The organism is Pseudomonas sp. BNK-15 (assembly GCF_047456105.1).
GTDB classification, from domain to species: Bacteria; Pseudomonadota; Gammaproteobacteria; order Pseudomonadales; family Pseudomonadaceae; genus Aquipseudomonas; species Aquipseudomonas putida_E.
Window position 1 is genome coordinate 4062466 of the sequence record NZ_CP179898.1, and the last position, 225889, is coordinate 4288354.

Sequence of the window (225889 nt, forward strand, 5' to 3'; positions counted from 1 at the left end):
ATAGTCGGGGAGAGGCAATCAATTACGGTGCTCATCATGCGGAATCCTTCGTCGAGGTCTACCAGGACCACGTTGTAGTCTTGCTCTTTATCGAAAATCACACTCGACGAATACAGTGTTCCAAGCCCCCGACTTTCATTAAGTTCGAGGTCCACCGAGCCGCAACCCGGGCAATTGGTACGAAGGTAAAACACTGCCTTGATGCAGCGTTGGCAGCGTTGGTAAGTGAGTACGCCGCGGTTCAGCCCCTCGACGAAACACTCATAGGGCGCGCGTTCGCGAATATCAGACATGTGGGCGGGCCCTTTGGAGGTCGTAGGACGCGACTGCGTGCGCGGTCAGTACCAGCGTTCTTTCGCCATTGGCGGCTTCTCGCTGTACGAAGAGGTCGCACTCGACTTCGGTACAGCCCGTTGCCAGTTCATTCACACCGGCGACCTGGCCGCTGAGGATCAGGGTGTCGCCTGGCCAGACCTGCGAGACATAGCGCACGGAGTATTTGCGCAGTGCTGCCAGCCCGAGCCACGAAGTGGCGTAGGCGGAGAGCACACCGGCAGTGAACAGGCCGTGACCGAATACGCTGCGGTAGCCGGAGCGTTGGGCGAATGTCTCGTCATGGTGAATGGGATTGAAGTCCCCCCCGGCCCCGGCATAGCGAACGATGTCGGTGCGGTTGATTGGCCCGACACGGCGTTCTGGAGCCCGGTCGCCCACCGTAAAGCGCAGGAACACGTTGTTCTCGTTGGCGTTCATGTGGGCAGTACCTCGGACGCAGTTGCAGGCGGTGGCGGAGGGAGTTGAATGATCGTGCTGCGAGCAATCAGCACAAGCGTGTCGGCGGCGTCGTAGAAGGACATCTCGCGCACTATCAGAGTCATGACGCCCTTGGATCCGGTCTTTTCGCTGACATCAGATATCCGGGTGCGAACGGTGTACTCCTCGCCGGCCAATATAGGGCGGCGGTACTCCCACTCATTTCCACCCGCCAATACGCGGCTCAAGTCGAGTTGCAACGGGTTGCTGTCATCGGCGGGCTGCCAGTGCGCAGTGGCACAGCTGAATGTCGGCGGAGCCGGCAGGGCGGCAAAACCAGCCGCATTCGCCGCTTCGCGATCGGCAAAGACCGGATCGTCAGCGTGGATCGCCCTGACGAACTCCATCAACTTGCCTTCCTCCACCAGGAAGCGGAACGGCGGAAACTCCATACCGATCAGAGATTTGTCTGTCATCGTCATCTCCTTCAGTGGCCGGCCTGCACTTGCGGCCCTTGCAGGACCACCAGGGCGTCTGCCGCCAATGCTTTGCCGGCGTCGACCCTGATCGGGTTGATATCGATTTCCGACACTTCATCGAGCTCTAGCGCAAGCGTGCCGACGCCAATCATGATGTCGGCGATCTGGTTCTGTTCATCGCTGGACAGCCCGCGTCGTCCTTGCACCAAGCGGCCACCCAGCAACTGCCCAAGCGCTCGGCAGGCGGTGGCGCGATCGAAGGGCGGCCGCAACAGCGCGGTTTCTGCCAACTGCTCGACCAGGACGCCGCCCAGGCCGACAGCAACTATGGGGCCAAACACCGGATCCCGTTGCAGGCCGCACGTAAGCTCCAGGCGGGCAGGGACCATCTGTTGCACCAGGACGCCATCAAGTTGGGCGTGCGGTGCACGACGTTGAACCTCCTCAAGCATGTCCCGGTAAGCTGCGCGAACGTCGGCTTCACCTTGCAGGCCAAGACGCAAGCCGCCGACATCGGATTTGTGCGGGAGCTGGTATGACATCACCTTGAGCACGACCTTGCCGGCAATCCTCGAAGCAGCCTCGACGGCTGCTTCCTCGTCCTGCACCCAGACTTCTTCTGTAAGCGGGATGTTGTAGTGCGCGAACAGGCGTTTACCCTGGGCCTCCATCAGCACGCGCTCGTGTGCCGGCAGTTGCAAGTGCTCGCGGGCACGTTGAGCACGTTGCGCGTCACCGGGCAGGGTTGCGTCGTCTGACAGCGGCGGCCGGCAGGAGAAACGATGCAGCGCAGCCAGCGCACGTGCCAGGCGCTGTGGGTCGGTATAAGTCGGTACCCCGGCTTCCCGGAGTACATCAACCAGGTCGGTCGAGAGCACAGCCAGAGGCTTTGTACTGCTCTTGTACAGCTGGGCAAGTTCTTGCGCCGCCTCAGTGGCACGCGCCCAGGTCACGGTTGCCAGCATGTCGACCGATGGGCTTTCGCTGATCAGTTTCTGCAGTGCGGTAACCGACTTGGGGTTGACTGCCGCCGTGGTATCGACGGGGTTGGCCACGCTGCCGAAAAACGGCGTGTGCAGCACGCTGAGCATCTGCTGTTGTTCATGCTCAGGGAAGCCTGGAACGTCCAGGCCGCTGAGCGCCGCCTCGTCCGCAAGCAAAACGCCGGTACCGCCCGAGCTGGTCATGATCGCCAGGCGGTTATCTACGACCCTGCGACCGTCCTGGAAGATCATGCCCAGGTCGAGCATTTCTTCCATGCTGTGTGCGATGATCACGCCGTACTGACGGCAGACGGCATCGAACACGTCGGCGGCGCCCACCACTGATGCGGTGTGGCTCATGGCTGCCTTGGCCGCCGCTTCCGAGCGCCCTGCCTTCAGGATCACCAGCGGTTTGTCGAGCAACTGGGCCCGCCGTGCGGTCTCGATGAACACCTCTGGATCGCGCAGGGTTTCGCTGAACGCCAGCAGCACCTTGACCTCCGGGCGTTCGACCAGATAGCGCAGCACGCTAGCGATATTGACATCAAGCTCGTTGCCGGTACTGACGAACCAGCCCAGTTTCAGACCGGTGAGCAAGCCCTTGGTGGTCAGGTACGAACCAAGGCCGCCACTCTGTGAAACCAGCGCCACGCCACCGCCTGGGGGCAAGGGTTCATCGGGTGTGAGGGCGAAGTTAGCCATCACCCCGTCGGCGATGTTCAAGTAGCCGATGCAGTTCGGGCCGATCACACGAACGCCACCCGCCTTGGCCTTTTCTGCCACACGTTGCTGCAGTGCAAGGCCTTCGGCGCCTGCCTCGGCGAAGCCGGAGGAGAGCAACACGATGCCGCCGACGCCCGAAGCTACTGCCTCTTCTACTACGCCCTCGACTGCGTGGCTGGCCACCGCGATCAACACCAGATCGACGCTCTGCGGCAATTGCGCCACGCTTGAGTAGGCCTTGCAGTTCTGCACCTGCGCATCTTTCGGATGAACAGGGTATAGCGCCCCCTTGAAGGAGCGCTTGAGATTGGCAAATACCAACCCGCCGATGCTGTAAAGATTGTTTGAAGCACCCACCATGGCAATAGAGCGTGGAGCCAGCAGGCGGTCGAGAGTCTGCGCGTCAGTCTGTGGTCGAGTCATTGTTCTTATCCTGTACAGCGGGTGCTCAGCGCACCAGCATCGAACCGCCGTCCACGGAGAGAACCTGGCCGGTGATGTAGGAGGACTCGTCGCTGACGAGGTAGAGGAAAGCCGGCGCGATTTCTCCCGGCTCTGCCGAACGACGCAAGGGGTGCTGCTTGAGCGCCGCTTCATGGCTGGCCGCGAACTTCGGATCGGTCATGATCGTCTTGGTCATCTCGGTGGCCGCCGCGGGTGCAATGGCGTTGACCAGGATGTTGTGCTTGCCCAGTTCGCGAGCTGCGGTGCGCATCATGCCGAGCATTGCCGACTTGGCCGCGGCGTAATTGATCTGCCCGATGGAGCCGTTTTGTGCTGTCGAGGAGCTGACGAAAACAATCCGTCCCCAGCGCCGCTCGATCATGTCGTTGACCACTGCTTGCAGCCAGTAGAAGGACCCGTTCATATGCACGTCGATGACTTGCTTCCACTCGGTATCGGTCATCTTGTGCAGCATGGCGGGGCGGGTAATGCCGGCGTTGTTGACCAGAATATCGATCGGGCCGAATGCGGTCTTGATGGATTGCGCTGCGGCGTCGACATCCTCACGCCTGGAAATGTCGCAACGGACGAATATCGCCGAGCCGCCCTCGTTGTTGATCAGCGCGGCAGTTTCTTCGCCGCCGTTGACATTGATATCGACAATGGCGACTTTGGCACCCTCACGGGCATACAGTTGCGCGACGCTACGGCCGATCCCTTGGGACGCGCCGGTGATAACGGCAACACGGTTGTTCAGACGCATGGTGGCTCTCCTCGAGTCAGCGGGGCATGTCGAGCATGCGGGCAAGAATGTTCTTCTGAATCTGCGAAGAGCCGCCGTACACACTGACCGGACGGGAGGTGAAGTACTCTGCAAGCCATTCGGGCGCCTTGCCTGTCAGCGCATCTGCGCCGAGTACATCGAGCGCCACATGCATGGTGTACTGGGCCGCTCTGGACCAAAGCAATTTGCCCACCGAACCTTCCGGTCCCGGGTCTCGCCCCGCCAGCCTCATCGACAGTTGCTGCGCGACATTGAGGCTCAATGCCTCGATGTCGACGTAAGCGCGAGCCAGTTTCGCCCGCACGGCCGGGTCGGCGAGCAAGCCACGCTCGGCTGCCAGGCCTTCAAGTGAGCGCAGCTGTCGACGCAGCGCCGAAATCGACCCGGTGTCCGACGCACCGCGCTCGTACGAGACAGTGGTCATCGCGATCCGCCAGCCATCGCCCGGGTTGCCGATCAGGTGGCTTTGAGGGATGCGCACATCGTCGAAAAACACTTCGGCGGTTTCCGGATCACCGCTGGCCAGCATGATCGGCTGCACAGTGATGCCAGGCGCATTCAGTGGGGTCAGCAGGCAAGAGATGCCCTTGTGCTTGGCAACGCTGCTGTCGGTGCGCGCGAGCAGCAGGCACCAGTCAGCTTGCAGCGCGCCACTGGTCCACATTTTCTGGCCATTGACCACATAGTGATCCTGGTCCAGTTCGGCCCGCGTGCGCAGGGAGGCCAGGTCGGAGCCAGCGCCTGGTTCGCTGAAACCTTGGCACCACTGCACTTCACCGCTGAGCAGCGTCGGCAGAAAACGCTGTTTCTGCTCCTGGGTGCCGTAGGTGAAGATCGCTCTGCCCAGATAATTGACCATGGCCGGCAGGCGTGGCGAATCTGCCCGGCCTGCTTCATCGTTGAGAATGGCGTCGAAGCTTGCGGCCAAACCTTGGCCGCCGTACTCCTTGGGCCAGTTAAGGCCCATGTAGCCTCCGGCATACAACGCTTTGTGCCAGCTTTTGTTCAGTGCCCGCAGCCCTTCGGGGTCGTTGATCTCACGCCAGCCAACGGGGATGTTGTGCTCGAACCAGTCACGCAGTGCGGCGCGAAATTGGGCTTCTTCAGGGGTGTCTCGATAGTCCATCAGCGGGCTCCCAGGCGTGCGTCTGCAATCTGTTGCAATTGGTAGGCTTCATCACCGAACAGCCTCGCGCCGACCAATGCCCGGCGGGTGTAGACGTGCGCGATGTGCTCCCAGGTCTGACCTATGCCGCCGTAGACCTGCATGACGGTCTCGGTCACCGGCATTGCTGCAGCAGAGGCGTAAGCCTTGGCGGTGCGTGCGGCGAGCAGCGCTTGTGCGGGTTCCAGTTGATCGACGGCCCAGGCGGCATAGCAGGTGATGCTCTGGGCGGCCTGCGCCTGTACCAGCATCTCTGCACAAAGGTGTTGAATGGCCTGGAAACTGCCGATCAGAACGCCGTATTGAGAGCGCTCCTTGGTGTACGCGACGGCACCGGCGTATGCACCGTGCAGCACGCCGACGATGTCGGCGGCGATGGTTGTCAGCGCCAGCGCCTGCCAGCGCGTGAGCTGCGCCTCCGACAGCGGCGAACCGATCGGCTCGACCTCGCCGGGGCCGTCGCGCAGGTGCAGCTTGCGGGTCAGGTCGGCGCCGTCTTCGATCGCGGTGAATCCCTGCGACAGGTCGATGCGTACCAATTGGCGATCACGCAGGCCGAGGGCGTAGTGAGCGTTCTGGCTATCCCAGGCGACAGTGCCCAGATCGTCAGGGGAGGCCAGATGGTTCAGCGCGCGATCGAGCAGCAGCGCGTACCGCGTTTCGCCTGCCGCAGCAGACTCGATCAGTTCATCTGCCACGTTGCTCAACGCCAGCAGTTCAGCTGCCAGCAAGCCGCCTACGAACGGTTGCGGCACCAGCGTTTCCGCCAATGCCTGAGCGGCGATCATGACCTCCACGCCGGATGCCAACGGTACGCCGTCGTCGCGCAGACGCAGGCTAAGCAGGCCGACCTCGGTCAGTTGTTGCCAGCCATGAGCAGAATCCGCAACCTGCAGGTCATGCGGGTTCTTGATGCCGATCGACTGCGCTAGGCGCTTCGCCGTGTTTTCGAACATCAGCTGTTCTTCATTGAATAACGCGAGCACTGGTAGGCTCCTTCATTTCTCGGTTGAGTTCATCCGGGTGCAGCGGCTTTGCCGCACGCTGTTGAGGCGCGTTGACGAAGGCGGTCGCCCGTGTTCCGGTTATCAAACGTGAGCGGCCGATTCGGTGAGGGTTGCCGCCTCGGGCCCATTGGCCACCTTGATGTGATTGGCCGCCCGGTAACCAAAGGTCAGCGCTGGGCCCAGGGTGCCGCCCGCGCCCGGGTATGAACTGGCAGTCACTGCGCCGGATGCGTTACCTATGGCATACAGGCCCGAGATGGCTTTGCCCGATTGATCAAGCACGCGCGCATCCTGGTCCACCTTGAGCCCACCCTTGGTGCCCAGGTCGCCGAGGTCGACGCGGATCGCGTAGTAGGGCGCCTGACTAAGAGCGCCCAGGCTTGAGTTGGGCAGATGACGCGGGTCGCAGTAAAAGCGATCAAAGCTGTAGTGGCCGCGGTGAAAATCGAGATCGATACCGGTCGCAGCGAATCCGTTGAACCTGCTTACGGTGGATGCAAGGGCGTTGGGCTCGATACCTATCTTGTTGGCCAGCCCTGCGATCGAGTCGGCGCGGTACAGGACGTTGTCCCACCACTCGGGAGGCAGGCTGCTGTCAGGCGCGATCGAGCCAGGCATGATCCGGCCGATGATGTTCTTTTTGCGGTAGCTGGCGTCGAAGATGAACCAGCAGGGCAGGTTGGCGGATGACTCACGATTGTCGCGGATCATCTCGTGACCAAAGTCGTTATAAGACATCGCTTCATTGGCAAAGCGCTTGCCCAGCCGGTTGACGCAAAGGCTGTGGGCATAACTGCGCTCGACGAACAGCGCGCTGCGCATGTCGACGTTGGGCGTGTTGGCGGCAGGGATGCGGACCGTCGGCGCCCACCAGGCTTCATTGAGGAACTCGCTGTCGGCACCAATGCGCTCCCCGGCCAGCAGCGCGTCACCGGTGTTGTTGTGCATCGGCGTGACGCTCCACTGCGTCTTCGTCTGCACGGGCAGGTGAGCGTCTCGCAGAGCCTGACTTTGCTCGAAGCCGCCAGAAGCGACGATGACGGCACTGCTGCTGCGAATAGTGAATTCGTTGCCATTGCGACTGACCACGGCGCCGACCACGGCGCCTTCCTCTACCATGAATCTTTCCAGGCGGGTATTGAGCAGCAGGGGGATTTTGCGCTGGTGCAGGCCGATGCGTAGTCCTGCAATCAGGGCATTGCCCATGGTTACACGACGATCGCGGCGGGTTTTCAGGCGCCAACTGATGTCGCTGCTGTAGTTCCAGATCAACGAAGCAATCTTGCGTTTCCAGCCTTTGGCACGTGCACCCAGTAACTGCGCATCGTAGTAATCCATGGAGATCCGGCCGAACAGCTTCACGCCCATGTCTGCTTCACGCAGGGCGAAGAAATCGTCGCCCAGAATGCCGCCGTCTACTGGCGCCACGAACATGGTGCGGCCGCTGTCAGAGGCGCCTGGCAGGTTTTGGCAGTAGTCCGAGTAGCCGACGACGGGGCTGTAGTTCACGCCGACCTGGTTGCGCATGTACTCAACCATCTCAGGCGCAGAGTCGAGATAGGCACGTAGTTTTTCTTCTGAAACCAGGCCTTTGGTGCATGCCCTGAAGTAAGTCAGCGCGTCCTGGTAATTGTCCTGGTCACGAATTCCGCTGTTGTTGGGGATCCATATACCCCCGCCGGAGAGTGCGGAAGTGCCGCCATAACGGTCGCTTTTTTCGATAACGATCGTGTTCAGGCCCAGGTCGTGAGCGCGGTTGGCGGCCAGCAGCGCACCGGCACCGGAACCGACCACCAGCACGGCGCATTTCTGATCGTGGACATCAGCTTTCATGGCTTCTGATCTCTCTGCTCGGGCAGCGTCCAGTGGACGTGCGTTTTATTGTTATGGAGAGAAATGGGCGGCACGAGGGATGCCGTCGACTTCCATGCGGCATAGGTTCGCCCCGCTAGCATGGAAACAGCATCGGCCGAATGGACTAGGTCTGGGGGGCGAGCAAAGTTGAATGACGCGGCTAGTCCAAATGGGCGATGTCTAGCGCTAAGCGTTGCATCAACACTGGTTGCGACGTCACGGGAAAGGGCTACTTGCCCCGGCCGGTCGCCAAGACAAGCTGAACAAGAACAACACCAGACTTGGACTTGCGGAGCGCAACAATGCAGATCAAACGTAAAGCTGCCACAGGCAGTGCCTTTCTCGCCCCGGTGGTCTTGCTGGGGGCATTCTCGGCGCCTTCCGCCCAAGCGCTGACCGTGGATACCGGTAACCCGGATCTACGGATCAACTGGACCACAGACTTTCGTCTGGGCTTTGGCTGGCGGGCTGAAAATATCAACTCGGCGCTGGGTGATAACCCGACCACCCACCAATCCGACTATTCCGCCCACAGTGGCGAAATGTGGAAGCGCCGGCTCGACGTGCTCACCGAAGTCGACCTGATTTACAAGGAAGACTACGGCCTGCGCGTCAGTGCGACCGGTTGGTATGACAATGCCTATGACGACCATGACCTCAAGGGCAACCCAAACCTGGCCGGCATTTCTTCACGGGCAGACGGCAAATTGTCCAGGCAGGCCCAGCGCTACTACAACGGCCCCTCGGGTGAGTTGCTCGACGCGTTTGTCTTCGGTCGGGTCGAACTGGGAGAGATCCCGGTCACTTTCAAGGCCGGCCAGCACTCGCTGATCTGGGGTGTATCGCAGGTCAATGCGTCGGATTCGGTATCCTGGAGCCAGCAACCGGCCAACTTCCAGAAGGGCGCCGAATCGCCGGGTGCGTCACCCAAAGAACTGGCCATGCCCTTGCCGCAACTGTCATTTCAAAGCCAGTTGAGCGACAGGGTTTCCCTGGCTGGGTATTACCACCTTGATTGGAAACCTAACCGTCAAAGTGAAGGCGGTACATTCCTCGGTGGTCCTGACTTTCTCTATGACGATGACGGTCGTATCTACTCCGGCACCGTGCCAGGCCTTGGTGATCTGTACATCGAACAGGGCGACATCGTCGACCCCAAGCATAAGCAGCGCGGCAACTATGGCCTGCAGCTGAGCCTCACCCCTGAGTGGTATGACGGCAGCATAGGCCTCGTCTACCGACGCATGGACGAGATGCAACCCTGGCCGGTTAACTTTGAGGTCGATCCGACTTCGATAACCGGGCTGCGCTTTCGTCAGGTCTACAACCGTGGGGTAGATCTGTTTGGCGTCTTCACCAACTTCAATTGGCAGGACATCAGTTGGGGGTCCGAGCTCTCGTATCGGCGCGGCACTGCTCTGGACAGCACCGGAGGCCCATTGGCCAATGGCGGCCTGGATGGCGCCACCGGCAATACCTTCCACTTCCTGCTCAACGGGCAGGCGCAGCTTCCGAATTTGCCGCTATACGACACTGGTATTGCGGTCGCGGAATTCTCATACACCTATCTGGATAAAGTGACTCACAACGAAGAGGTGTTCGCCAAGTGCAGTGATGCCCGCGACGGCGCAGGCTGTGGCACCCGTGATGCCAGCAGCCTGTCACTGATATTGATGCCGAGCTGGCTGCAAGTACTGCCCGGGATCGATCTTGACGGCAACTTGACCCTGGCGGGTTATGGCTTGCATGGCAACTCTGCGATCCCGACCGGGCCGGCCGAGCGCGCGTTCGCCTGGAGCGTTGGCGTAACCGCAGACATCGATATGCGCTACAAAATCGGGCTTCTCTACTCCGACGCCTCAGATGTTGATCCCCGAATCGGCGCTATGGGCAGCACCGACCGTGGCCGCGTGACCCTGACATTCCAGACCACTCTGTAACTTTGTGAAGGATTCGGGCCTTAAAGCCGGAAGAACAGCGCGTGTCCTGACTCGTGCAATCCATGAGGAAATAGAACAATGAAAATCAGTCGACAGACTATGACTTTGGGGCTTGGATTGTCCCTTGCCTTTGCGGTTTCTCTCGCCGTTGCCAACGATACAGCGGCGCAACTGGGGGGCGACAAACTGACACCGGTTGGCGCTGAGCGAGCGGGCAGTGCCGACGGCAGTATCCCGGCGTGGGCGCCTGACTGGAAAGGCCCGCAGATGCCAGAAAAAGGGGGTATCTATCCCGATCCGTTTGCCAACGAAAAACCGTTGTTTTCTATTACCGGCAAGAACATGGATCAGTATCAAGGCAAACTGAGCGAGGGCACCAAGGCGTTGTTGCAGCGCTGGCCAGACTACAAGGTCGAAGTCTATCAAAGCCATCGCGTGGTGGATTTTCCTGGTTGGGTCAAAGACGCCACCGCGAAGAATGCCACTCGGGTAAAAAGCACTGAGGACGGCTCCTCACTTGAGGGCGCAATGGGCGGCTATCCCTATCCGATCCCGCAAACAGGCGCCGATGTGCTGTGGAACCACAACCTGCGTTACTACGGGCCTGCGTACCGCTCAAAGTTTGCCGGTTACTTGATCGACTCGTCGGGCAACCTGATCCTCACGCATGACCTGGAAAACTACACCGATTCGCCGTACCACGATAACCCGGAAGAGCCCCAGCGCCACTTTCAGCGACGCCTGAGCGCGTATGTCGGGCCTGCTCGAAATGTCGGTGACAAGACCCTCACCTACATGACCCTCAATTTCAAGAAGGACGGCGACAACAAGCTTTGGAACTATGCCCAGGGCCAGCGTCGTGTGCGCCTCGCGCCTGACTTTGGTTACGATTCACCCATGACCAATGCCGGCGGTGCGTACTTCTTCGATGAGCTGGGTATGTGGGAAGGGCAGCTCGATCGCTTCAACTTCAAGTTGGTCGGCAAGAAAGAGCTCATCGTCCCCTACAATAACTACAAGCTGCTCATGCACAGCACACCGCAAGAGGCCTACGGCAAGCAGTTTGCCAACCCTGACCTCACCCGCTGGGAAACCCATCGGGTCTGGGTTGTCGAGGCCACGCTGAAGCCAGGTCAGCGCCATGCGCAAAGCAAGAAAGTGTTTTATGTCGACGAGGACAGTTGGTCAATCGTGCTCTATGAGGGCTATGACCAAGCCGGCAAGCTTATGCGGTCCGCGCAAGGCATGTTTACCTACGACTGGAATACCAAGTCCGTGCCCAACACGCCGATGGTCATCTACGACCTGGTCAAAGGTCAGTACTGCAGCACGATGCACATGACCGGTGGCAGCGGCTTCGTCAGGGTTGACCGTTGGCCTAACAGCCGACTGACGCCTGAATCGATGGCGGGCAGCGGCATTCGCTGAGCCCCCTGTTTCAGCATGCCAGGCACCGTCTGATCAGACGGTGCCCTCCTTTCATCAAGCTATTCACCGTACCTGGCTGGCAATGGTCTTGGCGCGGTTGTGCGTGTGCCTCAGGAAGTTTCGCCGGCCATTGAGCGAGCTAGTCCAGATGGGTGATGTGGCGGGAAACAATCCTGCCGAGACTGCAAACGAGCCTGATCCCGACTGTACCGGGAGGTCGCTTCGAAGCGGCTTGGGTAAACAACAAAAACAGCGGACTTGATCCTGCGGAGAAGAACATGTGTGTGACGAGGACTGCTCCCGTTAGACCGGCGGTGCCTGCCCCCTGTGGAGGCACACCAGCCTGGATCAGCCTGATCCTGGTTTTACTTATGACCCCATTTTTTGCCAGTGCGGCCAGCTTCGTCGATCCGCTTGATGAAGTGTCGGCGCAGATGCATGACGTCACGAGCAAGCCGCTACGCGACATCGTTGTAGCCGGCGAGCGGTTGGTGGCGGTTGGCGACAACGGCCTGATCATCTATTCCGACGATCACGGACAGATCTGGCTGCAGGCTGCTGTACCGGTGAGTACCGACCTCAACGCAGTGTTCTTTTCCGACCCGTTGAAAGGCTGGGCGGTCGGCCACGGCGCTGCAATTCTGCACAGTACAGACGGTGGTAAAAGCTGGGTTCGCCAGCTCGATGGCAGGACGCTGGAAGCGCTCTTTGTCGATTACTTCGAACACCGTTCCGGTCTGGATACAGAGCGTGCACAAAGCTACCTGTCAGCACTTTTGAGCATGACTCGGCCCGGTCCCGGCCAGTTTTTCATGGGTGTCTGGTTCGACAAGGCCGGTACCAACGGCTACGCCGTCGGGCCCTTTGGGCTGATTCTTGGCAGCCAGGACGGTGGCAAGACGTGGCAGCCAGGCAACACCTCAATAGATAACGATGATTTGTTGCACCTGACTGGCGTTCGGCAAATCGAGGGCGCGCTCTATATCACTGGTGAGAGAGGTCGCGTCTGGCACCTGGATCAGTCCAGCAAGCGTTTTGTCATGGGCGAGGTTGGCTACGACGGCACCCTGTTCGGGATTACCGGTAGTGACAGCACTCTGTTGGCCTACGGCCTGCGCGGCCACGTCTTTCGCAGTATCGATGCAGGCCGCAGCTGGGCATCGGTAAGCAATGACTTTGCTGCGGGTATTACCGCTGGCACTGCCGTCGATGGCAGCGGGCTGGTGTTGGTGAGCCAGGCTGCGCAGGTAGCTATCAGTCGTGACGAGGGCACTACCTTCGAGTTGCTCGATGTGCCGAGACCCACTTTGTATACCGGCGTGGTGTCGATGACCGGAGGGCAACTGGCGATGGTTGGCCTCAATGGCGTGACCACCCTGCAAATCCAGTAATAACGGGTAGCACTGTATTACACCCGCTTATCTGTACCTGAGGAAATACAAGATGGTCAAGGCAACGGATCACAGCGCGACGCCTGTTCTCCAGACGCGTGAACAGTTCGATACACGCTCGGGCGGTTTTATCGAACGAGTCATCTTCAACAACCGCATGTTCTTTGTGCTGTTGTGCGCTGTGCTCACCTTACTGCTCGGGCAAAGGGCAACAATGCTGGAGGTCAATGCCAGCTTTGAACGCATGATGCCGCGTTCGCATGAGTTCGTTCGCAATTACCTGGACAACAAGGCAGATCTCGCCGGGCTGGGGAATTCTGTGCGCGTCATGGTCGAGAACCCGCGGGGCACAATTTATGACGCGGACTATCTGCAGGCACTCCAGGAAATAAACGACAAGATCAACTTGGCCCCTGGGGTCGACCGGGCCTGGATGCGCTCGCTGTGGATGCCTGCAGTGCGCTGGAACGAAATTACCGAAGTCGGGATGGAAGGCGGCCCCGTCATGCCCAACGGCTACGACGGCTCTGCCGAGAAGATCAAAGCGCTGCAAAGCAATGTGCTGCGCGGCAATTTGACCGGTGATCTAGTGTCGTTGGACTCGCGCTCGTCGGTGATTTTGGTACCGCTGATGGACAAGGATCCGGCTACTGGCGCGCCATTTGAGTACCGCCAATTCGCCACGTTTCTGGAAAACGACATCCGCGGCCACTATGAGCAACCCGCGGCCGATGGGCAGCCTCAGGTGCGGGTTCATATCATCGGTTTTGCCAAGCTGGTGGGCGATCTGATATCCGGTCTGACACTGGTCATGGGTTTCTTCGCGATTGCCGCAGCCATTGTCGTCCTGATTATCTTCGTTTACACCCGCTGTCTGCGCAGCACGCTACTTTTATTGGTGGCATCGCTCAGCAGTGTTGCCTGGCTACTCGGTATCATGCAATTGCTGAACTACGACATCGATCCCTACTCAATTCTGGTGCCGTTTCTGATCTTCGCTATCGGCATGTCCCATGGTGCGCAGAAGATGAACGGCATCATGCAGGACATCGGCCGCGGCACCCACAAGTATGTCGCCGCCAGATATACCTTCCGCCGCCTGTTCATCACCGGCTTATCGGCGCTGCTGGCGAACGTATTTGGCTTCGCCATCCTCATGGTCATTGATATTCCGGTCATTCGCGACTTGGCGATCACCACCAGCATCGGCGTGTGCGTACTGATTTTCACCCAGCTGATCATGGTCCCGGTAATGCTGTCGTACATCGGTGTAAGCGGCGCCGCTGCCAGACGCAGCGTGCGCAACGAAAGCGAGCAGCGTGACGTACACGCCGCCGGCCTTGGCAACAGCATTGGCCGCTTGCTGGTCCGCTGTGCCCGACCGGGCTATGCGCATGCGCTGGTGGTCATAGCGGTCCTGGTGGGCGTGGGCGCGCTGTATCTGCGCAGCGATCTGCAGATCGGCGACCTCGATGCGGGCGCGCCAGAGCTCCGCCCAGACTCGCGCTACAACCAGGATCTGGCGTTTTTCAATGAGGGCTTTGGCCGCTCCACGGATCAGTTCGCGGTAATCGTCAAAACTGAACCTGGCGGATGTTCGACTTACGAAACGCTGACTGAAATTGACCGACTGACTCGGATGTTGGAGGCAGTGCCCGGCGTGCAATCGGTTGCCAGCCTGTCGGGCTCGGTGCGGTTCATCAATTCCAGCTACGGGGAAGCGAACCCCAAGTGGATGAGTATTCCTCGCCAGGACGAAGTGGCCGCGCAAGCCTCGCAAATTGCCTCTATCCAATCGCCGGAGTTGACCAATTTCACCTGCACCGTATCGCCCGTGATTGCCTATCTGGCGGACCACCGGGCCGACACCCTGCGTCGCGTAGTAGCGGCCGTTGAAGGCTTTGCTGCAAAGCACGATACCGATGAGCGCAAATTCTTGCTGGCAGCTGGCCCGGCTGGTATTGAAGCGGCCACTAATCAAGTGGTCGAGCGTGCCAGCCTTACCGTGTTGCTGCTGCTCTACGCATCGGTGGTAGTTCTGTGCCTGATGGCGTTCAGAAGCTGGCGCGCGGTTGTGGTTGCGCTGATTCCTCTGGTGATCACTTCTTTACTGTGCGAATCGCTGATGGTCCTGATGGGGATTGGCGTGAAGGTTGCGACGCTTCCGGTTATTGCGCTGGGGGTGGGGGCCGGCGTTGACTACGCGCTGTATCTGTTGAGTGTCCAACTGACGCTGCAGCGACAAGGTGCTTCGTTGGAAGAAGCCTACGCTGGTGCCCTGCGGTTTACCGGCAAGGTTGTCGCGCTGGTGGGCCTGACGTTGGCCACAGGTGTGCTCACCTGGGTGTTTTCACCCATCAAGTTTCAGGCTGACATGGGCATCCTGCTGACCTTCATGTTCCTGTGGAACATGCTGGGGGCGCTCGTCCTTATTCCAGCCTTGTCACACTTCCTTCTACGGGGGGAAACCCGCACCGCCCCTGCAATGCCTGGCGCTAGCGATGCTGCAGCGGCGGCGACAGCCAAGGCCGCTGCAAGCTCGCGTACTTTGGCGCCAGAGTGCGTCAACAACGAACGAACGCTGGCCAAGTCGGGGCGCTGAGTAACGATTACCAACCTGCTTTTACCATTAATGACATCAAGGACTATCGACCCATGAGTCGTGCATCTCGCTTTCAAGGCAAAAATATCATCGTCACCGGCGCTGCTTCCGGTATCGGCAGGGCAGTGGTACTGCGGTTAGTCGAGGAGGGAGCAATGGTGCTGGCGGTCGACCTCAACAGCGAGGGGCTGCAGGGTACCCTGGCAAGTGCCGAAGTTTTAGCAGGCAACGGCGGGCGCGCGACGTCAGCGTGCCTGTCGATCACAGATGAGAGCGCAGTGCGCGAGGCTTTCGGCGCGTTCGTCAAGTCAACCGGACATTTGGATGCTCTGATCAACATGGCTGGCATTCTGGCCTCCGCTCATACGGCGGAAATGTCGTTCGAAACCTTCATGCGCATTGTGCAGATCAACCTGGGCGGCACCTTCCTGTGCTGCCGTGAAGCGCTGCCGTACCTGGTCGAGAGCAAAGGCAACATCGTCAACGCGGCCTCGACTTCAGCATTTTTTGGTCATCCCTACATGGCGGCCTATTCTGCTAGCAAAGGCGGCGTCGCGGCGCTTACCCAGGCGCTGTCGCGTGAATACATGAAGAGCGGCGTGCGCATCAATGCAGTGGCTCCAGGCGGTATCGCTACCCCAATGGTGGCTGCGCAGGCCGATAACTTTCCGGCAGAGGCGGATATGAGCCTGTTCATGCACTTGTCGCGACCCGATCGGCAACTCGGTGAGCCTGAAGATGTTGCGGGCGTGATTGCCATGCTTGCTTGTGATGACGGTGCTTTCGTCAACGGCGCCATCCTGCGGATCGACGGTGGTACTCACGGTTAAGGGGTGACAAATGACCAGCACTCTCACCGCCGACCAGGTCACGCCATTTTCACCGTTGCAAATAGGGCCGATCCTGTTGCGCAATCGCTTTATCCGCGCCGGAGCCAACGAGGGTATGACGCCGGACGGCATGCCGACCCAGGCGCTGGTCAAACACCACCGCGACGTAGCTGCAGGCGGGGTTGGCATGACCACAGTGGCTTATGGCGCAGTATCGCCGGAAGGACGTACCTTCAATCATCAGTTTCACCTGTCACGCGAAGTGTTGCCGCATCTGCGTGTGTTGACCAGGGCTGTGCACGCAGAAGGTACAGCCGCGTGCCTGCAGATTACCCATGGTGGTTCTTTTACAATGTTGAAACCTGCTCGAGGTTTTCCTAGAACAGCTTCGTCGGGGTTCAATGCGTTCGGCTTTCTCCAAGGGATTCTCTGGCAGACGGCTATGACCGAACGCGATATGAACTGCGTTGCCGACGAATTCGCCCAGGCAGCACGACTGGCGCGAGAAGCGGGGTTTGACGCGGTGGAGATTCACATGGGCCACGGTTATCTCCTGAACCAGTTTCTGTCCCCGCTGAGCAATCACAGACGTGATCATTTTGGCGGCGATGCAGAAGGTCGCAGTCGCTTTCCGGCGATGGTGCTGCGGCGGGTCAAGGATGCGGTAGGAGGGCGTATCGCGGTGACCTGCAAGCTCAACCAGACCGACGCTGCAAGCGGTGGCATCGATGCGGAGCAGGCGGCCCTGACCGCCAGAATACTGGAGCGCGACGGTGCTGACCTGCTCACCTTGAGCGGCGGGCACAACATGTACAGCCCATGGGCATTGTTCGGTAGTCCGATGCCGATTGATGAAATGAAGGCGTATGCGCGCGGACTGGCGCGTATTGGCCCCTGGATACTTGGAATACAGCAACCTGAGGGTCTACGCTTTCGTGAACTGTATTTTCTTGAAACGGCACGGACCATTCGCAAAGCAGTGTCGATGCCTCTGGCATTGGTAGGAGGGGTGAAGTCGCGGGCCAGCGCTGAAAGGGTATTGGCAGAAGGGTTTCAGGCCATCGCCCTTGCCCGCGCGCTGATTCACGATCCAGGCTTCGTAAACAAACTCGCCGACGGTCGCCTTCAGCAGTCTGGATGCACCAGTTGCAACCGCTGCGTGATGGGTATTTACGATCCCGATGGCGTGCGCTGTGTATTGAACGCGCCGAATGACCCTGCCTTGAGCCGGCGATTGGCGGCAGGGTGAACGACTGGCTACAACGTAACGAGTGTCAAATACATAACAACAATAAAACGAGGTGGCCGTGATGCATGCGATGAAGATGCGAAGCTCGGTTGTTGCGTCCCAACAAGGAACTGTCTCGGTGGATGACATACTTCCAGCGTTTATCCCAGGCGCGGATAATGTTTTTCACGCCATTACCAAAAAAAAACTTGAAGTTGAACTCGGCATCGTCGATGCCAGCCGCATGATCTTGTCTGTCTACCAAGGGTTGAATGGCAGTGAGCCCTGGCGCGACACCGTCCGCCATCTGGCTGTTTACATGAACTCGGGCAGTGCAGTTGTCGTGATTCGCCCGTCGACGACCATGGATCTCGGTTTTCTCGTATCTGAGCCCCGTAATGCAGAAATCGAGGACGCCTACCGTGCCCACTACTGGACTGAGGATCCGTTCCTTGATCTGCCCATTGGACAGGTCCTGACCATTGATGAACATCTTGGCGCCTATGGCTGGTTGAACAGTGTATTTTATCAGCGCCTTATCGGCGAGGGCGGTATTCGCTACGGCATGGGTGTCAACATCGTCTCCGAGAGTGGCACGGTATGTCGCATCCGGTTATACCGGATGGAAAACGAAACTGCGTTCACTCAGGGTGACAAAGATCGACTGTTTGAGCTGATTCCACACTTCAGCCAGGCGCTTGGCCTGGCAGCGAGGCTGGAGCTGCACGAGACGCAGAGCGAGCTCTATGAGGGCGCCCTCAATCGTCTGCACATCGGCGCCATTGTGCTCGACGAGACCCAGCGCATGCTGCGCTGCAACCAAGTCGCGCAGCAGATGCTGGAAGAAGGCGACGGCCTCAAGCGCGTGGCGGGCCTGATCGAGGCTCACTACCGCAACGAGCGACAAACCCTCAAGGAGTTGATTGGTACAAAAGAAACCTGCACGCAGGTGATGTCGGTAACGCGCCCGTCAGGCAAGCGCAAGCTGGGCTTGGTGGTGCGCCGGATTCCGCTGCGTGAGGAGTCTGAGGGCAAGGGCAGGGCAGCCTGGATCATCTTCATTTGCGACCCTGATGCGCAAACGACCGCACCTAGAGAGATCCTCCGCCAGGTTTTTGATTTCACGCCCTCTGAGGCAACCCTGGCGATGGAACTCGCCAACGGGCTGTCGCTGGACGAAGCCGCAGAGGCACTCAACATTCGCCGAAATACGGCACGTACGCATCTGAGGGCTATTTTTGCCAAGGCGGGTGTGACGCGTCAGGCAGAACTTGTGAGGCTGGTCCTGAGCGGGGTTGTTGGGTTGTCCGGGCTCAGCCCTGCCGACTGATTGACCGTCCGCGCTTGTCTGGCGCATTTAGTGGGCAGCAAACCAGAATACGGCAGGGTCTCCTCCCTGCCGTTTTTTTTCGCCCCTGCGTCGGCCGGGTCTGCTCGGACGTCACTGCTTACAGCTCATCTACTCCAAGCGGACCATGCGCGCGGCCAAACTGCACATCATATTTGAGGCATAACAATACGTGGAGAACGGTTATGTCCTCGCTTTCAAAAAGTATCTCTTCGCCGATTCCCGTGGGGCATTTCATATCGGTACAAGACAACCTGCGCTTGCACTATCACGAGGTCGGCCAAGCCACTGCCGAGCGCCCGACGTTGGTGTTTTTACATGGCAGTGGCCCGGGCGCCAGCGGTTACAGCAACTTCTGCAAGAACTACATGTTCTTCGCCGGCCTTGGCTACCACGTGCTGGTTCCGGACTATCTCGGCTACGGCCTCTCCGACAAGCCTGACAACATCGCGTATACCTCCTCCTTGCACGTGCAGGTCTTGCATGAGTTGCTCGACCAGAAGCAGGTGCGGCGTGCGGTGCTGATCGGTAACTCGCTTGGCGGCGCAGTTGCATTTCAATACGCGCTTGCCTACCCCGAGCAGGTCGACCGGCTGGTCGTGATGGGGCCAGGTGGTGTTGAGGATCCTGCCCTGTGGGCCGCGAACATGAGTGGCCTGGCAGCGATGGGCAAGGTAATCCAGGGGCGCAAGACAGACCGGGAGTCCTTCCGCGAGTTGCTTCACCATATCGTCGCTTCGCCGCAGAGCATTACCGAAGAGGTGATCGACTCGCGTCTGCCTGTGTGGAAAGCACAGCCGCCAGAAGTGTTTTCGACCATGAAAGTCGAAGTTTTTGCCGAGCGTCTGGCTGATCTCAACATGCCGGTCCTGTGCCTGTGGGGGGCCAAGGACAACTTCCTGCCCGTTCGCCACGCGTTGCGCGTGGCTGAGCTGATCAAAGACGTGCGCGTAGTGCTGTCGAGCCGCTCCGGTCACTGGTTCATGCTCGAAGAACCGGACTACTTCAACCGGGAAGTTCAGTGCTTCCTCGGCTGAGCACGGGCGTGCTCGCCGGGGCGGGCACGTGATGGAGCATAGTCTCCGCTGCATTCGCTAAGAGTCAACTTATGTCGAAGTCTTTGTATCACCGGCTACGCGTTGCCGAGCTTGTCGAGGAAACCCACGACAGCATGTCTGTGTTGTTTGCGCCTCCCGATCAGCCACAGGCGTTCACCTACAAGCCGGGCCAGTTCCTCACCCTACGCATTCCTGGGCAAGCGCAGAGTATTGCGCGCTGCTACTCGCTGGCCAGTGCACCGCAGGTCGATGAGGCTTTGAAGGTGACTATCAAGCGTGTCCGCAATGGCCTGGGTTCGAACTGGATCTGCGACAACCTGCGTGCAGGCGATGAGCTGGAAGTGCTGCCTCCTGCCGGAGTGTTTTGCCCGTCATCCCTGGATGTGGACCTGCTGTTGTGCGCAGGCGGGAGCGGCATCACGCCGATCATGTCAATCCTCAAGTCCTGCCTGGCACAGGGTAGCGGCAAGGTCTTTCTGTTCTACGCCAATCGCGATGAGCGCTCGGTGATCTTTCGTGAAGAGCTGCAGCGTTTGGGCGCAGCCTATCCGCACCGGCTCACCGTGATGCACTGGCTGGAGACGGTACAAGGCCTGCCGACGGCCAGCCAGCTCGCCGGCATCTGCCAGGGCTACGCACACGCGCACGGCTTCATCTGCGGCCCAGGCCCGTTCATGGACGCTGCCGAGAGTACCTTGCTGGGTCTTGGCATGGGCCGCAATCGGGTGCACGTCGAGCGCTTCGTTTCCCTCACCAGTGATCCTGGGGTGCTGGCAGAAGCCCCGCCTGAATCGAGCGACAGCTCGCCTCGAGTGGAGTTGGCGGCACAGCTTGATGGCGAGACTCATGTGGTTGGGTGGCATCCCGAAGTGGACTTGCTCGATGCCCTCTTGGCGGCCGGCGTCAGCGCGCCTTTTTCCTGTCGCGAAGGGCGCTGCAGTGCCTGCATGTGCCGGGTCGCGGAGGGGCAGGTGCGCATGCGCAGCAATGAAGTGCTCGATGCACATGATCTGGCCGAAGGCTGGGTGCTGGCCTGTCAGGCGCGGCCTGTCAGCGACAAGGTCGTGATCAGCTTCGATGGCTGATCGCGGCTAATACAAACACGCTCCAGGGAGAAGCTTATGAGTATCAATCAGTTAGCCTACGTGGTGGTCGAATCCACTGACGTCGAGAAATGGCGTATTTTTGGCACGCAGATCATCGGTCTGGCCAGTGAGCCTGCGCCCGACGGTGCTCTGTATTTGAAAGCCGACGCTCGTCGCCATCGGATCCTGGTGGTGCCGGGGGAGCGTGATGGATTGTTTGCCAGCGCTTGGGAGTGCGTTTCTGAGGAGCACCATCGTTCGATGAAGCAGACACTGGTGGAATCCGGTGTAGAAATCATCGAGTCGACGCCGCTGGATCGTGAACTCAGGTGCGTGACGGGCCTGTTCAGTTTTGTCGACCCGTCCGACAACCGACATGAGGTGATCTGGGGGCCGATTTCCGATTTCGCCCCGTTCGTATCACCAGTGGGTGTTGAGCGCTTTGTGACGGGCAGCATGGGCTTGGGTCATGTTGTATTGCCCTCGATGAACTTCGACAAGTCGCTTGAATTCTGGCGCGGCGTTGCCGGCTTTGGTCTTTCGGACATTCTGCACGCTCAGCTCGCACCTGACTTTCGCGCGCGTATTTTCTTCATGCACTGCAATCCACGCCAGCACAGCCTTGCTCTGGCCGAGATGCCCCAGCCCAGCGGCTGCGTGCACATGATGCTGGAGGTTTCCAGCCTGGACGATGTCGGCCGCGCCTTGGATCGTATTGCGCAGCACAACGTCCCGATGGCGTCCTCGTTGGGCCGTCACGTCAACGATGACATGGTCTCCTTCTATGTGTGGACGCCGGGAGGTTTTGCCCTGGAGTTTGGCTGCGGTGGGCTGGTCATGGATTGGGCAAACGACCACTCGGTGTTTGAAACAACGCGCGGCAGCCACTGGGGTCATCATTGGGTCGCGCCGCCTGCTCAGTAAATCCGCAGTCATCTAGTCCTGATGGACGGGGCGGTTTACCACGTCATTGCAGATCATGAAGTTGGAACTGTCCTTCGCAACGCAACCTGGGAAGACAACAATAATGCAAATAGCCGAGATACAAACCGCTGCCGCTGATACCCCGAGCAGCCAAGAATTGATCAGCCGTGCACGGGCGATGATCCCAGTCCTCCGCGAGCGAGCGGCGCTGGGCGATCAGCGCCGCAGCATGCCGGAAGAAACCATTGCAGAAATGCAGGCCGCTGGGCTTTTCCGCGTACTCCAGCCCAAGCGTTATGGCGGATACGAAATGAGCCCCAGCGTGTTCTATGACATCGTGATTGCCTTGGCAGAAGGCGACATGTCCGCGGGCTGGGTCTATTCGGTCGTTGCCGTTCATGCATGGCAGATGGCGCTGTTCGATGACCGCGCGGCTCAGGAAGTCTGGGGTCAGGATACCAACGTGCGTATCAGCTCCTCCTATATGCCCACAGGTCGGGCCAAGCCTGTCGAGGGTGGCTTCCTGTTCAGTGGACGCTGGGGCTACTCAAGTGGTTGCGATCATTGCGACTGGGTCTTCCTCGGAGGCTTCGTCGAGCAACCTGAAGGTCAGCCAATTGATGCCCGCACCTGGCTGATCCCGCGCAAAGACTACGAGATCGTCGACACCTGGCATACCGCAGGCCTGAAAGGCACCGGCAGCAAGGATATCGTGATCAAGGATGCATTTGTGCCGGATTACCGCACGCACAAGATGAGCGATGCCTTCGCGTGTAACAGCCCGGGCAATAAAGTGAATACCTCGGCGCTTTACCGCATGCCGTTTGGTCAGGTATTCAGCCGCGCGGTGTCGACTGCCTCGATCGGTGCCCTGCGCGGCATGGTTGCAGCGTTCATGGAGACTGCGCGGACTCGCGTGAATGTCATTGGCGCGCGGACCAGCGATGACACCACTGCGCAGTTGGTGATTGCCGAAGCCAACAACACGATCGACGAGCTGACCTTGGTATTGCACCGCAATTTCGAAGTGCTGGAGCGGTACGCGGAAAACGGTGAAACACCGTCGATGGAAGAACGTGTGCAGTATCGTTTCCAAGCCAGCTACCCACCCGAGCGCATTTCCCTGATTGCTTCTCGCTTGTTCAAGGCTGCGGGTGGCGCGGCGGTTTATAGCCAAGGCCCCTATGGGCGGTTCCTGGCCGATATCAACGTCGGTCGCCAGCATGCCGCCAACCAGTTTCATATGTATGGCGCCAACTGGGCGAGAGTTCAGCTTGGGCAGCCGAACCAGGACTACTTCCTCTAACAGGGCGGGTCGACGGCCATTTGATTGTCGGCCCCGTTCAGATGGATAAGGCGAAGCCAATGGCCAGCATTCATGCATTCCGGGATGCCCAGAAACTAAAAACCCTAAGAGCCGAAGACGGCCAGGTCGATGGCCACCTGGAGTGTTCGGTGGTCTTTGGCCTTGATTCGGGGCAGCCGATTGTATTTGCCGACACATTGACCGGCGTGCCGGTCAGTTATGTGCTCAACCCACAGCATGGGGTCTTTTTCGCCGATGAAGTGCAGCGCCTCATGCGTATCGGAATTGCAGCATGGCTGCAAGTCGAGCTACGTCAGGATCGCGTAGTCGAGAGCAATTGCGCTGATGATAGCTGCTGGACCGTGTTGTTTCTGCTGCCGTTACCGGATGGACGCGATTGCCGGCTGCAGATCCGAGTCGGGCAGGTTACGGGTCATGACCATGCCGTGTCGGCAGCAATCGAGTCTGCCAACGGTTGGATAGAAGGGCTCGACAGGCGGCCATTGGACGAGGATCTGGCTGCGTTGATAGCCGAGCTCGACCTGGCCCAGGCCCCGCGGCTCAGTTGTGGTCTGGCGTCGATCAACTCTTCGCCCGGTCCTTAGATCGTGGCTGCGACCCACTTCGTGTTTAGCCTGCAAACAATAAAAATCATTGGAGATCGTCATGAACAGCGTGGAAGAGAAGCCCCGCATTATTGTCAGTACCACTGAAGAGCGATTCGCTCGTGGCTGGCACTGTCTAGGTCTGAGTGAACAATATCGGGACGGCAAGCCGCACAAAGTCAAAGCCTTCGGCACCGAGTTGGTCGTGTTTGAAGGTGAACTGAGTAAGCAGCTCAACGTGATCAATGCGTTTTGCCCGCATCTAGGCGGTAACTTGAGCGAGGGCACGGTGAAGGGCGACAGCATTGCGTGCCCGTTCCATGACTGGCGTTGGGACGGCAATGGCAAATGCACGGCAATCCCCTATGCCAAGCGCGTTCCGCCTCGTGCTCGAACTCAGCGCTTCATCACTTGTGAAGAAAATCGCCAGCTGTTTATCTGGAACGATCCGCAAGGTAATCCGCCACCCGATGATGTGATCATTCCGCACCTCGAAGGTGCTTTCAGTGAGAGTTGGAGCGACTGGGATTGGTCATTCCACGAGCTGAATACCACCGGCCGGGAACTCGTCGACAATCTTGTAGATGTTGCGCACTTCTTTTACATTCACGGCGAAGGCAGAGGAGGCGGCAGCTCTTACTTCAAGAACGTATTCGAAGATCATTTCGCTACGCAGTATCTGGAAATCGGGCCACAGGAAGAGAGCCCAGCCTACGCCAAGGATGTCACCTACACCGACGATATCGCAAAGCTGGTTTGCTGGAACCGTGGTGAAACGACCTATCATGGTCCTTCTTATCTGGTGTCACGCCTGATGATGAAGCTTTCGCCGGAGGACTCCTGCGAGGCCATCGAGATCCTCGCGCAATACCCGGTCACCTCGGAAGAATTCGCGCTGCATATGGGCTTCATCGTCCGCGACAATCCAGACCTCAGCAAAGAGCAGAACCAGGAGCGGGCCAAGCAGGTTTCACACTTCCTGCGCGTCGGCACATTGCAGGACGTGCACATCTGGCAGACCAAGGCGAAAATCGACAATCCGCTGTTGTGCGACAGCGATGGTCCGCTGTATCAACTGCGCCGTTGGTATCAGCAGTTCTTTGTCGACGTTGCTGATGTCCTGCCGGAGATGACCAACCGCTTCGAGGCTGAAACCGACACGCGCCATGCCTTGCCGGTATGGGAACAGCAGGCCGCCGAGAAAATTGCGCAAGAAGCTCGGCTCGCGGCACTTGCGGTCGAAAGCTGACGGGAGGCGAGTGGGGATGTGGTTGGCTTAGGCCAGCCACATTCAGTCGGCGCTACCAGGTATCAATACCGGGCGAGTCCGGGTGTTGATACAGGCGGCACGTGATTGCGGTTTTAACTTGAGTAGACCCCCGCTGTGACCGACAGCGCTATTCACCTGCGGGCACCGCTCCGGCAAGCAACAGTCTACCAATGATCCGCTTGCGGTCGATCTCCAGCATTCTGGCATCGCAGGTCCACACCAACAGGTGCTCCAGCAGCGTCAGCAGCATGGTATCCGGGACTGCCCTGACAGCTTTTGCGGGGAAGGCCTTGAGCAGTCGCTCATTGATCCGCTGTCGTAAGGAAACAACCTCGCAGTCGCCGCCAAGCCTGTCCGCCTCCCTTGCCGCCAACTTGAAATACCACTGCCGTCGGCCTTGAAGATCCATCAGCGCCTCGATGATGGCCCTGAAGCAAAGACGCGGGCGCTTGGACACCGTGATCGCTTGCAGAAACTCGGAATAGTGGCCCTCAATCAGAAACCCAAGGTATTCATCCTTGCTGGTGAAGTGGTGATAGAACGCCGCTGCCGTGACATCCATCGATGCTGCCATTTCTCGCAGCCCTACTGCGCTGAAGCCCTTCGTGGCCAGCAGCTCGACTACGCGATCCTGATTGCTGAGCAGTCGTGATTGACGACCAGTGAGCGGGTTGGACAACACATTCACGTTAATTCCTCCATGTTTGCACGGGCCGCCGAGGCCTATCGCCCACGGCCTTGACTCCGCAGACTATCGCAGTCATTTTTTAAAAGTGCTGGTGCCACGCTTGACGTTACGCACGCCGACGGAGGCTGCTGAACTACAGAATTCATCATGACTACTGATATCCGGCTTCGCCTCATGCACCTGGGGTAGGTCAACCAAGATCGCAAAATCTAAAGTTTCCAGAATGCTTGCCGATACAGTGTTTATCCTTCCAACAATGTGTGGCCCCGCTTATGATCAGCATCGCCTCTTCAACTCTTCAGCACGGCGGCCTCAGGTTCCAAGTGCAACAGTCAGTTGATAATGTTGAGCCGATTGGTTGCCAGCAGTTGCAGATGATCCGTCAACACTTCAACAGGGAATTTCCAGCCCAATGTCTGACGAGGTCGGGTGTTGAGCATGTCGGCAATCTCGTCCAGCCGCTCCTGGCTAACCAGCGACAAATCGGTGCCCTTGGGTAAGTACTGCCGGAGCAGGCCGTTCGTGTTCTCGTTGCTGCCTCTTTGCCAAGGGCTGTGCGGGTCAGCGAAGTAGATCTTCATTCCCGTACGAGCTGTCAGCTCTTGAGGCTTGGCCATCTCGCTGCCTTGGTCATGGGTCATGGTTTTCAGCAGCGCCGGTGCCATCCACGAAAGTTCTCGCGTCATCCCCTCTAGCGCGGCGTCTGCGGTGGGCGCATCCAACTTGGCCAGGATCACGAAACGGCTCGTGCGCTCGACCATCGTCGCTACTGCCGAGCGATTGTTCGCGCCCATGATCAGGTCGCTTTCCCAATGACCTGGCACTTGTCGACCTTCGACCTCTTCAGGCCGGTAGCGAATATTCTGTTCAGCTGGATAGCGCTCGCGCCGAGCTGGCGCAGTGCTGCGAGTACGCCGCTTGCTGCCGCCCTGGCGCAGGTAACCAATGAGTTGACGCTTAAGCTCGCCGCGTGGGTATGCATAGATTGTCAGGTAGATCGTTTCGTGACTCACATGCCGCTCAGGATTATCAGGCCAGTAGTCCTTGAGTCTGGCGGCAATTTGCTGAGGAGACCAGCCCTTGGCCAACATGCTGTGTACGACCTGGAACAGTTCAGAACCAGGGGCAAGAATCTTGCTGCGCCTCGGGACGTGTCTGAGGGCACGGGCTCGAGCACCGGCAGTGCTGGCGTCATAGTGCCCAGGCTGCGACTGGCGCCGCACCTCTCGACTCAGCGTGCTGGGTTGGCGCCCAAGAACTTGGGCGATGGCTCGCAGCGAGGCGCCTTGCATACGCATGATCATTAGCGTTACGCGCTCTTCGATGGTCAAGTGGGTGTAGTGAGTAGTCATGCAGCACCTTACCTCGGGTGTTGCACTTGGTCACTGAGACCGCCCTAAGATGCTGATAAAACGACCGCAACGAAAAACAGGCGGCGGCAGTATCTTTGGGAAATGCCCTACAGGAAAGGGGTTAAATCTGATTTTTTCAGGCGCTCGCTGTAACAGCTTGTAAGCGCAGGCAGCCGAAACTCAGGGTTGTGCCTAGTGATAAATGGCCTGCCCGGCTAGCAGCATGATTCACGCCTTAAGTCTCAGCTCGATCTCTTTCAACAGCGCCTTGACCATTGCACTCAAGTGATACGAAGCCCGTATAATCTGGCCGTTGCCAAGCATCACGCCCGTGATATTCAAATGCCGTGCACAGTCCATTGCGGGTTTTCTTCCTCCAAGCCGGTAATGGTCAAGACCCGCACACTGCCCATCAACTCTGAGGCTTGCTCCTTTGCACTCTGGCAAGGGATACCATGTGCGATGCAGAACAGCGGCTGGGTTTGGCCTTCTGCTTGGTAGAACATGGTTTTGCCGGGTGTGGTTTTTTCAGTAGTGCTGTCTTTTGGCATGGGTTGGCTCCCTGAAAATCCGGGTGCCTGGGCTGGCCCTATCGCCGGCAAGCCGGGCTCCCACAGGTTTACCGGGCACCTGAGTGCGCAATCTGCAGCCAGCATCCGCTGTCAAACGCAAAGGTGGCAGCTGTGCATGGGTTGACAGACCGGCGAACACAGAAACCGGCGCACGCAAGCGTGCCCCATACACAACCGCCATGAACGGTTATGCGCTGTATATCGTCGCGGCCTGTCAAAGCCGGTCGTTGATGTGCAACGACCCACCGAGCCTAAAACTCAGAAATAACGACCGCAACGAAAAACAGGCGGCGGCAGTATCTTTGGGAAATACCCTACAGGAAAGGGGTTAAATCTGATCTTTTCAGGTGCTCGCTGTAACAGCTTGTAAGTGCAGGCAGCCGAAATTCAGGGTTGTGCCTAGTGAGAAATGCGCACGATGGGAGTTCCTTGCCTGCAACTGACTCCACCGCCCCTTGTACTGGGTAACCAGCGCCAGCAATCAGCAGCTTTGCTTCAGCTAGTCGGGTCTTGCCCCAACACCTTGCTCAACGCCACACGCGCATCTTCAAGCTGTACCAGCGAAGCATGCCGTGCACCCAGCGCGTCGCCATTCTGGATAGCCGTGAGAATCGCCTTGTGCCGGGGCAGGGCGAGTTGGTTGAAGTTCGGCCGCTGGTTGGAATAGCGCACCGATTCGCGCAGGGCCATCGACAGCATGTTGCACAGGTAGGCCAACAGGTCGTTGTGGGTGGCGTCGGCGATGCGGGCGTGGAAGTCCAGGTCGGGTTGCAGGCGCTCTTCATGGGTGCGCGCGGCTTCCATGCGCTGGTAGGCCTCGGCGATCGACTCGACATCCTCGGGGGTGGCGTTGGTGGCGGCCAGCGCGGCGGCGGCGGGTTCGATAACCCAGCGCACGCTGGACAGGGTGTTGAAGAAGTCTTTTTGCGGGGTGGCCTGCATCAGCCAGTGCAGCACGTCGGGGTCGAGCATGTGCCAGTCATGGCGCGGCCTCACCAGCGTGCCGACCCGTGGGCGGGCTTCGACCAGGCCCTTGGCGGTCAGGGCGCGCATCGCTTCGCGGAACACCGGCCGGCTGATCGCGTAGCTTTCGCACAGGCTGGCCTCGGAGGGCAGCTTTTGCCCGGGTGCGAGTTGGCCGGATACGATTTGCAGGCCGAGGTCCTGGACCAGGGTGGCGTGCATGCTTTTGCGCGTGGTGGGCTGGCGGTAGTTCATGGGGGGCGCGGGAGGTCCTTCGAGCGAGGTGGGCATCATAGCATTAGTGGGTGGCGGAGGGCCTGTGGGGCAGGTGTCATGCAGGCAGTTGCAGCCATCGGTTTGCACTGCCTCAAGGTATGCGTGGGATGTGTAGGAGCGGCCTTGTGTCGCGAAAGGGGCGCGCAGCGCCCCCGGCAATATCAGCCTGATGCATGAATTGTGGGGGCGCTGCGCACCCCTTTCGCGACACAAGGCCGCTCCTACCGGGGGGAGGTGTTGAGAGTTGGTTAGTGCGAATGCTTGGGCACCGCCGCGCCACGGCAGCCAACCAGGAAGTCGAAATCGCAACCTTCGTCAGCCTGCATCACATGGTCCAGATACAGCTTCGCATAACCGCCACTGATCAACTGTGGCGGTGCTTGCAGGTCGGCCAGGCGGCCAGCCAGTTCCTCGGCAGAAATGTCCAGGTGCAGCCGGCCTTCCTTGCAGTCCAGCTCGATCCAGTCACCTTCGCGCACGGCTGCCAATGGGCCGCCCGCAGCAGCCTCGGGTGCCACGTGCAGCACTACGGTGCCGTAGGCAGTACCGCTCATGCGGGCGTCGGAGATGCGCACCATGTCGGTCACGCCCTGGGCCAGCAGCTTGGCGGGCAGGCCCATGTTGCCGACCTCGGCCATGCCCGGGTAGCCCTTGGGCCCGCAGTATTTCATCACCAGCACCGAATTGGCGTCCACGTCCAGCTCAGGGTCGTTGATGCGCGCTTTGTAGTCCTCGAAGTTTTCGAACACTACGGCGCGGCCGCGGTGCTGCATCAGCGCTGGGGTAGCCGCCGACGGCTTGAGCACCGCGCCTTTGGGTGCCAGGTTGCCGCGCAGGATGCAGATGCCGCCATCGGCCACCAGCGGTTTGTCGAGCGGGCGGATGACTTCTTCGTCATACAGCGGCGCGGCCTGGCAGTTGTCCCACAGACTCTTGCCGTTGACGGTCAGTGCGGTGGGGTTGGGCAGCAGGCCATGCTCGCCCAGGCGGCGGATGACTGCGGGCAGGCCGCCGGCGTAGTAGAACTCTTCCATCAGGAAGCGGCCCGATGGCTGCAAGTCGACCAAGGTCGGTGTGCCGCGGCCGACGCGGGTCCAGTCTTCCAGTTGCAGGTCTACGCCAATGCGCCCGGCAATCGCCTTGAGGTGGATCACTGCGTTGGTCGAACCACCGATGGCGGCGTTGACGCGGATGGCGTTCTCGAAGGCTTCGCGGGTAAGGATCTTCGACAGGCGCAGGTCTTCGCGCACCATGTCGACAATGCGCATGCCTGACAGATGGGCGAGTACGTAGCGGCGGGCATCCACCGCCGGGATGGCGGCGTTGTGCGGCAGCGAGGTACCCAGCGCTTCGGCCATGCAGGCCATGGTCGACGCGGTGCCCATGGTGTTGCAGGTACCCGCCGAGCGCGACATGCCGGCCTCGGCCGAGAGGAACTCGTTGAGGTCGATCTGGCCGGCCTTATAGGCCTCGTGCATCTGCCAGACGATGGTGCCGGCGCCAATGTCCTTGCCTTTGTGCTTGCCGTTGAGCATCGGCCCACCAGTGACCACGATCGCCGGCACGTCGCAGCTGGCGGCGCCCATCAGCAGCGCCGGAGTGGTCTTGTCGCAGCCGGTCAGCAGCACCACGGCGTCCACCGGGTTGCCACGGATCGCTTCTTCCACATCCATGCTCGCCAGGTTGCGGGTGAGCATGGCGGTAGGGCGCAGGTTGGACTCGCCGCTGGAAAACACCGGGAACTCCACCGGGAAGCCACCGGCCTCCAGCACGCCTTTTTTGACGTGCTCGGCAATCTTGCGGAAGTGGGCGTTGCACGGGGTCAGCTCCGACCAGGTGTTGCAGATGCCGATGATCGGCTTGCCCTGGAATTCGTGGTCGGGGATGCCTTGGTTCTTCATCCAGCTGCGGTACATGAAGCCGTTCTTGTCGGCGGTACCAAACCATTGGGCGGAGCGCAGGGGGCGTTTGTTATCAGACATAAGCGGGACACCTAATTAGTATTACTATTTGTCGTTATGAGGCTGACTCTAGCGGCTAAAAAGGCATCTGTGAAGGGTTGTTGTTTTAAATAGTAATACTATATGATCGATTCGCCAGGTTAGCGGTCTGCCAAAAAGCCCCGGCCAGGTGCTGTGCCCATTACAAGAACAATTGGAGACATCGCCATGATTCAGGAGCAGCGGCTCGTCCGCCTGATCACACTGAAACTCATCCCTTTTCTGGTTCTGCTTTACCTGGTGGCCTATGTCGATCGTTCGGCGGTGGGCTTTGCCAAGCTGCACATGGGCGCCGACATCGGCCTGGGTGACGCGGCATATGGCCTTGGCGCCGGGCTGTTCTTCATCGGTTATTTTCTTTTCGAAGTGCCGAGCAACCTGTTGCTCGACCGCTTCGGTGCACGTCGCTGGTTCGCCCGCATTTTGCTGACCTGGGGCGCGATCACTGTCGGCATGGCGTTTGTCACCGGGCCCAACGGCTTTTATGTGATGCGTTTTTTGCTGGGGGCCGCCGAGGCGGGCTTCTTCCCGGGGGTGCTGTACTACATCACCCAGTGGTACCCGGTGCGCCATCGCGGCAAGATCCTCGGTTTCTTCATTCTCTCGCAGCCGCTGGCCATGCTGATCACCGGGCCGCTTTCGGGTGCGCTGCTGGGGCTTGAGGGCATCTACGGTCTGCATGGCTGGCAGTGGTTGTTCATCTGTATCGGTATCCCTGCAGTGCTGTTGGCCTGGCCCACCTTGCGCCTGCTGCCGGACGGCCCTGCCAAGGTGCGCTGGCTCAGCGACGAGCAACGCAACTGGCTGCAGGAGCAGTTGGCCAACGACCTGCGCGAGTTCGGCCAGACCCGCCATGGCAACCCGCTGCATGCCCTTAAAGATGGCCGGGTGCTGTTGCTGGCGCTGTTCTACTTGCCGATGACCCTGAGCATCTATGGCCTGGGCCTATGGCTGCCAACGCTGATCCACCAGTTTGGCGGCAGTGACCTGGTCACCGGTTTTGTCTCCGCGGTGCCTTACCTGTTCGGCATCATCGGCCTGCTGATCGTGCCGCGAAGCTCCGACCGCCTGAACGACCGCTATGGCCATCTGGGCCTGCTGTACGCCCTGGGTGCCGTCGGCCTGTTCTTCAGCGCCTGGCTGACGGTGCCGGTGCTGCAGTTGGCCGCGCTGTGCCTGGTGGCGTTCGCGCTGTTCTCCTGCACGGCCATCTTCTGGACGCTGCCGGGGCGGTTCTTCTCCGGTGCCAGCGCTGCTGCGGGCATCGCCTTGATCAACTCGATCGGCAACCTCGGCGGTTACCTGGGGCCGTTCGGCATCGGCGCGCTGAAGGAGTACACCGGGCAGCTGTCGTCGGGCCTGTATTTCCTGGCGCTGGTGATGCTGTGCGGGGTGCTGCTCACGGGCGTGGTCTACAACCGCCTGGAGCGCCGCCAGCGCCTGGCTTCCACGCGGGCGGCCGAAGCCTCCCGCTAACCTTTGCAACCGACAAGCGAGCACAAGCATGCGACTGATCCAATTCGAAACCGCCGCCGGCGCGCGCCGCGTGGGCGTGGTGGAAGGCGAGTACGCCCTTGAAGTACTGGGCGCCGCCAGCACCCGTGAGCTGGCCCTGCAGGCCATAGCCGCTGGCCGTGACCTGGCCTGCGAAGTGCAGGCCGCCGGGCTGGGCGAGCGCCATGACTACCTGGCCCTGCTGGCCGAAGGCCGCGTACTGCCACCGCTGGACCACCCGGACCCGGCTCACTGCCTGGTGACCGGTACCGGCCTGACCCACCTGGGCAGCGCCGCCACCCGCGACAAGATGCACCAGCAGCAAGCCGAAGGCGCCGTCACTGACAGCATGCGCATGTTCCAGTGGGGCCTGGAAGGCGGTCGGCCGCCAGCGGGCGAGGAGGGCGCGCAGCCGGAGTGGTTCTACAAGGGCGACGGCGGCATCGTCGTGCGCCCCGGCGCCGACCTGCCGCTGCCGGCTTTTGCCGAAGACGCCGGCGAAGAGCCGGAGCTGGTCGGGCTGTACCTGATCGGTACCGACGGCACGCCATACCGCCTCGGCTACGCCTTGGGCAACGAGTTTTCCGACCATGTGATGGAGCGGCGCAACTACCTGTACCTGGCGCATTCCAAGCTGCGCGCCTGCAGCTTCGGCCCGGAGCTGCGCCTTGGGGCATTGCCGGCTCACCTGGAAGGTACCAGCCGCATCCTGCGCGATGGCCAGGTGCTGTGGAGCAAGCCGTTCCTGTCGGGTGAGCAGAACATGTGCCACAGCTTCGAGAACCTCGAGTTCCACCACTTCAAGTACGACCAGTTCCTGCGTGCTGGCGATATCCATGTGCACTATTTCGGCACCGCCACGCTGTCGTTTGCCGACGGCGTTCAGGCGCGCCCGGGCGATACCTTCGAGGTCAGCCTCGATGCCTTTGGCCAGCCGCTGCGCAATGGTATTGGCGCAGCGTCCGGGCAGCGTCGCCCAGGTGCAGTGAAAAGCCTTTGAGCGTGTTGCCGGTCAGTCGATGAAGTCGGGACGGCTGTGCGGTCCATCGCCGGCAAGCCAGCTCCCACAAGTACCGCGCAAACCTCAAGATTTTGCGCGGCCCCCTCTGCCCTGACTGACCGCCATGCGCCACTGAGCCCTCTTTCTTTGTTACAGGAGTCAACCATGTCTGGAAGCAACTTCATTGGCGGCCAGCGCAGCGCTGCCGGCAGCGTACGCCTGCAAAGCCTCGATGCACGCACCGGCGAAGCATTGCCGGTGGTCTTCACCCAGGCCACCCCTGAGGAGGTGGCCGCCGCCGCCCAGGCCGCCGAAGCAGCATTTGCCGAATACAACGCCCTGGCGCCAGAGCGCCGCGCGCAGTTTCTGGAGGCCATTGCCGACCAGCTGGACGCGCTGGACGATAGCTTCGTCGCCACGGTGTGCCGCGAAACTGCGCTGCCGGCTGCACGCATCCAGGGCGAGCGTGGCCGCACCAGCAACCAGATGCGCCTGTTCGCCAAGGTACTGCGCCGTGGCGACTACCTGGGGGCGCGTATCGACCGCGCGCAGCCACAGCGCCAGCCACTGCCACGCCCTGACCTGCGCCAGTACCGCACCGGCCTTGGTCCGGTGGCCGTGTTCGGCGCCAGTAACTTCCCGTTGGCGTTCTCCACGGCCGGCGGCGACACCGCCGCAGCACTGGCTGCCGGCTGCCCGGTAGTGGTCAAGGCCCACAGCGGCCATATGGCCACTGCCGAGCTGGTGGCTGAAGCCATCGAGCGTGCGGCGGTGGCTACCGGCATGCCCGCTGGCGTGTTCAACATGATCTATGGCGCCGGTGTCGGTGAAGCGTTGGTGCGCCACCCGGCGATCCAGGCGGTCGGTTTCACCGGTTCGCTCAAGGGCGGCCGTGCCCTGTGCGACCTGGCCGCAACGCGCCCGCAGCCGATCCCGGTGTTCGCCGAAATGAGCAGCATCAACCCGGTGCTGGTGTTGCCTGCGGCGCTGCAGGCCCGCGGCGAGCAGGTAGCCAAGGAACTCGCCGCATCGGTGGTACTGGGTTGCGGGCAATTCTGCACCAACCCCGGGTTGGTCATCGGCATTGCCGGTGAAGCGTTCGGCACCTTCGTCGCGGCACTGGCTGCGCAAATGGCCGACCAGCCCGCGCAGACCATGCTCAATGCCGGTACCTTGCGCAGCTATGCCAGCGGCGTACAGCGCCTGCAGCAACACCCGGGCGTGCGCCATCTGGCCGGTGCCGAGCAGGTTGGCGACCAGGCCCGGGCACAGCTGTTCCAGGCTGATGTGAGCTTGCTGCTCAACGGCGACGAGCTGCTGCAGGAGGAGGTTTTCGGGCCAGCCACGGTGGTGGTCGAAGTGGCCGACGAAGCCGAACTGCGCCGCGCCCTGCAAGCCCTGCATGGGCAACTGACCGCCACCCTGATCGCCGAGCCGGAGGACTTCCAGCGCTTTGCCGCGCTGGTGCCGCTGCTGCAGCGCAAGGCCGGCCGCCTGCTGGTCAACGGCTACCCGACTGGCGTCGAGGTGTGCGATGCAATGGTGCATGGCGGGCCTTACCCGGCCACCTCCGATGCCCGTGGTACCTCGGTCGGCACCCTGGCCATCGACCGCTTCCTGCGCCCGGTGTGCTACCAGGACTACCCGGATGCGCTGCTGCCCGACGCCCTGAAAAACGCCAACCCGCTGGGCCTGCAACGCCTGGTCGACGGCCAGCACAGCCGTGATGCGCTGAGCTGAGGCAGGGTGCTAGCGCTGGCTCAAGGGCAGGGCTGCCAAGGCATTCAGTGCGATAGAGCCCGCGTAGGAGCTACCAGCTCCTACGTTGCACGCCTTGGCGTTCGGGGCTTGAGGCTGGGTGCCGTGGTGGTCAGTCAACCCACCGCCACAGCGGTTCATCCAGCAACCCAACCCCGCGTAACTGTGTCTGCCCCTGGGCCTAATCGTCCACAAGCCGATCCAACAGCACCCGCACCATCGTATTGAGGTGATGGGACGCTACGACCATTCGGTGATCACCCAGCATGACGCCTGTGTGGTTCAGATAACGGGCGCACTCCATCAGTTTCGACGCTTGTTCCTTGGCTTGCTGGGTGGGTATGTCAGGGGCGGCAGTGAACAGGGGTTTGGGGGCGATTGGGTCTTTTGGCATTGAACTGTTCTCCTGGCGGTCAGCGGAGGGCTGAGGTTGCTGGGGCCGCTAGGCGGCCCTTTCGCGACACAAGGCCGCTCCTACGGCGGGGCGGCGTGGGCCTGCAGGTAGGGGTGTGTTCACGGGGTTTTCATCATGCCCAGCTCGGCATCGTCGAGCAGGGCCTTGGCCAGGGCGCAGAGGTAGTGCGAGGCCCACAGCAGCTGGGGCTTGTCTTCCATCAGGCCGTCGATGGTCAGGTCGCGGGCATAGCCCATCAGTTCCGAGGCCTGTTCGCGGGCGCTTTGGCAAGGGATGCCGGGCTCGATGCGGAACAGGGGGTGGGTCTGGTTTTCACCTTGGTAGAAGGTGGTTTTGCCGACGGTGAATGCGGTTTCTTCGGTAGCCATCGTTTGATCTCCCTGAAGGTGTAGCTGCCTGGGCTGGCCCTATCGCCGGCAAGCCGGACTCTCACAGGTTTCACCGGGCGCCTGAGGGTCGTCTACAACCTCAGGGGCGGTGTTGTGCGAGAGAGCTAGCCCGTGAAAGAGCCAGGCCAGGCAGATCATGACGAGGATTAATGCAGCGTCTGCGGGTCGGCTGGCTTTTGTATTTGGGCCAGTGCTGACTCGAGCAGTTTGCGCAGGGCATCAAGCTCGTGCATCGAGGTCATGATCATCAAGGACACGGGTGCTTTGGGCTGCATCAACATCGCCTGTTGGGCAACGACTTCGGCGCAGAGCGCGTAGTCGGCAGCCATCATCAGCGTGTCTTCGAGGGAGTGGAGATTGTGAGGCGGATCGGGGACGATCTTCAACATGGTGTGGCTCCTGTCGTAATGGAGCAACCACCAACCGCGGCTAAACGAATGGGTGGCAGCTGTACGCGGGTTAGCCGACCGGGACGTCAGGCACCCGGCGCACCCGAAGGTGCCCCACGCACAGCCGCCATAACGGCGCTAATGCCGATTGCTCGGTATTGCACGGCTGTAGTGTCCGACGATTTTTGGGCGGCTAACCCAGTCGTTGAGTGACAACGACGTGCCGAGACTAAAGTCCACTTTTTGCGTGCGCAACGGAAAACAGGCGCCGGCAGTATCTTTGGGAAATGCCCTACAAGAAAGCGGTTAAATCTGATTTTTCAGCTGTTCGATGTAACCGCTTGTAACCTGTTATCAGCGTGTCTTCGAGGGAGTGGGGGATTGTGAGGCGGATCGGGGACGATCTTGAGCATGATGAAACTCCAACGTCGAAAGGTGGAGCTACCACGGCCTTGCTGTCAAACAATGAGGTGGCAGCTGTACGCGGGTTGACAGACCGAGACGTTGGCACTCGGCGCACCAGAGGGTGCCCGCACGTACAGCCACCATAACTAGTGTGCACATGTGGACAACGAAGACGGTCTGTCAAAACCGGTCGCTGAATTGGCAGCGACCGGCCGAGACTAGAATCCACATTGGCCATGTGCAACGAAAAATGGGCGGCGGCAGTATCTTTGGGAAATGCCCTGCAGGAAAGGGGTTTAATCTGATTTTTTCGGCCGTTCGCTGTAACTGCTTGTAACGAGCAGACAGTCAAGCATGACCACTGCGGTCAGGTCATGCCAGTCCTTGTATGGTAGCTGCAGCTGCGTCCGGGCAGCCACATCGAGCGGGGAGGATAGGGCATGGGCTACAAAATCAAAGTGTGTGCTTTGACAGCCCGCACGCACGATCACCAAGCGCTACGGCTCTGCGTAAGTGATACCCATCGAGTATGGGTTCTCGCGGCTCAAACTCCACTGATCATCGAGCCAGGTTCGCGCCGGGCTGCTGGCAGCCTTTCGAGAAACGCCCTGATTTCTCGCTTCCCTCGCAAGTGAAGCGTAGGCACCTGTGCCCCGAGCTTAAGGCGAACTGCTTCGATACCAGGTCGGTAATTCCGGTCGAACGTCCACACGAACTTGAGAAATTCCAGGTCGAACCTTTCCTCACAACCTTCCGCACGATCAGGCCGTGGCTGGTTGCGAAGCAGGCGTAACAGCACCCGAATGAAACAGGTGAGCCTGGGCATGTCGAGCCAGATGATCAGGTCCGCTCGCGGCAACCGCAGGTCGAAGGTGCGGCGCGCATAGTTGCCTTCACACACCCAGGCGTCACCAGCTACGGCATCGCGTACACGGTCACGGAACTGTTCGGCATCAGGTTCCGCCCAGCCGGGCTCCCAGAAGAGTTTGTCCAAGTGAACGACGGAAAGCTCCAGGTGTTCTCCCAAGGCGCGGGCAAGGGTGGACTTGCCGCTGCCACCGTTGCCCAGAATGAGGATTCGTTGCATGGTGACTTCCTGTCGTAGGCAAAAGAACGATTGTATGGCGGTGGTTGAGCAACCCCAAGGCTAATGGATGCCAATCAGCCATTGACAGCCTTCCATTCGCTAACGACCATCCGGACCCAGGCGCGCTTCACCAATGTGCAGCGTTACCCCATCCGCTTTCGACCGCAACATTGAGTGCCGGTCCGTAACAGATCAGGACGATGAACGACTACGCCCTAAAACTCGCCAATTACTGGCGCACCTCCCTCGCCGACGCTGAAAACGGCAATGGCGCGCTCAACTCCAGGCAAGCCGAAGCGCTCACCCCGGTCGGGATGGAGCATGTGCAGAAGGGTGGTTTGCCAGAAGAACTTGCAGCCAAGCTGTTTGCCGATGAGGCGCCAGACGCTTCGACCGTAAAAGTCACGCTGCGCCCTTGGGTTTATCTGTCACAGCGCGAGCACGGCAAGGTTCGGACGGGCTTGCCTGCAGCGGTCACACCGCTGATCTGTACCGTATTGGTGTGCCGTGATGGGCGCCTTTACCCGACCACACAAGCTATCGTGCCGCGTGACATTCTTGAACCGCTGGACAAGGACACTTTCTTCATCGGGGCACAGTCTGCGCTGGATGACTTTTTGTCGGTCGAAGAGGTGCCCGCTTTCACACCGCCGGGTGAGGGGGAAATACTCGACGTTGAGCAGCATCTTGAACAGTGGCGTAAGTTTTACGCGTTCTGCCTGCGGATGGCCCGTGAGGTCGGTAAGGGGTGGGATGCGGCCGAAGACGGCATGAAGCCGGCCAAGTACAGCTTGCTGTTCAAAGAAGACAAACCTGACGGCTTCAGCAAGAACATCGTCAACCTCTACGACTACCTGCGTCAGCATAAGCCCGATGCCCCGTTGTTCGAGCGCTTCGCCCAACGTCACCCAAGCCCGGACGAGCCTTGCTTGCCCGCTGGTAGCCTTTTTGCCGCGCGCTTGGGCCACGCTGGTGACGAATACGCACTGGCCCCTGCCCAGCGTGATGCCTTGGCGCATCTGGTGGCCGGGCAGGCGGGCGATGTGCTGGCAGTCAATGGTCCACCGGGCACGGGCAAAACCACACTCGTGCTGTCGGTGGTCGCCTCGCTTTGGGCGAAGGCCGCTGTGGCAGGTGGCGAGCCTCCGGTGATTGTCGCCAGTTCCACCAACAACCAGGCGGTAACCAACATCATCGCGGCTTTCGGCAAAGACTTTGCCGAGGGCACCGGACCGTTGGCGGGCCGTTGGTTGCCTGGCATCAAAAGCTTTGGCGCCTACTTCCCGAAGGCATCGGCCGAAGCGGAGCTTTCCAGTGTCTACCAGACCAAGAGCTTCTTCCATGAGTTGGAGTCTTGCGCCTATCTGGACAAGGCCAAGCACGCCTACTTGGTACAGGCGGCAGCGGCTTTCCCGGGTGTTCAAGACCTCGATGTCGAGCGTACGGTCGGGTTACTGCAACAGCAAATCAAGGCGCGCCAGCAGCAACTTGCCGATATCGGGCAGGCGTGGGCGGCGCTCGTCCGCGCTCGGGAGGCGCTTCGCGTTGCGTTGGGGGATGACCCACAGGCCACTCTGCAGGCCCGGCAAACCGCTCAGTTCGACCAGCTGCAGCAACTGGGCAGTGCACAGAAGCGGCTCAAAGATTTCAAGCATTACCTGGCACATGAGTCGCTGTTCTATAGCCTGTTCAGCTGGATTCGCCCCGTTGCCGCCAAGCGCCTTCGCCTGGCCAAATTGCAGCTCGAGGGCGCCGATGCCGAGCTGCAGAACGCTGCGACTTTGGGCGAAATCGAAACGCGGCTTGAAGCTGCGCAGGCCCAAGCGGGCCAGGAGCATCAGCGGCTCACCCAACTGCTGCAAACCGCTCAGCAACTGCTCGAGGCTGAACAACAGCGGCTGCACGGCTGGCATGGCGCAATCCGCTCGCTGGCTGCTGCGGCCGGCCAGCCTGCTGCCCAGGCCACTCTGGAGGACTGCGACCGCTGGGCCGATACGTCACTGCGTTTCGAAATATTCCTGCTGACTACCCACTATTGGGAAGGGCGTTGGCTATTGGAAGTCAGCGAGGAGCTGCAGGAGATACTCGACAGCCGCAAGAAAACCGGTGCCAAGACGCTGATCAAGAACTGGCGCCGTTGGATGAAGCTCACGCCTTGTGTGGTCTCGACCTTTTTCAGGCTACCCAAGGAGCTGTCGTGCAAGCGCTACGACGACGGTGATTACATCGACGACTATCTGGTCGACTTCATCGACTTGCTGATTGTCGACGAAGCTGGGCAGGTGTTGCCGGAGGTCGCCGCGCCGTCGTTTGCCCTTGCTCGCCAGGCGCTGGTCATCGGCGACACCCAACAGATCGAGCCAATCTGGTCGATCCCGGCCAAGGTGGATATTGGCAACCTCACCAGTGCTGGGCTGGTTTCGCACACCCATGCTGAGGAGGACTACGAGGCCTTCTGCAAAGCCGGGCGCAGTGCCGCAAGTGGCAGCGTGATGGCCATCGCTCAGTCTACCAGCCGTTATCACTACGATCCCGACCTTGCCCGGGGTATGTACCTGTACGAGCATCGCCGCTGCTATGACTCGATCATCGCCTTCTGCAATACCCTTTGCTACAAGGGCAAACTGCTTCCTCGCCGGGGGCGGGCAGCGCAGGAAGGCTTACCGGGCCTTGGCTACCTCCATATCGACGGCTTGTGTGAGCAAAACAGCCATGGCAGCCGCCAAAACCTGTTCGAGGCGCAGACCATTGCTGCGTGGCTTCACGCCCATGCAGATGAGCTGAAGCAGCGCTACCCGCACAAATCGCTTCACGAGATCGTTGGGGTGATAACGCCATTCGGGGCCCAAAGCCGCGCCATCGCCGAGGCATGCCAGGCATTGGGCCTGAACGCTGGAAAAGGGGCAGACCAGATCACTATCGGTACAGTGCATTCGTTCCAGGGCGCAGAGCGGCCGGTAGTGATTTTTTCGGCGGTATATTCCAAGCATGCCGATGGCGGTTTCATTGATCGTCGCGACAGTATGCTCAATGTGGCAGTGTCCCGGGCCAAGGACAGCTTCCTGGTGTTTGGTGACATGGATCTGATGGGTCAGGTGCCTGTCAGCAAACCGCGCGGGCTACTGGCGAAGTACCTGCTGGCCGACCCTGCCAGTGAGTTGCAGTTCGAGTATCAGGCCCGGCAAGACTTGCACACCGCGAGCACGGGATTAAGTCATTTGCACGACTGGTGGCAGCATGACCAGTTCTTGAAAGACACACTGCAAACGGCCAGCCACCAGGTTCAGATCATCACGCCGTGGGTCAAGTTGGATTGCCTGTTCGCTACAGGGGCGCTTGAGCAAATGCGTGCAACGGTGGATCGCGGCGTCAAGGTCGAGGTGTTCACCGACCTGCAGCTCAATACTGAAATTTCAACCCGAAAACCTCAGGGTGAGCCGCAAAAGGTCGCGGCGTTCAACGCTACCTTGGCGGAGTTGAAAACCCAGGGTATTCCTGTTCGTATCGTCAATAAGGTACACAGCAAGATCGTCATGGCCGATCAGAGTCTTTTGTGTGTCGGTTCATTCAACTGGCTGAGTGCTCAGCGTGAAGGGGATTACGTCCGTCACGAGACTTCAATGGTTTATCGAGGCGTCGACGTGAATGACGAGATCGAACTCAATCGCACCAGCCTGGCCAGAAGAACGGCTTCCTATTCGGGTTGAAAAAGGTTTTTCACGGATTGTCTGGGGGATTGAGAGGCTGGGGCTTTGACGCCCCGGCTTAGTGATCCAGGACGGTTGGAAGGACGCTTACTTTTCTATCACCAGGCAATTCTTACCTGAAGCATGTGCCGACGCGCTTACCGGCACAGAGGCAAGTGAGATCGGGGAGTTGCTACCGCATCAGTAGATGCCGACCTAGCTTCGACAAGGTGATTTCAAAGTGGACTATATTTCAACAATCCAAGCAGTTATTTCGGATGACCCCGTTCGGCGAAGGTTGCTCGAAATTGTACGCTCCTTAGACTTGCCCGACTGCTGGATAGGAGCGGGTTTCGTTCGAAACGCAGTTTGGGATCATTTGCACGGTAACGCATCATCTCCGGTCTCAACAGACGTTGACGTTATCTGGTTTGACGGCATGAATTGCACCCCCGAACAAGATGATGCTTTGGAAGCAATCCTCAGAGGTCAATACTCGAACGTACAGTGGTCTGTGAAAAACCAGGCGAGAATGCATGTTCAGAACGACGACGAGCCCTATCAATCGGCGACCGATGCAATGCGTTACTGGCCAGAAACCGCCACGGCGGTAGCGGTAAGACTACGAGAGGACGGAACATTCGAAATCGCTGCGCCGCTGGGGCTCGATGATCTTTTTGAGTTGATTATCCGGCCAGTAGGGAGGTTCGCCACAGATAAAGCAGCTATCTATCAAGACCGCGTCAAGTCCAAAAGCTGGTTGGATGTTTGGCCAATGCTGACGCTCTGGGAGCCGCCTCCAGGTTCTACCTAGAAGGTGGTTTTGCCCACGGTGAATACGGTTTCTTCGGCAGCCATCATCAACGCGTCTTCGAGGGAGTGCGGATTGTGAGGCGGATCGGGAGCGATCTTGAGCATGATCAAACTCCAAGGTCGAACGCTGGGGCTATCACGGCAATGCCGTCAAGCAATTGGGGTGGCAGCTGTACGCGGGTTGACGGACCGAGACGTTGGCACTCGGCGCACCAGAGGGTGCCCGCACGTACAGCCACCATAACAGTGTGCACATGTGGACAGCGTCGACGGTCCGTCAAAACCGATCGCTGAATTGGCAGCGACCGGCCGAGACTAGAATCCACATTGGCCATGTGCAACGAAAAATGGGCGGCGGCAGTATCTTTGGGAAGTGCACTACAGGAAAGGGGTTAAATCTGATTTTCTTCGTGGCCAGGCGTAACAGTAGGTATCGCCTGAGCTCGTCACCGTCCAATCATCGTCCTGGATGGCCACAGCATCGCCGCAGCCGTGTTGCTCACCAGAATCTGTTTTCTTCTCAGTGGCTCATGAGTCTGTCGATGGCACCGGGCTTGTCATGCACGCCGAAGCGGTCAACGATGGTTGCGCTGGCTTCATTGAGGCCGAGCACTTCAACCTCAGCGCCTTCACGGCGGAACTTGATCACGACCTTATCCAGCGCTGCAACGGCGGTGATGTCCCAGAAATGCGCCTGTGTGAGATCGATGGTGACTTTGGCGAGCGCTTCCTTGAAGTCAAACACTTCGGTGAACTTGTCCGCAGAGCTGAAGAACACCTGGCCGACCACGTGGTAAGTGCGCTGCGATCGCGCTTCGTCCAGTGTGCTGTTGATGTCCAGGTAGTGCCCGACCTTGTTCGCAAAGAAGAGGGCGGCCAGCAGCACGCCTACCAGTACGCCGTAGGCCAGGTTGTGAGTGGCCACGACGACCACGACGGTGGCTATCATGACGAGGTTGGTAGAAAGCGGATGGTCTTTCAGGTTGCGCAAGGTATCCCAGCTGAAGGTGCCGATGGACACCATGATCATGACTGCGACAAGTGCCGCCATAGGGATTTTTGAGAGCCATTGGCCGAGAAATACCACCATCAGCAGCAGGAAAACACCGGCACACAGTGTCGAGAGACGGGTGCGCCCACCGGATTTCACGTTGATGATCGACTGGCCGATCATGGCGCAGCCAGCCATGCCGCCGAGCATCCCGGCAGCTATGTTGGCGATGCCTTGCCCCTTGCATTCCCTGTTCTTGTCGCTGGTGGTGTCGGTCAGGTCATCGACGATCGTTGCGGTCATCATGGACTCAAGCAGGCCTACTACGGCCAGGGCTGCTGAGTACGGGAAGATGATGCGCAGGGTTTCAACGTTCAGTGGCACCTCAGGCCAGAGAAAAATCGGCAGCGTGTCCGGCAGTTGGCCCATGTCACCCACGGTACGGATATCCAGGCCGAGATAAATGGCAATTGCGGTCAGGGTCAGGATGCACACCAGGGGGGAGGGGATCAGTTGGCCGAGCTTGGGCACATAAGGGAATAGATAGATGATGCCAAGGCCTGCTGCTGTCATGGCATAGACATGCCAGGTGACGTTGGTCAACTCAGGTAGCTGCGCCATGAAAATCAGTATCGCCAGAGCATTCACAAAACCGGTCACCACTGAGCGCGAGACGAAGCGCATCAGGGAACCAAGTTTCAGGTAACCGGCAAGAATCTGGAGAACCCCGCATATCAAGGTCGCAGCCAACAGGTATTGCAGCCCGTGCTCTTTCACCAGCGTGACCATCAGCAGTGCCATTGCGCCGGTTGCTGCCGAGATCATGCCGGGGCGTCCACCGACGAAGGCGATGACAGTACAGATACAAAAGGATGCGTACAGGCCAACCTTGGGGTCGACGCCGGCGATGATGGAAAACGCGATGGCTTCAGGTATCAGCGCAAGTGCGACAACGATGCCCGCGAGCACATCTGCGCGGACGTTGGAAAACCACGTTTGTCTAAGGTTTTGCAGCATAGAAAATATCCAAGGCAAAGCATCGCGCACGCCAATGCAGTGGCGTGCGAACCGATACATATTCAAATTTTGAGGATTTTTTTGCTGTGTGCTTAAGGTGAGAAACCAGGCGTACAGCAGAGTGCGCCCGCGAGCGAGGCTAGCGGAGCAGGGTGTTGCGAGGGGGCGTAGCGCTAAGGCGGCGTAGGCTGCCAGTAGATCGTCTGGAGTACAGTCATGCTGATGTTCCTGTAGCTCAAGGGAGGATGCGGGCGCAAGCATACAGTAAAACTGTAACTCTTTGCGACCCGCTGGCAGGCACCGGGTGAGCTATGCAAGGTGCAGGCATCAGCCAGCGCGGCTACCAGGGGCACAGCTTTGCTTTCCATTGCGATTCTCCTGGTTTCGGCTAACTTATACAAAAAACTGTACAAAGATGAGAGGTTGTACATGTATTGTAAGTGGCCCCTGACGCTGTACTTCGATGGCGCCTGCCCTTTGTGCGCCAGAGAGATCGCGTTCCTGCGCAGGAAATCGACCGAGGCAAAGCTCATTCTGGTTGACATCAGTGCTGATGATTTCGATGCAGAGGCATTGAGCTTGACGGTTGAGCAACTGAGGTCATGCCTGCATGCAAGGTTCGCGAACGGGCACTGGGTCACAGGCTTGGACGCAACCTTGTGGAGTTGGCGGGCTGCCGATGTGGGAGGGTGGGTCGCGCCACTGTCCTGGCGCCCGTTACGCCCCCTGTTTTCAGTTTTCTACAGGCTGTTCTGCCGTTTGAGGCCACACCTGGCCTGGCTACCACATCCCGATGGCGGGCACCGCTGTAGCGGTGAGGAGTCCAAATGTCACATTCGTTAGCCGAGCACTATCATGAAATCCTCGTCGGCGTTGGTGAAAACCCGCAGCGCGAAGGGCTCCTGGAAACGCCCAAGCGTGCGGCCAAAGCGATGCAGTACTTGTGCAACGGGTATGGCCAGAATCTTCAAGAGGTCGTGAACGGCGCTTTGTTCGAGAGTCAAAACGATGAAATGATCGTCGTTCGTGACATAGAACTCTACTCGTTGTGCGAACACCACATGTTGCCATTCATTGGTAAAGCTCATGTCGCGTACCTGCCAACAGGGCGCGTATTGGGGCTTTCCAAGGTCGCGCGCGTTGTTGACATGTTTGCCCGTCGTTTACAGATACAGGAAAACCTGACGCGGCAAATTGCGTATGCCATTCAGGAAGTCACGGATGCCGCAGGGGTTGCGGTCGTGATTGAAGCCAAGCACATGTGCATGATGATGCGCGGTGTAGAGAAGCAGAACTCGGTGATGATTTCATCGGTGATGTTAGGTGAGTTTCGCGACTCCGCTTCGACTCGCCACGAATTCCTCAACCTCATTGGCCGACACAATTGAAATCCGATGTTGAGCCGTCGCGAAGGGGTGTCCAAATGAGCTCAGTTACTGCTGCTTTACCTTCAAGCCGCTTTGCGGTGCTGGGTTACGGTGGCTTGCTGCCCTTTGTTGGCTTGACGCTGCTCATTGTTTTTTTTGCTGAATACCGGGGTTTTGCCTCGATCATGCTGGTCAGCTATGGCGCTGTGATATTGAGCTTCGTCGGCGCTCTGCACTGGGGTTTCGCCATGACGTTAGAGGGTTTGCTCGCCAAGCAGCGTCGCGAGCGACTCGTGTGGAGCGTAATACCGGCCCTTATCGGTTGGGTTGGCACGCTGCTACCTGTGCCATTGGGTTGTTTGGTGTTGACCTTTGGTTTTATCGGTCATCTTTGGCAGGATCGCCAACTGGCGCAAGCTGTGCCTGGGTGGTTTATGCCGATGCGAGTCCATTTGACGGCTGTCGCAAGCCTCTGTTTGCTGATCAGTGCACTTGCGATAGCAATGGATTTTTGAAACCAGAAGCACTCCTTGATGAGTGATTTCCAGCGCTCATATCCAGACGTCGTTCACAGCGGTGCGCTCCCCACCTTCATGGCCGGTATTCAGAACGCCTCGCGGCTCGATCATCATCAGTTTTGCTTCTCCCTGCGCCGCTGTCCTGTGCTCCACCCCACGGGGCACCACATACAACTCGCCTGGGTTCACATAAACGCAGCCCTCCGGTAAATCGATGCGCAAGGTGCCTTCGAGCACAAGAAACGCTTCGTCGGTTTCCGGGTGTGAATGCCAGATGAATTCACCTTCTATTCGCACAACCTTGAACTGGTAGTCGTTCATTTCGGCGACCACTCTCGGGCTCCACTGCTGGTCGATCAGCGAAGCTTTCTGGGCAAGGTTTACAGGGCATGTTGCAAGTTGCGGGTTGGAGTTGGACATGGCGGATCCTCATGGGTTGAAGTGGCCAGCCTATCGAACCTACACAAGGCGTTCTTGTACGATCCTGCACGTCAGCGGGCAGGTCGCAAGCGCTCCAGCCAGCGCAACGGTGGCACGCCATAGCTACGTGTGAAGTGGCGTGTCATGTGGCTCTGGTCGTGAAAGCCTGCCGCCAGGGCTGCATCAACCAAGGTGAAGCCATCGAGCATCAGCCTGCGCACAGTGTCCAGGCGTCGCAGGGTCACAAAGCGATAGGGGCTGGTGCCGTAGAGGGCGCGAAAGTCGCGGGACAGGCTCCATTGTTCGCGGCCGCTGGCCTGCTCCAGCATCTGCAGGGTGATGCCCAGGTGGAGGTGCTCCATGATGAATGCCCTGGCGCGCTCGGCCGCGCGGTAATCCAGGCGTTTGCGGCCGCGTGGCTTACCGCCCACCGCACGCAACGCCATCGCCAGGTCGTACACGGCGTCCTGTTCCTCCAGCGTATCCAGCGGGTGGTCCAGTGCCTGCACGAAGGCTTCACTGGCGCGGTACAGGCGCGGGTCGCTGGACAGCCCGCCAGCAATGAAGGGCAACGGCTCACCGCCGAGCACGTTCTGGATCAGTGCCGGGTCGATGTAGGCCATGCGGTAGCGAAAGCCCGCTTCAGTCCCGGCCATGCCGTCGTGCACTTCGTCAGGGTGCAGGACCAGCGTATTACCCGGTAGGCCGTGGCACAGCGCCCCTTTGTAGTGAAAGCTCTGCACCCCGGCGAGGGTGCGGCCGATCGAGTATGTGTCGTGACGGTGAGGGTCATAGCCATGGCTACCGAACCACGCTTCGATCCGCTCCACACTGCCAGGGTGAGCGCTACGGATGACCCAGTCGGGGGTGGCTGCGTGGCTTGCTTTTCGTTCCATGAATAGACGCTCTGCGACCCAACACTATGCATCCGTCTGTGGCTCTGCGCCCTGTTGCGGCTGAGCGGCTGAGCGCTGGGCGGCAAGTACCTGTTGCGCCGTCTGTTCGATATAGTCGAACACTGCCTCGGGGACCCTGTACAGGTACTGCTTACGCCGATTGTTCGACACGCTCCCGCCATTGCTCAGGCACATCATCACCAGGTTTGCGAGGTCGCTGCCGCGAACATCGAATCGCTCATCTACGGCCCTGTAGACGGCGTCATAGTTTTCCAGAAAGGCCGTCTCATCGCGTAGCTCGACCTCTAGCGCCCGCTTTGCCATCATGCAGGTGAATACAACGCACTGCGTTGCATCCCAGAATCGATAGATCGCGTCAGCGCCGATGAACTCAAATGTAAACTGCTCGTGATCGATCCAGTGCACTTGCCAGTATTCACGCACGGGCCCGGAGTATCCTTGAAGTGTCTCCAGATACAGGCGCTCTTCGCGTTTCATCGCAACCGAAACTGGAAGCAACAGGCCGTTTTCAAGCGCCCCGGAATGGCAAAGAGCCTGGTGGATCAAAAAGCGCGACAAGCGCCCGTTCCCATCCATGAACGGGTGGAGGAACACGAACCCAAATGAAATGATGCTTGCCGCCACAAGCGGATCGATTTGGGTAGGGCCTTCATTGGCGAAGCGCATCAGGCTTTCCATCAACTCGCGGCACAGGCCCGGGGGAGGGGGGACATAGGTCACCCCGGCTGCTCCATGCATGCCATTGCTAAGGTGGTTCTGCTCGTGTCGAAATGCCGCCGCAAGGTCCAGAGGGTTTGCCACAGTGGCGTTCTGTAAAGTAACCAGGTAATCCTCAGTCAGTGGGTGGCGTTCATGGGCCTGGCGCAAGAGCTTGATGAAGCGGCGGGATTTATCTTCGGTTGGGGCTTCCTTCTCGATTGCAAACGAGTCCTGGGTCTCGTGCAGATACGCCCAGTTGATAGCCCTGTCCATCATCAGCGGAGGGAGTGAACCGATGAAGTTCTTCGCCTTGCCGAGAATGTCATGCTCGAGAAGCTCTGTAACTTGCGCAGTGCGCTCTACGGTCGCGCAGTAAGTCAGATCTCCGAGCCCGTTGAACTCCACCCGCCACTTCGAATTTCGCTCACCTGGTCGCGTAATGTACTGTTCTGGGTCGAATAGCTGAGCGAAGCCGCCGCGTACAGGTGAAGGCTGCTCAATGTCTTCACCGGTGAAGGCTTCCCGGAGATAGCAGGCCTTACGGATATAAACGCCATTGGGTGATGCTTCCAGCGCTTGCGAAAAACGTTCAGCAGGGATCTGTGGCAGAGCCTGGGCGAGAATTGAAAGGTTGATACCTTCGTGCTTGAGCGCAAAAAGCACATTCCCAAGCAGGTCGTCCTCTGAGGGCGCCATTCGATGGGGCACCGCGAGCGTGTTCCCGATTTTCTCAATCCGGGTGACCGGTTTTACGATCGCAGGGCGCTTGAGTGCGACCGCAGAGATCTGCAGCCTATCGAGTAGTAGCGAATATCCCGCTGCCCGCATGTACCTTTCCTTCAGTTTGGGCGTGAGCGCTGTGTTTTTTTTAAGTCAGCTCACAAAATCTTCAGATTTCGCGATTATGCCGTTTTTTTCTTCACTTTCCACAGGGCATGTGAGGTGGGCTCGCAACGTCCGAAATCTGTGCCTGGGTTTTTCTTCAGTTCTGACCAGTGTGGCGAAATTTTCTTGCCGAGGATGCGAAAATCTTCAGTTTTGCAACCGAAGCAGTTTTTTTCTTGAGCTTTTGATGCGCCGCGCGGGCGGCGCTCGACCTCAAGGGTGCTGAAGAAACTGTGGCAATCACTGCTGCGGTCCACCCCATGCATCCCGCCCAACACACACAACCCCATCAAACAGCAAACGCGCCGTCCTCACCAACCCGCACCCCGTGATCACGCCACGTTCCAAGCTGATCTCCACTGTAAATTCGCCGCTAGGATGCTCCACCGCCAAACGCTGGATATCACCGCCGCACGTGCCGGCAAGCCCCTGTGCAACCGACCCTTCGATCAAACAGGCCGTGGCGACACTCACCGCGCCAAACACCCCGATGGACGCATGGCAACGGTGCGGAATGAACGAGCGGGTGTTGACCGTGCCGCCGTTGCGCGGTGCCGACAGCAGGCACATCTTTGGCACATTGCGCTGGCTGACATCACCCAGGTTCATGCGTGGGCCCAGCTGCAGGCGGATGGCTTCAAGGCGCGTTTTCAGTGCACTGTCGGCATCCAGCGTTTCGCACGGCTCGTAGCCGGTCACGCCAAGGTCTTCGGCACGCAGCAGCACCACCGGCATGCCGTTGTCGATGCAGGTCACTTCCACGCCATCGACCCGGTCGCGGCTGTTGCCTGTCGGCAGCAGGGCTCCGCAACTGGCTCCGGCCACGTCGGCAAACGTCACCACCAGCGCCGCCGCCCGGCCCGGCACGCCATCGATACGGGTATCGCCGGCATACTCCACCTGGCCATCGGTGGTCGGCACCTGGGCCACGGCGAGCTGCCCGGTGTTTTCCATGAATATACGCACCGGTGTGCTCGCGCCGCTGGCGGCCACTAGGCCGCGCTCGATGGCGAAGGGCCCGACGCCGGCCAGGATGTTGCCGCAGTTCTGCCCGTAGTCCACCCGCGCTTCGTCCACTACCACCTGCGCGAACAGGTAGTCGACGTCGACGTCCTCGCGCTGCGAGGCGCGGATGATGGCGACTTTGCTGGTGAGCGAGTCGGCGCCGCCAATCCCGTCGATCTGCCGGGCATCGGGCGAGCCCATCACCGCCAACAGCACGCGGTCACGCAGCGGGCCAGGGGCGGGCAGGTCGTCATGCAGAAAATAGGCACCCTTGGAGGTGCCGCCACGCATCAGCAGGCAAGGTATGCGGGTCTGGCCCATGTTCAGCCTTCCAGGTCAGTGAGGTGCTCGACATAACGCAGGCCCTTGGCTGCCAGGCGCGGGCGCATCTCGTAAATGTCCAGGCCAAGCTCGCCGGCGGCCAAGCGCAGGCGTTTGCGTTCTTCCAGGTCGGCGCGTTGGGTGGCGGCTTCGAGTACCCCCTGGGCTTCGCCATGGCGCACCACCACGACGCCGTCGTCATCGGCAACCACGATGTCGCCGGCATTGACGAGCTGCCCGGCGCACAGCAGCGGCAGGTTCACCGAACCCAGCACTTCCTTCACCGTGCCTTGGGCGTTGATGGCGCGCGACCACACGGCAAAGCCCATGTCGCGCAGGGTCTGGCTGTCGCGCACGCCCGCGTCGATCACCAGGCCGCGCACGCCGCGGGCCTGCAGCGAGGTCGCCAGCAGGTCGCCGAAATAGCCATCGCTGCACGGCGAGCTGGGCGCCACCACCAGTACATCGCCCGGCCGGCACTGCTCCACGGCCACATGGAACATCCAGTTGTCGCCAGGGGCCACCAGCACCGTAACCGCGCTGCCGGCCACTGCCACACCTTGCTGGATGGGGCGCACGGCGGTACTGAGCAGCCCTTTGCGACCTTGGGCCTCATGAACCGTGGCCACGCCCAGCCGGCCCAAGGCATCGATCAGTTCCTGCTCGACGCGCGGGATATTACGTACCACGATGCCGGTCTTTCCGATCAGCCCGCTCATGCCAGGTTCTCCGTCACCCGTGGGAACACGCTCTGCAGGCCTTCGGCGTAGACGATGTTGCGTGCGCTGGTGATGCCCACGTTACGCTTGGCCTGCACGCCGCGCTGCAGGGCCACGCGGGTGTAGTACTCCCAGAGGTGTTCCTGGCCGGCCATGCACTGGATGGCGGCAAACTTTTTGTCCCACACCGGGGTGATGTCCAGGAAGGTGTCCGGGCGCCATTCGCACTGCTCGGGCTGGTGCGGCTCAAAGGCGTACACGGGCGGTGCGCCAACGATCTTCTCGCCCGGCTTGTAGCCTTCGGCCTGGGCGATGATGCGGGCTTCCTGGGCCAGGTTCATGGCCAGCGGGTGGTCGTAGTTGTAGGGGTCTTTCAACGAATGGCTGAGCACGAACTCCGGTTGTACCCGGCGATACACATCGGCCAGGCGGAACAGGGTGTCCTTGTCGGCGCGCATCGGGTAGTCGCCGATATCGAAGAATTCCACGCTGGCGCCGAGGATTTCGGCTGCTGCCATGGCTTCCTCACGGCGTGCGTCCTTGACCTTGGCTTCGGTCATTTCACCCTTGCGCCACAGCTTGGCAGACTCGCCACGCTCACCGAACGACAGGCAAACCACGTGCATGGCATAGCCTTGCTCAGCGTGCAGCGCAATGGCGCCACCGGCACGCCAGACAAAGTCGGCCGAATGTGCACTGACCACCAGGGCGGCTTTTTGTGGGGTATTCATTGTTCGTAGGCTCCTGCAGTGGGGGTTGACGCAGGATGTCATCGGCCTGCGCACTGCACTAATGCGTTCACTTGCAACGGCTATGCGTTTTATTTATTGCCTGGCAAGCGGGGTAGGGGCATAGTCGCCCCAGTCACGAGCCGAGCGCCGGGGAAGCCTTATGATCGACGTCGAACTGCCCAACCTGATGCAAGTACGTGCGTTCATCCGGGTCGCCGAGTTGGGCAGCGTTTCGCGGGCAACGCAGGTGTTGTTCCGTGCTCAGTCCGTGGTCACCCGCGCCATTGCCGAGCTGGAGGCGCGGTTCGCTGTCCCGCTGTTCGAGCGCCATGCCAATGGCATGCGCCTGACCGACTATGGCGAATGCCTGCTGCCGCGTGCACAGCGGGTGCTGGCGGAACTGGACGGTGTGCCGGGGTTGCTGGGCACCGCGCAGGGCGAGCCCCTGTATCTGTTTCAGGCGCGGCGCCTGCAGGTGTTCGTGAAACTCTGTGAAACACGGCACATGCAAACCGTGGCGCGGCACTTCGGCCTTAGCCAGCCGGCCGTCAGTGCTGCGTTGAAAGTGCTCGAAGGCGGGTGCGGGCAGCCCTTGTTCGTGCGCACGTCGCGCGGCCTGCAGCCCACTGTGGCCAGCCGGGACATTCTTTTCCCCATCCGCCGGGCGCTGAACGAGTTGCGCCACATGGACAGTGACCTGAGTGCGATGCAAGGCACCCTGCGCGGGGTGGTGCATGTCGGCGCGTTACCCTTGGGCCGCTCGCGCATTCTGCCGGAGGCCATTTTGCGTTTTACCGCCCAGCATCCACAGGTCCGGGTGGTGACCAACGAAAGCCCGTTCGACCTGCTGGCAACCGAATTGCGGGTAGGGGATGTGGACTTCGTGCTGGGCGCCTTGCGGCCTCACGACTATGCCAGCGACCTGGTGGGCGAGCCGCTCATCAACGAGGAAATGGTGCTGCTGGCCCGCCGGGGGCACCCGTTGTTGCACACACACCTGACGCTCAAGGGCGTGCACCAGGCGCGCTGGGTGTTGCCGCGGGCCGGCTCGCCGGCCCGCGGGCTGCTCGACAACTGCTTCGCCGCCGCTGGTTTGGCAGCGCCGTGGCCGGTGGTGGAAAGCGCTGATCTGGCGGTTATCCGTGGCCTGCTGGTGCGTTCAGACATGCTGGCGGCGGTGTCTGCGCACCAGTTGGCGTACGAGATTGCCAGCGGCGAGCTGCAACGCCTGCCGCTGGCACTGCCCGGTACTGCCCGCGCCATCGGCCTCATGCAGCGCAGTGGCTGCCTGCAGTCACCGGCGGCGGCCGCGCTGATGGCTTGTATCCGCCAGGTGATCACCTAGCATGCCTGAGCCGGACTGGGGGCCTGGAGCGCGCTCAACGGGCGACGTCGGTCAGTTTGGCGCTTTCCCGGCGACCGAGTAGCGGAATTATCTTACGCAATATCCAATTTTCTTATCGCAGATCCCTGGCGGTGTGCTGGCAGGTGGCATTGCAGAATGCGCAGCCCTCAGCGTTGCGTCGATACGCCGTTGAGCTCACCCTGTTGCAGGCTTTGCACGCTGTTGCCCAGTGCATCTGTTGCTTCGATATCGGCGCCATGGGTGGTCAGCGCGTCGAGCAATTCCTTGCGCTGAAACATGGCCGCATACATGGCGGCCGTCTGTCCCGCGCCATTGCGCTGGTCAGGGTTGCACGTGGCGTCGATCAGCCGCCTGGCAATGCGCACCTCGCCTTTGAATATCGCCCCCATCAGTGCGGTGTTGCCCCGCTTGTCCTGGGCGCATGGGTCGGCGCCGGCCGCCAGCAGTTGTTCCACGGCTGCTTGCTGGCCGTGGTAGGCCGCCAGAATAAGGCCGGTGTAGCCCTTTTCATCAGGGGTATCCAGGTTGTAGCCCGCCTGGATGAATGTCTTGAGCATTGCTTCATCCCCGCGGCGTGCGGCCCCGAAGAAGTAGTCGCGCAACCGCTGCTCGGTGTTGGTGTCTTGCCCTTGGGGCGGCAGCGGCTCTTGTGCCTGGGCGGTGAGAATCAGCAAGCCACACACGGCTGCCATCATCCATTTGTGCATGGTGTTTACCTGCGTATAAACGAAGAGCGGGCCGTCGGCCCGCTCAGTCATGGCACTCAGTCCTGCAGCTTCGCTGCCAGCTGCTGAACGCGCTTGAGGTCTGCCTTGGCCACTTTGGCCAGGCCTGCACCGTAGTCGCTATCGGCCTTGTAGAAGAACGACAGCATGATGTAGCGGCTTTGCTCGTCGGTCACTGCCAGGGCCTGGCCCAGGCTGTTGATCAGGTCGGTCTGTTCCTTCTTGCTGTAGGAGCGGAACAGCTCGCCAGTCTGCTTGAAGTTTTGCTCGCGCTGGATCTTCGCCTGCTGGGTGCTGCCCACCAGCGGGGTCGGCACATAGCGGGCGCTGGCCTGTTCTTCACGCGGCTGCAGGCGGCTTGGCTGGTAGTTGACCCCCGTGGTGGTGTGGCCCGCGTTGGCCTGGCCATCCTGGTTGACGTTATTGACCGGGAGGCGCGGCTGGTTGACCGGCAAGCCCAGGCCGTTGGCGCCAATGCGGTACATCTGGGTGTCGGCATAGGCGAACAGGCGGCCTTGCAGCAGGCGGTCTTCAGACGGTTCGATACCCGGCACCAGGTTGGACGGCGCCATGGCGACTTGCTCGGTTTCCTGGTAGAAGTTGTCGACGTTGCGGTTCAACACCATCTGGCCGATCTTGCGCTCTGGCACGTTCGGCCAGATCTTGGTGGCATCGAGCGGGTCGAAGTCGAACTTGGCCAGGTCTTCGGGCTTGAGCACCTGGATGTACAGGTCCCATTTGGGGAACTTGCCGTCCTTGATCGCGCTGACCAGGTCGTTGGTCATGTGGCTGTAATCACGGCCCTGGACCTGCTCGACTTGTTTGGGGTCAAGGTTCTTCTGGCCTTGCAGGCTCTTCCAGTGGAACTTCACGTAGTGCACTTGGCCTTCGCTGTTGACCAGCTTGTAGGCGTGCACGCTGTTGCCGTCCATTTCGCGGTAGCTGGCTGGGGTACCCTCGTTGGAGTACAGCAGGGTCAAGGTGCGGGTGGCTTCTGGTACGTGGGAGAAGAAGTCGAAGCGGCGGGAGTCGTCATCGAGGTTGGTGCGTGGGTCAGGCTTGAAGGCGTGCACCATGTCCGGGAACTTGATGGCGTCGCGGATGAAAAAGGTCGGGAAGTTGTTGCCTACCAGGTCCCAGTTGCCGTCTGCGGTGTAGAACTTGGTGGCGAAGCCGCGTGGGTCACGCAGGGTTTCGGGCGAGTGGTTGCCGTGCACCACGGCAGAAAAGCGCACGAACACCGGTGTTTTCTCACCTGGGCGGAAGACTTTGGCGATGCTCAGGTCGCTGATGTCGGCGCTGGCGGTGAACTCACCGTGCACTCCGGTACCACGGGCGTGCACCACCCGCTCTGGAATGCGCTCGCGGTCGAAGCGCTGCAGCTTCTGCAGCAGGTTAGCGTCTTGCAGCAGCACCGCGCCGTTGGCGCCGGCCGTTTGCGAATTCTGGTTGTCACCAACCGGTGCACCGCTGTCGCGGGTCAGGGTCGCGGCCTGGACGGACATCGTCAGCAGGCTGGCGGCCAGGCTTGCTGCAACCAGCAGGCGGCCGGGTTGGAAATGCTTTAGCACAGGGGTCATCGAGAAGCTCCATAGGCTCAATCGGGCGTTTTTGAATGCGCCCGCAGAGGATAATGAGCGTGGGATGCCCCCCTAAATTGATCCTGCGCATCAGCACGATTGGCAATTTCAATGCGGTTTTTTATGCATTTTTTGCTAGATGAGAGCTGACGGTACGTCGGCCCCGGTATCCCGTCTGGCGCTGAGTGAATCCTGGACGTTAAGCGATTTGGGGCCGCTTTGCGGCCCATCGCCGGCAAGCCAGCTCCCACAGTCCAGCGCAGGCCTCCTGAACTGCGCGGTGTAGGAGCCGGCTTGCCGGCGATGGGCTGCGTAGCAGCCCTGAAACGCTTAGGGGTAACCAATCAGATTGAACGTTTCAGCAATGCGCCCCGTCGGTACTTCCGAGTCGTTCGCATTTGGAGGCACTACCCATGAAGTACCGCGCACTCGGCAACACTGGCCTGCTGGTTTCTGAACTGGTGGTCGGCACGGTCCCGTTCGGCGGGCGTGGCGCATTCGAGAAAACCGGCAGCGTGGACGTGGCACTGGCCCGGCGCATGTTCGACATGGCCTTCGACGCCGGGGTCAACCTGGTCGACACGGCAGACCTGTACTCCCACGGCCTGGCCGAAGAGATCGTCGGCCAGGCGCTGGGTGAGCGGCGCCAGTCGGTCATCCTCGCCACCAAGGCGCGCAGCCCGATGGGGGACAACCCCAACGACAGCGGCGCTTCGCGCTATCACCTGATCCGCGCCTGCGAAGCCAGCCTCAAGCGCTTGGGCACCGACCATATCGACCTCTACCAGATCCACAACTGGGACGGCATCACACCTGTGGAAGAGACCCTGGCCGCCCTTGAGCACCTGGTGCAAAGCGGCAAGGTGCGTTACTTCGGCACGTCCAACTACACCGCCTGGCAGATGATGAAAACCCTCGGCAGTGCGCGGCTCAACGGTTGGCAGCAGCCGGTTTCCCAGCAGATCTACTACACCCCCGAAGCCCGTGAAGCGGAGTACGAACTGCTGCCGATGGCACTCGACCAGGGCCTTGCCACGCTGGTGTGGGGGCCGCTGGGGGAGGGCTTGCTGACCGGCAAGGTGCGGCGCGGGCAACAGACGCCGGCCGGTACCCGCCAAGGCAACGATTGGCCGGAACCCTACGTGCATGACAAGGAGCGGGCCTACGACATCATCGAGGCGCTGATCGAGGTTGGGCGCCGGCATGGCTGCTCACCGGCGCGGGTGTGCCTGGCCTGGCTCAAGGACCGACCAGGCATCACCAGTGTCATCACGGCCGGGCGCACGGCCGAGCAGTTGCACGACAACCTGCAGGCGGTGGAGCTGGTGCTGACAGGCCAAGACCTTGAACAGATCGAGCGGGTGACGCGGATCGCGCCGCAGTATCCGTACTGGCATCGCATCGCCGCGAAAATGGACCGCATCGACCCGGCGGAGGCGCCGTTCATTGCCCTGCATCGGCAAACGATGAAGCAGCACAAACCCTGATCCGCAATCAGCCCGAGGTACCGATGGCCTGAGGCATGCAGGAAAGCTCGCTTTCAAACGGCAGGTCCGGCCCGGCCCTTGAACAGGTCACCGCAGCCGCCCCAATGGCGTAGGCCAGCATCGCATCGACCGTGTCGCGCGCCAGCATCGCCACACCCATCGGGCTGTCCGCACCCAGCCGAACCAGGCAGGCCAGCACGGCCGCCTGGAACGTATCCCCGGCCCCCACGGTGTCGCGAACCGGCAGTGAGCTGTCCGCCGGCCGGTGCCACGACCCGTGCGCACAATGCACGCTGGCACCCTCAGCCCCGTGGGTCACGAACACCAGCCGGCAGCGCTCGTTCAACCAGCCACGGGCTACCTCGCCAGCGTCGCGCCCCGGGTACAGCACCTGCAGGTCTTCCTCGCTGGCCTTGATCAAATGTGCATGCGCGGCAAACGCTTCAACGCGCCTGCGCCACAGCGCCACATCGGGCTGGGGATTCAGGCGCACGTTCGGGTCCAGGCTGATCAACCGCTGGTCGCGTTCGCGTTCCACCAGTGCCAGCAACGTGTCGGCCACGGGTGTCACCACCAGTGTGTATGACCCAACGTGCAGCCCGCGTACGTTCTCATCCAGTACCGGCAGATGCTCAAGCCGCACCTGCCGGTCGGCGCAGCCTTCGCCGCGGAACTGGTACTGCGCGGAGCCGTTGGCATCCAGGCCGACCATGGCCAGGGTGGTGGGTGCATCGCTGGTCACCAGGTGCTGGCAATTCACGCCTTCTTCCTCCAGTACCCGGCGCAGGCGCGCGCCGAGGTGGTCGCTGGACAACCCGCCGAAAAAGCCTGCGGCAACGCCCAGCCTGCGCAGGCCGATGGCGACGTTGAACGGCGAGCCGCCAGCAATCGCGCTAAAGCCCAGCTCTGAGGTGCGCGGGCTGTTTGCCAGGCTGAAGACATCGAACAACGCCTCGCCACATACCAGATACATGAAGTTCTCCCAAACAGAAAAGAGTAAGGACAGTACCGCGATCAGAGCACAGGCAGGTGATCCAGGTAGCGTCTGTAGGCCACGCCGTAGGCGGCCTGTTGCGCCAGGCCGGGCAGGGTGCGGGTGCTTTCGTCCAGCTCGACGCAGCGTTCGCACAGGGCCTGCAGGCTGTCGCCGTGGCCCAGTTGGCGGCCAAGGCTCCAGGCGGCCTGGATTGCCGCCCCCAGCGCGGCGGCTTCGGTCTGGCGCGGGCACACCACTGGCAGGCCGAGCAGATTGGCCAGTACCTGGCGCCACAGCTCGCTTTTTGCCGCCCCGCCCACCAGGCGGATTTCGCTGCCCTGCAGGCCGCTGGCGCGCAGCAGGTCCAGGCCATAGCGCAGGCTGAAGCAAGTGCCTTCGAGTACGGCCCGGCACAGGTTGGCGCGGGTGAGGTTGGCGCTGGTCATGCCATGCAGGCTGGCGCTGGCAGTGGGCAGCGCGGGTACCCGTTCGCCATCGAAAAACGGCAGCATCAACAGGCCGTCGGCGCCAAGCGGCGCTTGCGCGGCGAGGGCCGTGAAGCGGGTGATGTCAAGCTCCAGCAGGTCACGCACCAGCGCGCAGGCGTTGGTCAGGTTCATCGTGCAGATCAAGGGCAACCAGCCACCGCTGGAGGCGCAGAAGTTCGCCACCTCGCCCTTGGGGTTGAACTGGGCATGGTCGGCGTAAGCTGCCAGGGTGCCCGAGGTGCCCAGGCTGAGGGTAATCATGCCAGGGCTGATATTGCCGGTACCGATGGCGCTGAGCATGTTGTCGCCGCCGCCGGTGGCCACCCAGGCGTGAGGGTTCAGCCCCAGGCCTGCGGCGGCCTGCTCGCGCAGCGGGCCGACGCAGTCGCCAGGGGCGAGCAGCTCGGGCAGTGCCGCCAGCAGGCGCTCGCCCGGTTCGATGTGTTGCAGCACATCGGTTGCCCAGCTGTTGTGGTGCACGTTGTAGTAACCGGTGCCAGACGCATCGCCCGGCTCGCTGCAGGCGCGGCCTGTCAGCCAGTAATTGAGGTAATCGTGGGGCAGCAGCACATGGGCCAGGCGGGCGAACAGGTCGGGGAAGTGCCGTTTGCTCCACAGCAGCTTGGATACGGTATAGCCCGGCGCAATCACCAGCCCCAGGCGTTCGATCGAGCCTTGCGGGCCGCCGAGCGCGTTCAGCAGTGCCTGGTTTTCTGCCGTGGTTTCGGTGTCGCACCAGAGCTTGGCCGGGCGCAGTACCTGGCCTTGGGCGTCCAGCATCACCAGGCCATGCTGCTGGCCGGATACCGCCAGCGCACGGATGGCCTGGCCATCGACGCCGGCCTCATGCAGCGCGCCAGCGACTGCCGTGTGCAGGGCGGCTAGCCAGTCGGCCGGGTCCTGCTCGCGGCGCCCGTCGCGGCCCCGTGCAGGCGCGTGCGCGGCACTACCAAGGCCCAGCACCCGGCCGCTGCCGGCGTCCAGCACCAGCGCCTTGGTACCCTGGGTACCGCAATCAATGCCGAGAAACAGTCCGTCCATTGCGTGTGCTCCGGGTCAGTCGCCAAGCACTCGGCGCAGCGTCTCGCTCACGCCAACCTCACACAGGCTGTCATACAGGCGCTCGAAAGCGCTGACGAAGGCACCGGAGGCGGGGATGACCGTGCCAAATATCGTTTCGTCGCCCAGCACCCGGGCAGCCAGCCCGTCACGCTGCACCACCCGTGCCTGGCATTGGGCCGCGCGTGGGTCGGGGATGGCATAGGCGCTGCCCTGTTCGTCTACCCCGCCCAGGTACAGGGCCCAGGCCGCTACCACCAGGGCCACGCGGTCCAGCGGCTGGCCCTCGGCAATCAGCTGGTTGGCGGTGGGGACGATGTACTTGGGAAACTTCGATGAGCCGTCCGAGCACACCCGCTCCAGCTGGTCGGCGATGGCGCGGTTGGCGAAGCGCTCGGTGAGGCTGTCCTTGTAGCGTTCCAGGTCGATGCCCGGCGCCGGGGCAAGTTGCGGGGTCACGTCCAGGTCCATGAACGTGCGCATGTAGCGGCGCAGCAGTGGGTCGGCAAGGGTTTCGTGGACCAGGCGGTAGCCCTGCAGGAAGCCCAGGTAGGTCAGTGCGAGGTGGCTGCCGTTGAGCAGCTTGATTTTCATTTCTTCATAGGGCGTAACGTCGTCGGTGAACTGCACACCGACCTTTTCCCACGCCGGGCGCCCGGCTACGAATTTGTCTTCCACCACCCACTGCAGGAACGGCTCGCACACCACCGGCCAGGCATCCTCGACGCCGTGGCGCTCGAACAGTCGTTGGCGGTGGTCGCTGCTGGTCATTGGCGTGATGCGATCGACCATGGCGTTGGGGAAGCTCACGTGCTCGCCTATCCAGTGGGCCAGGTCCGGGTCGAGCAACCGGGCAAAGGCCAGCAGGGCCTTGCGCGCGACCGCGCCATTGTGCGGAAGGTTGTCGCAGGACATCACCGTGAACGGCCCCACGCCGGCCTCGCGGCGCCGCCGCAGGGCTTCGCAGAGAAAGCCGAACACGCCTTGCGGGGCCTGCGGGTTGGCCAGATCGTGCCGGACCTGCGCCAGGTCGGCGCGAAACTCGCCGGTGCTGTCGTCGATGCAGTAGCCGCCTTCGGTGATGGTCAGCGAGACGATGCGGACGCCGGGCTCGGCCAGTTTGGCCAGCAGCGCTTGGGCATCGTCCTCGGCCAAGAGCATGTCATTGAGGGCACCGATCACCCGCACTTCGGTGTCGGGTCGGTCGTCCAGCACGAACAGGGTGTACAGGTAGCCCTGCGCCGCCAGGGCGTCGCGCATGGCGCGGTCTTCGCTGCGCAGGCCGGCGCCGCAGATGGCCCAGTCCAGGCCTTCGCCGCGGTTCATCAGGGCGTCGGTGTAGGCCGCCTGATGGGCACGGTGAAACCCACCTACGCCAATGTGCACGATGCCCTGGCGCAGCTGCGAGGGCGCGTAGGAAGGGCGGGCGACCGTGGGCGCCAGCAGGTCGAGGTGGTGCGGGTCGAGTTTCATCGTGTACGTCCTCAGGCCGCTTGCTGCAGGCGTTTGTCCAGGGCTTGGCCGTTGCTGTCGAACAGGTGGCAGTGGCCTGGGTCGAAGGCCAGTTCCAGGGGCACGCCGAAGGCCGGCGCAAAGTCGCCGCGCACCCGTACGGTGAGCATTTCCCCGGAGCCGGCACGTACATGGCAGTAGCTGTCACTGCCCAGGCGCTCACTGACGTCGGCGGTCACCTGCAGCAAGCCGGGTGTGCCGTGCCCGGCGCTGGCGATGTTCAGGTGCTCCGGGCGGATGCCCAGCGTCACGGGGCTGCCAGCGGGCAGGCCGTCTGTGCACAGTGCCAGGCTGACACGGGCACCGCATTCAAGGGTGACCTCGCACGAGGTGCCCTGGCTGTGGCTCACGTGGCCGCGCAAAAAGCCCATTTTCGGGGTGCCGAGAAAGCCTGCGACGAACAGGTTGGCCGGGTGGTGGTACAGCTCCAGCGGCGAGCCGACCTGCTCGATGCGCCCGCCGTTGAGCACCACCACCTTGTCGGCCAGGGTCATCGCTTCGACCTGGTCGTGGGTCACGTAGATCATGGTTGCAGCCAGCTCCTGGTGCAGGCGCGCAAGCTCCAGGCGCATCTGCACGCGCAGGGCGGCGTCAAGGTTCGAAAGCGGCTCGTCGAACAGGAAAATCTTTGGGTTGCGCACGATCGCCCGGCCGATCGCCACCCGCTGGCGCTGGCCACCAGACAGTTGGCGGGGTTTGCGTTCAAGCAGCGGTTGCAGTTCTAGGATGCGCGCGGCGTTGTCGACTTTGGCCTGCACCTCACGCTTGTCCACGCCGGCCAGGTCCAGGGCGAACGACAGGTTCTTGCGTACGGTCATGTGCGGGTAGAGCGCGTAGGTCTGGAACACCATGGCCAGGTCGCGTTTGGCCGGGGCGGTGTCAGTGATGTCGACGCCGTCCAGGGTAATGTGGCCGCCGCTGACCTCCTCAAGGCCGGCGATCAGCCGCAGCAGTGTCGACTTGCCACACCCGGACGGGCCGACGAACACCACGAACTCACGGTCGCGCACCTCCAGGTCGATGCCCTTGATGATGGCGTGGCCATCGAAGCCTTTGTGCAGGTTGCGGATCTTCAGGTCAGCCATGGCGAATGTCCTCTGCGGCGGCCCGCAATAGGGGTGATTGAGCAGGTGTCGTGTGGGGGGCGGTTCATTTCACGGCGCCGAACGAAAGGCCGCGCACCAGCTGCTTCTGGCTGATCCAGCCGAAAATCAGGATGGGCGCGCAGGCCAGGGTCGAGACGGCCGAGAGCTTGGCCCAGAACAGCCCCTCCGGGCTTGAGTAGGAGGCCACCAGCGCGGTCAGTGGGGCGGCAGCCGAAGAGGTCAGGTTGAGCGACCAGAACGCCTCGTTCCAGCACAGGATCAACGACAGCAGCACGGTCGAGGCCAGCCCGCCGCGAGCGATCGGCAGCAACACGCGGACGATTTCCTGCCAGGTGCCGGCACCGTCCAGGCGCGCGGCTTCAAGGATGTCCACCGGGATGTCCTTGAAGTAGGTGTACACCATCCACACCACGATCGGCAGGTTGATCAGGGTGTAGACGATGATCAGCGCCAGGCGCGAGTCGAGCAGGCCGAACTGTTTGGCCAGCAGGTAGATCGGCATCAGCACGCCCACCGGCGGCAGCATCTTGGTCGACAGCATCCACAGCAGCGTGCGCTTGGTGTGGCGGGTTTCGAAAAAGGCCATGGAGTAGGCCGCCGGCACAGCGACAAGCATGCACAGCGCGGTCGCCGAGAAGGCGATCAGCACCGAATTCCAGGCGTAGGCGAAGTAGTCGCTGCGCTCGTTGATGTGCAGGTAGTTCTCCAGCGTTGGCGCGAAGATGAACTGTGGCGGTGTGGCGAAGGCGTCGAGCTCGGTCTTGAAGCTGGTCAGCAGCATCCAGAAGATCGGGAAGAAGATCACCAGGGCGATGCCCCAGCACAGCAGGCCGATCAATGCGTCGCGCAGGCGGCGGGTTTGCTTGAGTGGCAGCATGGCGGGCTCCTCAGCGGCGCTCGGTCAGGTTTTTGCCGATCATCCGTATCAACACGATGGCGGCGATGTTGGCGATCAGCACGGCGATCAGGCCGCCGGCCGAGGCCATGCCGACGTCGAACTGCAGCAGCGCCTGGTTGTAGATCAGGTAGGCGAGGTTGGTGGACGCATAGCCCGGGCCGCCGCTGGTGGTGGTGAAGATTTCGGCGAACACCGACAGCAGGAAGATGGTCTCGATCATCACCACCACGGCAATCGGGCGGGCCAGGTGCGGCAGGGTCAGGTGCCAGAAGATCGCCAGCGGCCCGGCGCCATCCAGGCGCGCGGCTTCTTTCTGTTCCAGGTCCTGCGACTGCATGGCGGTCATCAGGATCAGGATGGCGAACGGCAGCCACTGCCAGGAGACGATCAGGATGATCGAGAGCAGCGGGTAGTGCGCCAGCCAGTCCACCGGCTGCGCGCCGAACAGCCTCCACACGGCCGCGAGGATGCCCGACACCGGGTGCAATATCAGGTTCTTCCACAGCAGCGCGCTGACCGTGGGCATGATGAAGAACGGTGAAATCAGCAGCACCCGTACCACGCCGCGCCCCCAGAACTCGCCGGCCTCCAGCAGCGCCGCGATGAGTACGCCGAACACCACGCTGATCGCCAGCACGCTGCCGACCAGGGTCAGGGTGTTCAGGGCGCCGGGCATGAAGCCTGGGTCGGTGACGAAGTACGCGAAGTTCTCCAGGCCTACGTACGCATTTTCGCCCGGGTACAGCAGGTTGTAGCGGATCAGCGAAAAATACAGGGTCATGCCCAAGGGTACGACCATCCACAACAGCAGCAGCGCCACCGAAGGGCTGACCAGGAACCAGCCCGGCCCGACGCGGCGTTTGCCGGGGCGTGCGGTGGCGAGGGTCGGGGTATCGAGGGCCGAAGTGTCCATGGCGACTCCGTGTGCAGCGAAAAGGGCGGACGGCAGCCGTCACCGCGCCAGGCGTTGGCGCGGCTCAGGCCACGGGTGGGCTACTTGGGATAACCGGCGCGCTTCATCTCGCGTTCGGTGGACTGCTGGGCGGCGGCAAGCACCTGGTCGACCTTCATCTGCCCGGTCAGGGCGGCGGAGAACAGCTTGCCGACCTGCGTCCCAATGGCCTGGAACTCGGGAATGGTCACCAACTGAATACCCACGTACGGCACGGGCTTGAGCGTGGGGTGGTTGGGGTCAACGCGCTTGAGCGACTCCAGCGTCACCTTGGCGAACGGCGCTGCGGCCAGGTAGGCGTCGCTGTAGGTAGAGGCGCGGGTGCCTGGTGGCACGTTGGCCACGCCTTCCTTGTCGGCCACCAGCTTGGCGTAGGCTTCGGATGTGGCCCAGGTGCTGAAGGCCTTCGCCGCGTCCTTGGCCTTGGAGCTGCTGGGGATGGCCAGCGCCCAGGAATACAGCCACGAGGCGCCCTTGTCGGTGACCTCTTTTGGCGCAAAGGTGAAGCCGACCTGGTCGGCGACCTTGCTCTGGGTCTTGTCGGTGACGAACGAGCCGGCAACGCTGGCATCGACCCACATCGCGCACTTGCCGCTGTTGAACAGTGCCAGGTTTTCGTTGAAGCCGTTGCTCGACGCGCCTGGCGGGCCGTACTGCTTCAGGGTGTCGACGTAGAAGTTCAGCGCGTTCTTCCACGCGCTGCCGGTGAATTCCGGCTGCCACTGTTCGTTGAACCAGCGTGCGCCAAAGGCATTGGCCACGGTGCCGATCAGCGCCATGTTCTCGCCCCAGCCGGCCTTGCCGCGCAGGCAGATGCCGTACTGGCCCTGGTCGGGGTGGTGGAGTTTGGCGGCAAATTCACCCAGCTGGGTCCAGGTCGGTTGCTCGGGCATGCTCAGCCCAGCGTTCTGGAACAGGTCCTTGCGGTAGTAGGTGATCGAGGCCTCGGCGTAGAAGGGCAGGGCGTACAGCGTGCCGTTGGCCGACAAGCCATTGCGCACAGACGGGAACACGTCGTCGAGGTTGTAATCGGCCGGCAGGTCCTTCATCGGCTCCAGCCAGCCTTTGGCGCCCCACAGTGCGGCTTCGTACATGCCGATGGTCAGTACGTCGAACTGCCCGCCTTGGGTGGCGATGTCGGTAGTCAGGCGCTGGCGCAGCACGTTCTCTTCAAGCACGACCCACTTGAGCCTGATGTCCGGGTGCTGCTCTTCGAACACCTTGGCCAGGCGCTGCATGCGGATCATGTCGTTGTTGTTGACCGTGGCGATGGTCAGCGTTTCGGCGCCCTGGGCCAATAGCGGCAGGCTGAGGCAGGCAGCGGCCAGGCAGGCCTTGATCGCGTCGTTCATCTATGAACTCCCTTACCGGGCCGGCTGACGGCACGGAAGACATTATTATTTTTGTGTCGCTGGCGCTGATTACACCCCCGCGTGGCGCAGCCCACAAAGCTTGGGCTGCACGCTGGCTGATACTTTTTTGCAGTTGTTGCGCTCAGTGATGGTTCTGCTCGGTCAGCCGCTGGATCACCAGGCTGCGATAGTCGGAGGGGGTCATGCCTTTGAGCTGTTGAAAGCGCCGGTTGAAATTGGACAGGTTGCTGAAGCCTGATTCGAAGCACACCCCGGTCACCGGCAGGTCGCTTTTGGCCAGCAGTTCGCAGGCCTTGCTGACCCGCAGGCGGTTGACGAACTCGACAAAACCGCGCCCGGCCGCCTGTTTGAAGAAGCGTGAGAAGTAGGTGGGGGTCATGCCCAGGTGCTCGGCCACTTCGTTCTGGGTCAAGTCCTGGGCGTAGTGCTGGAAGATGTAGTTCACCGCCCGGTTGATGCGCTCGACGTTGTGCTCGTCAGCCAAATGCGAGGAGGTGACTGTGGACAACAACTGGTAGTCCTCGCAGCCGGCCAGCTGTTCCATGAGGATAAAAAAGTATCCAAGGCGGGTCATGCCGCGGCTGTGCGCGATGCGTTGCAACAATTGGCGGCTCTCGGCGATCAGCGTGGGGTCACGGAACTCGATGCCGTAGTGTGCGCGGGCCAGCAACGGGCTGAGCTGGTGCAGTTCAGAAAATGCCCGGCTGCCGCTGTGCAGCACCTCGTCCGTGAAATTGACCAGCATGTCGCGCTCGTTGAATACCTCCCCGGGGCCGGCCTGGCTGATCCAGTTGTGCGGCAGGTTGGGCCCTGTGAGGAAAAGCGTGTTCGGCGCGAAGCTGCCGATGTAGTCGCCGATGAACACTTTGCCGGCGCTGGCCACGATCAGGTGCAGTTCGTATTCCTTGTGGAAATGCCAGCGCACCAGCGGGCTGGGAAAGCCATGCTGGCGGTAGATCAGTGAGTCGCCCTCGTGATCGTCCATCAACTCGTAGGACGGGTCGGTGACTTTGCTCGTTCTGGGCATGGCGCTGCTGGGCTCCGAAGGACGAAGTACCATCGTAGCCTGAACAGGGCAGGTGTCACAGAGCGCCAAGCGCGCCCGCGCTTGCGGTAAGATGCACGCTTCTGTCTCTGGAACCTCCCTGGATGAGCAAGCCCGGTCAAATGGTGCTGATCGCGTTGCGCAAGATGATCGCCTCGGGCGAACTGGCGGCTGGCGCGCGGCTGATGGAAGTGCCTACCGCCGAACGGTTCGGCGTCTCACGCATGCCCGTACGCATGGCGTTTCGTACCCTGGAGCAGGAGGGCTTGCTGGTGCGTTGCGGCGGCCGTGGCTTCCAGGTGCGTTCGGTCAGCGCCGACGACATTGCCGGCGCGGTGGAGGTGCGCGGTGTGCTCGAAGGCCTGGCTGCCCGCCAGGCCGCTGAGCGCGGCCTGCTGCCTGCGGCGCGCGAGGCGCTGCAGCGCTGCCTGGTCGAAGGCGACCTGTTGTTCGACAAGGGGTATGTGACCGAAGAAGACTTGCACGCCTATCACGACCTGAACATGCGCTTTCACCAGGTGATCGTCGAGGCCAGCCACAACCCGGCCATCGCCGATGCCCTGGCGCGCAACGACCACTTGCCGTTCGCTTCGGTCACTGCGCTGGCGGTGGACCGTCACGACCTCGCCCGTGAATTCCGGCGCTTCAACTTCGCGCACATGCAGCACCATGCGGTGTTCGATGCGCTCACCCACGGCCAGGGTGCCCGCGCCGAGGCGATCATGCGCGAACATGCCAATGCCACGTTGCGCTATGCCGAAACCTTTGGCGCGGCCACGGCGGACGAGGGCATGAAGGTGATCCTGCCCTCGTCCTGAGGCGTTTTACAGGTCCAGTACCAGCAGGGGCGTCTTCGCCCGCGAACAGCACGGCGTGAATTGGTCGTTCAGGGCCTGTTCCTGCTCGGTGAGGAACAGGTCGCGGTGCTCTGGCGTGCCCTGCAGCACACGCGTCAGGCAGGTGCCGCAAATACCCTGTTCACAGGAGACGGCGATCTCGATGCCGTGGCGTTCCAGCACCTGCACCACGCTCTGGTCGGCCGGCACCTCGAACACTTGGCCGGTGCTGCCTACCTGCACCGAGAAGCTGCCGTCGTCGCTGTTTTCAACCGGCGCTGCGGCGAAGTACTCGCGGTGCAGGTTGGCCTGCTGCCACCCCAGCTGCTTGGCAGTGTCCAGCACGTGCTGCATGAAGCCGCCAGGCCCGCACACGTAAAGGTGCACATCGCCCTGCGGGCTGCCCAGCACTTGGGCGATGTCCAGGGCGGTCTCCGGCTGCTCGTCAAAATGTACGAACAGGCGGTCAGCGAAGGGTGCGGCGCGCAGGCGCTCGACAAAGGCTGCGCGGTCGCTGGAGCGTGCACAGTAGTGCAATTCGAAATCGTCGCCGTTGCAGGCCAGTTGCTCCGCCATGCACAGCAGGGGCGTAATGCCGATGCCACCGGCGAACAGCAGGCTGCGCCGGGCGCCCTGGGCCAGCGGGAACAGGTTGCGTGGGGCGCTGATGCGCAGTCGGTGGCCAGCCTGCACCTGCTCGTGAAGGCTGCGCGAACCGCCGCGTGAGGCGGGGTCGTTGAGCACGCCGATCAGGTAGCGGTGGCGTTCTGCAGGGTGGTTGCACAGGGAATACTGGCGCACCAGCCCGTCCGGCAGGTGCACATCGATGTGCGCGCCGGCGCTGAAGGGCGGCAGTGGGCTGCCATCGGCGGCCGCCAGCTCGAAGCTGCAGATGCCCTGGGCTTCGTCGTTGCGGGATACCACTACGGCATCGATCATGGCGCGGGCTCCTCAGGCGGGGGTGGTGTGGGTGGCGATCACGTGCGGTTGGGGCGCGTGCTCTTTGGCGATCAGCCGCTCCAGCACCTTGCGCGCCTGTACGCCGCCGGCGTCGATGTTGAGCTTGAGCAGGTTGCGCTCGGGGTAGGCGAGCAGGTTCTGCTGCTGGCGTTCGAGCATTTCCAGGTCTTCGCTGAAAATCTTGCCCTGGCCTTCGCGGATGCTCGCGGTCAGGGCCTGATCGTGGGCGGCAAAATTGCGCGCCATGCCCCAGAAGTACCAGATCGAGGTGTCGCTCTCGGGGGTGATGAAATCGACCACGATGCTCGAGGCCTTGTGCTCGGCCGGGGCGTGGTAGCCGCCGTGGCCGGCATGGGCCACGCCCACCTCGATCAGTACATGGCTGGGCGGGGTGAAGCGGCAGATCTGCCAGCGGTCCACCGGCACGTCATCGGCCAGGCCGTTGCCGCGCAGGGCCATGCGCCAGAAGGGCGGCGGCATGATGTTTTCCATGTGCCGGGCGGTGACCACTTCGTCGCCGCTCACCGTGGTGGCCGGGGGCGCCTCGTCGATTTCCTTCTGGCCGATGCTGGAGGCGTGCACATAGGTTTCATGGGTGAGGTCCATGAGGTTGTCGATCATCAGGCGGTAATCGCAACCGATGTGGAACAACCCGCCGCCATAGGCCCATTCGTCGCTGGCCGCCCACGGCAGGTGCGGGATCAGGGCCGGGTCAGCCTGGGTTTGGTCACCGGGCCAGACCCAGATGAAGCCATGGCGCTCGACCACGGCGAAGGCCTTGTTGCAGGGGAAGCCCCGCACCCGTTGGCCAGGCATGGCGACGGCTTTGCCATCACAGCCCATGACCAGCCCGTGGTAGCCGCACACCAGGTTGCCGTTTTCGACAAAGCCCAGCGACAAGGGCGCGCCGCGGTGCGGGCAAAAGTCTTCTACGGCGGCGACGCGGTTTTCGTTGGCGCGGTAAAACACGATCTTTTCCCCGCAAATCTGCCGGCCCAAGGGTTTCTCGGCGATTTCGTCAGGGGTGCAGGCGACGTACCAGGTGTTTTTCGGGTACATGAAGGACCTCCAATTGTTGTTGTTATTTAATGGATCCATTAAGGCCTGAGCTGAAAGGCTGGTCAATGGTTAATCCCAACAAAAATTGGAGGCTGTGCGATTATCGTACGCTTAATGGATCCATTTGGCGGATTGGGGATGAATGGCCCTATTCCTTGTAAATTTTCGTCAGCAGCCGCAGCAGTTCTGTGCGCTCGGCTTCTTCAAGGCTGCCAGTAGCCTCCCGATCGCTGTCGCTGGCGATCTGTTTGAGCTCCTTGAGCATCGCTTCGCCCGACTTGCTCAAGAAAATCCCGTAAGAGCGCTTGTCCGGCTTGCACCGCACTCGCACGGCCAGCGCACGCTCTTCCAGTTTGTTCAGCAGCGGCACCACCTGCGGCGGCTCGATCGCCAAGGCGCGCGCCAGGTCCGCCTGCATCAGGCCCGGGTTCTGCTCGATGATCGCCAGCGCAGAGAACTGCGCCGGGCGCAGGTCGTAGGCCGCCAGCCGGCTGATCAGGTGCTGGAACAGCTTCAGCTGGGCGCGGCGCAACGCGTAACCGAGCAGGTCCTCAAGGACCGTGTCGCCAGGGGGCGTGGGCAGGGAAGCGGTGTCGTCGGTTCGGGCAGACCTTGCCATCGGATTGCATGCTCCTGTGTCATGAGTAAGAAAGTTACCCAGTTTGCCTGCGCTGGCTCAATCCGGCTAGTGAAGCTCAGGCTAAAAAGCTTCTCAACCGGCTGGAAGGCAAAGATAATTTTCATAATAGTTAATTGACATAACTAATTTGCCGGATTAGTTTGATGGTCACCACCTCGAACAACAAGAGTGCAGAACCATGAGCAAATACGAAGGCCGCTGGACCACCGTGAAGGTCGAACTGGAGTCGGGCATCGCCTGGGTAACCCTCAACCGCCCGGAAAAACGCAATGCCATGAGCCCCACCCTGAACCGGGAAATGGTCGACGTGCTGGAAACCCTGGAGCAGGACGCTGACGCCGGCGTGCTGGTGCTGACCGGGGCCGGTGAGTCGTGGACTGCAGGCATGGACCTGAAGGAATACTTCCGCGAGGTCGACGCCGGCCCCGAAATCCTTCAGGAAAAAATCCGCCGTGAAGCCTCGCAATGGCAATGGAAGCTGCTGCGCATGTACGCCAAGCCGACCATCGCCATGGTCAACGGCTGGTGCTTCGGCGGCGGTTTCAGCCCGCTGGTGGCCTGCGACCTGGCCATCTGCGCCGACGAGGCCACCTTCGGCCTGTCGGAAATCAACTGGGGCATCCCGCCCGGCAACCTGGTCAGCAAGGCGATGGCCGATACCGTTGGCCATCGCCAGTCGCTGTACTACATCATGACCGGCAAGACCTTCGGCGGTACCAAAGCCGCCGAGATGGGCCTGGTCAACGAGAGCGTACCGCTGGCCCAGCTGCGCGAGACGACCCGCGAGCTGGCGCTGAACCTGCTGGAGAAAAACCCGGTGGTGCTGCGTGCAGCCAAGAACGGTTTCAAGCGTTGCCGCGAACTGACCTGGGAGCAGAACGAAGACTACCTCTACGCCAAACTCGACCAGTCCCGCCTGCTGGACACCGAGGGCGGTCGCGAGCAGGGCATGAAGCAGTTCCTCGACGACAAGTCCATCAAGCCGGGCCTGCAGGCTTACAAACGCTGAGGGCCGGGGCGGGCTGTGCCGCCACTGGCCACAGCCTGCGGATATTTCTCTACAACCACAACAAGAGGGATGAGCATGTTGCAGGTGCCTTTGCTGATTGGCGGGCAGTCGCGCCCCGCCAGCGATGGACGAACCTTCCAGCGCTGCAACCCGGTCACCGGTGAGGTGGTGTCGCAAGCCGCTGCCGCCACGCTGGCCGATGCCGATGCTGCGGTGGCCGCCGCCAGTGCAGCGTTCCCGGCCTGGGCCGCGCTGGCGCCCGGTGAGCGGCGCAGCCGCTTGCTGGCCGGCGCCGACCTGCTGCAGGCGCGGGCTGCCGAGTTCATCGCCGCGGCCGGCGAAACCGGGGCCATGGCCAACTGGTATGGCTTCAACGTGAAGCTGGCCGCCAACATGCTGCGCGAAGCTGCGGCCATGACCACGCAGATTACCGGTGAGGTCATCCCCTCGGATGTGCCCGGCAGCTTTGCCATGGCCCTGCGCGCCCCTTGCGGTGTGGTGCTGGGCATCGCGCCGTGGAACGCCCCGGTGATCCTCGCCACGCGGGCCATCGCCATGCCGCTGGCCTGTGGCAACACCGTGGTGCTCAAGGCCTCCGAGGTCAGCCCGGCGGTGCACAGGCTGATCGGCCAGGTGCTCCACGATGCAGGCTTGGGCGAAGGCGTGGTCAATGTGATCAGCAATGACCCTGCCGATGCGCCCGCCATCGTCGAGCGGCTGATCGCCAACCCTGCGGTGCGCCGCGTCAATTTCACCGGCTCCACCCAGGTGGGGCGCATCGTCGGCGAGCTGGCTGCACGGCACCTGAAACCTGCCTTGCTCGAACTGGGCGGCAAGGCGCCGCTGCTGGTGCTCGATGACGCCGACCTGGACGCCGCCGTCGAAGCCGCAGCGTTTGGGGCCTACTTCAACCAGGGCCAGATCTGCATGTCCACCGAGCGCCTGGTGGTCGACAACCGCATCGCCGACACCTTCGTCGACAAGCTGGCGGCCAAGGTCGGCGGGCTGCGCGCAGGTGACCCACAGGCCAGCACGTCGGTGCTCGGTTCGCTGGTCAGCGGTGCGGCCGGCGAGCGCATCAAGGCGCTGATCGACGATGCCGTGGCCAAGGGCGCACGCCTGGTATGCGGCGGCCAGCTGGACGGCAGCATTTTGCAGCCCACCCTGTTGGACAACGTCGACGCAAGCATGCGCCTGTACCACGAAGAGTCCTTCGGGCCGGTGGCAGTGGTGCTGCGCGCCGAGGGCGATGAAGCCTTGCTGACGCTGGCCAACGACTCCGAGTTCGGTTTGTCGTCGGCCATCTTCAGCCGCGACACCAGCCGTGCGCTGGCCTTGGCCCAGCGTGTGGAGTCGGGTATCTGCCACATCAACGGCCCGACCGTGCATGACGAGGCGCAGATGCCCTTCGGTGGGGTCAAGGCCAGCGGCTACGGCAGCTTCGGCAGCCGCACCGCCATCGATCAATTCACCCAGCTGCGCTGGGTCACCCTCCAGCACGGCCCCAGGCATTACCCCATCTAGGCAACGCGCACCATCGGCCGCCGCCCGCACCGCCGGGCGGCGGCAGGCTGTACAACAATAACAAGGAGCAACCTGCGTGAATAACCAAGCCCGCACAGGGGCGACCGCCCCTGGTCAAAGCCCGCGCTACCGGCAGGTGTCCATCGGGCATCCCCAGGTGCAGTTCAGCGAGGCCGACGGCATCCTGCGCATGCAGGCCGTCGAGCCCCTGGCGCCGCTGCCGGCGCGCCTGCTTGACCGGCTGCTGCACTGGGCCGCACAGCGCCCGGACACCACCTTCATTGCCGCGCGTCAGCCCGACGGTGCCTGGCGCACAATCACCTACGCGCAGATGCTCGTGCAGGTACGTACCATCGCCGCCAACCTGCTGGGCTTTGGCCTGAGCGCCGAGCGGCCGCTGGCGCTTTTTTCCGGCAACGATATCGAGCACCTGCAGATCGCCTTGGGCGCCATGTACGCCGGCATCCCGTATTGCCCGGTGTCGCCGGCCTACGCGCTACTGTCCCAGGACTTTGCCAAGCTGCGGCATGTGTGCGAGGTACTGACGCCGGGGTTGGTGTTCGCCACCGACACCCAGCCGTTCCAGCGTGCCTTCGACGCCGTGCTGGACCCATCGGTGGCGGTGGTGAGCGTGCGCGGCCAGGCCGCCGGCCGCCGGCACCTGAGCTTCGACAGCCTGCTGCAGCCGGGCGACCTTGCACCAGCCGATGCGGCGTTTGCCGCCACCGGGCCCGACACCATCGCCAAGTTCCTCTTCACCTCCGGCTCCACCAAGCTGCCCAAGGCGGTCGTCACCACCCAACGCATGCTGTGCGCCAACCAGCAGATGCTGTTGCAGACCTTCCCGGTGTTCGCAGAAGAGCCGCCGGTGCTGGTGGACTGGCTGCCGTGGAACCACACCTTCGGCGGCAGCCACAACCTGGGCATCGTGCTGTACAACGGCGGCAGCTTCTACCTGGACGCCGGCAAGCCCACCCCGCAAAGCTTCGGCGAAACCTTGCGCAACCTGCGCGAGATTTCCCCCACCGCCTACCTGACCGTGCCCAAGGGCTGGGAAGAACTGGTCAAGGCGCTGGAGCAGGACGCACAGTTGCGTGAAGTGTTCTTTGCCCGCATGAAGCTGTTCTTCTTCGCCGCAGCCGGGCTTTCACAAAGCGTGTGGGACCGCCTGGACCGCATTGCCGAGCAGCACTGTGGCGAGCGTATCCGCATGATGGCTGGCCTTGGCATGACCGAAGCGGCGCCATCCTGCACGTTCACCACCGGGCCATTGTCTCTGGCAGGCTACGTGGGCTTGCCGGCACCGGGGTGCGAAGTGAAGCTGGTGCCGCTGGACGGCAAGTTGGAGGCGCGCTTTCGCGGCCCGCACATCATGCCCGGCTACTGGCGTTCGCCGCAGCAAACGGCCGAGGCGTTCGATGACGAGGGCTTTTACTGCTCGGGCGATGCCTTGAAGCTCGCCGATGCGCAGCAGCCCGAACAGGGCCTGATGTTCGATGGGCGTATTGCCGAAGACTTCAAGTTGTCGTCGGGGGTGTTCGTCAGTGTCGGGCCGCTGCGTAACCGTGCGGTGCTCGAAGGCTCACCCTATGTGCAGGACATCGTGGTGGCTGCGCCGGACCGCGAATGCCTGGGCATCCTGGTGTTCCCGCGTCTGCCCGAATGCCGGCAACTGGCCGGGCTACCGGCTGCGGCCAGCGATGCCGAAGTGCTCGGCAGCGGCGCGGTGCGCAGCTGGTTCGCCGCTTGGCTGGAGCGCCTGAACCGTGACGCCCAGGGCAACGCCAGCCGGATCGAATGGTTGTCACTGCTGGTAGAGCCGCCATCGATCGACGCCGGGGAGATCACCGACAAAGGCTCGATCAACCAGCGTGCGGTGTTGCAGCGCCGGGCTGACAAGGTAGAGGCGCTGTACCGTGGCGAAGACCCGACCGTGCTGCCCGCGCAGGCGCGCCCGTGAGCAGCGCCGGGCTGTGCACTGTGTTCGACGATGTGGCCATCGTGCAGATGGTGCGCACGCCGTGGGTCGACCTCGGCGGTGCGCTCGCCGCGGTTTCACCGATCGACCTGGGCATCAAGGCCGGGCGGGCGGTGCTGGCGCGCGCCGGCATCGCCCCGCAGGCGGTGGACAGCGTGCTGGCCGGCAGCATGGCCCAGGCCAGTTTCGATGCGTACCTGCTGCCGCGCCATGTCGGGCTGTACTGCGGGGTGCCGCAAGCCGTGCCCGCGCTTGCAGTGCAGCGCATCTGCGGCACCGGCCTCGAGCTGCTACGCCAGGCCGGGGAGCAGTTGCGCAGTGGTGTGCAGCAGGTGCTGTGCGTGGGCGCCGAGTCGATGTCGCGCAACCCGATTGCGGCGTATGAACACCGTGGCGGCTTTCGCCTTGGCGCGCCGGTAGGGTTCAAGGATTTTCTCTGGGAGGCGCTGTACGACCCGGCTGCCGGGGTGGACATGATCGGTACCGCAGAAAACCTGGCCCGCGCGTACGGCCTGAGCCGAGAGGCGGTGGATGCCTGGGCGCTGCGCAGCCATCAGCGTGCGCTGCAAGCCCAGCAGCAGGGCTGGTTCGACGAGGAAATCGTCGAGGTCACGGCAGAGGCTTTCAGTGCTGAAGGCTGCCTGCCACGTGGCATCGAACTGCCACGCGGCGTGGCCCACGTCAGCCACGACAGCCACCCGCGGCCGACCGATGCCACAGCGCTGGCCCGCCTGCGTGCGGTGCACGCCGGTGGCGTGCAAACCGCCGGCAACAGTTGTGCAGTGGTCGATGGCGCGGCGGCGGCGTTGGTGACGCGTTTTTCCGCGTGCACCCAGCCACCGTTGGCACGCTTGCTGATGGCCACGGCCGTGGGCGTGCCCCCCAGCACCATGGGCATTGGGCCGGCCCCGGCCATTGCCTTGCTGCTCGAACGCAGTTGCCTGCGCCTGGAGCAGATCGACCGCTTCGAAATCAACGAAGCGCAAGCCGCCCAGGTACTGGCAGTGGCCCAAGCGCTGCAACTGGATGTGGAAAAACTCAACGTGCATGGCGGTGCCATCGCCCTGGGCCACCCCTTGGCTGCCACCGGCCTGCGCCTGGTGCACACCCTGGCCCGTCAGTTGCGCCAGGGCAACCTGCGTTATGGCATCGCTGCGGCCTGCATCGGCGGCGGCCAAGGCATGGCGGTGCTGATCGAAAACCCCCACTTCGCGGCTTGAATCCGAGGACTCCCATGGCTTGGAAGGCTCCCCTGCAGGACATGCAATTCGTGCTGGAGCATTGGCTTAGGGCCGAACAGGAGTGGCAGCACCTGCCAGCCTACGCCGACGTCGATCTCGAGCTGGCCCTGCAAGTGCTGCAGGAGGCCGCCCGCTTCAGCGAACAGGCACTGGCGCCGTTGAATGCACCGGGCGACCGCCAGGGCTGCCGCCTGGAGCAGGGCAGGGTGCGCACACCGGACGGCTTTGCGGCGGCCTATCGGGCTTACGTGGACGGCGGCTGGCCGGCGCTGGCCTGTGAGCCCCGGTTCGGCGGCCAGGGCTTGCCGTTGGTGCTGGATGCGGCGGTTCAGGAGATGCTCTTTGCCAGCAACCATGGCTGGGCCATGTACACCGGCATCGCCCATGGCGCCTACCTGTGCCTTAAGGCCCATGGCAGCGACCAATTGCAGGCGCGTTACCTGCCCGGCATCGTCAGCGGCGCAAGCCTGCCCACCATGTGCCTGACCGAGCCGCAGGCCGGCAGTGACCTTGCCTTGCTGCGCTGCCGTGCCGAACCGCTGGGCGACGGCAGCTACGCGGTCACCGGCAACAAGCTGTTCATTTCCGGGGGCGACCACGACCTGACCCGCGACATCCTGCACCTGGTGCTGGCGCGTTTGCCCGACGCACCGGCAGGCAGCCGTGGGTTGTCATTGCTGCTGGTGCCCAACGGGTTGGAGGGCGGTGTGGGCAACGGGGTGCAGTGCGATGGCCTGGAGCACAAAATGGGCATTCGCGGCAGCGCCACCTGTGCGCTGCGCTTCGAGGGGGCCAAGGGCTGGCTGGTGGGGCAGGCGCACGGTGGCCTGGCGGCCATGTTCGTGATGATGAATTCCGCCAGGTTGCACGTCGGCCTGCAAGGGCTGGGGCACGCCGAAGCGGCTTGGCAACTGGCCCGTGACTACGCACTGGAGCGTCGCCAGATGCGCGCACCCGGGCATTCGCCGGGCGCCGCTGCCGACCCCATCCACCTGCACCCCGCCATGCGCCTGACGCTACTGGAGTTGCGGGTGCGCACCGAAGGCATGCGCAGCCTGGGATGCTGGACGGCGCACTGGCTGGATGTGGCCGACGCCTCTAATGACCCTGCCCAGCGTGCCAAAGCGTCGACCCTGGCGGCGTTGCTGACGCCGATCGTCAAGGCGGCGTTCACCGACTATGGTTTCAGCCTGTCGAGCAAAGCGCTGCAGGTGTTTGGCGGCTATGGCTACACCTGCGAATTCCCCATCGAGCAGGTGCTGCGCGACAGCCGGATTGCGATGATCTACGAAGGCACCAACGAAATTCAGGCCAACGACCTGTTGTTGCGCAAAGTGCTGGGCGATGGCGGTGAAGGCTTTGCCCTGCTGCTGGGCGAGATGCGTGCCGAGGCCGGGGCCGGCCAGGGCGGCGCTGCCGAGGCGCTCGGTACGGTCTGCGACCGGTTGCAAGGGGTGGTTGCCGAGGTCGAGCGTAGTGCTGCGCACGGCCCGGAATACCCCTACCGCGCGGCCGGGGCGTTCCTGCAGTTGTGCGCCACGGCACTGCAGGCCTTTGCCTGGGCCCGCACCGTTCGCTGCCTCGAGGCGTTGCCGGCCGATGCGTCGCTACGGCGCGAGAAGCACGAAAGCGCCACCTTCTTTTTCAACTATCTGCTGCCAGACTTCGACCGGCAGGTGGCAGCCGTCGAGGCGGCCGCCTGCCCATTGCCGTTCATTGGCGAACCGTTCTGAACCCCACGTGCGAGGTCGCGATAAAGGCCGGCTGAGGCTGGCGCGCCGAGGGCCGGTAACGCATGCACAGGTCTGCCGAGCACAGGTGCGAGCCGCCTTTGATCACCGCCACCGGTATGCCCGGCTCGGCGGGGTCGTAGCTTTCGCTCAAGGCGGGGCCGGGCGGGTCCAAGGCCGCGTCGCGTTGCGCATCGTGGCCCGGGCGATAACCGGTGCGGGTCAGCTCCCAGACATTGCCCCCCGCATCGAACACGCCGAACCGGTTGGCCGGGAAGCAGCCCACCGGTGAGGTACCGGTGAAGCCGTCAGCGGCCGTGTTGTTGTAGGGGAACTGGCCCTGCCAGGTGTTGGCCATCAGCTTGCCCTTGGGCAGCTCAGTCTTGCCCCAACTGAAGTCGGCATCTTCCAGCCCGCCACGCATGGCGTATTCCAGTTGCGCTTCGCTGGGCAGGGCACGGCCAGCCCAGCGCGCGTAGGCTTGTGCATCTTCCAGTGTCACTTGCACCACCGGGTGGTTTTCAAGCCCTGCCAGGTCACTGCCAGGGCCCTGCGGGTGTCGCCAGCTGGCCCCTGGCACAAACTGCCAGCCCGGGTTGAGCACCTTCGGCCCCTGCTGGAACACCATTGCGCCCGGCACGCGCAGCGTGTCGGGCAGGGTGGGGTCCACCTCGGCGCTGATGCCCCGTTCAGCCTGTGTAAGGTAACCGGTAACTGCCACGAACCGGGCGAACTGGGCGTTGGTGACCGGGTGCCGGTCGACCCAGAAGCCCGACACCTTTGCCGCGTGTGGCGGGCCTTCTTCATCATAGAAACGGTCTGAACCGAAGGTGAACACGCCACCCGGCAAGCGCACCATGCCATCGTGCCTGGCGGGCAAGCCGCTGTAGCCCTCGCACAGCAGTACCGGCGCCGGGGCTTGTGGCCAGGCGCCGTAGGCCACGGCGAGTAAGCCGGCGGCGACCAACGCGCAACCGGCTACCCGCGCAATCATGGCTTGCTGGCCAGGGGCATGGCGGGGCTTGCCGGGCGCCCGTCAGCGTCGATGGCGATATTGCTGCGTTGGGCATAGGCCTTCCAGTCGCGCAGCAGGTCGCTCACCTGCTGGGGGTGTGCGGCTGCGATGTCATGGTGCTCGCCAGGGTCGTTGCTCAGGTCGTACAGGTGCCAGGCCGGGGTGCCATCGGTGGCATCCCACAGCAGTTTCATCGGCCCTTTGCGCAACGAGGCGCTGCCGTTGATTTCCCAGCCCAGGGCCTCGTCATGGGCGTGGATCCGGGTGTCCTTGCCTTGCAGGTAGTCCAGCGCCGAGGTGCCCTGCGGCGGAACGATGGCGCGGTCGCGGTAGTTGATGCCGGGCATCGGCGCGCCGGCCAGTTGCAGCAGCGTCGGCATGATGTCCCTGACACTGGCCAGTTCATCGCTGCGCCCGGCCTTGATGGTGGCCGGGTGGTAAACGAAGGCGGGCACGCGGATGCCGCCCTGGTAGGTGGTCATCTTGTAGCGGCGGCTGGGCAGGGCGCTGACCTGGGCCCAGGCCGAGCCGATCATCAGGAACGAATCACGCCGCCCGTAGTTGGCCAGGCGGGTATCGAAGTTTTCCTTGATCCAGTTGGGGTCGACGCGGGTGGCATTTTCCGGCCCGTTGTCGGACATGAACAGCACCAGTGTGTTGTCCAGTTCACCGGTTTTGCGCAGGTGGTCGACCAGGCGCCCGACCTCGGCATCCAGGGCCGCCACCATGGCCGCGTAGACCTCCATGGTGCGCGCTGATTGCTGTTGCTGCTGTTTTGTCAGTGATGCCCAGCCCGGTACGCCCTCCAGTTGCGGCTCCAGCGGGAAGTCCGCTGGCACCAGCCCGGCCTTGCGCTGACGCGCCAGGCGCTCGCGGGCAATCACCTCATAACCTTGGTCGTAGCGGCCGCGGTATTGCGCCAGGTATTCATCCGGTGCCTGCAAGGGCCAGTGCGGCGCGGTGTAGGCGGCAAAGGCAAAGAAGGGTTTGTTGCTGGCCTTGCCGTCGTCGATGGCGGCGATGAGGCGGTCGGTGAACCAGGTCGTGGAGTAGAAGTCGTCGGGCAGTTCGATGGGCTCGCCATTGTGGCGGAAGGTCGAGCTGTAGTTGGGCTGCAGCGCCATGTTGGCCTGCTTGAAATGCGCGGCGCCCCCTTCGAGCAGCACGTAGGCCTGGTCGAAACCACGGTTCTGGGGCTGCTGCGCGGGCTGCATGCCCAGGTGCCATTTGCCGGAGATGTAGGTGCGGTAGCCAGCATCGTGCAGCAGTTCTGCCAGGGTGGCGACATTGCTGCCCAGGACCCCTTCGTAACCGGCGCGCACCTGAGCGCCGGCCGGCAAGCGTTTGCGTGCTTCGGCCATCATGCCCAGCCCGGCCAGGTGCGGGTCGTTGCCAGACATCAGCATGGCGCGGGTAGGGGAGCAGCTTGGCGCGGCATGGAAGTCCAGCATCAGGCGGCCGTCGGTCAGCAGTTTGTCCAGGTTGGGCGTCTGGATTTCGCTGCCCAGGGCCGATAGGTCCGAGAAGCCAAGGTCGTCAGCAACAATCAGCAGAATGTTTGGTTGTTTAACGGTTGGCGTGGCCATGGCCTGGCTTGCGCCGAGCATGAGCAAGCCGAGAGCGGCAAGAGGTTTGAGGCAGTTCATGAGGATGCTCTTTTTGTTTTGATTAGAGTCGTGGCGGCGTGCCCGCAAGGTAGAGAGCCCGCAACGTCCATGGTAACGGCCATTTCTACGGCTGCGCAGGCGCCTGTGAAAAAAACGTTCGATAAACGAACGCTGGATCTGCCTGATATCAGGTAGTTTCACTCGCCCTATTGACGGCAAGATGGTTAACAAAAATAATCGTTAACAGAGTTATCCAATTTCATAAAAACAAGTAAAGGGAAATTCTGATGACCAGGCCGTTGAACCGGTGGTGGGTGCCCGTTGTACTGCTTTCGATAGGCCAATGCGTGCAGGCGGCCAGTCCGCTTGAACAGAGCCGGCCAGGCCGGCCCGGCGCGCCTCGCTGGGTTGAGGACTATCGGTTCCTGGATGCCCCGGCCAAGGCCAGCGACCCATTCGATGGGGTGCGCTACCATCGCTTGTCCGAGTCGGCCTGGCTGCAGCTGGGGGCCGAAGCCCGTTACCGGGCCGATGTATTCAACAAGCCTTTTTTCGGCTTGCGCGGGTTGAACGACGACTCCTATTTGATGCAGCGCTTGCAGGCGCACGCCGACCTGCATCTGTTCGATGATGCTGTGCGCACCTTCGTCCAGGTGGAGAACACCCGGGCGTTCGGCAAGGACCTGTACTCCCCAAATGATGAAAGCCGCAATGAAGTGCGCCAGGCCTTCGTCGATTTCAACCATGATTTTGCCCAGGGGCGTTACACCACCCGCATCGGCCGCCAGGAGATGGGGCTTGGCGACCAGGCTTGGGTCACCTACCGGGACTCGCCCAACATCCGCCTGAGCTTCGACGGCGTGCGCGCCAGCCTCAACCTCAAGGACGGCCGCAAGCTCGACGCCTTCGCGTTTCGGCCGCTCAAGACCGGCGAGGACAGCTGGGACGATGGCAGCAACAATGCAGTCAAGTTCTATGGCCTGTATGGCACCTTGCCGCTGACGGCGGCCTGGAACATCGACCTGTTCGCCTTCGGCCTTGAAACCGATGACCGCAGCCTGGCCGGTGAAGCGGGCGACGAGCAACGCTATACCTTCGGCACGCGGGTGTTTGGCCGCCAGCAGGCGCTGGACTGGAGCTGGAACCTGGCCGGGCAGACCGGGCACCTGGGCAACGCCTCGATCCGTGCCTGGGCGCTGTCCAGCGATACCGGCTACACCTTCGCGCACGCCTGGCAGCCCCGGCTGGGCATGCGCATCGACGCCGCCAGCGGTGACCGCGAGCTGGGCGATGGCAAGGTCAACACCTTCGACCCGCTGTTCCCGCGCAACGGCGTTTATGGTGAGGCCAGCCTGACCACCTTGAGCAACATCATCGTGGTGGGGCCGACGTTCGGCTTTTCACCTTGGCGTACCTTGCGCTTCGAACCGGGCGTCTTCGAAGTGTGGAAGCAGCGTGCAGAAGACGGTGTGTACATGCCCGGCATGAGTATGTTGGCCAATACCCGTGGCACCGGGCGCCATGTGGGCACCATCTACCGTGCCAACACCCGTTGGCTGGCAACACCCAACCTGACCCTGGACGTCGACCTGAAGTACTACGACGTCAGTTCCGCCATCAAGGACGCCGGAGGGGAAGATTCTTCGTTCATCTCGTTACGTGCCACGTTCAGGCTTTGATCCTAACCCAACGCATAACAACAAAAGGGCTTACCCATGCGTGATTCATCCCCTTCTTCAAGCAAGCCGGTGCTTACCATCGGCCTGTGTTTTCTCGTGGCATTGCTCGAAGGCCTCGACCTTCAGGCTACCGGCATCGCCGCACCGCACATGGCCAAGGCGTTCGCGCTGACGCCGGCGATGCTTGGCTGGGTGTTCAGTGCAGGGCTGCTGGGGTTGCTGCCCGGTGCATTCATCGGCGGTTGGCTTGCCGACCGGCTGGGCCGCAAGAACATCCTCATCGTGGCGGTGCTGTTGTTCGGCGGCTTTTCGCTCGGTACCGCCCTGGCCGACAGCTACGCCTCGCTGCTGGTCGCTCGACTGATGACGGGCCTGGGCCTGGGCGCCGCGTTGCCCATCCTGATCGCCCTGGCCAGTGAAGCGGCGCCCGAGCGGCTGCGCAGCACCGCCGTGAGCATCACGTATTGTGGCGTGCCCCTGGGCGGCGCCATCGCTTCGATCATCGGCATGGCGCCGTTGGGCGAAGACTGGCGTGTGGTGTTCTATGTGGGTGGTATCGCACCGATCGTCATCGCCCTGGTGCTGGTGGTATGGCTGAAAGAGTCCCAGGCGTTTCGTGCTCAAACCGGTGAGAAGGTTGCCGGCCAAGGCATGCTGGCCCAGTTGTTCGGGCCGGGGCATGCAAGCCGCACCCTGCTGCTGTGGGTGGCGTGCTTCTTTACCCTGACCGTGTTGTACATGCTGCTCAACTGGTTGCCTTCGTTGCTGATCGGGCAAGGTTTCAGCCGCCCGCAGGCAGGCACGGTACAGATCCTGTTCAACCTCGGCGGTGCGGCCGGCTCGTTCCTGACCGGGCGGATGATGGACAAGGGCCACGCCCGCCGCGCAGTGTTCATCGCGTATATCGGCATGCTGGCGGCGCTGGCGGGGCTTGGCCTGTCGACCAGCTTTGCCTTCATGCTCGTGGCCGGGTTCATTGCCGGCTACTGCGCCATCGGCGGCCAACTGGTGCTGTACGCACTGGCGCCGACCCTGTATTCGACCCAGGTGCGGGCCACTGGGGTGGGCGCTTCGGTTGCCATCGGGCGCTTGGGTTCGATGGCCGGGCCGTTGGCGGCGGGGCAGATCCTGGCCGCAGGGACGGGCGTAGGCGGGGTGCTACTGGCGGCTTCACCAGGCCTGGTGGTGGCTGCTGTGGCGGCACGGGCATTGCTGGCCAAACGTAACCGCCAACCGCAGTAAGCTGCCTGCAGGCGGTTCAAGGTGCCAGGCAGTTCGGTGACCCTGCCTGGCACTTCTTGGGCTCAGTGTGCGGCCATGCTCATTTCCAGAACCCCTTGTGCGCAGCCGCTGCTTCGTCCTCCAACAGCGGGCCGTGCACGATCACATCACGCTGACCACGGGCGAACACCTCACGGCACGGCAAGGAAAACGTCGGATTTTCCGGGTGGTCCCCGGTCAGCCCGAGCAGCGTATGTTCCGACAGCGCATACACCACCCGGCCAATACCGGTCCAGTACACGGCACCGGCGCACATGCAGCAGGGTTCGGCGCTGGTGTAGAGCGTGCAGTTGGCCAGTGCTTCGGGCGGCAGGGCCTTGGCTGCCAGGGCCGCAGCGACCAGTTCGGCGTGTTGGGTGGGGTCGCCTTCGGGCGGCATGGAGTTGTTGCCAGCGCTGGCGATCACCCGGCCTTCGGCATCGGCGACGATGGCCGCGAAGGGGTGGCGACCGCGTGCTTTGGACTGCTCTGCCAGGCGCATCGACTGGCGTAGCAGGTCCAGGTCGAGGGCGGACAGGTCGGTGGCAGCTGGCGTGTAGAGAGTGGTCATGGATGCTCCTGGGGATAGGCAGGGGTAAAAGGGCTCACTTGGCCACGCTGGCATCGGCGCGGTCCGGGTCTGTGGTCTTGTCGTCATTGAGCAGCAGGTTGAGCGTGATCGCCGTGATCGCGCCGAGGAAAATGCCGCTCTCCAGCACCAGCTTGAGCGGGCCGCTCAGGTGATGGAAAAGCGCCGGGAACGACATTGGCAACACGCCGATGCTGATCGAAACGGCGACGATGATGCCGTTGCGGGTACCTTCGAAAGGCACGCGTGAGAGCGCCTGGATACCGGCCACCGTGGTCATGCCGAACATGACGATGGCGCACCCGCCCAGCACCGGCGTGGGCACGGCGGCGATCAGCGCGCCCAGTTTAGGAAACAGCCCCATCAGCACCATGATTGCGCCGGCAGCGGCGACCACGAAGCGGCTCTTGACGTTGGAAAGCGCGATCAGCCCGGTGTTCTGGGTGAAGGCGTTGTACGGGAAACTGTTGAACAGCCCGCCGAGCATCGTCGACAGGCCGTCTGCCCGGAAAGCGTTGCCTAGTGTGCTGGTATCTGTGGGCTTGCCGACCAGTTTGCCGATGGCCAGGCAGTTGCCCGTGGTCTCGGCCATGATCACCAGCATCGCCAGCACCATGATGAGGATTGGCGTAGTGGAGAACTGCGGCGCACCGAAGGCCATGGGTGGGCTCAGCTCGAACCAGGCGGCTTCGCTGACCTTGCCGAAGTGCGTCATGCCAAAGGCTGCGGCCAGCAGGCTGCCGCACAGCAGGCCGATCAGCACGCTGAGGTTGCCGATAAAGCCCGAAAAGCGCGCATACACCAGCAGCGTGATGGCGACCGTCGCCATGCCCAGCAGCAGGTTGGCGGGGTTGCCGAAGTCCGGCGCCCCCGGGTCGCCGCCACCCAGCCAGATGGCCGCTGCGGGCATCAGCGAGATACCGATGATGGTGATCAGGCTGCCGATCACCACCGGCGGGAAAAAGCGCAGCAGCCGGCTGAACAGCGGCGCGAGGCCGATGGTGATGGCGCCGGCGGCAATCACGGCGCCAAACACCTCCTGCAGGCCGTACTGCTTGCCGATCATGATCATCGGTGCCAGCGCGATGAACGAGCAGCCCTGGATCAACGGCAGGCGTGCCCCGAAGCGCCAGAAACCGAGGGTCTGGATCAGTGTGGCGATGCCCGAGGTGAACAGGTTGGCGTTGATCAGCGTCACGATCTGCGCCTGGGTAAGGCCCAGTGCGCTACCGAGGATGAGTGGCACCGCGACCGCGCCGGCATACATCACCAGCACGTGCTGCAGGCCAAAGGTGAACAGTTGCCGCAGCGGTAATACTTCGTCTACAGCGTGGACCTTGCTTGGGCTCATGGCGTGAATCTCCTGAAGGTGCGGCTCTTTTCGTTGTTTTCGGCGCCTGGAGTGACACGCAGCGCAGGTTTGAACAGGGCAGCTGCAAGCGTGGTCGAGGCCGATGATCCGGCGAAATGAACGATGGAACAAATGAGTAACCATCGTTAGCATCGATGGATCATGTGGCGGAGCAGGGGGTGGGGATGCGCTTTTCGCTGGAGCAATTGCAGGTGTTCGTCGCCGCAGTACAAGCGGGCTCGTTTTCGGCAGCGGCGCGGCGCCTGGGGCGTACCCAGTCCACCGTCAGCGCTGCAATCAGCAACCTGGAAACCGACCTGGGCGTGGAGTTGTTCGACCGCAGCAGCCGCATTCCGGCATTGACCGCCGCCGGGCATAAACTGCTGCTGCGGGCCGAGGGCATCCTTGAGCGTTGCTATGCCCTGGAGGGCAGCGCCGACAACCTGGCGCAGCAGGCCGAGCCTGCGCTCACGCTCGCCATCGAGGTGCCGTATGGGTCACTGATCCCGGTGTTCAAAGCGTTCGATCAGGCGTTCCCCTTCGTCGACTTGCTGATTCGCCACCCGGTGCACGGTGATGTCAGTGAAATGGTGCATAAAGGTGAGGCAGACCTGGGCATCGCTTTTTCCCAGCCGGGCTACCCGCCTGCATTGGCCTTCCAGCAGTTGGGCAAACTGATCATGGCTCATGTCTGCCACGCCACCCACCCGCTGTCGCAACTGCAAACCTGCACCTTCGCCGACCTGCACGCCCACCGCCGCCTGGCCTTCTTCGCCCACGCGCAAAAGCTGCCCAGCAGCGAATACCTGCGTACCGCGCAGCTTTGGCAGGCCGAGAGCTACCTGGCGCTGGTGGAAATGGTGCGCGGTGGCCTGGGTTGGGCGACCCTGCCACGGCAGTTGGTGCAGCGAGAGCTGGATGCCGGTGAACTGATCGAGTTGCAGCTGCAGGCCTATCCGCACACCGACTGGTTGGTCGGCGTCGACCTGCTTTGGCATCAGCAGCGCCGGCCGGGCAGGGCTGCCCTGTGGTTGCGCGATTGCCTGCAGCGCACCAAGGTGTTCGAGCTGGACCGGCGCGGCATGCCTACCACGTTGTAGGCGCCATGTGCTGAGCCTGCCAGGCGCGCTGGCCTGCTGCCGATGATTGCAACGTCGTCTACATTTCAACAAATCTCTACACCGCAAAGGATGCTCTCATGGCCAAGTTGAACGCTCTGATTGCCGCTGTAACGTCAGTGGCATTGCTCGCGGCGTCGGGCGCTGCGCTCGCCGACCCGGGTAACGGCAAAGGCAACGGTAATGGCAACGATAAGGGGCATGGGCAAGGCAAGGGGCAGGCCCCGCATGCCCAAGGGCAAGGCAACGCTGGCGGCAAAAAGGGTGGCTCGGGTAGCGATGACTGGCATGGCGGGCCGTCGATCGACCGGGGGGATGTGCTGGGCATTCTGGGTGGCCACCGCAGCTATTGGAGCCCGGGCCCAGCATTACCGCCGGGCATCCAGAAAAACCTGGCGCGCGGCAAGCCACTGCCGCCTGGTATCGCCAAGAAGCTCGATGGCCGGCTGCTTGGGCAGTTGCCTCATTACGACGGATACGAGTGGATGCAGGCCGGGGTTGACCTGATCCTGGTAGCTGTCGCCACGGGGATCATTTATGAGGTGGTGAATGGGGCGTTCGATTGAAGTGGCTGAAGCGGCGCTTTCAACCCATCTTCAAGCGTGCCGTGGTCGTGTTGACCACCTCGCTCGGGCGCCGCTCTAGCGTTTTGTTGGCTACCCCAAACGGCACATGCACCATCGGCAAATCCCCTGCCGCCGACATCAGATGGCTGCGCTGGTCATCGAAGAACATGTGTGGTTTGAGAATCGACAGCACGCGGCTCTTCTCCATTCCCCCAAGAAAGAACGATTCATCCGGTGAAACACCCCAGTCCTTCAAGGTCGTCACCACCCGTTCATGTGACGGGGCATTGCGCGCGGTGACGATGGCGATACGCAGGATGCGTTTGTATGCCGGGTCCTGCACCAGCTTCTGATCTTCGAGCGTGCGAATCAGCGAAAGCTTGCGATACAGGTCCGCCAACGGCCCCGGCTGGTGCGGAATGGCCTTGTGCGCATGTTCATGGGCCTGGAATTCATTCAGGTCCTGGCGCTCTTTGTACACGCTCTCCGCTTCGTCATCGGCAATCACCCCATCGAAGTCGAAGGCCACCCGCAATTCGGTGTCGATCTCGTCATCATAGATCTTGCTCGGCAGCACCAGGCCGGCGGGGTAGTCGGCGTCGATGGCACGCTGCACGTCGCCTTCGTGGGCGCTGAGAAACAGCGAGGCGTTGAAGGCGGGGATGTATTCGTAGGGCGAGCGGCCGGACATGAATGCGGCACGGGTGATATCCAGGCCGTAATGGGCGATGGAGCGGAACACCCGCAGGCCGGTTTCGGGTGAGTTGCGCGACAGCAGCACCACTTCTACCGGCAACTGCTCGGGGAAGGCCTTGTTGATGCTCAGGAAGCGGCGGATGAAGGGGAATGCCACGCCTTTGGGGAAGGGTACGTCGAGGTTGGCTTCCTGGTGCAGGCGGTAGGCTTCCACGCCATCTGTCTGGTAGATATCGTCCGAGACGGTCAGGTCGAACAGTGCACTGGAGGCGACGCCGACGACGAGTTTCTGTTCGATGGGCTAGGGCATGGCGGGCTTCCTGGTGATGGTGCAGGGGCGCCTTGTCAGCAGGCTAGGCTCGAATCCTAGCAAACCCGGGCACCTACCGTCTCAGACCCTGACCTGCAGCAAGTCCTGCGGCCAAACCACCACTATGCTGAACCCTTCAACTCAAGCTCACTCAAGTAATCAAGGAGGCATTCATGAAAGCTGTAGTTGTTGCAAAAGGGCGCCGTGTGGACGTGGTGGAAAAAACCCTGCGCCCGCTTGCGCACGGTGAAGCGTTGCTGAAGATGTAGTGCTGTGGCGTGTGCCACACCGACCTGCACGTCAAGAATGGCGATTTCGGTGACAAGACCGGTGTGATCCTCGGCCACGAAGGGATTGGCGTGGTGGTGGAGGTAGGGCCGGGCGTCACTTCGCTCAAGCCGGGCGACCGGGCCAGCGTGGCGTGGTTCTTCCAGGGCTGTGGGCACTGCGAGTACTGCAACAGCGGTAACGAAACGCTGTGCCGTGAGGTGAAGAACTCGGGCTATACCGTCGACGGCGGCATGGCAGAGGCGTGCATCGTGGTGGCCGACTACGCGGTAAAGGTGCCCGAGGGGCTCGACTCGGCTGCCGCCAGCAGCATCACCTGCGCCGGTGTGACCACCTACAAAGCGGTGAAATCGTCCAACATCCGCCCCGGGCAGTGGATTGCGGTTTACGGCCTCGGTGGGCTGGGCAACCTGGCCCTGCAGTATGCGAAGAATGTCTTCAACGCCCGGGTCATCGCGATCGATGTGAATGATGAGCAACTGGCGTTCGCCCGTGAAATGGGCGCCGACCTGGTGGTCAATGCGCGCAGTGAGGATGTAGCCAAAGTCATCCAGGCGCAAACCGGTGGCGCGCATGCGGCCGTGGTGACGGCAGTGTCGAAAAGCGCGTTCAACTCTGCGGTCGATGCGCTGCGTGCCGGTGGCCGGCTGGTGGCTGTCGGGCTGCCGCCGGAGGCCATGAGCCTGGACATTCCGCGGCTGGTGCTCGATGGCATCGAAGTGGTCGGGTCACTGGTCGGTACCCGCCAGGACCTGGCTGAAGCCTTTGAATTTGCCGCGCAAGGCAAGGTGGTGCCGAAGGTCACGCTGCGGCCGATCGAAGACATCAACGACATTTTCGAAGAGATGCTGGAAGGTAAGATCAAGGGTCGGATGGTGATCAACTTCGCGGATTGAGCGGTGCGCGGTCAGGTGCATGGGGCGGGTTTTTCAGCGCTGTCTGGATCGAGCGCCAGAACACCCGAGCCATGCACCCGTCCCTGTCGTCAACCTTGGCGACCTCACCAGGTGATCGGCTGACCGTCCCACGCCCAGAAGCTGCCACTGTCCGCCGGCCCAAGCCGGCCAATCTGCTCCAGGATGCACTGCGCCGCGAACGCAGGTTCAAACAATTGTTCGGCGGGCACATTGGCCTGAAACGGTTGGGAAAGCTGCGTATCGGTAGTGCCGGGGTGCAGCACCAGCACCGTGGAAGCTGGGTTGATGCGTTTGAGTTCGATGCTTGCCGTATGCAGCAACTGGTTCAACGCGGCCTTGCTGGCGCGGTAGCTGTACCAGCCGCCCAGGCGATTGTCGCCGATGGACCCGACCCTGGCCGACAGCGCGGCAAAGGTGCAGGGCTGATTGCGCAGCAGCGCCAGCAGGTGCTTGAGCAGCAGCACCGGCGCGAACGCGTTGGTCGCGAAGCTGGCCTGCAGGCCAGCCAGGTCGAGTTGGGCAAGGGCCTTTTCCGCCTTGGCACCGTCGCGCTGCAGAATGCCCAAGGTGCTTATGACCAGATCAAGGTGCGTGCAGGTGCGGCCGACCTCACGGGCCAGTGCCTCAAGGGACTGTTCGTTGCGGGCGTCGCAATCGATGCGCACCAAGCGCTCGCCATGTGCAGCGGCGAGCGCGGCCAGGGCTTCGCTGCCCCTGGCCTGGCGCGACACCGCCCACACCCGCGCCACGTCATCGCTTGCCAGCAGCTGTTCACAAAGCGCCAGGCCGATGCCCTGGCTGGCGCCGCAGATGAGTGCGTTCAGCGTCATGGTGCAGCGGCCCTATTCGCTTGCCAGGCGCTTGAGCAGCGCCGTGGCCACCGCCTCGGACGATGCCGGGTTCTGCCCGGTGATCAGGTGCCCGTCCTCGACCACATGGCTCGCCCAGTCCGGGCCCTTGGAATACTCACCGCCGTTGCGCTTGAGCATGTCCTCGACCAGAAATGGCACCACCTCAGTCAGCCCGACCGCGTCTTCCTCGCTATTGGCGAACCCGGTCACTTTCTTGCCCTTGACCACAGGATGGCCGTCTGGCGCGTTGACGTTCTTGAACACACCCGGTGCATGGCACACGGCGGCGATCGGTTTGTTGGACGCATAGAAGGCTTCGAGCAGCGTCTTGGAATCGTTGTCCTCGGCCAGGTCCCACAGCGGCCCATGGCCACCGGGATAAAACACGGCGTCGAAGTCGTAAGGGTCGATTTCGCTCAGCGGTACTGTGTCGGCCAATGCCATCTGCCCCTCGGTATCACTGCGAAAACGCCGGGTCGCATCGGTTTGCGCATCGTCCTCGTCGCTCTTGGGGTCCAGCGGCGGCTGCCCGCCTTTGGGCGAGGCGAGCGTGACGTCTGCGTTGGCGTCGATGAACACGTAGTAAGGTGCGGCGAACTCCTCCAGCCAGAAGCCGGTTTTTTTGCCGGTGTCGCCCAACTGATCGTGGGATGTCAGCACCATCAGGATCTTTTTCATCTGAGCCTGTTCTCCAAACATGAATGGGCAGCGCGCCGTTCGCCCTGCATTACTGTGGGAGGGCGCAGCAGGGCAGACGTTCCCTGCGCAGCAGCATCCTGTGTTGTCAGCTTTGCGCAGTCTGCGGCCATACCACGGCCTGGCAAAGCAAGTATGTCCGATATCCTGCGGCAGAATGCAGCATCGCCCTTGCTGGTGATGCAGGCGCTGCGGTGTATGGCACCGGCTTTGCCGGTGATCGCCGGCAAGCCGGCTCCTACAGGAGTGGCGTCAGCTGTAGAAATTGGATAAGCCAGTGCCCCGCAAGGTGGTGAAACGGGTTGGATGCCATGCCTTATGGCCGGCGCCGTACCTCGTGTGTGTGCCGGCTTGCCGGCGATCACCGGCGAAGCCGGTGCCTGTCGAGCTTCAGCCGTTACGCCGGCCTGGCCCTCGTGGTTGACGCTACCCCTACGCCATCCCGTTGCGCCCATGGGCCAGGAAGCCTGCACGCTCGCTCAACCGTTGGTAGTAATCCCGTACCGCCGGCAGGTGCGGGTGCTCGAAGGGCGTTTCGAACCAGCGATTGACCGAAAGCCCGATGGGGATATCGGCCAGCGTAAAGCTGTCACCGGCCACATAAGCACCGGTCGCAGCCAACTGCTGCTCGAGGATTCGCATATGGCGCGACCAGTCTGCGCAGCCGGCGGCCAGCGCCTGGGCATCCTGGTGCGCGGGTGAGTGACGCACCAGCGACATGAACGCATAGCTCCACGAGCGGTTCAGGTCCGAGGCCTGCCAGTCGATCCATTGATCCACCCTGGCCCTGGCCGTGGCCTCGGTGGGGTACACCAGTGCATCGCCATAACGCGTGGCCAGGTAGCGGATGATGGTGTTGGATTCCCACAGCGTGAAGTCGCCGTCCTGAATCACTGGGACCATGGCGTTGGGGTTCAGGGCCAGGAAGGCGGGCGTGTCGGTGGGCTGGAAGCCTGCGCCCCAGTCTTCGCGCTCGAAGGGAATATCGAACTCGATGCAGGCCCAGAGGACCTTGCGCACATTGATGGAAGAATCCCTGCCCAATATCCGTAGCATGCTGTAGTCCTTTTCCGGGAAGAGCCGATCGTCAACCACGGCACTTCTTCGGTCAAGCGTAAAGCGCAATGGACAGTAGCGGCCATGCACCCCCACCTAGGCACCGATTCGGTCCCCGGCGAGACGGCCGTTACCGAGGCCTTGCAGCCTTGGTGTTACGCCCATTCTGGCGTTTAGCATTTGGATGGATCGCGGGCAAGAAGCCCGGCAGCCGGCTACGCTCACTACTTGAGAAACATTCTGCAACATTAGGCCAGCAGGCCCTGAAGGATCACGTTCACCGCTGCTGATGGATGGTCGCGCTGGTTTGGCAGGTCGCCCCATGGGGGGCGCAAAACACAGGTTGCCGCAAGCAATCTGTGCAACTCCAAGCGGAGGATCATCATGCTCAGGAAATGCTTGTTGGCTTTGGCCATCGGGGCTGTGTTGTCGGCTTCGGCGGTATTGGTGCCTGACACTATCGGCAATACTTCGAATGCGTATGCGAAGGATGGTGGTGGTGGTGGTGGTGGTGGTGGTGGTGGTGGTGGTGGTGGTGGCGGTGGTGGCGGTGGTGGCGGCCACGGCGGTGGGGGAGGTCACGGAGGCGGCGGTCACGGCGGTGGGGGGCATGGAGGCGGCAGCGGTGGCAGTGGCGCAGGCCACGGCGGTAGCGGCCACAGCGGTGATGGCGGCGGTCATGCTAGCTCAGGTCGCGGTGAAAGTGGCCGCAACGGGGCGGATGATGGGGCCAACCATGAAGCGAATCACGAAGCCAGTCATGGTGTGGGTGAGGCCCACGGCGTAGGGCATGGTGCTGATGATGGGGTCAATCATGATGTCGGGGATGATCATGGAGGTGATCGGACCTGACATTCACTCACCTCATGCAGCCCGATCCTGTCGCCGGCAACCCGGCCACAGGCACCCCGCTGCATGTCAGCTGTTGCAGGCCTCATCGCTGGAATGTTTGCGTAGCCATGCCAGCGATGAGAAGCACCCGTCAGACGCGGAACTGGTCCATCAACCCCTGCTGCTGGTTGGCCAGGCTGTTGAGCGACTGGCTGACCCGCGCCGACTCGTTGGCCTGCCCGGACAACGACTCGGTGACATCGCGGATGGTCGCGACATTGCTGTTGATCTCTTCGGCCACTGCGCTCTGTTCTTCGGCGGCGGAGGCGATCTGCAGGTTCATGTCGGTGATCACGGTCACGGCCTGGCCGATGCGCTGCAGCGCGGTGACGGCCTGGCCGACCTGCTCCACACCGCCCTGGGCCTGGCGGTGGCTGTTGTCCATGGCACCGACCACCTCGCGGGTGCCGGCCTGCAGGGCTTCGATGACCTGGCGGGTTTCTTCCACCGACTCCTGGGTGCGCTGGGCCAGGTTGCGCACTTCATCGGCGACCACGGCGAAGCCACGGCCGGCCTCACCGGCACGGGCGGCTTCGATGGCGGCATTGAGTGCCAGCAGGTTGGTCTGCTCGGCGATCGAGCGGATCACCTCCAGCACCGAGCCGATCTTCTCGCTGTTGTGGGCCAGCCCTTCGACCTCGGCCATCGCATGGCTCATGTCTGCTGCCAGTGTGTCGATGCTGCGGGTGGTGCGGTCGATCACCGCCAGGCCTTCGCGGGTTGCCTGGTCTGCTTCACGGGCGGCCTGTGCAGCCTGTGCGGCGCTGCGGGCGACGTCCTGGGCCGTGGCGCTCATTTCGTGCGAGGCGGTGGCCGCCTGGTCGACCTGGCGGTATTGCTGTTCCATGCCGGCGCTGGTTTGCGTGGCAATCGCCGAGGACTGGTCTGCGGTGCTGCGGGCCGCCTGCACCGAGCGTTTGACCTCGGCGATGGTCGGCTGCAGTTTGTCCAGGAAGCGGTTGAACCAGCCGGCCAGTTCGCCGAGCTCGTCCTGTTTGTCATAGGTCAGGCGGCGGGTGAGGTCGCCTTCACCACTGGCGATGTCCTTGAGCATGGCCGCCACCCCGAGGATCGGCCGGGTCACGCCACGGGCCATCAGCCACACCAGCAGCAGGCCGGCAATCGCAGCGCCCAGGCCAAGGCCCAGCTCCAGCAGGGTGCCGCTGGTGTTCAGGGCGTCGAGCTCTTGCTTCAGCGCCTCGGCCGGCCCGGTCAGGGCGTTTTCCGGCACATCCAGCAGCACACCCCATGGCTGGGCGCCAGGGATCGGCTGGAACGCCGCGAGTACCTTGAGGCGTTGCTGGTCGTGGTGGACGCTCAATTTACCTTCGGCCAGCTTGCGTACCAGTTCGGCGCCTTTGCTGGTGTCAACCTGGTCGAAACGCTGGGCCAGCTTGCTGGCATCGGCACTGTAGCCGGCCAGCAGGCCCACGGGGCTGAGAATGCCTATCGTGGTGCGGCCCTCGTACAGGCTGCGGCTGGCTTCCTGGCTCAGGGCCTGCAGGCTGTTGAGGTTGATGTCGATGGACAGGGTGGCGATCACCTTGCCGTTGACCGCCAGCGGGAACACGATGCTGGTCATCAGCACGCGCTGGCCGTCGATGTCGTAGAAGTACGGCTCCACCACGCAGACCTTGCCGCTGCTGCGCGGGCACACCCACCAAGTGTTGGCGGGCTGGCCGCTGGGGCCGATCTCGGTGTTGGCCATGTCGTGCTCGGGCAGGGCCATGGCGGTCAGCTGGCCCACGCGCGGCTGCGACCAGTACAAAGCGAAGCGGCCGGTCTCGTTGCTGCCAAGCTCGGCTTGGCCGGTGAAGAGGCTGTCCTTGCCGTCCAGGGCATTGGGTTCGAACACCAGTGACAGGCCCAGCAGGTCGGGGTTGGCCTGCAGGGCTGCACGAACCTGGCGGGTCATGTCTTCGCGCAGGTCGTAGGCATCCAGGAAGCGCTTTTCCGCCTGTTCACGCAGGAACAGCACCTGGCGGGCGAACCCGGCGCCGTACTGGTAGGCATCCATGAACTGGCGGCTGATGTTCAAGGCCTGGACCTCGCCTTGCGACTCGATGCGCGCCTGCGCTGCCTCACTGAGCATCTTCTCGCTGCTGGCTTTGACCAGGTCCGAGCTGTGGTCCATGCGGTACAGCGAAAGGCCGACGAGCAGTGTGACGATGCTGGCCAGGCACAGGCCGGCAAGCAGGGTGATCTTCCACTGGATGGAAAGTTGTCGCAAAGGCATGGGGCGTCCCTTTTTTGAGGGTAAGGGTTTGGCTTTGGATCTTGGGTGGGGCTCAATCCCTCTGCTATATCGGCGGCCTCGGTTTTTTCTTTATTCAAACATTCAATTTAAATTTGCCGGCCCGCGTAATACGCCGCCGCCTGGCGCTTTTGACATCTGTGCGCCAGTGCTGCAGAGTGCGCGCTTTTTGTCTGCAGCTACGAGGAAAGCCAAACCATGAATGCAGTGATTGCCGCGGTAGGCATCATGCTGATACTCAGCCTGTCGCGCGTGCACGTGGTCATCGCCTTGATCATCGGCGCCCTGGCCGGTGGCATGGTCGGTGGCCTGGGCATCGAGGGCACGCTCAAGGCCTTCAACGGCGGACTGGGCGGTGGCGCCACGGTGGCGTTGTCCTACGCCTTGCTCGGCGCCTTTGCCGTGGCGATTGCCAAGTCCGGCCTGGCCCACGCCCTGGCCGACCGTGCGCTGGCGATGATCGACCGCCAGGGCCATGCCAGCGGCGGCAAGGTCAAGTGGCTGCTGATCGGCCTGATGCTGGTGGTGGCGGTGTCGTCGCAGAACATCCTGCCCATCCACATCGCCTTCATCCCGCTGCTGGTGCCGCCGCTGCTGTACGTGCTGACCCGTCTGCGCATCGACCGCCGGCTGATCGCCTGCGTGATCACCTTTGGCCTGATCACGCCGTACATGTTCCTGCCGGTAGGGTTTGGCAACATCTTCCTCAACGAGATCCTGCTGGCCAACGTTGCCCGCGCAGGCGTGGACGTGAGCGGTGTCAACGTCACCCATGCCATGGCCATTCCGGCGGCGGGCATGCTGGCCGGGCTGCTGTTGGCGGTGTTCTTCAGCTACCGCAAGAAGCGTGACTATGACCTGGCGCGCATCGAGCAGGTCGAGCAGGCCAGCGTGCAGTACAACCCGCTGACCCTGCTGGTGGCGGGGCTGGCGATCGCTGCGGCGTTCATCGTCCAGCTGTGGCTGGACTCGATGATCATCGGCGCCATGGTCGGTTTCCTGATCTTCTCGCTGTCGGGCATCGTGCGCTGGAAAGACACCGACGGCCTGTTCACCGAAGGCATGAAGATGATGGCCATGATCGGGTTCATCATGATCGCAGCTTCGGGTTTCGCCGAGGTGCTCAAAGCCACTGGCGAGGTCAAGGGCCTGGTAGAAACCTCGGCGCAATGGATCGACCACAGCAAGGGCGTGGGTGCCTTGCTGATGCTGTTGGTGGGGTTGCTGGTGACCATGGGCATCGGTTCGTCGTTCTCGACGGTGCCGATTCTGGCGGCGATCTTCGTGCCCCTGTGCGTGCAGCTGGGCTTCGACCCGCTGGCCACGGTGTGCATCGTCGGCACCGCCGGTGCCCTGGGCGATGCAGGCTCGCCGGCATCGGACTCGACCCTTGGGCCAACCTCGGGGCTCAACGTCGATGGCCAGCATCACCATATCTGGGACACCGTGGTACCGACGTTCATCCACTACAACCTGCCACTGATGGCGTTTGGCTGGCTGGCGGCGATGACGCTCTAGCGCATCAGCCCTTGTCGGGCGGCGGGGAAATGCGGTTGAGGACGGTGCTGCCGTCCTTGCTGCGGGTCAGGTACACCGGCAGCACCTTGGGCAGGTTGTCCACCAGGCGCTTGACTTCACGGGTGTTGTAGATGCCGCTGATGCGGATGCGGCCGGTGCTGGCATCGGCCAGCAGCAGGGGCGCATCGAGGTAGCGGTTGATCACTGGCAGTGCCTGTTCGAGGCTGAGGTTGTCGAGCACCAGCTTGCCGCTGCGCCAGGCCAGGCTGTTGCCATAGTCTTCGCTCTGGGCCAACTGCGGCTCGAAGTCGCCGGTGCGATAACTGGCCTGCATGCCTGGGCCAAGGCGGTAGCCGCCGGTGCTGCCGTCGCTGCTGACCAGCACCGAACCCTGTACCAGGGTGACCTTGACCTGGTCCTGATACTTCCACACGTTGAACTGGGTGCCAGTGACCCGGGTCTGGCCGTGGCCGGCACGGACGATGAAGGGGTGGGTGCTGTCATGCTGCACCTTGAAGAACGCCTCGCCTCGCTTGAGCGTGACCTGGCGCTGGTCCTTGTAGTTGAAGTAGGACAGTTCGGTGTTGAGGTTGAGCTCCACCGTGCTGCCGTCGCTCAGTTGCACGGTCCGCGCCTGGTCGCCTGCTTCAACGTGCTGGTAGTGGTTGGGTAGCCAGCCCTGCTCCCAGCCAACCCAGCCCGCCAGCGGCAACACCAGCAGGGCGATGGCTGCTGCCGAGGCCATGGGCCGCCAGTGGCGGCGTTGCCGCGCCATAGTGCGTACAGGCGGGTTGAAATCGATGACCGTGGCGTTGCGCGGCAGCAGGTCGGCGGTCTGCCAGATTTCCAGCATCGCCTGGTATTCATCAGCGTGGCGCGGGTCCGCTGCCAACCAGCGTGCGAATGTTTCACGCTCGGCCTGGGTGCAATCGTCGGCGTGCAGGCGCATGCACCACTGCGCGGCGGCGTCGGTGATGGCATCGTCTGGGCTGGGATTGAGGCGGTCTTGGTTCATTGCGGCTCCGGGTTTTGCGCATTCTACCCCTGCGAGGGGCCTCCCGAGAACCAAGGTAATGGCGAATGACTATCAGTTATGTGTGTTTTGATCGGTTTCGCCAGGATTTTACAGCGTTTGAGAACCCTTCCCGGCACCCACCTGCCGTGTGTCCCAAGGCTATTTCCATAGCCCCCTAACGAAAGCTTTGACATTTGCTGCCTAGGCAGTAATATTTTTACACAATTGCCCGAGCTGCTGCCGATGTCCCATTTCACCCCGCAAAACTTCCAGTCCTGCGCCATCGGCATGCTGCTGGGCCGTGCGGCGATCCTCAAGGACCGCATTCTCGACTGGCACCTCGAATCAGAAGGCGTCACCGCCGCGCAGTTCAAAGTGTTGATCATCGTCACCCAGTACCAGGTGGATACGCCGGCCGAGCTGTGCCGCTACCTGGGCCTGGACAGCGGGTCGATGACCCGCATGCTCGACCGCCTCGAGCACAAGGGCCTGATCTTGCGCAACCGCTGCGCCGACGACCGTCGCCAGGTACGCCTGGCCCTGACCGCCGAAGGCCAACGCCTGGCCGACCGCTTGCCCCAGATCGGCGCGGCGGCGATGAACGAACTGGTCGGCGTGCTGCAGCCTGATGAGCTCAAGACCCTTGAAGGCCTGCTGGCCAAGGTCCTGCTCGGTGCCGGCGACCCTCTGACGATCCGCCGCTTCGGCGATCGTTGATTCCTGTTTCATATTCCAAGGTATTGTCATGGCCAATAACGCAGACACCTCAACTCCCTCCGCCGCACCCGAACCGTCGCGCAAGCGCAAAGTCTGGCTGCTTGGCCTGTTGCTGGTGGTGCTGCTTGCCGGCGCTGGCGCCTGGGCCTGGTACAGCCTGATCGGGCGCTGGCACGAAAGCACCGACGACGCCTACGTCAACGGCAATGTGGTGGAGATCACCCCGCTGGTCACCGGCACCGTCACCAGCATCGGCGCCGATGACGGCGACCTGGTGCATGCTGGCCAGGTGCTGTTGCAGTTCGACCCGGCCGACAGCGAGGTGGCCCTGCAGGCCGCGCAAGCCAAGCTGGCCCGTACGGTGCGCCAGGTGCGTGGCCTGTACAGCAACGTCGATTCCCTCAAGGCCCAGTTGCAGACACGCCAGGCCGAGTTGCAGAAGGCCCGGCAGAACTACAACCGGCGCAAGGTGCTGGCTGACAGCGGTGCGATCGCTGCTGAAGAAATCTCCCATGCCCGCGATGACCTGACCGTGGCCCAGGCCGCCGTCAACAGCGCGCGCCAGCAGCTCAATACCAGCACGGCGCTGGTGGACGACACGGTGGTGTCTTCGCACCCCGAGGTCATGGCCGCCGCCGCCGACCTGCGCCAGGCTTACCTGGACCACGCACGCACCACGCTGGTGGCGCCAGTCACCGGTTACGTCGCCAAACGTACCGTGCAGCTCGGCCAGCGTTTGCAGCCGGGCACCGCGACCATGGCAGTCATCCCGCTGGACGAGGTGTGGATCGACGCCAACTTCAAGGAAACCCAGCTGCGCGACATGCGTATCGGCCAACCCGTGGAAATCAGCGCCGACCTGTACGGCAGCGACGTCAAGTACAGCGGCACCGTCGACAGCCTGGGCGCCGGCACCGGCAGCGCGTTCGCCTTGCTGCCGGCACAGAACGCCACCGGCAACTGGATCAAGATCGTCCAGCGTGTACCGGTGCGCATTCACCTCAGCCCGGACCAGCTCAAGGCCCACCCGCTGCGCATTGGCCTGTCCACGGTGGTCGAGGTCGACTTGCACGATCAGAGCGGCCCGGCCCTGGCCCAACAGCCGCCGCAGCAGGCCAGCTACACCACCCAAGTGTACGACCGTCAGTTGGTCGAAGCTGACCATCTGATCGCTCGGCTGATCCACGACAACAGCGCCCCCGGCAAGACGGCGCAACGATGAGCAACAACGCTGCGGCGCAGTTCACCCCGCCGAGCCTGCTGCTGACCACCATAGGCCTGTCGCTGGCGACGTTCATGCAGGTGCTCGACACCACCATCGCCAACGTGGCCTTGCCGACCATTTCCGGCAACCTGGGGGTGAGTTCCGAGCAGGGCACCTGGGTGATCACCTCGTTCGCGGTGAGCAATGCCATCGCGTTGCCGTTGACCGGTTGGCTCAGCCGGCGCTTCGGTGAGGTCAAGCTGTTCATCTGGGCCACGCTGCTGTTCGTACTGGCGTCTTTTCTGTGCGGTATCTCGCAGTCGATGCCGGAGCTGGTGGGCTTTCGTGTGCTGCAGGGGGTGGTGGCCGGGCCGCTTTACCCGATGACCCAGACCTTGCTGATTGCCGTCTACCCGCCAGCCAAACGGGGGATGGCACTGGCGTTGCTGGCGATGGTCACGGTGGTGGCGCCGATTGCCGGGCCGATCCTGGGCGGGTGGATCACCGACAGTTACAGCTGGCCTTGGATCTTCTTCATCAACGTGCCGATCGGCCTGTTCGCTGCCGCAGTGGTGCGCCAGCAGATGCGAGCACGGCCGGTGGTGACCAGCCGCCAGCCCATGGACTACATCGGCCTGCTGACCTTGATTGTCGGTGTGGGCGCATTGCAGGTGGTGCTCGACAAGGGCAATGACCTGGACTGGTTCGAGTCGTCGTTCATCATCATCGGCAGCCTGATTTCGGTCGTGTTCCTGGCGATATTCATCATCTGGGAGCTGACGGACCGCCACCCGGTGGTCAACCTGCGGCTGTTCGCGCACCGTAATTTCCGCATCGGTACCATTGTGCTGGTGGGGGGCTACGCAGGCTTTTTCGGCATCAACCTGATCCTGCCCCAGTGGCTGCAGACGCAGATGGGCTACACCGCCACCTGGGCAGGCCTGGCAGTGGCACCGATCGGCCTGCTGCCGGTGATCATGTCGCCGTTCGTGGGCAAGTACGCGCAGCGTTTCGACTTGCGGGTGCTGGCGGGGTTGGCGTTCCTGGCCATCGGTGCCAGCTGCTTCATGCGCGCGGGCTTCACCAACGAGGTGGACTTCCAGCACATTGCCCTGGTGCAGCTGTTCATGGGGATTGGTGTGGCGCTGTTCTTCATGCCGACCTTGAGCATTCTGCTGTCGGACCTGCCGCCGCATCAGATCGCCGACGGGTCTGGCCTGGCGACGTTCCTGCGCACGTTGGGCGGCAGTTTTGCGGCGTCGTTGACCACGTGGATCTGGATCCGCCGGGCGGACCAGCATCATGCCTACCTGAGCGAGAACATCAGCCAGTTCGACCCGGCGACCCGGCACACGCTGGAGCAACTGGGCGGGGCAAACCCGCAAAGCTATGCGCAGCTGGAGCAGATACTCAACGGGCAGGCCTACATGATGTCGACGGTGGATTACTTCACCTTGATGGGCTGGGTGTTTGCCGGTCTGATTCTGCTGGTGTGGTTGGCCAAGCCGCCGTTTGCTGCCAAGGCGGGGCCGGCTTCAGCGGGGCATTGAGCAGGCGCGGTTTTGGGGGCGGCGCTCAATTTTGCGCAAGCGGTTGGCGCACGCTCTTTCGCCGCGACGCGCTATGCTTGGCCCATGAGCACAGCACTTGCCTTACGCCAACCTTGCCCACCTGGCGCCTGTGACTGCGGCCGCGAGCACCTGGCCGCGCAGCCGCCTGCGGCCCAGCGCATCCTCCTGCTCACCCGCCAGGAGGAGAAGCGCCTGATCGAGCGGCTGGAAAACCTCAAGGACCTTGAAGACCTGCAGCGCTTGCAGGCCAGGCTGTACGAGAACCTGGGCATTCGGCTGCATATCGCGCCCGGTTACAACGAGGTGCGTACCATGCGCGGGATAGTCATCGAACTCGATGACCAGCCTGGGTTATGCCGCAAGACCCGCCAGTCGATTCCGGCGGCTATACGGCGCGGGTTGGAGCGCAATCCGCAGGTGGCTTATCGCTTGCTGGATACCCATGACTTGCTTAGGGATGCTTGAGGCCCAGAAGTTGTCATGCCCAAACGCTAATTTTTCGGATGTTTCCTACGTCTACCAGAGAGCCGCCCTACGCCAAGCGCGTACCGGCATCCATCACTCAAGGAGACAGGCAATGACTTCCGTTTTCGACCGCGACGATATCCAGTTCCAGGTAGTGGTCAACCACGAAGAGCAATATTCCATCTGGCCCGACTACAAGGCGATCCCCAACGGCTGGCGCGCTGTGGGCAAGAGCGGGCTGAAAAAGGACTGCCTGGCCTACATCGACGAAGTCTGGACCGATATGCGCCCGCTGAGCCTGCGCCAGAAGATGGCGGACGCTGCCGCACAGTGACCGCGCTCAACCTGCTGTGCCTGCCTTATTCCGGGGCCAGCGCCATGGTCTACAGCCGTTGGCGGCGCAAGCTGCCAGCCTGGCTGCAGGTACGCCCGGTCGAGTTGCCCGGGCGCGGCGCGCGCATGGGCGAGCCGCTGCACACCGACATGCAGGCCTTGGCCCGGCAACTGGCAGCCGAACAGCGCCAGGCCGCTGCTGCGCCGTATGCGCTGTTTGGCCATAGCCTGGGGGCGCTGCTGGCCTTCGAGCTGGCCCACGAGCTGCAGGCGCTGGGGTGCCCGCTACCGGTGGCGCTGTTCGCTTGCGGTACTGCGGCGCCCACCCGGCGTGAGGACTATGACGGCAAGAACTGGCGTGAGCCCAAGACCGATGACGAGCTGCGCAATGAACTGCGGGAACTCAATGGCACGCCGGAGGAGGTGCTGGCCAATGCCGAGCTGATGAGCCTGACGTTGCCGATCCTGCGGGCGGATTTCCTGCTCTGTGGCCGTTACAGCTACCGCCCAAGGCCTGCCTTGGCGTGCCCGCTGCATGTGCTGGGCGGGCAAGACGACCGCGCCAGTGAAGAGCAACTGCGGGCCTGGGGCCAGGAAACCCAGGGTGCATTCACCTTGCAGATGTTTCCGGGCAGCCACTTCTTCATCCATGAGCAGGAGGACCGTGTGCTCACGGCGCTGGCTGCAGCATTGGAGCCCCATCGGCTTTGCGCCTGATTGACGTTGCCGCTTGCCTTGGGGATGCTAGGCGTTTTCCCAGGCAAGAGGCAGACAATGCTGATCGATCCTAACCAGGCCACGTTGCTGGTCGTCGACATCCAGGAAAAGCTCATTGGCGCGATGAGCGACGCCGAGGGCACCCGCGCCCGGGCACGCTGGCTGCTGGCAGCATGCGCCGATCTCGCACTGCCGATCGTCATCAGCGAGCAATATCCCAAAGGCCTGGGGCACACCCTGCCCGAGCTTCTCGCCGCCGCCCCTGCAGCTGAAATCGTGGAAAAGACCCATTTTTCCTGCGTTGCGGCCCAGTGCCTGCCAGCCAGCCTGTTGGCGCGCGAGCAAGTAATCGTGTGCGGCATGGAAACCCACGTCTGCGTGCTGCAGACCGTGCTCGGCCTGCTGGGCCTGGGCAAGCAGGTGTTCCTGGTCGAGGATGCCTGCGACAGCCGTACCTTGGCCAACAAGGCTGCAGGGCTTGCGCGGATGCGTCAGGCCGGGGCGCAGGTAGTTACCCGCGAAATGGTGCTGTTCGAGCTCATGGGCAACGCCAGCCACCCGCAATTTCGCCACATCAGCAAGACCTATCTGGTCGGGGAGCAGCCCTGAACGGCCGGCTGCTGGCTGCCGGGTTGATGGCCCTGGCGCTGCTGCAGGGCTGCGCCGGGCGTCGTGAGGAAGAGCCTGAGGCCGACCCTGCCAAGGTGCGTGCCCAACTGGTGCGCTTGTTGCCAGCCCAGGCCAGGGACCGCGAGGGCTGGGCCAGGGATATCCAGGTGGCGTTCGAAGCCCAGCGCATCGCCCCGAGCAAGAGCAACCTGTGTGCGGTGCTGGCGGTGACCGAGCAGGAATCGACCTTCAATGCCGACCCGCAGGTCCCCAACCTTGGGCGCATTGCCCGTGCCGAGGTCGACCGCCGCGCGGCGAGCCTGCATATCCCGCGGTTGCTGGTGGACGGCGCGCTGAATACGGCTTCTGGCAATGGCCAGACGTATCAGCAGCGGCTGCTTGCGGTGCGCAGTGAGAAGCAACTGAGTGCGCTGTACGACGAATTCATTACCGGCCTGCCGCTGGGCCGGACCTTGCTGGGCGGGCTGAACCCGGTGCACACCGGTGGGCCGATGCAGGTTAGCGTCGAGTTTGCCGAGCAGCATGCCAAGGATTACCCCTACACCTACGACGGCACCATACGCCAGGAGGTCTTCAGCCGTCGTGGCGGCATGTATTTCGGTATCGGCCATTTGCTGGGTTACCCCGCGCACTATGAGCGCCAGCTCTATCGCTTCGCCGACTTCAACGCGGGCTGGTACGCCAGCCGTAATGCCGCGTTTCAGGCGGCCCTGAGCAAGGTGACGGGCGTGCCCTTGGCCCTGGATGGTGACCTGATCGCCCCCGGCGCGATCATGCCCGGCAGCACCGAGCAGGCGGCGCGCAAGCTGGGTGTGAAGCTGGGGCTGCGTAACCCGCAGATCCGCAGCCAGCTGGAACTGGGTGACAGCCTGGCCTTCGAGGACAGCAAGCTGTACAGCGGGGTGTTCGCCCTGGCTGACGCAGCCGCAGGCAAGCCGGTGCCGCGCGCCAAGTTGCCGGGGATCGAACTGAAAAGCCCGAAAATCACCCGCAAGCTGACCACGGCGTGGTTTGCGGGGAGGGTGGATGAGCGGTATCAGCGGTGCATGAAACGCTAGGGCTGTCTGCCCTGGCCCGATCGCCGGCAAACCGGCGATCGGGCAGGTACAGGCTGCATCACCCTTTGCTCAGCGCCCCGACCACCTGATCGACACTGGCCTTGAGCCCGGCCACGGCGTCTTGCGGGTCACTTTCCACCACGAGCAACGTGGCCCCCGAGGCCTTGATCACCTCGGCCACTGCCGCATCCGGCTGCCGATGGTCCAGCACCAGCGCCACATCCTGGTTCTTGAGGTTCTCGCCCAGTGCCTTGAGCGCGGCGTCGTCCCACTTGCCCTCGGCCGGCAGTGCCTGTTCCACCACATCCAGGTTCAGGCCGCTGGCCAGGTAGCCCAGGCGCTCGGACAGGCTGACCACGCTGAGGTTGTCGATTTGGGCAAGCTTGGTCTGGCTGCTGGCGGTCAATTCCAGCAACTGGCGCTTGAGCCCCGCCAGGTTGCCCTGGATCTTCGCCTTGTCGGCGGGCGCCAGGCGTTCCAGGTCGTTGGCCAGCACGTCGGCCATGCGCCCAAGGTTGGTCGGGTTCAGCCAGGGGTAGGCGTTGTAGGCGTCATCGCCACTGACCGCGATGCCCGGCAGGGCACCGTCCACCGGCCGCGCTGCATCGATTTCGACGATGCGGATATTGCTGCGCCGGGCCATGGGGTACAGCGGGTCGTCACGCCAGATCGAGCGCAGGCCAATCACCGCATCGGCCTGCTGCGCCGCTTTGGCAAGGCTCGCGCCGCCACGGCTGGTGAAGTACGAAGGCTGGCGGCTGGCCGGCAGGTTGGCCGGCGCGGCGCGCTTGAGCTGCACGGCGGTGCCATCGAGCAAGGCCGCAGCCAGGCTGTGGGTCACCGGCAGGGTGGTCAGCACCTCGGTGGCGAGGGCGAACGAGGGCAGGCCGGTGAGGGCCAGCGCCAGGGTGAGCTGTTTCAGGTTCATGCCGGGTTTCCTTGCAGGCGTGGGACGAGGGCGCGGGCCAGGGCCGCGAGGGCGAAGCAAATGCCGGCAACCAGGATGATCGCGGCACCCGACGGTACCGGCAGGTCAAAGACGATCGGCATCAGGATGCCCAGCAGCGTGCTCAGGGTGGCGATCAGAACCGAGATGAAGAAAAAGCCTTTGAGCGACTGGCTGACCAGGCGCGCGGCAGCGGCCGGAATCACCAGCAGCGCACCGACCAGGATTGCCCCGATCACCTTCACCGACGCCACCGTTACCAGCGTCACCAGCACCACGAACAGGTAGTCCAGGGTCTTCACTGCCACCCCGCGTACGGCTGCCAGTTGCGGGTTGAAGCTGGCCAGGATGATGCGGTTGTACAGCGGCAGGGCCAGCGCCAGCACCAGGGCAGCGACGATGCCCAGCACCACCAGGTCCTGGGCGCTGACTGTCAGCACCGAGCCGAACAGCACGTTCTCGAGGATGTGCACGTTGATCTTGCCGGCCAGCATCAGCAGTAGGCTCGCGCCCAAAGCCAGCGACACCGAAAGGAACACCCCGATCAGCGTGTCAGGCGACAGCCCGGTGCGGTTGCGCAGGAAGTTGAGCAGGATGCCGAATAGCAGGCAGTAGCCGAACAGGCTGCCGTACGGCCCGGTGTAGGGTTCGCCGAGCAGGATGCCGATGGCCACCCCGGTCAGGGCGGCATGCCCGACGGCTTCGGAGAAGAAGGCAAAGCGCTTGACCACCACCAGGGTGCCCAGGCCGCCCAGTACCGGGCCGATCATCAGGCCGGCGAGCAGTGCGTTGATCACGAAACCGTAGGCCAGTGCCTCGGGCAGGTAGCCAGCGCCGGCCCATTCCTGGACCAGTTGGCGGAATGCTTCGTAGCTCATCAGGTGCGGCCCTCGCTGCGCGGGTGGACGGAGAACAGGCTCAGCAGGCGCTCCGGGGTAAGGGCTTGGGCAGGTGGGGCGTCGAACAGTACCTGGCGGCTCAGCCCGGTGACCCGGTCGGCCAGGCGCAGCACCGCTTGCAGGTCGTGTTCGATCCACAGCACGGTGGTGCCGGCCTGGCGCCAGCCCTGCAGCAAGTGCTCGAACACCCGGATGCCGGCTTCATCGAGCGCCGACATGGGCTCGTCGAGCACCAGCAACTGCGGCTCGGGGATCAAACCCTGGGCCAGCAGCACGCGCTGGCGTTCGCCGCCCGACAAAGCGCCCATGCGCCGCTTGCGTTTGTCGAGCATGCCGACCTGCGCCAGCGCTGCGTCGATGGCCGGTTGCACGCGGCGCGAAAGGCCGAGAAAGGCTGGGCGGCGTTGGCACATTGCGGCCATGAAGTCGTCCACGGTCATCGGCAGGCCACGGTCGAACTCCAGCGCCTGGGGGACGTAACCGATCACCTGCTGCTCACCCGGCCAGTGCAGGGTCAGTTGGCCCTGGTGTGGCATCTGCCCGAGCAGGGTCTTGATCAGCGAGCTTTTACCGCCGCCGTTGGGCCCGACGATGGCATGTACGCTGCCGGCGGCGACGCTGAACTGGACCTGTTCCAGGATGCGCGTGCGGCCAAGCGTCAGGTCTATGCCAGCGAATTCGATGCCGGGCCCGCCGCGCACCATGAGGTTGGCGGCCGCGGTCATGCGCGGTTCTCCTGAATGGCGCGGACCACGGTGTCGAGGTTGCGCTTCATCTCTACTTCGTATTTGTCCTTGGTGTACTCGCCGTAGGAAATATGCGTCAGCGGATACAGGCGCACACCGGACTCACGCTGGATGGTCTCGACATAGGCCGACGGGAAGTCCATTTCCGAGAAGATCACCTTGACGTCCAGCGCCTTGAGCTGGTCGATGGTTTTCTTAAGCTGTGCCGGGCTCGGTTCGATGCCGTGGGCCGGCTCCACCACTGCCGTGACCTCCAGGCCGAAATCACGCACCAGGTAGTCGTAGGCTGCATGAATGGTGGCCACACGGAAGTTGGCGCCGGGTGCCTCGGTGACCTTGGCCAGCGCCTCGGCGCGCAAGCCGCGCAGGCGCTTGGCATAGGCGCGGGCGTTCTGGGTGTAGAACCTGGCGTTGTCCGGGTCGAGCTTGCCCAGTTCACGGGCAATGTTGTTGACCTGGGCAATGGTGGTGCTGATGGACAGGAAGGTGTGCGGGTTGACCACTTTGCCGGCACCGCGGGCGGCGATGCCGGTGGCCGCCAGCAGCGGCACGTTCTGGTTGGCTTCGATGATCTTGATGTCGGGCTTTTCACTGGCAGCGATCATGCGGTCGGCGAAATCGTCATGGCCGACGCCGTTGAGCACCACCACGTCCAGGCTGCCGATACGCTTGATGTCCTCGGCACGTGGCTCGTAGGCGTGCGGGTTGAAGCCTGCGGGAATCAGCGGCACCACTTCGGCCTTGTCGCCGACGATATTGCTCACATAGCTGTAGTACGGGTGCAGGGTAATGCCGATGCGCAAGGGCTTGCCGGTGTCGGCCAGGGCCAGGGCCGGTAACGCGAGGGCCAGGAGCAGGGTGAGGGCGGAGCGCAACATGGGGAATTCCTTGGATTCAGTGACGGTGTTCGCGGGTGACCCCGGCGTCGTAATGGCTAGCCACTTGCTGCCAGCCAGCGGCGATCAGGGCTGCCTGGCCAAGGTCGTCCGGCATCACCGCGGCGCTGTCGCGGCGCAGCCAGACGTCAGGCTGGGCGCTGTGCTCGTGCGGCACGATCAGCAAAAAGCTGCCGGCGACCTGCGGGGCCTGGCTGCGACCCAGATAGGCGCCAGCCTCCAGCCACTGCCATTGGTGGCTGCCACGGCTCTGGCTGCCGGCGTCTACCACGAACGGTGGCAAGCCTTCCTCGGCCAACGACGCCACACTGGGTACGGCGGCGGTTTCTTCGCGCAGCAACTGAACCTCGTCGAATGCGACGCGAAGGTCGGTATAGATGCCTTGTTCGGCGGGCGTCAGGTCGCGGCGGGCGTCGATCTGGTGGCTGGCGATGGGCTGCTCGTCTTCGCGTTCACCGCGCATCAGCACCACGCAGGCGGCGACGATGACGATCAGCAGGCTGACCAGCAGCACGTAGAGGGTTTCGTGCCCGGCGCCGGCGGGGCGCACCACGTGGGTGCGGCTCAGGGTAGGGCCGCTCATGGTTGCGTGATGTCGGCGTAGTCGACTTCCACCACGTGGCCGGGGCCGGCATCGAACAGCACGTAGAACTCGCCGTCGGGGCGCTTGAAGGTAAGCGTCGAGTCATCGCCCAGCTTGCCGCCGACCAGTACCTGCTCGTCATAGCCGATCACGTCCAGGGTCACGCCCGGGGCGCCGCTGCCGTCCGAGAAGCCACCGGTGCATTTGACCTGGCCGCCATCGAGCTCTTCGCACTCGCACATCGGGTTGTGGGCCAGGGCCGGGCCTGCGGCCAGCACCAGCAGGGGCAGGGCGAGCCTGCGCATCATGTGCTTCATTTCTTGCCTCCTTGTTTTTCGAGCCAGGCCACGGTGGCTGGCGAAGCCTTGCTCAGCGGGACCGATGCCTGATGCATGCTGCCGTCCCAGCCTTCGAGGGTGATCCAGATCTGCGCGTCGGGCTTGGTGCGCGCAGGGATCGGCAGGTTGGTACCCATGCGGTAGGGCGCGCCGAAGAAGATGGTGCCGGCGGCGCGCAGGCTGCGGGGTTTGCCGATGCGCAGGTACACGGCTTTGACGTCGTTGATGCAGGCTTTGCAAAGCGCGGCGTTGAAGGGCTTGAAGTAGCCCGCCGGGCCGTCGGCGCGTGGCGCTTCGCTGCGCAGTTCGGCCAGGTCCAGGCTGTAAGGGCCAACCTGGATATCGCTGATCTGGTTCACGCCCAAGCCGGCATCACCGCGAAACAGCTTGGCGTCGGCGAAATACTTGGGCATGAAGCCCAGCGGGATGAGAATCAGCAGAATGTTCAAGTGAAAGCGCCACTTCAGCCACCACTGCTTGAGTGGGCGGGTGGGCAGGGCCTGGGCCTGGCTCATGGGCGGATCTCCACGGGGGTGTCGCTGGCGGTGGCACGGGGTGCACGCTCGCTGCGCTTGAGGGCGGCGGCGGTCGCCTGGGCGGTACGTTTGGTCCAGATCAGCAGGCCGCTGAACACCATCAGCGTCAGGACCAGGCCGAAGAAGAACCAGATCAGTTTGACCGGCAGGCCGCCAAAGTCGCCGGTGTGCAGTGGGCGCATGGATTCGGTGACGAACTCCAGGGCGGAGCGGTCGCTGATCAGGAACTGGCTGTCGACGTTACGCGTGTAGGGGTTGATGTTGGCACTCTGGAACATCAGCGGGTACCAGCCCGGGCCGTTCAGGGTGATGTGGCTGTAGGCCGTGGCGGGCAGCGAGATGGCGTTGATTTCAAGGCCCGGAATGGCCAGGCCGGCGATGCGCGCCGCTTCGTCCAGGTCGATGCGCGGGGCAGGGCTGCCATCGGCGGTTTGCGGTACATCTTCCCGGGCGATCACAGGTGTGATCGGTTGGCTGGAGATCGTGATGTGGTTATCGAACAGGATCGCCTGGATCAGGAACCAGGTGCCGGTGATGGCAATGACCGCGATGAACCAGATCGACCAGACCCCGGCCAGGCGATGCAGGTCGCCCCAGAAAATGCGCGAGCCGTGGCCGGTGCGAATGGGCTTGAAGAAGCCTTTCCAGAACTTCTTGTACACCACCAGGCCAGTCACCAGCGAAGCGAGCATCGGCAGGCCCAGCAGCGAGACCAGGTACCAGCCCCAACTGAAACCGTTGGTGAAGGGCACCAGCCACCAGCCGTGCAGGGCACGGGTGAACGCTTCGAAGTTGAAGTCCGGGACCTTGCCCTGGATGGCCCCGGTGTAGGGGTTGACGTACAGCGTCGGGCTGCTGCCGTCGGGCAGGGTAACCCCGGCGTTGAGCGCAAAGTGCGAACCGTCCGGCTGCCTCAGTGTGCGCACCACCATATCCGGTTCGGCCTTGTGCAGGGCGTCGAGCACTTGCTGGAAACTCAGGCGTTCGGCGCTGTCGTCGGGCTTGTTGGCGCGCACATCGGCGTTGGCCAGCCAGACGATTTCCTGGCTGACCACGGCGAGCATGCCGGTGAAGCAGACGATCAGCACGAAGAACCAGATCGGCAGGGCGAGCCAGCTGTGGACCAGGAACCACAGCTTGGACTTGGATTTTTTGGTTGATTTGGCCATCGGTCGGTCTTCTGAAAATGAGGGTCGAGCATATGCCCAACCACAGGGGCTGCATCTATAAAGACGAATGAGAATGGAAATCCTGCCTATTTAAATGCAAGCAAATGTTTCAGAAAAGCAAAAGCCGACAGGGCGCGGGGCGCCGTGTCGGCTTGAAGGCTGCAGAGGGTCAGGCGCTGGTGAGGGCGACCGGCGGTTGCGCTTTGCCGTGTCGGCGGGCGAGGTCCTGGTACAGCGCCTGGCCGATTTCGGCGGCACGGGACGGCAGTACCGACAGCAGGGTGTCGCTCAGGCCATGGCTGCCCTCGCAGAAACCTTGCAAGTAAACCGACGCTTCGAGGTCCGGGCTGGACAGTACCCGGTAGTTGCGATCGACGTTGAAATCCTTGAGGTAACCGGCCAGCGGTGCCAGCAGGTCGCGATGCGAGCGGCGCTCGTAGCCGGTGGCCAGAATGACAGCATCGTAACGGTGGGTCTGATGCTGGTCGGTGGCCAGGTCGCGCAGGGTGAGTTCGATGCCGTCGCGGGTGGCGACAACCGCTTCCACCTGGCGACGGCACAGCACGTTGTGGCGCACCTGATGCGAAACCTTCTGGCGGTAGAGGATGCCGTAGATGCGCTCGATCAGGTCGAGGTCGACCACTGAGTAGTTGGTGTTGTGGTATTCACCCAGCAGCTTGGCGCGCTGCTCGGCCGGCTCGTTGTAGACCAGGTCGGTGTAGTCCGGCGAGAAGATTTCGTTGACGAACGGGCTGTCGTCCGCAGGCTTGAGCGCTGAACCGCGCAGTATCATGTCGACCTTGACCGACGGGTAGCTGTCATTGAGGTCGATGAATGCTTCTGCGGCGCTCTGGCCAGAGCCGATTACCGCGATGCGCATCGGTTTGCCCTCGGCGCATGGCAACCTGCTCAGGCTGCTCAGGTACTGGGAGTGGTGGAAGACGCGCGGGTCGTCCTTGAAGGCGCCGAATTTTTCCGGGATTTTCGGCGTACCGCCCGTGCCGACCACGACCGAACGGGTACGCCGGGTGTATTCACGGCCCTGCGCATCTTGAGAGACCAGGCGCAAATGCTCGACACGGCCAGCCTTAACTTCCGGCTCGATGCGCAGCACTTGCTCGCCATAGACGGCTTGAGTGGCGAAATGCTCGGCGGCCCAGCGCAGGTAGTCGTTGTACTCCAGGCGGCAGGGGTAGAAGGTGCCCAGGTTGATGAAATCGGCCAGGCGCTGCTTCTGGTGCAAGTAGTTGACGAAACTGTAGGGGCTGGTGGGGTTGCGCAGCGAGACCAGATCCTTGAGAAAGGATATCTGCAGCTCGCTCTGGGTCGCCAGCGTTTCACCATGCCAGCGGTATTGCTTCTGCTTGTCGATGAACAGCGCGTCGAGGGCGCGGCCTTGGGTGTGGGCGAGTTCCTCCAGGGCGATGGCCAAGGCCAGGTTGGAAGGGCCAAAGCCCACGCCGATCAGATCCTTGATGGTTTCCGGGTTTGAAGACTGGCTCATGGCTGCGATCCCATAATGGTCGAATGTGTGCGCCCGCCGGGGCTCCGGCGCCTGCGTGAGTACATTGGTTGGAACGAGCCATGTACCGGTGAATTTACTGGGGGCATTGCGCACAGCTTGTGCAGCCGGGCTAAAGAAGTGCGCCGCGTGGCCGATAGGCAGGTCAACGCAAGGACCTATTTCAAGGCAGGGACCGGAACATGGCAGGTATCGCGGCAATCACCATCAACAACGTTTCGGCGCAGGCCGCCGGCAGTGCTGAAACGGTAAAAAGCGAAGACGCACAGAAAAGTGGAGCGTCGGCCGCGTCGGCAGAAACGCCCAAGGCTCAGGGTGGCGGCGGTGCGCAAGGTGCGCAGCAAAGCGATGAGAGCTCGGAGCCTGCGCACATCAAGCAATTGCGCGAGATGATCAAGCAGCTGCAAAAGCAGTTGGCCGAAGAGCAGAAGCAGTTGGCCAACCTGATGGCGCAGAAAATGGAAGAGACAGCCAAGACCGCTGCCGTGAGTGCCAGGCAGGCGAGCATTACCACGCTCAATGGCCAGATCATGACCGCCACGTCGCAACTGCTCGAAGCGTTGCAGGAGACGGGTGGCAGCACTGCGGGTACGGTCGTCAGCACTCAGGCCTGAGCCTATGTGAGCCGGCCCGCCTGCGGATAACGCCGCGAACGGGCCAGCCCCTTGAGGCGTTACTCTGCGGCCAGGCGGCTCTTGTTCTGCCGGTCCGACTTGTACTGCATCGCCACTGCCGGTGCCGGCTTGGCTGTGCCGGTCTCCAGCCACTGGCGCATGCGGCTTGCATCGGCAAAGTGGGTGTACTTGCCGAACGCATCGAGGATCACCATGGCCACCGGGCGGTTGTCCATGCGCGTCAGCAGCACCAGGCAATGCCCGGCCTCATTGGTGAAGCCGGTCTTGGTCAGCTTGATGTCCCAGTTGCTCTTGTTGACCAGGTGGTCGGTATTGCGAAAGCCCAGTGTGTAGTTGGGTTTGCGGAAGGCCACGGTTTTTTCGCGGGTGGTCGACAGCTCGCTGAGCATCGGGTATTTGCGCGACGCCATCAGCAGCTTGGCCAGGTCGCGGGCGCTGGAGACGTTCTGCGTCGACAGGCCGGTCGGCTCGACATAGCGGGTGTGCGCCATGCCCAGGCTGCGGGCTTTGGCGTTCATTGCCTTGATGAAAGCCGGATAGCCCCCTGGATAGTGGTTGGCCAGGGAGGTGGCGGCGCGGTTTTCCGACGACATCAGGGTAATGAGCAGGGTTTCGCGGCGGTTGAGTTGGCTGCCCAGGCGCACGCGCGAGTACACCCCTTTCATGTCCGGGTTGTTGGCGATGGTCATGGTGAGCATCTCATCCATGGGCAGCTTGGCGTCCAGCACCACCATCGCGGTCATCAGTTTGGTCACCGAGGCAATCGGCACCACGCGGTCGGCGTGGCTCGAATACAGTTCCTTGTTGGTATTGAGGTCGATCAGCAGGGCGCTGCCGGAAGCCAGATGCAGCTTTGAAGGGTCGCGTTGAATCTGGGCTGGGGGTTGTGCAGCAGCGGTCGACGGTAGGGTCGCGGTACCTGTGAGCAACAGCAGCAGGCTGAGGATGGACAGGGATGTTTTCACGTTCAGGCTCACTAAAAGTTGGTATGTCGTTGGCTGTGCAAGGGTTTCCCCCAAAAACCGCTCGCATTCTGGAGTATGGCTCAGCGGCTGTCGAATGCTCGTGGAGCCACCCGGTCGAAATGAAAAAACCTTCATGCTGTAACGGTTATTCTGCCTCCGTTCGTCGGTTTCGCGCTGGCAAAAAAAGACCCGCCAAAAGGCGGGCCAGAACAGGGCAAAGAGCAACGCACAACACATTCGTTTCAAGCGAGCAGGCAATCGTCCTTCAGTCGATCAGCAAGGGCCTGGGCTGATGCACGGGTGGCCAACGGTCCGCTCACCGCTTCACCGTTACGCACTAGGTACCAGCATGCCAGCAGGCCCTGCTCACGCAGAGTAGAGGGGACGGCGCTGCCGACGACGGACATGATCTGGATAGTGGCCATGTGGACCTCCTGTAAAACATGCCGCTACCTTACGCAGTGGCCAGCTCGGTTTGAAATCGACTCGCTCAATAGTGCTCATCAGCTTTATCAACTGTTCACTACTATGGCTCTTGCCACTGTCAGCTGAGCGCAGGGAAACGGTAAAGGTTGTGTAAGGGACGATGAACGGGCGGGTCTGTTACGCTGAACAAACGTTTCAGTTACGAACAAGGAGCAGGTCATGACGGCAACTCCCAGCAGGGACACCGTGCTGTGCATTTCCCTGGCCGGCCGGCCAGGTCACTTTGGCGTTCGCTTTCATAACCACCTTTACCGGCAGTTGGGCCTGGATTACTACTACAAGGCGATGAGCACCGATGACTTGCCGGCCGCTGTGGCGGGTATCCGCGCGCTGGGCATCCGCGGCTGTGGTGTTTCCATGCCGTACAAGGAGGCCTGCATGGCCTTGGTCGATGAGGTTGACCCGTCAGCGGCAGCCATCGAGTCGGTCAACACCGTGGTCAACACGGCTGGTCATCTGAAAGCCTACAACACCGACTACCTGGCAGTACGGCAGTTGCTCGAACAGCATCGTGTCGACCCGTCTACAGCCTTTGCCCTGCGCGGTAGTGGTGGCATGGCCAAGGCGGTGGCCAGTGCGCTGCGCGATGCCGGGTTCAAGGAGGGCATCATCGTCGCCCGCAACGAGCAGGCGGGGCGCCAGTTGGCCGACGTTTGTGGCTATCGCTGGGTCGCTGAGCTGGGTGACCGGTGCCCGCCGATGCTGGTGAACGTGACGCCGATCGGCATGGCGGGCGGGCAGGAGGCCCATGAGCTGGCGTTCAGCGAGAACGCCATTGCTGCGGCGCAGCGGGTCTTCGATGTGGTGGCGATGCCGGCGCAGACGCCCTTGATCCAGCGGGCGCAGGCGCTTGGCAAGCCGGTGATTACCGGCCTGGAGGTGATCGCGTTGCAGGCACTGGAGCAGTTCGTGCTGTATACCGGCGTGCGACCTGCCCGAGAGCAGGTCGAGGCTGCAGTGGCGTACGCCCGGGACGTCTAGATCCTCTTCTGCGGCCTCCTCGCGGGCAACCCGGCGAGAAGGCCGTCTGTGCGCAAAATCAGAACGCCTTGTGCCCCTTGTCCAGCTGCTCGTCCACCAGGGCCCGGCCATGGGCCAGCGACACATGCTGAGCGTTTTCAAGGTCAGAGAAGAACTTCATCGGCATGGATAAACGCTTGCTGGTATGGCCTTGCGGATCGGTGATCAGGCAGCCCGCAGAATAGGGCAGAGGGGAGTCGGGGTGAGGCATCACGCTGGCGGTGATGGTGTGGTCGCGGTATTCACAGTGAAGAGATTGCATCGTCCTTACCTCGCTGTGGCTAGTGAAGCTGTTACTTCCATATACCACAGCGAGGGGCCGGGAGTTCCCGGCCTGACGAGCGCGAGCCGACGAAGCTCACACTTTCGGATCAGCCCTTGAGCTCAGAGGGCTGAATCACTTCGACCCAGTAACCGTCCGGGTCCTTGACGAAGGCCAGATGGTTCATGCGCCCGTCTGCCAGGCGTTTCTGGAACGGCACGTTCAGCTCTTCGAAGCGGGCGCAGGCAACACGCACGTCCGGCACCGAAATGCAGATGTGGCCGAAACCACGTGGGTCGGTGTTGCCGTTGTGATAGGCGAACGCGGGGTCGTTCTCTGTACCGTGGTTGTGGGTCAGCTCAAGCACGCCGGGGATCGATTTCATCCACTGATGGCGCTCGGCGTCGTCGGCTGGAATCTGCGCCGGGTCTACCAGGGCCAGGAAGTACAGGCTGAATTCCGCTTCCGGGAAGTCGCGCTTGTCGACCAGGCGAAAGCCCAGCACACGGGTGTAGAAGTCCAGCGACTTCTCGATGTCCTTGACCCGCAGCATGGTGTGGTTGAAGACGAATTGGGCAGTGGCGGCGTCGGGCTGTGCGGTGACGCCAGGCAGGTTTTGCAGATCGTGCAGGCTCATGGGTACTCCAGAGACGAGGCTGGCACCGGGGCCAGCGGAACAGACAGGAGGGCCATGATACGGCAGTGAACCGATTGCGCAAATGAAAGCGCCCTGCACGAGTGCAGGGCGCTGGAATTAGAGGCCCGCGTGTGCGGGCGCGTGATGGGGTCGCTAGTCCTTTAGCTGTCTCGATATTGAGCCAGCCCTTGTGAAAAAAGTGTGAAGCAAGCGTTGACGTTTCATCAGCGCAGCCAACTTTCCACCGTGCCGGCCCCGTACTGTTCTTTCCACGCCTTCAGCCCGCGATGGTTACCACCTTTGGTCTCGATCAGCTCGCCGGTGTGCGGGTTTTCATACACTTTCACCACGCGTGGGCGGCGTTGTTGCTTTGGCGCATTGGTTGCGCCCCGGGTGACGGCCTTGGGGTCGAGGATGGCGATGATATCGCGCAGACTTTTGTCATAGCTTTTCATCAGGCCGACTAGTTTCTGCTCGAATTCGATTTCACGTTTTAGGCCGGTATCCTTTTTCAGCGCCTCCAGTTGAGCCATCTGTTCCTGGAGCGCTTTTTCGGCAGCACGAAACTCTGCAAGTCTGGACACTGTAATCACTCCTGTACGTCATCTGTGGCGGGGCGTGACGAACATTGAAGAGAAATAACGCCGGCCACGCGGGTGGGTTAAACTGTTCGCTGATGACGAGTGTAGACACTTGTGACAATTGGGTAAACCGCAAACTTTTCCAAATAAGACGGGAACTTTACAAGTCTTCCGGGCGCATAATTCCGGTGGGTACAGGCCGTCGGCCCGGCGCATCTAGACCATGGTCCAATGGTGCGCGCCAGAGCCTTTTCGCGATCATTTCTGATGATGGCCGAGCATTGTTCGGCCGCGTCTTGTCTGCGCCGCGTGCGTTCGCCGTGCATTGTTTCTGTCTTTCTCTGGATGTTCCCTCGCATGTTTGCCTCTTTTCCTCTCGCCCCCGGGCGCCGAGTTGCCGGCCTGTTGCTGATGTGTGCCGGCACGCACGCCCAGGCCGCCGGTTTTCTTGAAGACAGCCGTGCCAAGGTCGAAGCACGCACTGTTTATTTCAACCGGGACTTTCGTGACGGCCACAGCACTTCCAGCCAAGGTGCGTCCAAGCGCGAAGAGTGGGCACAAGGCTTCATTCTCAATGTGCAGTCGGGTTATACCCAAGGCCCGGTAGGCGTTGGTGTGGATGCTGTGGGCATGTTCGGTATCAAGCTGGACTCCAGCCCGGCGGACAGTAACAGCGGTTTGTTGCCTTCTTCCGGCCATGACCCCAGGCGCGCTGCCGACCAATACGCGAAGATGGGCCTGGCTGCCAAGGCCAAGGTGTCCAATACCGTGCTCAAATACGGCTCGATGATGCCGGATGTACCGTTGTTGAAATACAACGACGGTCGCCTGTTGCCCACCCTGTTCCACGGCGCCATGCTCACCTCAGAAGAAGTGCACGACCTGAAGTTCACACTGGCCCGCCTGAACAAGTACACCGCCCGTGATTCCACCGACCGCCAGGACATTCGCGTGCATTGCAAGAACAAGCGCTATGCCTGCGATACCCAAGCCGACCACTTCGACCTGGCAGGGCTGGATTACCGGTTCAATGACCGGTTCAGTGCTCAATACCAAGTGGCCAGGCTGGAAAACATCTACCGTCAGCACTTTCTTGGCCTGGTGGCCAGCCAGCCGCTTGCGCTGGGCAGCCTGTCGGCCGACCTGCGGCTGATCAAGAGCGATGACATCGGTAGCGCCCGAGCAGGCCAAATCGATCATCGCGCCTTCAGCGCCATGCTCGGCTACAGCCTGGGCGGCCACAAGGTCAGCGCAGGCTGGCAGCGCATGTATGGCGAAAACGCCATGCCCTACCTCGATGGCAGCAACCCGTACCTGGTCAACTATGCGCAGGTCAACGACTTCGCCGCCGCGCAGGAGCGCTCATGGCAGTTGCGTTACGACTACGACTTCAAGGCCCTGGGCGTGCCGGGCCTGACGTTCTTCACCCGCTATATCAATGGCGACCACATCAAGGTCCCGGGCAGTGACGCCCAAGGCAAGGAGTGGGAGCGCGACACCGAGCTCAAGTACCAGGTACAGAGCGGTACCTTCAAAGATGTCAGCGTGCGCCTGCGCAATTCTACCTACCGCAGCAACTACGAAAAGTGGGCGCGTGACATGGACGAAACACGGGTCATCGTCAGCTACAACTTCTCGATCTTCTGAGTGCGCTTTGCCAAACACCGGCGGTCGGCCGACAATGGCTGCTGGTTTTTGTTCAGGGCCAAGCCATGAGAGACCTGTTGTTGATTGGTATCGGCCCAGGCGACCCGCGCCAGGTGACCTACGAGGCTGTCGAGGCGTTGCGTCGCGCCACCGTCTTCTTCGTACTGGACAAGGGATCGGACAAAGACGAGCTGGTTAGCCTGCGCAAGGCCATTGTTGAACGCTACAGGCCGCAGGGCGGCTACCGCCTGGTACAGGTGGCGGACCCGCAACGCGATGCTGAAGCGGCCGACTATGTGGCTGCGGTCCAGGACTGGCATCGCCAGCGCGCGGCGCTGTATGCCCGGCTGATAACCGATGAAATGTGCAGTGAGGATATCGGCGCCTTTTTGCTGTGGGGCGAGCCTGGCTTGTATGACAGCACCCTGCGCATTCTGCAGTTGGTTCGCGAGCGTGGTGTGGCACTGCGCCTGCAGGTCATCCCAGGCATCAGCAGTGTGCAGGCGCTGGCGGCGCGGCATCAGGTGCCGCTGAACCGTATAGGCGAGCCATTGGTGGTTTTACCGGGGCGGCGCCTGGCGCAACAGGGGCAGATTGACAACGTGGTGGTGATGCTCGACGGGCAATGCGCATTTGCCCAGGTCGACGACCCTGGGCTGCTCATCTACTGGGGGGCTTACCTGGGAACGGAGGACGAAGTGCTGATCGCCGGGCCTTTGCAGGCGGTGAAGGGGCGGATTCTGCAGGTGCGCGAGGAGGCGAGGGCGCGCAAGGGGTGGATCATGGATACCTATCTGTTGCGGCGCGAGTCATGGACTTGAGCCGGCCTCTTCACGGGTAAAACCGCGAAGAGGCGCCACCGATGTCACGGCGTACCCAAAATCCCCACCACTTTATCGCGCAACTGCTCGATGCTGAACGGCTTGCCAATCATGTGCATCCCTTCGGGCACATCGAGGCTTTCGGCGTAGCCGCTGGCAAACAGCACTGGCAGCGCTGGCCGGATGGCGCGGGCCTGTTTCGCCAGTTCTTCGCCGCGCATGTCCGGCAGGCCTACATCGGTCATCAGCAGGGCCAGCGCCTTGTCTGGGTCTTGAAGGATCTTTAGCGCGGCACTGGCGCAGTCCGCCTCGAGGGTCTCATAGCCCAGTTCGTCGAGCACATCGACCATCAACATACGGACGATGTCGTCATCTTCGACTACCAAGAGGTGCATTTTGTGATCCTGTACCAGAAGAATGTCTTTATTCTGTGCGCCGGCCAGCGTCAGAAGTTCCGTGAGGATACCGATCGTTGCGATTGGATGGAACGATTGCTGAAGGTAACCTTCAAATACTGGCTAAATGCCCTGTCGCGGCCAGCAAAGCTGGTTAGACTCGCTGTTAACCGGTGAGCGCGGCGGCATACAAGAACAGGCTTTATCCGCCACACCGTTCAATGGACTTTTTCGCTCGGGCGTTTTCAAATGATTCAAGCAGCCTCGATGGACCAGCAAAGCTTCCGCAAGCTGTTGAGCCGCAACATTGGCTTGCCCCTGGGGGTGGGCCTGCTCGGTGCCGTGGCTTTCGTCGCGGTGATCAACTACCTGCTGTCGGCCATGCAGTGGGTCGAGCACACCGATCGGGTGATCGGCAATGCCAACGAAGCGGTCAAGCTGTCGATCGACATGGAAACCGGCATGCGCGGGTTTCTGATCACCGGTGACGAGCGCTTCCTGGATCCTTACGAGGTCGCCAAACCGAAGATTCAGGGTAGCCTCAACAGCCTGCGCGGCATGGTCGAGGACAACCCTCAGCAGGTCGACCGCATCGACCGCTTGATCGCCCTGCAGCATGCCTGGAATGAGTTTGGCGGCGAGATGATCAACCAGCGCCGCGATGGCGGGGATTACCGACAGTCGGTCATCAACGGTCGCGGCAAACGCATCACCGACGAGATCCGCAAGGAATTCGACGACCTGATCGGCACTGAACAGCAGCTGCGCATGGCCCGCAACGAGAAGGTCAGCAACGTTACAGTGACCGCCATTTCAGCGTTCGTGCTGTTGATCGTTGGCCTGAGCGCCTTGTTGGCTTACCTGGGCCGTCGCGACCTGATGGCGCTGTCTACCAGCTACGATGACAACCTCAAGGCCCAGCAGCGCTCGGCCGAGCGCCTGGAACACCAGGCCTGGTTGCGCAACGGCCAGACCCAGCTGGCCGAACAGGTGCTGGGGCAGCTGACCCTGCCGATGCTCGGCGAAAACATCCTGCGCTTCTTCGCCAGCTACCTGGGCAGCGTGGTGGGTGCGCTGTACGTGCGCGACGGCCATGGGCGCCTGGTGCGCGTCGCCAGCTATGGCCTGGACGCCGAGGAGCAGGGCCGCGAACAGGTGCTGGCCGCCCACGATGGCCTGCTGTCTCAGGCAGTGCGCGAAGGCCGCCTGCTGCGCCTGGATGACCTGCCCGAGGACTACTACCGCCTCAGTTCCGGCCTGGGGAGCGGCTTGCCGCGCAGTGCCTTGCTGATGCCGGCCATCGATGATGGCCAGATCAACGGCGTGATCGAGCTGGGCTTCCTGCGCCCACTGCAGGAGCGGGACGATGAGCTGATGGAGCGGGTTGGTGGCAACCTCGGCATGTCAATCGAAAGCGCCCGTTACCGCCAGCGCCTCCAGGAAGTGCTGGCCGAGACTCAGCAGCTCAACGAAGAATTGCAGGTGCAGCAGGAAGAACTCAAGACTGCGAACGAGGAGCTTGAAGAGCAGTCCCGCGTGCTCAAGGAGTCCCAGGCCCACCTGGAGACCCAGCAAGCCGAGCTTGAGCAGACCAACGAGCAACTGTCCGAGCGTACCGATGCCCTGGACCGCAAGAACGACGAGCTGATGCAGGCCCAGCAAGAGTTGCAGGCCCGCGCCGATGAGCTGCAGCGTTCGAGCAAGTACAAGTCCGAGTTCCTCGCCAACATGTCCCACGAGTTGCGCACGCCGCTCAACAGCTCGCTGATCCTGGCCAAGCTGCTGGCGGAGAACGGCGAGGGCAACCTCAGCGCCGAACAGGTCAAGTTCGCCGAGTCCATCTATTCGGCCGGCAATGACCTGCTCAACCTGATCAACGACATTCTCGACATCGCCAAAGTCGAGGCCGGCAAGCTTGAAGTGCGCCCCGAGACCACTCAGCTGGAGCGCCTGGTCGAGGGCCTGCGCGGCATGTTCCTGCCGCTGGCCGAGCACAAGGGCCTGGCTTTCGAGGTCAACGTCGAGCCTCATGTACCGGTGACACTGTTCACCGACCGCCAGCGCCTGGAGCAGATACTCAAGAACCTGCTGTCCAATTCGATCAAGTTCACCGACCACGGCCAGGTCAGCCTGACCATCAGCCACCAGGCAGGCACCGGCATTGTCTTCGCCGTGCGCGATTCCGGCATCGGTATCGCCGCCGACCAGCAGCAGGCGATCTTCGGTGCCTTCCACCAAGTCGATGGCAGCAGCAACCGCCGATACGGCGGCACCGGGCTGGGCCTGTCGATTTCCCGCGACCTGGCGCATTTACTGGGTGGACAGATCAGCGTCGACAGCAACCCTGGCCAGGGTAGTGTGTTCAGCCTGACCATGCCGGAGCGCTACGAAGCCGAGGTCGAGGAGGTCGAGGCCCACAGCCTGCGCCCGGCAGTCGACACCTTGCCGCCGGCGCCCAAGGTCGCCACGGCAGCATCGCCGAAACTGCCTGCACCGACCTTCGCCGATGACCGCGAGCACGCCCCGTTCGGCAACCGCTGCATCCTGGTGATCGAGGACGAGCCGAACTTCGCCCGTATCCTCTTCGACCTGGCTCACGAACTGGGCTACAGCTGCCTGGTGGCCCAGGGCGCCGACGAGGGCTTCGCGCTGGCCGCCCAGTACATTCCCGATGCGATCCTGCTGGACATGCGCCTGCCCGACCACTCCGGCCTCACCGTGTTGCAGCGCCTGAAGGAGCTGGCTGCCACCCGGCACATCCCGGTGCACATCATATCGGTGGAAGACCGCGTCGAGGCGGCCATGCACATGGGCGCTGTGGGTTACGCGGTCAAACCGACCAGCCGCGAAGAGCTCAAGGAAGTGTTCGCTCGCCTTGAAGCCAAGCTGACACAGAAGCTCAAGCACATCCTGCTGGTGGAGGATGACGACCTGCAGCGCGAGAGCATCGCCCGCCTGATCGGCGACGACGATATCGAGATCACCGCCGTGGCCCTGGCCCAGGACGCCCTGGCATTGCTGCGCGAGAACATCTACGACTGTATGATCATCGACCTCAAGCTGCCCGACATGCTCGGTAATGAGCTGCTCAAGCGCATGACTGCAGAAGATATCCGCTCCTTCCCACCGGTGATCGTCTATACCGGGCGCAACCTCACCCGCGAAGAAGAAGCCGAGCTGCTCAAGTATTCGCGCTCGATCATCATCAAGGGGGCCCGCTCGCCAGAGCGGTTGCTCGACGAAGTGACGTTGTTCCTGCACAAAGTCGAATCGCAGCTGTCCCATGAACGCCAGCGCATGCTCAAGACCGCGCGCAGCCGTGACAAGGTGTTCGAAGGGCGCAAGGTGCTGCTGGTGGACGACGATGTGCGTAACATCTTCGCCCTCACCAGTGCCCTGGAGCACAAGGGCGCCATCGTCGAGATCGGCCGCAACGGGCGTGAGGCCATCGAACGCCTGGAGCAGCATGACGATATCGACCTGGTGCTGATGGATGTGATGATGCCGGAAATGGACGGCTTCGAGGCTACCCGCCTGATCCGCCAGCAGCCGCGCTGGCGCAAGTTGCCGATCATCGCCGTGACCGCCAAGGCGATGAAGGATGACCAGCAGCGCTGCCTGCAGGCTGGCGCCAATGATTACCTGGCCAAACCGATCGACCTGGACCGCCTGTTCTCGTTGATCCGTGTGTGGCTGCCGCAACTGGAGCGAATTTGATTAGCGAGCGCAACACCGACATCGAGATCAGGCTGCTGATCGAGGCGATCTACCTCAAATACAGCTACGATTTTCGCAACTACTCCGGCGCTTCGATCAAGCGCCGGATCCTCCATGCCCTGCGCCAGTTCGATTGCCTGACGGTGTCGGCCCTGCAGGAGCGGGTGCTGCACGACCCGGGCATGTTCATGCAGTTGCTGCAGTTCCTGACGATCCCGGTCAGCGAGATGTTCCGCGACCCTAGCCACTTCCTTGCCCTGCGCAACGAAGTGGTGCCGCTGTTGCGCACCTGGCCGTCGATCAAGATCTGGATCGCCGGCTGCAGCACCGGCGAGGAGGTGTACTCGATGGCCATCCTGCTGCGCGAGGAGGGGCTGCTCGAGCGCACCATCCTGTATGCCACCGATATCAACCCGCGTTCCCTGGACAGGGCCAAGCAGGGCATCTACTCAATGCAGAGCATGCGCGAGTACGAAGAAAACTACCGCCTGGCCGGCGGGCGGCGCGATTTTGCCGAGTACTACACCAGCGCCTACGGTAACGCCATCATGGACAGCAGCCTGCGCGACAACGTGACCTTTGCCGACCACAGCCTGGCCACTGACAGCGTGTTTTCCGAAACCCAGCTGGTGTCCTGCCGCAATGTGCTGATCTACTTCAACAAGGACCTGCAGGACCGCGCCCTGGGGCTGTTCCATGAGTCCTTGTGTCACCGTGGCTTTCTGGTGCTGGGCAGCAAGGAATCGGTGGATTTCTCCGCTTACAGCGACCGCTTCGAGCCGCTGGTCAAGCCTGAACGGATCTTCCGGAAATCATGAAGGGCGTGAGCGCGGTGGTGATCGGTGCCTCGGCGGGCGGCGTGCAGGCGCTGTTTCAGGTGCTCGGTGGCCTGCCGCCGGCATTCGTGACGCCTGTGCTGTGCGTGCTGCACCTGCCCGATGACCGTCACAGCCATCTGGCCGAAGTGCTGCAGCGGCGTCTGCACAGGCCGGTACGTGAGGCTCGGGACAAAGAGGCCATCGCCCCTGGCCAGATCTACGTGGCGACGCCTGGTTATCACCTGTCGGTCGAGCAGGATTTGAGCCTGTCGCTGAGCCAGGAGGAGCCGGTGCATTTCTCGCGCCCGGCCATTGACTTCCTGTTCATCTCGGCTGCCGATGCCTATGGCGCGGGCCTGCTGGGTGTATTGCTCACAGGCGCCAACGAGGACGGTGCCAAAGGCCTTGCCTACATCAAGAACAGCGGCGGCCGGACCGTGGTCCAGGACCCCCGCGACGCCCAGGTGGCGCTGATGCCGGAGGCCGCATTGGCGCTCCACCAGCCCGACCTTATTCTTTCTTTGAGCGGCATCGGGCAATTGCTCGCCAACCTGGAATCCAGCGCATGCTAAGCCACATCACCGCCAAACTGCTGATCGTCGACGATCTGCCGGAAAACCTCCTGGCCCTCGACGCCCTGATTCAGGGCCAAGACCGTGAGGTGCACCAGGCCCAGTCTGCGGAAGCCGCCTTGTCGTTGCTGCTGGAGCACGAGTTTGCCCTGGCCATTCTCGACGTGCAGATGCCGGGCATGAACGGCTTTGAACTGGCCGAACTGATGCGCGGCACGGAAAAGACTCGCAATATCCCGATCGTCTTCGTCACCGCTGCCGGGCGCGAGATGAATTACGCCTTCAAGGGCTACGAAAGCGGCGCGGTGGACTTCCTGTACAAGCCGCTAGATACCCTGGCGGTGAAAAACAAGGTCACGGTGTTTGTCGACCTTTACCGCCAGCGCAAAGTGCTCGACAGGCAGTTGCAGGCCCTTGAGCGCAGCCGCCAGGAGCAGGAGCTGCTGCTGACGCAGTTGCAGGTGGCGCGCAGTGAGCTGGAGCATGCGGTACGCATGCGCGACGACTTCATGTCGATCGTAGCGCACGAGGTGCGCACGCCGCTCAATGGCCTTATCCTCGAGACCCAGCTGCGCAAGATGCACTTGGCCCGCGGCAGCCTGGAGGCGTTCAGCGCCGACAAGCTGCAGGCCATGGTCGAGCGCGACGAACGGCAGATCAATAGCCTGATCCGTCTGATCGAAGACATGCTCGATGTGTCGCGCATCCGCACCGGCAAGCTGTCGCTGCGGCCAAAGCTGTTCGACCTCGGCCAGCTGGTGCGTGGCCTGGTGGAAAACTTCACCGCCCAGGCCACCGCGCTGGGCACGCATATCGATCTGCAGCGCTGCGATGGCCTGCAGGGTGAGTGGGACGAATTCCGGATTGAACAAGTACTGGCCAACCTGTTGTCCAATGCCTTGCGTTATGGCGAACGCCAGCCGGTCGAGGTTCGGGTATTCGAGCAGGCGGGCATGGCCTGCGTGCAAGTGCAGGATCACGGCATTGGCATCAGTGGCGTGAACCAGCAACGGATCTTCCAGCAGTTCGAGCGCGTGGCCACTCAGCAGGCCAGCGCCGGGCTGGGGTTGGGGCTGTATATCTCGGAGCAGATCGTCCAGGCCCATGGTGGGCAGATCCAGGTGCAGAGCGAGGAAGGCAAGGGCGCCACCTTCAGCCTGCAATTGCCGCTGACGCGGCTGACCGAACAAAACGACCAGGTGCGGGCAACCTCTGCCTGAGCCTGGGGTCCGATGGCCAACTGTATGAATTTCAAGGCGCTGTTGTCATGAGTGAAGATGCACAAGATGTGGTTTTGGTGGTCGAGGATGAACCGGCAATCCGGATGATCCTGCGTGACTACCTGGCAGGCGAGGGCTATCACGTACTGGTGGCCGAGGACGGTGAACAGGCGTTCGCCATCCTGGCGAGCAAGCCGCACCTGGACCTGATGGTCACCGACTTCCGCTTGCCCGGCGGCATTTCCGGCGTCGAGATCGCCGAGCCTGCGGTGAAACTGCGACCGGACCTGAAGGTGATCTTCATCAGCGGCTACCCGGCGGAGATTCTCGAGTCGGGCAGCCCCATCGCCCGCAAGGCGCCGATCCTGGCCAAACCGTTTGACCTGGATACCTTGCACAAGCAGATCCAGGACCTGTTGCGCTGAGGCCGTGTACCGGGGCTGACCGCCCCGGCTATTGCCCCTGATGCAAGGCACAATCTCGTCATTGAGCCTTTTCACTGAAGCTCAACAGGCATATGGTGTACGCCGTCCATATTCCCTGGAGCTGTCATGTCCAATCTTTTTCCTTCCGTTCGCCCCCGCCGCCTGCGCCAGAACGAGTCGCTGCGCACGATTTTCCAGGAGACGGAATTCCGCCTCGAAGACCTGATCCTGCCGATCTTCGTCGAGGAAGGCATCGACGACTTCGTGCCGATCAGCAGCATGCCGGGGGTCAACCGTATTCCCGAAAAACTGCTGGCCCAGGAAATCGAACGCTACGCCCGCGCCGGCATCAAGTCGGTGATGACCTTCGGCGTTTCGCACAACCTCGATGCCACCGGTAGCGATACCTGGAACGAGAACGGCCTGGTGGCGCGCATGGCACGCATCTGCAAGGACAGCGTGCCGGAAATGGTGGTGATGTCCGACACCTGTTTCTGTGAGTACACCAGCCACGGCCATTGCGGCGTGCTGCACGACCATGGTGTGGACAACGACGCCACCCTGGCCAACCTGGGCAGGCAGGCGGTGGTCGCTGCCGCGGCCGGTGCCGATTTCATCGCACCGTCGGCGGCGATGGACGGTCAGGTTCAGGCCATCCGTGGTGCACTGGATGCCGCGGGCTTTCACGACACCGCGATCATGGCCTACTCCACCAAGTTCGCCTCGTCGCTCTATGGCCCGTTCCGTGAAGCCGGTGGCACCACGCTCAAGGGCGACCGCAAGAGCTACCAGATGAACCCGATGAACCGCCGCGAAGCGGTGCGCGAGTCGCTGCTCGATGAGCAGGAAGGCGCCGATGTGCTGATGGTCAAACCGGCGGGTGCCTACCTGGACGTGATCGCCGACATTCGCGCTGCGTCGCGTTTGCCGCTGGCGGCTTACCAGGTCAGCGGTGAGTACGCGATGATCAAGTTCGGCGGCCTGGCCGGCGCCATCGACGAAGGGCGAGTGGTGCGCGAGAGCATCGGCGCGATCAAGCGTGCCGGTGCCGACCTGATCCTGACCTACTTCGCCATGGACCTGGCTCGCGAAGGCATCTGAGGCCAATACACGCGAGAAATCGCTGAGTGTGGAATTATTTTGTGTCCCTGTGTATCTGATGCCAAAGAGCCTCAGTGACAGGGACACAGGGATGAAATCACGCAAGAAAACCGTCAAGCCGATCGGCTTGAAAGACATCACCATCGTCGACGACGCCAAGATGCGCAAGGCGATCACTGCCGCTGCACTGGGCAACGCCATGGAGTGGTTCGACTTCGGCGTTTACGGCTTTGTCGCTTACGCCCTGGGCAAGGTGTTTTTCCCCAACGCCGACCCCAGCGTACAGATGATCGCGGCCTTGGCCACCTTTTCGGTTCCGTTCCTGATTCGCCCGCTGGGCGGGCTGTTCTTCGGTGCCCTGGGCGACAAGTTCGGCCGACAGAAAATCCTCGCCGCGACCATTGTGATCATGTCGCTCAGTACCTTCGCCATCGGCTTGATACCGTCCTACGCCTCTATCGGCATCTGGGCGCCGATCCTGCTGCTGCTGGCGAAAATGGCCCAGGGCTTCTCGGTGGGTGGTGAATACACCGGCGCCTCGATCTTCGTCGCCGAATACGCACCCGACCGCAAGCGCGGCTTCCTCGGCAGCTGGCTGGACTTTGGCTCGATCGCCGGCTTCGTCCTTGGCGCGGGCGTGGTAGTGCTGATTTCCACCTTCCTGGGCGAGGAAAAATTCCTTGAATGGGGCTGGCGCCTGCCGTTCTTCCTGGCCTTGCCGCTGGGCATCATCGGTCTCTACCTGCGCCATGCGCTGGAAGAGACCCCGGCGTTCCAGCAGCATGTCGAAAAACTTGAACAGGGTGACCGCGAAGGCCTGGCCTCGGGGCCCAAGGTGTCGTTCAAGGAAGTCGCCACTAAACATTGGCGCAGCCTGGTGACGTGCATTGGCGTGGTGATCGCCACCAACGTCACGTACTACATGCTGCTCACCTACATGCCCAGCTACCTGTCGCACAACCTGCACTACAGCGAAGACCACGGTGTGCTGATCATCATCGCGATCATGGTCGGCATGCTGTTCGTGCAGCCGATCATCGGCCTGCTCAGCGACAAGTGGGGCCGCCGCCCGTTCATCATCGTCGGCAGTGTCGGCCTGTTCGCCCTGGCCATCCCGGCCTTCATGCTGATCAACAGCGGTGTGCTCGGGGTGATCTTCGCCGGCTTGCTGATCATCGCCGTGTTGCTCAACTTCTTCATCGGCGTGATGGCTTCGACCCTCCCAGCGATGTTCCCCACCCACATTCGTTACAGCGCCCTGGCCAGCGCCTTCAACATTTCGGTGCTGATCGCCGGCCTGACCCCAACCCTGGCTGCCTGGCTGGTAGAGAGCACCGGCGACCTGTACATGCCGGCCTACTACCTGATGGTGGTTGCCGCCATCGGCCTGATTACCGGCCTGACCATGAAAGAAACCGCCAACAAGCCACTGCGTGGCGCCGCCCCGGCGGCATCGGATATCGATGAAGCGCGTGAGCTGCTGCAGGAGCACCACGACAACATCGAGCAGAAGATCGAAGACATCGACGAACAGATTGCCGAGCTTGAGGCCAAGCGCAAGTCGCTGGTGCAGCAACACCCGCGCATCGAGTAAGGGAAGGGCCTGTTCACCCAGTCGATAAACTGAATGTCATCCGCCCGAGGCGGCTGGTCATGCCAATCATGCAGTGCCTATCACCGGGCAGAACATCAGGGTCGATGGCGGTATTACCCGCAGCATCAGCTCAGGTGCGGGCCAGCGTGGCTTTGAGTGTGCGCTCCACCACATCGACCAGGACCATGGTCTGGTGGTCCACTTCGATGTTGATCAGTTCACCGGCCTGGTAGGTGGCGAAAGTGGTCTGGCGCAGGGTTTCCGGGATCAGGTTGATGGTGACCAAGGTGTCGTCCACGTCGGCGACGGTCAGGCTGCAGCCGTTGACCCCGAGAAACCCGCGTGGGAACACGTATCTGGCCCACTGCGGCGGCATGCGGAAGGTGATGAAGGCGCCGGTTTCCTTGAGCGACAGCTCGACGATCTCGGCGGTGGTGGCGACGTGGCCGGCCATCAGGTGGCCGCCGACTTCGGCGTTCATTTTCGCCGAGCGCTCGATGTTCACGCCTTGGCCAGCCTTGAAGCAGCGCAGGTTGGTGCGCTCCAGGGTGGCTGTCATGGCGTCGAACTTCACTTGGGTGCCGTCGATTTCGGTGACCGACAGGCAGGTGCCCTCGACACTCACGCTGGCGCCGATCTTCAGGTCGTCGAGCAGTTCGGGGGTAAGGTCGATGGTGAACTGGTTGTGGCCCGGGTAGGTGGTCACAGCAAGCAGGGGGCGGACGGCCTGGACGATGCCGGTGTACATGGAGTTGCTCCTGGGCGCGGTAAATGATGCCCGGAAACTATGCCCCTGGAGCTTTAAAAGCAAGCCGGCCGGACCGTGAGCGCCGGCAACCCGGCGCCCACAGGCGTAGCTGATACAGCCTCAGACGTGCCCACTGCTGTTGACGATTCTCAAGCACAAGGCTTCATACGGGTCCAGGTTGATCATCAGCCGCCCATCCTCGGTCAGGTCGCCTTCGACCGTCTCGTTGATCATGTCCACCACCGTCCCGGGCGTGAAGCCGGTCAGCAGCAGCTCTTCAGCGATCACCTCCTGCCCGAAGTTCAGCGCACTGATCTGGATGCCACGCCCGGCCGGCAGCTCGTGCACCATCACCAGCAACCCCGGGCTGCTGACCTCGGGCACCAGTACCTGGCGGCTGCTGGCAATACCGTAGGCCTGGCGCACGGCGAGCAGTTTTTTAACTTTGCTGGCGAACGAATCGCTGCTTTCCAGCTGCTGGTCGAGGCTGCCGTACAGTGCGCGTGCGCGCGGCATGCCACGCACCGATGCCTCGGCCTGCGCATCGAGCCCGGCCAGGTCGTAGCCGCCACGGTGGATCCAGCGGGTATCGCCATCGGCCATCTTTTGCGCCACCGCCTCGGCCGGCAGCGGCAGGGCGCCGACCAGGTCCCAACCGGACAGTGCGACCACACCGGGCTGCATGGCGTTGTACATCACCAGCAACAGGTGCACCTTCTGGATCAGCTCGACATCCGCCGGGCCAATCTGGTCCAGGTCACGGATGCCCAGCGCCGCCGTGATCAGGCTGGCGGTGGTGCAGGAGATGCCGTTGGTGACAAAGCGCAAGTTGTAAGGGGCGTGTTCGCCCGAGAGGCGTTCGTAGATTTCCTCGCGGATATGTTCGCGCAGGATGTTGCCGGGCAGTGTCTGGCCCCGGTACAGGTACATGTCATGGGCGTGCAGGGTCCAGAAGTGCACCAGCTCGACGGTGAGTTCGTCGTGGTTCTGCAGGGCGTGGATCAACGACGCCGGGTCGATGCCAAAGCTGTGCATTTCCTTGAGCATCAGGCGCAGGAACTCGGTATCGCCGGTCAGCAGCGCATGCTGGTAAGCCGGGCGGGTGATGAAGTCATAGGACAGGTCGGCGCCGCCTTTGGACATCTGTGCGATGTCGTCCAGGGTCAGGTTCAACTCCTGGAAGCTGAACCCGCCAGCCTTGCGGATCATGCCGCCGATCAGCTGGTTACCGACGAGCGACAGCGGGTGGCTTTCCGACCAGGCGGTGCCACTGGCGCAGGTCTCGACCCCGAGAAAACCGTTGGCATCCAGGCGCAGGCCGCGCGCGCCCAGGCAATCCAGCGCGTGCAGGGCGTCGCCGATGATCATTTGCTGGGCGGCAAAGCTTGGGTCCAGCCAGTTCAGCGACGGCTGGCCATCCTTGAAGTAGTGCAGGTAGACCCAGCGCCGCGTCTTGCCATCGACACCGGTGATTGGTGGCGTTGCGCTCCAGTCGGTCTCCTTCACGCCAGGCTCGAAGAAGATCACCCGTTGCAGCTGGCCGACGATGTAGTGGTGTGCCTTGAGTTCGTCGCACTGTGCGGGCAGCAGGTTGACCGAGTCGCGGCCAGGGGGCACGTCTGGCAGCAGCGGCCAGTCTTCCTCGCGGATCTCGACCATGTGGTACAGCCCTGGATAGGCGCCGTGGGCCAGCTCGGCCAGGCGGAAATCGGCGCCCTTGCCGGTGTGCGAGGGGATCAGGTCGTCGATGGTCACGGCATTGTGCGCCGCCGCCATGCGGCTCATCTGCACCAGCTCTTGTTCACTGCCGTAGAGCGGGTCGATGTCGAAGCTGATGCGGTCGAAGTTGCCGTCCACGCTGGGGGTGAAGTCGCGCCCGCTGACACCGCCGGACTGTTTGATGGGGCCGGTATGAATGCCCTGCACGCCAATTTCCGACAGGCGCTTCCACAAGGCTTCGTGGCCCAGCGCGCCGAGCACCGAGCAGCCTTCAGGCGCGATGATCGCGTCGGGGTAGACGGTGAGCCATACCGACGCAATGTCGGTGGCGCGGCGTGGCTGCGTTTCGGCGTAGGGGTTCATCCACAGGCGAGACTGGCCGGAATACAACCGGGCCCGCTCCTGCGAGGCCTTGAGCATGGAACGCTCTTCGAGCCATTTGACGTATGACGGGTCTGGTTGAGTCATTTCGCGTCCTCTCTGCGTGGCGGCACCGGCCAAGTTATGACGACGACGGCGCCGGAACGTTCGGCTCAGGTCTCAAGGCACTGGCCATTCAGCGCCGAGCCGACAACTGTTGCGGCGCCAGAAAAGCACCATGGAAGTAGTCGCGCAAGGCCTGCATCGCCGGGCTGAATGCCCGCTCGCGGTGCCAGGCCAGGCCCACGCTCATGGGCGTTACCGGGTCGCTGATGGTCACGGTCTCGATGCGCTTGCCTTCGAGCGACCAGGGCCGGTGCACCAGGTCCGACAGGATCGCCACGCCGCTGCCATTGGCGACCATGCTGCGCACCGCCTCGACCGAACTGGTGCGCACCCGCACGCTGGGCCGCTGGCCGGCCAGCTCCCAGTAACGCATGGCGCTCTGCTCGGCTTCGTCCACGGTCAGCAGGATGAACGGCTCACGCGCAACATCGGCCAGGCTGACCGTAGAGCGCTCGCACAATGGATGGTGGCTGGGCAGCCACAGCCGGCGCTCGGAGTTGAACAGGGTTTCGGACACGATATCCGGGTGGGTGAGGTTGGCGGTGAGCACCACCGCCATGTCGAAGCGGCCTTCCAGCAGGCCTTGCTCGATGGCGCTGCGCTCCTGCTCGTGTACCTGCAGGTTTACGTCCGGGTGCCAGTGTTCCAGGCGTTGCAAGTGGTGCGGCAGGAAATAGCCGATCACCGTGTAGCTCGCCGCCAGGCGCAGCAAGCCACTGGCGCGCACGTCCGGCAGCGGGCTGTTGAGTGCGTCATCGACACTGCGCAGGATCACATAGGCGCGGTTGAGAAAATGCCGGCCCGCATCGGTCAGGCTCATGCCTTGCGCCGAGCGCTGGAACAACAACACCCCGAGCATTGCCTCCAGTTCCTTGATCGCGGTAGTGACCGCCGATTGGGAAATGTTGAGGTGGATGGCGGCCTGGGAGATCTGGCCGATCTCGGCGGTGGCGACGAAGTAGCGAACCTGGCGCAAGGTCAGTGACACAGGAGACTCCTGGGTATCTGTTTTTCAGAAGACACCCTATCTGTTTATAGATCTTCCCAAGGGGGTTGTGGAGAATCTAACGTGACCTTCACACCGTCACAAGCACCGGGAGCGTAGGCATGCAGGCAGTAGACTTCAATTCTGACATGGGCGAGGGTTTCGGCCCGTGGACCATCGGCGACGGCGTCGACAACGAACTGATGGCCTTCATCAGTTCGGCCAACATCGCCACCGGCTTTCATGCCGGCGACCCTGGCACCATGCGTCGCACCGTCGAGCGGGCCAAGGCGCTGGGCGTGGCGGTAGGCGCTCACCCGGGGTTTCGTGACCTGGTCGGGTTTGGCCGCCGGCACATCAACGCGCCGGCCCAGGAACTGGTCGACGATATGCTCTACCAGTTGGGCGCGCTGCGTGAAATCGCCCGTGCGCAGGGCGTGAAACTGCAACACATCAAGCCCCATGGTGCCCTGTACATGCACTTGGCCCGTGATGAGGAAGCCGCCCGGTTGCTGGTGCAGAACCTGCAGGTGATCGAGCCGCAGCTGTTGCTGTACTGCATGCCTGGCTCGGTGATCTGCCGGGTTGCGCAGGCGCTCGGCCAGCCGGTGGTGCGTGAGTTCTATGCTGACCGCGAGTACGACCTGAGCGGCTCCATCGTGTTTACCCGCAATGTGCGTGGCCATGAGCCGCAGGCGGTCGCCGAGCGCGTGCTGCGGGCTTGCCGCGAGGGCGTGGTACGCACGGTCGAGGACCAGGACCTGGCCATCGAATTCGACTCGATCTGCCTGCACAGTGATACACCCGGCGCGCTCGACCTGGTCGAAGCCACACGCGCAGCGCTGGACGCCGCTGGCATCGAGGTGCGCACGCCCCGTTGAGGTTCAAGGCACCCGGTGCCCAGACACCGGTGCCGCTGCACTGCATTGTTTTTGCCTGCCTTACGATAAAGATTCCAAAAAAGGAGCAGACATGGCCGAGCCGCTTGCCAGTACCCCGATCCGCTACAGCTTTGGTGCCGACGAGCACCTGTTTGCCGAGGTCAGCGACAGCATGTCGCTCCAGGCCTTCTTCAAAGGCATGGCCGTCACCCGGGCGGTGGAGCGCCTGGCGCTGGAGGGCGTGCTGGATATTTGCCTGGCCAACGCCTCGTTCCAGATCCGCTTCGACCCCGACCGCATCGCCCCCGATGTGCTGCTTGCAGCGGTGCGCGGTGCAGAGGCCGAGGCGGTTGCCGAACGCGCGTTGCACACCCGGATAATCGAGATTCCGGTGCTGTACAACGACCCCTGGACCCATGAAACCCTCATGCGCTTTCGCGACCGCCACCAGGACCCGAACAGTACCGACCTCGAATACGCGGCGCGCATCAATGGCCTGGCCGATGTCGATGCGTTCATCGCCGCGCACAGTGGCGCGCCTTGGTTCGTGTCGATGGTCGGCTTCGTCGCCGGCCTGCCGTTCATGTTCCAGATGGTCGAGCGCGAGCGCCAGTTGCAGGTGCCCAAGTACCTGCGCCCACGCACCGACACGCCAAAGCTGACCTTGGGCCACGGCGGTTGTTTCGGTTGCATCTATTCGGTGCGCGGGGCAGGGGGCTACCAGATGTTCGGCGTTACCCCGGCGCCGATCTACGACCCGCAGCAGGGCCTGAACTACCTGAAGGAGCACATGGTGTTCTTCCGCCCAGGGGACATCGTGCAGTTCAAACCCATCGACCGTCAGGCCTACGACCAGGCGGTGGCGGATGTCGAGGACGGCCGTTTCGACCTGCGCATTCGCCCGGTAGAGTTTTCCCTCGATGCTTTCCTGGCCGACCCGGTCGGCTATCCCAAGTCGTTGCAGGAGGTGCTGGCATGATCAAGGTACTCAAACCTGGCCTGGCAACCTCGGTGCAGGACCTGGGCCGTGAAGGCTATTACCACCTGGGTATCCCGCCCTCCGGTGCGCTTGATCAATATGCGTTGCGCGCCGCCAATCAGCTGGTCGGCAACCCGGCGGGTACTGCTGGCCTTGAATGTGCGCTGGTGGGGCCGGAGCTGGAGTTTCTGCAGGATGCCGTGGTGGCGGTGTGTGGCGCACAGATGCCGGTGCTGCTCGATGGCCGCGAACAGCGCCCTGACACTTCGTTTGCAGTCAGGGCAGGCCAGGTGCTGCGCTTCGCCTTCCCCACAGCCGGGGCACGTGCTTACCTTGCAGTTGCGGGCGGCATCGATGTGCCAGAAGTGCTGGGTAGCCGGTCCACTTACGCCCTGGGCGCGCTGGGCGGTTTTCACGGTCGCAAGCTGCTGGCAGGCGATGTATTGCCGGTCGGTGTGCCCACCGCCAAAGCCCGTGCCGGAGCCAGTTTGCCAATGGCGCTGCGCCAGGCACTGGGAGGGGAAGTGGTATTGCGCGTGGTGCCGGGGTTGTACTTCCATCGCCTGACGGAGGCTGCGGCGAAAAGCTTCTTCACCGATGCCTGGACGGTGGGCTCCGAGGCCGACCGCATCGGCTACCGCTACAAAGGCGGCAACGCGCTGAGTTTCCAGCCGCGAGAGCAGCCATTCGGCGCAGGATCGGACCCGTCCAATATCGTCGACAGCTGCTACCCGATCGGTTCGATACAGGTGCCAGCCGGGCTGGAACCGATCATTTTGCACCGCGATGCGGTGTCTGGCGGTGGGTACGCCATGATCGGCACGGTGATCAGCGCCGACCTGGACCTGATCGGGCAGATGCAGCCGAACCAGCAGGCGCGGTTCTTGCCGGTGAGCATGGAGGATGCGCTTGAGGCGCGGCGGTCTTACAAGAAGAGGCTGGGGTATCTGAGCAAATTGTTCGGCTGATTCGTGGGGTGCCTGTACCGGCGTCTTCGCGGGTTGTGCTGCGAAGCGTCCGGTACAGGCTGGCAACCCGTCAGGTCAGAAGCTGTACTTGGCCGTCAGCATCATGTTGCGCGGCGCGCCCCAGGTGTCGCCGGCATAGTTGACCGAGGTGGCCACGGCCGAGTAGTACTTGCGATCGAACACGTTGTTGGCGTTGAGCTGCAGGTCGAGGTGCTTGTTGACCTGGTAGCCGGCCATCAGGTCGGTGACCGCGTACGACCCCTGGACCAGGCGGTACTCGCTGCCATCGGCAACGGTGAAGTCGTTGTAGATGCGGCTCTGCCAGGAGATGTTGCCCCCGATGCGCAGCTTCTCAAGCGGGCCCTCGAAGCGGTAGGTGGTGGTCAGCTTGAACAGGTGCTCGGGGGTATCGGTGTCGAAGCGCTGGTTGACGTTGCCTGGGTTGGCGGCGTCCTTGAGGGTGTGGACGCGGGCATAAGTGTAGCCGGCACCGACCTGCCAGTTGCGGGTCAGCGCACCTTGCAGCTCCATGTCGATACCTTGGCTGCGTACCTCGCCAGAGGCGACGTAGCAGTTGGTCGGGTCGCTGCAGCCGGCCAGGTCGGTCTGCGAAACGCCACGGTTTTCCTGGTCGATACGGAACAGCGCCACGCTGGCATTGAGGGCGCCATCGAAGTACTCGCCCTTGACGCCGATTTCATAGTTCTTGCCCTCGACCGGCTTGAGCGGGCTGCCGGAAGCGTCCTTGTACTCCTGCGGGTTGAAGATGTCGCTGTAGCTGACATACACCGAGTGATGATCGTCCAGGTCGTAGATCAGGCCCGCGTAGCGAGTGACGTTGCGCGTGACTTTGTAATCGGCGCTGGCACTTTCCTTGTTGTCATAGTCATACCAGTCCAGGCGGCCGCCCAGGATCAGCTTCAGCGGATCGGCCAGGCTCAGCCGGGTGGTCATGTACACGCCTTCCTGGGTGGTGACTTCGCGTACGTTGTTGGTGTGCACGAAGTTCGGCTTGCCGCCATCGATCGGCCAGTTGGTGTCGTATGGGCTGTAGTTGCGTGTGTCCATGTCGTAGATGCGCTTGCTGGCGCCCACCACCAGCTCGTGGGTGCGGCCAAACGCTTCGAACGGGCCGCTGACGAAGCCGTCAAGGCCGGCCTGGTTTTCCTGGTGCTTGGACTGGTAAGCGGTGCGGGACAACGGCTTATTGAGCCCGGCCCAGCGCGACTGGTAGGAGCCGGTGAAGGTGCCGTCTTGCTGGGAATAGTTGGCGTTGACCTGAAGTTTCCAGTCATTGGCCAGGCGCTGCTGCACTTCGGCGAATACGGTGTTGATCTCCTGATCCTTGTTTTCCCAGTCACTGCCTGGGTTGTAGGAACGCGAGAAGTCCATGTGGTGGCCGTTCAGGGCGGTTGGCATGGCGCCCCAGAAGTTGTTGGTCTGGTCTTTCTGGTGAGAGAAGCCGAGGGTCAGGGTGATGTCTTCGGACAGGTCCGCCTCGGTGATTGCATAGAACAGGCCGTGGTCTTGTTCGACGTCATCGATGTAGCTGTTGGCCCCCCGGTATGACGTCACCACGCGGCCGCGCAGTGTGCCACTGTCGTTGAGCGGGCTGGAGGCATCGATTTCGCCGCGGTAGTCGTCCCAGCTGCCAGCGGCGCCGGTCAGGGTGACTTTCTGTTCGGCCAGCGGACGCTTGCGTACCAGGTTGATGGCCGCCGAAGGGTTGCCGGAGCCGGTGATCAGGCCGGTCGCACCGCGGACGATCTCGACGCGGTCGAACATGGCCAGGTTAGGCTGGGCGCCCACGGTGTAGGGCTTGTAACCGCTCGGAATGCCGTCGTACATCAGGTTGTCGATGTCAAAGCCACGCGAGATGTAGTTTTGCCGACCTGGACCGCCGGAATAGTCAAGGAACAGCCCTGGCGTGGCCTTGACCACGTCGTTGATGCTGGTCATCGCCTGGTCGTCCATGCGCTGACGGGTGATCACGGTCACCGCCTGCGGCGTTTCGCGCAGGCTCAATGGCAGCTTGGTGGCGGTGGCCATGGAACCTGTGGTGTAGGACTGCGAACCCTCGGTGGTACTGCCCAGCCGATCGGAGCTGATCTCGGTAGCGCCCAACACCAGCGTGGTGGGCTGGTCGTCTTCGGCCAGGGCCGGTGTGACGATGGCCATGCACACGGCCATGGCGAGCAGGTTGCGGGCAGGGAAATTGCGCGAGGGCGCGAGTGGCGACGGCATGGGGGGTGGGTTCCTGTACATTGTTAAACGTTATTAAAGATGTGTATGAGAACGATTAACAATCAGTTTGTCAGGATTTGCCTGCCCTTGAAAGATTGGGATGTAGGAATTTTTACCTTTTTTTCACATTTGTGGCGGTGGCCAGGCGGCTTCGTGCAGAGGGGATCAGGGTTCAGCGCGGTTTATGGCCTTGCCCCGCTGCCCAGCCACTTCCGCTGCCTGGCCATCACGTTGCTTGCCTTGGCGCGCCAACCCTTCCAGTTGCGGGATCAGCATGCCTTCGGGCAAATGTCGCCAGAAACGCCCCGGCATGTGCAGGCGCAAGGCATCCGGGTTGAGGCGGGCGGGGTTGAAGGTATGGCGGTAGTAGGTCCGCCACAGCTCGGCACCCGGGTCGTCGGCATTGCGCGCCCACTGCCGCCAAGCGTCCGGGCAGTGCCGCTGATATTCGAAACCCTGGCCGTCGAAGCGAATACCGTCCCCCGGTGTGGCGATCAACCAGCGCTGGCGCCCCAGGCGGTCAGCGAAGTGCGCGCTGGCACTGAGCAGAATGTCATGGGCCGGCTCGTGATAGGCGACCAGGTCCAGTTGCAGCTGCTCGGCAAGTGCTGGCGGCAACGGCACGAAACGTACGAACGCATGCAGGTGGTGTGCTTCACGGCTGACCTGCTTTATACGCCGGTGCAGTTCACTGCCCAGGCGGTCGCCTGCAAGCATTGCCGTGCGGTCACCGTGGGCCACGCGCCAGAGCACTTCGTACAGCAGGTTCCAGCGTTGCTCGCCCCGGTAGCGCGATGCCTGTTCCAAAAGGCTCAAAAGCGCCGCCGGTACCTTGGCGCGAAACGGGCCGGGCCCGTCTGGCAGGGGGGCAGGCACCGCCAGCAGGTCGTCGATCGGGCCTTGCGACCAGGTTACTTGCGCCGGGTCGATGCCGTGCCCGAGCAGTGTGCGGGCCTGGTCGCGCCAGGTGCTGAAGTGCTCGTCACAGTCGAGCGCGATCACCCCCACAACCCCATCTGCACAGGTGCCTGTGGTTCACGCAGGCGCTCGCGCAACAGGCCGCTGCGCAGCTCCGCCTGGCCTGGGCGGTAGTCGCTGGTGATGATGAATGGCCGGGCCTTGTCGAGCACGCAGCGCAGCTGGATCAGGTCGTCGTAGCGCACGCGCCGTTCACGGCGCAGCGCCACCAGCCGCTGCACACTGCGCAGGCCGATGCCGGGGATACGTGCCAGCAGCGCGGGCTCGGCACGGTTCACATCCAGTGGAAACACCTCACGGTTGGCCAGCGCCCAGGCAAGCTTGGGGTCGATGTCCAGCGCCAGGTTACCCTCCTGGCCAAGCAACTCACCCGCTTTGTAGCCATAGCCGCGCAACAGGAAGTCTGCCTGGTACAAGCGGTGCTCGCGCAGCAGCGGTGGGGCCGCCAGCGGTACGCTGCCGGGGCTGTCGGGTATCGGGCTGAAGGCTGAGTAATACACGCGCTTGAGGCCGTAACCCTGGTACAGCGACTCGGCGTTGCGCAGCAGTGTGCTGTCGTCAGTGGCGTCGGCGCCGACGATGACTTGGGTGCTTTGCCCGGCCGGGGTGAAGCGCGGTGCTTTCGGTTCGCCCGCCACGGCTTGCTGCCCCTGGTGGATGACGCCCATGGCCTGGCGAATGGTATGGGCGTGTTTTTCCGGGGCCAGGCGCTTGAGGCTGGCATCGGTGGGCAGTTCGATATTGACGCTGAGGCGGTCGGCCAGGCGCCCGGCTTCCTCGATCAGCAGTGGGTCGGCGTCGGGGATGGTCTTGAGGTGGATGTAACCCCGGAAGTTGTGCTCCTCACGCAGCAGGCGCGCCACGCGGATCAACTGTTCCATGGTGTAGTCGGCCGAGCGGATGATGCCGGAGCTTAGGAACAGGCCACTGATGCAGTTGCGCCGGTAGAAATCCAGGGTCAGGCGCACCACTTCCTCGGGCGTGAAACGTGCCCGCGGCACGTTGCTGGAGCGGCGATTGACGCAATATTGGCAGTCGTACAGGCAGAAGTTGGTCAACAGCACCTTGAGCAGCGAAACGCAGCGCCCGTCCGGTGTATAGCTGTGGCAGATGCCCATGCCATTGGTGGCGCCCAGGCCCTCGCTGCCGCGCGAGCTGCGTTTGGGCGCGCCACTGCTGGCACAGGACGCGTCGTACTTGGCGGCATCGGCGAGGATGCCAAGCTTGGCAATGAGCTGCATGAGGGTGTCTCGTGATACTGAATATTCATACAGTATTTTGAGAATGGACTGAATGCAAGTGGCGCAGCAGCCCTGTCAAACGTTCCGACCCGCTCAGTCAGGACATCTAAACTTACAAACAGCCCGCTGCGGTTTCCATAACGGCGGGCTCTCACACCTTAATCCGACCACCGCGACCCCGGATCAGACATCCCTCGCTGACGGTGGCCTTCTTGCAGAGGAGGGCAGGTCATGGACGAGGCAAAGCTTCAGGATTTCATGGGCAAGCTGGTGGGAGACATGGGCGCTGCGGCGACCCTGGCCAATGTGATACTCGGCGACGAACTGGGGTTGTACCGGGCCATGGCTGATAGTCAGCCGGTCACCCCCGAGGTGCTGGCGGCCCGGACCGGCTGCCACCCACGGCTGGTGCGCGAATGGCTCAACGCCCAGGTCGCGTCCGGCTATATGGTCCATGACCAGGGCAGTTTCGTGCTGCCCGAGGAGCAGGCCATGGCACTGGCGCTGGAGGACTCACCGGCCTATATGGCGGGTGGCGCGGCGGTGGTGGCCGCGCTGTTCCATGACAAGGACAAGCTGGTGGCTGCCATGCGCGGTGATGGCGGGCTGGCCTGGGGCGACCATCACCCCTGCATGTTCAGCGGTACCGAGCGTTTCTTCCGGCCCGGCTATCGCACCTTCCTGGTGGCCGACTGGCTGCCGGCGCTCGACGGTGTGGTGGCCAAGCTGCAGGCCGGCGCCAAGGTCGCGGATGTCGGTTGCGGGCATGGCGCTTCGACGCTGGTCATGGCTCAGGCGTTTCCAGCATCGACCTTCATCGGCTATGACTACCATGCGCCGTCCATCAGCACAGCCCGCGAACGCGCCAGTGAGGCCAGCTTGACCCAGCGGGTGAGTTTCCAGCAGGCGTCGGCCAAGGATTACCCGGGCAGCGATCATGATCTGGTGTGCTTCTTCGATTGCCTGCACGACATGGGCGACCCCGTTGGCGCTGCACGGCATGCCTACCAGGCGTTGAAGCCCGGCGGCACGGTGATGCTGGTGGAGCCTTATGCCGAGGACACGCTGGACGGCAACCTGACGCCGGTCGGTCGCCTGTTCTATGCCGCGTCGACGTTCATCTGTACACCGAATTCGTTGTCCCAGGAGGTTGGGCTGGGGCTGGGCGCACAGGCCGGGGAGGCGCGCTTGCGGGCGGTGTTCGAGGAGGCGGGGTTCACGCAGTTCCGGCGGGCGACACAGACACCGTTCAACCTGATACTGGAAGCCAGGAAGTAGGCGTAGATCAATGCTGGCCTCATCGCCGGCAAGCCGGCACTGGCTAACCACTGCTCTGAAGGCCAGTGGTGTTCCTGTGGGAGCCGGCTTGCCGGCGATGAGGCCGGTGCAGACAAAAAGAAGGGGCGCCCAGCTGGCGCCCCTTCTCTTGCTGCTTAGGCTTCAGCGTCCCAAGGACGATCGCCTTTTTCATCTTTCACGCGGGTCGGCAGGCCCATGACGTCCAGCGCCTTGAGGAACGGCTCGGCTGGCAGCTCCTCGACGTTGACCATGCGCTTGGCATCCCACTCGCCACGGGCAACCAGCAGGGCTGCAGCCACTGGCGGTACACCGGCGGTGTAGGAGATACCCTGGCTGTCAGTCTCGGCGTAGGCCTCTTCATGGTCGGCCACGTTGTAGATGAACACTTCACGCGGCTGACCATCCTTGGTGCCCTTTACCAGGTCACCGATGCAGGTCTTGCCGGTGTAGCCCGGGGCCAGCGAAGCCGGGTCAGGCAGCACGGCCTTGACCACTTTCAGCGGCACCACTTCCAGGCCTTCAGCGGTCTTGACCGGTTGCTCGGAAAGCAGGCCAAGGTTCTTCAGCACGGTGAACACATTGATGTAGTGCTCGCCGAAGCTCATCCAGAAGCGCACGTTCGGCACGTTGAGGTTCTTCGAGATCGAGTGGACCTCGTCGTGACCGGTCAGGTACAGGTTCTGCGAACCCACGACCGGCAGGTCGTCAGTACGCTTGACCTCGAACATGGTGTTGCTGGTCCACTGGCTGTTCTGCCAGCTCCATACTTGCCCGGTGAACTCGCGGAAGTTGATTTCCGGGTCGAAGTTGGTGGCGAAGTACTTGCCGTGGGACCCGGCATTGACGTCGAGAATATCGATCGAGTCAATGCTGTCGAAATACTGTTGCTGCGCCAGTTTTGCGTAGCTGTTCACCACACCCGGGTCGAAACCGACGCCGAGAATGGCGGTGATGTTCTTCTCTTGGCATTCTTCGAGGTGTTTCCACTCGTAGTTGCCGTACCAGGGCGGCGTCTCGCAGATCTTGCCCGGTTCTTCGTGGATCGCGGTGTCCAGGTAGGCGACACCGGTATCGATGCAGGCACGCAGCACCGACATGTTGAGGAAGGCGGAGCCCACGTTGATCACGATCTGCGATTCGGTCTCGCGGATCAGTGCCTTGGTTGCCTCGACATCGAGGGCGTTGAGCGAGAAGGCCTGGATGTCGGCGGGTACCTTGAGGCTACCCTTGGCCTTGACGCTGTCGATGATGGCCTGGCATTTGGAGATGTTCCGCGACGCAATGGCAATACGACCGAGTTCGTCGTTATGCTGCGCGCACTTGTGGGCCACCACCTTGGCGACACCTCCTGCACCAATGATAAGAACGTTCTTCTTCAATTTATCCCTTGCTCCTTACTTGATAGCCGGTCTTACGACAGGCTGGAAACGTAGTCTTCGAAACCGAACTCGCGCACCACTTCGACGCTGCCGTCGAGCTGCTTGACCGCGATGGATGGCATCTTCAAACCGTTGAACCAGTTTTTCTTGACCATGGTGTAACCCGCCGTGTCGATGAACGACAGGCGATCGCCGATGGCCAGCGGACGATCGAATTGGTACTCGCCGAAGATGTCGCCGGCCAGGCACGATTTGCCGCAGACCATGTAGGTGTGCTCGCCATCGTTGGGGGGCATCTTGGCGTTCAGCCGGTAGATCAGCAGGTCGAGCAGGTGTGCTTCGATCGAGCTGTCGACCACGGCCAGGTGTTTGCCGTTGTACAGGGTGTCGAGCACGGTCACTTCCAGCGAGGCGCTGTTGGTGATGGCCGCTTCGCCCGGCTCCAGGTAGACCTGCACGCCGTACGTCTGCGCGAAGGCTTTCAGGCGCGCGCAGAACGCATCGACGGCATAGTCTTCACCGGTGAAGTGAATGCCGCCACCCAGGCTGACCCACTCGACCTTGTGCAGCAGGTGGCCGAAGCGCTCTTCGATGTGCGTCAGCATCTTGTCGAACAGGCCGAAGTCACCGTTCTCGCAGTTGTTGTGGAACATGAAGCCGGAAATCTGCGAGATGACCTTCTCGATCTTCTCCGGGTCCCACTCACCGAGGCGGCTGAACGGGCGGGCCGGGTCGGCCAGCAGGTAGTCGGAGCTGCTCACCTGCGGGTTGACGCGCAGGCCGCGGACCTTGCCTTCGGACTTCTCGGCGAAGCGCTGCAGCTGGCCGATCGAGTTGAAGATGATCTTGTCGCAGTTCTCGAGCATTTCCTCGACCTCGTCGTCGGCCCAGGCCACGCTGTAGGCGTGGGTCTCGCCGGCGAACTTCTGGCGGCCGAGCTTGAGCTCGTACAGCGACGAGGAGGTGGTGCCGTCCATGTACTGCTGCATCAGGTCGAAGACCGACCAGGTGGCGAAGCACTTGAGGGCGAGCAGCGCCTTGGCACCGGAGTGTTCGCGCACGTAGGCGATCTTCTCCATGTTGCTCAGCAGCTTGGTTTTATCGATGAGGTAATACGGCGTCTTGATCATTTAAAGGCCCCCGGCCAGGCCGGCCAAAAAAAGGACACGCATTGTGCCTTCACTTGCTGCATACCGAAAGGGCGAGATATGCATTTCGTCGAGGTCGTTGCCGACAGGCCGGAATTTTTCCGATTGCGGCGAGCTCATTGGAACAGGCCAGTATGACCATCCTAATCACCGGCTGCGCATTTGAAGGAGAATCCGATGAGTAGCTGCAACGCAGCAGACCCGCACAGGAGCCATGAATGAAAACTGGCGTCATCTCCGACACCCACGGCTTGCTGCGGCCCGAGGCGCTTGATGCGCTGGCCGGTTGCGAACTGATCGTGCATGCCGGTGATATCGGCAAGCCTGAAATCATTGAGGCACTCCAGGCGTTGGCGCCCGTGCAGGTGGTGCGCGGCAACAACGACCTGACGCTGCCCTGGGCAGCTCGATTGGCCGATCAGCGATACTTCGACATGCAGGGGTGGCAGACACTGCTGGTGCACGACATTGCCGATGTACCGGCCGAACTGGATGAGGCGGTGCGCGTGGTGATCACTGGGCATTCGCACAAGCCATTGATCGACTGGCGGCAAGGGCGCTTGTACCTGAACCCCGGGAGTGCCGGGCCGCGGCGGTTCAAGTTGCCGGTCACGGTGGCGGTCATTGACATCGAGGGCGAGCACCTGGCGCCGCGCATCATTCAATTGCTTGGGTGATGCTCTGCCCTGATCGCTAGCCTGCCGGCGATCAGGGCCGTGAAGGCAACCTCAGGCGACCTGCTTCAACCAGTCCTGAATCTGTTTCAGCGTGGCCGTAGCCCCCCCACAAACGACCACTAGCACATTCTGGTAACCGTCCAGCTTCGCGGCCTCATAAGCCAACGCCAATGCCGCCCCGCAGGCAGGCTCCACCAGCACCCGGTGGTCCGCCAGAAACCGTTCGCATGCTTCAAGCGCCGCGCGATCACTGACCAGAACGCTGTGCACCGGGTGCTCCTGCACGCACGCCAGGGCCTGGTCGGCAACACGCTTGGCGCCCAGCGAGGTCGCCACCGATTTGAGGCGCTCCAGCTCTACCGGGTGACCTGCCTGTACCGCCGCGTGCAGCGAGGCCGCCCCGTCGGTTTCCACCGCCAGCACAGGGACATCGTTCCAGCCGTTGCGCCTGAGCCCTTCGACCACGCCACTGAGCAGGCCGCCGCCGCCCACCGACAACACCACCGCATCGGGCTTGTACCCGGTTGCCGCAACTTCATCCACCAGGCTGGCATGCCCGGCCCACAGCAGCGGGTCATCGAAGGGGTGAATGAAGGCATCGTCCGGCCCGACCAGGGTTTGCGCCAACGCGTTGGCCTCCTGCCACGAGCTGCCATGCACCACCACCTTGGCACCCTCCTGGTGCAACAGATCCTTGGCGCGTTCGGTGGTGGTCTCAGGCACTACCACCGTGACCGGCACACTCAGTTGGCGCCCGGCGTAGGCTACCGCCAGGCCGGCATTGCCACCGGACGAGGACACGAAGTGGCGGGCGCCCCGGGCATGGTGCACTTCGCAGGCATGGCCCACCCCGCGCAGCTTGAACGAGCCACAGGGCTGAAGCGCGTCGAGCTTCAGCCAGATCGAGCGGCCAGCGGCCAGTGACAGCGGGCGGGATTCGATCAGAGGGGTGTGGATATGCAGGGTCATCGCGTAGCTCCATGCTTCGGGTAGGGGTCAATGGTAACGCGGGATGCCAGGTGTATGTCGTTGAATTCGTGGTGATTGCACTCTGCCTGTCAGCAAGCCTCGGCCACAGCGCTATTGCTGACGCTGCGCCCCAGCACCAGCACCGTGACGAACCCGCAGCCCACCAGCGCCGTGGCCAGACTCAGCAGCACCGAGCTGCCCAACTGGTCGACGATCTGCCCGCCGAAGAACGAGCCCAGCGCGATGATCACCTGGAACATGGCGACGAACAGTGGCATGCCGCGTTCGACATCCTTGGGTGCAACGACAAACATCCAGATGCTGGCACAGGCCGGGAAGGCGCCGAAGGCGAAGCCCCAGAGCGCGATCAGCATCGCCGCGCCAGTCATGCCAGTGGCGAAGTGGGGGAACAGGGCGGTGCTGATGCCGATCATCAACGCGACCAGCAACAGGGTGTGACGCACGCTTTGGTTGGCGGCGAAACCGGCAAAAATGTTCCCCATCACCCCGGCCACGCCATACAGCAGCAACAGCGAACCGATGGTCGGCCCATCGAAACCGGAATTCTGTTTGAAGAAGGGCGCGACGTAGGTGTAGGCGGCAAAATGCGCCAGGCCGATCAGCAATACCGCAATCAGGCCCACCCGGGCTTGTGGGTTGATGAACAGCGCCGGCAGGTCACTGATGCGGATGGCCTTGTCCGGGTTGAGCCGCGGCAGCAGCAGGATCTGCGCCAGCAGCACCGGTACGCCTACCAGGGCGGTGACTAGAAAGGTCATGCGCCAGCCCAGCAGGCCACTGAGCCAGGTGCCTACCGGCACGCCCAGCACAGTGGCCAGGGTCACACCGACCATGATGATCGAGGTGGCCTGGGCAACGCCCACCCCCTTGGGTGCCAGGCGGCCGCTCAGGGCAATGGCGGTAGCCCAGAAACCGCCGATGCTGATGCCCAGCAAAACGCGGCCGAACAGCAGCAGGTTGAAGTCGCTGGCATAGGCCACCACCGCATTGGCAATGATCATGATCAGCGTCAGGCCGATCAGCAGATAGCGCCGGTCCAGTGCACCGATGCCCACCGACAGCAAGGGCGCGGCGAGGGCGGCCATGATGCCGGGCAGGGTGACCATCAGGCCGGCGTGGCCTGCACTGATGCCCAGGTCACTGGCGACATCGTTCAAGACGCCTACCGGCAGAAACTCGCTGGTCACCAAAGCGAAGGCACCCACGGCGACCGAGAGTATCGCCAGCCACTGCTGTTTGACGCTTTGCTGACTGTGTTCGGGGAGGCCACTTGGGGCCGGGCTGGTATTTGACATGGTGCGGGGTTCCAGAAGGGGAGTGTCGCCTTGAGCAGGCGCGTGGAGCGGGGAGAATTCGGGGAGGAGTATACGGGGCCTGTCTGCCAGGCCGACAGGCGGGTCTTTCGATAGTGATCATCAGTGCGATTGATAAGGCGCCCATGCAGGCGCCTTTCTGATTGCTTGTGTACTGCACCCTCACGTCATCGGGTGTTGACGCCACCCCCTGCAAAACGTGGAGCCAGGCGCGCTGCTGCTGCTTCGAACGCGTGCGCTATCTGATCGACGACTTCATCGCTGTGCTCGAACGACAGGTAGATACGGCCATACGGCGAGGGCATCACCAGCACGCCCTCGGCACGTAGCGCCAGGTGCAGCGCCTGGCTGAACGCGGCGTCGGCGAAGGCGGCGGCTTCTTCATAGTCGGATGGCGCGCGTTCGCATGGCCAGATGGCGAACACGTTGCCGTAGCCACTGGTGCTGATGGTGATGCCCTGGGCCGTGAAGATCGCCTGCACGGCGTGGCGCAGCTTCTCGCCACGCTCGATCAGCTGTGGGTAAGCGGCGCTGTCCAGTTTTGCCAGCGTGGCGAGCACCGCTGCGCAGGCCATCGGGTTGCCGCTGAAGGTTCCGCCGCGCAGCACCTTGCCCTCTTCGAAGCCCGCCAGAATGTGCGGTTTGCCGACGATGGCCGATACCGGCACGCCGTTGCCGATGGCTTTGCCGACGCTGGCGATGTCCGGGTCAAGGCCTGCCTGCAGGCTGGCCAGGCCGGCATGCAGGCGAAAGCCCATCAGCACTTCGTCGCTGATCACCAGTGCACCATGGCGATGAGCCACGGCCTGCACATGCTGCAGGTAACCTGGCGCTGGCATGATGCAGCCGGCGTTGGCGAGCATCGGCTCCAGCAGCACGGCAGCGATGTCCTGGTCCTGCGCGAACAACCGCTCCACATCGTCGAAGTCGTTGAAACGCAGCAGTGTGGTACGGCCTGTCGAGGGGCGCTCGCCATTTGCGAACGCGGCTTCGGGCGAGCCGACGTTGCCGAAACTGACATCGTCGAACCAGCCGTCGAAACCGGCTGCCATCTTGGCGATTCGCCCGCGCCCGGTGTAAGCGCGGGCAGCGCGGCAGGCCAGGTGCACGGCCTCGCTGCCGGAGTTGGTGAAGATCACGCGGCTGAGTGTGCCGGTGTGCGCTGCCAGCGCACTGGCTGCAGCATGTTCGCGCACGTGGGCCCAAGAGGGCGATGCGGAGTCGCCCAGGGCCTGGGCCACCTGCGCATTGACGCTGTCATCGGCATGGCCGAGCAGTACGGCGCCGAAGCCCAGTGCGGTATCGATGTAGCGCTGGCCCTGGTCATCCCACAGGTACGGGCCTTTGCCGTTGCGGATGAACAGGGCCTGACCGTCGAGTGCCGGCAGGATACGGGCGGCGCTGGAAACATCGCCTACGAGATTGCGCATGAGTACCTCTGTGTAATGGTGCGCAGCAGGGCTGACGGCGGGTCAGGTTCTGCTGGCAGGATTTCGTCCCCTCAGCGGGTGTTCCACGGGCTGCTGGCGAGCTTCTGTTCGAGAAAGTCGCGGAACACGCGGATTCGCGGGCTGAGGTGTTTGCGATTGGTGTAGATCATGTAGAGCGGTTCGACGCTGTCCTGGGCGTATGCCTGCAGCAGAGGGACCAGGCGGCCCTCCTGGATGTCCTGGCCAATATGAAACTCCGCCAGGCGCACGATGCCGGCGCCGCCCAGCGCCAGGTCGCGCAGCAGGTCGCCCTGGGCGAACGTGGCCTTGGGAACCACCGGTACGGTGATGGCCTGGCCATCGACCACGAACCCCCAGGTGTTCCACACGCTGCTGAAACCAAAGGAAAAACAAGTGTGCTGCAACAGCTGCCCAGGGTGTGCAGGTGTGCCGTGCGCGGCCAGGTAGGCGGGCGATGCACAGAGGATCCAACGGCTCTGGCCGATCTTGCGGGCGATGCGCGAGGAGTCGGGCAGCACGCCACTGTGGATCGCCACGTCCAGCCCTTGGTCGAACTGGTCGCTGAACTGCGCGCCAACCTGGATATCCACGGTCAGCCCCGGGTAGGCGGCAAGGAACTCCGGCAGCCAGGGGATGATCTGGTGCTTGGCGAAGGTGGTCATGGTGTGGACCCGCAACGTGCCACTGACGCGGGTGGGAAAGGCTTCGGCCAGCGAGTCGGCTTCTGCCATGGCATTGCTGACTGCACGGGCGCTGACCAGGTAGGCGGCACCTTCCTCGGTCAGCGTCAGGCTGCGGGTGCCGCGCTGGAACAGGCGCACCTGCAGGCGGTCCTCCAGGCGCGAGATCAGCTTGCTGATGGCCGACGGGGTCATGCCGCAAGCACGCGCCGCAGCAGAAAAGTTGCCGTGTTCGGCAGCGCCGAGGAAGGCCAGCAGTTGTGAGTAGTTGTCCATGTTCTGCCTCCGGTGATCAGCAGAATGCTGGCAGCGCCGCGTCGGGGTGGCAACCCGCGTGCATCGGGATACGCGGGTCGGGTGGCGTGGTGGCCGTTCAGCGAATGAACTGCTCGATGTAATCGTCCGGCAGGCCGAGCGCCTTGTAGTGGGCGCGGGCGGCCTCAAGCTTGGTGAACACGTCCTCGTACCCCACGGCGACCCCTTGTGGGTCGACATAGGTGTAACCGCCTTGCACGTGGAACCAGGTGATCATCTCTTCGACGTCCTGCGGCACGAACAGGGTGTGCGTTTCGCCTGGTGGCTCGAAGGCGAACGAGCCTTCCTCGGCGACCCAGTCGTGCTCCAGGTAGTACCAGCGGCCCTTGAGCACCAGTGCGTGCACGCCGCCGGTGTGGCGGTGACGCGACAGCACACCGCTCTGGCGCACCCGCAGCAGGTTGATGTAATAGCCGCCAGAGACGCTCAGCAGCAAGGGCTTGAACGATACCGAAGCGGTCACCGGGACCCACAGTTGGTCGTCTTCGAGCCACTTGCCGAGTACACCGGGGTGGACCATGTCGGGGGACATGAACGGTACTTGCGGCAGTTGATAGGGGATGGCCAGTTCGTCGGGTTTGGGGGCAATGCTCATGAGGGCTTCCACAGTTGAGTTTCTTGAATCCCCGGCCCGTTCAGGGCCGGGGTTGCAGGCAGCTTAGGGATGCGCTGCAGGGCGAAAAAGGGCTTGCTCGGCACAGCTGCTGTGACGCGGGGTCACGGCTGGCAGGCCTCGAACTGCAAGGCGCTGCGCTGGGCCGACAGCGCCGGCTGGCGCTTTTGCAGGTAGACGCCGATGGCCACCAGCACGGCCGTCAGCCCCAGGGTGCTGAGCAACTCGGCCCGCTGGCCGGGGAACGCCGCCATGATGGCGAACACGCTGACGATCAAGGCGATGGTGAACAGGGTCAGCCAAGGGAACAGCCACATGCGCACCGCCAGTGGCCTGCCCAGGGCAACCAGCTTGCGGCGCATGCACAGTTGGGTGATGGCGATCACCAGGTACATCAGCAGGGCCAGTGCACCGCTGGTGGCCAGCAGGAACTGGAAGACCTGGGCCGGCAGCAGATAGTTGGCGGCCAGCGCCGCCAGTGCGGCCGCCGAGGTCAGGGCCACAGCCAGTAGCGGCACGCCCTGGGCGGTGGTGCGGGAAACAGCGTCGGGCGCATCGCCGCGGCGCGCCAGTGAATAGACCATTCGCGACGCCGTGTAGATGGCCGAGTTCAGGCAGCTGGTGACGGCCACCAGCACCACGATGCTCATGATGCCCGGCGCCCAAGGGATGTTCATCGCGTTCAGCACCGCCTGGTACGAGCCCTGGGCCAGGCCCGGGGCGTTCCACGGGATCAGGCACACCACCACGAACATCGAGCCGAGGTAGAACAGGCCCAGGCGCCACACCACGGCCCGGATGGCCTTTTTGATGTTGGCTTTGGGGTCGGGTGATTCGGCGGCGGCGATGGTCACCACCTCGCTGCCCTGGAAGCTGAACATCGCGGTCAGCAGCGCAGCGACGATGGCCACGTTGCCGTTGGGGGCGAAGCCGCCGTTGGCGTACAGGTTGCTGATGCCGCTGGTGGCCGAGCCGGGCATCAGGCCCAGGATCGCCAGCACGCCGAGCCCGATGAAGCTGACGATCGACACTACCTTGAACAACGACAGCCAGTACTCCAGCGTACCGAACGAACCGACACTGAGGCTGTTGCACAAGACCAGTACCAAGGTCATGGCAAAGGCGGTGAGCCAGTGCGGCAAGCCCAGCCAGTCACCCAGGATGTTGCCGGCAACGATGGCCTCGATGGCGATCACCAGCACGTAGAACCACCAGTACAGCCAGCCAATCGAAAACCCGGCCCAGCGCCCGATGGCCTGGTCGGCGTAGGAGGAAAACGAGCCGGTGTCTGGCCGCGCCGTGGCCATCTCGCCGAGCATCTGCATGACCAGCACCACGATCGCTGCGGCAATCAGGTACGCCACCAGTACCGCCGGCCCGGCGGTGACGATGGCGTTGCTGGAGCCCACGAACAGGCCGGCGCCAATTACCCCGCCGATCGAGATCATCGTGACCTGCCTGCCTTTCAAGCCCGTCCCCAGCTTGTTGTTTGTATTGCCTTGATCGCCACGCATCGGCTTGCACCTCGGTTGCTCGCTTGTTGTTGTCATGGGCCGTCTGCGCAACGGCCGTGCAGGGTCACCTTAAGCGGCAAACGTGTGTGGGATTAGCCGGCCAGGCGTCACACCGGGTGTGAACACAGTTCATAGTTGAGCAGGGCAATACCCGGCAGGCAGGGCATGGCCACGCAGTCGGTCCGATATAACCCTGTTGCCGGACGGGAAGGCGCACACTCGAAACAGCCCAGGACTTCTGGGCGTTGAGAGGTGCGTATGACCACTGGCAAGCGCTTCACGGATATCGATGCCCCAGGTGCCAAACCCCATGAGGACGCAGACTGGCCAACCGGGGAAGACGACGAGGACAGTGAGCAGGACGAGCGCTCCAAAGCACAGGCTTCTGATGACCATAGGGATGAGAAGGCGCGCACGGAAGGCGAAAGAGGTTCGGGTCGGCCGGACCCGTCCAGGGCTTCTGAGGCTGAACGGTACAGCTATCAGCCTTGGCAAAAAATCAAGCCGTGATGGCCCCGGCCCAGGGTCAGGCGCCCTGGGCCTCTGTATACCCGATGGGTTCACACCGGTGCATCAGCGCCTGCCTGCTCGAGCAAGCCACTGGTCTGCAGGTGTCTCAGTGCTTGTCGGTGAAGTGGTGAGGGTAAAGCACCCGGTCAAGTTCCAGCTTTTCAGCATCCCCCACGCGCTTGCGTACTTCAGCGTAGAACTGCTGGCTCTGGTTCTGGAACCTGATGTAATCGCGGCTACAGGCCTTGAGCGCTGTGCTGAGCTGCTCGCCGGTCAGCCCCTGTGCGTGCTTTTGCGAGGCAAGATAAGCCTGCCAGCTGTTTTCCACCTGCTGCAGCCCCTGAGCGAGCGCTGTTGTCTCGATTGTCGCCATTGCTGCACCCTCTTTGAGCCGTTAACGGCCCGTCGGTGTGGATCGCCCGAGCGACGATGGACCTGCGATGCTTTGCCGGGCACTGGTGTGGCCTCGGAAACCCGAGCTTAGCCTGTTTTCACGAGGGCGCCTGCACCGTGCGCCAAACGGCGGCGGGCGCACGCGGCACGTAGGCGAGCAGCCAGCATCGTGATGATGCGTCCGGGCGCAGTGCTGTCGATGGTTGGCGCTGCACCTGAAAAAGCCGCGCAAAGGCCCAACGTCTGTGGCAGTGTTAGGCATCTGGCCAGCCCCACAGTGGTTCCACATGCAAACTCGCAAAACCGGTGTTCGCGCCCAGCAGGCAGACCGCACCAGGCACAACATTCTTCAGGCGGCGGTGAAGGTCTTCAGCAAGGAAGGCTTCACTGGCGGGCGCATCGAGCAGATCTCCTCGCTGGCAAACTCCAATGACCGGATGATCTACTACTACTTCGGCAACAAGGAAAAGCTGTTCATCAGCGTGCTGGAGCACATCTACGCAAGCTTCAACCAAGCTGAAGCCAAGCTGCGACTGGACCTTTCCGACCCCGAGGCGGCACTGCGCGAGCTGGTGGCGTTCATCTGGGACTACTACGTGCGCCATCCCGAATTCGTCACCCTTCTGGCCACAGAGAACCTCCATCAGGGCAAGCACGTCAGGCAGTCGCAAAACCTGAAGGCGCTGTCCGGCGAGGCGGTCGGCGTACTGCGGCCGATCGTCGAGGCGGGCCAGGCCAAGGGCGTGTTCCGCACGGATATCGACATCAGGCACACCTACCTGATGATTGCCTCGCTCTGCTATTTCTATAACTCCAACCGCTACACGCTCAGTTCGTTTCTTGCCGTGGACCTGGCCGATAAACAGGCCAAGTCCGACTGGCTGGCGTTCATCAGCGACCTGGCCTTGCGCGGGCTGCGCTGCTGACGGGCAAGCGCACGGGTCAATGGCTGCCGGGGTTGGCGCGCACCTGGGCGCTCTTGGCCACCAGCCCCTCCCAGGCCGGCTTTTGGGCCGCAAAACGCTGGCGCAGGTAAGCGGCAAGGTCCGCCACCTGGCGGTTCGACAAACTGTCCTTGAACCCTGGCATGTAGCCCAGCTCACGTGTCGCCGGCGCCGGTATGCCGTGCAGTATCACGCGCAGCAGGTTGTCCGGCAGGGCGCTGTGAACATTGCTGTTCACAGCCATGGACGGGCTGACCCCGAACAGCTTCGGCCCCAGCCCGTCGCTGTGGCAGGCCATGCACGCGCCCTTGAACACCCGCTCGCCATTGCTCAGGGACACCTGGGTGTCGACTTGCGCTGGCGCCTTGGCTGCGACCGCTTGCGGCGTGCCGTCCAGTGAGGCCAGGTAATGGGCAATGGCGCGTACATCGCTTTGCGGCAAAGTCGCCAGTTCGCTGACCACCGGCCCCATGGGGCCGGCAGCCACGCCATGCTTGTCGGAAAAACCGGTGCTCAGGTAGGTGAACAGTTCATTCTCGCTCCAGGGTGTCGATGACTTGCCCAGGGCATTGAGTGCAGGCGCTTCCCAGCCATCGACCATGCCGCCGGCAAGGTAGCTGTTGCCGCTTTTCTCCGCGCCCATCAGGTTGCGTGGCGAGTGGCACGCCGCGCAGTGGCCGAGCCCGTCGACCAGGTAGGCGCCGCGGTTCCATTGCTCGCTGCGCTGCGGGTCGGGCTGGTATTCGCCGCGCTTGAGAAACAGCGCGTTCCAGCCGGCCATCAGGGGGCGCTGGTTGAACGGGAAGCGCATCTGATTGGCCGAGGGCGCCTGGTATACAGGCGTTTGCGACATCAGGTAGGCGTACAGGGCCTGCATGTCGGCGTCAGTGATGTTGCGAAATGAGGTGTAGGGGAAGGCCGGGTACAGGTGCCGGCCGTCGCGGCTGATGCCCTCGCGCATGGCCCGCTCGAAGGCGGCGAACGACCACCGGCCGATACCGGTATCCGGATCGGGAGTGATATTGGTGCTGTAGAGCGTACCGAACGGAGTCTCCATCGCCAGGCCGCCGACATTGACCTTGCCGCCTTGTACCGTATGGCAGACAGCACAGTCGCCGGCAGCGGCCACTTGGCGCCCGCGCTCGAGCATCGAGGCCGACCAGCTGCCGGCAGCGGGTGGTGTCACCGGGGCGATTTCAGCGCGCCAGGGCAGGGCGGTAGCGGCCATGCCCAACGCGGCACCGAACACTCCGGCGATTGAGCCGAACCACCATTTCGAGCGCTTCGGCGCGGGCTGTGCCGGCGCCGGCCCGCTGGAGCCCTGGCCATCGCCGCTCAGTGCCTCGCGCACCCGCTCAGCCGTGATCGGCAGTTCGCGGAAACGAATGCCGGTGGCATCGAACACGGCGTTGGCGATGGCTGCAGCACTGGGTACCGAGGCTGATTCACCGCTGCCCATCGGCGGCTCGTGTTGGCGCGGCAGCATCATTACATCGATGGCCGGTACTTCGGGGAAGGTCAGGATCGGGTATCCGCCCCATTCCTTGCTCGCCACCGTCGATTCTTCGAAGCTCACCTGCTCCTTGAGCACACGGCTGGTGGACTGAATAACATTGCCGTGTATCTGGTGCCGCACCCCGTCGGGGTTGACCATCATGCCGGCGTCATGGCCGATGACCACACGTGTCACGGCGACCTCGCCGGTGCGCCGGTCCACTGCAACATCGGCGACCCAGGCCGCCCACGCAGCCCCGAAGCCCGGGAACTTGCTGTGGATGTAGCGTGCATAGGCGAAACCGCGTCCGCGCAACACATCACCTTTGGCGGGTGTCTGCATGGGCTCGGTGCGCGGCTGCCAGCCGGCGCGCTCGGCCGTGGCTTTGACCAGGTCGATGGCGCGCGGATCGCTGAGGTGCTTGAGGCGGTACTCGACCGGGTCGACGCCTGCTGCAAAGGCCAGTTCGTCGATGTAGGACTCATGGGCGAAGCTGTTGGGCATGGCCGACACACCACGCATCCACGAGGCGCGCACCAAGGGCGTCATGTCATTGATGGTGACGCGCATGTGTTCGTAGTCATAGGGTGGGATGGAGGTGCGGTCGCCCATTTCGAACAGTGCCGGTACCGGCTCCACGGCGCCTGTGAGCAGCAGGGCGAGTGTAGGTGCACCGTTGGAGGGGTAGCTGGTCTGGAAATCGTAGGCGGCGACCGTGCCGTCGGCATTCAGGCCGCCATCGATTTCCATCAGTTGCGCGGTACCCTTGGGTTCCCAGGCATGCTCCTGCTCGCGGGTCAGCTGCACCCGCACCGGGCGGCCGACTGCACGCGACAGCAGCACTGCATCGGCGCAGACGTCGTCCGCGCAGTTTCGGCCATAGCAGCCGGCCGCTTCCATGCGGATGATCTCGATGCGTTGTTCGGCACAGTCCAGCAGCCAGGCCAGGTCTGCACGCAGCAGGTGCGGGTTCTGGGTGCCCGACCAGACGCGGATCTGCCCGTCGGTGTAGTCGGCGAGCGCGCAGGAGGGGCCAATCGAGCCATGCAACTGGTAGGGCCAGAGATAGCTGCGGCTCAGGCGCTGGCTGGCGTTGGCGATGCCGGCGTCGACATCGCCCTGGTCCAGCACGGTGCGTTGCACACGGGGGTTGTCGCGGATTGCCTGGGCGACATCGCTGAGGTCGGGCAATTTGCCGGTGAGCGGCTTCCAGCTGAGCTTCAAATCGTGGGCAGCGCGGATCGCCTGCTCCTCGCGCTCGGCAACCACACCGACGAAGTCACGGATGACCACTACCGCGATTACCCCCGGCACATGGGCAATAGAGGATTCGTCCACTGCCAGCAGGCTGTTGCCGACGAATTCGCCGCTGTCATGGCCTGCATAGGGCGGGCGGATCACCCGGCCATGCAGCATGTCGGGCAGGCGCATGTCGTGGACGTAGGTCAGCTCGCCGGTCGCCTTGCCAGGGATGTCCACCCGTGCCGCGCTGCGACCCACCAGGCGGTAATCCTCGATGGCCTTGAGCGGCGCATCGTCGGCAATGTGCAGTTGATGGCGCTGCCCGCCGACCAGGTCGGCAAAGCTCAGGGTACGGCCGTCCTCGGTAATCAGCATGCCGGCATCCATGTGCAACGCCTGCACCGGGCAGCCCAGGCGCAGGCCCGCCTGTTCCAGCAGGAAGCGCCGCGCTGTCGCTGCGGCCTTGCGCAGCGGCACGGCGGAAATCTGCAGGGTCGCGCTGGCGATGGTAGCGCCCTGGTTCGGCGCCCGCTCGGTATCACCCAGCACCATGTGCACCTGGTCCATGCGCAGGTCGAGTTCTTCGGCAACGATCTGAGCCAGCGAAGTGCGGATGCCGGTGCCCAGGTCAACGTGGCCATTGAAGGCGTAGACCATGCCGTCATCGCTTACGGCAAGAAACAGCGCCAGTTCACGCGCCTTGACCGTGGGTGTCACACCCTTGGCCACAGGGCCCGAGGGCGGCGTGATCTGGTCGACGATCAACAGTACGCCGGTTTTGCCCAGCAACTGGTCGCGGGTGGGAACGTGTTGGGAGTGGTTCATGTTCTGCTCCGGGTCTCAGGCCTGGCGGCCGGCAGCGCGGCGCACCGCGCGCAGGATTTCGACATGGGTGCCACAACGGCACAGGTTGCCTGACAGTTCGTTGCGGATCTGTTCGTCACTGGCGTCGGGGATGCGGTCGAGCAGGGCCTTGGCGGTCATGATCATGCCGTTCATGCAGTAGCCGCACTGGGCGGCCTGCTCATCGATGAACGCCTGTTGCACCGGGTGTGGCGCGGCCTTGCTACCCAGGCCTTCGAGGGTAGTGATGTCGCGGTTGGCGGCGCCGGACAGCGGGATCACGCAGGCGCGTGCGGCCACGCCGTCGATGATCACCGTGCACGCCCCGCACTCGCCCAGGCCGCAGCCGTACTTGGGGCCGTTCAGGCGCAGGTCGTTGCGCAGGACCAGGAGCAAGGGCGTGTCGGCCATGGCGCTGACTTCGACATCCTGGCCGTTGACCCGCAGGGGGAGGGTGATTTGCATGGTTGGCTCATCTCTGGAAGTTTGCATGCCGTTCAAAAGCGAGTACCTGCGCTACCAAACCACTCAAGTGGTGCGCTTGTTTAGGTAAGTACTCACTACATGAAATGTTCAGGCAAGAAGCAGGCCAGGGACGATTCCGTAGGGGTTGCTCGGGGTATTGGGCGCGCTCAGCCCGCCTGATCGTCCCCGTCGATCATCTTGCGCAGCAGAAACAGGATCGCCACCCGCTCTGCGGCGTTCAGGCAGCCCATGCTCAGTTCACTGATTTGCCGGGCGCAGGGGATCATCGCATCGAGCAAGGCTGCGCCACTGTCGGTGAGCCCGACAATGACCTTGCGCCGGTCATCCGGGTCTGGTGACAGCTCGATCAGCCCGCGTGCCTTGAGGCGTTCGACAATGCCGCGGATGGTCGCCTGATCGACGGCGGTGGCCTTGATCAGTTCGGCTTGGGAGCTGGGGCCGTGGTCGCGCAGGGCGCACAGGGTGACGAACTGGATCGAGGTCAACTGCGGGTCGCACGCCTGTTGCTGGAAAATCGCGGTGTGCCGTTGGTAGGCCTTGCGTAAAAGGTGGCCGACCTGTTCGGTCACGTCGTAGGGGGCAGTGTCGGGTGCAGCGGGAGCGGGGGTGTTTTTATTCGACATGGGTTGGCTTGGGCTGTGTGGGTTGGCTGGCCGGCCCCCCGGAACGGGGCGCCGGGCCAGTATAACCACTATCGCGCCTTGGACTCCTCAGGCGCGACCACATCACCGGCTAGCACCACGGCCTGGTCATCCAGGTAGATATCGCAGTTGCGCAGCGGAATATCCAGATGGCAGGGGGTTTTGCGCTTGCCCCCGACTTCGGTGTTGGGGCCGGTGGAGAACAGGAAGTTGCCATAGAACGCGCGGGCATCCATGCACATGCCGTCGTTGCGGTCGTGCAGCCCCATGGCGGTCCACTGGGCACGCGGCTGCAGCCCCCAGCCGATATGGGAGATGCCGTAGACCTCGGGGTCGTTGAAGTACTTCATGTAGTCGCGCAGGTACTCAGCCTCGAAGCCGCCATGGATGCCGGTAATGAAGCCTTTCTCGATCTCCAGGGTGATGCGCTCGCGGCAGTAGTTCTTGAACGGCAGGATGATGTCGCCCACATCCAGTACCAGCGTGCCTTCGGCGCTGTCCTCGTTCGGCCAGGTGAACAAAAAGCCGCTTGGCCAGTGGTCCCAGCGGCCGGGCTCGTCGGCATAGCCGTATTCGGTAACGGCCGGGTATTGGCCCAGTGGGGCGTGGAAATCACTGCCGGCCCTGGAACGCACCTGCATCGTGCGGGCTTGCTTGAGCTGGGTTTCGGCGGCCAGCACGCGGCGCTTGTCGTCTTCGCTGGGCAGCATGCGCGCCAGGACTTCCGGGGGTTCGACCGCCAGCAGTATGCGCGTTCCGGTCTTCAGGATCTGCTCCTGCTCGGGTGAGTGCAGCAGCATCATGGTGTCGACGACCAGGTCGGCGGCTTCCAGCGCCCGCTGGGCTGCCAGGTTGCCGGTCAGGGCGGTGTCGCCGCAGTAGGCGGTCATGTCGTTGCCCATGGCCGTGGGGTGGTTGAACGCGGGCAATTCCACGGCGTAGACCTTCGCCTTGAGCCGCTGCGCCGCTTCCATCGCGGCACTGACCGTACGCGGGTCGGAGTAGTGGCTCTTGAGCACGGCGACGCTCTGAGTTTCGTCCACCCGGGACAGTTTGAGTACGTGTTCGAACATTTGGGTCAGTTCTGCGTTGCTAACCGGCATCAGCTTTCTCCTGGCAGGCCTCGATGAAACCGAAATGCCGCACCGCAGTGGTGCGGGGCGCTTTATCTCGGTGCAAATTAATAGTGTGTACGCCCTATATCCGTTGATGAAAGCGTATCCGGCCTGTAAGCGCAAGTGGTGCGTTGAAACGTTACAAATCCACACATAGCCTAGATGATACGGTTACATCTAGCCGACTCGCCGATTTCGATCACCCGTTTGAATTTTTTTGAATATTCCCCTTCCCAATAAAAAAATACAGCGTATACACTCTAATTCGTCAGGCGGTTCGGCTGACTACATCACAGAACAAGAGGGGACATACCTATGCGGGGCAGGCAGAAAATCGCAATCGTCGGTGCAGGATTGGGCGGGGCAGCCGCCGCCACTTTGTTGCAGCAGGCCGGCTTTGAAGTCGACGTGTACGAGCAGGCACCGGAGTTCACCCGCCTTGGCGCGGGTATTCACATCGGCCCTAACGTGATGAAGATATTCCGCCGCATGGGGTTGGAGCAGAAGCTGGAGCTGATGGGGTCGCACCCGGATTTCTGGTTCAGCCGCGACGGCAACACCGGTGACTACCTGGCGCGCATCCCGCTGGGTGATTACGCCCGCCGTGAATACGGTGCCTCGTACATCACCATTCACCGTGGCGACCTGCACGCCCTGCAGATCGATGCGATCAAGCCGGGCACCGTGCACTTCGGCAAGCGCCTGGAGAAGATCCTGGACGACGGCGATCAGGTACGCCTGGACTTCGCCGACGGCACCCACACCGTGGCCGACATCGTCATCGGTGCCGACGGCATCCATTCGCGCATCCGTGAAGCGCTGCTGGGTGTCGAAGCGCCGATCTACAGCGGCTGGGTGGCTCACCGTGCACTGATCCGCGGCGAGCATCTGGCGCAACATGCCGACGTGTTCGAGGACTGCGTGAAATGGTGGACCGAAGACCGCCACATGATGGTCTATTACACCACCGGCAAGCGCGACGAGTACTACTTCGTCACCGGCGTCCCGCACGAAGCGTGGGACTTCCAGGGCCCGTTCGTGGACAGCAGCCAGGAAGAAATGCGTGCTGCGTTCCAGGGCTACCACCCCACGGTGCAAAAGCTGATCGACGCCACCGAATCGATCACCAAGTGGCCGTTGCGCAACCGCAACCCGTTGCCGCTGTGGAGCCGTGGCCGCCTGGTGCTGCTGGGGGATGCCTGCCACCCGATGAAGCCGCACATGGCGCAAGGTGCGTGCATGGCCATCGAGGATGCGGCGATGCTCACCCGTTGCCTGGAAGAGACCGGGCTGTCCGACCACCGCACCGCCTTCGCTTTGTACGAGGCTAACCGCAAGGAACGCGCTTCGCGGGTGCAGGCGGTCTCCAACGCCAACACCTTCCTCTACACCCAGGAAGACCCGGCATGGGTCTATGGCTACGACCTCTACGGCCAGGCGCTCAAGAGCGGGGAGGCAGCATGAGCACCTTCGTCGCCGGCGGCAACGTCAACGCCAATGGCATCCGTCAGCATTACCTGCGTTACGGCGGCAAGGGCCCTGCGCTGATCCTGGTGCCGGGCATCACCAGCCCGGCGATCACCTGGGGCTTCGTCGCCGAGCGCCTTGGGCAGCAGTTCGACACCTATGTGCTGGATGTACGCGGCCGCGGCCTGTCCGCGAGCGGGCCTGCACTGGACTATGGCACCGATGCCTGCGCTGCGGACATTCCGGCGTTCGCAGCGGCGCTGGGCCTGGCCAGCTACCACCTGGTCGGCCATTCGATGGGCGCGCGTTTCGCCATCCGCGCCGCCGCGCAAGGGGCGCCCGGGCTGCAGCGCCTGGTGCTGGTCGACCCGCCGGTATCCGGGCCGGGTCGGCGCGAATACCCGAGCAAGCTGCCGTGGTACGTCGACTCTATCCGGCAGGCCTGCAGTGGCATGAGCGGTGACGACATGCGCGCCTTCTGTGCAACCTGGACCGACGAGCAGCTGGCGCTGCGCGCCGAGTGGCTGCACACCTGCCACGAGCCTGCGATCGTGCGTGCCTTCAACGATTTCCACCAGGTGGACATCCACCAGGACTTGCCCCACGTGCGCCAACCGGCATTGCTGATGGTGGCGGGGCGAGGCGGGGTGATCCAGCCCCAGGACATCGCCGAGATCCGTGAGCTCAAGCCGGACATCCAGGTCGCTCACGTCGACAACGCCGGCCACATGATTCCCTGGGATGACCTCGAAGGCTTCTTTGCCGCCTTCGGTGATTTCCTGGGCCACCCCCTTGTCTGAAGGAGCACGCGACATGACCAAGCCCTACCGTATCGGCCAGATCGTGCCGAGTTCGAACACCACCATGGAAACCGAGATCCCGGCGATGCTCCTGGCCCGCCAGGCGATCCGCCCGGAGCGCTTCACCTTCCACTCCAGCCGCATGCGCATGAAGCAGGTGAAGAAGGAAGAACTGGCGGCGATGGACGGCGAGTCCGACCGCTGCGCAGTGGAACTGTCAGACGCCAAGGTGGACGTGCTCGGCTATGCCTGCCTGGTGGCGATCATGGCCATGGGGCTGGGGTACCACCGCCAGTCAGAGAAGCGGTTGCAAAAAGCCACTGCCGACAACGACGCACTGGCGCCGGTCATCACCAGTGCCGGTGCGCTGGTGGAAGCCCTGCACGTGATGAAGGCCAAGCGCATCGCCATCGTCGCGCCCTACATGAAGCCGTTGACCGAACTGGTGGTCAACTACATCCGTGAGGAAGGCTTCGAGGTGCAGGACTGGCGCGCGCTGGAAATCCCCGACAACCTCGCCGTGGCCCGTCACGACCCGGCCAACCTGCCGGGCATCGTCGCCGGCATGAACCTTGAGGGCGTCGATGTGGTGGTGCTTTCAGCCTGCGTGCAGATGCAGTCGCTGCCGGCAGTCGCCAAGGTCGAGGCGCAAACCGGCAAACCGGTGGTCACCGCTGCCATCGCCACCACCTACGCCATGCTCAAGGCGCTGGACCTGGAACCGGTGGTTCCGGGCGCTGGCGCCTTGCTGTCGGGCGCCTACTGAATCGGGAGACGAACATGAGCGACGCACAAAGCGCCAGCGACAACTACCAGGGCGTATGGGGTCAGCGTATCGGCTTCGGGCGCAAGGCAGCCCTGCTGATGATCGACTTCATGCAGGGCTACACCACCCCCGGTGCGCCGCTCTACGCCCCCGGCGTGGTGACGGCGGTCGAGCAGGCTGCCGTGCTGCTGGCATTGGCCCGGGACTGCGGTACGCTGGTGGTCCATACCAATATCCGCTACCAGGCCCCGCATTTTGCCGACGGCGGCGTGTGGGTACGCAAGGCGCCGGTAATGAAGGACATGGTCGAAGGCAACCCGCTGGCGGCGTTCTGCGAGGCCGTCGTGCCACGGGCTGATGAGCCGGTGCTCACCAAGCAGTACGCCAGCGCGTTCTTCGGCACCAGCCTGGCACCGCTGCTGCATGCACAAGGGATCGACACCGTGGTGCTGGCCGGCTGCTCCACCAGTGGCTGCATCCGCGCCAGTGCGGTGGATGCGCTGCAGCACGGCTTGCGAACCATCGTGGTGCGTGAGTGCGTCGGTGATCGCCACCCCGCGCCGCACGAAGCAAACCTGTTCGACATCGACAGCAAGTACGGCGATGTCGTCAGCCTGCAGGAAGCCATGGCGCAACTCCAGCGCCTGGCCAGCTGAAACCGCACACCTTGCACCCATAACAATCAAGTAACGGCGCGGGAAGCCCGTTGCATGACCGTCCGCTGTGCGGGCGGCCACCCCGCAGGAGCACCCGGGGTCTTGTGACGCCATCCTCAAACGCCGCGTATAGTGCGCGGCGCGCCCGGAGCGTCGAAAACTGCTGGCCTGAAAACAAAACCACAAAGTCACCCGCCAGGAGACAGGAAATGCCAATTGCGAATGCAACAGCGGTCCACAGCGACATCGACCAATCGACTCAAGCGCTTTACCGCAGGATCACCTGGAGGCTCATACCGTTCCTGTGCTTCTGCTACCTTGCGGCCTACCTGGACCGCATCAACGTCGGCTTCGCCAAGCTGCAGATGCTCGAAGACCTGCAGTTCAGCACCGCAGCCTATGGCTTGGGGGCGGGCCTGTTCTTCGTCGGCTACATCATCTTCGAGGTGCCAAGCAACCTGGTCCTGCAGCGCGTCGGCGCCAAGCTGTGGATCGCCCGCATCATGATCACCTGGGGCCTGCTCTCGGCCTGCACCATGTTCGTCACCACCACCACGCAGTTCTACGTCCTGCGCTTTCTGCTCGGGGCGGCCGAAGCGGGCTTCCTGCCGGGGGTGCTGTTTTACCTGACCATGTGGTACCCGACCTATCGGCGCGGGCGCATCATCGCGCTGTTCATGATCGGGCTGCCGCTGTCGAGTGTGATCGGCGGGCCGATCTCGGGCTGGATCATGGGCCACTTCGACCAGGTGCATGGCCTGCAGGGCTGGCAATGGCTGTTCCTGCTGGAGGCGATCCCCAGTGTGCTGCTCGGTATCCTGACGTTCTGGGCATTGCCGAACAACTTCCAGCAGGCCAAGTGGCTGTCCGCAGACGACAAGGCACAACTGGCCGCCGACCTTGCCGCCGACGATGCCGAAGGCAAGGGCAGCAAGCACAGCTTCCGCGACGGTTTCTTCAACCTGAAAGTGTGGATGCTCGGTGGCATCGATTTCTCGATCCTGCTGAGCGCCTACGCCATGGGCTTCTGGATGCCCACCTTCATCCGCGACGCCGGTGTCAGCGATACCTTCCATATCGGCCTGCTCACGGCGATCCCGAGCCTGGCGGCATTGCTTGGCATGTTGATGATCGGGGCCAGTTCCGACCGTCATCGCGAACGCCGCTGGCACATCATCGTGCCCTTCATCATCGGTGCAATTGCCATGGCCAGCAGCACCCTGTTCAGCCAGAACCTGGTGATGACCGTGCTGCTGTTCGCCATCGCCTCGGCAGCCATCATCGGCGCGGTGCCGGTGTTCTTCAGCCTGCCGGCGACCTTCCTCAAAGGCACCGCTGCGGCGACCGGTTTCGCCTTGGCGTGTTCGCTGGCCAACATCGCGGGGCTGGTGAGCAACTCGCTGATGGGGATGGTCACCGACCTGACCGGCACCTCCCATGCGGCGCTGTGGGTGTTCGCCCTCTGCTTGCTGCTCAGCTGCTTCCTGGTCATCGCCTTGCCGGCCAAGCTGGTCAACCGATAACGGCCTGACCCTTCGCGTCACGGCAGTGCAAGCGGGCCAGCCAGGCCGCTTGAAGACCCTTCCAAAAACACTCCGCGCGGGTGGCCTCAAGGCCACTGCGGCGGGGAGCTGTTGCCCGAATCCAGGAGTCGTTTCAAATGCCCGTTAACATGCCACAGCGTCATTCCCCGACCGCGCGCCTGGCTGGCGGCTGTATCGCCGCAGCCCTCTGTGCTGAAGCGACGGCCGAAGAGGCCGGTTTCATCGAGGGCGCCAGTGCTACGCTGCAAGCGCGCAATTATTTCTTCAGCCGCGATTATGCCGATATCAAAGGCGCGAGCACCCAGTCGCGCACCCAGGAGTGGGCCCAGGGCTTCATCCTCAATGCCTCCTCTGGCTACACCCAAGGCCCCATCGGCGTTGGCATGGACGTCACCGGGCTACTGGGCTTCAAGCTCGACAGCAGCCCCGCGCATGCCAGGTCAGGGCTGTTGCCCAGCCTTGACAGCGGCCAGTCGGCAGACGATTACAGCCGCCTTGGCGCGGCGGTGAAATTCAAGGTGTCGCGCACCGAACTGAAGGTGGGCGAATTGATGCCCAACCTACCGGTGTTGCTGTTCAGCGACCTGCGCCTGCTGCCGCCGACCTACCAGGGCGCCATGCTCGAGTCCCGCGAGTTTGCCGGGTTGACCTTGAGCGCCGGGCAGTTTCGCTCCACCAGCCTGCGCGACTCCTCCAACAGCCAGAAGATGTATGCCCTGGTCAATGACCCGATCAACCCTTCACGGTTGGCGCGATTCACCAGTGATCGTTTCAACTATGTCGGCGCGGACTATGCGTTCAACGACAACCGTACCCAGGTCGGCGTGTGGCAAGCGCAACTGGAAGACATCTACCAGCAGCGTTTCTACAGCCTCAAACACGCCGAACCTTTGGGTGACTGGACCCTGGGGGTGAATGCCGGCTACTTCGATGCCCAGGAGGATGGCCGGCAGATCGCAGGCCGTTACGACAACCATGCGCTGTTCAGCCTGTTCTCGGCCAAAACGGGTGGCCATACCTTCTATGTGGGGTACCAGCAGATCGGCGGGGACGACGGGTTCATCCAGGTTGGCGCCAACACCAACCCGATGGGCAATACCCTGCCCACCTATGAGTTCGCAGCGCCCGGTGAGCGCTCGTGGCAGGTTCGTCACGATTACAACTTCGTTGCGCTGGGGATACCCGGGCTGACCTCGACGCTGCGCTATGTGAAGGGGCGTGACGTGGAGACCGGCCTGGGCTTCGAGGGGCGTGACCGGGAGCGCGATCTGGACCTTGCCTATGTGGTGCAGAGCGGCCCCCTGGCCGGGCTGGGGGTGCGGGTTCGCAACGTGATGGCCCGCTCGAACTACCGCACGGACATTGACGAGAACCGGTTGATCCTCAGTTATACGGTAAAGCTGTTCTGACCCCGGGCTGGCTTACTCCTGCGCCTGGGCCCCGGCGATATGCCGACCGGCCACATAACCGAACGTCAGCGCCGGGCCCAGGTTGATACCCCCTGACGGGTACCAGCCGCCGAACACGCTGGCCATGTCGGTGCCCGCTGCATACAGGCCGCCGATGGGCTGGCCGTGTTCATCCAGCACACGTGCGTGGCCGTCGGTGCGCAGGCCGGCGAAGGTGCCGAAGCAGCCGGGCTGCACCTTGACCGCGTAGAACGGGCCTTGCTCGATCGGCGCGACGCAGGGGTTGGGCCCCTTGTGTTGGGGGTCGCCCTGTTTGCGGTTGAACGGGGTGCTGCCGCGCCCGAACTCAGGGTCCTGGCCTTGGCGCGCGTGGCGGTTGTACTCGGCCACCGTGGCACTCAGCCCCGCAGGGTCGATGCCGCAGGCGCGGGCCAGCAGTTCCAGGCTGGCACCGCGCTTGAGGTAACCGCTGCGCAGGTGTGGCCACACCGGCAGCGGGGCGGGGCGGGCGTGGCCAAGGCCATACCGGCGCAGGAAGCGGTGGTCACAGATCAGCCAGGAGCAAGCTTGCTCGTCTTGCGGTACGGCGTCGAGCATGGCGGCGACATAGTCGTAGTAGCCGTGCGCCTCGTTGACGAAGCGCTTGCCGTTGGCCAGCACACCGATGATGCCCGGCTTGCCGCGTTCGATGATGTGCGGGAAGTGGCCGACGCTGCCATCACGGTGCGCTACCTTGGACACCGGGGCCCAGGCGACCGCCGACTTCAGGTCGGTGGCTACCACGCCGCCGGCTGATTCGCCCAGGCGCAGGCCGTCGCCGGAGCACGACGGCGGCGGCAGTGCGAGGTTGTCGTGGCCACTGGCATCGCGCGGGAACAATTGCCGGCGCCGCACGGGGTCGTGAGCAAAGCCACCAGCGGCCAGCACCACGGCTTTGGCGCGAAGCGTAATGTCGCCCTGCGCTGTACCGATCACCGCGCCACGCACCTGGCCGTCCTCCATCAGCAGGCGTTTGGCTGGCGCAGACTCAAGCAGGCGCACGCCCAGGTCTTCGGCCGACTTGGCCAGGCGCGCCACCAGTGCCACACCGTTGACCAGGTGCATGGCCCGGCCATGGCGGGCAAGGTGGTACAGGTGGCGACTGAAGCGCTTGCACACATGCCAGAAGGCGCGGGGCGAGCGGGTCATGTTGAGAAAGGCCGCAAGGTCGGCGCCAGCCATGATCGGCATGCCCATGAACGAGGTTTCGCGCAGTGTCCTGCGCAAGCGTGGCAACAGCGCACCGAGTTCGCGGGCGTCATAAGGGGCGGCGATGACCTGGTGCCCACCGGTGGCGGCGCCAGGAGTGTCGCCGTGCATGTCGGGGATGGCGTTGCCCTCAGCGAACTGCAGGGCCGTGTGTTTCTCGAAAAAGGCGACCATGTGCGGGCAGGCTTCGAGAAAGGCGTCGATGCGCTGCGCATCGTAATGCGCGCCCAGTTCGTTGCGCAGGTAAGTGCGTGGCTGCTCGATGTCTTCTTCGATACCGGCGCGGCGCGCCAGCGGGTTGCGCGGCACCCAGGCCCAGCCGCCGGACCAGGCCGTGGCGCCGCCGAACACCGGGTCTTTTTCCACAAGGGTAACCCGCTGCCCATGCCAGGCAGCCGTGACCGCAGCAGCCAGCCCGGCGGCGCCGGAGCCAATGACCAGTACATCGCATTTGGCTTGCAAGGTGTCGGTGGGCATTGCGGGTCTCCGGTATTATTATTGGAACAAGGTTCCATATTCTTCTTGGTTGACCCGCCGGGATGCAAGTGACGCCAGTAAGTAGTGGTCGATAAACGGACACTTCAGAGCGGGTCAGCTGCGGTGGCCCATGAGGATATGGAATCATCTTCCAGAATTTGCCTTCTTTATCAGGAAACCCTGTCATGGCCGGTAGTCAGATCGAACGCGCCTTCAGTCTTGTAGAAAGCCTTGCCGCCGAGCCCCAGGGCCTGGGCCTGCAAACCCTGGCTGACCAGCTTCAGATCCCCAAGAGCGCAGCCCATCGCATGCTCGCTGAACTCGCGCGCCTGGGCTACGTACGCCAGAACCGTGACAACAGCCGCTACCAGTTGTCTGCCAAGCTGGTGGCGCTGGGCTTTCGCTACCTGTCCAGCAGCGGCGCCGACATCATTCAGCCGATACTCGACCGCCTGGCCCAGGAAAGCGGCGAGCTGGTGCGCCTGGGCGTGATCGACGGCGCCCGCCAGACCTGGATCGCCAAATCCCAGGGCGCCCGGTCCGGGTTGCGTTACGACCCGGACATGGGTCGCGATGCGCCCCTGTTCTACACCGCCTCCGGGCATGCCTGGCTGGCCAGCCTGAGCGATGACGAGGCGCTGCAGATGGTCCTGCGCCAGGGCATTGCCGACCCCGAGCAATTCGGCCCCAACGCGCCGCGCTCCACTGAACAGTTGCTGAGCTACCTGGCGGGCGCCCGTGAGCGGGGTTATGCCTGGGTCGAGCAAACTTCGGCAGTCGGTACCTCGGCCCTGGCTGCGGTGGTGCGTCGGCCGCAGGGTAACGAGGTCATTGGCGTGCTGAGCATTGCCGGGCCCAGTGCGCGCCTTTCGCAAGCACGCCTGCCGGAGCTGGCGCCGTTGTTGTTGGCGGCGGTGGAGGAGTTGTCGGCAGCCAGTCAGGCGAGTGAGTTGTTTGCCTGACATGCACGGCAGCACGGGCCTGCCTCTGAACTTTCCGGTCGATTACCGCACACTCTATGCCCAGCGTCCTTTTGCAAAGCGGACCGCAGTTCTAAATTAGCGATAGCTGATTTTGGAACTGGGTTCCGAAGTTACCAGAACAACAACGAAAAGAGGACCGCCCGTTGAACGCGCCCCTTCGCATTGCCCTGATTGGCGCCGGCATCATGGGCCGCCAGCATTACCAGCATCTGAGCCAGGTGCCGCAAGCGCAGTTGTGCGCGGTGGCCGACCCCGGCCCCCAGGCTGAAGCCTTCGCCGCCGAGTGCGGGGTGGCGTATTTCGCCGATCACCGGCAGATGCTGGAGGTTGTGCGCCCCGAGGCCGTGATCGTGGCCAATCCGAACAACCTGCACGTGGCCACCGCCCTCGATTGTGTCGAAGCCGGCGTGCCGGTATTGGTAGAAAAACCGGTGGGAGTGCACCTGGATGAAGTGCGGGCGCTGGTGGAGGCGTCGCGCCGCTGTCGCGTGCCGGTGCTGGTCGGCCACCACCGGCGGCACAACCCGCTGATTGCCAGCGCGCGGGGCGTGATCGCCGAAGGGGCCTTGGGCCGGTTGGTCAACGTCACCGCGCTGTGGCAGTTGCAAAAGCCCGACAGCTATTTCGACACCCCATGGCGCCGCGAGCCCGGCGCCGGTTTCCTGCTGACCAACCTGATCCACGACCTCGACCTGCTGCGCTACCTGTGCGGCGAGGTGGTACAGGTGCAGGCGTTCACCCGTAACCAGGTGCGCGGCTTTGCCAACGAGGACAGCGCGGCAGTGCTGCTGGAGTTCGCCAACGGTGCGCTGGGCAGCCTGACCGGCTCCGATGCGGTGGCAGCGCCGTGGAGCTGGGAGCTGAGCTCGGGAGAAAGCCCTGTCTATCCACGCCAGGCAGACCAACCCTGCTACCTGCTGGCCGGCACCCGGGGAGCGCTGAGCATCCCGCAGCTCAAGCACTGGCAGTACGCCGAGGCAAACTCGGGTTGGCATACACCGTTGCTGCAGAGCGAGGCGGGCATCCCGGCGGGGGCGGCATTGACCCTGCAGTTGCAGCACTTTGTCCGTGTTGCCCGTGGGCAGGAAGCGCCACTGACCGATGCCGCTGACGGTGGCCGCACCTTGGCGTTGATCGAGGCGATCCGCCAGGCGGCCGCCACCGGCCGGGCTTGCGCGCCAGAGACAATCGTGTGAGCCGCGTGAGCGTTCTTTCGCCCCGTACCCATTTGCCCGCAGGTAACCCGCATGACTGATCGAATCTTTTCCCTGGCCGCGCTCACCGTACTGGAGCTGTCACCCCCGGCAATGGTCGAAGCCGCCGCCCGTGCCGGTTACAGCCACGTTGGCCTGCGCTTGCTGCCAGCGACCAGCGAAGAGCAGCACTTCCCGCTGGTTACCGATGCCGAGCTGCGCCGCCAGACCCAGGCGCGCCTGCGCGACACTGGCATCAAAGTCCTGGACCTGGAAATCCTGCGTCTCAAACCCGACACCTGCGTGGCCGATTTCGAGCCGATGCTGGCGGTCGGTGCCGAGCTTGGCGGCAGCGAACTGCTGGTTGCCGGCAACGACCCGAGCGAGGCGCGCCTCACCGAGCGCTTCGCTCAATTGTGCGACCTGGCTGCCGGCTACGGTATTCACCCGCATCTGGAGTTCATGCCCTGGACCGACGTTCGCGACCTGCAACAGGCCATGCGCATCGTTGCCAACGCAGACCGCCCGAACGCTTGCGTACTGGTGGATGCCTTTCATTTCAACCGCTCCGGGTCGTCGCTCGACGACCTGGCGCGCCTGGCCCCGCAGCGCATGCGCTACGCCCAGTTGTGTGACGTGGCTGGGCCGGTGCCGGCAGACATGGATGAAATCTTGCGCCAGGCCCGTAACGAGCGGCGTTTTCCGGGGGAGGGTGATGCCGACCTGACGGGCCTGTTGCGCGGGTTGCCAGCGAGTGTTCCGTTAAGCCTGGAGATCCCCACGCGGCAACTGCTGGAGCAGGGCGTCAGTGGCGAACAGCGTGCGCGGATGGCGCTGGAGAAGGCCCGGGCGGTATTGGCGTTGATTTGAGCCAAGGGGCCGCTTTGCGGCCCATCGCCGGCAAGCCGACTCCCACAGGTAAAGCGCAGACCTCAAGAACTGCGCGGTTCCGGCAGGAGCTGATCAGGCCTGTCCGGGCTGCGGTGATCCGCACAGCGCCAGGCCCGCGAGGTACCCAAAGGTCATCCCGGGCCCCAGTGTGATACCGCCACTGGGGTAGTGCCCGCCCATAATGCTGTGCATGTCATTGCCCACGGCAAACAGCCCCGGTATGGCTTGCCCTGCACCATCGAGCACCCTCGCCGAAGCATCGGTGCCCAGCCCGGCAAAGGTGCCGAGGCTGCCCGGCAGCAACTTCACTGCATAAAAAGGGCCGCGCAGCAGGGGCCGCAGCGAAGGGTTCGGCGCCTGTTCAGGCTCACCCTGCGCCCGGTTGTACGCCGAGGCGCCGCGGCCAAAGTCAGGGTCCACGCCCTGCGCCGCATGCTGATTGAAACGCGCCACAGTGCCCTGCAATTGCTGGCCATCTATGCCACAACGCGCGGCCAGTTGCGCCAGGTCGTTGCCGCGCAACAGGTAGCCACGCCGTTCATAGAAGCGGGCAGGGAAGGGAAACGGTTTGGCCCAGCCGATGCCATAGCGACGCTGCGCGGCGTGGTCGCAGATCAACCAGGCCTCATAAGGCTCGCCCTCTGGCGTAGCGGCGAACAGCGCATTCATGAAGTCGTGGTAGCAGTCCGCCTCGTTGACAAAGCGTCGGCCGTCACTGCGCACTGCAATGAAACCAGGCTTGGCGCGGTCGATCAGGTGCGGGAAATGCCCAGCGCGGCCATCGCCGCGCGGCACCTGCGATACCGGCGCCCAGGCACCGGCATGGGCCAAGGTGGTAGCGACCTGGGCGCCAGCCTGCTCTCCCAGGCGCAGGCCATCGCCGCTGTTTTCCGGCGGCGCGGCAGAGTAATGGCCAACCCCATCGGGCGCGTGCGTCATCAGTTGCGCGATGCGCTGGCGGTCATGGGCAAAGCCGCCACAGGCCAGCACCACGCCACGCCGCGCCTGGATCAGCTGGCCATCGGCACACTGCGCGCCGGTGATGCGTGCGTCCCCCAGCAAGGCAATGGCCGCTTTGTCGGTCAGCAGCGTGACGCCCAGGTCCAGGGCACTGCGCAGCAGGCGGGCCATCAGCGCGTTGCCGTTGACCAGTTGCAAACCGCGCCGGTGCAGCAACAGGTCGCGCCCGTGACGCAGCAGGCGTTTGGCCACATGCCACGCCGCCCTGGGCGATTGGCGAGCATTGAAGAAAGCTGCCATGTCCGTGCCACCGGCGATGCCCATGCCGGCCAGGCTGACGATGTCCAGCGGTGGCCGCAGCCTGTGTATCCAGGGCCCGAGCAGGCGGCCGTCATAGGGCAGTGCACACAGTGCTCGCCCGCCGTGGGCGCTGCCGTCGCCTTCACGCATGTCGGGGAGCTTCGTACCGCACTGGAACTTCACGCGGGTGTGCTGCTGGAAGAACGCCACCATTGCGGGGCCATGGCGCAGGAACGCCAGTTGGCGTGCGTCCAGTTCAGCGACGCGGGTCTGGGCACGCAGGTAGCGCTCTGGTGCATCGTCGGTTTCGACCAGGCCTTCGGCCACGGCCAGCGGGTTGCGCGGTATCCATAGCCATCCGCCCGACCAGGCGCTGGTCCCGCCAAGCCGGGGGGCTTTTTCCGCCACGATCACCTTCAGGCCGTGGTGCGCGGCGGTAACCGCCGCAGCCAGGCCGCTGGCACCGGAGCCGATGACAAGTACGTCACACTCAAGGGGTTGCATGGGTGCACTCCGGTTCCGTTTTCACTGCAGCGGCGAGAAGCCTGTAGGCCGCAGCAGGCGTGATTGCAGCCGCAGTACGGCGCCCAGTTCACGGTTGCGCCGTGAAAACTCCGCCCAGCGCGGGTCTGCGGCCATCGCCGCACGGCGTTCGCTGCGTTGGTCCAGGCTGGCATAACCCCAGATGTGCACCACCTGGTTCACCTCACCGAATTCGCTGGTGAAGAAGCCGACCAGGTTGCCCAGGTGTTCGCACTGCACCGCCAGTGCCTGGCTTTGGTAGAGGGCCAGCCAGTCAGCCATTTTCAGTGGGTCGAGGGTGTAGGTTCTCATTTCGTAGTACATGGGAGCGTCTCCATTTCAGGGCTGTGGGCTTGCAGGCGTTCAGCGATATGGCTGGCAGCGATCCAGCCGAAGGTGAGGGCAGGGCCGAGGGTGATCCCTGGGCCTGGATAGGTGCCATTCATCAACGCGTTCATGTCGTTGCCGGCGGCATACAAGCCTACGATCGGCGCACCGGCGCGGTTGAGTACATTGGCGTTGGCGTCGGTCACCAGGCCGCGCGCGGAGCCAAGGTCGCCGGTGTGAATACGGATGGCGTAGAACGGGGCCTTGGCCAGTGGCGCCAGGCACGGGTTGGGCTTGTGCTGCGGGTCGCCCATGTAGCGGTTGTAGCTGTTGCCGCCCTTGTCAAATTGCCGGTCGATGCCGCTGCGGGCGTCGGCGTTGAAGCGCTCCAGTGTTTCCTGCAGCACCTGCGTGGCCACGCCCATGGCCCGGGCCAGCTCTTGCACTGAGCCGGCGCGGTGCAGGTAGCCGGCTTCGATCAGGGCCGTGTTGTCCACCGGTTTGGGCCGTGCCAGGCCCAGGCCGTAACGGTTCATGGCCTGGGCGTCACAGACCAGCCAGCAGGTGCTGATGCCGTTGGCGAACATGGCCTGGACGAAGTGGTGATAGGAGTTGGATTCGTTGACGAAGCGCCGCCCGGCCGGGTCGAGCGCAATGACCCCTGGCTTGGCGCGGTCGGTGACCAGGTGCGGGAAGCGCTCGCGCTCACCACTGGCATGGCGCCGCTCGGAAACCGGCGCCCAGAAGAAGTTGGCGACCAGGCCCTCGCCCTGGGCTGCATCCACCGCCTGGGCAAGGCGCAGAGCAGCACCGTCGTTGCTGGGCGGGGACATGCTGAGGTGTGGCGCGTCAGGGGCCGGCCGGTAGGCCGCAGCCAGCGCACCCGCAGCAAACCCGCCCATGGCGCAGACCACACCGCCGCGGGCATGGACCTGGGTGCGGCGGCCCTCATGCTGTACTTCCACGCCGGTGACCGTGCCGTGCTCGACGATCAGTGCCTGCGCTTCGCTGCGCAACCACAGGTGCGCGCCGTGGGCAAAGGCTGTGCTGGCCAGGCGGGCGACCAGCGCGTTCCCCGTGGTCAGGCGCGTGCCACGGTGGTGGCGAACACGGTCCAGTGCGTAGCGCGCCATCAGTTTCAGGCAATGCCACAGTGACCGGGGTGAGCGGCGTAGGCTCAGGAAGTGCTGAATGTCCTCGCGGTTGACCATCATTGCGCCGAACAACAGCATGCCCGGTGGTGGCATCTTCAAGTCCTTGAAGCGCGCGCCGAGGCGGCGGCCGTCATACTCGACCATTTCCAGCGCCCGGCCGAACGCCGTGGCGCCGGGTGCGTCCGGGTAATAGTCCGGGGAGTGCGGGCGCAGTGCGTAGCGCAGTTCGGTGTTGTGCTCCAGCCAGCGCAGCGCCTGGTGCCCGCGCGCGATGAAGGCGTCCACCAGTTCGGCGTTGTAGCCGGTACCGATGATGGTTTTCAGGTAGGTCCTGACGGCCTCGGGCGAATCCTGGGCACCGGCGGCGCGCGCCTGATCGGAGCCATACAACCATGCTGCTCCGCCGGAGATCGCCGAGGTACCGCCAAAGTGTTCGGCCTTTTCCACCACCAGGACCTTCAGGCCCAGGCGTGATGCCGTGGCGGCGGCAGCCAGGCCACCGGCGCCGCTGCCGAGCACGACCAGGTCGTACACCGGTTGCGCGTTTTCGATAGGGGGCATGGTCTCAGATCTCCAGTGGCGTGACGCCCATGAAGGCGCCCAGGTGGCCAAGCTGCGCAAAGGCCATTTGCGCGCCAGTCTGGACTGCGCAGCCGCGTTCGCGCGCCTGCTCCAGCAGTGGGGTGATCTCCGGTGAGGTGACAACATCGGCCACCAGCGTGGCGGCGTTGAGCGTGCCCAGCAGGGCAGCGGGCAGCGGCAGCTCGCCCGTGCCGCCCATGCCCACGGGCGAAGCGTTGACCACCAGGTCGAAGGCGTCCAGCGCGCTGTATGCAGTGGTGATGCCGACGCCAGGGAAGGCCTTGCCCAGCAGCTCGGCAAGTGCTGCAGCGCGCGACGTTTCCGGGTCGCTTAGGGTGACCTGGGCGACCCCGGCCTCACCCAGTGCGTAGGCAATGGCACTGCCGACGCCGCCGCAACCAATGACCAGCACTCGCTTGCCCGCAGGGTCGAAGCCGTGCTTGCGTGCTGCGCCCAAAAAACCTGCGCCGTCTACGTTGTCGCCATACAGGCGGCCATCGTTTTCGCGCCGTACCACGTTCACCGAGCCCAGGGCTGCTGCACGTTCGCTCAGGCCGTCCAGGCGGGTGGCAAATGCCTGCTTGTAGGGCACGGTCACCACGCAACCGCGCAGGTTGCGCCAGCCGCGCAGGGTGTCGATAAAAGCGTCCAGCGCGGCGTGCTGCAAGTCGATGGGCAGCATGGCCAGGTCAAGGCCATTGTTGCTGAACCAGGTGTTGAAGTTTTCAGGCGATTTCACCTGGGCGATGGGCGAACCGACGATGGCGACCAGCGCTGTCGAACCTTTGATCATGGTGACTTCCGTTATGGGTGTTGTTATGGAAGTCAGGGTGATGCGGCGGCGGCGTTGTCACAATGCGCTTGCCAACGGTTTGATGCGATAATCGCATTGATAAAGCGATATTCGCAGCATAGGCGCTGTTTAGCACTGCTCAGCGGCACGATTCTCCCCACTCACGAGTGCAGCCAATGGACAAACCCCAGACTCACCCCCGCGACCTGATTGCCGGTTTACAGAAAGGCCTGGCGCTCATGCAGCTGTTCAACGCCGAGCAGCCACGCCTGACGGTGCCCCAGGCGGCCAGGCAAGCTGGCCTTACGCCCAGCGCAGCGCGCCGATTTCTGCTGACCCTGGTGCATGAAGGCTTCGCCGAAACCGACAACCGTCACTACTGGCTGACCCCCAAGGCCCTGCGTATCGGCCAGGCCTATGTGGACTCGGCGCAGTTGCCACGCATGCTGCGCCCGATCGTCGAGCAAGTGGCGCGCCAGACCCAGGAGCATGTCTCGGTGGGCACACGCGACGATGATGAAATCATCCACTTGGTGCGCAGCCGCTACAGCCACATCGCATCACTGTCGATACGGCCCGGCTCGCGGGTGCCGATGTACTGCACTGCCGGCGGGAGGGTCTGGCTGGCGGCTTTGGACCAAGCGCAGCGCGATGACTATTTCGCCCGTAACCCGCTACACCCGCTGACGCCCTACACCCAGACCGACAGGGCGCTGCTGGACGCGACGTTGCAGCAGGTGAGCGAGCAGGGCTACTGCATCGTCGATCAGGAGTTCGAAGTCGGCATGCGCGTAATCGGCGTGCCGTTACTGGACCGGGCGGGGCAGCTCAAGGCGACACTGACCATCACTACCCATGCATCGCGGCTGAGCATGGATGAGATACGGCTGCGTTACCTGCCACCGCTCTATGAGGCGCAGGCCTTGCTGAAACCGGTATTTGGCTGACCGGGGAGCGTGTGTTGAGCACGATCGGGGCCGCAGCGGATCAGGCCGTTTTCACTGCCAGCCCATCAGCCATACCTCGGGGTCGCGCAGTACCCGCCAGTCCAGCCACTGGCTGCGCTTGCTGTGTACCGCTTCCAGTTCCACACGCAGCACATGCCCCTCTTCATCCAGCTCCAGGTCGGTCACCAGAAAGTGCTTTTCGCGGTTCTCAGGGTGTCGCGCTGTCCATTTCGAGAGTTTCAATTTGCCAGGGTTGAAGCGGTTCATCATTGCTCCTTGGGCGAGAGTGCGGCCTGCATGCTGATCGTTATACAAACAGACAAGTAGCTGATGATACTTGCACGGGAAGCATTTGGTCGGTCGATCGCTGTGCGCAATGGAGTGCTCGCGTCATGGCTCGGCCGTTGGCCGAGAAGGGTATGCCGCCAAATAGCAAACGGCCGCCCTCAGGCGACCGTTTGTATAGGCTCAAGCGCAATGGTCAATCCTTGCTGACCGCGTCCTTGACATCAGCGACTACCTGCTGAGCTTCGCCTTTTTTCTCCTGCACCTTGCCTTTGACCTCCAGCTCCGTGTTGCCAGTGGCTTTGCCTACGGCTTGTTTGACCTTGCCGACGGCTTCGTTGGCCAAGCCTTTTACTTTGTCCGAAGTGCTGCTCATGGTCGTTCTCCTTCAACAGACATCAGTGAAACGTGGGTTGGGTGAAGCGTTCATACAGCGTTTGCGTTGCGACTCACACCGTGGCGACGCGGGTCTTGCGAGACGTCAGCGCGAAGCGGCCTACGCCAAAACTCAAGGCGGCACCGATCAGCAGGGTTACCAAGGTGCCCCAGGCGGCTTTCGATACGTTGCTGGCGGCTACCTGGGCGGCTTCGCGAGCCTGTTGCTCGGCCTGCTCTTTGAGCACTTTCACTTGCTCGGCGGCCTGTTGGTAGGCACGGGCGTAGTTATCGACCACCTGCTGGGCCTCCTGCTGGCTCTTGCCGGTGCGCGCAGCGACGATGTTGACCAAAGCTTGCTTGTCTGCCGCGCTCAGGGCAGGTTCACCGGCCTTGCGCACCCGCTCGAACCACTGCTTGAGCTGGTCGACGGCCTGGGTCGGGTCCTCGGCCGCGACGCGCCCTGCCGACTCTCCCTGAGCCTGGGCCTGATCGGCCTGCTGCTCCAGGGACGAAGGGGCCAGTTCAGCCTTGCCGGACTGCGCCAAGGTTTTGTCCAACTCCGCTTCCAGGTTGTCCCAGTCCAGCGAGATGCCATTCTTGTTCAGTTGCTCCTTGATGCCCTGGCTCACACTGGGTGCGGCGGCGGCGACACCGTCAGCTGCCAGCGACAGGCCTTTGCCAGCGATATTGCCGGCAGTGCCAACTACGGTGCCGGCCAACGAAGCCAGCAACCAGGTAGCCAGCAGAGTGGTCACCGTCCAGCTCAACAGGCCATGCAGGCCGCCGCGGGTGGGCGCGGTACGCCCGGCGACCCAGGCACCGGCTGCGACCGAGAGCAGGGTGCTGATGAACAGCCACACCCCAGCGCCGGTCCCAAAGCCCTGCAGCGGATTGCCGTCGGCCATCGGGTTCATGGCTCCGGCGCCAATGGCCGTGCCCAGTACGCTGAGTACCAGGTAGCTGGCCAGGGCGATGGCGCCGCCTGCAAACACGGCGCTCCACGATACCCGTAGCGGGCTGACAGCGTTGGTTGGGGTGGTCACGTACGATTCAGTCATCTATGCATCCTCGTGGGTAAGTTCCGGCAGCACCGGCAACACAGGCCAAGTGCAACGTCAGGGCCAGTTTGCAGGTCACATGCAAGGCTGTATTGGCGCATCCGCACCTGATCGATTAGTGCATTCGCACCAACCCTGGCTTGCCTGCAGCGTTTAAGCTCCAGGCCATGCAGACCTGCCGACTGGAGAACCTCTATGAGCGACGCCGTGCTTGCCCGCGAGACCAACCGCCGCCAGCTTCAGCAAATCATCGCCGGGCTGTCCGATGGTGTGATCCTGCTGGAGGTCGACCAATCCATCATCTGGGCCAACGAAGCGGCTTTGCGCATGCACGGGGTCGACAGCCTGGAGCAACTGGGCAGCAACGCTCAGGGTTATCGCGAACGCTTTGCCCTGCGCTACCGCAACAATCACCCCCTTGACGCCGAGCAGTACCCTATCGCCCGCGTGGCTGCGGGGGAGGTGTTCAGCGACGTGATGGTAGAGGTGCTGGCTGTTGGCGGCGATGAAGCGCGCAGCCGCGTGCACCGCGTGCGCAGCATGGTGCTGGAAGACAGCAAGGGCGAGGCCGAATCGCTGGTGCTGATCCTGGCCGATGCCACCGAGTGGGCCAGCGCCGAGCAGCGTTTCGAAAAAACCTTCAATGCCAACCCGGCCCCTGCAGTCATCTGCAGGCTCAGCGACCTGCGCTTCATCAAGGTCAACCAGGGCTTTCTGGAAATGACCGGCCATATGCGGGAGAACGTCATTGGCCGTTCGGTATACGAAGTGGATGTGCTGGAAAACGCCGAACGCAAAGAATTGGCAATCGAACGCCTGATGGAAGGGGCGACCATCCCGCAGATGCAGGCTGAACTGCGCTTGCCCGATGGTGGCAGCAAACTGGTGATCGTTGCCGGGCAACCACTGGACATGCATGAAGAAGATTGCATGCTGTTTTCATTCACCGACCTGGAGCCCCGGCGCAAGGCGGAAAATGCCCTGCGCCAGAGTGAGGAGCGCTTTGCCAAGGCCTTTCGCCTGAGCCCTGTGCCCACCCTGTTGTGCAGCGCCGACAGGCAGCAGCTGATCGATGCCAATGAAGCCTTTCTGGACACCTTGGGTTACGCCGCCCAGGAGCTGATAGGCAAGACAGTGGCCGAAATCGACTTCATGGCTGATCGGCGTGTTGCTACCCAGGTGTTCGATGCGCTGGAAAAGACCGGGCGCATCGAAGGGCTGGACCTTAAGCTGCGAAAAAAAGGCAATGACCGGCTCGACTGTGTACTGCAGGCGGACACCGTCAGCTTGCAGGACACCCCGTGCTACCTGTTGGTACTGATGGACATTACCGAGCGCAAGCGTTCTGAGCTGGAGTTGGTCGAGGCGATAGAAACGGTGATGCAGGATGCGTCATGGTTCAGCCAGACCTTGATCGAGAAACTGGCCAATGCCAAGCGCATCAACACAGGGCGTTTACCAGATGCATCGTTTACCGACCTGACCCGCCGTGAGCGCGATGTGCTGGCGCTGATCTGTGAAGGCCTTGCCGACAAGGAAATCGCAACGCGGCTTAACCTGGCGCTCAATACCGTGCGCAACCATGTGGCAACGGTGTACTCCAAGCTCGATGTTCACAGCCGCAGTGAAGCCATTGTCTGGGCGCGCGAACGACGGCTGTTCACCCATTGATTCGCCTCGGTACAGTCTGCTCTCGCGCTTGCCGAGGCTGCTTGATGCCAAAGGGCTTCAGATGCCTCGAAGCCCTTGGACCGACCTTTTGCTTATCAGCGACGCAGCAGGCGGCTCACCACCAGGGTGAGCGCGGCGCCGATTGCCAGGGCGGTGATGGGCTTCTCTTTAACGAAGGTGGAGACGTTGTTCAGTGCGTCACCATAGGTTTTGGTCAGTTGGCCTGCGACCTGGCGGCCATCACCCTCTGCCTCCAGGGCCGGGTCCTCGAACAGCCGGCCCACTGCGCTCTGCGCCTTGCCAGCGACTTTCTGTGCAACACCTTCAACTTGTTCGCTTTTCATAGTGATCAAACCTTCCTAGTGAGTGGCAATGGGAACGCACAAGGTTAGGGAGCGGGGGGTGGGGATTAGTTCAAAGCGGTTTTGGCAAATGGGAACGATCCTTGCTGATTGCTAGCAATATCAGAAAAGGAGCTAGCAATGAACGAGTCCCTGGTCGCCCATTCCCGCGGTGGCGTGCTGTGCACCCCGCACCCCTTGGCAAGCGCGGCGGGCCTGGAGGTGCTCGACGGCGGGGGGAGCGCAATCGATGCAATGCTCACCGCCAGTGCCGTGCTGGCGGCGGTGTACCCACACATGACAGGCCTAGGCGGCGATGCACTGTGGTTGCTCCATGACGATCAGGTACGCACCATCATCGGGATCGGCCAGGCCGGGATGCGCTTGCCCGCAGCAGGCGCGATCAGCCTGCGTGGGCCTGCCTCGGTCGGGACCACGGCCGGGGCCATGGCCAGTTGGGCGCAGGCCAAGGCAATCAGCGAGCAGTGGGGGTCGCGGCTGGGCTGGGCCGACCTGCTGACTGGCGCCGCAGGGTTGGCCCGCGACGGGGTTGAGGTATCGCCCTCGCAACTGTTCTGGCAAGGGCAGCGCGCCAGCCTGATCAAGACACTGCCTAGCCTGCAGCCATTGTGTACGCCCCAGGGTGGCCGTCTGCGCCAACCCGCGCTGGCCAACAGCCTGGAGCATCTGGCGCGGCGTGGCCCAGGCGACTTCTATCACGGGGAACTGGCAGAAGCCTTTGGTGTGGCGTTCGACGCGCTGGGTTGCGGCCTGAGCGTCGAAGACCTGCGCGCCACCCGGGCCTGCCTGGCGGCGCCGATCTCCGTACGCTATCGCAACGGCCGGCTGTACAACGTCGCGCCACCCACCCAAGGCCTGTACACGCTGCGCGCCATGGCTGCCCTGCAGGCTGTGAACCTGGGCGAAAACGGCACGCCGCGCTACTACCACCTGCTGGTCGAAGCCATCAAGCAGGGCCTGCTGCAGCGCAACGCTCAACTGCATGACCCGCTCGCCAGCGGCTGGGACTTCGAGCACGCGCTTGCTCAGCCTGCCGCGACCCTTGACGAGCAGCGTGCGACGCCTTGGGGCGAGCCTGGGCAACCTGCCGACACTGTGTGGATGGCCGCCACCGACCGCGCCGGGCGCAGCGCCTGCCTGATCCAAAGCCTGTTCCATGACTTCGGCTCCGGTTGCATCCTGGGCGATACCGGCATCCTTTGGCACAACCGCGCGGCAGGTTTCAGCGCCCAGCCGGGACACCGCAATGCCTGGGCGCCCGGCAAGCGGCCGGCGCACACACTCAACCCGTCGGCCTACCTGGCCGATGATGGGCGCCGCTGGTTCTTCGGCACCCAAGGGGGTGACGGCCAACCTCAGACGCAGATGGTGCTTGCCACCCAGTTGATCGACTATCAGCAGCCTGCCGAGGTGGCGTTGCGTGCACCGCGGTTTCTGCTTGGGCGCAGCTTCTTCGACAGCACCGACAACCTCAAGCTGGAGGCCGATATCGGCGAATCGGTGGTGCAGGGGCTGGCCGACCGGGGCCATCAGGTCGAGACCACGTCTGCGCTCAGCCCGTTGATGGGCCTGGCCGGTGTGATCGCCATCGGCCCTGACGGCCAGCGCACCGCTGCCTACGACCCGCGAAGCCAGGGCAGCGCCCTTGGCCAGCAGGACTGAACTGCGCCGATTGCCGCAATGCCTGGCCCGGCGGATAATGCCGGCCCAATGCGTTTGAGGGTTTCGAGGTCTCGATGAAAGGCAAGACGGTCAGCAGCAAGCAACAAGAAGTCCAGCGCATCGCCGAGATGCTCGCCAAGGCCATTGCCCAGCATCGCCTGCGCCCCGGCGTGCGGTTGGTCGAGGCGCACATCGTCGAGACCCTGCAGGCCAACCGCAACCACGTGCAGGCTGCGCTGCAACGCCTGGCCATGCAGCGCATCGTCGACATCGAGCCCAACCGCGGCGCCACCGTGGCCCAGCCCAGTGCCCGCGAAGCACGGGAAATCTTCGCCGCACGCCGCGCCGTGGAGCGGGCGATCGTCGAGGCCATCACCCCGGCCCATGTCGCCGAGCATCAGGTGCGCATCGAACAGCACATGCACAACGAGCGCGCAGCCACTGCCAGCACCGATCGCCGCGCCATCGTCCGCGAACTCAGCGAGTTTCACCTGTTGCTGGGGGAGGTAAGCGGTAACCAGGTGCTGGCCGATATCCTCGGTAACCTGATGGTGCGCAGCTCGCTGATCGTCGCCCTGTACCAGCGTGGTGACAGCCCGCCCTGTGCCTCGGACGAGCACCAGGCGATCATCGATGCGTTGCGCGCCGGCAATACCCAGGCGGCCGTGGACGAAATGATCGCGCACCTGGACGAGCTCGAGGGCCAGTTGGCCCTCGAGGATGTAGCTGCGCCTGAGGTCAACCTGCGTCAGGCACTGTCAGGGCTGTGAGCTGTGCCGGGAACAGCTCGGCGGGTGGCCGGCTGAAGGTCTGCCGGCCCTGTTTGAAACCCATCAGCGGCGCGGCGATACGGCCGATCACCTCGGCCGGCGAGGGTGCGTCGAACACCACGAAGTCGGCTCGGCAACCTGGTTCCAGGCCATAGTCGGCAAGGCGCAGCAGGCGCGCCGACTGGCGTGAGATCCAGCCCAGGCACAGCAGTAGTTCTTGCGGCGTGCCCAGTTGGGCGACGTTGGCGTACAGGTTGGCCTGACGCACCAGGGAGGCATCGCCGTAGGGCGTGAAGGGGTTGCCGATGTTGTTGCTCGACAACGAACAGGTCACCCCGCACTGATGCAACTGCGCCAGCGGTGCCAGCCCCCGGGGCTTGTCATGGAAGCGGTCACGGCCGGTGAGGAACAGGTCGGTGGCCGGCAGGCAGGTGACCTGCACGCCGGCTTCGGCCAGGGCGTGGCCCATACGCATCAGTTCGGCCTGCGGCAGTGCCGAGAGCTTGGTCACATGGCCAACGGTGACCCGGCCCTGCCAGCCATGCTGGTGGGTGCAGCGGATCACCTCGCCCAGGGTCATGCCGGCGACCTGCAGGTCGAAGTCCAGGTGCAGGTCCAGGTCGCGATCGTAGGCCACCGCCAGTTCGAACAGCCGGCGGATCTGTGCAGGCGGGTCGGCGTCGGTGTAAGGGCAGCCGCCCAGCACTTCGGCGCCGTCGTCCAGGGCCTGGCACAACAGCGCTTCGGTCCCGGGGTTGTCGAGCATGCCTTCCTGCGGAAACACGCAGATCTCCAGGGTCACGGCCCAGGCGTAATCAGCCTGCAGCCTGCGGATGGCGCGCAGGCCGGTCAGGCCGATGCCGGGGTCGATCTCGACATGGGTACGCATGTGCGTGGTGCCTTGCACGATGGCTTGCTCCAGCACTGCCGCGCCGCGCGCGTACACATCGGCCTCGGTGAAATCGGCTTTGGCCAGGCGGGTCTGGGCGATGGCTTCGGCCAGCGTGCCTTCGCGCAGCTGGCAGCGCGAAAGGATGCAGGCCTTGTCCAGGTGGATATGGGTTTCGATCAGGCCGGGCAACACCAGCCGGCCGCCGAGGTCGAGTTTGGGCGCCGGCCGGCTCAGCCGGGCCACGAACCGGCCGTCTTCGATCAGCAGGCGGCTCAGTGCCGGGCCGTCGCCCAGGCGCACATTGATCAGGTCCAGGTGGTTCATGCGGCGGCTCCTGTGCCCAGGTAGGCGGCTTCCAGTTGTGGGTCGCCGCGCAGGTGCTCGGCGCTGCCCTGTTTGACGATACGGCCTGTTTCCAGCACGTAGGCACGGTCGGCCACCTGCAGTGCCAGGTTGGCCATCTGATCGACCAGCAGTAACGTCACGCCTTCGTCGCGCAGGGCGGCGAGGGCGTCGTACAGCTCGCCGATCATCGCCGGGGAGAGGCCCAGGGACGGTTCGTCGAGCAGCAGGATGCGTGGCTTGGCCATCAGCCCGCGGCCGATCGCGACCATCTGCTGCTCACCGCCCGAGAGCAGCCCGGCCGGGCTGTCGATACGCTCGCGCAGGCGGGGGAAGCGTTTGAGGATCGCGGCAATCTCGGCGTCGGCATCGACGGCATCCTGGCGCACATTGGCCCCCAGCAGCAGGTTCTCGCGCACGCTCAACTGGCCGAACAGCTGCCGGCCTTCAGGGACCAGGGCCAGGCCAAGGCGGGCGATCTGGCTGGCATCCAGGCTTTCGATGCTGCGGTTGTCCAGCACGATGCTGCCGCCACGCGGCCGGTGCAGGCCGGCAAGGGCCTGCAGGATGCTCGATTTGCCGGCGCCATTGGCGCCCAGAATGGCGATCAGCTCGCCCGGGTTGACCACCAGGTCGACGCCTTCGACCACTGGCGCCGCGCCATAGTCGATGCACAGGTCGCGCACGTGCAGCACGGCATCACGCGAGCCTGCCCAGGCCTGCGCGCGCGGCTGGGCCTGGTACTCGGTGCCACCCAGGTACGCGGCAATCACCCGTGGGTCAGCGCGCACCTGTTCAGGTGTGCCCCAGGCGATCGGTTTGCCGGCGTCGAGCACCAGTAGCTTTTGCGACACTGCCATCACCAGCGGCATGTCGTGCTCGACCAGGATGATCGCCAGGTTGAAGGCGGCCAGGCGTTGCAGCAGCGTGGCCAGGCGGTCGGTGTCCTGTCGGCCGAGGCCGGCGGCAGGCTCGTCGAGCAGCAGCACCTGCGGCCGGCTGGCCAGGGCCCGGGCAATCTCGACCAGGCGGCGGTCGACATGGGGCAGGTCATCGGCGGCGACGTGCAGGTTGCCGCGATAGCCGACCAGTGCCAGCAACTCAATGGCCATGCCTTTGCGTGTGGCTTGCTGGCATGGCCAGGGCCGTTCGATGGCCCCTTGCTGGAAGGCCAGCAGCAGGTTTTCAAGCACGCTCAGCTCACCGAACAGTTGGGTGGTCTGATACGTACGGGCGATACCGGCGCGGGCGATGCGCCAGGCCGCTTGCCCGGCCAGCTCCCCGCCCAGGTGGATCGAGCCGGTGTCGGTGCGGTAGAAACCACTGATCAGGTTGAGCACCGTGGATTTGCCCGCACCATTGGGCCCGATCAGGCTGGTGATGTTGCCAGGCAAGGCCTGCAGGCTGACTTGCTGTGCGGCCTGCACCCCCCCGAAACGGATGCCGATGCCCTCGACCTTAAGCCCATGCCGCGCACCACCGGCGAAGAACGCCCGCAGCGCCGCCGTGTCGGGCTGTGCCGTGACCGGCTCGTGTCGCGGCCGCCAGAAGCGCTTGGCCAGGCTGCCCAGCACACCGCGTGGTGCAGCCCACAGTACTGCCAGCAGCAAAACCGAAAATGCCAGCAACCGGTATTCGGCAAAGTCGGCCAGCAATTCGGGCAGCAGCACGATCACCAGTGCACCGAGCACTGGCCCGAACAGCATGCCGGCGCCACCGACGATCACCGCCAGGACGAACAGGATCGACTGTGAGAACGGGAACGCCGCCGGGTTGATGAACATCAGCACCGGCGCCACCAGCGCACCGGCCGCCCCCGCCAGGCCGGCCGACAGGGCAAAGGCCAGGGTCCGCGTCTGCACCGGGTTGACCCCCAGTGAACGCGCGGCAATTTCCGAAGCCTTCACCGCACGCATAGCCAGGCCCCAGCCGCTGCGTTGCAGGCTCCAGTAGAAGACCAGTGCGGCCAGCATCAGCAGCACCGAAGCCAGTGCCAGCAGTAGCGCCGGGTCCAGCGTGCCGAGTTCAGGCAGCGGGATGCCCATCAGGCCATTGGCCCCTCCGGTGACGCTGCGCCACTCGATCAGGCCGTTGTGCACCACCAGCGCAAAGGCAATGGTGATCATCGCAAGGTAAGGCCCGCTGACCCGTAGCGCCGGGATCGCCAGCAAGCCACCCAGCACCGCGCAGCCGAGGCCGGCCAGGGGCAGGGCGGCCGAAAGCGGCAGGCCAGCCAGCGTCAGCAGTGCCGACAGGTAGGCACCGATGGCATAGAAGGCGATGTGCCCGAAGGACATCTGCCCGGACAGACCGATCAGGATGTTCAGGCCCACGCCGACGGTGACCGCCAGCGCGTACAAGGTCAGGATCAACAGCCAGTAGCTGTCCAGGCCCATTGCCAGGCCAAGGCAGGCGACCCCGAACAGGGCCAGGCCGAGGGGGGCGAGTCGCTCGCGCATGGTCATACCTTTACCCAGAGTTTGCGGCCGAACAGGCCGTCAGGACGTGCCGCGAGCACCACGATCACCAGTGCAAAGCACAGCAATTGCGTGAACGCAGAGCCGAAATACAGCGTGACCACCGCCTCGAGCAGGCCAAACAGCAGGCCTGCGGCAAACACCCCACCGGCACTGGCGATGCCGCCCAGAATGGCCACGGCGAAAGCCTTCAGACCGAACAGCGTGCCCATGTCCGCGTGCACGCTGTACAGCGGTGCGATCAGCAGGCCCGCCAGTGCCGCGAACACGGTCGACAGGGCAAAGGCCGCCGCCACCACGCGGTTCACTTCGATGCCCATCAACCGCGCTGCCCGTGGGTTCTGCACGCAGGCTTCCAGGCGCAAGCCCAGTTGCGTGCGTCTGCGCACCCAGTAAAGTGTGGCCGCCACCGCCGCGCCGGCCAGCGGGATGGCCAGCTGCACGGCATTCAGGCTGCTGTCGCCCAGGTCCAGGCGCAGGCTGGTCAGGGCGCTGCCGAACTGCCGCGGCTCCTTGCCGAAGGTGAACATCGCCAGGTTGTCCAGCAGCAGCCCGCCCGCCACCGTCGCCATCAGCCAGGCGTCCGAGCCACGGGCATGGAACGGCCGCACCAGAAAGCGCTCGATGGCCAGGCCCAGCACCGCGCACAGCACCAGGGTAGTGGGCAGTGCCAGCCACAGCGGCCAGCCCCAGGTCACCGCCAGGCTGTAGCCCAGCACGGCGCCGACCATCATCGCGCTGCCCTGGGCAAAGTTGACCGTGCGCGACACGGCATAGGTGAGGTGAAAGCCCAAAGCCAGCAGCGCATACATGCTGCCCAGGCCCAGGCCGCTGACCAGTGCGGTGGTGATCATGTCGAGGGCCTCCGCTCAGGGCGTCACGGGCACGATGGTGTCGCCATCGAAGCGGCTGAAGATGTAGTCGTCAGGGCCCAGGGCATCGTGGCGGTCAACGCTGAACGGCTGTTGATAATGTTTGATCAGCCCGTCGTAGTCGCTGATGGCATAGAAGCCGTCACGCACCTTCGTGCCTTGGGTGTCCTGGGCCTTGTCGATCGCCAGGCCCACCAGGTGCATGGCGTCGTAGGCGTTGGCGATGCCCACGGCCGGGGTCACGTCGGCCAGGGTCTTTACCTGCGGGTAGCGCTGCTTGAGCGCGGCCAGCAAGGCATCGCCGCGGGCGCTGTTGTGGGCGCTGAAGACAAAGGTCTGGATGAAGTGCACGCGCCCGGCGTCTGGCCCGGCCAGCTCGCCAAAGCGGCCGCCAGCCGGACCCCAGTGCGACACCACCGGCACGTTCCAGCCCATCTGCTGGAGCGACTTGACCACCTGCGCCGACGGGCCGACGTTGCCGACCAGCAGCAGGGTGTCGACACCTGCGCTTTTCAGGCGGGTGAGTTGCGGCACCATGTCCAGGTCGCTGTCTTCAAAGCGCTCGGCCGGCGCCTGGGCCATGTCGCGGCGGGCCAGGGCCGCGTTGAGCCCTGCCAGGTTCGACTCGCCCCAAGGGTTGTTGGCCAGGATCAAACCCGGTTGTTTCATGCCCTGGCGCAGGCCATAGGCGACCAGCGCTTCATCCACCTGTTCATCCACCGCCGACACGCGGAACACGTAGTTGTCCTTCGCGCCGTTCTCGGTGATCTTGGTGCCTGCCGCCCAGATGCCCATGAACGGCGTTTTCAGTTGGTTGGCCAACGGCACGATGGCCAGCGACACCGGGGTGTCGAGGCCGCCGAACAGCACGCTGACCTTCTCCCGCTGGATCAGCTCGCGCGCCGCCAGCATGCCTTTGGCCGGGTTGCTTTCGTCATCGCGGCGCACCAGCTCCACCGGGCGGCCCAGCAGCCCGCCTTTGGCATTGATTTCGTCGATGGCCAGGGTGAGGCCCCGGGTAAGGGCCTCGCCGGACTTGGCCGACTGCCCCGACAACGCGGCCACCAGGCCCACCTTGATCGGCTCGGCAGCCTGTACCCAGCCTGTGCAGCAGGCCAGGGAAAAGGCTGCGCAGGGCAGCCAGCGACGTAGCAAGGAACGGCTGAACATGGTTCGAACTCCTGATTGCTAGCAATTTATAAAAATGTGCTAGCAAAACAGGTGCCATTTGGAAAATACTTCGGGCACCCCGTGTTTTGGGGCTTGCGCCTTGGCTTCAGCGCCCTCGCGTGCACTGCATCAAGGCATCGTTCGGGGCCAACGCCCCGTTCTGGACACCCTCGGAGACTTGCAATGACCGAAAGCAACAGCGCCGTACAGATCGTGCGCGACTTCCTCGCCGCCTCCATGGCCCCCGACCCGGTGCGCGCCGCCACGTTCATGAGCGACGACGTGCGCATCACCTTTACCGGCGGCCGCGCGATGCCCACCCCGACCGACATCACCGCGTTCAACGGCGCGCGTTACACCTGGGTGAAAAAGCAGCTGGGGCAGTTCGACTGGTGCGAGCGCGAGGACCACACCGTGGTGTATTCCAATGGCACGCTGTACGGGCAGTGGCCGGATGGCCGCAGCTTTTCCGGCAACCGTTATCTGGACCGCTTCGAAGTGAAGGCGGGCAAGATCGTGCGCATGGATGTGTGGAACGACAGCGCGGAGTGGATGCTGATGCCGGAGATTGGCAAGGCCTGAACGCGGCTACTGCTGCGATGCAGCCCGATGTATCGCGCAGGGCGATACCTGGTAGTGCGAAAACCGCATCGTGAGCACACCCCTGTCGGGTATAAGTTGCCCATGCGCTATCGACGTCTTGATCTCAACCTGCTGGTCGCCCTGGATGTGCTGCTCGAGGAGTGCAGCGTCAGCCGGGCGGCGCAGCGCCTCAACCTTGGCCAGTCTGCCACCAGCGCTGCGCTGGGGCGCCTGCGCGAACATTTTCAGGACCCCCTGCTGATCCCGCTCGGGCGCGGCCTTGAGCCCAGTGCCTTGGCGCGGCAGCTGGCACCCAGAGTGCGAAAGGCGCTAAGCCTGGTCGGGGAGGTGGTGCAGACGTCCCTGGACTTCGATCCCGGCCGCTGTGAGCGGTGCTTTACCTTGGTGGCGTCGGACTATGTGGCGGCCACTGTCATACCTGCGCTCAGCCGTGTGCTGGCGCGCCTGGCGCCCGGCATATCGCTGACGGTTCGCGACCTGCCGCTGTCGCGTGATGGTGACGTGGTTGCCGAGGCACTGGACTATCGCCGCAGCGACCTGGTGGTCGTGCCCCAGCGGCGCATCAACCCGCGCTACCCCCACTCAGTGTTGCTCGAGGATGAGCTGTGCTGCGTTGTTTGCGCGCATGAAGCGGCTTACCAGGCGGGCCTTGGCCTGGCTGAGTTCTGTGCAGCCGCGCATGTCGTGCGCGAGTTCACCGATGGCCAGAACCTCTCGCTCGACACCCAGCACCTGCGCGAAATCGGCATCGAGCGGCGTGTGGCCGTGGCGGTGCAGAGTTTCGCGCTGATGGGCGACTTCGTCGCCGGTACGCCGCGCATCGCTACGTTGTTTCGGCGCCAGGCCCAAGGGCTGGCACGTCATCATCAGCTACGGGTACTGCCATCGCCCATCGCCTTCCCGGTGGCTGTTCAAGTGGTGCAATGGCACCCGCAACAAGCATCCGACCCGGCCCTGAGCTGGCTGCGACAGGTGCTGACCGAGCAGGCGGCGGGGGTAGATCACGCCTGAAGGTCGCCCGTGTCACCGACAAGGCCGAACTCTTCGATGGCCAGCAAGGCGCAACGCTCATCGTTGTCCGAGGTGTCACCGCTGACGCCGATTGCCCCGAGCAGGCGCCCCTCGGTGTCGCGCAGCAGAACACCGCCGGGTACCGGGATCACGTGGCCTTGGGTCAGGCTGTTGATCGCGTCGAAGAATGCTGGCATCACCTGAGCGCGCCTTGCCAGCTCCCGGCCACCGAAGCCCATACCCAGGCAGCCGCTGGCTTTTGCGGTGGCGATCTGTGGGCGCAAGGCGCTGGCCTGCTCATCGCGCAACAGCGCCAGCGGGTGGCCTGCAGCATCGAGCACGGCGGCTGCCAAAGGCCGCACGCCCAAGGCCCGTGCGTGTCGCAGCGTAGACGCGGCAAGCCGCGCGGCGGTTTCGAAATCGAGTGCCTGCATGGTCACTGGCTCCATTTGCCAAGTTCGGCTACACGGTCGCGGGTGTAGAGTTCGGTCCATTTCAGGGAGTTGAAGTCCGACACCTGTTTAGGGTTGTAGGGCGTGCGTTGCAGGCGTACTGGCTGGCCTGCCTTGTACACCGCCTGCAGGCGGTTGCGGTCTTGCAGGATGCGGATGTCGTCAAGCGGCGAGCCGTCGAGGATCAACAGGTCGGCCTGTTTGCCTGGCTCCAGGGTGCCGAGCGTTTCACCGCGTGGCATCAGGCGTGCGCCGACATTGGTCGCAGCGTGCAGCGCTTGTGCCGGGGTGAAGCCCAGGCGCGTGACCAGCAACTCCAGTTCACGCGCATGCCACTCGCCGTAAGGGGTAACGGCAAAACCGCTGTCGCTGCCGCAGGCGAACGGAATACCGGCCGCCTTGGCGCGCTTGAGCACCGGCGTGCCCAGTTCCAGCGTGCGGGCACAGTAGCCGGCGTAGCCTGTGGTCACCGCCGGGTCGTGGGGCTGGCAGAAATCTACGGTGTTCTGTGGGAAGGTCATGGTGGGCGCCAGCACGCTGCCTGCCTCCAGAAGTGCTTCGATGCAGGCGTCGTCCATGTAGAAGGCATGAAAGACCAGATCGACGCCTGCCTTGGCCGCGTACATCACGGCTTCGCGGCCGTAGGCATGCGTGGCTACCCGGCAGCCGAGGCGGTGCGCTTCGTCGACCATTTCGCGGGTTTCATCGGCTGTGAAGGCGGCGATGATTTCACCGTTGGGGCGGCGGTGCGTGCCGTCCATGGCGATCTTGATCAGGTCGACGCCATCCTTGGCCTGTTTGCGGATCTGCGCGATGGCTTCGGTACGGCTGGTGACCAGCGCAGCGGTGAAGTATTCCGGTGCGCCGACGCGGCTGGGAAACCAGTCGTTGAGGCTTTGCCGGTTGGTGATCACGCGGCTGCTTGCCGCGATGCGCGGGCCTTCGAAGAGCCCGGCGTTGACCGTGTTGCGCACGGCGATGCTGAGCTGGCCGCTGTCACCCGGGCAGACCATCGAGGTGACCCCGGCAGCCAGCACGTGCTGGGCGAAGAACATGCCGCGCAACGCGCGGAATTCGTCGCTGGTCCAGATGTCGATGTCTTCCTCGCTCTGGGCGTTGCCGAACGCCAGGTGGGTGTGCACGTCTACCAACCCCGGCATGACGAAGTCGCCGCGCGCTTCGCGGTCACCGGGCAATGGGCGTGGCGCCTGGGCCGTCGCGCCAACATGGCGTATCAGGCCGTTTTCGATGATCAGCGTCTGTTGCTGGCGTGCCTGAAGGCTGGCGCCATCGAACAGGGTGGCGCAGTGAAGGTGCAGGGCGCTCATGGTCGGGTTCTACTCGTCTTGTTGTTTCCGGCAGGCTATGTGCCTGCGGCGGCAGGCACCATCAGATCCTGTCGTTGGCCACCCATCGACGGCATCGATACCTGCCGCAACCCCTGTGGCTGCCGGGTTGCCCGGGCCGGCAGGGGGCAATGGCCAGGTATCGTCAGTGTCGATGGCAGGCATGGATATCCACGATTGTTCCTTGTGCTGGGGGTGAGGTGAGGATGTGCCGCTCAATCAATCCTGAAGGAAGTACCATGAAGGCTATTCGTGATGAGTTGCTGAGCCTTGAAGCCGAACGCCAGCGCGCCTTGGTCCACGAGGACCATGAGCAGCTCGAGGTGCTGTTCGACGATGATTTGCTTTATGTCCACACCACGGGGCTGGTGCAGGACAAAGGACAGTACCTGGATTATGCCCGCAATGCCGTGCGCTACCTGGCCGTGGATCGCGGTGAGCTGACGGTGCGGGTGTTTGCCGACGGGCTGGCGCTGATGAGCGGGGTGCAATGCAACCTGCTGCAAAAACGCGGCGGCGGTGAACCGGTGCGCGCCGAAGGTTTCGCCACGCAGCTTTGGGTCAAACGGGAGAAGGGGTGGCGGATCGCATCATTCCACGGTACGCGGGCACCGGCCTGATGACGGCATGAACCGCTGACAGGCACCGGGGCAGTCGCCATACAGGCTGCCCCGGCACCTTCACCAGCAAGGGTTCAGGCGGTATGCCCGCCGAGCGTTTCGGCAACCCAGTCGGCGATGAACTGGCCGGCATTGATGCTGTTGTCGAAGCTTGAATGCTGCACGCCGCCTTCGCGCTCAGTGAAGACCTTCAATTCGCGCTTGGGGCTGTTGACCAGCTGCTCGTAGGTGCGATGGGCCCACTTGAGCGGGATCTGCGAGTCCTTTTCGCCGTGGGTCACCAGGAAGGGGACGCGAATGCGGTCGAGCACGCCATCAAGGTGTACGTTTTCGGCAATGGTCATGAATTCGTCCATATCCTTGGCGCCCCAGACCCAGCACACGTGCGCCCAGTAATGCGGCACCGGGAAGTCGCCTTCCTTCTCCAGGCGACGCTTCTGTACATCCCGCCAGTCGTGGTTGGCGCCCCACACCACACCGCAGGCGAAGCGCGGTTCGAAGGCCACCGCACGTGGGCAGTAGTAACCCCCCAGCGATACCCCTTCCATACCGATGCGCTTGGGGTCGACTTCCGGGCGGGTTTCCAGCCAGTCCACTACGCGGCTGGCCCAATGCTCGCTGTCGTAACGCGCGGTCAGGCCTTGCAGGCGCAACGCCTCGCCCGTGCCGGGTTGGTCGATGATCAGCGAGGACACGCCACGTTTGGCCAGCCACGCTGGCAGACCGACGCGGTACTTCATCTCTTTGGTCGAATCCAGCCCGTTGACCTGCACCAGCAGTGGTGCCGGGCCGGTCGTGCCTTCGGCGCGCACGAGCAGCCCGCTCAGATGCTGGCCTTCGTAGGGGATTTCCACCCGCTCGCAGTTTTCCCGGGACAGGTCGATGCCGCGGGCGAAGGTCTCGAGAAAACGCTGGTACAGGGCCTCGCGCCCTGGCGCACCATGCGCCTGCAGGCGTTCGCAGGTCAGGTAGTAAGTGGCAGCGCGGTTGTATTTTTCGCCAGCGGACAGGCATCGGCCTGCGGCCTCGTCTTCTTCGGCCAGGGCGCAGAGCTTGTCGGCCATCTTCGACCAGGTTTCGCGAAACGCCTGGGTGCCGGCGGCGTCGGGTTGCAGGGCCGCCTCCTGCAGCGGCGCGCACATCGCTTCGATCTCGCCCAGGCGGGCGCCCATTTCGATGGCCAGGTCCACCGAGAGATTCCAGACATAGTTGGTGGGGAAGTAACGGAACATTGTTGTTGTCCTTCTGCGGTCGTTGAGTCCGGCGCCTGACAATTGCGACAGGTACGCAAGGCGCTGTCCGAAGGCAAGGTACGCAGACACGGCGAGGTGGGGCCAATCGTGAACGAGGATGCGAGGTATCGCCAAACGCGATGCCCCGGCGACGTTGCGCCGGCCGGGGCGATGACTGCCGCTCAGGCGCTGGCGAGCAGGGCGTCGGGTTGCTGGTCGACGTGCTGAATGAAGTCGCTGATGCGTTCACGCAACCAGCGGTGCATGGGGTCACCCTCCATGCTGCGGTGCCAGAGCATGAATTCGCGCATCACCGGGATCTTCACCGGTGGCGGCAGGATGCGCAGGGGCAGGTAGCGGGCATACAGCTGCGCCAGGCGCCGGTGCATGGTGGCCACGCGGGGGGTGCCTACCAGCAGCTGCGGCAGGGTGTTGAAGTCGTTGGTAATCACTTCCAGGCGGCGGTTGAAGCCGTACTGGTTCATGAACCAGTCCTCGATGCTCAGGTGCCGGTTACGGCCAAAGCCCACCGAGATATGCCCCATCTGCATGTACTGCTCCAGCGTCAGGCTCTCGCCGACCTGCGGATTGTCGCGCCAGACCACGCACACGTGGTCTTCCTCGAACAACAGCTGCGACGGGTGGCCATCGATGAGGTAACGCTCGGGCACGATCATCATGTCGACTTCGCCGCGCATCAAAAGCTCGGCGCTGTTGTCACCGGGGCTGATCATTTCGAAGGTGATGTGCGGCGCCTGAAGGTGGATTTTCTGGATGACCTGGGCGAACAGCACGCTGATCAGGTAGTCCGAGGTCACCAGGCGCAGGTGCCGTTTGCTGCTCGAGGGGTCGAACACCGGCTTGGCGGTAATCGAGGAGCGGATGGTCAGCAGCACCTCGCGCACCGGCTGGGCCAGCTCCAGTGCATAGGGTGTGGGCTGCATCTTGCGGCCGACCTGCACCAGCAGTTCGTCCTCGAAAAACGTTCTCAAGCGGCCCAGCACCCCGCTGGTGGCCGATTGCGTCATGTGCAGGCGTTCAGCGGCACGGGTGATGTTCTGCTCCTCGAGCAGGACATCCAGTGCGACCAGCAGGTTCAGATCCAGGTGGTGAAAGCGCATGGTGATAGCTCACGGTTCTTGTAGTTATTTTCGCGATACCTTCCCGCCGCATTGCCGATACGTCAAGGCCAATCCGCTGTCCAGCCGAGCCAACGCCAGGCGCCATGGGCTTGCGCACAGGTATCGCGATTACCGATGCCTCGCATCCTGACTCGCGATTGGTCAGCCTGGCCGATCAGCCAGCAATCTGCCCTCCAGTCGAGCGGCCTGCCCGCCGCGCCGACCTGCTACCGGTGACCCTGGCTGGCACCGAACAACAATTTCAATGGAGTGGTAGCCATGAACATTCTTGGACTCGACGCACTGGTATTCGGCGTCGACGATATCCAGGCCTGCGCTGATTGCCTGCGTGATTACGGCCTCACAGCCGTACAACTGGATGCCGACGGTGGCCGTTTCGAAGCGCTCGACGGCACTGCGATCATCATCCGTCACGGCGATGACCCCCACCTGCCGCCGGCGCTGGGCCCGACCCCATCGCTGCGTGAAACCGTTTATGGCGTGGCAGCGACGCAGGACCTTGAGGCCATCGCCGACGAGCTGGGGCGCGACCGCGAGGTGCGCCGTGACGAGCAGGGTGTGCTGCACAGTGTTGACGACCTGGGCTTTGCCATCGCCTTCCAGGTCTCCTGCAGACGCAGCTTCCAGGCGCCGGCCGACCTCACCAACGCTCCCGGTAGCGCGCCGCAGCGCCCACTCAACCAGTTGGGCATCACGCTGGACATGCCAGCGCAGCCGCGCACCTTGTCTCATGTGGTGTACTTCGTGCCCGATGCGGCCAAAGGCGAAGCCTTCTATCGCGACCGCCTGGGCTTCGTCACCACTGACAGCTTCATCGGCGTCGGCCCGTTCATGCGCACCGCTGGCATGGACGATCACCACTGCCTGTTCATGATCCAGACGCCGCCACACATGCAGGGCTGCGAGCATTTCACCTTCCATATGGGCAGCGGCACGGAAGTGCTGCTGGCCGGCAATCGCTTCCAGCAAAAGGGCTGGACCAGTTTCTGGGGTCCGGGCCGTCACCTGCTGGGCTCGAATTGGTTCTGGTATTTCAACAGCCCGCTGGGCTGCCACATCGAGTACGACGCCGACATGGACAAGCATGACGATGAGTGGGCGGCGCGCCAGGCACCGATGTCGGCCGACAACTCGCAGCTGTTCCTTTTCGCTTCGCGGGAGAAGTGGGCGCCCGGTGGCCCACCGCCAAAGCAGCCCTGAGCTGTGCCTTGCGTGGCGCTGTGCCCGCTCGCGGAACTGGGCGAGGGCAAGGCACGCGGCTTCGACCCGCAGGGCAGGGGGGCAGACAGCCTGTTCGCCCTGCGGCACCGCGGCGTTGTGCGTGTTTACCGCAACCTGTGTCCGCACCTGCTGGTACCGCTGGAGTACCGCAAGGACCGTTTCCTCAGTGCCGATGGCCAGTGGGTGGTCTGCTACGCCCATGGCGCACGCTTTCTGCCTGACGATGGCACCTGCGTTCACGGCCCTTGCCGTGGCGATGCGCTGCAGGCGCTTGATCACCGCGAGGTGGACGGCTGGCTGGTAGTGCCGCTGCAACAGTTGCACCCCTGAGGTATCGCGCTGCGTGATAGGTCGCATCCCAGGACTCGATTGGTCAAAGCCCGGCGCTGCCGGGAAGCTGTGCCCAAGGCACAGGAAATGCCCGCCGCCCACGCTGCGGCGAACAACAAGAACAAGACGTGAGGGATGCCATGAATACTGTGAGCAACGTACTGATCGTGGGCGGTGGGATTGGCGGGCTGTGCGCCGCCATCGCGCTGCGCCGCAAGGGGATGGCGGTCGACCTGGTCGAACTCAAGACCGAGTGGACCGTCTACGGCGTCGGCATCATCCAGCAGAGCAACGTGGTGCGCGAGATGCACCGCCTGGGGGTGCTCGATGCCTACCTGAGCGCGGCCTACGCCTTCGAGGACGTAGCCATCTACACCACTGAAGGCCACCAGCTGGCGCGTATTCCGGGGCAGCGCCTGGCCGGCCCGCAGTACCCGGCCAACGTCGGTATCTCCCGCCGTGCCTTGCACAAGGTGCTGAGCGAAACCGCCATCGAACTCGGTACCCAAGTGCGCCTGGGCACCTCTGTGGAGAGCTTCGAGCAGGATGCCACTGGCGTGGACGTGCTGTTCAGCGATGGCCGCCAGGGGCGCTATGCGTTGGTGGTCGGTGCCGATGGCCTGTACTCGAAGATCCGTGGTTTGCTGTTCGGTGATGCCTACCAGCCGCAATTCACCGGCCAGTCGGTATGGCGTCACAACTTCCCGCGCGCAGCCGGTATCGACCACCTGGCCAATTACCAGGGCCCCTCGGGCAATGCTGGGCTGGTGCCGCTGGCCGACAACCTGATGTACCTGTTCACCACTTCCCACGAACCGGGCAACCCGTGGATGGACCCGGCCGGGCTTGCTGCTGGCCTGCGCCAGCGCCTGGCGGGGTTTGGCGGGTTGATCGGTGAGCTGCGCGAACAGATCCGTGACAGCGCAGAGGTCGTCTACAAGCCACTGGAGGCGGTGTTCGTCGACGAGCCCTGGTACCGCGGCCGCGTGCTGCTGATTGGCGATGCGGCCCATGCCACCACACCGCACCTGGGGCAGGGTGCGGGCATGGCCATCGAAGATGCCGTGGTGCTGGCCGAAGCGCTGACCGCCGGCGGCAGCCTGGACGAGCAGTTGCAGTGCTTCATGGGCCGCCGTTTCGAGCGCTGCAAGTTCATCAGCGACATGTCGCTGCTGGCGGGCGAGAAAGAGGTCCAGCGTGACCCGTCCTTTGACCGCATCGGCCTGGTCAAGCAGATGCTGGAGGTCACGGCCCGGCCGATCTGATACCTGTGCCCGGCGCACCCTGCCTTGCTGGCGCGCCGCGACGCATGCCAACACCGACACAAGAACAAGAAAGAGGAAACCACGATGTTGACTCGTAAAGGTGCAACCGCCCGGCCGTTGCCGCCGCTCAAACCCCTCACCCTGGCGATTTTCGCGCTGGCGGCCAGCCAGGCCCAGGCGCTGCAATTCGATACTGGCAACCCGGACCTGAGGGTACGCTGGGACAATACCCTCAAGTACAGCGCCGCCTGGCGCACCCAGGATGCCAGCAGCAAACTCACCGAGGGGCAGACGGCACTGAACCTGGATGATGGTGACCGCAACTTCGACAAAGGCCTGATTTCCAACCGCCTGGACCTGCTGTCAGAGCTGGATGTGACCTACGGCAACGTCGGCGCCCGGGTCAGTGGCGCGGCCTGGTATGACGATGTCTACAACCAAGGTACCGACAATGGCGACCCCAGCCGCGCCAACAGCTATTCGGTAGATTTCGACGAGTTCACCGATGACACCCGCACCTTGCACGGGCGCAAGGGCGAGCTGCTCGATGCGTTCATCTTTGGCAAGGCCGAGATCGGTGAGCTGCCGGTGTCTGGCCGCCTGGGCCGTTACGCCATGCAGTGGGGCGAGAGCCTGTTCTACGGCATGAACGGCATCGCCGGGGGCATGGCGCCGGTGGATGTGGTCAAGGGCCTGTCGGTGCCCAACACCCAGTTCAAGGAGCTGATCCGCCCGGTGCAGCAGATTTCCGGGCAGTTGCAGCTGACGCCGGATGTTTCCCTGGGCGCCTACTACCAGTTCGAGTGGGAGGCCAACCGCCTGCCGGCAGCCGGTAGCTATTTCTCCAACGACGACTTCTTTGGGGACGGCGCAGAGCGCATGTTCGTTGGCGCGCCGGTGTTCCCTGGTGGCCAGCCACTGGCCTTCTATCATGGCAACGACAAGGAAGCCAAAGACTCGGGGCAGGGCGGTGTGCAGTTGCGTTGGCGCACCGAGACCGTGGACTGGGGGCTCTATGCCATTCGCTTCCACGACAAGTCACCGCAGCTCAACGTACGCCCCGACTTCGCCAACCTCGACCCGGTCAGTGGCAAGGCCGGCGAGTTCTACTGGGTGTACCCCGAGGGCATCGAGGCACTGGGCGCCAGTTTTTCCACCACCCTGGGCAACTTCAACGTCGCGGGCGAGCTTTCCACCCGTTGGAACCAGCCACTGGCCTCGACCAACCAGCATGCACTGGCGACGGGCGAGGTGATCGACAACGACGACAACCCGGTCTACGCCACCGGCCGCACGCTGCATGCCAACGTCTCCTGGCTGGCGAGCCTGGAGCCTAACTTCATTGCCGCCGAGTCTACTTTCCTGGGCGAGATTGCCTGGAACCGGGTGATGAGCGTGAGCAAGAACGCCGACGCCGTCGACCCCAACGCCGACCGTGACGCCACCAGCCTGCGCCTGGTCTTCGAACCGATGTACCGGCAGATCTACCCAGGCCTGGACCTCTCGGTGCCGATCGGGGCGAGCTACACCAACGGTGCCTCCATGGCCTTGGGTACCGGCTTTGGCACCGACCATGGCGGCGACCTGAACATCGGCCTGAAGGGCAACTATCTCAATACCTGGAGCCTTGGCCTGACCTACACGCACTACTACGGCCCCGAAAACACCTTCCTCGATGCCGACAACAACTACACCTTCGAACAGTCGCTCAAAGACCGCGACTTCATCGCCTTCACCGTCAGCCGTACCTTCTGACCGAGGACTACCCGATGAAACACAACAATAAAGTCGTTTCCCTGTTCACTGCCCTGAGTGCCTCGCTGCTGCTCGCCCACGGCGCTTTTGCCGCGGTGTCCCCCGAGCAGGCGGCAACGCTCAAGACGACACTGACCCCATTGGGCGGCGAGCGTGCCGGCAATGCCGACGGCAGTATCCCCGCCTGGACCGGCGGTTACACCCAGGTCGACGCCGCTTACAAGGACGGCGGCAAGCGTGGCGACCCGTTCGCCGCTGACAAGCCGCTGCTGACAATCACTGCGCAGAACATGACGCAGTACGCTGACAAGCTGACCCCAGGCATCCAGGCGATGCTCAAGAAGTACCCCGACAGCTACCGGTTGGACGTGTACCCGACCCACCGCAGCGCTGCCGCACCGCAATCGGTGTATGACGCAACCTTTGCCAACGCCACCAGCGGCAAGTTGGTGGACGGCCCTGCCGGCGCCATGCCCGAAGGCGCCTCCGGGGGCATTCCGTTCCCGATCCCGGGCAATGGCGTAGAAGCCATGTGGAACCACCTGCTGCGCTGGCGCGGGGCCTCGTGGCACGCCAGCTTCAACCAGTACCTGACCACCGCCGACGGCAAGCACGTGCTGACCAACGATTCGCGCGCCGATTTGCAGATGCCCTGGTATCTGCCTGGGGGCAGTGGTGACAAAGGTGTGTTCTGGTCCATCCGCATGACCAACGATGGGCCGCCATTGCGGGCGGGCGAGGCCATCACCGGCCTTGAAAACCTCAATGCCGATAAAGCGGCGGTGTGGACCTACCTGCCTGGTCAGCGCCGCGTGCGCCGCCTGCCCAATGCCTGCTGCGACACGCCGACCCCAGCTACAGCGGGGGTGATGAGTTTCGACGAACTGTACGTGTTCAACGGCCGCCTGGACCGCTTCGACTGGAAGCTGGTGGGCAAGAAAGAGATGTACATCCCCTACAACGCCAACAAGGTGTTTACCGCCGCCAACGCCGAAGCGCTGCTCGACCCGCATCACCTCAAGCCACAAGCCATCCGCTGGGAACTGCATCGGGTGTGGGTGGTGGAGGCGACGCTCAAGGAGGGCCAGCGTCACGTGATGCCCAAGAGCACCTACTACCTCGATGAAGACACCTGGGCGGCGGTGCTGGGTGAGCGATACGACGCACGCAACCAGTTGGCCAAAGTGGTCTGGACCTCGCCGGTGGTACTGCCTGACCTGCCTGGCGTGGTGACCCTGACCAACGGCTTCTATGACCTGCTGTCCGGCGCGTGGTTTGCCGGCGATCTGTTTGCCGGCAAGCAGGAGCAGTACCGCATCGTGCCGCCCTACAAGGACTCGGTATTCACCGCCGATGCCATGGCGGGTGAGGGCGTGCGCTGAGCAGGCGCATTGCACCTGGGCTGTATCGACTACAAGAACAAAAGGTTGCGTGCGATGAACAAGATGCTCCATGGCTGGCTGCTGGCCGCCTGTTGCGCGCTGCCCCCGGCCTACGCCGGCGGTAGCGTGGATGTGCTCTCGCAGCCCGCAGTGCAGGGCCCCCAGGCCTTGCGAGCGGTGTTGCAGGATGTGGCCCGTGCCGGCACGCGCCTGGTGTCGGTGGGCGAGCGTGGCGTGGTGCTGCTCTCGGATGACAACGGCAAGGCCTGGCGCCAGGCCAAGACCGTGCCGGTGAGTGTCAGCCTGACCGCGGTGCAGTTCGTCGACGAGCGCAACGGCTGGGCGGTTGGCCACGCCGGCGTAGTGCTGCGCAGCGAGGATGGCGGCGAGCACTGGACTTTGCAGCTCGACGGCAAGCGCGCCGCTGCGCTGGAGTTGCAGGCAGCCGAGGCATCTGCTGATGAGCGCCGTTTGGCCGCGGCACAACGGCTGCTGGCCGACGGTGCCGACAAGCCGTTGCTGGCGCTGAGCTTTGCCGATGCGCAGCACGGCCTGGTCGTGGGCGCCTACGGCCTGGCCATGATCACGGCCGACGGCGGGCGCAGCTGGCAGTCCGGCATGGGCCTGTTGCCCAACCGCCGCGGCCTGCACCTGTATGCCTTGGCACGTCAGGGCGCTGACGTGTATGTCGCCGGCGAACAGGGCCTGCTGCTGCGTTCGCGCGATGCCGGTGCTCATTTCGAGGCTTTGCAAGGCCCTTATGACGGGAGCTACTTCGCTGCCAGCGTGCTGCCCAACGGGCGGCTGCTGGTCGGCGGGTTGCGCGGTTCGTTGTTTGCCTCCGATGACGGCGGTGCCAGTTTCCAGGCGTTGGCCAACCCGATTCCTGCTTCGCTCAACGGCATCCGCGTCGCCGGTGATCACGTGTTGCTGGCCAACCAGGCCGGGATGCTGCTGCGCAGCAGCCTCAGCGACTTTGCCGCGCATCCCTTGCCGGTCTCCGATGGCCTGCCACTGACTGCCGCCACCACTGCCGCCGACGGTTCCATCGTCGCCGTCGGCATGGCCGGTGCACGCCGCCTGGCACCTTCTTCTTCCTCTTCCACGAAGGACTGAGCCATGCATGCCATGAATCCGCCCGCGCCTTGCAGCGGCCGTCTCGATGACTTCGACAACATGTCCGGGTCGCTGCTGGAGCGTGCACTGTTCAACCACCGGGCGCTGGTCCTGCTGTTGTGCCTGGCCGCGACCTTGCTGCTTGGCTGGCAGGCCACGCGCCTGACGCTCAACGCCAGCTTCGAGAAGACGATTGCGCGCGATCACCCATTCGTCCACAACTACCTGGAACACCGCCAGGAACTTGCCGGCCTGGGCAACGCGGTGCGCATCGCCGTGGCCAACCCCAGTGGCAGCATCTACGACAAGGACTATCTGCACAGCCTGCAGCAGCTCAACGACGCGGTGTACCTGCTGCCGGGCGTCGACCGTGCGGCGATGAAGTCGCTTTGGACCCCCTCCACCCGCTGGGCCGGGGTGACCGAGGAGGGCCTGGAAGGCGGCCCGGTGATCCCCGACGGCTATGACGGCGGCCTCGCGAGCCTCGAAGCGCTCAAGCGCAACGTCGAACGCTCCAACGAGATCGGCCAGTTGGTGGCCTTCGACCAGCGTTCGAGCATCGTCTACGTGCCGCTGCTGGAAACGACGCCGGACGGCAAGGCGCTTGACTACACCGCCTTCGCCAGCGAACTGGAAACCCTGCGTGAACGCTTCCAGCAGCAGGGTGTGCAGATTCACATCACCGGCTTCGCCAAGGTGGTGGGCGATCTGATCGATGGGCTGAGGCAGATCCTGCTGTTCTTCGCCGCCGCCATCGCCATCACGGCTGTCGTGCTCTATTGGTACACCCGATGTGCGCGCAGTACGGCGCTGGTGGTGACCTGCTCACTGGTGGCAGTGATCTGGCAAATGGGCCTGCTGCCGGTGCTGGGATACGAACTGGACCCGTACTCGGTGCTGGTGCCGTTTCTGGTGTTCGCCATCGGCATGAGCCATGGCGCACAGAAGATGAACGGCATCATGCAGGACATCGGCCGCGGCATGCACCGCCTGGTGGCGGCGCGCTTCACCTTCCGCCGGCTGTTCCTGGCCGGGCTCACTGCGCTGTTGTGTGATGCAGTGGGTTTTGCGGTGCTGATGATCATCCGTATCCAGGTGATCCAGGACCTTGCCGTCATCGCCAGCCTCGGCGTGGCGGTGCTGATCTTCACCAACCTGATCCTGCTGCCGGTGCTGCTTTCCTATGTCGGCGTCAGCGCCCGAGGTGCGCGCCGTAGCCTGCGCGCCGAAGAGGCGGAGGCAAGCGGGGCGCAGAAGCACGCGATGTGGCGCCTGCTGGACCACTTCACCCGGCGCCGCTGGGCGGCGTGGTGCATTGCACTGGCGGTACTGATGGCCGCTGGCGGATTCGCCGTGAGCCTGCACCTGAAGGTCGGTGACCTGGATGCTGGCGCCCCCGAGCTGCGTGCGGACTCGCGTTACAACCGCGACAACGCCTTCATCACCGAGCATTACGGTGCCAGCAGTGACGTGTTTGCGGTGATGGTGCGCACGCCAGCCGGCGGCTGCTCGGCCTACGATACCCTCAAGCGTGTGGACGACCTTGACTGGCAGTTGCGCGGCCTGCCGGGCGTGGACTCGACCAACTCACTGGCGCTGCTCAACCGCAGGGTACTGGTTGGCCTGTCTGAAGGCAGCCCGAAGTGGTACGAGCTGGTGAACAACCAGGCGACCCTGAACATGGTCACCGCCAACGCCCCGCGCGGGCTGTACAACGATGACTGCAGCCTGCTCACGCTCTATGCCTACCTCACTGACCACAAGGCCGACACGCTTGCGCGGGTGGTGGACAGCGTGCAGACCTTTGCCCGCGACAACGACAGCGAACAGGCCACCTTCCTGCTCGCTGCCGGCAGCGCCGGCATCGAGGCCGCCACCAACCAGGTGGTGAAACAGGCCAACCGCGACATGCTCTGGTGGGTTTACGGGGCCGTCATCCTGCTTTGCCTGGTGACCTTCCGCTCCTGGCGTGCGGTGCTTTGCGCGGTGTTGCCGCTGGTGCTCACCTCGATCCTTTGCGAAGCGTTGATGGTGGCGTTGGGCATCGGCGTGAAGGTGGCGACCTTGCCTGTGATCGCGCTCGGCGTCGGCATCGGAGTGGACTACGCGCTCTATGTGATGAGCATCGTGCTGGCCCAGCTGCGACAGGGGGCGAGCCTTTCCCAGGCGTATTACCGCGCGCTGCTGTTCACCGGCAAGGTGGTGATGCTGACTGGCGTGACCCTGGCCATTGCGGTGGGCACCTGGATCTTCTCGCCGATCAAGTTCCAGGCAGACATGGGCGTGCTGCTGGCCTTCATGTTCGTGTGGAACATGGTCGGGGCACTGGTCCTGCTGCCGGCACTGGCCTACTTCCTGCTGCCGCAAGGCCAGGTGCGTTCGCAGGCGGATCCGGTGTTGCCTGCTCGTGAGCCTTTGTCGCAACAGTGCCTGGCAGGCGCTGAACTCACCCCGCGCCAGGCGAAGCTTCATTCGCTGGAGGAGGTGAGCCATGGCCGCTGAACGTATCGCCGGCAGTGTTCAGGCGCTGCTATTGCTGTTCGGCAGCTGCCTGCCGGTGCTGGGGGCAGTGCTGATCGCGCCTGTGCTGCCACGCATGCAGATGCATTTCACCGAGACGCCCGGCGTCGCGGTGCTGGTACCGGTCGTGCTGACGCTGCCTGCGCTGGTGATTGCGTTGGCGGCACCATGGGCCGGGATGCTGGCGGACCGTGTCGGCCGACGGGCTTTGCTGCTCGCCAGCATGCTGCTTTACAGCGTCTGCGGGGTGCTGCCGCTGTGGCTGGATTCACTTGGCCTGATCATCGCCAGCCGCGCCGGCATTGGCCTGGCCGAAGCCGGGATCATGACCTGCTGCACCACATTGATGGGTGACTACTTCGATGGCCAGCGCCGGGAGCGCCTGTTTGCCCTGCAAATGGTCGCCACTTCGCTGTCAGCCGCCCTGTTCATGGGGCTGGGCGGGGCACTGGGCGAGAACAGCTGGCGTACGCCGTTCGCGCTGTATGCAGTCGGCGTGTTGTGCCTGCCGCTGATGGCCTTGCTGTTGTGGGAACCTCAGGCCCGCCGTGTCGAACCTCAACACGCCCAGGCTTCACGCTTTCCCTGGGCCGCCTTGGCGCCGATCTACCTGCTGACCGGCCTGGCAGGTGTGAGCCTGTTCATCGTACCGGTGCAGGTTGGTTACCTGCTGCAACTGCTGCAGGTGGATGCGCCCCAGCAGGTGGGCCTGACCATGGGCGCCAACCAGCTCGGCGTGCTGGCCGGCGCACTGGCCTTCCGTTTGCTGGCCCGCCAGCCTGCTGGCCGCCTGCTGGCGCTGGGGTTTGCCACGGCGGGGCTTGGCGGCGGGCTGATGGCGCTTTCCACCAGCCACGCAATGGTGGTGTTGGCCGTACTGGTCAATGGCCTGGGCGTGGGCCTGTTGCTGCCCACCCTGATCAGCCAGGTCATGCAGCACGTCGGTTTCGACCAGCGCGGCCGGGCCACGGGCGGCTTCACCGCAGCGATTTTCGCCGGTGAATTCATCAGCCCTTTGCTGGTGCTTGCGCTGACCGGCGGCGCGGCGCCGCATCTGCCCCAGGCGCTGCTACTGGTTGCCCTCAGCCAACTGATCCTGGCGCCGCTGTGCCTGCTGCTGTTGCGTCGCGCCCGCGCGGCGGGCGCAGTGGGGGCGCTGTGAACGATCAGCTTTCCAACACAGGCCCAGGTGCCGCCCCTGGCACCGGCCACGGTAATTGACAGGAGACAGCATGCAGTCACTTGCAACCTTCAAACGCGTCGTCACCGGCCACGACTCCCAAGGGCAGGCGGTGGTGGCCAGTTGTGGCCCTACGGCGCATGACTTTGCGCTCAAGGCGGTGCCTGGCACGGTGTTCTACGAAGTGTGGAACAGTGCCGGCAGCCCGGCGCTGCTGGATAACGGCGACGACCCGACCGCCCGGCCCCTGCAATTGAGCCCCGGCCCGTTGGGCAGTGTGATCCGCGTGGTGGATATCCCGCCGGACAGCCTGCAGAACCAGGTCAGCGCTGAGCAGGCGGCGGCCGCCTTCGCCGAAATCGGCGAAGCGCATGCCGGCACGGGCAACGCTGATTCAAAGCACAAACTGATGCACCGCACAGAAACCCTGGATTACGGGATCGTCACTGAAGGTGAGGTGTGGCTGGTGCTGGACGGCGACGAGGTACACCTCAAGCGGGGTGACATCGTCGTGCAGCGCGGCACCAATCATGCCTGGAGCAACCGCACCGCGCAGATGGCCCGCATGGTATTCATCCTGCTTGACGGTCGTTACGCCGAGCAGCTCAAGGAGGTGCTGCCATGAAGCTCGCCACACTCAATGACGGTAGCCGCGCTGGCCGCCTGCTGGTGGTTGCCCGCAACCTGGAGCGGGCGGTGGAGGCCAGCAGCATCGCCGCTACGCTGCAGGCTGCCCTGGACGACTGGGCGCAGGTCGAGGGCGACCTGCAGCAATTGTATGAGCAGCTCAACGCCGGGCAGGCCCCGGGTGCGTTCGACCTTGACCTGGCACTGCTCGCCGCGCCGCTGCCCCAGGCCAGGCAGTGGCTGGACGCTTCATCCTTCCTCAGCCACGGCGAGCTGATGCAGAAGGCCTTCAACCTGGACCCCATCGATGGCGTCGAGCACATACCGTTGATCTATCAGGGGGCCGGCGACGACTTTCTTGGGCCGCGGGCCGACATTCCCTTGCCCAGCGAGGCCCACGGCATCGATTTCGAGGGCGAGTTCGCGGTGCTGGTCGACGACGTGCCCATGGGCTGCCCGCCGGACCGGGCCTTGCAGCATGTGCGTCTGGTGCTGCAACTCAACGACGTCAGCTTGCGCGCACTGGCGCCCAGGGAAATGAAGACCGGCTTCGGCTTTGTCCAGGCCAAGCCCGCCAGCAGCTTTGCTCCGGTGGCGGTTACCCCCGACGAACTCGGCGACGCCTGGCGCGACGGTCGTGTGCACCTGCCGCTGAACGTGGAGTGGAAAGGCGAGTGGTTCGGCCACCCCCATGGCGGAGCCATGCATTTCGGGTTCCACCAACTGATCGCTCACGCGGCGCTGACCCGGCGCCTTAGCGCCGGCACCTTGATCGGCTCGGGTACCGTGTCCAACGCGGACCGTTCCGTAGGGTCGGCGTGCATCGCTGAGCGCCGTGCCATTGAAACCATCGCCCACGGTGCACCGCGCACGGCCTTCATGCGCTTCGGCGACCGCGTGCGGATGGAGGCACGGGATACCTCAGGCGAGGTGCTGTTCGGCGCCATCGAGCAGCGTGTGGTGCCGGGAGGTTGGCAATGCGCGTGATGGTCAGCGGGGCCAATGGCTTCCTCGGTCGCCAGCTGGTAAGGCGCCTGCTGGAGGCGGGGACGCTGCGCGGGCAGCGCATCCAGGCATTGCTGGTGCTGGACCAGCAACTGGACGGGTTGCCCGACGATGCGCGGCTACGGCGCCATTACGGCAGTGTCACCGACCCTGCCTTGTTGCGCCGGGCGCTGGCCGATGGTGTGGATGTGGTGTTCCACCTGGCCAGTCTGCCCGGGGGCGCCGCAGAGGCGCAGTACGAGCTGGGTTACCAGGTGAATCTGCAGGGCAGCCTGGAGCTGCTCGACCAGTTGCGCAATGCCCGGCGACCGCCAGTGCTGGTGTACGCCAGCAGCGTTGCGGTGTATGGCGGCGATCTGCCCCAGCGCATGGATGAAGACCAGCCGGCCTCGCCGCAACTGTCCTATGCGGCCCACAAACGCATGGTGGAAATCGCACTGCAGGACCTGGCGCGGCGCGGCGAGGTGGACGGCCGCGCGCTGCGCCTGCCCGGCATCGTCGCCCGCCCGCGCGAGCCGAACGGGCTGCGCTCGGCGTTCATGAGCGACTTGTTGCACGCCTATGCGGCCGGCGAACCCTATACCTGCCCGGTCTCGGCTCAAGCAAGCGCCTGGTGGATGTCGGCGCGCTGTTGCGTGGACAACCTGCTGCATGCCGCCGAACTGCAAGACCCGGGCTACGGGCGGATCTGGCAGTTGCCCGTGCTGCACTTGTCGATCGCCCAGGTGCTTGCCGGGCTGCAGGCCTGCCTTGGCGACGAGAACCATGCATGCATCAGCTTCGCTCCCGAGCCACAGCTCGAAGCGCTGTTCGGTCGTTATCCACCCTTGCGCACAACCCAGGCCCGCAAGCTGGGCTTCTGCCATGACGGCTCAGTGCTTGGCCTGCTGCGCAACGCCCTTGATCTGCCACCGCGCCGCAGCATTGCGGCAACCCGTAAAGGAATGTGTGCATGAACGTGAACAAGCGTCGCTTGCTGGACCTTTCTGTAACCCTGGACAACAACCCTTACACTGACCCACCGCCTTTGCTGCCAAAGATCGACTACATGGACCACCAGCAGGGCTGGCCGGAAATGGCCGCGATGTTCCCTGGCCTGCGCAAGGAAGACCTGCCGGGCGATGAGTCGTGGGCAGCTGAACGGCTGCAGATCACCACCCACAGCGGTACGCACATGGATGCGCCCTGGCATTATGCGTCCACCACCAATGGCGGCGAGCGGGCGTTCGGCATCGATGAGCTGCCTTTGGAGTGGTGCCTGCAGCCGGGTGTGAAGCTGGATTTTCGCCACTTGCCGGACGGCCACGTGGTGACGGCGGCGCAGGTGGAGGCCGAACTGGCTCGCATCGGCCATCAACTGCAGCCGCTGGACATCGTGCTGGTCAATACCCGCGCAGGCAGCCTGTTTGGCCAGCCCGGCTACCTCGAAGCCGGGGTTGGCATGGGCCGCGAAGCGACGCTTTACCTGTTGGAGCGGGGGGTAAGGGTGGTCGGCACCGATGCCTGGAGCTGGGATGCACCGTTCAAGTACACCCGTGAACGTTTCAGCGCCACGGGCGATGCGTCGATCATCTGGGAAGGCCACAAGGCTGGCCGCGACATCGGGTATGGGCAGATGGAGAAACTGGCCAACCTGGAGCAGCTTCCGGCCTATGGCTTCATGGTCAGTTGCTTCCCCTACAAGATCCGCCAGGCATCCGCCGGGTTCGTTCGGGCAGTGGCCATCTTCGATTAGCAAGGCTGGCGGCCAGCCGCCGAGCTGGCCGCCCATCCCGGCACAACGATGGCGAGGTGAACTTTATCGGGCGTCCAGGCTTCCTCTGTTACAGCAGCCGTTGCCCCGGTGGGGCAGCCAGCGCTGCATCACGCCAAAGGTTGAGGAGGGGCAATGAAGACGCAAACCACGCTAGCGCCCGAAAAAGCAGGCCAGGCAAAAGGCCAAGGTGAAGTAGAACGGGACAACGATGCCCGTCGGCCAGACGGCTCAAGCGGTACGGCGCATGATTCCACCGCGCAACAAACCGCGCGAGGCAAGGGGCCGCACTCGTCCGAACACGCCGACACCGAGGATGACCTGGGCTTTGACCCGGACTCACCGGATCTGGACGACCCGCAGGTCGATCCCCAAGGGCCGGCCAAGCCGCCCAGGGATGTGGAGAAAAAGGCAACATGATCGAGGCCGTGAGCGCGGATGTGCTGGGTGATGCTCAGCGCACCCGCTCACGGCTTTGTACCGAAAGCTCCAGGGCTTTTTGCATGTCCAGCCGCGCAGAACGCCCCACGTCCCGGTCATGCAACTGAAAGTTGCGCTCGGAGGGCAGGATCGGTGCGGTGAGGTCTTCGGCGTCCTCTCGCTCGAAGTCGTGATTGCCGCCAATGGTCATGGCGCTACGGCGCAGCAGCATGCGCAGCTGCTCGGGCTGCAACTGCGGGTTGATCGACAGCATCGCGGCCACAAGGCCTGTGACCATCGGGGTGGCATAGGACGTGCCGCAATGCACCGCGCCGGGCTGGCCTGCCTGGCGGGTCGAGGCGTGGGCGCAGGCTGCGGCGGTGATGTCGACGCGCATGTCTACATTCGAGGTGCTGCGCTTGACGGCGTAGTTCGGTGACTCGACAGGGACAGAAGCCTGCCCGCTACGTTGATGGCCGCCCACCACGAGCAGTTGTTCGGTGATGAAGGAGGAGGGCAGGCGATACTCGTCGGTGCCCGAGAACGAGGCGCCGTTGCCGGCCGAGTTGACCACGACCACATCCGGATGGGCCTTGCGCAGCCAGAGAAAGAACTCCTCGAGCAGCTCTTCATAGCCGCCCATGGCAATCCCGGAGCGCAGCAGGGAATCCACCTCATCGCCTTGCACGTTGCGCGCACCGACGCGGTGAATACCCCAGCTCCAGTTGAGTACGCGCACGCCGTCCTCGACCAGGTTCACCGATGCGGCGATGTTGGCGGTGATACCGGCATCGGAGTTGCGTTCGACAATCACCTCGAAACCACCTGCCGCCTTGTCCAGCCCCCGCAGGAAGCCGGTGTTGCCCCCGTCATCCCAGCCGGCGGCGAGAATGCCGGCGACGGTTGTGCCGTGGTTGTCCGGCTTGCTGGCATCCTGGGCATACACGCAGGTGCGGTGCCCGTCGCAGGCGCCCAGGTAATCGGCGAAATCTGCGGTATCGAAGTCGACATTGCGTTCGATCACCCCGACCCGAACCGGGGTGGGCAGCACCGGCACCTGGCGGCCCGGGATGCGCCGCTGGTAGTAGTGCACCGCATCGACGAAGCGGTTGGCAGCCCATTCGTCCGACCCTTGCGCAGGCTTGCTGGCCCCCGGTGCCTCAGTGGGGGCGTGTTCTGCCTCTTCGGCCGCCGATTCCTCCACCACCACCGCATCCACGCTGGTTTCACCGCCCAGGCGCAATACCAGCGCGTCACGCTGCACCAGGTCCTGGGCGGGCAGGCGCAACTGATACAGGTTCAGAGGAGCGATGCTGCCCACCACCTTGGCCCCGTATTTGCGCGCCAAACGTTCGGCTTCCTGGCGGCCGTCGTGGTCCTCTTCTATCAGCACGCTGACCAGATCGACATAGGTGGTCAGGCCATCCATGTTCCTGGCCACTTCCTTGGGCCCTGCGGCCAGCACATGGTTGTTGCGCAGGGTAAGCCAGGCGGCATTGCTGGCACGCGGGCCGTCCTGCAACCACAGCGGGCCGCTTTGCACGGCCGTGCCGTCCAGTTGCAGGCGCAAGGTATCCCCCTGGCGCTGGACACGCTCCGGGGCCACTGCCTTGCCGCTGAGCAGCAGCTGCGGCGTGGCCTGGCCAAGCCCTTGCACGCGCAGGCACCAGGTTTGCTGCTGGTTGTCCATCAAGTCGCCGCAGCGTTTGAGCTGTTGCAGGCGCAACGGCTGCTCGGCGAGCGCAGCGGTGCTGACAGCCAGCGCCAGGGCAAGGGCAATCCGTGAATGGCCCATGGCTTACTCCATGGCCTCGGCCACGCCCTGATCCTCACCCAGGAAACCACCGCTCTGGTGCTGCCACAGCCTGGCATAGGTGCCGTTCCTGGCGAGCAGTTCGCTGTGGGTTCCCTGTTCTATGATGCGCCCCTCGTCCATGACGATAAGCCGGTCCATGGCGGCGATCGTCGACAGCCGGTGGGCGATGGCGATAACCGTCTTGCCTTCCATCATTTCATTGAGGCTTTCCTGGATGGCGACCTCGACTTCCGAATCCAGCGCGCTGGTGGCTTCATCGAGCAGCAGGATCGGGGCGTTCTTGAGCATGACCCGGGCGATGGCGATGCGTTGGCGCTGCCCGCCTGAAAGCTTGATGCCGCGTTCACCCACCAAGGTGTCATAGCCGCTGTGGCCTTGCCGGTCGCTGAGCTGCTCGATGAATGCGTCGGCCTGGGCGTTGGCTGCGGCGCGGCGGATCTGTTGCTCGGTCGCATCGGGGCGGCCGTAGGCGATGTTGTCGCGGATGGAACGGTGCAGCAGGGAGGTGTCCTGGGTGACCATGCCGATGGCGCTGCGCAGGCTGTCCTGGGTGACCTTGGCAATGTTCTGCCCATCGATACGGATTTCGCCGCTGTCGACGTCGTAAAAACGCAGCAGCAGGTTGATCAGCGTGGACTTGCCCGCACCGGAACGGCCCACCAGGCCGACCTTTTCGCCTGGGCGAATGTGCAGCGTCAGGCCATCGAGTACCTGACGTTCGCCGTTGTAGTTGAAGCTGACATTGTCGAAGTCCACCGCACCGCCAGTGGTCTTGAGCACCCCGGCGTTCAGTGCATCCTGCACCTTCGGGCCGCGCGTGAGGGTTTCCATGCCATCCTGCACGGTGCCGATGTTCTCGAACAGCGAAGTCATCTGCCACATGATCCAGTGCGACATGCCGTTGACCCGCAGTGCCATGGCGGTAATCGCCGCAACGGCGCCCGTGCCCACTTCGCCCTGGTGCCAGAGCCACAGGGCATAGCCGCCAGCGCCAGCGATCAGGCCGACCACCAGCGCCTGGTTGACGATCTCGAACTGGCTGACCAGGCGCATCTGGCGAAAACCGGTGAGCTTGAAGTCTTCCATGGCCGCCCGCGCAAAGTGCGCTTCACGCTTGGAGTGCGAGAACAGCTTCACCGTAGTGATGTTGGTGTAGGCGTCCGACACTCGCCCGGTCATCGACGAACGCGCGTGGGCCTGCTCCTGCCCCACTTGCCCCAGGCGCGGCACGAAGTACAGCATGGCTAGCCCGAACAACGCGACCCAGGCAATGAAAGGCAGCATCAGCTTGAGGTCGAAGCCGCCGGCCAGGGCGATGATCGCGATGAAATACACGCCGATGCCCGGTGCGATCTCGATGATGGTGAACAACACCTCGCGCACCGCCAGGGCCGTCTGCATCACTTTGGTGGTGACCCGGCCGGAGAACTCGTCAGAGAAGAACGACAGGCTCTGACGCAGCATCAGCCGATGGAAGTCCCATCGCAGCCGCAGCGGCAGGTTGATTGCCAGTACCTGGTGCTGCACCATCGTGCGCAGCGCCACCAGGCCTATGCTGGTCAGCAATACGATGGCGATGCCCCACAACACCCGGGTTTCCTGCCCATCGGCTGCGCCGCCCGCCTGCCAGGCCGAAAGCAGGTCGACGACCTGCCCCAGGAAGGAAAACAGCCAGGCTTCATAGATCGACACCCCGGCGCTGAGCAGCGCAAGGGCGAGCACATAGCCGCGAGCCCCTCGCGTGCAGGCCCACAGGAAGCGCAGCAGGCCAACCGGGGGTGGTGGAGCCTCGTCGGGTGGGAAAGGGTCGAGCCGTCGTTCAAAGGCGCGCAGCATAAAGTCTCCGAATGGGTCAGGTATCGCTCACTTGCGACAGGGGCCTGGCCACGTGTTCAAGTGGCCGTTGTTCTGCCGCCACGCCCCACAGCGCCTGGGCCAGTGCCGCGATGATCATCAACGCCGCGCCGATCAGGTAGCCGTACAGGACATTCAGGCGCTCGCCGGTCTCGATCAGCGCGCCGAACAAGGTCGGGCCGATCAGGCCGCCAAGCCCTGTGCCGAATGCATAGAATACGGCAATGGCCAGCGCGCGGATTTCCAGCGGGAAGGTTTCTGCCACTGTGAGGTAGGCCGAACTGGCGGCTGCCGAGGCAAAAAAGAAAATCACCATCCAGGCAATGGTCTGCTCGGTCACATCGATCAGTTGCTGCTGAAACAGGTAACCGCTGATGGCCAGCAATACCCCGGAAAGCAGGTAGGTCGAGCTGATCATGATGCGCCGCCCGACCACGTCGAACAGCCGGCCTAGCAGCAACGGCCCGCAGAAATTGCCCAAGGCGAACGGCAGGATGTACCAGCCTACCTGGGCAGGCGGCACGTTGTAGAAGTCGGTCAGCACCAGTGCATAGGTGAAAAAGATCGCGTTGTAGAAAAAGGCCTGGGCGCTCAGCAGTGTCAGCCCGACCAGTGCCCGCCGCCGGTGCACCACGAAGAGGCTTTGGAACACCTCGCGCAGTGGCGTGTGATCGCGTGCGCGCAGGCGCAGGGCCGGGCTTTGCAGCGGGGGGATGGGGATGCCGCGCTGGTGGTAATGGCGCTCGATGGCGGCGACGATGCGCTCGGCCTCTTCCGGCTGATTGTGAATCATCAACCAGCGTGGGCTTTCCGGTATCCACAGGCGCATCAGCAGGATCAGCAAGCCGAGTGCCGCGCCAATGCCGAAACACAGCCGCCAGCCCAGTTCGCCGCCCAGCACCGCTGGGTCGAGCAAAACCACTGCGCCCACTGCACCCAACGCTGCACCGATCCAGAACGTACCGTTTATGGTCAGGTCGACCCAGCCGCGGTAGCGCGCCGGGGTGAATTCCTGGATGGTCGAATTGATGGCGGTGTACTCCCCGCCGATGCCGGCCCCGGTGAGCAAGCGAAACAGCAGAAAGCTCCACAGGTCCCAGGCGAACGCCGTGGCAGCCGTTGCGCCGATGTACAGCACCAGCGTGATGAAGAACAGCTTGCGCCGCCCCAGACGGTCGGTTAGCCAGCCGAACAGCAATGCACCCAGTACGGCTCCGGCGATGTAGGCTGCGCCTGCCAGGCCGATCTGGATATTGGTCATTGCCAGCGTCGGGCTGGCCTTGAGGGCGCCCGACACCGAGCCGGCCAAAGTCACCTCAAGGCCGTCGAGCAGCCAGGTGATGCCCAGCGCCATGACCAGCAAGGTGTGAAAACGCGTCCACGGCAGCCGGTCGAGGCGGGCCGGAATGTCGGTGCTGTAGAAGCGCTCCTGCGCAGAAGCGCCGGCTGGTTGCTGCAAGGCGTGGGTCGTCATGGCACGTCCTGTTGGCTGACGGGGCAGGGCTGTTGGGTCAGCGTCTTTCAGAAGAGCCCATAGGCGGATAAAAGTTTGATTCGTTTCGCTCGGGGCAGGCCATCAGCCCAGTTTGGCATGCCACGGTGAACATTTACGGCCCCACGCCCTCAAAATCACAGGGTCTCAAGGTTGTGCCTGCAGCCCGGAATTCCAACCACAGAGGAGTAAATGTCATGCCACGTGGAGACAAGGACAAATACACCGAAAAGCAAAAGCGCAAGGCTGAGCACATAGAAGAAAGCTATGAGCATAAGGGGGTCTCCAAGGATGAGGCCGAGGCTCGCGCATGGGCTACCGTCAACAAGCAGTCCGGAGGTGGCGAGAAAGCTGGGGGCTCAGGCAAGAAGACCACGCCCGGCGAAAAGAGCACCGCGCGTTCTGATTCCGCCAGGCGTGCGGCCAAAACCCGTCAGGGCCATGCCCGCGCATCAGGCTCGTCCCTGCAGACCCAGACCAAGGAAAGCCTGATGAAGGAGGCCCGCAGCAAGGACATCAAGGGGCGCTCCAGCATGACCAAGGCCCAATTGGTCGAAGCCCTGCGCAGGCACGGTTGAAAGCGGCCAGAGCCCAAGTGCCGCTCAGGCCTCCTTGAAGCCCCGCCCCTCGATGCCCTGGCCCAGGGCATCGGCCCCTTGCGGCAGCGCTGTGACCTTGATCGCCCGCACCGGTACCGCGAATTTTGCGCCGATTCTGGAGAACCGTTCGAGCAGGCGGAAGTTGATGGCCTGCTGGATGTCCATGTAGAGGTTGTAGCCTGGGTCCTTGACGATGTAGACGCATTCGAATTCCAGCGCCTCTTTGCCGAAACCGCGCAGGTGGGCGCGGTCGAAACGCGCCTGCTCTTGTGCCTTGATCGCTTCTTCGACAATGGCCGGGGCTTTTTTCACTGCTTCGGTCGGGGTGTCGTAAGACAGGCCGAACTCAAAGACGATGCGCCGCTCCTGCAGGCGCTTGTAGTTCTGGATGGTGCTGCTGATCATGCTGGCGTTGGCCATGACGATCTGCTCACCGCCCAGGCTGCGGATGCGCGTGGTCTTCAGCCCGACCTGTTCGACGGTGCCGGCCAGTGCGCCGATGACGATGAAGTCGCCCACCTCGAACGGCTTGTCCACGGCAATCGCCAGCGAGGCGAACAGGTCGCCGAGGATGTTCTGCACGGCAAGCGCAACGGCAATGCCGCCCACGCCCAGGCTTGCGACGAAGGCGGTGATGTTCACGCCCAGGTTCGACAGCATGGCCAGCAGTACCACCGACCACAGCAGCACCCGTGCGCCCCACCCCGCCAGGGTGGCCAGGGCGCTGCCCTGATTCAGGCCCGCGGTGCTGTGCCGGGCGAAGTAACGGTTAAGGCCCAGGCCGATGGCGCGGTTGACCCACAAGCCGATCTGCAGCGCCGCCACCACGAACCAGAGGCTGCCCACCCGGCTCAGCCAGCGCTCGGGCAGGTCGAGCATGCTCAGGCCTACCAGTACAGAGGCAAGGAACAGCAGGAAGTTGCTGGTGCCGGACAGCACTTTGGCCATTACCTGGCTCAGCGCACCGTCATGCTCGGACCAGCGCTGCACCCGCCTGAGCAAAAAACTGATGGCCGCCCGGGTGGCCAGGAAGGTCAGTGCGGCGACAGCCAGCGCCAGCAGCAGGTTGAGGATGGAAATACCGAACACGGTGGTGTCGGTGAAAAATTCGATGATGCGATCGTTCATGAGCGATTGGCCTCCTGGTTGCCCTTGAGTGAATTCGCACGTGCAGTTCATCGGACGCCGACTGGGCGTGAGAGGTCGATCGGATTTTGGGTTTTTCTCGACCTTTGCATGCCTTGAGCGCTTCGACGCCCTTGAGAGCGAGCGCCGCGCGGGCGGCGCTCGCTCTCAAGGGCGTCTGCCTATCACGACGAACCAGGCCTCACTGCGCCGCGTACATCACTGAATCCTGCTCCTGCTGCAACTGCCTGAAATTCCCTGCAATGGCCTCGATCAGCGCCGCGTCGCCAACCGGGTCCAATCCCGGGTAAGGCTTGCCGTTGTAATCGCCCTTGTGGGTAAGCACAGCCTCGACGCTTTCGCCATTGTCCTGGTAAAGCCGCTTGATGGTCTGCGCTTCCAGGTCTTTGCTGTCTTTGCAGCGCAACGCATAGTGAATGCCAAGTGCTGCCCCGAATGCCAGGCCGGGGGTTTCGATGCCGTGCTTGTGGGCAAGGTCGATGCTGCTCAGGATGCGCTCGTTGCGCTGAAGCTTGCGCAGTGGGTCGCGCCCCACACGGGCGCAAGGGTCTTTGAACGACGTTTTGCAGCGCTCCAGGAAGGTGCTGGCAAAATCGCGCACCGCCTCTGCCATGTCGGCATTCTCAGCCACCAGTGCTGGCGCGACTTCCTGGCCGATCAGGCGCTCGGCCAGTTCACTGACCCGGTCGTCGCCCATGGCCTGGCCAACCCAGTCATAGCCCAGCAGGCTTGCATACCAGGCAATGATGGCGTGAGGGCCGTTCCACAAGCGGTTCTTGATGACCTGGATCTGGGCGATGTCGGCGACCGTTTTCACCTGGCGCAGACGCTCCAGCAGGTCACTGCCGCGCTCCACATACAACGGCATGTCCGGCTCGCTGTTGAACAGGATCAGGTGCAGCTGGCTCATCGCGTTGCTGGACTGCGCGAAAGGCCGGAATCGACAGATCAGGCGCTCGTATTCAGGTACCGGCGCGGATGGTTTGCTGGCCGGTGCAGGCTCGTCGTCGAGGCTGTTCTGGAACATTTGCGACTTGATGCGCAACTGGCGGACCAACGCCTCGTTGCTGAGCTTGGACACGATGCGGCTGACCACCGTTTCAGCGAAATGGGTCTTTTGCAGGATCTGTTGAGTGATGTCCGGCGTGCACAGCAACTCCAGCTCCGCCTGCACGTGCAGGCGCACGAACGCGGCGCCACCGATCTTGTTCAGCACGATCAGGATGGTCAGGTCACGGCCCCGGCGCTCGAAGCGCCGCAGCAAGCCTTGGGCAATCACCTTGGCCTGTTTGCGGATGGCCTGCTCCGGCAGGCTCAGGCCGATGATTTCTGCCGCGTTGTACATGTCGATCACCGCCTCGGCATCGTCCATGTCGATCATGCGCACATTTTCGATGGTCTGGTCGAACGAGGTGGCGCCGTAACGCACGCTGTAACGGCCAAACGCAGAAACGGTCTCGCGCAGCATGCGCGAACGGGTGGCGGCGATGATTTCACATGGCCGGGTGTAGCCGTCCCAATGGGAAAACACCTGGGTCAGGTAACCGCCGCCGATGGCGCCGAACCCGTGAATGCCGACACGGAACTGGTTCAGTGACGCTGGAAAGGGCTCTTCAAGCTGCGGCATGCCCAGGTCAGGCACGCACTCGCTCAAGTCAGCCAGGAATTCATTCATGCTGCGGTAGGCTTTCAGCGCGCCCGCTTTGACTTCAGCGGCCGGCGGCTTGATGTCTTCGATCAGGATCGCCTGGCCTTCGGCGCGGATGGCCGAAAGCATGCCGTTTTCCGAGTCTTCGACCATGAAGCACTGGCTCGGCTCGCAATTGAGTGCAGTGGCGGCGCGCAGGAAGATTTCGGGGTGGGGCTTGCCTTGGCTGACTTCGTCGCCACACACGGTGATGTCGAAGTACTTGAGCACATTGGCATTGATCAGGTACTCCTCGGCGATGGCGCGGCGGCTGGAGGTGGCGACCGCCATGGTCAAGCCAGACTTGCGTAGCCGCTCCAGCACTTCCAGCAAGCCGGCCTTGATCGGTACGCCGTGATTGCGCACGTACTCAAGCTCAAGCTCATCGGCGCGCTGGCGGATCCGGGCGTACGGGAAGTCGTCACCGTTATGGGCCTTGGCGAGGGCCTCGGCCTTTTTCGCGCTCAGGCCCAGCGAGCCGATCAATGTTTGTTCGCTCAGCGCCTTGCCGGCAATTTCCAGCGACGCTTGTTTCAACGTCTTGAAGCGCAGGCGCTCGGTATCGAACATGGTGCCATCCATATCGAAGATGGCGCTTAAAATGCGTTTGCCCTGAAAAAAGATCATTCGGTATTGCCCCTTGGTGAATCGTGATTCATCTCGGCTTGCAGACGGGTACAAGCGAGCATTGCGAAAAAACCGCTGCTTGAGCTGTCAGGTAGGGGGCATGCGATCGACAGGGCCGCGCACCGGCGCGACATAGAAATAAGGGGGGACAGAGCGGGGAGTGCAGAGGATGTCTGCGAGCTTCGAGGCAGCTCGGGCGCCTTGTTTGACTTCACGCCCACTGGCTGCAGATCGGTTTGCAGACAGTGAGCGCAAATAGCGATGGATACGTGTGATTCCTGGCATGGGGTACTTCGCTTCCTTTGTTTGTAACTGGGATTCCTTTTTTACCCTTGCACGGATGCGCAGTGACATGCAACCGGCAAGGGCCCAGTAGGGAACCATGCACGGTTTGTTCTCTACCTGTTCAGCGCTGCTTGCTCCCTGAGCACCTGCATCTGCTGGCGATAATCCGCGGTGACCTGGCGCGCCTGTTCGGGGTTGTTCACGACCCTTGGCGTGATCAGCACGATCAACTCGGTACGGTCACGGCTTTTGGAGGTGCTGCCGAACAGCCAGCCCAGCCCGGGTATGCTCGACAGGCCCGGCACACGGGTATCGGATTGGCCGTTGTCCTGCTTGATCAGGCCCCCCAGCAGTACCGTCTGGCCGCTTTGCACTGCCACTTGGGTCGATACCGCACGGCTGGAAATGCGCGGGTTGGGCTGGGTGGTGGTGACGGCGCTGTCGTCGGCGTCGCTCACTTGCTGCTGGATGTCCATGTACACCAGGCCACCGGGGTTGATCCGTGGCACGACATCGAGAATGACACCTGTCTGCACGTATTCGACGCTGCTCAGGGTGGTGTCGGAGTTGCTGGTATTGACGGTGGTCTGGCTGATCGGAATGTTGTCGCCGACCTGGATCTGCGCCTGCTGGTTGTTCAGCACCACCAGCGATGGAGCCGAAAGCACCTGTGTCAGGCCGCGTGTTTCCAGCGCGCGCAGGGCCACCTGCAGGTTGCTGCTGACGAAGGAGTAGAACATCGAGGCGCTGCCCAGCGCGACGCCACCGGCACCGAGCGCACCCTGGCTGCCGCTTTCGTTGGCGACGGTGGTGCTGGACGAATTGCCGGCCAGCCGGCCCAGGTACCACTGCACGCCCAGGTCCAGATCGCCGGTGAGCTTGACTTCGAGGATGCGTGTTTCGATCTGCACCTGCAGCGGCGGGCTGTCCAGGCGCTTGATGGCCGATTCGATCTCTTTCCACTGGGCTGGCCGCGTGCGTACCAGCAGCTGGTTGCTGCTTTTCTGCGCGGTGATGCGCACCGACTCTTCAAGGCTCTTGGCCGAGCCGTCGCCCGGCTCGGCGCTGCTGGCCTGGGTTTGCTCAGTGTCCTCGTAGTCATCCTCCGATGGCGCCTGGCCGATACTGGCCCGGGTGCTCATGCCAGTGCCGCCCAGGCCTTGGGCCGACTGGCCGCCGGTGCCGTTGAGCGAGGTCAGGCTGGTGGTCTTGAGCCCTGGCGCGACGCTGGCCGCCTTGTCGTCGTTGAACTGCCCCGAGCCATAGATCTGGCGCAGATATCGGGCAAGGTCCGCCGCTTTCATGTTGCGCACGTCGTACACGAACAGCTGCGGTTCGTTGCCACCGCCTTCATCGATGGTGCGGATCCAGTCACCGACTTCCTGCAGATACTCCGGTTGCGCAGAGATGGCGACGATCGAGTTGGTGCGTTCGTTGGGCATGAACCTGACCATGTCCGACAGTGGCATGCCGCTGTCGGGCCCGAACAGCTTCTGCAGCTGCGGCATGAGCTCGGCCACCGAGGCGCGTTGCAGGCCGTAAACGCCAATCGACATGCCCTTGAGCCAGTCGACGTCGAAGGTGTCGATGGTGTCCTGGTAGTTGGCGAGTTCATCTGGAGTGCCTGCCAGGCTGATCACGTTGCGGGCCGGGTCGACCAACAGGAAGGCATTCTCACGTACGAAAGGCTTGAGCAGCTTCTGCATTTCGCTGGCGCCGATGTAGCGCAGCGGGTAGAGCCGGGCGGCGAGGCCCGTGGCAGGCTGGGCGACCGGCACCTGTGGCACCAGTTTGCCGGCAACGGCCTTGTCGGCCGGCAGGATCACATAGCGCTCGCCCTGGCGGATCATGGCGTTATCGGTCCACGACAGCAGCGTTTCCAGGATGGACAGTGCCTGCTGCTTGGTGACCGGCTTTGAGGTGGAGAAACTGACGCTGCCTTTGACACCTTGGCTGATGCTGTAGTTTTCATGCAGCAGGTCGCCCATGACGCTGTTGATCACCGCCTCGATGGGCTGGTCGGTGAAGTTGAACACGATATCGCCTTGCTCATCCTTCGCGGCGGGGGGCGTTGCCGAGGCCTTGCGGATGAAACGCTGGTTGCCGGTGATGATCTGCCGGCCAGGCGCGCTGCGTGGGGCTGTTGCAGCGGGCGCGGCAGCGGGCTCGAGGCCGGTGGCCGCAGGGGCGGGGGCGTCGGCGCCGCTGAAGGCCTGCTGCAGCAGCGCCGGGTCGGTGTGCAGGTCACGTTGCGTGGTGGCGCAACCGGCCAGGGCGATGGCGACACTCAGGCCGAGCAATGGCGCACGCAGAGTAGGGAATGGGTGGCGTGAAGGAGCTTGCATGGTCATGGGGTTTCAATACGCGGAAGAGTGATGGCGGAGGCCTTGGACGGCGGCGGCAGGCGCAGCAGTGGCATGCTCAGGGTGTGCTGTTGCCCGGCACGGGTGAAGGTTGCGCTCAGCGCCGTCAGCCGGGTAAGGGTCCAGCCGCTTGCCAGCGTGCTGCCCAGCGCAACCTTGCTGGCTGGTTTGCGGCCTTCGCGCAGGTAGGCCCAGCGCGACTGCCCGTCGAGCACCACGCCGGTCAGCGTCAGGTTGGCCAATGCAGGGCTGTGCTGGCCTTGCTGTTGTGGGTCGGGCTGACGGTCAACGCTGAAGATCGGGTGCGCCCAGGTGGCGGCACGCACTGGCTGGGCAAGCTCGGCCAGTGGCGCGGGTGGCTGGTGGGTGGGGGTTGCTGACGGCTTTTGCGCCGGCAGCCACTGTGGTGGGTTTGGCGCGACAAGCATCCAGGCGACCACGGCGAGGGCACTGACATTGGCAGCCAGCAGCACCAGATGAGCGGCACGCATCATGAGTCGCTTCCTTCTGCTGGCTGCGCGTGCAGGTAACCGCGTATCAGCAGGTGGACTTCCAGGCGCCCGGCAGGCCCCTTGGCTGGCGCCGCAGCACTGCGGCGTATGCTCAGCTGGTCGATGAACAGGCTGGGCTGGCCGTACTCCAGTGCATGCAGCAGGGCCGCCAGCGGTTCGATGGCGCAGGCCAGCGTCAGGCTGACTTTGACCGGGCGATAAGGCTCGGCCTGGCCCTGCTCGGCGGGGGCGATGGGCATGCGCTGGGTGATGTCGCAGCCGGGGCCGACGTGCGCCTGCGCCTTCACCTGATCGACGGCACGCTGCATCAGGTCGGCGGCTACGGCGTTGGGGTCTTCGCCCGGCAGCAGGCTGTTGCGTTGGGCGGGGTCGTTGCGGCTGCGCTGCAACTGGGCCTGCAGTTCAGGTTGCTGAAGCATTAGGCTGGCATAGCGCCGTTGCTGCTCGCGCAACGTCTGGGCTTGCGCGTCCAGGCTGCGCAGGGGGGCGAGCAGCAGGCATTCGAACACCAGGTACCAGGCCAGCCAAAGCAACAGCGCGAGCACGCCCAAGGCGCAGAGCTTGCGTTCTCTGCTAGTGAGCGGGCGCATGCGGCACCTCCTGGCTGAGCTGGGCGGTGATGGAAAAGCGCTCGCGGCCCGTGGTTTTGTCTGCCTGGATGATGCCTTTGAACTGCGCGTGCTCAAGCGTGGTGCAGGTCTTTACCTGCGCCAGCAAGGCACTGGTGCGCTCGCTTTGGCCGGTGAGCGTCACCTGCGTGCCATCGCTCACTTCCAGCTGCTCTATCCAGGTGTCGTCGCCCACGCAGGCGGTGAGGTCGGCCAGCAGCGCGGTGACGGTGGGGCGTTGTGCCTTGAGGCTGGCCAGGTAGGTCGAGGCGCCCAGTGTGGTGTCCAGGGCCTGGCGCAAGTGCTGCACCTGCTGGGCGGCCTCGCGTTGTGCCGCCACTTCGCGCTGCATGGCCTGGACCTCGCCCTGGCGGCGCTCCAGCCAGGCTGCGCCAAGCATTACGCAACAGGTTGCGTGGCCAAGCCACAGCCAGCGGCCCAGCTGGCCTGGGCGTGACCGCGTGCGGGCGCTTTCGGCCGGCAGCAAGTCGATCATCAGGCGTTCGCCGCGGGTGTCCAGTGCATCGATGCCGACCAGGTGCACACCCTGTTCGCCACAGGCAACCAGCAGGGTGTCCAGGGTACTGCGTGCGATGGCCACCAGTTCAACCTGGGCCTGTGGTGCGCGGCGCTGCGCCACGCGGGCGACAAAATGGACCTGGTCGGCGGTATACGGCGTGTATCGATCGATTTCGTAGGCCAGCACCTGCATCAGGTTGCGCGTGGCGGCAACGGGCAACTCGATGTGCTGCGTCAGCACGTGCGAGGCAGGCAGCAGCAGAACGGCAGGCTGACTGTGCTGGCAGTCGGCAGGCAACGGCCATGGCAGCACCTGCGGCGTATTACCGTTGCCAAGGCGCGCGGCGACCGCCTGCGGGAGCATGCCCAGCAGCTCGGCCCGCCATGCGCTGAGCCAGTACCGGGCACGGCTGGCCCGCCAGCGTGCCTGGTAAAGCTGCTGTTGGCTGCCCCAGCGTGCCGCACAGTGTTTTGCCAGGCGGATCAATCCTGCCACCTCAATACCCGGTAAGGCTTGCCACCGGCGTAGGCCGGCAGCAGCACGAAGGTTGCCCTCAGGCGTGACTGAAAGCCGCCGGGCAAGGTGGCCTGGCTGGTGACAGTGAGGATCGGCCCGCCATCCGGCGCGGGGCCGTGATAGTGGGGCAGGCCCAGCACACTGGCCAGTGTGGGTGATGCCAGGCTGGGGTCGGGCTGGGCATTGCCCGACCAGACGGTGATGAAGGGCAGGGCACGGTCATAGACGGCGTAGCTCATGCCGGGTAGTTCGCGAAATTCTTCGAGCATTCGCAGGGGTACCTGGTTGCGCCTCGTCCTTAAAGCCTGAGTGATGATTTTCGAGCGTTCGGCGGTGGCGCCACTGGCACGCAGGAGTTTTGCCAGGCTCGTTGAAGGTGTTGCGTTGAGGTCCAGCTTGCCCCGTTCGCTGACCACACTGATGTGCAGCGTGCTGCCTGCAAAGTGGGCCACGTGGACTTGGCCATCGGCGAGCCAGCGCGCCTGGCCGCCGCGCAGCAGGTTGGCCACGGCCAGGTTGAAGCCTGCCTGGGCGGCGAGCCCGGCCTGGGTCTGGTTGCCTTGCCAGCGGGCCTGGCGCTGCTGCAGTTGGACCGATACCGCCAAACCGCCGAGCAGCACGCTCAGCAAACCGACGACCCAGAGCACCAGCAACAGGGCCGCACCGCGCTGGCGGCTCATGGCCGGCCACCGTCGCCGGACAGGTCAAGCAGCAGGTTGACCTGCAGCAGCGGCCAGGCCTGAGTGCCTTGCAGTTGCACCGCCACGCGCACTGCCTGGGGCAGCCGCTCGGGCCACGGCCACTGGGGCATCCAGCCGGTGGCCTTGCCCAGCGGGGAGTAGCCGCGGTAATTCAGGTGCAGCCCTTTGACCCCCTCCAGCAAACGCTGGGGCTCGCCCCAGGCCTGCAGGCGTTGGCCTTGCAGCCTGGCCAACTGGATCTGCAGACGCCCTTGACGCAGTTGCAGGCGCTGGCGGTAGATCCCCCCGCCTACAGAGCTTGGCAGCGGGGCGAAAAACACCACTGTGTCGTTTTGCCCTTCGAATGTTGCGGTGTGGGCGCCCTGGCCGGTCGCTGCGGTCAATGGCAACACCTGGCCCAGCGCCTGGCGCAGGAACCGCTGGGTTGCACGCAGTTCATCGAGCCGGGCGCTGTAGCGCTCGGCCTTTGCCACTGAGCGGTTGGCCGCCACCAGGGCGCTACCGACCAGCCCCAGCAGCAACCCCAGCAGGCTGATGACCACCAGGATCTCCAGCAGGGTAAAGCCTGCCTGGCGTTTCATGTTTCACTGCCTGGCGCGCGTGCGCGCAGGGTGCTGTAGCGCCAGGTGTGCCCGCTCTCGCTCAGGGTAAGGTCCAGCCGGTACAGGTCAAGGCGTGTGGGCACTGCCTGCTCCAGGGTGACGTCCAGCACCCAGTCGATGCCCTGCCAGCTACCCCGTTGCTGGCCCACGGCAAGCGGGCCCAGGTCGAAGTCGTCCAGCAGCGAACGCGCCGCCGCATTGTGGCGGTCACTGCGCTCTACCTGCGCCAGTGAGCGGCTGCTCTGGGCGAATGCGCCCAGCAGGATGCTCGAGGCCACCACCAGCAGGGCAATTGCTGCCAGCATCTCCAGCAGGGTGAAACCGCGCTGACGGTTCATGGCAACTCCCGCACTTGCACACTGCCGGTGAGCCAGCTGACGTCGATGCGCCAACGCGCCTGGCCGCGGCTGATCAGGATGTTGCCGCCGCTGGCCGCGCCATCGGGGTAAAACTCAAAGCCCGCCCCCAGGCCGCGGGCCGTCTGCAGGCGCACGGTGAAGTCTTCGGGCCAGCCCTGGGGCGTGCGCCCGGGTGCCTGCACCTGCCTGCGCTGCAGGTCGAAGCTCGCGCGCACCGGTTGCCCGCTGGCAATGGCCTGCACGCGCGCGCTACGCAGCGCCGACACCATGTTTGCCAATGCACTGCGCTCATGGGCCACCAGCATGCCCCGGCCAATGCCAACGGCCAGGATCGACGTGGCAACGCCGACCAGGACGATGACGATCAGCAGTTCGAACAGGGTAAAACCGCGTTCGCGGGGCGGGCGGGCTGCCATGGTTATTCCCAGTTGCCCACGTCGGCCTTGTAGCCTTCGCCACCGACCGCGCCATCCTGGCCGAGGAAGATCAGGTCGAAGCTGGCGTGGCTACCGGGGAAGTGGTAAGCGAAACCATGGCCAAAGGGGTCGACCAGGTCCGAGGGCTTGGCATACGGCCCGGCCCAGCGGCTGGCGTTGGCCGGCTTTTTGAGCAGTTGTTCAAGGGTTGCCGGCGGCGCCCCGACATCCAGGGCATAGCTTTCGACCTTCATGCTCAGGCTGGCCAACTGCGCCTTGCCGGCACCGTACTTGCCCTTGTCGACGTTACCGCCGACCTGGCGCACCACGATGGTCGCGACAATGCCCAGCAGCACGATCACGGCAAGCATTTCGAGCAGGGTGAAGCCCGCTTGGCGGGCGTTGAAGCGTTGCTTGGAGGGCATGGGCGGTTTCCTAGATATTGCTGGTAAGGCTCATCAGCGGCAGCATGATGGCGAGCATGATTGCCGCCACCATCACCGCCATGACGATGGTCAGGGTGGGCACCAGCGCCGCGAGCAGGCGGTCGATGGTGCGTTTGGCTTCAAGGTCATAGACATCAGCGACTTTGAGCAGCATCGCGCCGAGGGTGCCCGACTGCTCACCGACTTCGATCATCTGCAAGGCAAGCTCCGGCAGCAGGGCCTCTGCCGATAGCGCAAGGCTCAGACTGCTGCCTTGCCTGACCTGCTCGGTGGCATGCCCCACATGCTCGCGCAGGGCATGGTTGGCACTGACGTCACGGCCGATCGCCAGTGAACCGAGCAGGGTGACGCTGTTGCTCAACAGGGTGCCCAAGGTGCGCGCCAGGCGTGCGGTTTCCAGGCGCTGCAGCAGCGGGCCGAACAGGCGGTTGCGCCACAGGCGCAGGTCCTGGGCGATGCGCCTGCGCGGGTCACGCCGCGCGGCCAGGCCAAGCCAGCTGGCGCCGAGCAGCGTCAGCAGGCAGGCCAGCCCCCAGGCATTGACGAACTCGCCCATGGCCAGCACGGCGCGGGTCACCAGCGGGATGGGCACGC

The 225889-nt window shown here is 63.3% G+C and carries 203 protein-coding genes and 4 pseudogenes (2 of these 207 running past the window's edge); 92 read left to right on the plus strand and 115 right to left on the minus strand.

The window, feature by feature from the left end:
* The 8 genes from ACMGF5_RS18560 to ACMGF5_RS18595 form a co-directional block, all read right to left on the minus strand.
* Nucleotides 1-293, minus strand: the 5' portion of a protein-coding gene (locus ACMGF5_RS18560) for a Zn-ribbon domain-containing OB-fold protein (RefSeq protein WP_414157041.1). Its footprint begins 91 nt before the window's first position; only the first 293 of its 384 coding nucleotides appear in the window; it begins with the start codon at nt 291-293; its stop codon lies beyond the left edge, outside the window.
* Nucleotides 286-753, minus strand: coding sequence for a MaoC/PaaZ C-terminal domain-containing protein (locus ACMGF5_RS18565; RefSeq protein WP_414157042.1), 468 nt, complete (start codon nt 751-753; stop codon nt 286-288). The genes ACMGF5_RS18560 and ACMGF5_RS18565 overlap by 8 nt, the downstream gene beginning before the upstream one ends.
* Nucleotides 750-1229, minus strand: coding sequence for a MaoC family dehydratase N-terminal domain-containing protein (locus tag ACMGF5_RS18570; RefSeq protein WP_411561676.1), 480 nt, complete (start codon nt 1227-1229; stop codon nt 750-752). The genes ACMGF5_RS18565 and ACMGF5_RS18570 overlap by 4 nt, the downstream gene beginning before the upstream one ends.
* Nucleotides 1230-1240: 11 nt before the next feature.
* Nucleotides 1241-3361, minus strand: a complete 2121-nt coding sequence (locus ACMGF5_RS18575; protein ID WP_414157043.1) for an acetate--CoA ligase family protein — start codon at nt 3359-3361, stop codon at nt 1241-1243.
* Between the two features lie 25 nt (nt 3362-3386).
* On the minus strand, nt 3387-4145 hold the full coding sequence (locus ACMGF5_RS18580) for an SDR family NAD(P)-dependent oxidoreductase (RefSeq protein WP_411561674.1): 759 nt from the start codon (nt 4143-4145) through the stop codon (nt 3387-3389).
* A gap of 16 nt (nt 4146-4161) precedes the next feature.
* Entirely contained in the window at nt 4162-5292 is a 1131-nt protein-coding gene (locus ACMGF5_RS18585) for an acyl-CoA dehydrogenase family protein (protein ID WP_411561673.1), read from the minus strand.
* Nucleotides 5292-6317: an acyl-CoA dehydrogenase family protein gene (locus ACMGF5_RS18590; RefSeq protein WP_414157044.1), complete on the minus strand. Its 1026-nt coding sequence runs from the start codon at nt 6315-6317 to the stop codon at nt 5292-5294. Before ACMGF5_RS18590 ends, ACMGF5_RS18585 begins: the two co-directional genes overlap by 1 nt.
* 102 nt (nt 6318-6419) lie before the next feature.
* Nucleotides 6420-8171: an FAD-binding protein gene (locus tag ACMGF5_RS18595; RefSeq protein WP_414157045.1), complete on the minus strand. Its 1752-nt coding sequence runs from the start codon at nt 8169-8171 to the stop codon at nt 6420-6422.
* 323 nt (nt 8172-8494) lie between these two features.
* On the opposite strand from ACMGF5_RS18595, the gene ACMGF5_RS18600 reads away from it, so the two are divergent.
* The 13 genes from ACMGF5_RS18600 (at nt 8495) to ACMGF5_RS18660 (ending at nt 25186) form a co-directional block, all read left to right on the plus strand.
* A complete protein-coding gene (locus ACMGF5_RS18600; protein ID WP_414157046.1) occupies nt 8495-10132 on the plus strand; it encodes a DUF1302 domain-containing protein in 1638 nt (545 codons plus the stop codon).
* Nucleotides 10133-10210: 78 nt separating this feature from the next.
* Nucleotides 10211-11560, plus strand: coding sequence for a DUF1329 domain-containing protein (locus ACMGF5_RS18605; protein WP_411561669.1), 1350 nt, complete (start codon nt 10211-10213; stop codon nt 11558-11560).
* 371 nt (nt 11561-11931) lie between these two features.
* On the plus strand, nt 11932-12951 hold the full coding sequence (locus ACMGF5_RS18610; RefSeq protein ID WP_414157047.1) for a YCF48-related protein: 1020 nt from the start codon (nt 11932-11934) through the stop codon (nt 12949-12951).
* A gap of 52 nt (nt 12952-13003) precedes the next feature.
* Nucleotides 13004-15553: an efflux RND transporter permease subunit gene (locus ACMGF5_RS18615; protein WP_414157048.1), complete on the plus strand. Its 2550-nt coding sequence runs from the start codon at nt 13004-13006 to the stop codon at nt 15551-15553.
* 53 nt (nt 15554-15606) lie between these two features.
* Complete coding sequence (locus ACMGF5_RS18620) at nt 15607-16383, plus strand: SDR family NAD(P)-dependent oxidoreductase (RefSeq protein ID WP_414157049.1); 777 nt, start codon at nt 15607-15609, stop codon at nt 16381-16383.
* Between the two features lie 10 nt (nt 16384-16393).
* Nucleotides 16394-17632, plus strand: a complete 1239-nt coding sequence (locus ACMGF5_RS18625) for an NADH:flavin oxidoreductase (RefSeq protein ID WP_414157050.1) — start codon at nt 16394-16396, stop codon at nt 17630-17632.
* Between the two features lie 61 nt (nt 17633-17693).
* Entirely contained in the window at nt 17694-18941 is a 1248-nt protein-coding gene (locus ACMGF5_RS18630) for a helix-turn-helix transcriptional regulator (protein WP_414157051.1), read from the plus strand.
* A 203-nt stretch (nt 18942-19144) separates the two neighbouring features.
* On the plus strand, nt 19145-19996 hold the full coding sequence (locus tag ACMGF5_RS18635; protein WP_414157052.1) for an alpha/beta fold hydrolase: 852 nt from the start codon (nt 19145-19147) through the stop codon (nt 19994-19996).
* Nucleotides 19997-20067: 71 nt separating this feature from the next.
* Nucleotides 20068-21102, plus strand: coding sequence for a 2Fe-2S iron-sulfur cluster-binding protein (locus ACMGF5_RS18640; protein ID WP_414157053.1), 1035 nt, complete (start codon nt 20068-20070; stop codon nt 21100-21102).
* Nucleotides 21103-21138: 36 nt separating this feature from the next.
* Nucleotides 21139-22026 (plus strand): VOC family protein, encoded by an 888-nt coding sequence (locus ACMGF5_RS18645; protein WP_414157054.1) that lies wholly within the window; start codon nt 21139-21141, stop codon nt 22024-22026.
* 55 nt (nt 22027-22081) lie between these two features.
* Nucleotides 22082-23332 carry an acyl-CoA dehydrogenase family protein gene (locus ACMGF5_RS18650; RefSeq protein WP_411561660.1) on the plus strand — a complete coding sequence of 417 codons (1251 nt, stop codon included), beginning with the start codon at nt 22082-22084 and terminating at the stop codon, nt 23330-23332.
* Between the two features lie 59 nt (nt 23333-23391).
* On the plus strand, nt 23392-23937 hold the full coding sequence (locus ACMGF5_RS18655; RefSeq protein ID WP_414157055.1) for a hypothetical protein: 546 nt from the start codon (nt 23392-23394) through the stop codon (nt 23935-23937).
* A gap of 61 nt (nt 23938-23998) precedes the next feature.
* Nucleotides 23999-25186 carry a Rieske 2Fe-2S domain-containing protein gene (locus tag ACMGF5_RS18660; protein WP_414157056.1) on the plus strand — a complete coding sequence of 396 codons (1188 nt, stop codon included), beginning with the start codon at nt 23999-24001 and terminating at the stop codon, nt 25184-25186.
* A 148-nt stretch (nt 25187-25334) separates the two neighbouring features.
* Here ACMGF5_RS18660 and ACMGF5_RS18665 read toward each other — a convergent pair whose 3' ends face one another.
* The 5 genes and pseudogenes from ACMGF5_RS18665 to ACMGF5_RS18685 form a co-directional block, all read right to left on the minus strand.
* Nucleotides 25335-25895, minus strand: coding sequence for a TetR/AcrR family transcriptional regulator (locus ACMGF5_RS18665; RefSeq protein ID WP_414157057.1), 561 nt, complete (start codon nt 25893-25895; stop codon nt 25335-25337).
* 332 nt (nt 25896-26227) lie between these two features.
* Complete coding sequence (locus tag ACMGF5_RS18670) at nt 26228-27247, minus strand: IS30 family transposase (protein WP_414157058.1); 1020 nt, start codon at nt 27245-27247, stop codon at nt 26228-26230.
* Between the two features lie 228 nt (nt 27248-27475).
* Nucleotides 27476-27798 (minus strand): annotated as a pseudogene (locus ACMGF5_RS18675) (DUF3077 domain-containing protein).
* Between the two features lie 516 nt (nt 27799-28314).
* On the minus strand, nt 28315-29037 hold the full coding sequence (locus ACMGF5_RS18680; protein ID WP_046787111.1) for a FadR/GntR family transcriptional regulator: 723 nt from the start codon (nt 29035-29037) through the stop codon (nt 28315-28317).
* Between the two features lie 269 nt (nt 29038-29306).
* Complete coding sequence (locus tag ACMGF5_RS18685) at nt 29307-31040, minus strand: IlvD/Edd family dehydratase (RefSeq protein WP_115275243.1); 1734 nt, start codon at nt 31038-31040, stop codon at nt 29307-29309.
* A gap of 186 nt (nt 31041-31226) precedes the next feature.
* Between ACMGF5_RS18685 and ACMGF5_RS18690 the strand changes: the two genes are divergently transcribed.
* From ACMGF5_RS18690 to ACMGF5_RS18700, 3 genes are all read left to right on the plus strand, one after another.
* Entirely contained in the window at nt 31227-32534 is a 1308-nt protein-coding gene (locus tag ACMGF5_RS18690; protein WP_414157059.1) for an MFS transporter, read from the plus strand.
* 28 nt (nt 32535-32562) lie between these two features.
* On the plus strand, nt 32563-33552 hold the full coding sequence (gene araD1, locus ACMGF5_RS18695; RefSeq protein WP_119688706.1) for an AraD1 family protein: 990 nt from the start codon (nt 32563-32565) through the stop codon (nt 33550-33552).
* 165 nt (nt 33553-33717) lie between these two features.
* Nucleotides 33718-35292: an aldehyde dehydrogenase (NADP(+)) gene (locus ACMGF5_RS18700; protein ID WP_115275240.1), complete on the plus strand. Its 1575-nt coding sequence runs from the start codon at nt 33718-33720 to the stop codon at nt 35290-35292.
* Between the two features lie 199 nt (nt 35293-35491).
* Here the strand turns inward: ACMGF5_RS18700 and ACMGF5_RS18705 are convergent, their stop codons facing one another.
* From ACMGF5_RS18705 to ACMGF5_RS18720, 4 genes are all read right to left on the minus strand, one after another.
* Nucleotides 35492-35704, minus strand: a complete 213-nt coding sequence (locus ACMGF5_RS18705) for a DUF3077 domain-containing protein (RefSeq protein ID WP_414157060.1) — start codon at nt 35702-35704, stop codon at nt 35492-35494.
* 119 nt (nt 35705-35823) lie between these two features.
* Entirely contained in the window at nt 35824-36093 is a 270-nt protein-coding gene (locus ACMGF5_RS18710; RefSeq protein WP_012313892.1) for a DUF3077 domain-containing protein, read from the minus strand.
* A gap of 167 nt (nt 36094-36260) precedes the next feature.
* Nucleotides 36261-36503, minus strand: a complete 243-nt coding sequence (locus ACMGF5_RS18715; protein WP_414157061.1) for a hypothetical protein — start codon at nt 36501-36503, stop codon at nt 36261-36263.
* A gap of 949 nt (nt 36504-37452) precedes the next feature.
* Nucleotides 37453-37995, minus strand: a complete 543-nt coding sequence (locus ACMGF5_RS18720) for an AAA family ATPase (protein ID WP_414157062.1) — start codon at nt 37993-37995, stop codon at nt 37453-37455.
* A 200-nt stretch (nt 37996-38195) separates the two neighbouring features.
* Between ACMGF5_RS18720 and ACMGF5_RS18725 the strand changes: the two genes are divergently transcribed.
* Together ACMGF5_RS18725 and ACMGF5_RS18730 are read left to right on the plus strand one after the other, a co-directional pair.
* Nucleotides 38196-41702 (plus strand): AAA domain-containing protein, encoded by a 3507-nt coding sequence (locus ACMGF5_RS18725; RefSeq protein ID WP_414157063.1) that lies wholly within the window; start codon nt 38196-38198, stop codon nt 41700-41702.
* A gap of 220 nt (nt 41703-41922) precedes the next feature.
* Entirely contained in the window at nt 41923-42495 is a 573-nt protein-coding gene (locus ACMGF5_RS18730) for a nucleotidyltransferase family protein (protein ID WP_414157064.1), read from the plus strand.
* A gap of 519 nt (nt 42496-43014) precedes the next feature.
* On the opposite strand, the gene ACMGF5_RS18735 is transcribed toward ACMGF5_RS18730, so the two are convergent.
* The gene (locus tag ACMGF5_RS18735) at nt 43015-44502 is read right to left on the minus strand and encodes a SulP family inorganic anion transporter (protein ID WP_414157065.1); all 1488 of its coding nucleotides are present in this window, start codon (nt 44500-44502) and stop codon (nt 43015-43017) included.
* A gap of 429 nt (nt 44503-44931) precedes the next feature.
* Between ACMGF5_RS18735 and ACMGF5_RS18740 the strand changes: the two genes are divergently transcribed.
* Genes ACMGF5_RS18740 through ACMGF5_RS18750 form a run of 3 tightly spaced genes read left to right on the plus strand, consistent with a single transcriptional unit; the run spans nt 44932 to nt 46384 of the window.
* Entirely contained in the window at nt 44932-45345 is a 414-nt protein-coding gene (locus ACMGF5_RS18740; protein ID WP_046787331.1) for a thiol-disulfide oxidoreductase DCC family protein, read from the plus strand.
* Nucleotides 45330-45890, plus strand: coding sequence for a GTP cyclohydrolase I FolE (gene folE, locus ACMGF5_RS18745; protein WP_012313911.1), 561 nt, complete (start codon nt 45330-45332; stop codon nt 45888-45890). The genes ACMGF5_RS18740 and folE overlap by 16 nt, the downstream gene beginning before the upstream one ends.
* A gap of 35 nt (nt 45891-45925) precedes the next feature.
* On the plus strand, nt 45926-46384 hold the full coding sequence (locus ACMGF5_RS18750) for a DUF3429 domain-containing protein (RefSeq protein WP_251962319.1): 459 nt from the start codon (nt 45926-45928) through the stop codon (nt 46382-46384).
* A 36-nt stretch (nt 46385-46420) separates the two neighbouring features.
* Here ACMGF5_RS18750 and ACMGF5_RS18755 read toward each other — a convergent pair whose 3' ends face one another.
* From ACMGF5_RS18755 to galB, 7 genes are all read right to left on the minus strand, one after another.
* Entirely contained in the window at nt 46421-46807 is a 387-nt protein-coding gene (locus tag ACMGF5_RS18755) for a cupin domain-containing protein (protein ID WP_046787094.1), read from the minus strand.
* Nucleotides 46808-46878: 71 nt separating this feature from the next.
* A complete protein-coding gene (locus ACMGF5_RS18760; protein ID WP_119688713.1) occupies nt 46879-47703 on the minus strand; it encodes an AraC family transcriptional regulator in 825 nt (274 codons plus the stop codon).
* A gap of 24 nt (nt 47704-47727) precedes the next feature.
* Nucleotides 47728-49251 carry a Fic family protein gene (locus ACMGF5_RS18765; RefSeq protein ID WP_414157066.1) on the minus strand — a complete coding sequence of 508 codons (1524 nt, stop codon included), beginning with the start codon at nt 49249-49251 and terminating at the stop codon, nt 47728-47730.
* A 74-nt stretch (nt 49252-49325) separates the two neighbouring features.
* Nucleotides 49326-49565: a hypothetical protein gene (locus ACMGF5_RS18770; RefSeq protein WP_414157067.1), complete on the minus strand. Its 240-nt coding sequence runs from the start codon at nt 49563-49565 to the stop codon at nt 49326-49328.
* The gene (locus ACMGF5_RS18775; protein ID WP_414157068.1) at nt 49549-50634 is read right to left on the minus strand and encodes a 4-oxalomesaconate tautomerase; all 1086 of its coding nucleotides are present in this window, start codon (nt 50632-50634) and stop codon (nt 49549-49551) included. Before ACMGF5_RS18775 ends, ACMGF5_RS18770 begins: the two co-directional genes overlap by 17 nt.
* 2 nt (nt 50635-50636) lie before the next feature.
* On the minus strand, nt 50637-51353 hold the full coding sequence (locus ACMGF5_RS18780) for a 4-carboxy-4-hydroxy-2-oxoadipate aldolase/oxaloacetate decarboxylase (protein ID WP_115275217.1): 717 nt from the start codon (nt 51351-51353) through the stop codon (nt 50637-50639).
* On the minus strand, nt 51350-52126 hold the full coding sequence (galB, locus tag ACMGF5_RS18785; RefSeq protein ID WP_115275216.1) for a 4-oxalmesaconate hydratase: 777 nt from the start codon (nt 52124-52126) through the stop codon (nt 51350-51352). Before galB ends, ACMGF5_RS18780 begins: the two co-directional genes overlap by 4 nt.
* 118 nt (nt 52127-52244) lie before the next feature.
* Between galB and ACMGF5_RS18790 the strand changes: the two genes are divergently transcribed.
* On the plus strand, nt 52245-53429 hold the full coding sequence (locus ACMGF5_RS18790; protein WP_174141711.1) for a LysR family transcriptional regulator: 1185 nt from the start codon (nt 52245-52247) through the stop codon (nt 53427-53429).
* 167 nt (nt 53430-53596) lie between these two features.
* Here the strand turns inward: ACMGF5_RS18790 and ACMGF5_RS18795 are convergent, their stop codons facing one another.
* Both ACMGF5_RS18795 and katB read right to left on the minus strand, forming a co-directional pair.
* Nucleotides 53597-54157, minus strand: a complete 561-nt coding sequence (locus ACMGF5_RS18795) for an ankyrin repeat domain-containing protein (protein WP_281868841.1) — start codon at nt 54155-54157, stop codon at nt 53597-53599.
* Between the two features lie 56 nt (nt 54158-54213).
* A complete protein-coding gene (katB, locus tag ACMGF5_RS18800; protein ID WP_414157069.1) occupies nt 54214-55755 on the minus strand; it encodes a catalase KatB in 1542 nt (513 codons plus the stop codon).
* Between the two features lie 413 nt (nt 55756-56168).
* On the opposite strand from katB, the gene ACMGF5_RS18805 reads away from it, so the two are divergent.
* Entirely contained in the window at nt 56169-57242 is a 1074-nt protein-coding gene (locus tag ACMGF5_RS18805; protein ID WP_115275212.1) for an aldo/keto reductase, read from the plus strand.
* Nucleotides 57243-57249: 7 nt separating this feature from the next.
* Here ACMGF5_RS18805 and ACMGF5_RS18810 read toward each other — a convergent pair whose 3' ends face one another.
* The 8 genes from ACMGF5_RS18810 to ACMGF5_RS18845 form a co-directional block, all read right to left on the minus strand.
* Nucleotides 57250-58215 (minus strand): carbohydrate kinase family protein, encoded by a 966-nt coding sequence (locus tag ACMGF5_RS18810; RefSeq protein WP_115275211.1) that lies wholly within the window; start codon nt 58213-58215, stop codon nt 57250-57252.
* 41 nt (nt 58216-58256) lie between these two features.
* Nucleotides 58257-59747 (minus strand): xylulokinase, encoded by a 1491-nt coding sequence (gene xylB, locus ACMGF5_RS18815; protein ID WP_414157070.1) that lies wholly within the window; start codon nt 59745-59747, stop codon nt 58257-58259.
* Nucleotides 59748-59762: 15 nt separating this feature from the next.
* On the minus strand, nt 59763-61238 hold the full coding sequence (locus tag ACMGF5_RS18820; protein ID WP_119688722.1) for a mannitol dehydrogenase family protein: 1476 nt from the start codon (nt 61236-61238) through the stop codon (nt 59763-59765).
* 11 nt (nt 61239-61249) lie between these two features.
* Nucleotides 61250-62362: an ABC transporter ATP-binding protein gene (locus ACMGF5_RS18825; RefSeq protein ID WP_414157071.1), complete on the minus strand. Its 1113-nt coding sequence runs from the start codon at nt 62360-62362 to the stop codon at nt 61250-61252.
* 64 nt (nt 62363-62426) lie between these two features.
* A complete protein-coding gene (locus ACMGF5_RS18830) occupies nt 62427-63260 on the minus strand; it encodes a carbohydrate ABC transporter permease (protein WP_012313928.1) in 834 nt (277 codons plus the stop codon).
* Between the two features lie 10 nt (nt 63261-63270).
* Complete coding sequence (locus ACMGF5_RS18835; protein ID WP_046785650.1) at nt 63271-64194, minus strand: carbohydrate ABC transporter permease; 924 nt, start codon at nt 64192-64194, stop codon at nt 63271-63273.
* An 80-nt stretch (nt 64195-64274) separates the two neighbouring features.
* Complete coding sequence (locus tag ACMGF5_RS18840) at nt 64275-65585, minus strand: ABC transporter substrate-binding protein (protein ID WP_414157072.1); 1311 nt, start codon at nt 65583-65585, stop codon at nt 64275-64277.
* A gap of 142 nt (nt 65586-65727) precedes the next feature.
* Nucleotides 65728-66633: an AraC family transcriptional regulator gene (locus ACMGF5_RS18845; protein ID WP_414157073.1), complete on the minus strand. Its 906-nt coding sequence runs from the start codon at nt 66631-66633 to the stop codon at nt 65728-65730.
* A gap of 122 nt (nt 66634-66755) precedes the next feature.
* Between ACMGF5_RS18845 and ACMGF5_RS18850 the strand changes: the two genes are divergently transcribed.
* Entirely contained in the window at nt 66756-67469 is a 714-nt protein-coding gene (locus tag ACMGF5_RS18850) for a GntR family transcriptional regulator (RefSeq protein ID WP_174141723.1), read from the plus strand.
* A 6-nt stretch (nt 67470-67475) separates the two neighbouring features.
* Here ACMGF5_RS18850 and ACMGF5_RS18855 read toward each other — a convergent pair whose 3' ends face one another.
* The 3 genes from ACMGF5_RS18855 to ACMGF5_RS18865 form a co-directional block, all read right to left on the minus strand.
* Complete coding sequence (locus ACMGF5_RS18855) at nt 67476-68426, minus strand: PDR/VanB family oxidoreductase (RefSeq protein WP_012313933.1); 951 nt, start codon at nt 68424-68426, stop codon at nt 67476-67478.
* A gap of 12 nt (nt 68427-68438) precedes the next feature.
* Nucleotides 68439-69506, minus strand: coding sequence for an aromatic ring-hydroxylating oxygenase subunit alpha (locus tag ACMGF5_RS18860; protein WP_115275202.1), 1068 nt, complete (start codon nt 69504-69506; stop codon nt 68439-68441).
* Between the two features lie 148 nt (nt 69507-69654).
* A complete protein-coding gene (locus ACMGF5_RS18865; RefSeq protein ID WP_046785644.1) occupies nt 69655-70125 on the minus strand; it encodes a MarR family winged helix-turn-helix transcriptional regulator in 471 nt (156 codons plus the stop codon).
* 199 nt (nt 70126-70324) lie between these two features.
* Here ACMGF5_RS18865 and ACMGF5_RS18870 point away from each other — a divergent pair, with 199 nt between their 5' ends.
* The 5 genes from ACMGF5_RS18870 (at nt 70325) to ACMGF5_RS18890 (ending at nt 77631) form a co-directional block, all read left to right on the plus strand.
* Entirely contained in the window at nt 70325-71155 is an 831-nt protein-coding gene (locus ACMGF5_RS18870) for a p-hydroxycinnamoyl CoA hydratase/lyase (protein ID WP_039604652.1), read from the plus strand.
* Between the two features lie 75 nt (nt 71156-71230).
* On the plus strand, nt 71231-72679 hold the full coding sequence (locus tag ACMGF5_RS18875; protein WP_012313937.1) for an aldehyde dehydrogenase: 1449 nt from the start codon (nt 71231-71233) through the stop codon (nt 72677-72679).
* Nucleotides 72680-72755: 76 nt separating this feature from the next.
* A complete protein-coding gene (locus ACMGF5_RS18880; protein WP_414157074.1) occupies nt 72756-74639 on the plus strand; it encodes a feruloyl-CoA synthase in 1884 nt (627 codons plus the stop codon).
* Nucleotides 74636-75877, plus strand: coding sequence for a thiolase family protein (locus ACMGF5_RS18885; protein WP_414157075.1), 1242 nt, complete (start codon nt 74636-74638; stop codon nt 75875-75877). The genes ACMGF5_RS18880 and ACMGF5_RS18885 overlap by 4 nt, the downstream gene beginning before the upstream one ends.
* Nucleotides 75878-75891: 14 nt before the next feature.
* Entirely contained in the window at nt 75892-77631 is a 1740-nt protein-coding gene (locus ACMGF5_RS18890) for an acyl-CoA dehydrogenase family protein (RefSeq protein ID WP_414157076.1), read from the plus strand.
* Here the strand turns inward: ACMGF5_RS18890 and ACMGF5_RS18895 are convergent.
* Both ACMGF5_RS18895 and ACMGF5_RS18900 read right to left on the minus strand, forming a co-directional pair.
* On the minus strand, nt 77612-78622 hold the full coding sequence (locus ACMGF5_RS18895; protein ID WP_119688729.1) for a formylglycine-generating enzyme family protein: 1011 nt from the start codon (nt 78620-78622) through the stop codon (nt 77612-77614). The genes ACMGF5_RS18890 and ACMGF5_RS18895 overlap by 20 nt on opposite strands.
* On the minus strand, nt 78619-80289 hold the full coding sequence (locus ACMGF5_RS18900) for an arylsulfatase (protein ID WP_119688730.1): 1671 nt from the start codon (nt 80287-80289) through the stop codon (nt 78619-78621). The genes ACMGF5_RS18895 and ACMGF5_RS18900 overlap by 4 nt, the downstream gene beginning before the upstream one ends.
* 248 nt (nt 80290-80537) lie before the next feature.
* Here ACMGF5_RS18900 and ACMGF5_RS18905 point away from each other — a divergent pair, with 248 nt between their 5' ends.
* Together ACMGF5_RS18905 and mhpT are read left to right on the plus strand one after the other, a co-directional pair.
* The gene (locus ACMGF5_RS18905; RefSeq protein WP_119688731.1) at nt 80538-81929 is read left to right on the plus strand and encodes an alginate export family protein; all 1392 of its coding nucleotides are present in this window, start codon (nt 80538-80540) and stop codon (nt 81927-81929) included.
* Between the two features lie 36 nt (nt 81930-81965).
* Nucleotides 81966-83171, plus strand: coding sequence for a 3-(3-hydroxy-phenyl)propionate transporter MhpT (gene mhpT / locus ACMGF5_RS18910; RefSeq protein ID WP_046785637.1), 1206 nt, complete (start codon nt 81966-81968; stop codon nt 83169-83171).
* Between the two features lie 79 nt (nt 83172-83250).
* Here the strand turns inward: mhpT and ACMGF5_RS18915 are convergent, their stop codons facing one another.
* On the minus strand, nt 83251-83760 hold the full coding sequence (locus ACMGF5_RS18915) for a nucleoside deaminase (protein ID WP_119688732.1): 510 nt from the start codon (nt 83758-83760) through the stop codon (nt 83251-83253).
* 34 nt (nt 83761-83794) lie between these two features.
* Nucleotides 83795-85129, minus strand: a complete 1335-nt coding sequence (locus ACMGF5_RS18920; protein ID WP_367903600.1) for a nucleobase:cation symporter-2 family protein — start codon at nt 85127-85129, stop codon at nt 83795-83797.
* A 185-nt stretch (nt 85130-85314) separates the two neighbouring features.
* On the opposite strand from ACMGF5_RS18920, the gene ACMGF5_RS18925 reads away from it, so the two are divergent.
* Together ACMGF5_RS18925 and ACMGF5_RS18930 are read left to right on the plus strand one after the other, a co-directional pair.
* Entirely contained in the window at nt 85315-86229 is a 915-nt protein-coding gene (locus tag ACMGF5_RS18925) for a LysR family transcriptional regulator (protein ID WP_414157077.1), read from the plus strand.
* A gap of 98 nt (nt 86230-86327) precedes the next feature.
* Nucleotides 86328-86813 (plus strand): anti-virulence regulator CigR family protein, encoded by a 486-nt coding sequence (locus ACMGF5_RS18930; protein WP_115275191.1) that lies wholly within the window; start codon nt 86328-86330, stop codon nt 86811-86813.
* Between the two features lie 19 nt (nt 86814-86832).
* Here the strand turns inward: ACMGF5_RS18930 and ACMGF5_RS18935 are convergent, their stop codons facing one another.
* A complete protein-coding gene (locus ACMGF5_RS18935) occupies nt 86833-87807 on the minus strand; it encodes a 5'-nucleotidase (protein WP_414157867.1) in 975 nt (324 codons plus the stop codon).
* A gap of 185 nt (nt 87808-87992) precedes the next feature.
* Here ACMGF5_RS18935 and adhP point away from each other — a divergent pair.
* Nucleotides 87993-89003: pseudogene (gene adhP, locus ACMGF5_RS18940) on the plus strand (alcohol dehydrogenase AdhP).
* A gap of 104 nt (nt 89004-89107) precedes the next feature.
* Here the strand turns inward: adhP and ACMGF5_RS18945 are convergent.
* From ACMGF5_RS18945 to ACMGF5_RS18955, 3 genes are all read right to left on the minus strand, one after another.
* A complete protein-coding gene (locus ACMGF5_RS18945) occupies nt 89108-89854 on the minus strand; it encodes an SDR family NAD(P)-dependent oxidoreductase (protein ID WP_414157078.1) in 747 nt (248 codons plus the stop codon).
* A 12-nt stretch (nt 89855-89866) separates the two neighbouring features.
* On the minus strand, nt 89867-90553 hold the full coding sequence (locus tag ACMGF5_RS18950) for a type 1 glutamine amidotransferase domain-containing protein (RefSeq protein WP_414157079.1): 687 nt from the start codon (nt 90551-90553) through the stop codon (nt 89867-89869).
* Nucleotides 90554-91003: 450 nt separating this feature from the next.
* Entirely contained in the window at nt 91004-91627 is a 624-nt protein-coding gene (locus ACMGF5_RS18955) for a glutathione S-transferase family protein (protein ID WP_125924836.1), read from the minus strand.
* A 481-nt stretch (nt 91628-92108) separates the two neighbouring features.
* Between ACMGF5_RS18955 and ACMGF5_RS18960 the strand changes: the two genes are divergently transcribed.
* A complete protein-coding gene (locus tag ACMGF5_RS18960) occupies nt 92109-92414 on the plus strand; it encodes a hypothetical protein (RefSeq protein ID WP_414157080.1) in 306 nt (101 codons plus the stop codon).
* A 195-nt stretch (nt 92415-92609) separates the two neighbouring features.
* On the opposite strand, the gene ACMGF5_RS18965 is transcribed toward ACMGF5_RS18960, so the two are convergent.
* Nucleotides 92610-93365, minus strand: coding sequence for a methyl-accepting chemotaxis protein (locus tag ACMGF5_RS18965; RefSeq protein ID WP_371316831.1), 756 nt, complete (start codon nt 93363-93365; stop codon nt 92610-92612).
* Nucleotides 93366-93467: 102 nt separating this feature from the next.
* Nucleotides 93468-94754: pseudogene (locus ACMGF5_RS18970) on the minus strand (HAMP domain-containing protein); the annotation flags it as partial.
* A gap of 216 nt (nt 94755-94970) precedes the next feature.
* On the opposite strand from ACMGF5_RS18970, the gene ACMGF5_RS18975 reads away from it, so the two are divergent.
* A complete protein-coding gene (locus ACMGF5_RS18975; RefSeq protein ID WP_115275186.1) occupies nt 94971-96290 on the plus strand; it encodes a Na+/H+ antiporter family protein in 1320 nt (439 codons plus the stop codon).
* A gap of 4 nt (nt 96291-96294) precedes the next feature.
* Here ACMGF5_RS18975 and ACMGF5_RS18980 read toward each other — a convergent pair whose 3' ends face one another.
* Nucleotides 96295-97305 carry a FecR family protein gene (locus ACMGF5_RS18980; protein WP_115275185.1) on the minus strand — a complete coding sequence of 337 codons (1011 nt, stop codon included), beginning with the start codon at nt 97303-97305 and terminating at the stop codon, nt 96295-96297.
* Between the two features lie 243 nt (nt 97306-97548).
* Here ACMGF5_RS18980 and ACMGF5_RS18985 point away from each other — a divergent pair, with 243 nt between their 5' ends.
* The 8 genes from ACMGF5_RS18985 to ACMGF5_RS19020 all read left to right on the plus strand — a co-directional run bounded on the left by ACMGF5_RS18985 (nt 97549) and on the right by ACMGF5_RS19020 (nt 104000).
* Complete coding sequence (locus ACMGF5_RS18985; protein WP_046785625.1) at nt 97549-98022, plus strand: MarR family winged helix-turn-helix transcriptional regulator; 474 nt, start codon at nt 97549-97551, stop codon at nt 98020-98022.
* A gap of 28 nt (nt 98023-98050) precedes the next feature.
* A complete protein-coding gene (locus tag ACMGF5_RS18990) occupies nt 98051-99244 on the plus strand; it encodes an HlyD family efflux transporter periplasmic adaptor subunit (RefSeq protein WP_414157081.1) in 1194 nt (397 codons plus the stop codon).
* Nucleotides 99241-100776 carry a DHA2 family efflux MFS transporter permease subunit gene (locus tag ACMGF5_RS18995; RefSeq protein ID WP_046785623.1) on the plus strand — a complete coding sequence of 512 codons (1536 nt, stop codon included), beginning with the start codon at nt 99241-99243 and terminating at the stop codon, nt 100774-100776. Before ACMGF5_RS18990 ends, ACMGF5_RS18995 begins: the two co-directional genes overlap by 4 nt.
* A gap of 84 nt (nt 100777-100860) precedes the next feature.
* Complete coding sequence (locus ACMGF5_RS19000) at nt 100861-101262, plus strand: hypothetical protein (protein ID WP_046785622.1); 402 nt, start codon at nt 100861-100863, stop codon at nt 101260-101262.
* Between the two features lie 112 nt (nt 101263-101374).
* A complete protein-coding gene (locus ACMGF5_RS19005; protein WP_012313972.1) occupies nt 101375-101596 on the plus strand; it encodes an MbtH family protein in 222 nt (73 codons plus the stop codon).
* Nucleotides 101593-102312 (plus strand): thioesterase II family protein, encoded by a 720-nt coding sequence (locus tag ACMGF5_RS19010; protein ID WP_046785620.1) that lies wholly within the window; start codon nt 101593-101595, stop codon nt 102310-102312. The genes ACMGF5_RS19005 and ACMGF5_RS19010 overlap by 4 nt, the downstream gene beginning before the upstream one ends.
* A gap of 57 nt (nt 102313-102369) precedes the next feature.
* Complete coding sequence (locus ACMGF5_RS19015) at nt 102370-102921, plus strand: hydrolase (RefSeq protein WP_174141400.1); 552 nt, start codon at nt 102370-102372, stop codon at nt 102919-102921.
* A gap of 26 nt (nt 102922-102947) precedes the next feature.
* Nucleotides 102948-104000, plus strand: coding sequence for a DUF1615 domain-containing protein (locus ACMGF5_RS19020; RefSeq protein WP_115275181.1), 1053 nt, complete (start codon nt 102948-102950; stop codon nt 103998-104000).
* 58 nt (nt 104001-104058) lie between these two features.
* Here ACMGF5_RS19020 and ACMGF5_RS19025 read toward each other — a convergent pair whose 3' ends face one another.
* The 9 genes from ACMGF5_RS19025 to ACMGF5_RS19065 form a co-directional block, all read right to left on the minus strand.
* Nucleotides 104059-104928, minus strand: coding sequence for a metal ABC transporter substrate-binding protein (locus ACMGF5_RS19025; protein WP_281868710.1), 870 nt, complete (start codon nt 104926-104928; stop codon nt 104059-104061).
* Nucleotides 104925-105824, minus strand: coding sequence for a metal ABC transporter permease (locus ACMGF5_RS19030; protein WP_046785616.1), 900 nt, complete (start codon nt 105822-105824; stop codon nt 104925-104927). The genes ACMGF5_RS19025 and ACMGF5_RS19030 overlap by 4 nt, the downstream gene beginning before the upstream one ends.
* Nucleotides 105824-106570: a metal ABC transporter ATP-binding protein gene (locus ACMGF5_RS19035; RefSeq protein ID WP_046785615.1), complete on the minus strand. Its 747-nt coding sequence runs from the start codon at nt 106568-106570 to the stop codon at nt 105824-105826. Before ACMGF5_RS19035 ends, ACMGF5_RS19030 begins: the two co-directional genes overlap by 1 nt.
* The gene (locus ACMGF5_RS19040; RefSeq protein WP_046785614.1) at nt 106567-107469 is read right to left on the minus strand and encodes a metal ABC transporter substrate-binding protein; all 903 of its coding nucleotides are present in this window, start codon (nt 107467-107469) and stop codon (nt 106567-106569) included. The genes ACMGF5_RS19035 and ACMGF5_RS19040 overlap by 4 nt, the downstream gene beginning before the upstream one ends.
* Nucleotides 107470-107485: 16 nt before the next feature.
* Complete coding sequence (locus ACMGF5_RS19045) at nt 107486-108055, minus strand: DUF6162 family protein (protein WP_414157868.1); 570 nt, start codon at nt 108053-108055, stop codon at nt 107486-107488.
* Nucleotides 108056-108066: 11 nt separating this feature from the next.
* On the minus strand, nt 108067-108387 hold the full coding sequence (locus ACMGF5_RS19050) for a hypothetical protein (protein ID WP_039601114.1): 321 nt from the start codon (nt 108385-108387) through the stop codon (nt 108067-108069).
* Entirely contained in the window at nt 108384-108923 is a 540-nt protein-coding gene (locus ACMGF5_RS19055) for a hypothetical protein (protein WP_046785613.1), read from the minus strand. Before ACMGF5_RS19055 ends, ACMGF5_RS19050 begins: the two co-directional genes overlap by 4 nt.
* Nucleotides 108920-110113: a PepSY-associated TM helix domain-containing protein gene (locus ACMGF5_RS19060; protein WP_119688747.1), complete on the minus strand. Its 1194-nt coding sequence runs from the start codon at nt 110111-110113 to the stop codon at nt 108920-108922. Before ACMGF5_RS19060 ends, ACMGF5_RS19055 begins: the two co-directional genes overlap by 4 nt.
* Nucleotides 110114-110282: 169 nt before the next feature.
* Nucleotides 110283-111617 (minus strand): lysine N(6)-hydroxylase/L-ornithine N(5)-oxygenase family protein, encoded by a 1335-nt coding sequence (locus ACMGF5_RS19065; protein WP_174141402.1) that lies wholly within the window; start codon nt 111615-111617, stop codon nt 110283-110285.
* 200 nt (nt 111618-111817) lie between these two features.
* Between ACMGF5_RS19065 and ACMGF5_RS19070 the strand changes: the two genes are divergently transcribed.
* Nucleotides 111818-112249 carry a hypothetical protein gene (locus ACMGF5_RS19070; protein ID WP_046785610.1) on the plus strand — a complete coding sequence of 144 codons (432 nt, stop codon included), beginning with the start codon at nt 111818-111820 and terminating at the stop codon, nt 112247-112249.
* A 59-nt stretch (nt 112250-112308) separates the two neighbouring features.
* On the opposite strand, the gene pbpG is transcribed toward ACMGF5_RS19070, so the two are convergent.
* Nucleotides 112309-113235, minus strand: coding sequence for a D-alanyl-D-alanine endopeptidase (gene pbpG / locus ACMGF5_RS19075; protein ID WP_042111355.1), 927 nt, complete (start codon nt 113233-113235; stop codon nt 112309-112311).
* 242 nt (nt 113236-113477) lie between these two features.
* Nucleotides 113478-113660, minus strand: a complete 183-nt coding sequence (locus ACMGF5_RS19080; RefSeq protein WP_012313987.1) for a hypothetical protein — start codon at nt 113658-113660, stop codon at nt 113478-113480.
* Nucleotides 113661-113880: 220 nt separating this feature from the next.
* Here ACMGF5_RS19080 and ACMGF5_RS19085 point away from each other — a divergent pair, with 220 nt between their 5' ends.
* The gene (locus ACMGF5_RS19085; RefSeq protein WP_046785608.1) at nt 113881-114702 is read left to right on the plus strand and encodes a shikimate 5-dehydrogenase; all 822 of its coding nucleotides are present in this window, start codon (nt 113881-113883) and stop codon (nt 114700-114702) included.
* 58 nt (nt 114703-114760) lie between these two features.
* On the opposite strand, the gene ACMGF5_RS19090 is transcribed toward ACMGF5_RS19085, so the two are convergent.
* From ACMGF5_RS19090 to ACMGF5_RS19100, 3 genes are all read right to left on the minus strand, one after another.
* A complete protein-coding gene (locus ACMGF5_RS19090; RefSeq protein WP_039601125.1) occupies nt 114761-115003 on the minus strand; it encodes a hypothetical protein in 243 nt (80 codons plus the stop codon).
* 109 nt (nt 115004-115112) lie between these two features.
* Nucleotides 115113-115640 carry a lactoylglutathione lyase gene (gene gloA / locus ACMGF5_RS19095; protein WP_046785607.1) on the minus strand — a complete coding sequence of 176 codons (528 nt, stop codon included), beginning with the start codon at nt 115638-115640 and terminating at the stop codon, nt 115113-115115.
* 224 nt (nt 115641-115864) lie between these two features.
* The gene (locus tag ACMGF5_RS19100) at nt 115865-116224 is read right to left on the minus strand and encodes a histone-like nucleoid-structuring protein, MvaT/MvaU family (RefSeq protein ID WP_046785606.1); all 360 of its coding nucleotides are present in this window, start codon (nt 116222-116224) and stop codon (nt 115865-115867) included.
* A gap of 354 nt (nt 116225-116578) precedes the next feature.
* Between ACMGF5_RS19100 and ACMGF5_RS19105 the strand changes: the two genes are divergently transcribed.
* Entirely contained in the window at nt 116579-117868 is a 1290-nt protein-coding gene (locus tag ACMGF5_RS19105) for an OprD family porin (protein WP_414157082.1), read from the plus strand.
* 65 nt (nt 117869-117933) lie between these two features.
* Complete coding sequence (cobF, locus tag ACMGF5_RS19110) at nt 117934-118689, plus strand: precorrin-6A synthase (deacetylating) (protein WP_414156790.1); 756 nt, start codon at nt 117934-117936, stop codon at nt 118687-118689.
* Between the two features lie 44 nt (nt 118690-118733).
* Here cobF and ACMGF5_RS19115 read toward each other — a convergent pair whose 3' ends face one another.
* On the minus strand, nt 118734-119084 hold the full coding sequence (locus tag ACMGF5_RS19115; RefSeq protein WP_115275172.1) for a response regulator: 351 nt from the start codon (nt 119082-119084) through the stop codon (nt 118734-118736).
* A gap of 249 nt (nt 119085-119333) precedes the next feature.
* On the opposite strand from ACMGF5_RS19115, the gene ACMGF5_RS19120 reads away from it, so the two are divergent.
* From ACMGF5_RS19120 to proP, 7 genes are all read left to right on the plus strand, one after another.
* Nucleotides 119334-122801: a response regulator gene (locus ACMGF5_RS19120; protein ID WP_414157083.1), complete on the plus strand. Its 3468-nt coding sequence runs from the start codon at nt 119334-119336 to the stop codon at nt 122799-122801.
* Entirely contained in the window at nt 122798-123619 is an 822-nt protein-coding gene (locus ACMGF5_RS19125; protein ID WP_046785602.1) for a CheR family methyltransferase, read from the plus strand. The genes ACMGF5_RS19120 and ACMGF5_RS19125 overlap by 4 nt, the downstream gene beginning before the upstream one ends.
* Nucleotides 123616-124191 (plus strand): chemotaxis protein CheB, encoded by a 576-nt coding sequence (locus ACMGF5_RS19130; protein WP_115275170.1) that lies wholly within the window; start codon nt 123616-123618, stop codon nt 124189-124191. The genes ACMGF5_RS19125 and ACMGF5_RS19130 overlap by 4 nt, the downstream gene beginning before the upstream one ends.
* Nucleotides 124185-125411, plus strand: a complete 1227-nt coding sequence (locus ACMGF5_RS19135) for a hybrid sensor histidine kinase/response regulator (RefSeq protein ID WP_251962343.1) — start codon at nt 124185-124187, stop codon at nt 125409-125411. Before ACMGF5_RS19130 ends, ACMGF5_RS19135 begins: the two co-directional genes overlap by 7 nt.
* Before the next feature lie 47 nt (nt 125412-125458).
* Complete coding sequence (locus ACMGF5_RS19140) at nt 125459-125836, plus strand: response regulator (RefSeq protein WP_012313999.1); 378 nt, start codon at nt 125459-125461, stop codon at nt 125834-125836.
* A gap of 126 nt (nt 125837-125962) precedes the next feature.
* On the plus strand, nt 125963-126937 hold the full coding sequence (hemB, locus tag ACMGF5_RS19145; protein ID WP_046785599.1) for a porphobilinogen synthase: 975 nt from the start codon (nt 125963-125965) through the stop codon (nt 126935-126937).
* 91 nt (nt 126938-127028) lie between these two features.
* Entirely contained in the window at nt 127029-128531 is a 1503-nt protein-coding gene (proP, locus tag ACMGF5_RS19150) for a glycine betaine/L-proline transporter ProP (protein ID WP_046785598.1), read from the plus strand.
* Between the two features lie 130 nt (nt 128532-128661).
* On the opposite strand, the gene ACMGF5_RS19155 is transcribed toward proP, so the two are convergent.
* From ACMGF5_RS19155 to ACMGF5_RS19165, 3 genes are all read right to left on the minus strand, one after another.
* Nucleotides 128662-129279, minus strand: a complete 618-nt coding sequence (locus ACMGF5_RS19155; RefSeq protein WP_414157084.1) for a riboflavin synthase subunit alpha — start codon at nt 129277-129279, stop codon at nt 128662-128664.
* Nucleotides 129280-129399: 120 nt separating this feature from the next.
* The gene (gene treS, locus ACMGF5_RS19160) at nt 129400-131466 is read right to left on the minus strand and encodes a maltose alpha-D-glucosyltransferase (RefSeq protein WP_046785596.1); all 2067 of its coding nucleotides are present in this window, start codon (nt 131464-131466) and stop codon (nt 129400-129402) included.
* A gap of 88 nt (nt 131467-131554) precedes the next feature.
* A complete protein-coding gene (locus tag ACMGF5_RS19165) occupies nt 131555-132472 on the minus strand; it encodes a LysR family transcriptional regulator (RefSeq protein WP_046785595.1) in 918 nt (305 codons plus the stop codon).
* Nucleotides 132473-132591: 119 nt separating this feature from the next.
* Between ACMGF5_RS19165 and ACMGF5_RS19170 the strand changes: the two genes are divergently transcribed.
* The 3 genes from ACMGF5_RS19170 to ACMGF5_RS19180 all read left to right on the plus strand — a co-directional run bounded on the left by ACMGF5_RS19170 (nt 132592) and on the right by ACMGF5_RS19180 (nt 135297).
* Entirely contained in the window at nt 132592-133350 is a 759-nt protein-coding gene (locus ACMGF5_RS19170; protein WP_414157085.1) for a 5-oxoprolinase subunit PxpA, read from the plus strand.
* Nucleotides 133351-133441: 91 nt separating this feature from the next.
* On the plus strand, nt 133442-134329 hold the full coding sequence (locus ACMGF5_RS19175) for a 5-oxoprolinase subunit B family protein (protein WP_046785593.1): 888 nt from the start codon (nt 133442-133444) through the stop codon (nt 134327-134329).
* Nucleotides 134326-135297: a biotin-dependent carboxyltransferase family protein gene (locus tag ACMGF5_RS19180; protein WP_414157086.1), complete on the plus strand. Its 972-nt coding sequence runs from the start codon at nt 134326-134328 to the stop codon at nt 135295-135297. Before ACMGF5_RS19175 ends, ACMGF5_RS19180 begins: the two co-directional genes overlap by 4 nt.
* Before the next feature lie 75 nt (nt 135298-135372).
* Here the strand turns inward: ACMGF5_RS19180 and ACMGF5_RS19185 are convergent, their stop codons facing one another.
* The 3 genes from ACMGF5_RS19185 to ACMGF5_RS19195 form a co-directional block, all read right to left on the minus strand.
* A complete protein-coding gene (locus ACMGF5_RS19185) occupies nt 135373-137541 on the minus strand; it encodes a TonB-dependent siderophore receptor (protein ID WP_414157087.1) in 2169 nt (722 codons plus the stop codon).
* Between the two features lie 165 nt (nt 137542-137706).
* Nucleotides 137707-138549 (minus strand): TIGR03915 family putative DNA repair protein, encoded by an 843-nt coding sequence (locus ACMGF5_RS19190; protein ID WP_414157088.1) that lies wholly within the window; start codon nt 138547-138549, stop codon nt 137707-137709.
* Nucleotides 138540-139760, minus strand: a complete 1221-nt coding sequence (locus ACMGF5_RS19195) for a putative DNA modification/repair radical SAM protein (protein ID WP_115275162.1) — start codon at nt 139758-139760, stop codon at nt 138540-138542. Before ACMGF5_RS19195 ends, ACMGF5_RS19190 begins: the two co-directional genes overlap by 10 nt.
* 231 nt (nt 139761-139991) lie before the next feature.
* Between ACMGF5_RS19195 and ACMGF5_RS19200 the strand changes: the two genes are divergently transcribed.
* A complete protein-coding gene (locus ACMGF5_RS19200; protein WP_346640101.1) occupies nt 139992-141038 on the plus strand; it encodes a class I SAM-dependent methyltransferase in 1047 nt (348 codons plus the stop codon).
* Between the two features lie 155 nt (nt 141039-141193).
* On the opposite strand, the gene ACMGF5_RS19205 is transcribed toward ACMGF5_RS19200, so the two are convergent.
* Together ACMGF5_RS19205 and ACMGF5_RS19210 are read right to left on the minus strand one after the other, a co-directional pair.
* Nucleotides 141194-142438: a saccharopine dehydrogenase family protein gene (locus ACMGF5_RS19205; protein WP_039602482.1), complete on the minus strand. Its 1245-nt coding sequence runs from the start codon at nt 142436-142438 to the stop codon at nt 141194-141196.
* Nucleotides 142439-142470: 32 nt separating this feature from the next.
* On the minus strand, nt 142471-143568 hold the full coding sequence (locus ACMGF5_RS19210; RefSeq protein ID WP_414157089.1) for a carboxynorspermidine decarboxylase: 1098 nt from the start codon (nt 143566-143568) through the stop codon (nt 142471-142473).
* A gap of 236 nt (nt 143569-143804) precedes the next feature.
* On the opposite strand from ACMGF5_RS19210, the gene ACMGF5_RS19215 reads away from it, so the two are divergent.
* Entirely contained in the window at nt 143805-144263 is a 459-nt protein-coding gene (locus ACMGF5_RS19215; RefSeq protein WP_046785586.1) for a metallophosphoesterase family protein, read from the plus strand.
* A gap of 51 nt (nt 144264-144314) precedes the next feature.
* On the opposite strand, the gene ACMGF5_RS19220 is transcribed toward ACMGF5_RS19215, so the two are convergent.
* The 6 genes from ACMGF5_RS19220 to ACMGF5_RS19245 all read right to left on the minus strand — a co-directional run bounded on the left by ACMGF5_RS19220 (nt 144315) and on the right by ACMGF5_RS19245 (nt 151139).
* Nucleotides 144315-145232, minus strand: a complete 918-nt coding sequence (locus tag ACMGF5_RS19220; RefSeq protein WP_119688763.1) for a pyridoxal-phosphate dependent enzyme — start codon at nt 145230-145232, stop codon at nt 144315-144317.
* An 89-nt stretch (nt 145233-145321) separates the two neighbouring features.
* Nucleotides 145322-146548, minus strand: a complete 1227-nt coding sequence (locus ACMGF5_RS19225) for an MFS transporter (protein ID WP_046785584.1) — start codon at nt 146546-146548, stop codon at nt 145322-145324.
* Nucleotides 146549-146733: 185 nt separating this feature from the next.
* Nucleotides 146734-147996 (minus strand): aspartate aminotransferase family protein, encoded by a 1263-nt coding sequence (locus tag ACMGF5_RS19230; protein ID WP_119688764.1) that lies wholly within the window; start codon nt 147994-147996, stop codon nt 146734-146736.
* Between the two features lie 71 nt (nt 147997-148067).
* Nucleotides 148068-148973 carry a LysR family transcriptional regulator gene (locus ACMGF5_RS19235; protein ID WP_046785582.1) on the minus strand — a complete coding sequence of 302 codons (906 nt, stop codon included), beginning with the start codon at nt 148971-148973 and terminating at the stop codon, nt 148068-148070.
* 97 nt (nt 148974-149070) lie between these two features.
* Nucleotides 149071-149607, minus strand: a complete 537-nt coding sequence (locus tag ACMGF5_RS19240; protein WP_046785581.1) for a 2,4'-dihydroxyacetophenone dioxygenase family protein — start codon at nt 149605-149607, stop codon at nt 149071-149073.
* Nucleotides 149608-149729: 122 nt separating this feature from the next.
* Entirely contained in the window at nt 149730-151139 is a 1410-nt protein-coding gene (locus tag ACMGF5_RS19245; protein ID WP_119688765.1) for an amino acid permease, read from the minus strand.
* 258 nt (nt 151140-151397) lie between these two features.
* On the opposite strand from ACMGF5_RS19245, the gene ACMGF5_RS19250 reads away from it, so the two are divergent.
* A complete protein-coding gene (locus tag ACMGF5_RS19250; RefSeq protein ID WP_046785579.1) occupies nt 151398-151649 on the plus strand; it encodes a hypothetical protein in 252 nt (83 codons plus the stop codon).
* A gap of 106 nt (nt 151650-151755) precedes the next feature.
* On the opposite strand, the gene ACMGF5_RS19255 is transcribed toward ACMGF5_RS19250, so the two are convergent.
* The gene (locus ACMGF5_RS19255) at nt 151756-152022 is read right to left on the minus strand and encodes a hypothetical protein (protein WP_046785578.1); all 267 of its coding nucleotides are present in this window, start codon (nt 152020-152022) and stop codon (nt 151756-151758) included.
* 307 nt (nt 152023-152329) lie between these two features.
* Here ACMGF5_RS19255 and ACMGF5_RS19260 point away from each other — a divergent pair, with 307 nt between their 5' ends.
* Nucleotides 152330-152968, plus strand: a complete 639-nt coding sequence (locus tag ACMGF5_RS19260) for a TetR family transcriptional regulator (RefSeq protein ID WP_414157090.1) — start codon at nt 152330-152332, stop codon at nt 152966-152968.
* 16 nt (nt 152969-152984) lie between these two features.
* Here ACMGF5_RS19260 and ACMGF5_RS19265 read toward each other — a convergent pair whose 3' ends face one another.
* From ACMGF5_RS19265 to ACMGF5_RS19280, 4 genes are all read right to left on the minus strand, one after another.
* Entirely contained in the window at nt 152985-156548 is a 3564-nt protein-coding gene (locus ACMGF5_RS19265; protein ID WP_414157091.1) for a molybdopterin cofactor-binding domain-containing protein, read from the minus strand.
* 15 nt (nt 156549-156563) lie between these two features.
* On the minus strand, nt 156564-157031 hold the full coding sequence (locus ACMGF5_RS19270) for a (2Fe-2S)-binding protein (RefSeq protein WP_046785575.1): 468 nt from the start codon (nt 157029-157031) through the stop codon (nt 156564-156566).
* Between the two features lie 167 nt (nt 157032-157198).
* Nucleotides 157199-157675 carry a MarR family winged helix-turn-helix transcriptional regulator gene (locus tag ACMGF5_RS19275; protein ID WP_012314026.1) on the minus strand — a complete coding sequence of 159 codons (477 nt, stop codon included), beginning with the start codon at nt 157673-157675 and terminating at the stop codon, nt 157199-157201.
* A 68-nt stretch (nt 157676-157743) separates the two neighbouring features.
* Nucleotides 157744-158796, minus strand: a complete 1053-nt coding sequence (locus ACMGF5_RS19280) for a 2,5-dihydroxypyridine 5,6-dioxygenase (protein ID WP_046785574.1) — start codon at nt 158794-158796, stop codon at nt 157744-157746.
* Nucleotides 158797-159123: 327 nt separating this feature from the next.
* On the opposite strand from ACMGF5_RS19280, the gene ACMGF5_RS19285 reads away from it, so the two are divergent.
* From ACMGF5_RS19285 to ACMGF5_RS19310, 6 genes are all read left to right on the plus strand, one after another.
* Entirely contained in the window at nt 159124-160272 is a 1149-nt protein-coding gene (locus tag ACMGF5_RS19285) for an FAD-dependent monooxygenase (RefSeq protein WP_012314029.1), read from the plus strand.
* Entirely contained in the window at nt 160269-161075 is an 807-nt protein-coding gene (gene nicD, locus ACMGF5_RS19290; RefSeq protein WP_046785573.1) for an N-formylmaleamate deformylase, read from the plus strand. Before ACMGF5_RS19285 ends, nicD begins: the two co-directional genes overlap by 4 nt.
* 13 nt (nt 161076-161088) lie before the next feature.
* Entirely contained in the window at nt 161089-161841 is a 753-nt protein-coding gene (locus tag ACMGF5_RS19295) for an Asp/Glu racemase (protein ID WP_115275151.1), read from the plus strand.
* A gap of 14 nt (nt 161842-161855) precedes the next feature.
* On the plus strand, nt 161856-162497 hold the full coding sequence (locus ACMGF5_RS19300) for an N-carbamoylsarcosine amidohydrolase (protein ID WP_046785571.1): 642 nt from the start codon (nt 161856-161858) through the stop codon (nt 162495-162497).
* Between the two features lie 209 nt (nt 162498-162706).
* Entirely contained in the window at nt 162707-164020 is a 1314-nt protein-coding gene (locus ACMGF5_RS19305; RefSeq protein WP_012314033.1) for an MFS transporter, read from the plus strand.
* A 137-nt stretch (nt 164021-164157) separates the two neighbouring features.
* Entirely contained in the window at nt 164158-165450 is a 1293-nt protein-coding gene (locus tag ACMGF5_RS19310) for an OprD family porin (protein ID WP_414157092.1), read from the plus strand.
* A 12-nt stretch (nt 165451-165462) separates the two neighbouring features.
* Here ACMGF5_RS19310 and ACMGF5_RS19315 read toward each other — a convergent pair whose 3' ends face one another.
* On the minus strand, nt 165463-167175 hold the full coding sequence (locus ACMGF5_RS19315) for an FAD-dependent oxidoreductase (protein WP_414157093.1): 1713 nt from the start codon (nt 167173-167175) through the stop codon (nt 165463-165465).
* A gap of 185 nt (nt 167176-167360) precedes the next feature.
* Here ACMGF5_RS19315 and ACMGF5_RS19320 point away from each other — a divergent pair, with 185 nt between their 5' ends.
* The 3 genes from ACMGF5_RS19320 (at nt 167361) to ACMGF5_RS19330 (ending at nt 170221) form a co-directional block, all read left to right on the plus strand.
* Entirely contained in the window at nt 167361-168137 is a 777-nt protein-coding gene (locus ACMGF5_RS19320) for an IclR family transcriptional regulator (protein WP_012314036.1), read from the plus strand.
* Between the two features lie 164 nt (nt 168138-168301).
* Nucleotides 168302-169354, plus strand: coding sequence for a Gfo/Idh/MocA family protein (locus ACMGF5_RS19325; RefSeq protein ID WP_251962358.1), 1053 nt, complete (start codon nt 168302-168304; stop codon nt 169352-169354).
* Between the two features lie 51 nt (nt 169355-169405).
* Nucleotides 169406-170221 carry a sugar phosphate isomerase/epimerase family protein gene (locus ACMGF5_RS19330; RefSeq protein ID WP_115275145.1) on the plus strand — a complete coding sequence of 272 codons (816 nt, stop codon included), beginning with the start codon at nt 169406-169408 and terminating at the stop codon, nt 170219-170221.
* Nucleotides 170222-170314: 93 nt separating this feature from the next.
* Here the strand turns inward: ACMGF5_RS19330 and ACMGF5_RS19335 are convergent, their stop codons facing one another.
* From ACMGF5_RS19335 to ACMGF5_RS19350, 4 genes are read right to left on the minus strand one after another with little or no spacing between them, the layout of a single operon-like run.
* Nucleotides 170315-172006 (minus strand): FAD-dependent oxidoreductase, encoded by a 1692-nt coding sequence (locus ACMGF5_RS19335; RefSeq protein WP_414157094.1) that lies wholly within the window; start codon nt 172004-172006, stop codon nt 170315-170317.
* Between the two features lie 21 nt (nt 172007-172027).
* A complete protein-coding gene (locus ACMGF5_RS19340; RefSeq protein WP_414157095.1) occupies nt 172028-172348 on the minus strand; it encodes an NIPSNAP family protein in 321 nt (106 codons plus the stop codon).
* Nucleotides 172333-174066, minus strand: a complete 1734-nt coding sequence (locus ACMGF5_RS19345) for an FAD-dependent oxidoreductase (RefSeq protein WP_119688773.1) — start codon at nt 174064-174066, stop codon at nt 172333-172335. Before ACMGF5_RS19345 ends, ACMGF5_RS19340 begins: the two co-directional genes overlap by 16 nt.
* Before the next feature lie 4 nt (nt 174067-174070).
* A complete protein-coding gene (locus ACMGF5_RS19350) occupies nt 174071-174880 on the minus strand; it encodes a shikimate dehydrogenase family protein (RefSeq protein ID WP_115275141.1) in 810 nt (269 codons plus the stop codon).
* Nucleotides 174881-175056: 176 nt separating this feature from the next.
* Between ACMGF5_RS19350 and ACMGF5_RS19355 the strand changes: the two genes are divergently transcribed.
* On the plus strand, nt 175057-175827 hold the full coding sequence (locus ACMGF5_RS19355; protein ID WP_119688774.1) for an IclR family transcriptional regulator: 771 nt from the start codon (nt 175057-175059) through the stop codon (nt 175825-175827).
* A gap of 51 nt (nt 175828-175878) precedes the next feature.
* Here ACMGF5_RS19355 and ACMGF5_RS19360 read toward each other — a convergent pair whose 3' ends face one another.
* The 3 genes from ACMGF5_RS19360 to ACMGF5_RS19370 form a co-directional block, all read right to left on the minus strand.
* Nucleotides 175879-176094, minus strand: a complete 216-nt coding sequence (locus ACMGF5_RS19360; protein ID WP_012314044.1) for a TIGR02450 family Trp-rich protein — start codon at nt 176092-176094, stop codon at nt 175879-175881.
* Between the two features lie 214 nt (nt 176095-176308).
* Nucleotides 176309-176488, minus strand: coding sequence for a CsbD family protein (locus ACMGF5_RS19365; RefSeq protein ID WP_012314045.1), 180 nt, complete (start codon nt 176486-176488; stop codon nt 176309-176311).
* 73 nt (nt 176489-176561) lie between these two features.
* Nucleotides 176562-177548, minus strand: coding sequence for a hypothetical protein (locus ACMGF5_RS19370; RefSeq protein WP_012314046.1), 987 nt, complete (start codon nt 177546-177548; stop codon nt 176562-176564).
* Between the two features lie 195 nt (nt 177549-177743).
* On the opposite strand from ACMGF5_RS19370, the gene ACMGF5_RS19375 reads away from it, so the two are divergent.
* Complete coding sequence (locus ACMGF5_RS19375; protein WP_414157096.1) at nt 177744-179219, plus strand: PAS domain S-box protein; 1476 nt, start codon at nt 177744-177746, stop codon at nt 179217-179219.
* A 95-nt stretch (nt 179220-179314) separates the two neighbouring features.
* Here the strand turns inward: ACMGF5_RS19375 and ACMGF5_RS19380 are convergent, their stop codons facing one another.
* Nucleotides 179315-179563, minus strand: a complete 249-nt coding sequence (locus ACMGF5_RS19380; protein ID WP_012314048.1) for a CsbD family protein — start codon at nt 179561-179563, stop codon at nt 179315-179317.
* A 138-nt stretch (nt 179564-179701) separates the two neighbouring features.
* On the opposite strand from ACMGF5_RS19380, the gene ACMGF5_RS19385 reads away from it, so the two are divergent.
* Nucleotides 179702-181243 carry a gamma-glutamyltransferase family protein gene (locus ACMGF5_RS19385; protein ID WP_414157097.1) on the plus strand — a complete coding sequence of 514 codons (1542 nt, stop codon included), beginning with the start codon at nt 179702-179704 and terminating at the stop codon, nt 181241-181243.
* A 74-nt stretch (nt 181244-181317) separates the two neighbouring features.
* Nucleotides 181318-182013, plus strand: coding sequence for a GntR family transcriptional regulator (locus ACMGF5_RS19390; RefSeq protein ID WP_039601266.1), 696 nt, complete (start codon nt 181318-181320; stop codon nt 182011-182013).
* Here ACMGF5_RS19390 and ACMGF5_RS19395 read toward each other — a convergent pair.
* The 4 genes from ACMGF5_RS19395 to ACMGF5_RS19410 are packed head-to-tail and all read right to left on the minus strand — an operon-like array spanning nt 181982 to nt 187766.
* Nucleotides 181982-183229 (minus strand): amidohydrolase family protein, encoded by a 1248-nt coding sequence (locus tag ACMGF5_RS19395; RefSeq protein WP_414157098.1) that lies wholly within the window; start codon nt 183227-183229, stop codon nt 181982-181984. The two genes, ACMGF5_RS19390 and ACMGF5_RS19395, sit on opposite strands and share 32 nt — an antisense overlap.
* Nucleotides 183226-185712 carry an ATP-binding cassette domain-containing protein gene (locus ACMGF5_RS19400; protein ID WP_414157099.1) on the minus strand — a complete coding sequence of 829 codons (2487 nt, stop codon included), beginning with the start codon at nt 185710-185712 and terminating at the stop codon, nt 183226-183228. Before ACMGF5_RS19400 ends, ACMGF5_RS19395 begins: the two co-directional genes overlap by 4 nt.
* Nucleotides 185709-186578, minus strand: a complete 870-nt coding sequence (locus tag ACMGF5_RS19405) for a branched-chain amino acid ABC transporter permease (RefSeq protein ID WP_012314053.1) — start codon at nt 186576-186578, stop codon at nt 185709-185711. The genes ACMGF5_RS19400 and ACMGF5_RS19405 overlap by 4 nt, the downstream gene beginning before the upstream one ends.
* Before the next feature lie 15 nt (nt 186579-186593).
* Complete coding sequence (locus ACMGF5_RS19410; protein WP_254467621.1) at nt 186594-187766, minus strand: ABC transporter substrate-binding protein; 1173 nt, start codon at nt 187764-187766, stop codon at nt 186594-186596.
* A gap of 183 nt (nt 187767-187949) precedes the next feature.
* Here ACMGF5_RS19410 and ACMGF5_RS19415 point away from each other — a divergent pair, with 183 nt between their 5' ends.
* Together ACMGF5_RS19415 and ACMGF5_RS19420 are read left to right on the plus strand one after the other, a co-directional pair.
* Complete coding sequence (locus tag ACMGF5_RS19415) at nt 187950-188348, plus strand: nuclear transport factor 2 family protein (protein ID WP_414157100.1); 399 nt, start codon at nt 187950-187952, stop codon at nt 188346-188348.
* A 102-nt stretch (nt 188349-188450) separates the two neighbouring features.
* Nucleotides 188451-189380, plus strand: coding sequence for a LysR family transcriptional regulator (locus tag ACMGF5_RS19420; protein WP_254467622.1), 930 nt, complete (start codon nt 188451-188453; stop codon nt 189378-189380).
* Here the strand turns inward: ACMGF5_RS19420 and ACMGF5_RS19425 are convergent.
* Nucleotides 189371-189814 (minus strand): GlcG/HbpS family heme-binding protein, encoded by a 444-nt coding sequence (locus ACMGF5_RS19425; protein WP_251962361.1) that lies wholly within the window; start codon nt 189812-189814, stop codon nt 189371-189373. The genes ACMGF5_RS19420 and ACMGF5_RS19425 overlap by 10 nt on opposite strands.
* Nucleotides 189815-189816: 2 nt before the next feature.
* On the minus strand, nt 189817-191160 hold the full coding sequence (locus ACMGF5_RS19430) for a metal-dependent hydrolase family protein (RefSeq protein ID WP_174141427.1): 1344 nt from the start codon (nt 191158-191160) through the stop codon (nt 189817-189819).
* Nucleotides 191161-191417: 257 nt separating this feature from the next.
* On the opposite strand from ACMGF5_RS19430, the gene ACMGF5_RS19435 reads away from it, so the two are divergent.
* A complete protein-coding gene (locus tag ACMGF5_RS19435; RefSeq protein WP_115275131.1) occupies nt 191418-191798 on the plus strand; it encodes a nuclear transport factor 2 family protein in 381 nt (126 codons plus the stop codon).
* A gap of 74 nt (nt 191799-191872) precedes the next feature.
* On the opposite strand, the gene ACMGF5_RS19440 is transcribed toward ACMGF5_RS19435, so the two are convergent.
* Both ACMGF5_RS19440 and ACMGF5_RS19445 read right to left on the minus strand, forming a co-directional pair.
* Complete coding sequence (locus ACMGF5_RS19440) at nt 191873-193030, minus strand: alpha/beta hydrolase family protein (RefSeq protein WP_161871384.1); 1158 nt, start codon at nt 193028-193030, stop codon at nt 191873-191875.
* Nucleotides 193031-193212: 182 nt separating this feature from the next.
* Entirely contained in the window at nt 193213-194151 is a 939-nt protein-coding gene (locus ACMGF5_RS19445) for a LysR family transcriptional regulator (RefSeq protein ID WP_046785551.1), read from the minus strand.
* A 279-nt stretch (nt 194152-194430) separates the two neighbouring features.
* On the opposite strand from ACMGF5_RS19445, the gene ACMGF5_RS19450 reads away from it, so the two are divergent.
* From ACMGF5_RS19450 to ACMGF5_RS19510, 13 genes and pseudogenes are all read left to right on the plus strand, one after another.
* On the plus strand, nt 194431-195372 hold the full coding sequence (locus ACMGF5_RS19450) for a VOC family protein (RefSeq protein WP_237858203.1): 942 nt from the start codon (nt 194431-194433) through the stop codon (nt 195370-195372).
* A 12-nt stretch (nt 195373-195384) separates the two neighbouring features.
* Nucleotides 195385-195723, plus strand: coding sequence for a Rieske (2Fe-2S) protein (locus ACMGF5_RS19455; RefSeq protein WP_410003545.1), 339 nt, complete (start codon nt 195385-195387; stop codon nt 195721-195723).
* 140 nt (nt 195724-195863) lie between these two features.
* Complete coding sequence (locus ACMGF5_RS19460; protein WP_046785548.1) at nt 195864-196988, plus strand: FAD-dependent oxidoreductase; 1125 nt, start codon at nt 195864-195866, stop codon at nt 196986-196988.
* An 84-nt stretch (nt 196989-197072) separates the two neighbouring features.
* Nucleotides 197073-198743: a DUF1302 domain-containing protein gene (locus ACMGF5_RS19465; RefSeq protein WP_046785547.1), complete on the plus strand. Its 1671-nt coding sequence runs from the start codon at nt 197073-197075 to the stop codon at nt 198741-198743.
* A gap of 14 nt (nt 198744-198757) precedes the next feature.
* On the plus strand, nt 198758-200125 hold the full coding sequence (locus ACMGF5_RS19470; RefSeq protein WP_046785546.1) for a DUF1329 domain-containing protein: 1368 nt from the start codon (nt 198758-198760) through the stop codon (nt 200123-200125).
* Between the two features lie 54 nt (nt 200126-200179).
* Nucleotides 200180-201241: a WD40/YVTN/BNR-like repeat-containing protein gene (locus ACMGF5_RS19475; RefSeq protein WP_414157101.1), complete on the plus strand. Its 1062-nt coding sequence runs from the start codon at nt 200180-200182 to the stop codon at nt 201239-201241.
* Between the two features lie 3 nt (nt 201242-201244).
* Nucleotides 201245-203743 carry an efflux RND transporter permease subunit gene (locus ACMGF5_RS19480; protein WP_115275125.1) on the plus strand — a complete coding sequence of 833 codons (2499 nt, stop codon included), beginning with the start codon at nt 201245-201247 and terminating at the stop codon, nt 203741-203743.
* Nucleotides 203733-204923: an MFS transporter gene (locus ACMGF5_RS19485; protein ID WP_174141432.1), complete on the plus strand. Its 1191-nt coding sequence runs from the start codon at nt 203733-203735 to the stop codon at nt 204921-204923. The genes ACMGF5_RS19480 and ACMGF5_RS19485 overlap by 11 nt, the downstream gene beginning before the upstream one ends.
* A 70-nt stretch (nt 204924-204993) precedes the next feature.
* Complete coding sequence (locus ACMGF5_RS19490) at nt 204994-205566, plus strand: cupin domain-containing protein (protein ID WP_046785541.1); 573 nt, start codon at nt 204994-204996, stop codon at nt 205564-205566.
* Entirely contained in the window at nt 205563-206555 is a 993-nt protein-coding gene (locus ACMGF5_RS19495) for a fumarylacetoacetate hydrolase family protein (RefSeq protein WP_414157102.1), read from the plus strand. Before ACMGF5_RS19490 ends, ACMGF5_RS19495 begins: the two co-directional genes overlap by 4 nt.
* Nucleotides 206546-207529 carry an NAD-dependent epimerase/dehydratase family protein gene (locus tag ACMGF5_RS19500; RefSeq protein ID WP_115275123.1) on the plus strand — a complete coding sequence of 328 codons (984 nt, stop codon included), beginning with the start codon at nt 206546-206548 and terminating at the stop codon, nt 207527-207529. Before ACMGF5_RS19495 ends, ACMGF5_RS19500 begins: the two co-directional genes overlap by 10 nt.
* Complete coding sequence (locus tag ACMGF5_RS19505; protein WP_115275122.1) at nt 207526-208308, plus strand: cyclase family protein; 783 nt, start codon at nt 207526-207528, stop codon at nt 208306-208308. Before ACMGF5_RS19500 ends, ACMGF5_RS19505 begins: the two co-directional genes overlap by 4 nt.
* Before the next feature lie 297 nt (nt 208309-208605).
* Nucleotides 208606-208746, plus strand: a pseudogene (locus ACMGF5_RS19510) (DUF6021 family protein); the annotation flags it as partial.
* A gap of 34 nt (nt 208747-208780) precedes the next feature.
* Here ACMGF5_RS19510 and ACMGF5_RS19515 read toward each other — a convergent pair.
* The 3 genes from ACMGF5_RS19515 to ACMGF5_RS19525 are packed head-to-tail and all read right to left on the minus strand — an operon-like array spanning nt 208781 to nt 213890.
* A complete protein-coding gene (locus tag ACMGF5_RS19515; protein WP_414157103.1) occupies nt 208781-210541 on the minus strand; it encodes a S8/S53 family peptidase in 1761 nt (586 codons plus the stop codon).
* 3 nt (nt 210542-210544) lie between these two features.
* Nucleotides 210545-212398 carry an ABC transporter ATP-binding protein gene (locus ACMGF5_RS19520; RefSeq protein ID WP_414157104.1) on the minus strand — a complete coding sequence of 618 codons (1854 nt, stop codon included), beginning with the start codon at nt 212396-212398 and terminating at the stop codon, nt 210545-210547.
* Nucleotides 212399-212414: 16 nt separating this feature from the next.
* Entirely contained in the window at nt 212415-213890 is a 1476-nt protein-coding gene (locus ACMGF5_RS19525; protein ID WP_346640082.1) for an MFS transporter, read from the minus strand.
* A 215-nt stretch (nt 213891-214105) separates the two neighbouring features.
* Here ACMGF5_RS19525 and ACMGF5_RS19530 point away from each other — a divergent pair, with 215 nt between their 5' ends.
* Nucleotides 214106-214486, plus strand: a complete 381-nt coding sequence (locus ACMGF5_RS19530) for a termination factor Rho (RefSeq protein ID WP_119688785.1) — start codon at nt 214106-214108, stop codon at nt 214484-214486.
* 24 nt (nt 214487-214510) lie between these two features.
* Here the strand turns inward: ACMGF5_RS19530 and ACMGF5_RS19535 are convergent, their stop codons facing one another.
* From ACMGF5_RS19535 to ACMGF5_RS19590, 12 genes are all read right to left on the minus strand, one after another.
* On the minus strand, nt 214511-215635 hold the full coding sequence (locus ACMGF5_RS19535) for a mechanosensitive ion channel family protein (protein ID WP_046785533.1): 1125 nt from the start codon (nt 215633-215635) through the stop codon (nt 214511-214513).
* 199 nt (nt 215636-215834) lie between these two features.
* Nucleotides 215835-217967 carry a bifunctional mannitol-1-phosphate dehydrogenase/phosphatase gene (mtlD, locus tag ACMGF5_RS19540; RefSeq protein ID WP_414157105.1) on the minus strand — a complete coding sequence of 711 codons (2133 nt, stop codon included), beginning with the start codon at nt 217965-217967 and terminating at the stop codon, nt 215835-215837.
* A gap of 398 nt (nt 217968-218365) precedes the next feature.
* Complete coding sequence (gene gspD, locus ACMGF5_RS19545; protein WP_414157106.1) at nt 218366-220603, minus strand: type II secretion system secretin GspD; 2238 nt, start codon at nt 220601-220603, stop codon at nt 218366-218368.
* Complete coding sequence (locus tag ACMGF5_RS19550) at nt 220600-221109, minus strand: type II secretion system protein N (RefSeq protein WP_046785531.1); 510 nt, start codon at nt 221107-221109, stop codon at nt 220600-220602. The genes gspD and ACMGF5_RS19550 overlap by 4 nt, the downstream gene beginning before the upstream one ends.
* On the minus strand, nt 221106-221717 hold the full coding sequence (gene gspM, locus ACMGF5_RS19555; RefSeq protein ID WP_115275113.1) for a type II secretion system protein GspM: 612 nt from the start codon (nt 221715-221717) through the stop codon (nt 221106-221108). Before gspM ends, ACMGF5_RS19550 begins: the two co-directional genes overlap by 4 nt.
* Entirely contained in the window at nt 221701-222750 is a 1050-nt protein-coding gene (locus ACMGF5_RS19560; RefSeq protein WP_414157107.1) for a type II secretion system protein GspL, read from the minus strand. Before ACMGF5_RS19560 ends, gspM begins: the two co-directional genes overlap by 17 nt.
* Nucleotides 222738-223451, minus strand: coding sequence for a general secretion pathway protein GspK (locus ACMGF5_RS19565; protein ID WP_119688792.1), 714 nt, complete (start codon nt 223449-223451; stop codon nt 222738-222740). The genes ACMGF5_RS19560 and ACMGF5_RS19565 overlap by 13 nt, the downstream gene beginning before the upstream one ends.
* Nucleotides 223448-224053: a prepilin-type N-terminal cleavage/methylation domain-containing protein gene (locus tag ACMGF5_RS19570; protein ID WP_119688793.1), complete on the minus strand. Its 606-nt coding sequence runs from the start codon at nt 224051-224053 to the stop codon at nt 223448-223450. Before ACMGF5_RS19570 ends, ACMGF5_RS19565 begins: the two co-directional genes overlap by 4 nt.
* Entirely contained in the window at nt 224050-224412 is a 363-nt protein-coding gene (locus ACMGF5_RS19575) for a type II secretion system protein (protein WP_046785527.1), read from the minus strand. The genes ACMGF5_RS19570 and ACMGF5_RS19575 overlap by 4 nt, the downstream gene beginning before the upstream one ends.
* Nucleotides 224409-224849, minus strand: coding sequence for a GspH/FimT family pseudopilin (locus ACMGF5_RS19580; protein ID WP_046785526.1), 441 nt, complete (start codon nt 224847-224849; stop codon nt 224409-224411). Before ACMGF5_RS19580 ends, ACMGF5_RS19575 begins: the two co-directional genes overlap by 4 nt.
* 2 nt (nt 224850-224851) lie before the next feature.
* Nucleotides 224852-225274, minus strand: coding sequence for a type II secretion system major pseudopilin GspG (gene gspG, locus ACMGF5_RS19585; protein WP_046785525.1), 423 nt, complete (start codon nt 225272-225274; stop codon nt 224852-224854).
* A gap of 10 nt (nt 225275-225284) precedes the next feature.
* On the minus strand, nt 225285-225889 hold the 3' portion of the coding sequence (locus ACMGF5_RS19590) for a type II secretion system F family protein (protein ID WP_119689148.1). Its footprint extends 595 nt past the window's final position; the window shows 605 of its 1200 coding nt (coding positions 596-1200); its start codon lies off the right edge, out of view — the gene reads right to left on this strand; it ends in the stop codon at nt 225285-225287.

Excerpts from the sequence above, each read along its gene's own strand:
- ACMGF5_RS18565 (WP_414157042.1), bottom strand. The coding sequence starts at position 753 with ATGAACGCCAACGAGAACAACGTGTTCCTGCGCTTTACGGTGGGCGAC.
- ACMGF5_RS18570 (WP_411561676.1), bottom strand. The coding sequence starts at position 1,229 with ATGACAGACAAATCTCTGATCGGTATGGAGTTTCCGCCGTTCCGCTTC.
- ACMGF5_RS18575 (WP_414157043.1), bottom strand. The coding sequence starts at position 3,361 with ATGACTCGACCACAGACTGACGCGCAGACTCTCGACCGCCTGCTGGCT.
- ACMGF5_RS18580 (WP_411561674.1), bottom strand. The coding sequence starts at position 4,145 with ATGCGTCTGAACAACCGTGTTGCCGTTATCACCGGCGCGTCCCAAGGG.
- ACMGF5_RS18585 (WP_411561673.1), bottom strand. The coding sequence starts at position 5,292 with ATGGACTATCGAGACACCCCTGAAGAAGCCCAATTTCGCGCCGCACTG.
- ACMGF5_RS18595 (WP_414157045.1), bottom strand. The coding sequence starts at position 8,171 with ATGAAAGCTGATGTCCACGATCAGAAATGCGCCGTGCTGGTGGTCGGT.
- ACMGF5_RS18600 (WP_414157046.1), top strand. The coding sequence starts at position 8,495 with ATGCAGATCAAACGTAAAGCTGCCACAGGCAGTGCCTTTCTCGCCCCG.
- ACMGF5_RS18605 (WP_411561669.1), top strand. The coding sequence starts at position 10,211 with ATGAAAATCAGTCGACAGACTATGACTTTGGGGCTTGGATTGTCCCTT.
- ACMGF5_RS18610 (WP_414157047.1), top strand. The coding sequence starts at position 11,932 with ATGACCCCATTTTTTGCCAGTGCGGCCAGCTTCGTCGATCCGCTTGAT.
- ACMGF5_RS18615 (WP_414157048.1), top strand. The coding sequence starts at position 13,004 with ATGGTCAAGGCAACGGATCACAGCGCGACGCCTGTTCTCCAGACGCGT.
- ACMGF5_RS18620 (WP_414157049.1), top strand. The coding sequence starts at position 15,607 with ATGAGTCGTGCATCTCGCTTTCAAGGCAAAAATATCATCGTCACCGGC.
- ACMGF5_RS18625 (WP_414157050.1), top strand. The coding sequence starts at position 16,394 with ATGACCAGCACTCTCACCGCCGACCAGGTCACGCCATTTTCACCGTTG.
- ACMGF5_RS18630 (WP_414157051.1), top strand. The coding sequence starts at position 17,694 with ATGCATGCGATGAAGATGCGAAGCTCGGTTGTTGCGTCCCAACAAGGA.
- ACMGF5_RS18635 (WP_414157052.1), top strand. The coding sequence starts at position 19,145 with ATGTCCTCGCTTTCAAAAAGTATCTCTTCGCCGATTCCCGTGGGGCAT.
- ACMGF5_RS18640 (WP_414157053.1), top strand. The coding sequence starts at position 20,068 with ATGTCGAAGTCTTTGTATCACCGGCTACGCGTTGCCGAGCTTGTCGAG.
- ACMGF5_RS18645 (WP_414157054.1), top strand. The coding sequence starts at position 21,139 with ATGAGTATCAATCAGTTAGCCTACGTGGTGGTCGAATCCACTGACGTC.
- ACMGF5_RS18650 (WP_411561660.1), top strand. The coding sequence starts at position 22,082 with ATGAAGTTGGAACTGTCCTTCGCAACGCAACCTGGGAAGACAACAATA.
- ACMGF5_RS18655 (WP_414157055.1), top strand. The coding sequence starts at position 23,392 with ATGGCCAGCATTCATGCATTCCGGGATGCCCAGAAACTAAAAACCCTA.
- ACMGF5_RS18660 (WP_414157056.1), top strand. The coding sequence starts at position 23,999 with ATGAACAGCGTGGAAGAGAAGCCCCGCATTATTGTCAGTACCACTGAA.
- ACMGF5_RS18670 (WP_414157058.1), bottom strand. The coding sequence starts at position 27,247 with ATGACTACTCACTACACCCACTTGACCATCGAAGAGCGCGTAACGCTA.
- ACMGF5_RS18680 (WP_046787111.1), bottom strand. The coding sequence starts at position 29,037 with ATGAACTACCGCCAGCCCACCACGCGCAAAAGCATGCACGCCACCCTG.
- ACMGF5_RS18685 (WP_115275243.1), bottom strand. The coding sequence starts at position 31,040 with ATGTCTGATAACAAACGCCCCCTGCGCTCCGCCCAATGGTTTGGTACC.
- ACMGF5_RS18690 (WP_414157059.1), top strand. The coding sequence starts at position 31,227 with ATGATTCAGGAGCAGCGGCTCGTCCGCCTGATCACACTGAAACTCATC.
- araD1 (WP_119688706.1), top strand. The coding sequence starts at position 32,563 with ATGCGACTGATCCAATTCGAAACCGCCGCCGGCGCGCGCCGCGTGGGC.
- ACMGF5_RS18700 (WP_115275240.1), top strand. The coding sequence starts at position 33,718 with ATGTCTGGAAGCAACTTCATTGGCGGCCAGCGCAGCGCTGCCGGCAGC.
- ACMGF5_RS18705 (WP_414157060.1), bottom strand. The coding sequence starts at position 35,704 with ATGCCAAAAGACCCAATCGCCCCCAAACCCCTGTTCACTGCCGCCCCT.
- ACMGF5_RS18710 (WP_012313892.1), bottom strand. The coding sequence starts at position 36,093 with ATGGCTACCGAAGAAACCGCATTCACCGTCGGCAAAACCACCTTCTAC.
- ACMGF5_RS18715 (WP_414157061.1), bottom strand. The coding sequence starts at position 36,503 with ATGTTGAAGATCGTCCCCGATCCGCCTCACAATCTCCACTCCCTCGAA.
- ACMGF5_RS18720 (WP_414157062.1), bottom strand. The coding sequence starts at position 37,995 with ATGCAACGAATCCTCATTCTGGGCAACGGTGGCAGCGGCAAGTCCACC.
- ACMGF5_RS18725 (WP_414157063.1), top strand. The coding sequence starts at position 38,196 with ATGAACGACTACGCCCTAAAACTCGCCAATTACTGGCGCACCTCCCTC.
- ACMGF5_RS18735 (WP_414157065.1), bottom strand. The coding sequence starts at position 44,502 with ATGCTGCAAAACCTTAGACAAACGTGGTTTTCCAACGTCCGCGCAGAT.
- ACMGF5_RS18740 (WP_046787331.1), top strand. The coding sequence starts at position 44,932 with ATGTATTGTAAGTGGCCCCTGACGCTGTACTTCGATGGCGCCTGCCCT.
- folE (WP_012313911.1), top strand. The coding sequence starts at position 45,330 with ATGTCACATTCGTTAGCCGAGCACTATCATGAAATCCTCGTCGGCGTT.
- ACMGF5_RS18750 (WP_251962319.1), top strand. The coding sequence starts at position 45,926 with ATGAGCTCAGTTACTGCTGCTTTACCTTCAAGCCGCTTTGCGGTGCTG.
- ACMGF5_RS18755 (WP_046787094.1), bottom strand. The coding sequence starts at position 46,807 with ATGTCCAACTCCAACCCGCAACTTGCAACATGCCCTGTAAACCTTGCC.
- ACMGF5_RS18760 (WP_119688713.1), bottom strand. The coding sequence starts at position 47,703 with ATGGAACGAAAAGCAAGCCACGCAGCCACCCCCGACTGGGTCATCCGT.
- ACMGF5_RS18765 (WP_414157066.1), bottom strand. The coding sequence starts at position 49,251 with ATGCGGGCAGCGGGATATTCGCTACTACTCGATAGGCTGCAGATCTCT.
- ACMGF5_RS18775 (WP_414157068.1), bottom strand. The coding sequence starts at position 50,634 with ATGGGCCAGACCCGCATACCTTGCCTGCTGATGCGTGGCGGCACCTCC.
- ACMGF5_RS18780 (WP_115275217.1), bottom strand. The coding sequence starts at position 51,353 with ATGAGCGGGCTGATCGGAAAGACCGGCATCGTGGTACGTAATATCCCG.
- galB (WP_115275216.1), bottom strand. The coding sequence starts at position 52,126 with ATGACATCCTGCGTCAACCCCCACTGCAGGAGCCTACGAACAATGAAT.
- ACMGF5_RS18790 (WP_174141711.1), top strand. The coding sequence starts at position 52,245 with ATGATCGACGTCGAACTGCCCAACCTGATGCAAGTACGTGCGTTCATC.
- ACMGF5_RS18795 (WP_281868841.1), bottom strand. The coding sequence starts at position 54,157 with ATGCACAAATGGATGATGGCAGCCGTGTGTGGCTTGCTGATTCTCACC.
- katB (WP_414157069.1), bottom strand. The coding sequence starts at position 55,755 with ATGACCCCTGTGCTAAAGCATTTCCAACCCGGCCGCCTGCTGGTTGCA.
- ACMGF5_RS18805 (WP_115275212.1), top strand. The coding sequence starts at position 56,169 with ATGAAGTACCGCGCACTCGGCAACACTGGCCTGCTGGTTTCTGAACTG.
- ACMGF5_RS18810 (WP_115275211.1), bottom strand. The coding sequence starts at position 58,215 with ATGTATCTGGTATGTGGCGAGGCGTTGTTCGATGTCTTCAGCCTGGCA.
- xylB (WP_414157070.1), bottom strand. The coding sequence starts at position 59,747 with ATGGACGGACTGTTTCTCGGCATTGATTGCGGTACCCAGGGTACCAAG.
- ACMGF5_RS18820 (WP_119688722.1), bottom strand. The coding sequence starts at position 61,238 with ATGAAACTCGACCCGCACCACCTCGACCTGCTGGCGCCCACGGTCGCC.
- ACMGF5_RS18825 (WP_414157071.1), bottom strand. The coding sequence starts at position 62,362 with ATGGCTGACCTGAAGATCCGCAACCTGCACAAAGGCTTCGATGGCCAC.
- ACMGF5_RS18830 (WP_012313928.1), bottom strand. The coding sequence starts at position 63,260 with ATGCTGCCACTCAAGCAAACCCGCCGCCTGCGCGACGCATTGATCGGC.
- ACMGF5_RS18835 (WP_046785650.1), bottom strand. The coding sequence starts at position 64,194 with ATGGACACTTCGGCCCTCGATACCCCGACCCTCGCCACCGCACGCCCC.
- ACMGF5_RS18840 (WP_414157072.1), bottom strand. The coding sequence starts at position 65,585 with ATGAACGACGCGATCAAGGCCTGCCTGGCCGCTGCCTGCCTCAGCCTG.
- ACMGF5_RS18845 (WP_414157073.1), bottom strand. The coding sequence starts at position 66,633 with ATGCCCAGAACGAGCAAAGTCACCGACCCGTCCTACGAGTTGATGGAC.
- ACMGF5_RS18850 (WP_174141723.1), top strand. The coding sequence starts at position 66,756 with ATGAGCAAGCCCGGTCAAATGGTGCTGATCGCGTTGCGCAAGATGATC.
- ACMGF5_RS18855 (WP_012313933.1), bottom strand. The coding sequence starts at position 68,426 with ATGATCGATGCCGTAGTGGTATCCCGCAACGACGAAGCCCAGGGCATC.
- ACMGF5_RS18860 (WP_115275202.1), bottom strand. The coding sequence starts at position 69,506 with ATGTACCCGAAAAACACCTGGTACGTCGCCTGCACCCCTGACGAAATC.
- ACMGF5_RS18865 (WP_046785644.1), bottom strand. The coding sequence starts at position 70,125 with ATGGCAAGGTCTGCCCGAACCGACGACACCGCTTCCCTGCCCACGCCC.
- ACMGF5_RS18870 (WP_039604652.1), top strand. The coding sequence starts at position 70,325 with ATGAGCAAATACGAAGGCCGCTGGACCACCGTGAAGGTCGAACTGGAG.
- ACMGF5_RS18875 (WP_012313937.1), top strand. The coding sequence starts at position 71,231 with ATGTTGCAGGTGCCTTTGCTGATTGGCGGGCAGTCGCGCCCCGCCAGC.
- ACMGF5_RS18890 (WP_414157076.1), top strand. The coding sequence starts at position 75,892 with ATGGCTTGGAAGGCTCCCCTGCAGGACATGCAATTCGTGCTGGAGCAT.
- ACMGF5_RS18895 (WP_119688729.1), bottom strand. The coding sequence starts at position 78,622 with ATGATTGCGCGGGTAGCCGGTTGCGCGTTGGTCGCCGCCGGCTTACTC.
- ACMGF5_RS18900 (WP_119688730.1), bottom strand. The coding sequence starts at position 80,289 with ATGAACTGCCTCAAACCTCTTGCCGCTCTCGGCTTGCTCATGCTCGGC.
- ACMGF5_RS18905 (WP_119688731.1), top strand. The coding sequence starts at position 80,538 with ATGACCAGGCCGTTGAACCGGTGGTGGGTGCCCGTTGTACTGCTTTCG.
- mhpT (WP_046785637.1), top strand. The coding sequence starts at position 81,966 with ATGCGTGATTCATCCCCTTCTTCAAGCAAGCCGGTGCTTACCATCGGC.
- ACMGF5_RS18915 (WP_119688732.1), bottom strand. The coding sequence starts at position 83,760 with ATGACCACTCTCTACACGCCAGCTGCCACCGACCTGTCCGCCCTCGAC.
- ACMGF5_RS18920 (WP_367903600.1), bottom strand. The coding sequence starts at position 85,129 with ATGAGCCCAAGCAAGGTCCACGCTGTAGACGAAGTATTACCGCTGCGG.
- ACMGF5_RS18925 (WP_414157077.1), top strand. The coding sequence starts at position 85,315 with ATGCGCTTTTCGCTGGAGCAATTGCAGGTGTTCGTCGCCGCAGTACAA.
- ACMGF5_RS18930 (WP_115275191.1), top strand. The coding sequence starts at position 86,328 with ATGGCCAAGTTGAACGCTCTGATTGCCGCTGTAACGTCAGTGGCATTG.
- ACMGF5_RS18945 (WP_414157078.1), bottom strand. The coding sequence starts at position 89,854 with ATGACGCTGAACGCACTCATCTGCGGCGCCAGCCAGGGCATCGGCCTG.
- ACMGF5_RS18950 (WP_414157079.1), bottom strand. The coding sequence starts at position 90,553 with ATGAAAAAGATCCTGATGGTGCTGACATCCCACGATCAGTTGGGCGAC.
- ACMGF5_RS18955 (WP_125924836.1), bottom strand. The coding sequence starts at position 91,627 with ATGCTACGGATATTGGGCAGGGATTCTTCCATCAATGTGCGCAAGGTC.
- ACMGF5_RS18960 (WP_414157080.1), top strand. The coding sequence starts at position 92,109 with ATGCGAAGGATGGTGGTGGTGGTGGTGGTGGTGGTGGTGGTGGTGGTG.
- ACMGF5_RS18965 (WP_371316831.1), bottom strand. The coding sequence starts at position 93,365 with ATGGAACAGCAATACCGCCAGGTCGACCAGGCGGCCACCGCCTCGCAC.
- ACMGF5_RS18975 (WP_115275186.1), top strand. The coding sequence starts at position 94,971 with ATGAATGCAGTGATTGCCGCGGTAGGCATCATGCTGATACTCAGCCTG.
- ACMGF5_RS18980 (WP_115275185.1), bottom strand. The coding sequence starts at position 97,305 with ATGAACCAAGACCGCCTCAATCCCAGCCCAGACGATGCCATCACCGAC.
- ACMGF5_RS18985 (WP_046785625.1), top strand. The coding sequence starts at position 97,549 with ATGTCCCATTTCACCCCGCAAAACTTCCAGTCCTGCGCCATCGGCATG.
- ACMGF5_RS18990 (WP_414157081.1), top strand. The coding sequence starts at position 98,051 with ATGGCCAATAACGCAGACACCTCAACTCCCTCCGCCGCACCCGAACCG.
- ACMGF5_RS18995 (WP_046785623.1), top strand. The coding sequence starts at position 99,241 with ATGAGCAACAACGCTGCGGCGCAGTTCACCCCGCCGAGCCTGCTGCTG.
- ACMGF5_RS19000 (WP_046785622.1), top strand. The coding sequence starts at position 100,861 with ATGAGCACAGCACTTGCCTTACGCCAACCTTGCCCACCTGGCGCCTGT.
- ACMGF5_RS19005 (WP_012313972.1), top strand. The coding sequence starts at position 101,375 with ATGACTTCCGTTTTCGACCGCGACGATATCCAGTTCCAGGTAGTGGTC.
- ACMGF5_RS19015 (WP_174141400.1), top strand. The coding sequence starts at position 102,370 with ATGCTGATCGATCCTAACCAGGCCACGTTGCTGGTCGTCGACATCCAG.
- ACMGF5_RS19020 (WP_115275181.1), top strand. The coding sequence starts at position 102,948 with ATGGCCCTGGCGCTGCTGCAGGGCTGCGCCGGGCGTCGTGAGGAAGAG.
- ACMGF5_RS19025 (WP_281868710.1), bottom strand. The coding sequence starts at position 104,928 with ATGAACCTGAAACAGCTCACCCTGGCGCTGGCCCTCACCGGCCTGCCC.
- ACMGF5_RS19030 (WP_046785616.1), bottom strand. The coding sequence starts at position 105,824 with ATGAGCTACGAAGCATTCCGCCAACTGGTCCAGGAATGGGCCGGCGCT.
- ACMGF5_RS19035 (WP_046785615.1), bottom strand. The coding sequence starts at position 106,570 with ATGACCGCGGCCGCCAACCTCATGGTGCGCGGCGGGCCCGGCATCGAA.
- ACMGF5_RS19040 (WP_046785614.1), bottom strand. The coding sequence starts at position 107,469 with ATGTTGCGCTCCGCCCTCACCCTGCTCCTGGCCCTCGCGTTACCGGCC.
- ACMGF5_RS19050 (WP_039601114.1), bottom strand. The coding sequence starts at position 108,387 with ATGAAGCACATGATGCGCAGGCTCGCCCTGCCCCTGCTGGTGCTGGCC.
- ACMGF5_RS19055 (WP_046785613.1), bottom strand. The coding sequence starts at position 108,923 with ATGAGCCAGGCCCAGGCCCTGCCCACCCGCCCACTCAAGCAGTGGTGG.
- ACMGF5_RS19060 (WP_119688747.1), bottom strand. The coding sequence starts at position 110,113 with ATGGCCAAATCAACCAAAAAATCCAAGTCCAAGCTGTGGTTCCTGGTC.
- ACMGF5_RS19065 (WP_174141402.1), bottom strand. The coding sequence starts at position 111,617 with ATGAGCCAGTCTTCAAACCCGGAAACCATCAAGGATCTGATCGGCGTG.
- ACMGF5_RS19070 (WP_046785610.1), top strand. The coding sequence starts at position 111,818 with ATGGCAGGTATCGCGGCAATCACCATCAACAACGTTTCGGCGCAGGCC.
- ACMGF5_RS19080 (WP_012313987.1), bottom strand. The coding sequence starts at position 113,660 with ATGGCCACTATCCAGATCATGTCCGTCGTCGGCAGCGCCGTCCCCTCT.
- ACMGF5_RS19085 (WP_046785608.1), top strand. The coding sequence starts at position 113,881 with ATGACGGCAACTCCCAGCAGGGACACCGTGCTGTGCATTTCCCTGGCC.
- ACMGF5_RS19090 (WP_039601125.1), bottom strand. The coding sequence starts at position 115,003 with ATGCAATCTCTTCACTGTGAATACCGCGACCACACCATCACCGCCAGC.
- gloA (WP_046785607.1), bottom strand. The coding sequence starts at position 115,640 with ATGAGCCTGCACGATCTGCAAAACCTGCCTGGCGTCACCGCACAGCCC.
- ACMGF5_RS19105 (WP_414157082.1), top strand. The coding sequence starts at position 116,579 with ATGTTTGCCTCTTTTCCTCTCGCCCCCGGGCGCCGAGTTGCCGGCCTG.
- cobF (WP_414156790.1), top strand. The coding sequence starts at position 117,934 with ATGAGAGACCTGTTGTTGATTGGTATCGGCCCAGGCGACCCGCGCCAG.
- ACMGF5_RS19115 (WP_115275172.1), bottom strand. The coding sequence starts at position 119,084 with ATGCACCTCTTGGTAGTCGAAGATGACGACATCGTCCGTATGTTGATG.
- ACMGF5_RS19120 (WP_414157083.1), top strand. The coding sequence starts at position 119,334 with ATGATTCAAGCAGCCTCGATGGACCAGCAAAGCTTCCGCAAGCTGTTG.
- ACMGF5_RS19130 (WP_115275170.1), top strand. The coding sequence starts at position 123,616 with ATGAAGGGCGTGAGCGCGGTGGTGATCGGTGCCTCGGCGGGCGGCGTG.
- ACMGF5_RS19135 (WP_251962343.1), top strand. The coding sequence starts at position 124,185 with ATGCTAAGCCACATCACCGCCAAACTGCTGATCGTCGACGATCTGCCG.
- ACMGF5_RS19140 (WP_012313999.1), top strand. The coding sequence starts at position 125,459 with ATGAGTGAAGATGCACAAGATGTGGTTTTGGTGGTCGAGGATGAACCG.
- hemB (WP_046785599.1), top strand. The coding sequence starts at position 125,963 with ATGTCCAATCTTTTTCCTTCCGTTCGCCCCCGCCGCCTGCGCCAGAAC.
- proP (WP_046785598.1), top strand. The coding sequence starts at position 127,029 with ATGAAATCACGCAAGAAAACCGTCAAGCCGATCGGCTTGAAAGACATC.
- ACMGF5_RS19155 (WP_414157084.1), bottom strand. The coding sequence starts at position 129,279 with ATGTACACCGGCATCGTCCAGGCCGTCCGCCCCCTGCTTGCTGTGACC.
- treS (WP_046785596.1), bottom strand. The coding sequence starts at position 131,466 with ATGACTCAACCAGACCCGTCATACGTCAAATGGCTCGAAGAGCGTTCC.
- ACMGF5_RS19170 (WP_414157085.1), top strand. The coding sequence starts at position 132,592 with ATGCAGGCAGTAGACTTCAATTCTGACATGGGCGAGGGTTTCGGCCCG.
- ACMGF5_RS19175 (WP_046785593.1), top strand. The coding sequence starts at position 133,442 with ATGGCCGAGCCGCTTGCCAGTACCCCGATCCGCTACAGCTTTGGTGCC.
- ACMGF5_RS19180 (WP_414157086.1), top strand. The coding sequence starts at position 134,326 with ATGATCAAGGTACTCAAACCTGGCCTGGCAACCTCGGTGCAGGACCTG.
- ACMGF5_RS19185 (WP_414157087.1), bottom strand. The coding sequence starts at position 137,541 with ATGCCGTCGCCACTCGCGCCCTCGCGCAATTTCCCTGCCCGCAACCTG.
- ACMGF5_RS19195 (WP_115275162.1), bottom strand. The coding sequence starts at position 139,760 with ATGCAGCTCATTGCCAAGCTTGGCATCCTCGCCGATGCCGCCAAGTAC.
- ACMGF5_RS19200 (WP_346640101.1), top strand. The coding sequence starts at position 139,992 with ATGGACGAGGCAAAGCTTCAGGATTTCATGGGCAAGCTGGTGGGAGAC.
- ACMGF5_RS19210 (WP_414157089.1), bottom strand. The coding sequence starts at position 143,568 with ATGATCAAGACGCCGTATTACCTCATCGATAAAACCAAGCTGCTGAGC.
- ACMGF5_RS19215 (WP_046785586.1), top strand. The coding sequence starts at position 143,805 with ATGAAAACTGGCGTCATCTCCGACACCCACGGCTTGCTGCGGCCCGAG.
- ACMGF5_RS19220 (WP_119688763.1), bottom strand. The coding sequence starts at position 145,232 with ATGACCCTGCATATCCACACCCCTCTGATCGAATCCCGCCCGCTGTCA.
- ACMGF5_RS19225 (WP_046785584.1), bottom strand. The coding sequence starts at position 146,548 with ATGTCAAATACCAGCCCGGCCCCAAGTGGCCTCCCCGAACACAGTCAG.
- ACMGF5_RS19230 (WP_119688764.1), bottom strand. The coding sequence starts at position 147,996 with ATGCGCAATCTCGTAGGCGATGTTTCCAGCGCCGCCCGTATCCTGCCG.
- ACMGF5_RS19235 (WP_046785582.1), bottom strand. The coding sequence starts at position 148,973 with ATGGACAACTACTCACAACTGCTGGCCTTCCTCGGCGCTGCCGAACAC.
- ACMGF5_RS19240 (WP_046785581.1), bottom strand. The coding sequence starts at position 149,607 with ATGAGCATTGCCCCCAAACCCGACGAACTGGCCATCCCCTATCAACTG.
- ACMGF5_RS19245 (WP_119688765.1), bottom strand. The coding sequence starts at position 151,139 with ATGCGTGGCGATCAAGGCAATACAAACAACAAGCTGGGGACGGGCTTG.
- ACMGF5_RS19250 (WP_046785579.1), top strand. The coding sequence starts at position 151,398 with ATGACCACTGGCAAGCGCTTCACGGATATCGATGCCCCAGGTGCCAAA.
- ACMGF5_RS19255 (WP_046785578.1), bottom strand. The coding sequence starts at position 152,022 with ATGGCGACAATCGAGACAACAGCGCTCGCTCAGGGGCTGCAGCAGGTG.
- ACMGF5_RS19260 (WP_414157090.1), top strand. The coding sequence starts at position 152,330 with ATGCAAACTCGCAAAACCGGTGTTCGCGCCCAGCAGGCAGACCGCACC.
- ACMGF5_RS19265 (WP_414157091.1), bottom strand. The coding sequence starts at position 156,548 with ATGAACCACTCCCAACACGTTCCCACCCGCGACCAGTTGCTGGGCAAA.
- ACMGF5_RS19270 (WP_046785575.1), bottom strand. The coding sequence starts at position 157,031 with ATGCAAATCACCCTCCCCCTGCGGGTCAACGGCCAGGATGTCGAAGTC.
- ACMGF5_RS19275 (WP_012314026.1), bottom strand. The coding sequence starts at position 157,675 with ATGTCGAATAAAAACACCCCCGCTCCCGCTGCACCCGACACTGCCCCC.
- ACMGF5_RS19280 (WP_046785574.1), bottom strand. The coding sequence starts at position 158,796 with ATGCCGGTTAGCAACGCAGAACTGACCCAAATGTTCGAACACGTACTC.
- ACMGF5_RS19285 (WP_012314029.1), top strand. The coding sequence starts at position 159,124 with ATGCGGGGCAGGCAGAAAATCGCAATCGTCGGTGCAGGATTGGGCGGG.
- nicD (WP_046785573.1), top strand. The coding sequence starts at position 160,269 with ATGAGCACCTTCGTCGCCGGCGGCAACGTCAACGCCAATGGCATCCGT.
- ACMGF5_RS19295 (WP_115275151.1), top strand. The coding sequence starts at position 161,089 with ATGACCAAGCCCTACCGTATCGGCCAGATCGTGCCGAGTTCGAACACC.
- ACMGF5_RS19300 (WP_046785571.1), top strand. The coding sequence starts at position 161,856 with ATGAGCGACGCACAAAGCGCCAGCGACAACTACCAGGGCGTATGGGGT.
- ACMGF5_RS19305 (WP_012314033.1), top strand. The coding sequence starts at position 162,707 with ATGCCAATTGCGAATGCAACAGCGGTCCACAGCGACATCGACCAATCG.
- ACMGF5_RS19310 (WP_414157092.1), top strand. The coding sequence starts at position 164,158 with ATGCCCGTTAACATGCCACAGCGTCATTCCCCGACCGCGCGCCTGGCT.
- ACMGF5_RS19315 (WP_414157093.1), bottom strand. The coding sequence starts at position 167,175 with ATGCCCACCGACACCTTGCAAGCCAAATGCGATGTACTGGTCATTGGC.
- ACMGF5_RS19320 (WP_012314036.1), top strand. The coding sequence starts at position 167,361 with ATGGCCGGTAGTCAGATCGAACGCGCCTTCAGTCTTGTAGAAAGCCTT.
- ACMGF5_RS19330 (WP_115275145.1), top strand. The coding sequence starts at position 169,406 with ATGACTGATCGAATCTTTTCCCTGGCCGCGCTCACCGTACTGGAGCTG.
- ACMGF5_RS19335 (WP_414157094.1), bottom strand. The coding sequence starts at position 172,006 with ATGCAACCCCTTGAGTGTGACGTACTTGTCATCGGCTCCGGTGCCAGC.
- ACMGF5_RS19340 (WP_414157095.1), bottom strand. The coding sequence starts at position 172,348 with ATGTACTACGAAATGAGAACCTACACCCTCGACCCACTGAAAATGGCT.
- ACMGF5_RS19345 (WP_119688773.1), bottom strand. The coding sequence starts at position 174,066 with ATGCCCCCTATCGAAAACGCGCAACCGGTGTACGACCTGGTCGTGCTC.
- ACMGF5_RS19350 (WP_115275141.1), bottom strand. The coding sequence starts at position 174,880 with ATGATCAAAGGTTCGACAGCGCTGGTCGCCATCGTCGGTTCGCCCATC.
- ACMGF5_RS19355 (WP_119688774.1), top strand. The coding sequence starts at position 175,057 with ATGGACAAACCCCAGACTCACCCCCGCGACCTGATTGCCGGTTTACAG.
- ACMGF5_RS19360 (WP_012314044.1), bottom strand. The coding sequence starts at position 176,094 with ATGAACCGCTTCAACCCTGGCAAATTGAAACTCTCGAAATGGACAGCG.
- ACMGF5_RS19365 (WP_012314045.1), bottom strand. The coding sequence starts at position 176,488 with ATGAGCAGCACTTCGGACAAAGTAAAAGGCTTGGCCAACGAAGCCGTC.
- ACMGF5_RS19370 (WP_012314046.1), bottom strand. The coding sequence starts at position 177,548 with ATGACTGAATCGTACGTGACCACCCCAACCAACGCTGTCAGCCCGCTA.
- ACMGF5_RS19375 (WP_414157096.1), top strand. The coding sequence starts at position 177,744 with ATGAGCGACGCCGTGCTTGCCCGCGAGACCAACCGCCGCCAGCTTCAG.
- ACMGF5_RS19380 (WP_012314048.1), bottom strand. The coding sequence starts at position 179,563 with ATGAAAAGCGAACAAGTTGAAGGTGTTGCACAGAAAGTCGCTGGCAAG.
- ACMGF5_RS19385 (WP_414157097.1), top strand. The coding sequence starts at position 179,702 with ATGAACGAGTCCCTGGTCGCCCATTCCCGCGGTGGCGTGCTGTGCACC.
- ACMGF5_RS19390 (WP_039601266.1), top strand. The coding sequence starts at position 181,318 with ATGAAAGGCAAGACGGTCAGCAGCAAGCAACAAGAAGTCCAGCGCATC.
- ACMGF5_RS19395 (WP_414157098.1), bottom strand. The coding sequence starts at position 183,229 with ATGAACCACCTGGACCTGATCAATGTGCGCCTGGGCGACGGCCCGGCA.
- ACMGF5_RS19400 (WP_414157099.1), bottom strand. The coding sequence starts at position 185,712 with ATGACCATGCGCGAGCGACTCGCCCCCCTCGGCCTGGCCCTGTTCGGG.
- ACMGF5_RS19405 (WP_012314053.1), bottom strand. The coding sequence starts at position 186,578 with ATGATCACCACCGCACTGGTCAGCGGCCTGGGCCTGGGCAGCATGTAT.
- ACMGF5_RS19410 (WP_254467621.1), bottom strand. The coding sequence starts at position 187,766 with ATGTTCAGCCGTTCCTTGCTACGTCGCTGGCTGCCCTGCGCAGCCTTT.
- ACMGF5_RS19415 (WP_414157100.1), top strand. The coding sequence starts at position 187,950 with ATGACCGAAAGCAACAGCGCCGTACAGATCGTGCGCGACTTCCTCGCC.
- ACMGF5_RS19420 (WP_254467622.1), top strand. The coding sequence starts at position 188,451 with ATGCGCTATCGACGTCTTGATCTCAACCTGCTGGTCGCCCTGGATGTG.
- ACMGF5_RS19425 (WP_251962361.1), bottom strand. The coding sequence starts at position 189,814 with ATGCAGGCACTCGATTTCGAAACCGCCGCGCGGCTTGCCGCGTCTACG.
- ACMGF5_RS19430 (WP_174141427.1), bottom strand. The coding sequence starts at position 191,160 with ATGAGCGCCCTGCACCTTCACTGCGCCACCCTGTTCGATGGCGCCAGC.
- ACMGF5_RS19435 (WP_115275131.1), top strand. The coding sequence starts at position 191,418 with ATGAAGGCTATTCGTGATGAGTTGCTGAGCCTTGAAGCCGAACGCCAG.
- ACMGF5_RS19440 (WP_161871384.1), bottom strand. The coding sequence starts at position 193,030 with ATGTTCCGTTACTTCCCCACCAACTATGTCTGGAATCTCTCGGTGGAC.
- ACMGF5_RS19445 (WP_046785551.1), bottom strand. The coding sequence starts at position 194,151 with ATGCGCTTTCACCACCTGGATCTGAACCTGCTGGTCGCACTGGATGTC.
- ACMGF5_RS19450 (WP_237858203.1), top strand. The coding sequence starts at position 194,431 with ATGAACATTCTTGGACTCGACGCACTGGTATTCGGCGTCGACGATATC.
- ACMGF5_RS19460 (WP_046785548.1), top strand. The coding sequence starts at position 195,864 with ATGAATACTGTGAGCAACGTACTGATCGTGGGCGGTGGGATTGGCGGG.
- ACMGF5_RS19465 (WP_046785547.1), top strand. The coding sequence starts at position 197,073 with ATGTTGACTCGTAAAGGTGCAACCGCCCGGCCGTTGCCGCCGCTCAAA.
- ACMGF5_RS19470 (WP_046785546.1), top strand. The coding sequence starts at position 198,758 with ATGAAACACAACAATAAAGTCGTTTCCCTGTTCACTGCCCTGAGTGCC.
- ACMGF5_RS19475 (WP_414157101.1), top strand. The coding sequence starts at position 200,180 with ATGAACAAGATGCTCCATGGCTGGCTGCTGGCCGCCTGTTGCGCGCTG.
- ACMGF5_RS19480 (WP_115275125.1), top strand. The coding sequence starts at position 201,245 with ATGCATGCCATGAATCCGCCCGCGCCTTGCAGCGGCCGTCTCGATGAC.
- ACMGF5_RS19485 (WP_174141432.1), top strand. The coding sequence starts at position 203,733 with ATGGCCGCTGAACGTATCGCCGGCAGTGTTCAGGCGCTGCTATTGCTG.
- ACMGF5_RS19490 (WP_046785541.1), top strand. The coding sequence starts at position 204,994 with ATGCAGTCACTTGCAACCTTCAAACGCGTCGTCACCGGCCACGACTCC.
- ACMGF5_RS19495 (WP_414157102.1), top strand. The coding sequence starts at position 205,563 with ATGAAGCTCGCCACACTCAATGACGGTAGCCGCGCTGGCCGCCTGCTG.
- ACMGF5_RS19500 (WP_115275123.1), top strand. The coding sequence starts at position 206,546 with ATGCGCGTGATGGTCAGCGGGGCCAATGGCTTCCTCGGTCGCCAGCTG.
- ACMGF5_RS19505 (WP_115275122.1), top strand. The coding sequence starts at position 207,526 with ATGAACGTGAACAAGCGTCGCTTGCTGGACCTTTCTGTAACCCTGGAC.
- ACMGF5_RS19515 (WP_414157103.1), bottom strand. The coding sequence starts at position 210,541 with ATGGGCCATTCACGGATTGCCCTTGCCCTGGCGCTGGCTGTCAGCACC.
- ACMGF5_RS19520 (WP_414157104.1), bottom strand. The coding sequence starts at position 212,398 with ATGCTGCGCGCCTTTGAACGACGGCTCGACCCTTTCCCACCCGACGAG.
- ACMGF5_RS19525 (WP_346640082.1), bottom strand. The coding sequence starts at position 213,890 with ATGACGACCCACGCCTTGCAGCAACCAGCCGGCGCTTCTGCGCAGGAG.
- ACMGF5_RS19530 (WP_119688785.1), top strand. The coding sequence starts at position 214,106 with ATGCCACGTGGAGACAAGGACAAATACACCGAAAAGCAAAAGCGCAAG.
- ACMGF5_RS19535 (WP_046785533.1), bottom strand. The coding sequence starts at position 215,635 with ATGAACGATCGCATCATCGAATTTTTCACCGACACCACCGTGTTCGGT.
- mtlD (WP_414157105.1), bottom strand. The coding sequence starts at position 217,967 with ATGATCTTTTTTCAGGGCAAACGCATTTTAAGCGCCATCTTCGATATG.
- gspD (WP_414157106.1), bottom strand. The coding sequence starts at position 220,603 with ATGACCATGCAAGCTCCTTCACGCCACCCATTCCCTACTCTGCGTGCG.
- ACMGF5_RS19550 (WP_046785531.1), bottom strand. The coding sequence starts at position 221,109 with ATGATGCGTGCCGCTCATCTGGTGCTGCTGGCTGCCAATGTCAGTGCC.
- gspM (WP_115275113.1), bottom strand. The coding sequence starts at position 221,717 with ATGCGCCCGCTCACTAGCAGAGAACGCAAGCTCTGCGCCTTGGGCGTG.
- ACMGF5_RS19565 (WP_119688792.1), bottom strand. The coding sequence starts at position 223,451 with ATGAGCCGCCAGCGCGGTGCGGCCCTGTTGCTGGTGCTCTGGGTCGTC.
- ACMGF5_RS19570 (WP_119688793.1), bottom strand. The coding sequence starts at position 224,053 with ATGAAACGCCAGGCAGGCTTTACCCTGCTGGAGATCCTGGTGGTCATC.
- ACMGF5_RS19575 (WP_046785527.1), bottom strand. The coding sequence starts at position 224,412 with ATGAACCGTCAGCGCGGTTTCACCCTGCTGGAGATGCTGGCAGCAATT.
- ACMGF5_RS19580 (WP_046785526.1), bottom strand. The coding sequence starts at position 224,849 with ATGGCAGCCCGCCCGCCCCGCGAACGCGGTTTTACCCTGTTCGAACTG.
- gspG (WP_046785525.1), bottom strand. The coding sequence starts at position 225,274 with ATGCCCTCCAAGCAACGCTTCAACGCCCGCCAAGCGGGCTTCACCCTG.